The organism is Xanthomonas sp. NCPPB 3569 (genome assembly GCF_041475645.2).
GTDB classification, from domain to species: domain Bacteria; phylum Pseudomonadota; class Gammaproteobacteria; order Xanthomonadales; family Xanthomonadaceae; genus Xanthomonas; species Xanthomonas phaseoli.
In genome coordinates, this window is record NZ_CM192969.1 from 402120 (window position 1) to 631046 (window position 228927).

The following is a 228927-nucleotide window of genomic DNA, read 5'->3' on the forward strand; positions in this document are numbered from 1 at the left end:
TTCAGGGTGTGGCCAAGGCCTGACGCGGGCGCAGGCCACCACAACGCCTTCGCCACGCAGGTGCGTTTGGCGACGCGGTGCGGCACGACATGCGTGTACATCGCTCGCTCTGCGCCGCCCATCGGAAGTTGACGCTGTGACGTTGGCTGCCTCCGATGGCGGCAATGCAATGACTGGCGGTGCCGCGCACGGCACTGCCACCTTCTTCGATAAGGAACCGCGCGATGGATGCCACCGCACAGACCCTGCTTGCCCAAGGCGAGCCGGCGCAGGCGTTGCAGCAACTGATCCAGCAGGTGCGCCGGCAACCGGCCGACGCAGCGCAGCGCGTGTTCCTGTTTCAGTTGCTGGCCGTACTCGGCCAGTGGTCGCGCGCCGCAGATCAGCTGCGCGCCTGCGCTGAGCTGGATGCCGCCACGCAGCCCTTGGCGCAGACGTACCTTGCAGTGCTGCAGGGCGAACAGACGCGCGCTGAGGTGTTTGCCGGCGCGCGATTGCCGCATGTGATCGGTGAGCCGGCCGAATGGTTGGCGATGCATCTACACGCGCTGCAACTATCGGCGCAAGGGCATGGCGAACAGGCCGCGGCGTTGCGGGCGCAGGCGTTCGCGTTGGCACCGGCCAGTGCCGGCGTGCTCGATGGCGAACGCTTCCAGTGGCTCGCAGATGCAGACACCCGTTTCGGGCCCTGCATCGAACTCATGCTCGACAGCGGCTACGCCTGGGCACCGCTCAGCCACATCCAGCAGTTGCGCATGCAAGCGCCGCGGGATCTGCGCGACACCGTGTGGGCGCCGGTGAGCGTGCTATGGCGCAACGGTGGCCAGGCCTTCGGCTACCTGCCGGTGCGGTATCCCGGCAGCGAGCATCTGGATGCCGGCGAGCTGCAATTGGCGCGCCGCACCGAATGGACGCATGGCGCGCAGGGCGAGATCGGCCTGGGCCAGCGCATGTGGAGCACCGAGTTGCGCGAGATCGCGCTGCTCGATGTGCGCGATGTGCAATTCGACGCGGGCTGACACGCCATGGCCGAACTCACCACCACCGAACGCCTGCAGCCCTCGCTGCTGGACCGGCTCACCGATGTCGCGCCCAGCCAACGCGAAGAGAGCCGCGAGCAGCGCGTGATTTCGGCCACGCGCCTGCGCGAGTGCGTGATTCGCGATCTGTCGTGGTTGCTCAATGCCGTGAATCTGGAAACCAGCCGCCCGCTGGAAGCGCACCCGCAGGTACGCAGTTCGGTGCTGAATTACGGCATCCCGGATCTGGCCGGTGTTGCAGTGACCGGTATCGATGCGGCCGCGCTGCAACAACGCATTCGCGAGGCGATTCTGGCGTTCGAACCGCGCCTGATTCCCGAGACGCTGCGCGTCAGCGTGCATGCCGATGCTGCGCGCATGGACCGGCGCTCGCTGTTGTTCACCATCGAATCGGAGATGTGGGCGCAGCCGTTGCCGTTGAACCTGTACCTGAAGACCGCGCTGGACCTGGAAACCGGCCGGCTCGATATCGTCGAAGGGCACGGCTGACCTCATGGACCCGCGCCTGCTGCCGTACTACACCCGCGAGTTGCAGCACGTGCGCGACATGGGCGCGGAGTTTGCGCGCGAGTATCCCAAGATCGCCGGCCGGCTCGGCCTGGATGCATTCGAATGCGCCGACCCGTACGTCGAGCGGCTGCTGGAAGGCTTCGCATTCCTGGCTGCGCGCGTGCAACTCAAGCTGGACGCGCAGTACCCGGTGTTCACCCAGCACCTGCTGGAGATGGTCTACCCGCATTATCTGGCACCGCTGCCTTCGATGGCGGTGGTGCAGTTGCAGCCGGACCTGAAAGACAGCGGGCTGGCAGCAGGCGTGGCCGTGCCGCGACAAAGCGCGTTGCGCAGCCTGATCGGCGCCGGCGAACGTACCGCCTGCGACTTCCGCACCGCGCATGCGGTGACCTTGTGGCCATTGCAGCTGGCCGAGGCCAAGTATCTGGAATCGCCAGCCGCATTGGCCGCTGCCGGCATCGCCTTGCCGCCCGGGCGCGTGGTGCGTGCCGGCGTGCGTCTGCGCTTCGAGCTGGTGGGTGGTGCGCAGACGCACGCGCTGGCGCTGGATCGGCTGCCGCTGTTTCTGGCCGGCGCCGATGGCTTGCCCAAGCGGTTGTACGAACAGCTGCATGCCGATACCACTGCGGTGGTGGTGCGTGGCAGCGGTGCCGGCGGTGGCACGCTGGAGATGACGTTGAGCGCCGATGCCGTGCAGATGCGCGGCTTTGCCGACGACGATGCATTGATTCCCTACGACGGCCGCTCGTTCAGTGGTTACCGCTTGCTGCAGGAATATTTCGCCTGTCCGGAGCGCTTTCTGTTCGCAGAACTCACTGGACTGCGCGCGCCATTGCGGCGGTTGCAGGGCAGCAGCTTCGAGGTGGTGGTGTTGCTGCAACGCAGCCTGCCCAGCCTGGCTGCGGCAGTGGGCGCCGAGCATTTCAAATTGTTCTGCACGCCGGCGATCAACCTGTTCCCGCGGCGTGCCGATCGCATCCATCTGCAAGCCGGCCTGCACGAATACCACGTGCTGGCCGACCGTACCCGGCCGATGGATTTCGAGATCCATCACCTGGGCGAGGTGGAAGGCTTCGGCGATCGTCAGGAGCCGGAGCAACGCTTCACCCCGTTCTACGGGGGCGACGCTCGCACCTGGCATGCGCGGCATGGCGCGTTCTACAGCATGCGCCGCGAGCCGCGCATGCTGTCGGCACGGCAGCGCCGTGATGGCGCGCGGTCGAGCTATGTGGGCAGCGAAGTGTTCGTCAGCCTGGTCGATGCCGACGATCAGGCACGCAGCACGCGCCTGCGTCAGCTTGGGCTGCAACTGTGGTGCAGCAACCGCGATCTGCCGCTGCATATGCCGGTAGGCAAGGGCGCCACCGATTTCACCATGGACAATGGCGTGCCGGTACAGAGCGTGCGTTGCGTGGCCGGACCAACCAAGCCGCGCCCGGCACTGTCGGATGGGCAGACCGCGTGGCGCCTGCTCAGTCAATTGCAGCTCAATTATCTGTCGCTGTTCGAAGACGGCGCCGACGGCGCCGCTGCGCTACGCGAGATCCTCACCTTGTACTGCGACCCGTTCGATGCATCCGCGCAGCGGCAGATCGAAGGCGTCAAGCAGGTGAGCGGCACACCGATCGTGCGGCGCATCCCGGTGCCTGGCCCGATCACCTTCGGCCGCGGCCTGGAGATCACGCTCACCTGCGAGGATGCCGCCTTCGAAGGCACCGGCGCGTTCCTGCTGGCTTCGGTGCTGCGGCACTTCTTTGCGCGCTATGTCTCGGTGAATTCGTTTACCGAGACCGTGCTGCGTACCACCGAACGTAACGAGGTGGCCCGATGGCCAGCCCAGCCCGGCACGCGCCCGCGCCTGTGAGCGCCGCGGCTGCTGCGCTGGCGCAAGCGCTGCAGACCCGGCCACAGGATTTCACTCCGTTCGCGGCTCTGCGCGCGATCGAGCGCTGCCATCCGCTGCAGCCGCGCCTGGGCGAATCGGCGCGCGCCAGCGACGATGTGCTGCGGCTGCGGCATGCGCCGTCACTGGCTTTCGCGCCACGTGCGCTCGATCGCTACACACCGGCAACGCACGATCAGCCTGCCGCGCTGTACGGTCTATTTCTAGGCCTGTTTGGGCCGAATGCGCCATTGCCATTGCACCTGACCGAATACGCCATCGAACGGGCGCAGCAAACCAAGGACGGCGCCTTCGCCGCGTTTGCCGATGTGTTCCATCACCGCATGCTGAGCCTGTTCTACCGCGCTTGGGCGCAGGCACAGCCCAGCGTGCAGGCCGAGCGGCCGGCGAGCGACCAGTTCCGTGCCTGGCTGGATGCATTGGTTGGTATTGCCAGCCCGCATCTGCGCGACCGCGACGCCTTGCCGGACGACGCACGTCGTTACTACGCCGGCCGTCTTGGCACCGCCACGCGTACGCCGGAAGGCTTGCGTGCACTGCTGCAGCAGGTGTTCGAATGGCCGGTGCAGGTGCAGGAATTCATCGCCGAATGGATGCGCCTGCCGGCCGATGCGCACTTGCAACTTGGTCTGGGCCCGCGCAACGCGCAGCTGGGCGTGGACAGCGTGGTGGGCGCACACGTGCGAGGCGCCCAGCAACGGGTGCGCATCTGTCTGGGGCCGCTGCCCCGCCTGGTGTTTCAACGCTTCCTTCCGGGAGGCCAGGCGCTCAGGCAGCTCACCGCCGCAGTACGCAGCTATCTGGGCGACGAATTCGGCTGGGAACTGCAGCTGTTGCTCAAGGCCGACGAGGTTCCCACCCCGCAGCTGGCGCGCAATAGCCGGCTGGGCCTGGACACCTGGCTGGGCCGCCGCGCCTGGAGCATCGCCGACGCCGACGAGGTGCTGCTGCGCCCATCGGGCTGACGCGCACCGCTCTCCCTTTCGCTCACACGCAACGTACCGACTTCGAAGGACGCATCATGGCCGAGATCTCCCGCAGTGCCCTGTTCGGCAAGCTCAACCCGCTGGCCTATCGCGGTATCGAAAGCGCCACCGTCTTCTGCAAGCTGCGCGGTAACCCCTACGTGGAGCTGGTGCACTGGCTGCATCAGTTGCTGCAGCTGCAGGACTCGGACCTGCACCGCATCATCAAACACTTCCAGCTCAACCCCTCCACGCTGGCGCGCGATGTCACCGCCGCACTGGATGGTCTGCCGCGCGGCTCCACCGCCGTCACCGACCTGTCGGCCAATGTCGAAGAAGCGGTCGAGCGCGGCTGGGTGTATGCCTCGCTCAGCTTCGGGGAGGCGCAGGTGCGCACCGGCTACCTGGTGGTCGGCATGCTCAGCGAACGTGGCTTGCGTAATGCATTGCTGGCGATCTCCAAGGAGTTCGACAAGCTCAAGCCTGCAGTGTTGGACGAGCACTTCGCGCAGATCGTCGCCGGCTCGCCGGAAGGCGGCCTGCTGCCCAGCGATGGATTTTCGCTGGGTCAGTCCGCTGCACCGGGCGAGGCCAGCGGCGCCATCGCCCCGGCCGCGATGGGCAAGCAGGAAGCGCTGAAGAAATTCACCACCGACCTCACCGCACAAGCGCGCGAGGGCAAGCTCGATCCGATCATCGGCCGCGACGACGAGATTCGCCAGGTGGTCGGTATCCTGATGCGCCGCCGCCAGAACAACCCGATCCTGGTCGGCGAGGCCGGTGTCGGCAAGACCGCGGTGGTGGAAGGCTTCGCCCAGCGCATCGCCCGTGGCGATGTGCCGCCTGCATTGAAGGACGTGCAACTGCGCACGCTGGACGTGGGCCTGTTGCAGGCAGGCGCCAGCATGAAGGGCGAGTTCGAACAGCGCCTGCGCGCGGTGATCGACGAAGTGCAGGCCAGCCCCAAGCCCATCATCCTGTTCGTGGATGAAACCCACACCCTGGTCGGCGCCGGTGGCGCGGCCGGTACCGGCGATGCCGCCAACCTGCTCAAGCCGGCGCTGGCACGCGGCACGCTGCGCACCGTGGGCGCGACCACCTTTGCCGAGTACAAGAAGTACATCGAGAAAGATCCTGCACTGACCAGGCGCTTCCAGGCCGTGCAGGTGGACGAGCCGGACGAAGCCAAGGCGGTGCGCATGATGCGCGGCGTCGCCTCGACGATGGAACAACACCACCGCGTGCAGATCCTGGACGAAGCGCTGGAAGCGGCCGTCAAGCTCAGCCACCGCTATATCCCCGCGCGCCAGCTGCCGGACAAATCGGTGAGCCTGCTCGACACCGCCTGCGCGCGCGTCGCGGTCAGCTTGCACGCCACGCCGGCCGAGGTGGACGACAGCCGCCGCCGCATCGAAGCGCTGGACACCGAGCACGCCATCATCGAACGCGAGCGTGCGATTGGCATCGTGGTGGAGGAGCGTGCTGCTACCTGTGCCGGCCTGCTGGAAAGCGAGCACGGCCGCCTACGTGATCTGGAGCAACGCTGGGGTGCCGAAAAGGCGTTGGTCGACGAGCTGCTGTCGCTGCGCGCACGACTGCGCAGCAGCAATGCGCCGGTGGAAGGCACCGGTAGTGCGTTGGAAGCAGAGGCCGAGGCTGACACCGATGCCGATGCCGCTGTCGCACAGGCAGCGTCTGGCGACACTGCCGTACTCGAAGCGCCAATACGCGTGGATCGCGACACGCTGCTCGCACGCCTGCAGCTGGTGCAGGCCGAACTAGCCGCCTTGCAAGGCGAATCGCCCTTGATCCTGCCCACGGTCGACTACCAGGCGGTGGCCGCCGTGGTCGCCGACTGGACCGGCATCCCGGTCGGGCGCATGGCGCGCAACGAGATCGACACCGTCCTGCGCCTGCCCGAGCTACTGGCCAAGCGCGTGATCGGCCAGGACCACGCCATGGAGATGATCGCCAAGCGCATCCAGACCAGCCGCGCCGGCCTGGACAACCCGGACAAACCGATCGGCGTGTTCCTGCTCGCCGGCACCTCCGGCGTCGGCAAGACCGAAACCGCACTCGCACTGGCGGAAACCTTGTACGGCGGCGAACAGAACCTGATCACCATCAACATGAGCGAATACCAGGAGGCCCACACCGTCTCCTCGCTCAAGGGCGCACCCCCGGGCTATGTCGGCTACGGCGAAGGCGGCGTGCTCACTGAAGCGGTGCGACGCAAGCCCTATTCGGTGGTGCTGCTGGACGAAGTGGAAAAGGCCCACCCCGACGTCCACGAACTGTTCTTCCAGGTGTTCGACAAGGGCTGGATGGAAGACGGCGAAGGCCGCCGCATCGACTTCCGCAATACCTTGATCATCCTCACCAGCAACGCCGGCACCGACCTCATCGCCAGCCTGTGCAAGGACCCGGAATTGATGCCGGATCCGGAAGCCATGGCCAAGGCGATCCGCGAGCCATTGTTGAAGGTGTTTCCGCCGGCATTGCTTGGACGATTGGTGGCGATTCCGTATTACCCGCTCAGTAACGCCATGCTCGGGCAGATCGTGCGGCTGCAGTTGAACCGCATCAAGCAGCGGATCGAGGAGCGCTACAGGATTCCGTTCGAGTACGACGATTCAGTTGTTGAGCTGGTGGTGAGCCGGTGTACCGAAAGCGAATCAGGCGGGCGGATGATTGATGCGATTTTGACGAACTCTATGTTGCCGGAGATTAGTCGGAAATTTCTAACACGGGTGATATCTGGAAAGCCGGTCCAGCAAGTGAAAGCTACTACAAGTGGAAGAAATTTACTTTCAAGTGTGATTTGATTGTTGCAATGAATATTTTGTTGAATTTCTACTATAACGCGTGAGGGGTTGTGAAATGGTTATGGCTTATCGTGTTGAGAGAGCATTTTCATACAAAATAAGAGTTAACTCAAGTACTAATCGCATAGTTACATTTGGTGGCATGGGCGACAGGTTTGGCATAGATATAAGCTTTGGAAATCCTAATCATTCAGAATACTACACAGCTGAACACAAGGACGAGAAGGGGTTGCGTCTTGTTACATTTCAGATGAATGAAAAATTCTGGAGCGCTATAAAGTATCTAAAAAAAATTGGAAAAGAGCACGGCCACGCTGCTGGTAAGAGATGGCTGGAAGGGAAGAAAAGTTTAAGGAAGGTCTGAACAACGCGATCGGAGGATGTGGTAAGCCATATCGGTCGCGGTGACCGCGCTCAGATCCTCGGTTTTTCGCCGTTTTTGGCGCTTTTTCGGGGTATCGTCCCGATTACGGGCGCACCTACCCCGCGGCGGTAATGAACTCTTTGCGCTTCAGCCACAGATTCGACAGCGCAAACAGCATCAGCATCTGTGCGGTGTTCTTCGCCAAACCGCGATAGCGCACCTTGACGTAGCCAAACTGGCGCTTGATCACCCGAAACGGGTGTTCCACCTTTGCACGCAGGCTGGCTTTTGTGTGCTCCCAGCGCTTGGCCAACTTCAGTTCGCGCTTGTTCTTAATCTGCTTCAGCTTCGAGGGCTTCTCCGCGATCAGGTAGCGCAGTTTGCGCTTGCGCTTCATCTCCTCGCGTTTCTCAAGCCCGGTGTAGCCGCTGTCCGCGCACAGCGTGTCCTCCTTGCCGTGCAGCAGCTTGTGCGCTTGTGTGATATCGGCCACGTTGGCCGCCGTGCACTCCACGTGGTGCACCAGCCCGGAGTCATCGTCCACCCCGATGTGCGCCTTCATCCCGAAGTAGTACTGGTTGCCCTTCTTGGTTTGGTGCATCTCCGGATCGCGCTCGCCATCCTTGTTCTTGGTCGAGCTGGGCGCAGCGATGATCGTGGCGTCCACGATCGTCCCGCCGCGCAAGCTCTGCCCCTTGCGCGACAGGTGCGCGTTGACCCGATTGAACAGCTTGCGCGCCAAATCGTGCTGCTCCAACAGATGGCGGAAGTTGAGAATCGTCGTCTCGTCCGGCACCTCATCCAGCCCGCCGATCTTGGCGAAACGGCGCATCGACACCGTGTCGTACAGCGCTTCTTCCGCCGATGGATCGCTCAGTGCATACCACTGCTGCAAAAAGTGGATGCGCAGCATGGTCTCCAGCCGATACGGCTGTCGCCCCGGCTGCCCCGACTTCGGGTAGTGCGGCTCGATCAGCGCCAGCAGGTCCTTCCACGGCACGACCTGGTCCATCTCGGCCAAGAACACCTCACGCCGCGTCCGCTTGCGCTTGCCGTTGTACTCCGCGTCGCCGAAGGTCAGCTGCATCGAAATCGTCTACTCGGGTCGTTGATCGATTGTGGCAGATCACGATGGATTGTTCAGAGTTTCCCTAACGTGTCTGAGACGAATAATGCACGAAAGGCATCGTCGGTAGACAGTAGATCGATCAGGTTGCTTGCAACAGCAGGTTCAAGCTTCAGTATTGGCATCGCTGGAACTTCAGTGGGATGAAGTAACACATAGCGGCTCTAAGAGGGCTGGCTTGAGCGGTATCACGCATTGGCTCAAGTTAGGCAGCGGTGGGGCGTTATCCCTGGAGCAGAAATATCTGCACACGGTTACCTCAGATCGCTGGAGAAGATGATGCTGGTCAAGCGTTGCGCAATTGTCGTGCTGGAGCCGCGTGAGACCGTGTCTTACACATTGGACAGTCTTCTACGAGGCGGCAATGGGCTGGACCATTCGATGCAGTGGTTTGCGCTCGCGCCGCATCTCGATGCCCCGGTGGCCGTGTCAGAAACTCAGCGGGCGTTGCTGGGTGAGCTTAGTCCCTCGCACTGGAGGACTCGCTTGCCATACGACAGTGAAGCGCTTGACGGCTTGATCGCGCAGGGCCTGGTGCTGGAGGAGCAAACGCAAGGCAGTAGGTTCGCTCAAGCCGATTCGCGTCTGAGGGCCTCGCACTGGCATCCGCTTGCCGCGGTGCTGCACGCATTTACGCGATGGGATGGGGTAGATGCGGTCAAGAACACCCGGGATTCTGGCACCGATACAGCGGTTGCAATGCGGCGTGTCTTGGGGCCTGCGCCCCCGGAAGTGTTGCCGGCAAATGACCATCGAACACTCATCGGCCTGCCGCCGATGGTCGCAAACGATTTCGATGACCTGCTGGGACGGCGTGTCACTTGTCGTAATTTCGATCAGAGCAGGCCCGTTCCTCTACCGACGTTCGCCCACATGTTGCAGCGGGTGTTCGCTGCTCATGCCAAGGTAAAGGTGGGCGATGACCTGGTTTTTCTTAAAAAGAATGTGCCCTCCGGTGGTGGCTTGCATCCTATCGAGGCCTACATTTTGGTGAGGAACGTCCAAGATCTGGAATCTGGCGTCTACCACTATCGTGCAGATAGTCACGCCTTAGAGCGTATGTCAGGTCTTGAGTGCTCCGATGACTTCGTCATGCAGGCTGTAGGACAGCAACACTGGTTCGCAGACGCGCATGTGCTGGTTGCCTTGGTGCCGCGCTTTGATCGAACCTTCTGGAAATACAGACAGCATGCCAAAGGGTATCGCGTGGTTGCGTTGGAAGCCGGGCACTTGTCGCAGACGCTGTATCTGGCGGCAACCGACCTCGGTTTGGGGGCGTTTATCACCGGTGCGGTGAACGAAAAACATCTCGAGCGCGCGCTTGGGTTGGACCCGACTTCGGAAGGCGTTCTCGCCGTATGCGGCTTTGGCTGGCGCGCCACGACCATGGTGACGGCAGAGCTGGATCCTATGGGTGCGATTTGGTCCGCAGCGACTTGAGACGTATCGGACAATCGCGTGAGGCCAGTCTGCTCGCTTTCTCGCTATGTCCGAGCGTGTGCCGTTGACGTATTGGTAGCTGCCCTTGATACACCCGGTTTGCCCGCCGGTATCTGGCGCCGCTTGCTGACAATCCGAGCAGCGCTCCGGTTTTGCGTAGCACCTGCGAAGGCTGACGGCAGAGTGCCGTCGGCCTTCGTGTCCCGGCTAAAGCAAGTGCCGCGCAGGCTTACTTCCGAATCGCCTGCGTATGCGTCTTCAAGGCCTCGCTCAGGCCGTTGATCTTGTCCGCGCCTTCCGGGACGGTGATGCTGGAGCCTTCCAGATCCGCACCGATCGGTTGCACGCGGCCGCCCAGGCATTGGCTCAGGAAGCTTTCGGTCACTGCGTTGAAGGCCTTGCTGTTTTCCGGGCGGCGGAAGCCGTGGCCTTCGTCGGGGAACAGCACATAGGTGACCGGAATGTTCTTGGCCTTCATCGCGTTGACGATCTGGTCGCTTTCGGCCTGTTTGACGCGCGGGTCGTTGGCGCCCTGGCCGATCAACAGCGGCTTGCTGATCTTGTCGACATGGGTCAGCGGAGAACGGTCGGTCAGCCACTGCTTGCCGGCTTCGGTGGCGGGGTCGCCCATGCGCCGGGTCAGCTGCTTGTAGAAGCTGGCCCAGTACGGCGGCACGGTGCCGAGCAAGGTGTTGAGATTGGCCGGGCCCACGATATCCACGCCGCATTTGAAGGCGTCCGGGGTAAAGGTCATGCCGACCAGCGTGGCATAGCCGCCGTAGCTGCCGCCCATGATGGCGACATCCTCGGGTTTGGTGACCCCTTGCTTGACCGCCCATTGCACCGCATCGAGCAGGTCGTCGTGCATCTTGCCGGCCCACTCGCCATTGCCGGCATTGGTGAACGCCTTGCCGAAGCCGGTGGAGCCACGGAAGTTCACCGACAACACCGCATAGCCGCGGTTGGCCAGCCATTGCTCGTACGGTCCGTAGCCGTAGCTGTCGCGCGCCCACGGGCCGCCGTGCACGAACAGCACCAACGGCACCGGCTTGTCGGCCTTGCCGTCGTGGTTGGCATCGGCTTCGGCCGGCAGGGTGAGGTAGCTGATCAGCTTGAGGCCGTCGCGTGCGGTCAGCTCCTGTGGCCACATCGGCACCAGCGGCTTGCCCTCCAGTGCCGGCCGCGCGGAGAACAGCTTGGTCAGCTTGCCGCCATCGGCGCGATCGTAGCGGTAGTAGGTCAACGGGGTTTCCGCCGCGGAATAGCCCACGATCCAGATGCGATCATCGAGCGTGCGCGCGGCCACGCTGGCATCGCCGTCGCCCAGGGATTTGAGTTTCTGCAGATCCGCGGCAATGCCGTTGTCCAGCGGCTTCCATTCTTCGCGCAGGTAGTCGGTGGACACCGCCTGCACCGCCCCGGTCTTGGGGTCGTTCAAGGTGGCGCCGACGTCGGCGCGCGGGCTTTCGAACAGCAGCGTGCGTGTATTGCTGGCCGTGTCGATGGCATACAGCGCTGCGGTATCGCGGTTGCGCGAATCCTGCATGTACAGCGTCTTGCCATCCTCGGTCAGGCCTTCCGGCGCGGTGTTGCTGACATCCTCGAACGGAATGCGGTCCACGCTCTTCCAGCGGTTGCCATCGGGCACCAGCAACTCCCTGCCGGCATCGTCGGTGGCGCGCGTGGCGTAGCGCAGCTGGTAATCGCCATCGAGCAGGTACGCATCCAGGCTGTCGGTGTTCTTCTGTACCAGCGTGCGCTTGCCGGAGGCCAGGTCCACGCGATACAGGTCGTGCCACTTGGCGTCGCGGTCGTTCATGCCGACCATGATCGATTCGGGATGCTGCGCGCTGACCCGATACACCTCGGCATTGGTCTTCTTGAACGGGGTGAGATCCTTGCTGCTGCCATCGGCCAGATTGACCGAGAACAGGTGAAAATCTTCATCGCCGCCGTTGTCGCGCAGGTACAGCAAGGTATTGGGTTGATAGGTCCAGAAGTAATTACGAATGCCGCGTGCGGTGTCCTTGGTGATTGCGCGCGCCTGGTCGGGTGCGTCCACCGGCGCAACCCAGACATTGAGCACGCCCTCCAGCGGCGCCACCCAGCTGAGGTACTTGCCGTCCGGGCTGATGCTGACAGTGGCCCGCTCGGGATTGCCGAACAGCGCATCACGGGTGATCAGCGCAGGCGCCGCCACGGGCGCTGTGGCAGCCGGTGCAGGTGCTGCCGCTTTCTCGGCAGCGGGCGCAGGTTTGTCGCTGCACGCAGACAGCGCGAGCAGCATGCTGGAAACAAGAAGCAGGCGTTGCATGGGCACTCCGGTGGCAAGGCGGCCAAGCCGGCCGATGTGCCACGCTAGCGGCAGCGTGCGCGCAGGCGAACGTGCCGTTGGTCACCCTGCCATGCGCCGCTACGCAGACGCGGACACAAATTCCACCAGCGCCGCACCGTCGTCCACCAGATCGCCTTCGGCCACCAGATACGCCTGCACGGTGCCATCGCTGGGCGCGTGCAGGGTGTGCTCCATCTTCATCGCTTCCAGCACCACCAGCGCCTGCCCTCGGGTGACCGGCTGGCCCACTGCTGCGGGCAGGGACACGATGCGCCCGGGCATCGGTGCGGTGAGGCCGCCGGCGTCCTGGGTAGGCTGGTCGGCTTCTGCCAGTGCATCGTGGTGACGGAAGACGGCCCGCTGCGTGGCCCCGATCAGGGTCAGCGTGGCGCCGTCGCGCAGCACCTGTGCACGCCATTGCCGGCCGTCCATCTCCACCCGCAGGCCCGTCTCATGCCGCTGGTAGCGCAAGGCATGTGTCTCGTCTGCATTGCCGACCTGCCAGCCATCGGCATCCGGGCGCACCGCGAGTTGGCGGCGCTCGCCGTTCGCTTCCAGCACGATGCGCTGCGCCGCATGCGCACCGATGCGCCAACCATCGGTGTGCTGCCACGGCGAATGCGGATCGGCCGGATCAACGGCCACTGCCAGCACTGCGTCGGCCATCAACACCGCTGCCAGGCACCACCAGGCGGTGTCGGGGCTACGCGCCTCCGGAAACAGCACGGCGTGTTCGCGCTCGATCAACGCGGTATCCAGATTGGCCGACGCGAACGAATCGGTCGCGATCAGGCGCGACAGGAATGCACTGTTGGTGGTGACACCTACCGCGTGGAATTGCGCCAACGCCGCGCGCATGCGTGCCAATGCAGCCGGGCGGTCGGTATCCCAGACGATCAGCTTGGCGATCATCGGGTCGTAATAAGGGCTGATGGTGTCGCCTTGCTCCACGCCCGCATCGATGCGCACATGCGCGCTGGCAGCAGGCATCCGCAACTGACGCAGCGTGCCGGTGGATGGTAGAAAACCGCGCTCGGCATCTTCGGCGTACAGGCGTGCCTCCAGCGCATGCCCGTGAATGCGCAACTCATGCTGCCTGCGCGGCAAGCGCGCGCCAGCGGCGACCCGCAACTGCCATTCGACCAGGTCGGTGCCGGTGATCAACTCGGTCACCGGGTGCTCCACCTGCAGCCGGGTGTTCATTTCCATGAAATAGAAATCGCCGTCCGGGCCGGCGATGAATTCCACCGTGCCGGCACCGACATAGCCCACCGCCTGCGCCGCATCCACCGCTGCCTTGCCCATCGCTGCGCGCCTGGCTTCGCTCATGCCGGGCGCAGGCGCTTCTTCCAGCACCTTCTGGTGGCGGCGCTGCACCGAGCAGTCGCGTTCGAACAGGTACACCACCTCGCCATGCGTATCGCCGAACACCTGAATTTCGATATGCCGCGGCCGCTGGACATATTTTTCCACCAGCACGTGTGCATTGCCGAATGCCGACTGCGCTTCGCGCTGGCAACTGGCCAACGCGTCTTCGAAGGCCGCGCTGGCATCCACGCGGCGCATGCCCTTGCCGCCACCGCCCGCACTGGCCTTGATCAACACCGGGTAGCCGATGGCATCGGCCTGCGCACGCAGAAATGCCGGTGCTTGTTCGTCGCCGTGGTAACCCGGCGTCAGCGGCACGCCGGCCCGCTGCATCAGTGCCTTGGCCGCACTCTTGTCGCCCATCGCGCGAATCGCCGCTGCCGGCGGGCCGATGAAGACGATGCCAGCGTGCGCACAGGCCTCGGCAAATGCCGCGTTTTCAGACAGGAAGCCATATCCGGGATGGATCGCCTGCGCACCGGTGGCGCGTGCCGCTTGCAGGATCGCTTCGCCACGCAGATAGCTCTGCTGCGCGGGGGCGGCGCCGATATGCACCGCCTCGTCCGCCATGCGCACATGCCGTGCATTGCGGTCTGCGTCCGAGTACACCGCCACCGTTGCAATGCCCAGCGTGCGGCAGGTGGCGATGACCCGGCAGGCGATCTCGCCGCGATTGGCGATCAGGATCTTGTCGAAGGGCGCTTGCGTTGCTGCGGCGATAGGGTCGCGCTGGGTCATCGAATCAGTCTCTGCACGTCGCCGTAGCGGCGGGTCGTCTTACGAAGATAAACGGCTTGTCTGTTTGCATCTGGACATCGAGCGCGAGCAGGTTGCCTGTTACACGGCACGGTGTCGCTGCAAGCCAACTGCGCGAACCTCCACGATTGCCGGCCCGCATATCACAACCTCACGCCACAGCCTGCACACCGGCGGCGGGCGCCGCAGCACGCACAAGTGCGGCGGCGGTGCCCCAGTACTCACATGCGAAACACACCAAAGCGCGTGGGTTCGATCGGCGCGTTCAAGGCTGCCGACAATCCCAGGCCCAGCACGCGGCGCGTATCGGCCGGGTCGATGATGCCATCGTCCCAGAGCCGTGCACTGGCGTAATACGGATGTCCCTGCTGCTCGAACTGCGCGCGGATCGGCGTCTTGAATGCTTCCTCGTCTTCGCCCGACCACGCGCCACCCTTGGCTTCGATGCCATCGCGACGCACGGTGGCCAACACGCTGGCCGCCTGTTCGCCGCCCATCACGCCGATGCGGGCGTTCGGCCACATCCACAAGAAGTTCGGCGAATAGGCGCGCCCGCACATGCCGTAGTTGCCCGCACCGAACGAGCCGCCGATCACCACGGTGAACTTGGGCACCTTGGCGCAGGCCACCGCCATCACCAGCTTGGCGCCGTCCTTGGCGATGCCGCCATGCTCATACTTGCGTCCGACCATGAAGCCGGTGATGTTCTGCAGGAATACCAGCGGAATGCCGCGCTGCGTGCATAGCTCGATGAAGTGCGCGCCCTTGAGCGCGGACTCGGAAAACAGGATGCCGTTGTTGGCAATGATGCCGACCGGGTAGCCATGCAGATGCGCAAACCCCGTCACCAGCGTACTGCCATAGCGCGGCTTGAATTCGTCCAGGCGCGAATCGTCGACGATGCGCGCGATCACTTCGCGCACATCGAACGGCTTGCGCGTGTCGGCAGGAATCACGCCATACAGTTCGTCGGCGGCATAGCGTGGTGGCAACGGTGCCTGCAGCGCCAGCGCTGCGGCAGGTTTGCGCCAGTTGAGCTGGGCGATGATGGTGCGCACGCGCGCCAGCGCCTGCAGATCATTGTCGGCAAAGTGATCGGCCACGCCGGAAATGCGCGTATGCACATCGGCGCCGCCCAGGTCTTCAGCACTGACTACTTCGCCGGTGGCGGCCTTCACCAGCGGCGGGCCACCCAGGAAGATGGTGCCTTGCTCGCGCACGATCACCGTTTCGTCGCTCATTGCCGGCACATAGGCGCCGCCGGCGGTGCACGAGCCCATCACGCACGCAATCTGCGGGATGCCGTTGGCCGACAGGTTGGCCTGGTTGTAGAAGATGCGTCCGAAGTGGTCGCGGTCGGGAAACACTTCGTCCTGCAACGGCAGGAATGCACCGCCCGAATCGACCAGATAGATGCACGGCAGCCGGTTTTGCTGCGCGATCTCCTGCGCACGCAGATGCTTCTTCACCGTCATCGGGTAATAGGTGCCGCCCTTGACGGTGGCATCGTTGGCCACTATCACGCATTCCACGCCGGACACGCGGCCGATACCGGCCACCACGCCCGCGCACGGAACCTGGTCGTCGTACATGCCATGCGCGGCCAGGGGAGCGATTTCCAGCAACGGGCTGCCCGGATCCAGCAAGGCATCGATGCGCTCGCGCACCAGCAGCTTGCCGCGTGCGGTGTGTTTGGCGCGTGCGGTGTCGCTGCCGCCACGGGCGGTCTGGGCGAGGGTGCGGCGCAGGTCGTCGATCACCGCGCGCATCGCCGCAGCGTTGTGTTGAAAACTCTCGCCGCTGACCTGCAGCTGGCTATCGATCACGCTCATGGTGGCTCCGTCAGGCGGTGCGTTCGAACAACTCGCGGCCGATCAGCATGCGCCGGATTTCCGAGGTGCCCGCGCCAATCTCGTACAACTTGGCATCGCGCCACAGGCGTCCGGTGGGGTATTCGTTGATGTAGCCGTTGCCGCCCAGCACCTGGATGGCCTGACCTGTCAGCCAGGTTGCCTTCTCGGCGGCGTAAAGGATGGCGCCGGCTGCATCCTGGCGGGTGGTGCGCCCGGCATCGCAGGCGCGTGCCACCGCATAGACATACGCGCGGCAGGCATTGAGCCCCACGTACATATCGGCCAGCTTGGCCTGCATCAACTGGAAGGTGCCGATCGGCTCGCCGAACTGCTTGCGCTCGTGCACGTACGGCAACACCACGTCCATGGCTGCGGCCATCAGCCCCAGTGGCCCGCCGGCCAGCACCACGCGTTCGAAATCCAGCCCGGACATCAGTACACGCACGCCGCCGTTGAGCGTGCCGAGCACGTTTTCCGCCGGCACTTCGCAATCGGTGAATACCAGCTCGCAGGTGTTGGAGCCGCGCATGCCCAGCTTGTCCAGCTTCTGTGCGGTGGAAAAGCCCGGCATGCCCTTCTCGACGATGAAGGCGGTGATGCCGCGCGCGCCGGCGTCCGGGTCGGTCTTGGCGTACACCACCAGCACGTCGGCATCCGGGCCGTTGGTGATCCACATCTTGCTGCCGTTGAGCACAAAGCGGTCGCCGCGCGCATCGGCGCGCAGCTTCATCGACACCACGTCCGAACCGGAGCCGGCTTCGCTCATCGCCAGCGCGCCCACATGCTCGCCACTGCACAGCTTGGGCAGGTAGCGTTGCTTCTGCTCGTGGCTGGCGTTCTTGCGTAGCTGGTTCAGGCACAGATTGGAGTGTGCGCCATACGACAGCCCGATCGCGCCGCCAGCACGCGAAATCTCTTCCATCGCCACCACGTGCGCCAGATAGCCCATGCCGCTTCCACCGTACTCTTCTTCGACGGTCAGGCCGAGCAGGCCTTGTTCGCCGAGCAGGCGCCAGAGCTGGGCGGGGAACACGTTATCGTGGTCGGCTGCCGCGGCCAGCGGAGCGATATGGTGGCTGGCGAAGGCGGCCACGCTTTCGCGCAGCAGGTCGATCTCTTCGCCAAGCTCGAAGTTCAAGGACGGCACATGCATGCAACAACTCCACAGGGATCGGGATGTGCCGGGTGGGAGCGGGCGGGCCGCGCGGCGGATGCGGCCAGACTAGCGGTCCGCGACAAAAAAGTGAACTAAAATTCAACTATTGAACACAGAATCACACCATGGCTTACCGACGCTCCGCCCTGATGGAAGAACGCCTGGCCGGCAACCGCGAGCGCATCCTGCACGCGGCCCGCGTCTTGATCGCCGAAGGTGGCTACCGCAATGCACCGGTCACCGCGGTGGCAGCGGCCGCGGGCGTCTCGACCGGGCAGATTTACCGACATTTCCCATCGAAAGCCGAACTTTTCGTGGAAGTTCTAAACGAGGCGGTACAGCGCGAGATGGCCATCCTGCGTGCCATTGCGGCCACCCAGGCCAGCGCAGCCGAACGTCTGCGTAGTGCAATCGCTACCTTCGTGCGGCGGGCGCTGGCCGGCCCGGCGCTGGCATACGCCTTCATCGCCGAGCCGGTGGAAAGCGAGGTCGACGCCGAGCGCATCCGCGGCCGCCGCCAGTTCGGTGAGGTGTTTCGCCAGCTGCTTGCCGAAGGCGTGGCGGCCGGGGAGTTTCCGCAGCAGTCGCTGGACGCCGCAGCTGCCTGCATCGTCGGCGCGTTCACCGAGGCCCTGGTGGGGCCGATCGCCCCCAGCCGTGGCGATCCGCATCAGGGCGAGCAACTGGTCGAAGCGATCTGTGGCTTCTGTCTGCGTGCGGTAGGGGCAGCGCAAGCGGGCAGCTGACAGTGCACTGACCACGCACAGAGATGTGCCTCCCAGATGCAGCCAACTGTGCATATACTGTGCACCTACCCTGCCGGAGCCGTGCGATGGTCGCCGTTCTCAATCCCCTGGCCTTGACCGAACGCCTGCGCGTGCCGGACCGGACCATCCTGTCGCCGTCGGCCATGGCCGGCCTGCTGGATCTTTCGCAACAGGAACTGGCCGAGCTGGCCGGCGTGCATCGCAACAGCCTGCGCGTGCACCCGGAAAGCCCGCGCGTGCAGGACTTGCTGCGCAATTTGTCGCGGCTGCTGGTGGCGATGGCGCAGGTGCAACCGGACGAGCGCCAGGTGGTGTTCCACCTCAAGAACACGCCGATTCCGGCGTTCGAGTTCGCCACCTTGCTGGAAGTGGTCAAGCAGGGGCGCACCGACGATGCGCTGACCTATCTGCGCACGGTCGCCGCAGGGGCGGCCGGTTGAAGCTGAGCGCCCCGGCGCACTGCACGCTCTATCGCGCCTTTACCCCGCGCTGGGCCGCCGAACCGCTGAGCGGTGCCGGTGCGGCGCGCTCGGGTGGGCGTTTCAATCGCTTCGGCCAGCCGGCGCTCTATCTGTCGCTGCAACTGGAAACCGCCGCGGCCGAATATGCCCATGCCGCCCCGTTCCTGCCACCGTTGACGCTGGTCAGTTACGCCGCCGATCTTCCGGCATTGGCCGATCTGCGTTTGCTCGATGCCAGCTGGGATGCGGTGTGGGCCGACTGGGCCGACGACTGGCGCAAGGCGCTGGTCAACAAGATCGAACCGGTGAGCTGGGTGCTCGGCGACCTGCTGCGCGAAGCAGAGATTCCTGGCGTGATCTTCCCCAGCATGGCGCGGCCGGCAGGCGTCAACGTGGTGCTGTTTCTGGACATGCTGCAGCCCGAGCGCGTGCTGCAAGTGCTCGACGATGGCCGCCTGCCGCGCGATGGCCGCAGTTGGGGTGATCCGCCGACCGTTGAGCTCGGCGATCCGGTCGACCGGTGACGCGTGTTCCTTATGCTGGTCGTGGCCGCCGGGTCGGCATGCAAACGCACGCAGCAGACATCTGACAGCTGCGGCTCACCTTCAACCAATCAGCACCTGCACCACACCCGCCAGCACCGGTGCGGCCACTGCGGCCGGCACGATCGCGCCGCGCCGATACGGCAGCAGCCACAGCGACAACACCGCCGCACTGGCGGTCAACGTGCCCAGCCATAGCACTGCGCCGATGCCCCAACCCTGCGCATGCACCGCCAACGCGAAGGTGAGACACAGCAGCAACCACCCCACCACACGCAGTTGGCGCGACCGTGTGGTGCCCAGCAGGCGGCCGCGCAACTGCTGCTGATGCTTGTCCATCGCCAGGCACAGCGCAGCAAACCCGGAAAAATTCAACGCCAGCAACAGCAGCACGCTCATGCGCCTTCCTGGAGCGGCGCGGTCGGCGGTGCAGGCGTTGCGGCAACAGCGCGCGCGCGTCGTGCCGAAGCCGGCTGCGGCGCTTTCCAACGTTGCAAGCGAAAGCCGGCAATGCCCAGGCACAGGCCCAGGAACAGGCACACCAGATCCACACCGGCCAGTGCCCATTGCCCGGCCGGCAGCGTCACGCCCAGGTGCACATCGGTGGTGAGTGCGTTGAGCACCGGCACCAGCGCGAATAACGCCGCGCCCAGATACAACTGCCAGCTCCACATCGCACGCCGTGGCCACGCGAATGCCGCCAGCAATGCCGTGGCCCACGCAGCAAAAAACACATTGGCCTCCATCGCTGCGCGCGCATCCAGGTTCACCGGCAACACGCGGTTGGCCCAGAAGAAACTGGCGAAGGCGATCGGCAAACCGGCCACGGTGCCGATATTGAGTGCGTCCACCAGGCGCAGGCCGAAGCCGATGCGCCCGGCTTTCAAATGCTTGGGGCGTTCTTTCACCGCCCACATCACCACCCCGCTGGCCACCATCAGGCAGCCCAGCAGGCCGGAGCCGAAAAACAGCGCGCGCAGCCATGGCCCGGCGAAATGGGCCAGATGCAGACCCACCATCACCCCACGCGTCTGGCTGGCACCGCCCGGCGGCCCGCTGCGTTGCAGGCGCTCGCCACCCACTGCATCGAACAGGATGGAGGGCACGTCGGTGGACAGGTTGTCGGCAAATTGGCTCACCCCGACGGCAGCATGCGCATCGTTGGGCAGCGACACCGCAACGTTGCCCGCCTCGCCACCACGCCAGTCGCTGCGCGCACGTGCCACGAACTGCTCCAGCGGCAGCATGCGCGCCGGTATGCCCGCTGCCTTGCGCGTATCGGCCACACGATTGGCCGCCTCGTCGTAGAAGCGCATCTCATCGCCTGCATAGCGCGCCTTGATGCCCCACGGCAGGTACATGAACATCAAGGTCACGATGCCGGTATAGGTAATCATCGCGTGGTACGGCAACGCGGTCACCGCGCTGACGTTGTGGAAATCCAGCCACGACCGCAGCCCCTTGCCCGGGCGGAAGGTAAAGAAGTCCTTGAAGATTTTCTTGTGCGTGATCACCCCGCTGATGATCGCCACCAGCATGAACATCGCGCAGAACCCCACGATGTAGCGCGCCCACATCACCGGCACGTAGTGCAGGTCGAAATGCAGCCGATAGAAGAATTCGCCGCCCAGCGTGTCGCGTGCAGCGATGTCCTTGCCGGTGGCCGGGTCGATGATGGCGGTGCCGTACAGTTGCCGGCGCTCTGCCGGTTTGCCGTCGGCGGGTGCGGGATTCTGCCAGTACATGCTCACCACCGGAGTGCGCGGATCCGGCAAGGTGATGTTCCAGCTCACCGCATCGGCTGCGTGTGTTTGCAGATACTGCTCGGCGCTGCGCAGTGCGGTGGCGGTGCTCACGGTAGTGGTGGGCAGTTCCGGGCGCATCCAGCGGCTGATTTCGTCGCGGTAATAACTGGCCGTGCCACCCATGAAGATCAGCAGCAAGACCCAGCCGACCAGTAGCCCGGTCCAGGTGTGCAGCCACGCCATCGATTGGCGAAAACCCTGCTTCATGCCGCGCTCCGTTGCAGCCACGCGGCCAGCGCAAACAGCAGCGCCGCCGGCACCGCGATGCCGGCCCAGGCACGCCACACGCTGGCGGTGGCGAAGGCCCACAACGGCGCACACGCGCACACCACGATCCCGATCAGCATGCTGGTCAATACCGCTTCGCTGCGCGGCATCGGCAACACCAGCGCCAGCGACAGATTGGTGGCGCTGGCCAGCGCGTAGCCGCCGAAGATGGCTGCCAGCGTGCGCGCAAGCACGCCCAGCCAGGGGCGCTTGAACCAGCCAAGCGGCAGGGGCGATGCGCTGGACATCACGCCACCGCGCGCAATGGACGTGGAGCAAGCGCCACAGCGCAGCGCCACGTTGCCAGGCCGGGTGGGCCGGCAACCGCAAGTGGTTCCCGCCTATGCCGTAGGACGCGCAAGCCAGGCGTCGCCGCGGCGCAGCAGCGACGCCTGTTCCATGCGTGCACGGGAGCTATGCCGACCATGCTTACTCGGCCAGGAAAGTCAGCGTGCTGATGTGATGCACCATCGATACCTGCTTGCCGGCGATCTCGCGCTTCACCGGTTCCTTGTTGGTGGCCACCAGGATGTGGCGGCCCGCCCGCAGCGTGGGCAGCGTCACCTGGCCCTTGGCATCGGAGGTCAGCGTCTTCTGCCATTTCTGCGGGTCGATCACCGTCACGTCCACCTTGGGCAGTGGCTTATTGCGATACAGCACGGTCAGCGTATTGCTGTTGGCAGCGGTGGGGACCAGTTCGAAATCGAGCTTTGCAGCCGCTGTGGTACGGCCGGCGCGTGCGTAATAGCTCACCGTCTCGAAACCGCCGGCTTCGCCCTTCCATGGCTCGAACACGCTGTCGTCGCTCAACCACGCATCGCCGCTGCCGGCCAGCGGCGCGGTCAGGAACTCGGTCCCGCGCTGCAGTGGACCGGCCTTGCCGGCAGTGCCGAATACGCTTGGTTTGACGACGCGCTTGATCTCGTCTTCGCCATGGTCCAGCGCGTCCTGCGCCGGCTCGCCGAAGAAGATGCGCACCGGGCCGCTGCCGTCGCGCTCGATCCAGATTTCGTGGGCCTGGGCAGACAGGCTGATGCTGGCCAAGGCCAGGCAGGACAGCAGGAAGGATTTCATCGCGGCGACTCCTCAAGGACGAGACCGGCGAGGCGAGAACCGCGCCACCGTGGTTGTTGGGAATGATACGCAATTCCCACAACGCAGACCAATGCGCGGTATGCGGCGCTGCGGCAATTGACCCGCCGAGGCGAGCGTGCCCACGCACAGAAGCATCCACCCACCGGGCACGCAGCGCCCATCGCTGCGAAAACTGTCATGCAGGCTGGTCAGACTGGCGCAAAGTGTGCTCTATACTCCGGCGCTAGCAGAGGTCTTCGACCAACAGCCAGGGGTGAGCGCGTGCGGAATTACGACCTCGAGTTCCTGAAAAAATTCTCGATGGTGATCGGTTTACTCGTGGTGATCACCCTGGGCCTGATCGCCCTGGCAGCGTATTTGCAACGCGCTATCCCCGACGAAGTCTCGCCCACTGCCGCAAAACGCGTGCTGCAACGCATTGCGCCTGCCGGCGCGGTCTATGCCGGTGCCACTGGCGCGTCCGCGCAGGCCGCAGCCCAGGCCGCAGCGCTGGCCAAGGCCGCCTCGCAGTCCGCTTACGGCGGTACGACCGACGGCAAGACCATCTTCAACAACCTGTGCACCGCCTGCCACACCACCGGTGTCGGCAAGGCGCCCACGCTGGACCATTCGCATTGGGATGCACGCATCGCACAGGGCAAGGACACCTTGTACAAGCACGCGATCGAGGGCTACACCGGTCCGGATGGCGGCATCATGCCTCCCAAGGGCGGCAACCCGGCGCTGACCGAAGAGCAGGTACGCGCCACCGTCGACTGGATGCTGGGCAACCTCAAGTAGGGCTTGGCAAGTTGGCGGGGGAGGATGGGGCTGCGATTTCCCGCCTGGTACCGCGCATTGGCTGCGTGGCGTATCCGATCCAACGCGTCGCCTGCAGAGGTGACCTAGGCGCTGCAGCACCGCATCAGTGCACGCGTTAGCCGCATCGCGGTTGCGCAGCGCACGTGCCTGGCGGTCATTCCCCCTGGTTTGCTAGCCTGTTTCCGCGCTTTTTCGTTATCACGCGCCGCCTTCCGGGCGGCGTTTGCGTTTGATCCACTCATTGGAGTCGTTCGATGTCGCCTCGCCCGCTGGTTGTGCTCGGTTTGATTGGTCTGTTGGCCCCGTTGCTGTGCAGCGCTGCCGATGGTGCCGCGCAGCGGCTCTCGATTGCCGACGTGCAGGGCGAAGACAGCCGCAGCCCATACGACGGACGCGTGGTGGAGGTGGAAGGCATCGTCACCGCCGATACGCGCGTGGGGCTGGCCGGCCTGTTCGTGCAGCAGCCCGGGTTCGAACCGCGGCGCTCGCATGGCCTGTTCGTCACCGGGGCCGGCAATGCCGAGCTGGCAGTGGGCGACCGCGTGCGCATCGTCGGTACCGTGCGCGAGGTCTCGGCAGGTGGCGAGGCGAGCCTGACCAGCGTGGACGCCAGCAGCATCGAGCGGCTTGCCAGCGGCCAGCCGGTGCCGGTGCGCATGCTCAGCGGCCCACCGGCCAACTGGGAAGCGCTGGAAGGCGAACACGTGCGTATCGCCTCGCTCACGCTCAATGGCAGCGACCGCCTGGACACCTATGGCGAGCTGGTCGCCGCGTTCGGCGGACGTCTGTGGCAGCCGAGCGAGGTCGCGGCTGCCGGCACGCCGGCGTTCGCGCAGGTGCAGGCCGATAACGCACGCCGTCGCGTGTTGTTGGACGATGCGCGCAACGGCCGCAGCCCGAAGACGGTGTCGTATCTGCCGGCCGATCCGGTGTTGCGCAGCGGCAGCTTGCTCAAATCGGTCGATGGCATCGTCGATCAACGCTACGACGGCAACTACCGCATCCAGGTGCTGAGCCCGCTGACCTTGCCGGCGATGCCCACAGCCGTTGCACCGCAGGTGGGCGGCGATCTGCGTATTGCCTCGTTCAACCTCGAGAATTTCTTCAACGGCAATGGCCGTGGCGGTGGCTTCCCGACCAAGCGTGGCGCACGCACGCACGAACAGTTCCAGGCGCAGCTGGCCAAGCTGGTCGCCACCATCGTGCCCTTGGGCGCCGACGTGGCTGCGCTGATGGAAGTGGAAAACGACGGCAACGGCGCCGATGCGGCGGTATCGCAACTGGTGGCCGCGCTCAACGCCGCCGGCAAGGACAAGGATTGGCAGTTCGTCGATACCGGCAGCGGCCCGGGCGAGGATGCGATCCGGGTCGGCATCCTCTATCGCAGCTCGCAGGTCACCCCGGTCGGCAAGCCGGCCACGCTGACCGGCGGGCCGTTCGAGAACCACAGTCGCGTGCCGCTGGCACAGGCGTTCCGCAGTGTGCGCGGCGCCACCTTCGTGGTGGTCGCCAATCACTTCAAGTCCAAGGGCTGCGGCAACGCCAGCGGTGCCGACGCCGATCAGCAGGACGGCCAGGCCTGCTGGAATGCCACCCGTACCGAATCGGCCAAGCGGTTGCACCAGTGGCTGCAGACCGACCCCACTGGGGCGCAGACCAAGCTTGCCGTGCTGCTGGGCGACTTCAATGCCTATGCGATGGAAATGCCGATGCGCAGCCTGCGCGCCAGCGGCTGGCAGGACGCGTTTGCCGTGGCCGGCGTGAAGCAGCCCTACAGCTACGTGTACGACGGCCTGAGCGGGCGGCTGGACCATGCCTTGCTCAGCCCGGCGATGGCCAAGCAGCTGCGTGGCGCGGCCGAATGGCATATCAATGCCGATGTCATGGACGCGGCCGGCTACCCCAAGCGCAACCTGCCCGGGCCGTGGCGCAGCTCCGATCACGACCCGGTGTTGCTGGGTTTTTCGCTGTAGCGCTGCCAATCATGGCTGTGCAGGCTGCGTGCGTGCCTGGGCAAATCGGGGACGGGCGTGCTGCTGCAAACCGGGCGCTCATCGATGATTGCGTAGGCCGCCGTCAAGCCAGCGGACGCGGCGGACGAGGACGCGAAGGTGATCACGGCGGCAGCATGCTGCACGCCGACGCCGACGTGGTGCACGGCATGCATTGAGGTGTTCGAGCGCCAGCAGGGCGCGCATCGACCGGCGGATGCGTGTGCAACTTCACTTCCGCCTGGCGCCGCTCCAGCAATGGCGCCGTACGCCGAACGGCCGCTAGTTCGCGCACGCCCCATGTCGGCGACGCAGCCGCAGATTGAGCAGATGCGTGCTGGCCAGCAGCAGGCTGCCGGCGACCGTGACCGCTGTCTCCAGCGCATCGCCGACCAGACCGCTCGCTCCAATCACCAGCCCGGCTAGTCCGCACAGCGCCAGCACCCAGACCGGCGCCGGCAGCGCGTGCCGGCGATGCGTACTCCATAGCGCGTAGCCGCTCATCGGCACCGCCGCCGTGGCGAACACCACATGGACCCACTCGGCCCGGCTCCAGGCGCCCAGCAACGGCAGCGTGGCCGCCAGCAGCGGTAGGGCCAGGCAATGCAACAGGCACAACCCGGACAAGGCGATGGCCGAGCTGTCCAGCAGGGAGGCGGTGGCGCGCATTAGAAGCATCCAGTCGATTATTGTTATAGAGTAACACTTCTCTCCCGCCAGGCTCTCAGGATGTCTCTGTCCCCCAAGCGCGATGCGCGCCTTCCCGTCACCGTATTGTCCGGCTTCCTGGGTGCGGGCAAGACCACCTTGCTCAATCGCATCCTGCACAACCGCGACGGCTTGCGGGTGGCGGTGATCGTCAACGACATGAGCGAGGTCAACATCGACGCGCAGCTGGTTCGCGAGGGCGGCGCGGCGTTGCGGCGCACCGAAGAGACGCTGGTGGAATTCAGTAACGGCTGCATCTGCTGCACGCTGCGCGACGATTTGCTGCAGGAAGTGCGGCGGCTGGCCGAGCAGGGCCGCTACGACTATCTGCTGATTGAATCGACCGGTATTGCCGAGCCGATGCCGGTGGCAGCCACCTTCGCGGTGCGCGATGCCGATGGTTTCAGCCTGTCGGACATCGCCCGGCTCGACACCATGGTGACGGTGGTGGACGGCAGCCGTTTCCTGGAGGACTTCGGCTCGGCTGCCACATTGGCCGACCTGGGCCAGCAGGCCGGCCCGGACGACACGCGCGGGCTGGTGCAGTTGCTGGGCGAACAGGTGGAGTTCGCCGATGTGCTGGTGATCAGCAAGTGCGACCGCATCGACGCGCCGCAGCGGCAACGCCTTCGCGCCGTGCTGCGTGCGCTCAACCGCGACGCGGCAATCGTGGATGCCGCACACGGGGACGTGCCGCTGCAGCAGCTGCTGGACACCGGGCGTTTCGATTTCACCCGTGCGCAGCTGGCGCCGGGCTGGATGCAGGAGCTGCGCGGCCAGCACACGCCCGAGACCGAGGAATACGGCATCAGCAGCTTCGTGTACCGCGCACGCCGGCCATTCCATCCACAGCGCTTCGCGCGCATGGTGCACAGCGGCTTGCCGCAGGTGATCCGCAGCAAGGGCTTCTTCTGGCTGGCCAGTCGCATGGATTGGGTGGGCGAGTTGTCCAGCGTGGGCGGCGCCACCCAGACCAGCGCGGCCGGGTTCTGGTTCGCTGCGCGCCACCGTGTGGAGGCGCAGGCGGTCGGCCAGCCGCTGCAGACCAGCATTACGCCGCTGCCCTACACCGATATCGGCTGGCAGCGGCAACAGACGCAGTGCTGGACCGCGCCACTGCCGCAACCGCACGAGGTGGGCGATGCCAACGAATACGCCGCGATGCAGCGGCTGTGGCATCCGCTGTGGGGCGACCGCCGGCAGGAGCTGGCGGTGATCGGCGTGGACATGGATGCACCGCGTACACGCGCCGCGCTGGACGCGTGCCTGCTCAGCGACCAGGAACTACGGCAGGGGCCGGCGCAATGGCAACTGCTGGACGACCCGTTCCCGCACTGGGCGCGTTGACGCCAGCACTGCTGCTGCTTGCCAGGCGAGTTGCTGCCATCGGCAGCCTCATCGCGCTGGCGACATCCAAGTTTGAGGTCAACGGCGCGCCGTGTCGTGGCTGGCGCCGAGGCCTACGCGGGCACTAGCGCCCGCGCATGCTTGCGCGCAACGAGGAAGTGCTCAATAGAAATAGCCGTTTTCGAACTGCTCCTGTTGGGCATCACGTTCGCTCTGCTCCATTCGCGCACGCTCCTGCGCGGTCGTGGGAATGCTGTCCATCAAGCGTGGCGCACCCATCCGGTGCAACTGGTCGTCGGTGCGCTTGACGATCTCTTCCAGTGCCAGCACGTTGGTGTAGCCCTGCATCATGCGTTCCAGGCGTTCGATCTTGTCGGGCTCAGCACCGCTCTCCTTCAAGGATTCCAGGCGCCGCTGTGCGCGCGTGTAATACCTGGCCATCTTGGTCATGTCGATATTCTCGCGACGGACCGCAAGCAACGCACGGCGATTGGACTGCATCACATCCTGCTGGACCATGGCCAGCCGACTAGTGGTGGTTCTCGGTGCAGCGATCTTCTCCAATGGCGCCAGCGCCGCCAACATTCCATCGAGCTGCCGATCGCGCACGGCGTCGCGCTCGGCGATCAGGGCTGCACGCATCTCGAACACCGCTCGCTCTTCCGTGCCGGGGGCGCGGCGCTCTTTGTAGAGACGCTGCCTGATGCGGTGGCACTGCTCGTTCAGCGCGGCCAATTCCAGATTCATGTTGCGCACCGGGCGTGGCCGCCTGGACGGCGAGGGCCGCGCCGGTATCGCCGCGCTCGGGGATGCAGCCGGCGCCGGCCGCAGCGGAGGCGTTGGCTGCTGCGACTGCCGTAGCTGATCGCGCCGGGCTGCACTTGGAAGATGTTGTTGCCACGGTTGCCCGGGGCCGTCTTGAGGTCGCTGGGGGCGCTCTGCAGTGCGTGTTGTCGGCAGCGGCTGCTGTCTGAGCGTTGCGGTCTGCCTCGGTGCCCCACTGCGCGGCGCTGGCTTTGCGGTAGGCGCCTTCCATCGTGCCTCGACGCCCGCCTGCGGTCGCGTTGAGGGTGGGCTTATTTCGCGCCTGGCACCGTGATTTGCGGGTGCGGGTGCGGGTGCCGGTGCCGGTGCGATCTGCGTAGGCTGGCTCTGCGCCGTTTTTGTGGCTGGCGCTGTCATGCACATCAACGGCAGCTGTTTGCGTAGCGTTGCCAGCGACTTGCGTGCCGATGCCAGCATGCCTTGCCGCAATTTGGCCGCGCCCTGCGCGGTGCCGGCCTTGGGCGCGTAAGACAGTGGGTGCAACGACGGCGTGGCCGCAGCGGACGTTGTCGGATCGGTGGCTGCCGGATTGAGCGGCTCCGGGGCAACCGGATGAGTGCTGCGAAAGAACGAAGTCAGGCGCATCACAAACTCCCGCGGGAATGCACGCTCATGCTAGCGACCGCCAAGCGGCGCGGAAGGCCGATGGCGAACCGACGTCGCGCAGGCCGAAAGCCAGCGTCAACCCAGACCGATTCCCCAGGCGATCGCCGCGATGGCCGGTGCGGCCAGTGCCAGCCCCAACCAGCCGCGCGGGCCCAGGCGTTCGGCAAATCCTAATTTGCCCACCAATGCCCCCAACACGACCACACCCAGATTCATGCTGGCAAAGACGGTCGCCGGGCTGTGCGGCAGCAGCTGGTGCGCACGTACGTAACAGAGAATGTTGCCGAAATTGAGCGCACCCAACAGCACGCCGGCTAGCATGCTGCGCGTGCTCAGGCGTGCGCCACGTGTCCAACGCACGCTCTGCACGCCAAGCATCAGCAAGAAGGCCAGCGCAAAGCACAACGTCAACGAGGTCAGCGATGGTGTCCCGGCCTGCGCGATGTGCTTGAGCAGCAGGTCGATGAGCGCAAAGCCCATCCAGACGCCAATCAGCCAGGGCAGGCCGGTTGTGCTCGGCAGTGGATCGGTCGCGACGTGCTGGCGGGGGCGTCGCACGATGCACACGATGGCCACCATGCCTAGCGCAAGACCTGCCAGCTTCCAGCCATTGACCGGTTCGCCGAAAACGGTGAAGGCGGCGGCCAACGAGAGCACCAACGACAAGCGTTGCGCAACATCGGTGCGCACGATGCCGGCCACCGCGACCGACCGCGCCAGCACCAGGAAGATGGAGGGCAACGCCACGGCCAACAACAGCAATGCCAACCAGGGCGCGGTCGTGGAGCGCAGCGTGTCCAGCGCAGGATGCAGGACCAGCCAGGCCAGGAGTGCAGTAGTGGCGTAGTTCCAGGTAATGGCCTGAAACACGTCGATCCGGTGGCGTGGCGCAAGCTTCAACAGCACCGACACCAGGACACTGCAGACAACGGCAAACAGCAGAAAATGCATGGGCAACGCAACGAAGTGTGCAGGCAGGGCGATGAACGCGGCCGGCGGGGCGGCTATTATGCAGGCATGTCCAATCCTTCATTCCCCACCGAATCGGCTGCGTTGACCTTGGAGGGGCCGGTCGGCCCGCTGGATGTCGCGGTCGATCTGCCCGAGCCGGATGTTGCCGCACACGCGGTCACCGCCATCTTCTGCCATCCGCTCTCCACCGAGGGCGGCAGCATGCACAACAAGGTCGTCACCATGGCCGCGCGCGCGCTGCGCGAGCTGGGCATCACCGTGGTGCGCTTCAATTTCCGCAGCGTCGGCAATTCTGCCGGTGCGTTCGACCATGGCAATGGCGAGCAGGACGATCTGCGCGCGGTTGCCGACTGGGTGCGTGCGCAGCGGCCAGGCCATACGTTGTGGTTGGGCGGTTTCAGCTTCGGCGCATATGTTTCGCTGCGCGCCGCCGGCTCGCTCGAACCGCAGGTGCTGATCTCGATCGCGCCACCGGCCGGGCGCTGGGATTTCAGCGACATCCAGCCGCCGGCGCAATGGTTGGTGATCCAGGGCGATGCCGACGAAATCGTCGAGCCGCAAGCGGTCTACGACTGGCTGGACACGCTGGAACAGCAACCCGAGCTGGTTCGGATGCCCGATACCAGCCATTTCTTCCACCGCAAATTGATCGACCTGCGCGGTGCGATCCAGCATGGTGTCCGGCGCTGGTTGCCGGCCGCCGTCTGACCGCGGCACGGCCCACGCGTATCGCCAGGCGATGCGCTGTTGAGCGGTCCGGGCAACAGCCGGCGGCCCGCGGAGAATGCAATGAGTGAGATGACCCCGTCGCAGCGCTACGCCGCCGGCGTACAACGCGGCGATTGGCGCGCCGACCCTGCGCAGCAGGCGGCCCTGGCGGAGCTGGACCGCATCCACGAGGCGCTGGTGGACAGCGCGCAGGATGGTTGGCTGGACCGGCTGTCGGCATTCTGGAAGAAGCCCGAGCCGGTGCGCGGCTTGTACTTCTGGGGCGGTGTCGGACGCGGCAAGACCTTTCTGGTCGATCTGTTCTACGACGGCCTGCCGATCAAGCAGAAATACCGCACCCACTTCCACCGTTTCATGCGCGGCGTGCACGAGCAGTTGCGCGAACACGCCGGTCAAAGCGATCCGCTGGCACGCATCGCCCAGCAGTGGCGCGAGAACCTGCGCGTGCTGGTGCTGGACGAATTCTTCGTCACCGATATCGGCGATGCGATGCTGCTGGCACGCTTGCTAGAACGCCTGTTCGCCGAAGGCGTGACGCTGGTGACCACGTCCAACACCGCGCCGGAAAACCTCTATGCCAACGGCTTGCAGCGCGACAGTTTCATGCCGGCGATCGGGTTGTTGCAGAAGTTCTGCGTGGAGCTTTACGCCGAGGGCACCGAGGATTACCGCATGCGCGCGCTGACGCGCTCGCCGGTGTATCGCGCGCCATTGGATGCACAGGCCGACGACTGGCTTGCGCAGCGTTGGGCCGAGTTGAGCGGCAACGCCGAGGCGCGTGCCGGCAATATCGAAATCGAAGCGCGCAAGATTCCGGTGCGCGCACGCGGCAAGAGCATCGCCTGGTTCGATTTTGCTGCGCTGTGCGAAGGTCCGCGCGGACCTAGCGACTACATCGAGATTGCGCGCGAATTCACCACCGTCTTGCTGGGCGGCATTCCGCACTTCGACCGCATGAACGAAGACGCCGCGCGCCGCTTCGTCAACCTGATCGACGAGCTGTACGACCGCCATGTCAATCTGGTCTGCACTGCGCAGGACGCACCGCCGTCCTTGTACAGCGGCCAGCGCCTGGCCGGTGCGTTCGAGCGCACCGCTTCGCGCCTGATCGAAATGCAGAGCGCCGATTACCTGGCAACGGCGCATCGCGCGTGAGCGGATGATCGGTAGGCGAGGGCCTGCGCGATTGCCATTGCCGTGCATGTGCGGCAGTGGCACTGCACTGCCGGTGGAGTGATCGCTCAACATCGGCTGACGACGAGGGTCGGGGTTGTTGCTGGTGCGTCTTTCAATTCCTTCGTGGATCTAATGAGGCGCCGCGGGGGCTGCCGTGCGTATCCGGCCATCATGATGCGTGCAGCCAACATGTCACCGGCGGCTGGCCTCTTGCTTCCAGCGCTGACGCTGCAGCGCGACTGCGAAGGTCGCAGCTCCCAGTCAGCGTCCGAAGTTCTGCCGCGATGGCCGGTGGTCCCTCACGGAGCCAAGCCGCAGAGGGCATTCAGATAAATCGCTTGCAATTAGATCGTGCACTATGTAAATTGCAGCCATGGACACCACCGCCCGCACCGATGCGCTGCTGCAGCTCGACAACCAGCTGTGCTTTGCGTTGTATTCGGCCAACCTGGCGATGCACAAGCTCTACCGCGGCTTGCTGAAGGCGTTGGACCTGACCTATCCGCAGTACCTGGTCATGCTGGTGCTGTGGGAGACCGACGAACGCAGCGTGTCGGAGATCGGTGAGCGCCTGTACCTGGATTCGGCCACGCTGACGCCGCTGCTCAAGCGCCTGCAGGCGGCCGGGTTGGTGACCCGCACGCGGGCGGCCAGCGACGAGCGCCAAGTCATCATCGCGCTGACCGAGACCGGCCGCGCGTTGCGCAGCAAGGCCGGCGCGGTACCGGAACAGGTGTTTTGTGCATCGGCCTGTTCGTTGGACGAACTGCGTCAACTCAAGCAGGAACTGGAGAAGCTACGCTCCAGCCTTGGCGCCGGATGAGCTCCTGGCGCGTCCCTTTGCAACACGTCGTACACGATTCAATCGTCAACTATTGAACCCCTCATGCGCCCCTAGCGCTCACCCTGGAGAACCACCATGGCCTCACCCGAAAAAGTCCTCTACACCGCCCACGCCACTGCCACCGGCGGCCGCGAAGGCCGTGCCGTGTCCTCGGACAAGGCGCTGGACGCAAAGCTGTCCACCCCGCGCGAGCTCGGCGGCGCCGGCGGCGACGGCACCAACCCGGAGCAGCTGTTCGCGGCCGGTTACGCTGCCTGCTTCATCGGCGCAATGAAGGCCGTGGCCGCACAGGACAAGCTCAAGCTGCCGGGCGAAGTGAGCATCGACAGCAGCGTCGGCATCGGTCAGATCCCGGGCGGCTTCGGCATCGTCGTGGAACTGCGTATCGCCGTGCCGGGCATGGACAAGGCCGAACTGCAGACGCTGGTCGACAAGGCCCATCAGGTCTGCCCGTACTCCAATGCGACCCGCGGCAATATCGACGTCACCCTGACCCTGGCGTAATGCAGGTCAGGCCGTGATGCGCAGCGCGTGTCACGGTTTCCACAACGGCCCGGCGAATGCGTCGGGCCGTTGTGCGTTGTGGCTTGAGAAGATTGCTGGCTCGCGCGCGCGTCTCCAGGCAGGACGCGCCAGCGGGCACTTCGGCGTCGCCCGTGATGGCATGTGCCGCCCGCAGCGTACGCACCGTGTTGCATGGCGAGCGCAACGAGCAGACGCGCGCCAGGCAATACAGGCCGCTTAGCGCGTCGCCGTTGCCACCACGCTAGTGGAGGCCGGCGCATCCGGTGGCTGCGGATGCGCGTTGAGCTCCAGCATCTGCAGGCGCTCGCCATTGAAGCGGTACTCCAGCGCTTGCTGCACCGCGTAGAGCGCTTGCGCCTGCACACACAGGCTGCGGGCCTGGGCCTGGAGCGCGTCGCTGCGGCCCTGCATCTGCTGCTGCATCTGTGCATCCAATTGGTCGCCGCGGCGCTCCATCTGCGCAGTGCGTCCGGTCATCACCGTCCACATCACGCTGCGGGTGAGGCTGCCGGCCAGCGCTTCGGCGGCATGTTCGACCTTGGCTTCGAAGCGCTCGTCGAACAGCGCCTGCTCCCATCGCCCGCGTCCGAGGGTGCCCGCCACCTGTGCCCGTGCTGCCGTGCGCAATTGCTCGACCTTGCGTTGCTGGCGCGCGCTGCCGGACAGCACGTGCACCACGCCATCGAGCGCATCGAAGGTGATGTCGACCACCGACTGGGCGACCGCCGCCACCGCCGGCATCAACGCGCGTGTGCCTTGCTCCAGCTCGCGCAGGCGTTGCGCGTCGGCGGCGCTGACCGGCTGCGGCTGGCGATCCACGTTGAGCTCGCCACCGTGGAAAAAGATCTCGCGCGGCAGGCCCTGTTTGCGGCGCAGCCAGATGCCGCCGGTGTCTGCCAGCACATCGTAGGAGGTGCTGACATCGCATTGCTGCGAAGACAGCCGCGGGGCTGTGGCCTGGGCCTGCGCGGTGCAGGCCAGCAGCAGCCACAACGGTGCGAGAAACACGGTGCTGCGCATGGGAGTGGCCTTGGAATCGGGGTCTGCAGCATTGCGCGCGGTGCAGGTCGCCGCCATGGGAAGGAAGTCAGGGTGCCGTTGGTTCCCCCGACAGGCAGTGGCGGCGAAGCGTGAACCCGGTCGAGCATCGGCGCACTGACAGCATTCAAACGACTAGCTCACTTGATTCTCACGGCTGATGGTGTGAATTATGTTGCACAGCAGCATCGGAGCCACGCAATGCTCGACCCACGCATCGAAAAGGTAGACCTGGCGCTTACCGAGATCGCCCAGGACCCATCGGAAAAGGTGGCGCTGTGGCAATGGGCATGCCGCGAGATGCTGCACGAGACGCTGATCGGCATGCACCAGCTCTCCCACCTGGCCGGCATCGCCCGACAGGTGGCCAACGACTGGCGCGAGCCGGTGGATGTCATCGCACCTGCGAAGCCCTACCTGGCCGCCTCGGCGCTCGCCGACCGCCGTCTGCCACAGGTGCTCGACGGCTTGGGCAGCACACACGACGACAACGACCGCGCCACCCTGTGGCGGTTGCGTTATGCGAGCCTGATCGCCTCGACCCTGCAAGGCATGCAGGCGCTTGCCGAAAAGCACCGCATCGACCGCCAGGCGATGGTGATCGGACCGTTGAACTAGCGGCAATCGGTCCGCGCCCTCGGAATCCTGCGTGTCTTGCACTTAGCAGCCGACGTTTACGCGTCCGGCGGGACCGGCGCGCGCGATCGAACAGCATCACCGGATCATCTTCAACCCCAGGTTTCTACACGGATGGTGCATGACGGTCTGGTCTTGCGCGCAGGTCGCCGTGCGGCGCAGCCGCATTCCACCGTCTGCCAACAACGTCTCGCGCATGCGGGCCGCCGCCGGCCTATCAGGGCGATGACGGCGCAGCGACGAAAACGATCAGGCAGCTGTTCGTCTGAATCGAAGTGCGTTCATCTCGCTCCCACAACAGGCGGGCGCCAACCGCGCCGATACCAGAAAGTCTGCCTTGCATTGGTTCGGGCGCTGGTGACAAAACGCTTCAGCCTTGCGTGAGGAGTTGGCGCCCAACTCAGGGGCGGGCGACCCAATGCATCCAGGCGTGCTGCGTCTTTCAGGATTGCTGACGTCGTGCGCGGGGAGACCGGCTGTGCGTCATCCAGCCCATAGGCTTGCCGTGCAGCATCGGCGGCCAGAGCCTTACGCGTCCGCGGCGCGAGCTCCTGCAGCCGCTGACGCGTACGTTCGGCCAGATCGGGGCCGATGACCGAAATGGTGCCACAGCGATGGCGAGGTTCGGGCGGAGCGAGAATGCCACTCTCCACGCCGCGCAGGTGGGCATGGAACTCGGTCTGCGGATCCTCGATTTCGGCCTGCAATGCGTTGGTCCTGGCCAGCGCATCGATTGCCTGAGGCTTTTGGAAGCGTTCAATCACATCGGTGGATGTTCCGTATGTTCCGACCCAGCGCGAATCCCTGAGCAGAACCGCCGGACCATCTGACCACGAGTCGAGAACGACGGCGGATTCCGTTGCCTCGGCCGAGCCCGGGGGCTGGTACAGCGCGTACATATGGGCCCGCTTGTGATCACAGATGTTCATCATCTGCCCGCCAACCTCCATGCAGACCGCATGCCGGCGCGTGTTGATCGCCGCGTTTTGGTCACAATTGCCTGCGCCGACAGCCAGCGCGCAACCTGCCATCAAATTGATGTCGTGTTTACCGGGCCAGTAACACAGGAAACTGTAGGACAGGTAGCTATAGGTGGAGCTAAGCCCGTTGCTGATCCGAAAATCGCTCTCGGAATTACCTCGGCCATGATGCAAGGCCAGCCGCACCTCGTGCACCGTCTCCGTCGCATCGGCCAGGCGTTGACGGTCGCGAACGTCTTCGATGGGTCTGCCGCTGAGGCGCATGCCGAGTTGGTAGGCGGCTTGCTGAACTTCGTGCGGCTGCAGGGTCGGTTCCCGGGAGCGCCGCCGCCTTGCACGGGGAACGCCGAGTCTCGCCAAGCCCTGCAGGCTAGGCGGCACCGATGGATCGGGTAAAGGCGTGGGGGCGGTGATCTGTTCTGAGGCAGGGCTTTCGGGATGCTCCGGTGACGCTGCCACGCTCGACCCCGACATTGCCGGCTTTGAAATGCATAGTCCCATGTCGCTCTCCGATCATGAACCCCGCACCCAGTGTGGCAACGTGCGCGGCGAACGTTGCTGGTTCGCCGAAGTCGTGTGTGGGATCACGAATGAGTGGCGCCGGCGCCCCACGCATCGCATTGCCACTGGAATGGAGATCGCAAGAGCGAGCGGGTGGAAAGAGCGCGGTCAATCGCGTTAGGCGAGGGCGACCACGGCCTTGCCGAAGTTCTTGCCGCGCAATACGTCGATCAGGCCCTGCGGGGCGCTGTCCAGGCCGTGCAGCACGTGCTCGCGGTACTGGATCTTGTCTTCGCGCAGCCATTGGCCCATTTCACGCAGAAAGGCAGGCATCAGGCGGATGAAATCGTGCTGGATGAAGCCGCGCACCGTCAGGCGTTTGCGCAGCACCTGGCCCATGAAGTCGGGCAGGCGATCCGGGCCGGGGTGGGCTTGTCCGCGGCTGTTGTAGGTGGCGATCACGCCGCAGACCGGGATGCGTGCGAAGTCGTTGAGCTGCGGCAGCACCGCATCGAACACCTTGCCGCCAACGTTTTCGAAATAGATGTCGATGCCGTCCGGCGTCGCGGCGCGCAACTGCTGTGCAAAGTCGTCGGCGCGGTGGTCCAGCGCCACGTCCACCTGCAGCGTGTCACGCAGGTAGCGTACCTTCTCTTCGCCACCGGCAATGGCGACCACACGCAGGCCCTGCAGGCGTGCCAGCTGCGCCACCGTGGCGCCGACCGGGCCGCTGGCGGATGCGACCACCAGCGTTTCGCCCGGCTGCGGCTTGCCGATTTCATGCAGGCCCGCGTACGCGGTAAAGCCGGGCATGCCATACACGCCGAGCGCGGCGCTCAGTGGCAGGCTATCGTCCTTGGGCAGCTTGCGCAGGGGTGTGGTCGGGGTCAGCAGGGTATGCGTCTGCCAGCCACCGGACAGCACCAGCAGATCGCCAGGATGATAGTCGGCGTGATTGGACGCGATGACTTCGCCAACGGTGCCGCCTTCCATCACCGCATCGATGGCCACCGGCGCGGCGTAGGACGGGCCCTCGTCCATGCGGCCACGCATATACGGGTCCAGCGACAGGAAGCGATTGCGGACCAGAATCTGATCGTGGCCGGTCGGTGCGACGGCGACCTCTTCGATGCGGAAGTTGTCGGCGCTGGGTTCTCCGTGCGGGCGCGATGCCAGCACGATGCGGCGGTTGATGATGGAGGTCATGGGGAATGGCTCGCGAGCAGTCCGCGCGTGCGCGGTCGGGTGAGCGCAGCCGCCGGTGCGGCTGCGCGAGGGAATGCGGTCAGGGACGCAGCAGAGCGCATGCTCGGCAAACAACGCGACCTGCCCACCGATGCACTAACGGGATGCCGATGATTCCGGCGCGCTGGCGCTGTCCAGTTGCGCAATCTGATCGGCACTGAGCGCCACGCGTGCGGCTGCCAGCACATCGTGCAACTGGGTCACGCTGGTGGCGCTGACGATCGGCGCGGTCAGGCCGGGGCGTGCGATCAGCCAGGCCAGCGCAATCTGTGCGGGCGTGGCGTTGTGCGTCACGGCCAGATCGTCCAGCGCCTGCAGGATGCGCAGGCCACGCGGGTTGACGTACTGCTTGACCACCGATGCGCCGCGCGCGCTGCTCTTGCCGGCATCGTCAGCGCTGCGATATTTGCCGGTGAGAAAGCCGCTGGCCAGCGAGTAGTAGCTGATCACGCCTAGTTCGCGCTCGCGCACCAGCGGCTCCAGTTCGGCTTCGTAACCGGCGCGATCGTAGAGGTTGTACTCCGGCTGCAGGCTTTCATAGCGCGGCAGCTTGTACTGCTCGGAAATATCCAACGCATCGCGCAGGCGCGCAGCGCTGTAGTTGGACGCGCCGATCGCACGCACCTTGCCTTGTTCGATCAACCGGCCGAACGCGGCCAGCGTGGCTTCCAGCGGAATTGATTCGTCGTCTTCGTGCGCTTGGTACAAATCGATCACATCGGTCTGCAGACGCGTCAGCGAATCTTCCACTGCCGCTGCGATGTTGTCCGGCGACAGGCCGGGATGCTCGCTCCACTTGGCCACCTTAGTGGCGATCAGCACCTTGTCGCGCTTGCCGCTGCGCGCAAGCCAGCGCCCGATGATGGTTTCCGATTCGCCGCCGCGATTGCCGGGCACCCAACCGGAGTATGCATCGGCCGTATCGATGAGATTGAAGCCGGCATCCACGAATGCATCGAGCAAGGCGAACGATGTCGCCTCGTCGGCACTCCAGCCGAACACATTGCCGCCGAAGACGATCGGTTGAACCTGCAGGCCGGAGCGGCCCAGTGCGCGGGGTTGGGTCATCGTGGATGCTCCTGATTCGAACTGGCAACAGGATAGTCACGCATACCGATGTTGCGTGTGACATCTGCGTGGATTCAGCGTTCCGCCGATCGTCCTCAGCAGCTCACAGGATCTGAACATGTCGGCGACGGGAAGGCCGCATCAGGCCTTGCGCGAATGCACGGCGGGCACATGGCAGGTCCCGGAGCGCATGCTAGGCTCGCGCTACTTTTTCCCCGGATGAGGGTGCTGCGATGATCCGCAACAAGCTGGCCTGTGCATGTGTGATGGGAGTGGTGGTGGCGATGAGCGCGCCGCTGGCGATGGCAATAAAGCCCGCCGACAGCGCGACCTTGCCGGCGCCCGACGCCGCATTGCAGGCGGCCATCGATGGCAACTGGCGCGACCGCGTGTACGTGCAGCGCGATCAATATCGCCACCCCGGTCAGACGCTGGCGTTCTTCGGCATCAAGCCGACTCAGACCGTCATTGAAATTACGCCGGGCGGCGGCTGGTACTCGGAAATCCTGGCGCCGTACCTGCGTGAAAAGGGCAAGTACGTGGCCGCGGTGGTCGACCCGGCATCTGCACCGGAAGGCCGCAGCCGCGAGTACGCGCAGCGTGCGCGCGATGAGCTGGAGAAGAAGTTCCATGCCAAGCCTGAGGTGTATGGCAAGCCGTCGCTCGTGTCGTATGTGCCCAAGTCGCCGTCCTTCGGCGTGGACAACTCCGCCGACCTGGTGCTGACCTTCCGCAACGTGCACAACTGGCGCATGGCCGGCAATGCCGAGGCGATGTTCGCCGGCTTCTACAAGGTGCTCAAGCCCGGCGGTGTGCTCGGCGTGGTCGAACATCGCGCCAAGGCCGATGTGCCGGCCGACGACAAGAGCGGCTACGTCGGCCAGGCACAGGTGATTGCAATGGCCGAAGCCGCCGGTTTCACCCTGGTGGGCAAGAGCGAGGTCAACGCCAACCCGCGCGACACCAAGGATTACCCGGGCGGTGTGTGGACGCTGCCGCCCAGCAATAGTCATGACAAGGCCGACGATGCCAAGTACCAGGCCATCGGCGAGAGCGACCGCATGACCTTGAAGTTCGTCAAGCGCTGACCCCCGACCTGCATGCCGACGCGTTGCGCGTCGGCATGCAGATGTTGGACGTCATCGGGTCGGTGCAGCGCCTTGCGCAACAGGATTGGCAATGTTGGTGTTGTTGAACAAACCCTACGGTGTGCTCTCGCAATTCAGCGACCGCTCGCAACCGCCCAAGCGCACGCTGGCCGAATTCGGCTTGCCGCCCGATGTGTACGCCGCAGGCCGTCTGGACCATGACAGCGAAGGCCTGCTGTTGCTGACCGACGACGGTGCATTGGCGCATCGGCTGACCGACCCGCGCCACAAGCAGCCCAAGACGTACTGGGTACAGGTGGAAGGTACGCCACACGCCGAACAACTGCAGGCGTTGCGCGACGGGGTGGTGCTCAACGATGGCCTCACTCGGCCGGCACGGGTGCGCATGCTCGACCCGGCACCGCAGCTGTGGCCGCGCGAGCCTCCGGTGCGGGTGCGCAAGACCGTGCCCGATGCCTGGCTGGAGCTGCAGATCACCGAAGGCCGCAACCGTCAGGTACGGCGCATGACCGCAGCGGTGGGCCTGCCGACCTTGCGCCTGGTACGCGTGGCCATCGGCCACTGGCGGCTGGACGCGCTTGCACCTGGGCAGTGGCGCGCTGAAGAGACGGCCAGCGCGCGCCCGGGCCGTGGCCGGCGCTGAGGTGCTGCGTCTCTGGGGTGCGCGGCACGCGTGGCATGGCGCCACGGCGTGTAGCCGCCGACAAAACGAGCGCATCGCCGTCGGGCGCGCTGAGCGGAGCGTGTGACCGGGGAGATCGCTGTTCTTGTCTCCCGCTTCATCCAAGCCACGCATGGCCGACCGTTGTTCGTGGCGCTGATGGCTGCACCTTTACCTGATCTAGACGACACGGCGTGGCTCCATCGATCGCTGACATCGGCGCACTGTGCTGCGCGCCGCCATGCACGCCACCAACAAAAAACGCCACGGCACAAGGCCGTGGCGTTCGAGGTCAGCTTCGCGCGATGGCTTATTCGATGCCGTCGCTCGGGGTCACCGCACCGCGACGCTGATAGGCCGCGCGGCGTGCGTTGGCATTGCTGGCATGTTCGCGATCCAGGCGATGCACGTTGCCGCCCAGCACCTGCTGGTCCCGCTGGCGCTTGCGATACACCGCATAGCCGATCAGGCCCAGGCCTGCGACCGCGGCGGCAACCGTCACGGCCGGGTTGCGCTTGACCAGCTTGCTGGCGGCCTTGCCACCGGTGCGCACTGCGCCGAGTGCGGCGCCGGTCTTCAGCCATTCGCTTGCGCTTGGTCCGAAATGACGCAGACTGCTGCCAGCGTTGCGTGCCTGATCGCCCGCATTGGACGCGGCATGACGCAGCTGGTCGCCCGCAGTGCCAGCCAGTTCCAGGGCACGCTCCAGGGCGCGTTCGGTGATCACAGTCAGCTTGCTCATCGGAGGCGTTTCCTTTCTGAGTACGTGATCTGCAGTCTGTGCGCTGATGCGTATAGGCGGCGTTAGCGGGGCTGGGTGCCGTTTGGCTTACGGTTAGGTAGCGTGCCGCAGGAGATTCGAGCATCGGTTTCCTTCACCGCCGCCGCCGGTCCGTGCGTCTCAGGTGTCGCATGGTTTGGCTCGGTGGTTGCTGCAGCGGTCCACGCCGGAGTGGATTTGGAGCGCCTGTCTGTTTCACCGCCACTGCGGGTCGATGCGTTTCAGGTGCCACGTGGTTTTGCCCGGCGGGTTGCTGCAGTGGTCCGCGCCGCAGTGAATTCGAGCGCCTGTCTGTTTCGCCGCCGCTGCGGGTCCGTGCGCTTCAGGTGCCGCGTGGCTTTGCTCGGCGGGTTGCTGCAGTGGCTTGCGCCGCAGTAAATCGCGAACGCCTGTCTGTGTCACCGCCGCCGCGGGTCGGTGCATTTCAGGTGCCACGTGGTTTTGCTCTGTGGGTCGCTGCAGCCGTCCAAGGATCGTCCGGCCACGGATGCCTGGGATACCGCCCCTTCATCTCTTTTTTGACGTCCGGATACGTATTGGCCCAGAAACTCTTCAGGTCCTGGGTCACCTGCAACGGCCGCCCGCCCGGGGACAGCAGGTGCAAGGTCAACGGGATGCGGCCGTCGGCGATGCGTGGGGTTTCGGCCAGGCCGAACAGTTCCTGCAGCTTGACCGCCAGCACTGGCGGTAGCGGTTGGCCGGCGTGGTCGAGGGCGTAGCTGATCGGTCGCTCCATGCCCGAGGGCACGTTGATGCGGGTGGGCGCATGGCGGTCGATCGACTGGCGGCGCTCCCAGGGCAGCGCGCTCTTCAGTGCTTCACCCAGGCTGGCTTCATCCAGCGCGTCCAGACGGGTCTTGCCGGCGAAGGCCGGGCGTAGCCAGGTGTCCAGCGTTTCCAGCAGCGCCGCATCGGAGAGATCGGGCAGCGCCAGCTCCGGCATCCATGTCCGCAGCGACTGCACGCGGGCGCGCCACTGCTGCAGATTGTCGGTCCACGGCAGGGCGTCCAGGCCGAGTTGACGCACTGCGTCGGTGAGCGCGGCTGCCGCGTGTGCCGGGTCGACGCGGCCGGCCGGGCGGCTGTCGAGCACGATCCGGTCGAAGCTGGATTGGCGGCGGGCGACCAGGGCGCGCTTGTCCGCGTCCCACTGCACCACGTCCTGCTGCACGAAGCGCTCGGGCAGGCTGCGACGCAGGTAGGCTTCGTCCACCGGCGCGGCGCGCAGCAACAGCGCATCCTTGGCTTCGTAGCGCAGCTCACTGGCCACCAGCCACGGTTCGCCGCGCAGATCGCTGTGCTCGAACAGGCGCGCGCTGCGGCCGTTGGCGAGCAGGTAGCGCAGCGGGTCGGCGGGGTGGCGGGCGGCGATGCGATCGGGGAAGGCATGCGACAGCAGGTCGCCGAGTGCATGCGCCTCCACGCTGGAGGGCGGGGCGCTGTCGCAGCGCAGCCGACGTCGCCATTGTTTGGCGGCGCTGTCGATGGCCGCCAGGCCACCGCGATTGGCGTCGGCCGCGTTGCGGCCCTGACGAAACGCCGCCAACGCCCGCCAACGCGCGGCCAGCCCATCGCCGCCCTGGCGCAGCGGATCGCGGGCTTCCAGCAGCGCGGCCAGGTCGCAGGCCAGCGCCACACGCGAGGCATCGCCGGCCTGCGCCAGCATCGCCGCCAGGCGTGGATGCGTGCCCAGCGCGAGCATGCGCCTGCCGAGTGCGCTGACGCCGCCGCTTGCGGTGAGCGCGCCCAGCCGCTGCAGCAGCTCGTGCGCGGCCGCCAGCGCGCCACTGGGCGGCGCATCGACAAAGCGCAGCGCGCTGCTGCCCCAGGCGGCCAGTTCCAGTGCCAGGCCGGCCAGTTCCACCTGGGTGATTTCGGCGCGGCGCTGCGGTTCCAGCCGCTGCGACTGCGGCCACAGCCGGTAGGCCCAGCCGCTGGCCACGCGCCCGGCGCGCCCGGCGCGCTGGTCGGCCGAGGCCTGCGCAATGGTGGCCACGTCCAGCCGCGAAAAGCCGCTGTTGGGGTCGTAATGCGGCTCGCGCGCCAGCCCGCTGTCGATCACCACGCGCACGCCGGGCAAGGTGACCGAAGATTCGGCCACGTTGGTGGCCAGCACCACGCGGCGGCGGCCTTGCGGGTCGGGCTGCAGTACCTGGCTTTGCGCCTCCACCGACAGCTCGCCGTGCAGCGGCAGCACGTGCACCGCCGGATCCAGCGCATCTTGCAGGGCGCTATGCACGCGCGCAATCTCGCGCTGGCCGGGCAAGAACACCAGCACGTCGCCGGGATGCGTGGACAATGCGTGCTCCACCGCGCGCCGCGTCTGCGGCTCCAGCGCTTCGTCGCGGCGCGCCGGAAAGTGCGTAATCTCCACCGGGAAACTGCGCCCGGCACTGCTCAGCCGCGGCGCTTCCAGAAAGCTGGCCAGGCGTTCGCCATCCAGCGTGGCCGACATCGCCACGATGCGCAGGTCCTCGCGTACCTGGGCCTGTACATCCAGCGCCAGCGCCAGGCCCAGGTCGCCGGCCAGGTGCCGTTCGTGGAATTCGTCGAACAGCAGCGCGCCCACGCTTTCCAGCATCGGGTCGTCCTGGATCAGCCGGGTCAGGATGCCCTCGGTGACCACTTCGATCCGGGTACGCGCGGAGGTCTTGTTCTCGAAGCGGATGCGGTAGCCCACCGTCTCGCCGACCGGCTCGCCGAGCTGGCGGGCCATGAACAGCGCCGCGCTGCGGGCGGCCACGCGGCGCGGCTCCAGCATCACGATCTTGCGGCCGGCCAGCCATGGCGCGTGCAGCAGTGCCAACGGCACCTGGGTGGTCTTGCCGGCGCCGGGCGGCGCTTCCAGCACCAGCCGCGGATGTGCGGCGAGACTGTCGCCAATCTGCGGCAACAGCGGGGAGATCGGAAAAGCGGGGTCGGTCATGCGCGGGAAGGATACATTTCTGCTGCATAGAGTGCGACAGAGACCTGTGCGCCACTGCCGGCAGCCCGCTGCGTTCTGGCTCACCCTCATACAGCGCACGAAACGCTCCACGCTGCAGCGAAACATCGGGTGCGAGATACGTAATCGCAGCGCTAAATCGGAAATCCCCGTATCCACTTCGGTCAAGGTCTTTCCACAATCAGCAGGCCACTCCGCCAATCCAGAGACGCTATGAACGACTACGGTTCTTATCGCTACCTGCCTGCCGATGGTTGGTACGCTACCTATCCCCAAGCGACCGATACCGACCAAGTGCGCGTCTTCCAACGTGTGGCGCTATGGCGGGTTGCCCCGCACGGTACCATCGTGGGTCTGATCTCCTCGCCCGACGGCGACCAGGAGGACATCGAGTCGCAGCTTCTCAGTGCCCCGCGCGGACAAGGCGTCCACTACATCCACATGGATGATATGACCGAACAAGAACGCGAGCAGATCCGCAACAGACGTTTCAGCTGATCGCACCTGCTGCGTTTTGGGCGCCGTCACGCGTAATCTGACGCCTACGGTACGGATGGCGCACGGTCATTCGTACCGTGGTGGTGATTTAGGTCGTGCGTGCGGTTCTCAACAATGCTCTTGCGCCGGACAAAGGCCATCCGCTGGACAATCGCCAGCGGCCAAGCGCGTGCGCTGAAGATCATCCCGCTTCGCGCATCCGGGCGGTCAGGCCCTTGAGGAAGGCGCGCAGCAGCTGGTCGCCGCAGGGGCGGAAATTCTTGTGGCCGGGTTGGCGAAACAGTGCGGAAAGTTCCGGCTTGGACAGCGGGAAACCGGCGCTGGCGAAGATGGCGTGCATGTCGACGTCCTTCAGTTCGAAGGCCACGCGCAGCTTCTTCAACACCAGGTTGTTGCCGACGCGGGTTTCCAGCGGGCGTGGCGGCTGGCTCTCGTCGCGGCCGCGGAAGCGCAGCACCAGGCCATCCAGAAAACGCGCCAGCATCGCATCGGTGCAGGGCTCAAAGCCCGGCTCGTCTTCCTTCTTCAGCCAGGCCTGTACCTGCGGCTTGTCGAGCGCGAACTCGGGGTCGGCCAGGTGGGTGATGTCCACCACCTTGTCGTCGCTGAGGTCGAGCATATAGCGGATGCTGCGCAGTACATCGTTGTGGATCATGACCGTTCCGGTGCCCCGGCCTGTCGCCGGAAAGGGGCCATTCTACGGGGCTTGAGTGAAACCGGTCTGACACGGTGCGCAGCGGGTCACCCGCGCTGGCAGTGCGATGGAAGCGCAGACCATCGTGCAGAAGGGTCCAAACGGCCTGCATTGCGGCACGACGCAGCGCTCAGCTGCCGCGGTAGGTGGAGTACCCGTACGGGGAGAGCAACAGCGGCACATGGTAGTGGCCGTCGTCGGCGATGCCGAAGGCAATCGGGATGCGGTCCAGGAACGGCGGGTCGGCCAGCGCCATGCCGGTGGCCTGCCAGTAGCGTGCCAGGTCGAATTCCAGCCGGTAGCGGCCGGGCTGCAGCGCGAGCGCGGCCAGGTCCGGGCAGCGGCCGTCGAGATTGGTGACGCCCTCGAAGCGCAGCGTATCGCCAGCGAACAGCCGCAGCGGCACGCCGGCGGCGGGGCGGCCGCTGGCGGTGTCCAGCACGTGCGTGGACAGCGTGCTCATGCCACCGCCTGGGTGCGCTGCGGCCATTGGCCAATGAATTCGGGTTGGTCGTAGGCCAAGTACTGGTCGACGATGGCCTGGCGGTCGTCCAGGAACAACTGGTCGGCCACTGCGCGGGCCAGCCGCGGCAGTGCCACCTTCAGCCCGGACAGTGCCGCGGCCGACGGGCCGTGATTGATCAGCGCCGAATAGTTGAAGGCGAACAGCCCATGCAGCAGCGCGGCATCGTCGGGCGTGCGTGGCAGCAGTTCGAACCCGGGTCCCAGATAGGGATGTGCGTCCAGCACCGGATTGGCCTGGCCAGGCGGTGGCCGATAGCGGTCGCCCCAGCAGGCGATGCGCCCGGACAGCGCGGCCAGTTCCGGACGTAGCCGTGGATCGGTGACCAGGCCGGTGGCGATGGCAAGGAAATCGAAGCGGTTTTCGCGCTGCGGCGTGCGCACGACGATCTCGCCGTCGCGCTCGGCCACGTCCAGCCACGGCGCGCCAAGGTGCAGCGCGAAGCCGGCATGCGCACAGGCGCGCTGGAAGGTGTCGTTGGTGGGTGGTTGGTTGTGCGCGAAGAAGCTGGCCATCATCCGATACTTGTCTGCATCCGGCAGTGCCAGAAAATGCGGAATGATGCCGGCCTGTTCCATGTGCCGGAACGGATTGATGCGCGGCAACTCGCTGCGGCGCACGAACACCTCGGCACTGGCGACGCCTTGTTCGAGCGCAAAGCAGGCGTTGTCGAAGGCCGAGGCGCCGCCGCCCAGAATGCCCACACGCTTGCCGGCCAGTGCAGCGAAATCGATGTGGCCGGAGGTATGCGCGTAGCGATGCGCGGGCAGGGCGCGGCTGATCCACTCGGGCACCACCCACTGGCCGCCGCCCTGGATACCGGTGGCCAGGATCAGCTTGCGTGTGAGCAGAGGGGCGCCCATCGCCAGATGCAGGCGATGGATGCCCGGTGCGAGGTCCGGCTCTACGCGGACCAGGCGGGTGGCGTTGCGCACCGGCAAGCGCAGCGTTGTGCGATACCAGCGCAGATAATCCATCCAGCGCGCGCGCGGGATCTTGTCCAGCGCGTCCCATGCGGCGCTGCCGTATTGCGCTTCCCACCACGCGCGGAAGGTGAGCGATGGCACGCCCAGATCGATCGAGGTGATGTGCTTGGGCGTGCGCAAGGTCTGCATGCGTGCGTAGGTCACCCACGGGCCTTCCTGGCCGGCCGGGTTTTCGTCGATCACCAGCACGTTGTGCACACGCTCGCGTTGCAGCGCGAACGCCGCTCCCAGGCCGCTCTGCCCGGCGCCGACGATGATCACGTCATACACATGCCCGCCCGGATGCACACGCGGTTGCACCCAGGCATCGCCGCCGTGGGCCAGGCATTGCAGGTCGTGGGCGAGGGTACGTTCGAGGTGGGCCAGGCTCATGGCAGTGCCTCCAGGCGCAGGTGCACGATCTTGCCGATTTCGGCAATGGCGGTGGCGATCTCTGCGTTGCGCGATGCGTCCAGGCGCTGCTCCAGCGTGGCCAGGATGCCGGCCGTGTCGTGCAGCCGCACACAGATCACGAATGGAAATCCGAAACGGTGGCGATAGGCCTGATTGAGCGCGTGGAAGCGCTTGAACTGGTCTTCGTCGAGCCGGTCCAGCCCGGCCGAAGCCTGCTCTGCGGCCGATGCGGCAGTGAGCGTGCGGTCGAGCGTGGCCTTGCCGGCCAGCTCGGGGTGGGCGCGGATCAGTGCGACCTGATCTTGCGGCGATGCGTCGTAAACAACCTGCATCAGGCCGCGGTGCACATCGGCGAACGGCCGTCGCCGCAGCGCACGTTCGATCACCCACGGCGAGTGCTCGAACAGGTCGCGATAGCGCGTCATGAAGGCGGCATCGTCCAGCCCGGGGTCGTCGACCACGCTCATGCGTGCGTGCCTTGCAGCGAGACATGCGCGGCCACCACTTTCCAGCCGTCGGCAAAGCGCACCCAGCTCTGGCTCTGCCGCCCGCGTGCAGTACTGCCGTCTCGAATGAATTCGGCGTGGGTGGTGGCGAAATCGTGGCCGAAACCATGCACCTGCACATGCGTCAGCCGGCGCTGCGGCGAGCCACCGCGGCCGCTGCGAAATGCGCGGATCGCATCGATGCCGTACAACACTTCGCCCACGCCATAACGCACGGTGCTGGGCGCTGCATGGAACAGCGCATCCATCGCAGCGATGTCGTCGCCCATCAGCGCTGCTTCATAGGCATGGAAGGCGGCCGTCACTTGCGCGATCACCTCGGGCAGATCGGTGTCGGCGCTTGCGATGCTCATGCCGGATGCACCTGCAGCCAATGGCGCGCAATATCGATGCGGCGCGCAATCCAGGCATCGCCGCTGGCCAGCACATGATCGACAAAGCGCGCGAGCGCTGCCGCACGCGCCGGCTTGCCGACGATGCGCCCGTGCAGGCCGATCGAGAGCATGCGCCCGCCTTCGCTGCGCAACTGCTCGAAGCTGTCGCGCAGATAGCGGAAGAACGGCTCGCCATCGGCAAAACCGTTGTAGGCGACGAATTTCATGTCATTGGCATCCAGCGTGTACGGCACGATCAACTGCGCGCGGCCGTGGCGGCTGTCGTAGTACGGCACGTCGTCGGCGTAGCTGTCGGCGTCGTAGACAAAGCCGCCTTCTTCGGCGATCAGGCGGGCGGTGTTGGGGCTGGTGCGCCCCTGATACCAACCCAGCGGGCGGCTGCCGGTGACGCGGGTATGCACGGCGATGGCCTGCGCGATATGCGCGCGCTCGGTGGCCTCGTCCACGTGTTGATAATCGATCCAGCGCAGACCGTGGCTGGCGATTTCCCAGTCGGCTGCCTGCATCGCGGCCACCGCGTCCGGATTGGATGCCAATGCCTGCGCCACACCGAACACGGTCACCGGCACGTTGCGTGCGGTGAACAGCCGATGCAGCCGCCAGAAGCCGGCACGGCTGCCGTATTCGTACAGGCTTTCCATCGCCATGGCGCGGGCGCCGGGTTGCGCTTGCGCGCCGACCATGTCCGACAGAAACGCCTCAGAACCCGCATCGCCATTGAGCACGCAGTTCTCCGCGCCCTCTTCGTAGTTGATGACGAACTGCACGGCGATGCGCGCGCCGCCGGGCCAGTGCGCCGCAGGCGGGCTGGCCCCATAGCCGAGCAGGTCGCGCGCAGCGTTCATGCCTGCGCTTCCGCATGCCAGGCGGCCAGTGCCGCTTCCACCGCCAGGCCGTGCGTGCAGGCATAGCCTTCGGCGCGCAGTACCGCTTCCAGTGCGGCCAGGGTGATCAGCACCTTGTGCTTCATCGCGTTGTAACCCATCGCGCCGATGCGCCAGATCTTTCCCTGCAGCGGCCCGAACGCGGTGCCGATCTCGATCTCGAAATCCTCGCGCATGCGCCGGCGTACCGCCTCGCTGTCGATGCCGGGCGGTATCACCACGCCGGTGACATTGGTCATGCGATGCGCATCGTCGCCAAAGACCTCCAGCCCCAACGCGCGGATGCCGGCGCTGACCGCGCGCCCGGCCGCCGCATGGCGCGCGAAGCGCGCATCCAGGCCTTCCTGCAAGGCCACGCGTGCGCATTCGCGTGCGCCGTACAGCATGGTGGTGGCTTCGGTGTGGTGGTTGAGGCGCTTGTCCGACCAGTAATCCATGATCATCGCCAGGTCGAAATAATTCGAGCCGATGCGCGGGCCGCTGCCGTTGGCGATGTCGTCGCGCACGATGCCGCGTTCAACATGGCGACGCGCGAAGATGGCCGCGGCCGCGCGCTCGGACACGGTGATGGGTGCCGAGCCGGATGGCCCACCCAGGCATTTCTGCAAACCGCCGGTGACCACATCCACGTCCCAGCGATCGCTGGCGATGGGCATGCCGCCGATGGTGGCGGTGGCGTCCACATAACTCAGCGCGCCGGCTGCGCGGCACAGCGCACCGACGCCATCGAGCGGCTGCGCCATGGTGGTGGAGGTATCGCCGTGTACGGTGGCCACCAGCTTGGGTGCCACGCGCTCGATGGCCTCGGCAATCGCGCCCAGCGGCAGCACCTGGCCCCACGGCGCATCCACGCTGTGCACCTCGGCGCCGAGGCGGCCCAGGATTTCGGTGAGCAACAAGCCGAAGCGGCCGAAGTTGAGCACCAGCACGCGCTCGCCCGGGCTGACCAACGAGACCAGCGCCGCTTCGATACCGGCGCGCGCGGTGCCATCGACCAGGAACGTCCAGCGATTCTCGGTGCCGAACAACGGCCGATAGAGCGCCATCACCTCGTTCATGTAGGTGGTCATTTCCGGATCGAACTGCCCCAGCAGATCGGCCGCCATCGCACGCAGCACGCGCGGATGCGCATTGACCGGGCCCGGGCCCATCAACAGGCGCTGCGGAGGATCGAGTTCGCCGAAGGTGTGCAGCTGACGCAGATCAGGTGACAAGGGGATCTCCCAGGTGGTCGATAAAGTGGCGCATGACCGCCAAAGCGATCTCGGCATCGGCCGGATCGACATGTTCGTCCGGATGATGGCTGATCCCGCCGGCGCAGCGCACGAACAGCATCGCCGTGGGACACAGCGCTGCCATCACCATGGCATCGTGGCCCGCACCGGAGACCAGGTGGCGCGGTGCGATGCCTTGCGCGGCAACCGCGTGTTCCAGGCGCGTGATCAGTGCCGGGGCGCAGGGGCTGGCGGCCAGCGTCTGCAGTGGCTCGATGGCGATGGCGACGCCGCGGTGGATGGCGATCTGCGCCAGTGCCTGTTGGATCTGCTGCACGGCGGCGTCGCGGCTTGCATCGCTGCCCGCACGTACGTCCATCGAGCAGTCCACACGCCCCGGCACCACGTTGGCGGCGCCGGTCGCCACCTGCAGCTTGCCGACGGTGGCGACCAGGTCGCTGCTGCCAGCGCGGGCGATCCGTTCGATGGCCAGCAGCGCTTCGGCCGCGGCGCTCAAGGCGTCGCGGCGCAGCGCCATGCTGGTGGTGCCGGCATGTCCGGCGCGACCTTCGAAGCGCAGGGCGAAGCGTCGTTGCGCGGCGATGGCGCTGACGATGCCCAGCGGCACTCCTTCCGCTTCCAAGACCGGGCCTTGTTCGATATGCGTTTCCAGATACGCCAGCACGCTGCCCGGGGCGCGGGCGGCGTGGTGCACGTGGGCGATGTCCAGGTTCCACGCGGCCAGCGCGCTGGCCACCGTGATGCCGGCGGCATCGGTGACCGCCAGCGCGGTGGGGTCGAGGGTGCCGGCCACCGCGCGGCTGCAGAACATAGACGCGGGAAAGCGCGAGCCTTCTTCGTCGCCGAAGGCGATGACCTCGATGGCAAACGGCAGCCGGCGTCCCTGCGCATGCAGCGCGGCGACGCATTCGATGCCGAGCAGGATGCCGAGCGGGCCGTCGTAGCGCCCGGCATCGCGCACGCTGTCCAGGTGGCTGCCGATCAGCAGCGCCGGTGCGTCTGGCTGCGTGCCGGCGTATCGGCCCACCAATGTGCCCAGGGGATCGATGCGCACCTGCATGCCGGCCGCCTGCATCCAGGTGCCTACCTGTTCCACCGCGGCACGGTGGGCAGGACCAAGCCAGCCGCGGAATAGCCCGGTATCGCTGTCGCTGTAGGGCCCAACGCCCAGCGCGTCGCAGCGTGCCACCGCACGCGCACCGCCAGGAGCAGCGAGGTCGGGAGCGACTTGGCGGGACGGCAGGGCAGCGGGCATCGACGGACCAACGGGGGCTCGCGGAGGGCGCAAGTGCAGTCCGGGAGCAGGTGGGAGAGGTGGCGCCTCGACTATAGGGAGGCAGTCCTGTCGCCATCAAAGAGTTTTTTCGCGGGCTTGGGCTGCAAAAAATGCAACGCGGGCTTGGCCCGCTGGCATGGGGCTGCCGGCGCAGGCATGCCCCTGCGAGGACTGCATCCTGCGAACGCGTGCGCGTGCCAGCGGCCCGTAGGTCACGTCTTGCCCGCACCCGTCGTCAGCAACGCAGCGGACGCACCGCACCGCCGCGGGTGCCTGCATCACGCGCAGGCCATGCGAACACCCCGTGCGAAGGAAAACGTCGGGAAAAAGCGCGCACGTGGGCGGAGACGGCTGGTCGTAGAGTTCGGGAGGATCGCACTGCAACTGCATCTGCTGATCGACTGCATGGCGCTGCTGCGGTCAGGCGCGCGTTCGCGCGCGTGCGGCAGCCAACGGCATGACCGGGCTGCCTGGCGCCGCTCAACCGCCGTCCGCACATCCAAGGTCGTGCCGTAATGCAGCCACGCACTCGTCCACGAACGTGCGCACCTTCGACGAGCCGCGGCGGCCTTCGACATAGACCACGTGCACCGGTTCGGGCGCGATCTCGAAGGCATCCAGCACGCTGACCAGCGTTCCGTCCTGCAGGTGTTGGCGAACCTGGTAGGACGGCACTTGTGTGAGGCCCCACCCATCCACCGCGGCAACGATGGCGGCGTTGAATGCGCTGACGCTCAGGCGCGAGGCAACCTCCACCTCATGCGCACGTCCATCCAGACGGAACGCCCACCTGGGCGCGCGTTCTGCCGCAGCGGTGGAAATCGTTGCGTGCTGCGGCAGCATGTCCGGGTGCTGCGGTATGCCGTGTTCTGCAAGATAGCCGGGCGAGGCACACACCATGCGACGGACGCTGCCGACCGGGATGGCAGTCAGCGACGAATCGGGCAACGTGCCGATCCGGATCGCCACATCGATGCCTTCTTCCAGCAGCGGCACGACACGGTCCACCAGCAGGGCACGGGCGCGCATGGCCGGATAGCGGCCGAGGAAGTGCGCCACGACAGGTGTCACATGCAGAGCGCCGAACATCTGCGGCGCAGTCACGGTGAGCAAGCCGCTGGGAAGCGCATGCAGGCCGGCGGCGCGGCTTTCGACATCCTCCAGCTCGGCCAACAGGCGCCGGCAGTCGCTTGCATACTGCTGCCCTGCCGCGGTGAACCGCATGGTGCGTGTGCTGCGCACCACCAGCAGCACGCCCAGCCGGGATTCCAGCTGAGCGATGGTGCGCGTGACCGTGGCGGTGGAAATGCCCAGATGGCGCGCCACACCCGCAAAGCTGGTGTGCTCGGCCAGCGCGGCAAACAGCGTCATTTCCTGGATGCGGTCCACCTGCGCCTCGTCTTCGACAATCACCTTCGACCGGGCACGCAGCCTAGCAGCCCGATGTGATCAACCCCTGGATGCCATATGCGCCATGCAGCGCATGCGAACGCAACAGTGGTTGCGGCATTGCGCGCGATGCAATGCTCCATTGAACGCCAGGGTGGTTCTCGTGCCAGGCCGGCGCACCTAGCATGGCCGACATTGCACACGCGTTGCCGCACCCGCATCTGCGCCGCCCCATCCATCAACACCCGCCGGCAACATGCGCCGTCGGTGGACGCGCGTCGCTCCATCCTGCGCCTGTGCTGGGTTGGCACCGCACTGTTGCTGGGGGCCGGCAGATTGCGTGCAGCCGACAGGTGCGGCGCCCACACCCCATTACTGACGGAGGCAGCATGTCCCACGACGCCACCCAGCGCATCAGCTATCGCACCGAGCAGGTTGGCGATGTCGAGGTGTTCTATCGCGAAGCAGGGCGCAAGGACGCGCCGGTCCTGTTGCTGTTGCACGGGTTTCCCAGTGCCAGCCACATGTTCCGCGACCTGATGCCGTTGCTGGCAAGCCAATACCGTCTGATCGCCCCGGATCTCCCCGGCTTCGGCATGACCAAGGCACCGCCGCGTGGGCAGTTCGATTACACCTTCGATGCGCTCTACAAGGTGATCGAAGGCTTTACCGAAGCGTTGGGACTGACGCGTTACAGCCTGTACCTGTTCGACTACGGTGCACCGGTCGGCTTCCGCCTTGCGGCCGCGCATCCGGATCGGGTGAGCGCCATCGTCAGCCAGAACGGCAATGCCTACCTGGAGGGCTTCAGCGACCAATGGGACGCCTGGCAGGCCTACTGGCGGGAGCCGAGCGCCGCCAATCGCGAGGCCTGCCGCGCATCGTTGTCGGCGCAGACCATTCGTGAGTGGCAATACGGCACCGGTGTCGCGCCCGGCACACTGTCGCCGGACGGCTACACCCTGGATATCGCCTACATGGCGCGCCCGGGCGCCGAAGAGATCCAGCTCGACCTGATTCTGGATTACCGCAGCAATGTGGCGGCGTACCCCGCATTTCAAGCGTATTTTCGTGCCCATCAGCCGCCGTTGCTGGCCGTGTGGGGCAAGTACGATCCCGCCTTTATCCCGGCCGGCGCGCAGGCCTACCGCACGGATCTGCCAAGGGCCGAAGTGCATCTATTGGAGACAGGGCACTTCGCCTTGGAGACGCATGCGCTGGAGATTGCGCACTACATCGGTGATTTCTTGTCGCGGACCCTCGCGCCGTCGGCATGACGCGGGCCGTGGCCGATGCCGTCGTGGACGCTGCATCGCCATCGTGCGCCGAGGTCCGACGGCGGCGGCCTGACACAATGTCCGCTACCTGCTGCCGTCCTGGCGCGGCGTTGCACTGCCTTGAGCAAGTGTTTGGTCGCCCAGTGTGAGATGGCGGGCACTCACACTGGAGCAGACGGCAGCGGGCTCAGTCTGCCGACAGCGAGCCAAGGGTGAATCCGGAAACCGCATTGACCTTGCCGCGCCACAACACGCCACGGTTGCTGGGCAGCGGCTGGCCGCCCGGTGAGAAGCAACGCGCATCGATCAGGTGGATGAACTGCGGCGGCGTGCTGCTCTGCTGCGTGTCGTCTTCGGCATCGTAGATGCTGGCGTGGCTGGCAAACGCGCGACGGATATCCTCTTTTTCATCGGCATCGCCCGGATAGGCAGCAGAGAACTCCTGCGCGAACGCTTCGAAATAGCGCTTGCCGCTGACCAGCTGGCCGGAAATGACGATGCCTTCGACAAACAGGGTGACGCCGAACTGCACGTCCGAGGTGTTGGCAATGCCGACCAGCTTCTGCAGATACCAATCCACGCTCTGGCCATCGAACGCCAGCTTGACGTCTTCCAGCGACGGTTGATGTTGATCTTGGTCTGTCATGTTGCTCTCCTTGAGTGGATTGGACGACGCGTTAGCCGTAACGCAGATGTGGATGGCGCGCCCTTGGCGTGCTTAAGCATGGCACACGGATCGCCAAAGTTGCCGTGGTTGGGTTCGCTATCAAGGCTCCGGCACCGCGGTCCTGCGACACGTGGACGCTTTCATCCAGTGCGCGCGCCTGTCGCGCGTTGGGCGAGCGGCCGCAGCGGAACGACCACTGTGGTCACCACGCCGCCACTGCTCCATCCGAGCGCGGATCGCTGGCGCCACTCAGGACGCCATCTTGCTCGCGCACCAAGGCACCGGCATGTCCCATCACCGCACTGTACGCCGGCAGTAGTTCCACCGCATGCCCGGCATTGCGCAGGGCCTGCACCACGGCCGGGTCGAAGCGGTCTTCCAGCTTCAACGCCGTGCTGTCTTCGCCCCAGGTGCGGCCCAGCAGCCAGCGCGGTGCGCTGACCGCCTGCTGCAGCGGCATGCCGAAGCGGGCGTAGCGGGAGAACACGGCGGCCTGGGTTTGCGGTTGGCCTTCGCCGCCCATGGTGCCGTAGGCCATCACGCGGCCGTCGTCGAAGGTGGCCAGCGCCGGGTTGAGCGTGTGGAAGGGCTTGCGTCCCGGGGCAAGCGCATTCCAGCCATCGGGGGCGAGGCGGAAGCTGCAGCCGCGGTTCTGCCAGGTGATGCCGGTGCGCGGCAGCACCAGGCCGGAGCCGAATTCGAAATAGGTGGACTGGATGCAGCTGACCGCGCGGCCGTGCGCGTCGATGGCGCCGAACCAGACGGTGTCGCCTGCCTGCGAGGGCTGTGGCCACGGCAGTGCGGCGCGCATGTCGATGCGTGCGGCGAGCGCATTGAGCGCGGCGCTGTCGTCGAGCAGGGCTTGTGCGTCGAGCGTCATCCAGGCGGGGTCGCCGAGGTGTGCGTCGCGGATCAGGAAGGCCTGCTTGCTGGCTTCGATCAGCCCGTGCAGGTGTGCGTAGCTGTCTGCGTCTTCTGCCTCCAGGCGATCGAACAGTGCCAGGATCAACAGCGAGGCAAGCCCCTGCGTGGGCGGCGCGTGGTTGTAGAGGCGCGCGCCCTGGATGACAACCGATAACGGCACGCTGGCGTCGGCGCGATGGGTCGCCAGGTCGTGTGCGCCGAGCGGGCTGTCGAATGCCTGCAGGTCTGCGGCGATGTCGTGGGCAATCGCGCCGCGATAGAAACTCTCCAGACCTTCATCGGCGAGCCGCTGCAAGGTGCGCGCGAGCTGCGTCTGGCGCAGCAGTGCGCCTTCGCGCAGCGGCGCGCCGTGCGGCTCGAAGATCTCGGCATAGGCGCCGGGTTGTGGACGCAGTTCTGCGCGCTTGCTGGCAGCCACCTGCGCGCCGCCCAGCGTGACCGGTACGCCGGCACTGGCGTGATGGATCGCATCGCTCAACAGGCGTTGCAGCGACACGCTGCCGTTTGCCTGCTGCAGGGCCAGCGCCCAGCCGGAGACGGTACCGGCCACGGTATTGGCCGCGCCAGGCCCGCGCCACGGAATGTGGGCGTGGCCGCGATAGAAATCCAGTGTGGCCGCCTGCGCCGCGCGGCCGCAGGCATCGATGGCATGCACGCGGCCATCGGGTTCGTGGATGAGCCAGAAGCCATCGCCGCCGATGCCGGTCATGTGCGGGTAGACCACCGCCAGGCAGGCAGCGGTGGCGACGGCCGCTTCGATGGCATTGCCACCGTCGCGCAAGACATCGCGTCCGGCCTGTGCGGCAAGATGGTGCGGTGCGACCACCATGCCGCGGCGCGCGCGCAAGGTATGCAACATCAGCGTGGCTCCGGCGGTGGGCTGAAGGCGAGCAGGCCGTCGCGCTCGAGTTGCGCGGCCAGCGCAAACAGGCGGTCTTCACGGCCGGGCGCGGCGATCAGTTGCACGCCCAGTGGCAGGCGCCCGGGACGCGGCAACGGTGCGGCCAGCACCGGGCAGGCGGCCAAGCCGAGTGGCTGGGTGAAGATGCCCAGATTCGCGCGTGCAGAGACCGGCAAACCGTCGATCTGGATGGTGTCCTGGTCGATGCGTGGCGCCACGCAGGGCGTGGCCGGCGCCATGAGCACCTCCACCTGGTCCCACAGCGCGTGCATGGCATCGGCAAACCACTGCGCGAAGCGGTGCGCGTCGGCCACTGCGCTGGCGGGCAGCTGCAAGCCGGCAAGCAGGCGGTCGCGGGTGGCCGGGTCGAACTGCGCGCCGTGCGCGGTGAGTGCGCTGCGGTGACGATGCCCGCCTTCGGCGGCGGTCAGGACGAACGCAGCGGCGCGCGCGCGTTCGGCCTCGGGCAGGTCGATCGACGAAACGCTGTTGCAGGCGGTGAGCAGGGCCTGCAGCCCGGCCTCCAGATCCGGATCCAGATTGCGTTCAAACCAGCCGCCCAACCGCGCGACGCGCAGGTTGCCTGCATGGCACGCAGGCAGCGGCTGCCCGCGCAGTACGTCATAGACGCGGCGCAGGTCGGCCACCGAGGTGGCGAATGGGCCGACCACATCCAGCGCATCGACAAACGGGAACACCCCATCCACGGGGACGGCGCCGTGCGTGGGGCGCAGGCCGTAGATGCCGCACAACGCGGCCGGCACGCGGATGGAGCCGTTGGTGTCCGAGCCAAGCGCGAACGGCACCAGCCCGGCGGCCACCGCTGCCGCCGAGCCGCCCGATGAGCCGCCCGCCAGGTGCTGGAGATCGTGCGGATTGGCGGTGGTGCCGTAATGCGCGTTGACGGTGGCGAAGCCGTACGCGAATTCGTCCATGTTGGCGGTCCCCACCAACACTGCCCCGGCGTCGCCGAGCCGTCGCACCACCGCCGCATCGCGGCTGGCCGGCGGGCAGTGCGCGCGCACCGCGGCGCCGGCGGTGGTGACCTGCCCGGCGACATCGAACAGGTCCTTGACCACGAATGGCACGCCGGCCAACGCGCCCCCGTCGCCGCCCCCGGCAAGCGCTGCCTGCACGCGCGCCGCATCGGCCGCGGCACGCGCCGGCAGCAGGCGGGTGATGGCGCACAGGCGGTCGTTGGCCTGGTGGATGCGTGCCAGCGTCTGGGTGGCCAGTCGCGCGGCCAGCGCGGGCTGGCTGCGCGTGGTGCCGACGATGGAGGCGATCTGACCGCGTGGGCCGCCGCCATCATGTGCCGTTGCAGGCGGCGCATGGAAGCTGGCCAGCAACTGCGTGTGCCCGCGCAGCACTTCGGTATTGCGATCGACGCCGGCCTGCCACTGCGCTGGAAGTTGCATGGATCACCTGTTGGAAAGCGGGGATTAGGGATTGGAGAGGTGAGATTCGCTTGTTTGCTTGGCGTACGGGGTGTGCAACGTGCTTGCCGATGCGTTGGGAGCTGAAACGGAGCCGTCGGGTTTACGCGTCACCGTGAAAGCAGTCGCTGTTACCGCAAGGATTGCGGACGTGCAGCTTCGGACCTTCAATCTCATCATGCAGCAGCGGTATGACGCGTCCAGCTTTGCAAATGCGGGCCGGGGCGCTGGCGCAGTTGAGGCGAGGGTGCCACGGTGTTTCGAGATGTCTCAGGCTTTTGCTCCCATATTGCTCACCAGCGACTCAACCGATGCGGCACTGTCATCCACACACCGCACCTTCATCGGCCCTGCGGGCCCCTTCTCCCGATGGCAGCAGGGGGAGCGGTAATCCCACCGCCGGTGGCTGCGGCGCGGTGAGGCGGTCGACCAGCAACTGCTCGAATGCCGGCACGTCCACCGCATGCACCACCGTCTGCGCCTGCTCGCCCAGCCCGGGCTGATACCCCGGTGCCCACGACACGATGTCGCCGTACCCGGCATCGAAGGCGGTGTTGGTGTCGACGTACAGCGTTTCGGTGCGCGTGGCCAAGTCGGGGCGCAGCCACACGGCGGTGGCCAGTTCGTCCCACATCGGAAAGCCCGGCTCGCGGCGGCGCAGTGCGTGGCCAATCGTGGTGTCGGCCGCACTCATGCGCGCCAGCAAGTCGGCGCTGAGTTCGGTCGCGGTGGAGGGGTCGACCGGCACCATGGTGATCTGCCGCCACGGCGCACGCATGACGATGCTGGCCGCTTCCGGGTCCCAGCGGATATTGAATTCGCGTCGCGGCGAATTGACGAACTCGCGCGCGAATTGCTGCGCGCTCACGCTGTTGCGTTGCTGCCGTGGATTGAGGCTGCCGCCCATGTAGACCAGCTCGCGCGCCAACCTGGCAAAGGATGGGTCCAGCGATTGCGCCAGTGCCAGGTTGGTCAACGGGCCGGTGGCAATGATGCTCACCTCGCCCGGGTACCGACGCACCATGCGCAGCATGAACAACGCGGCCGGCTCGTCTGCGGGACGCACCACGCTGGGATTACCCAACGCCAGATCGGGCACCACATCGTGGGCGTGATAGCGCGGCGCGCTTTGCACGGTGTCGCCGTCCACCCAATGCTTGGTCCATGCGCCCTTCCAGACGAGTTTGCCGTACAGCGCTTCCCAGCGTTCGGTGGCCAGCTCGCTGTTGAGCAGCGGATGCACCGGGCCGGGGTGCACTGGAATCTGCGGATGGCCAGCCAGTTCCAGCAGGCGGCAGGTATGCGCCAGCACCTCATCGCGCCAGATATTGCCGCTGACGGCACTGATGCCCAGCACCTGCACCTCGGGCGATTGCAACAGCAGCAGCTGCGCGGGCGTGAAGCCGTCGATGTCGTCTTCGAGAATGACGCGGCGCTTGGATGAGGGGAGGTGCGGGTCGGTCATTGCGTTTTTGTCGTGGAAGGTTGAAGGCATTGCACCGGCGATGGAGAGCGGCATTTGTAGGAGCGTGCCTACGCGCGACGGGGCGTTACCGGTAAAGCCCGTTCGCGCTCGGGCGCGCTCCTACCTTGCATATGTCATGTCGTTGTCGGCGCTATGTGTGTCGCAGCAACAGCGTGCGCTCGTACTGGGCCAGGTCGGTCTCCAGCTGCCATTGCAGCCGAGCCTTCTGGCTGCCGTGGCGGAAGGCTCGACAGGCAGCATCATCTGTTTCGCGCTGCAACGCACTGGCGCAGGCCTGCGCACCTTTACCGTCGGCATCCCACAGGCTGGTGCCCGGCAGGAAGCTGTAGGTGAGGCCATTGCGGGCCAGTCGTTTGAGCGTGGGGTAGTCGATGCCTTGCTCCTGCATCGCGCGTTGGTACTCGTGGGTCATGTCCGCACGCGAGACGCCGGCATCGTCGGTGGACAACACCACCGGCACGCCGGCACCCAGATACAGCGCCAACGGATGCGCTGGGCCCTTGACGCCCAGGATCACATCGTTGCTGGTGAGGTTGATCTCCACCGCGATGTGCTCTTCCCGCATGCGTTGCAGCAGTGCTTGGGCATCGTCTTCGTACGGCAGGTCCACGCCGTGACCGATGCGGCGCGCCCCCGCATCCACCGCCTGCCGAATATGCGAGCGCAGCTGTGCCGGTGGCACCAGCCCCAGCGCCAGCTCGCCGGCATGCAGCGACAGCGGCACGCCGCGATAGCGCGTTGCAAAGAAGCGGAACATCGCCATGTGCCGCGCGTAATCGGCCAATGCCACGGGATTGTCTTCCGGCGCGACGATGTTCAGCGCCACCGCACGGCTGCCGCCGGCCGCGATCAGCGCATGCGCCAGCGCCATCTGCCCGAACACCATCGGCTGCGGCAGCACGCGCAACACGTAGGGAACATAGCGGTAGTCGACCGTGCAGCCGGGGCGCGCATCGGCCTGGTCGCAACGCAGGACACGCCGGACCTGCGCGTCGATGTCGGCAAGATCGCGTTGCGCGGCCTGCACCAGTGGCGCAAGGTCGGGCTGCAACGCACGCAGATTGGCTGCGTCGTCTTCGCCCTTCCACGGCAGCGATTGCATGCGCGTGGCAGCCTGGTCCAACTGCGGCGGGTTGGCGATGATCTCCACATACGGCACGCGGTCGCGTGCGGCCTGCTCCAGCACTGCGGCGACGGTGTCGGCGACACGGCTGCGCACCACCGCGTCGAACTTGCCGAAGGTGCTGAAGAACTGATCGTGGCCGCTGGGGTGCGTTGGGCCGGGCAGGAAGTTGCGCATCGACAGCGAATTCACCATCCGCCCGTACAGCGCGGCGTTGCGTGTCGCCAGGCCGCGCGCCGACTCCTGGCCGGCCCCGCACGGCGGCGCGCGCAGGCTCAGGTCGTCCAGTTGCACGCAGGCGCCATCGTCGCTGGCCCATTGCAGATAGTCTTCGGCATACACCGAACCGGACAGATGGTTATGCAGGTCGCCACCTTTCGGCATGGCCTGTAGCCAGGTGCGTAGCTGCGCCGGCTGCGCGGCCGCCTCGCGGAACAACTGCGCCACCTGCTGTTCGCGTTGTTGCGCAGGCGTAGGCGCTGGTGCAGGCCGTGCGTGCACGGCAGCGGGCAAGCACGCCCACACGCTCAGGATCAGACAGCGGCGAAGAAAGGGCATGCAGGAGACTCGTTTGGAGAGACGGTGGCGTACGACAGCCGGCGACCACATAGCTTGCCTGCCAGCGCGATCCGAGGCCACCACATACGCGCCGGTCAGCAAGCCTGGAACACTGGAGGCACGCATCATTCCAGCGCATAGCGCAGCACGAACAAGCCCGCGATCGCCCAGGTGGCCGGGTGCACGTCACGCCAGCGGCCGCTGCCGAGTCTGAGCGCGGCATAGGTGATGAAGCCGAACGCGAGCCCCGTCGCGATCGAGTAGGTCAGCGGCATGGCGAGCATGCAGATGGCGGCCGGCAACGCGTCGCCCACATCGTCCCACTGGATCTGCGTGCATTCGCGCAGCATCACCGAGGCCAGGTAGATCAGGGCCGGGGCGGTGGCGTAGGCCGGCACCATCGCGGCCAGCGGCGAGAACAGCAGGGCAAGCAGGAACAAGGCGGCAACCACCAGCGCGGTGAGGCCCGTGCGCCCGCCCACCTGCACGCCGGCGGCGCTTTCCACATAGGCGGTGGTGCTGGAAGTGCCGAGCAGCGAGCCGGCCAGGATGGCGGAACTGTCGGCAAGTAGCGCGCGGTCGAACTGACGGCGCTGGGCGGGCGTGTGCAGCAGGCCGGCGCGTTGCGCCACCCCCATCAGCGTGCCGGTGGCGTCGAACATTTCCACCAGCACGAACACCAGCACCACATGCAGCACCGCAGCGAGCGCACCACCGCCGCCATGGCCGTGCAGGGCGCCGACGATATCCAGCTGCAGCAAGGTGGGCGCCAGGCTGGGCGGCAGCGCCACGACGCCTTCGTAGCGCACCAGTCCCGACACCAGCGCCGCTGCGGTCACCGCCAGGATGCCGAGCAACATGGCGCCCCGCACGCGGCGCACTTCCAGCACGCCGATCAGCAGCAATCCGGCCAGTGCAAGCAGCGGCTCGGGCCGGTGCAGATCGCCCAAGGTCAGCAAGGTCTGCGGATGGGCCATCACCAATCCGGCCTTCTGTAGCCCGATCAGTGCCAGGAACAAGCCAATGCCCACCGCAATGGCGCTGCGCAAGGTGGACGGAATGCCGTCCACCAACCAGCGCCGCGCGCCAGTGACGGTGAGCAGCAGGAACACGCAGCCTGAGATAAACACCAGCCCCAAGGTCTGCTGCCAGCTGTAGCCCAAGGTACCCACCACGCTGAAGGCGAAGAACGCATTCAAGCCCATGCCTGGCGCCATGCCGATGGGGTAGTTGGCCAGCATGCCCATCAGCAGCGAACCCAGTGCTGCAGCCAGGCAGGTGGCCACGAACACCGCGCCGTGATCCATGCCGGTGGTGGCCAGGATGTCGGGGTTGACGAAGACGATGTAGGCCATCGTCAGGAAGGTGGTGGCACCGGCCAGCATTTCGGTGCGCACGGTGCTGCCGTTGGCGGCGAGCGCAAAACCGGGCCAGCGCATCAGCAGGCGCTCGGGGCGTGCAGCCGGTTGACGGCAGGACAAATGAACATCGGCAGACATCTCATCGATACGGGGCGAATGGCGTGGCAGGGCCCGCATGCGGGCGGCCCATCTTGCCCTGTCGCGTTGCGCTTGCCACGGACATCGGGCACGGATTGCGCCGCAGGAGCGCACGCACACCGTAGCGCGGCAGCGCCCATCGTTGCGGCGCATGTCGCGGCGCTGATGCACGCATGACGGCACACAAGCGGTGAGCGATGGCGCGCTCGGTTGCGCGTCATCGTGAAAGGCACGCGAGACATCAGGCTGCGCGAGGTGACTGAACGACTGCAGTGGCACCGCGAACACTGCGTTCAAAGATCCAGCACCAACCGCGGCGTGCGGCTGCGCGAGCAGCACACGGTGATCTGCCGATTGGTGGCGCGTTCGGCGTCGCCGAGCACGCTGTCGCGGTGATCTGGCGTGCCAGCCAGCACGCCGGTCAGGCAAGCACCACACATGCCTTGTTCGCACGACAGCGGCACCTCGATGCCGGCATCGAGCAGGGCGCTGGCGATGCTGCCATCGGCCGGTACCTGCACCACGCGGCCGCTGGCGGCCAGTTCCACCTCGAACGCACTGTCGGCATCGTGGGCGAGGCTGGGCGCGGGGGTGGCGAAGTGTTCGCGATGCAGTTGCGCCGCCGTCCAGCCATGCGCCTTCGCCAGCACGGTGAAGTGGTCCATGAACGCGGCCGGTCCGCACAGGTACAGCTGATCGCGCGCACGCGCCTGGCCCAGTTCCTCGGGCACATGCACGCGTGGGCTCTGCCCGCCATCGCTCAGATGCAGGTGCACCTGCCCATGCGTAAAGCCCTGTTGCAGCCGCTGCGAAAACGCCACATCCGCATGCCGGCGCGCGTAGTAATGCAGCACGAAGGGCTCGCCGCGCGCCTCCAGTGCTTCGGCCATCGACAATAGCGGGGTGATGCCGATGCCGGCGGCCAGCAGCACGTGGCGCTCGCCCGGGTGCAGCGGAAACAGGTTGCGCGGTGTGGAGATGCGCAGGCGGTCGCCAGGCGCGAGCTGTTCGCACAGATGCCGCGACCCGCCGCGCGAGGCGTCGGCCAGCTTGACGCACAGCAGATAGTGGTCGCGCACATGCGGCGCACTGGCGATCGAATATTGCCGAATCAGGCCATCCGGCAGATGCAGGTCGACGTGCGCGCCGGCCTCGAATGCCGGCAATTGCGCGCCCACCGGTTCCAGCCGAATGGCGCGCTGGCGGTGACCTTGGTCGACGACATCGGCAACGCGCACCTCATGCAGGCTCATGCGGGTGTCCTCGGCCGTCAGCGCAGGAAGAAGTCGCTATAGCCCTGGCTGCGCAGCCCGCGGCGATAGGCGATGGAACTGCGATCGGCGGGAATGTGCACTTCCAGCAGCGGGTCCAGCGGCAGATACTCCGGCCGTTGCGCTTCCACCATGGCGCGGTCTTCCTCGAACACGCGCAAGTTGAATGCATGCACGTCTTCCACCGGCAGATGGGTGTCGAAATTGCGCGCGATCGGCACCAGCAGCCGGGTCTTATGCTTGGACACCGGGCTGGCGGCATTCATGATCACCAGCCGCTTGCCCGGCACCGGGAAGTGGATGGTGAGCGTGGCGGTGAACGGCAGATGCACCTCGAAATGACGCAGCCACTGGAAGCTGGGGTCCACCTCCGGCAGCGGCATGTCCACCGAATAGTTGGCCACCGTGCTCAGGTAATCGGCATTGAAACCGGTCGGCGTCTCGGTGGTGGTGTAGGCCGGCACTTCGCGCTTGTCCGGCTGGGCGAAGGTGGCGGTGTGCACGAAGGCGAAATGCGCCACGTCGATGAAGCCCTCCAGCTGGCGCGCGGCGCTTCCGGCGATGTCGAAGGCCGGGCACACGATCTGCTGAAAGCCGTCCTCGTCCCAACCCGGCATCGGCGGAATCTGCACCTCGGCCTCGTTCACCCCGGCCGGCTTGGCCAGGCACACCCAGACCAGGCCGTAGCGCTCGGCCACCGCATAGGTGTGCAGCCGCATCTTGGCCGGGATGTTCTGGCTGGGGCTGGCGGGGATATGGTTGCAACGCCCGCCCGCGCCAAAGCGCAGCCCATGGTAGGCGCACACCACGCCGCCGCCATCGGCCTTGCCCATGCTGAGCGGCACGCCGCGGTGCGGGCAGACGTCGCGTGCGGCCACCAACTCGCTGCCCAGCCGGTACAACACCAGCGGCTCGTCCAGCAGGGTGGCCTTGAACGGCGCCTCGCTCACCTCGCTGCTCAGCGCCACCGCATGCCAGTGCTGGGCCAGGCGCTGCCAATCGGCGGCCTCGAAGGTGCAGTGCAGCGGCAGGGCGGGAACGGCGACATCCATGGGGCGGTCTCGGGCACGAGGCGGGAGCGGTGCCGGATTGACTCTAGGAAGCCAGGGGTGTGTGATCAAACATCGATTTTCAGCCTAGCCATTGCAAAAAATGCAACGCCAACCGAGCCCCGCCGCATGCTGACCTTTTCGCGCTTTACCCGGTATTTCATCGAAGTGGCCCGCTGCGGCAGCATCCGCAAGGCCTCCGAAGTGCTGCACGTGTCGGCGTCGGCGATCGACCGGCAGATCCTCAAGGCCGAGGAAGAACTGGGCGCGCAGCTGTTCGAACGCCTGCCCGGCCGGCTGCGGCTGACCGCTGCCGGCGAGCTGTTGCTGGTGGACGTGCGCGGCTGGGAGAAGGCCTACGCACGCACGCTGGAGCGCTTCGACGAGCTCAAGGGCCTGCGCCGCGGGCATGTGGAGATCGCCATGATCGACGCGCTCAGCGAAGGCGTGGTGCCGGCGGCGGTGGCGGCGCTGGTGCAGGAGTACCCGGGCATCACCTTCAACCTGTCCACCGCGCGCAACCAGCGGGTGATGGAAATGGTGACCTCGGCCGATGTGGATATCGGCTTGCTGTTGGACCCGGTCAGCAGCGTGGATCTGGAAGTGCGCGCGTTCGCGGATATTCCGCTAGGCATTGCGATGCCGGTGGGGCATCCGTTGAGCAGCCGCACCGAGCTGCAGCTGAGCGAGACGCTGGAGCATCGGCTGCTGCTGCCGGCCGCCCCGTTGATCGTCGGCGAGCACGCCAAGGTGCTGTACCAGCGCCAGCACATCGACGTGAAGCGGCTCACCCACTGCAACGACGTGCGCACGCTGCGCGGCCTGGTGCGTGCCGGCGCCGGCGTGGGACTGATGTCGTGGCTGGATGCCGCCCCGGACGTGGCCGACGGGCGGCTGGCCTTCGTGCCGTTTCGCCAGCACCTGACCAAGCCGATGACACTGGCGCTATGCGTGGCGCCGCAGCGGCAACTGTCGCGTTCGGCGCAACTGGCGATCCAGGCGCTGGCAGCGAAGATCGATGCGATGGCGGTGCCGGCGGTGGAGTAGCCCTCTCCGGCCCTCATCCGGCGCTGCGCGCCACCTTCTCCCGCCAGCGGGAGAAGGGAGATCGTCAATGCCGCCTTCCCCCGCCTGCGGGGGAAGGTGCCCGAAGGGCGGATGGGGGCGGTCGGTCTGCACAATCAACGAGCTGCCGACCTGGGCCTGGCCATGCTGCGCCCGGGCGTTCAAGCCCCACCGGCACGCTTCCCTGAGCGGGCGCTGCACGCCACCTCTCCCACCAAAGGGAGAAGCGAGGGGCAGCGGAGCTAACCTCTCGCTCGTTACACTTACGCGGCTCACCCCACACGACACCCGCAGCATGCAATTGATCGATATCGGCGCCAACCTCACCCACGACTCGTTCGATCGCGATCGCGATGCGGTGCTGCAACGCGCACGCGATGCCGGCGTGGCGCAGCTGGTGATTACCGGCGCCAGCCGCGAGCATTCGCCGCTGGCCCTGCAACTGGCGCAGCAACACCCCGGATTCCTCTACGCCACCGCCGGCGTCCATCCGCACCACGCAGTGGAATTCACCGCCGAATGCGAAGCGGAAATGCGCGCCCTGCAGGCGCATCCGCAGGTGGTCGCAGTGGGCGAGTGTGGGCTGGATTACTTTCGCGACTTTGCGCCGCGCCCTGCGCAGCACAAGGCCTTCGAACGCCAGTTGCAGCTGGCCGCCGACAACGGCAAACCGCTGTTTTTGCACCAGCGCGACGCGCATGAGGATTTCATCGCCATCATGCGCAGCTTCGAAGGCCGCCTGGGTGCGGCGGTGGTGCACTGCTTCACTGGCACGCGCGACGAGCTGTTTGCGTATCTGGACCGCGACTACTACATCGGCATCACCGGCTGGCTCTGCGATGAGCGTCGCGGTGCGCATCTGCGCGAGCTGGTGCGCACTATTCCGGCCAACCGGTTGATGATCGAAACCGATGCGCCGTACCTGCTGCCGCGCTCGCTCAAGCCGATGCCCAAGGATCGTCGCAACGAGCCGATGTTCCTGTCGCATATTGTCCAAGAGCTGGCGCGCGATCGTGGCGAGGATGTCGCGGTGACCGCCGCCAACAGCACGGCCGCGGCACGTGCGTTCTTCCGCTTGCCAGAGCCTGCCAGCACCACGAGCGGCTAACACCATGTCGCACTCGTGGCCGCAACGGCGCGCCGGTACCGCAGCGCGCGCGCCGCATGCCGTGCCGGGCCGGCCGTACCTATCGGCGGCGAGCGTAGTGCGGTTGCGCATGGATCTACCTGGATCGGGCCGCGCGGCAGTTACGCCGCCAGCAATTCCCACCCTTGCGCATCGCGCAGGCGCAGGCCGGGTTCTGGCGCGTCCACACTGATGCGCAGGCCGTCGGCCCAGGGCAGTTGCCGTTGTTGCGGAAACCATCGCCGGCGCTGGTCGACCACGATCAACAGGCCGTGGTCATCGCCCAAGGCTGCAAAGCCCTCCAGTGGCGGGGCGAAGGGTTGCAGGCCGAAGTGATGCGCCAGGCTGCGCGTCACCACCTCGACATTGTTGCTAGGCAAGCCGATTTCGCTCAGGCACAGCAGTTCTTCGCCGCCGAACTGGCCTTCACCGGCTGGTGCATCCTGCAAGGCATTGCGCGCGATCAACTCCAGCACTGCGCCATCGGGTCCGGCGAAGTACACCGAGTGCGACTGCCACGCGCCGTCCAGGGCGAAGTGCTTGCGGCCGTGTGGATCGCTCAGCAAGGTGGCGCGTGCGCCAATCCACTGCGCAGCGGCTTGGAAGCGCGACGGGGCCACATTGAAGGCCAGATGCACGCTGCCCACCGGGTGCTGCGCCTGCACGCACTCCAGTGTGCTCCAGCCGATGCGCACCGCATTGCCATGTACGGGCAACTGCAGCACATCGCGGTAGAAGCGCAGGGTCAGGTCGGGGTCCAGGCAGGGCAGTACCAGATGACGCAGATGCATGGCGGCAATGTCGTTGGGAAACCGGCATTGAACGACCTCAAGCGCAGTTGAGGTCAAGCGCTTCATTCTGCGCCTGGTAACCTGCGGTGAGTGAGTGCCAGCCTGCAGGCTGACCTTGCGGACTTTTGTCTGAATTGCTGGTATCTCCCAATTCCAAGATTCACAGCCATTCGCTGCCCGACAGGTCGCTTCATGGCAGGCCAGGCCTTCGCATCCGCAAGCGGGATTTCCGTCGGCGTGGATGCGGCATGCGCATCATTGCCTATGCTTTAAAAAAGCATGGGAGACGTAAAATGGGAAACTGTCTACGCATACCCTCTGCACACATGGCGCCAGAGGTGCGCGAGCATGACACCGCCGACGCGTCCACCAGCAACCCCATGTCGCATGCAGGAAGCCTGACTGCCGGGCCGCAGGAGCACGGCGCCGTCGAGAGTTGCGCCGGAAGCCGGATTGCCGATATGTGGCTGTCATCCCTGGAGCGACCGGCCCGCAGATCTTCCGGGAGTAGAAGCCAATCCACTGCCCAGTCGCGCCTCCAGTCGAAGGCGGAGGAGTTGGCCGGGAAACGCCGATCGATGCTGCAACGCGCGATCATGCTGGATGACCAGTGGCGGCGCCTTCAGGAACGCTGCGCGGGAAGCAGCGCCGGCAGCCGGCAAGCATCCAATCTAAATATTCTCAAGGGAATCATTTCCCGGGACAAACAGGCGTTGGAGAGTATCGGCGATGAAGGTGGCGATATCAGTGATCGTAGCCTTGACCGAATTGATCGCAACCTGCGGAAGTTTGAGAAAAAAATCAGCAATCAAAAAAAATTGGAATCACATCTTGCAAGAGCCAACGATTTCCTGGACCGGCTGAAACGCCTGAAAAACGAACTCTCAACTCGAGGCGATGACCAGGAACTTTTAAAAAAAATCGATTTGAACATACACGGTCTGGAAGCCATCTTGAATGAACTGACGGGTATCGATGCCAATGGTACCGGCATCGAATACAGCGGCTACCGCGGGAATACGATGGCGTACTTCGATAGTGTAACTGCAGCGCTCGAAACGATGCTTCGAAGTCAAGATCCCGGCTATCAGGACTACATGCGACCCGCGCTGGCGGCTGTCCTCAAGGATGGTTGCCCACCAAGCAGGCGGAGGGCAGTAAGCGCGTCTTGAGCACATGCTGGCGACAACGGTGGCATTTCTTGAAGAGCGAGCCTGCAGCGTTTCGATGGTCTGCATGGGACGGCGGTGGGTATTCCGAAGCGGAGCGAGGTACATGCCGGCTTGGTTTTACTACACGAACAACAACCCGAGACCGCCCCAGACTTCGAGGGTCTGGAAAATGACCGGCTTCTACTCAGACGATGTCTGCAGTGAGCGCCGGCCCTCCGCGGTCGGTGCATGCAGTCGGCAATGAGCTAGTGCTTAGGGGCAACATCATTCCAACGGCATCAGGTAAAAACGTCGCTGTAGCGTGAGTCGTGCTGCCAGCGCTAGAGCAACCTTGCCAGCGCCCACAAATGCCGCACCAACGGTGTGGTTTCCAATCCGCCCGGCGCGGCCGCCAGGGCCAGCCGCGCCAGCGGCATATGACCTTCGATATCCAGATAGCGCACGCCGGGCCGCTGCAGCTGCGCGGTGGAGGCAGGCACCACCGAGACGCCCAGCTCGGCGGCCACCAGATTGATGATGGACGACATCTGCGGCGCCTCCTGGGTGATGCGCAAGGTCACGCCGGAGTCGCGGCAGGCGGCGAGGATTTCGTCGTACAGGCTCGAGCCGAAACTGCGCGGAAACAGGATGAAGGGTTCGCCAGCCAGCGCCGCCAACGGCGCACTGTTGCGCGTGGCCAGGGGATGCGCGGCGGGCACGGCGATCTTCATTGGTTCATCGGCAAAGCGCAGCAACTGCAGATCCGCTGGCGTGCTCAGCCCATAGCGCACGAACGCCGCATCCAGGCGGCCATCGGCCAGCCCGACCAGCAGGCTGGCGGTATTGGTCTCTTCCAACAGCAACTCCACCTGCGGCCACTTGCGGCGGAAGTCGCGAATCAAGCGCGGCACCACCGGGCTGAAGGCGGCCGAAGCAGTAAAGCCCAGGCGCAGCCGTCCGGACTCGCCACGCGCCACCCGGCGGGCGGTTTCGGCGGCGCGTTCCACATCGGCAAGCACGCGGCGCACCTCGCCCACGAACGCCTCGCCGGCCGGTGTGAGCTCGGCGCCGCTGTGGGTGCGCCGAAACAAGGGCGTGCCCAGCTCGCGTTCCAGGGTCTGGATCTGCTGGCTGAGCGGCGGTTGCCCAATGCCCACGCGCGCGGCAGCGCGGGTGAAGTTGCCCTCTTCGGCAACGGCGAGGAAATAGCGCAGCTGGCGCAGCTCCATCCATCTGTTCCAGATATGGCAACTGCCACCATCATATATTGGACAGGGGGTGCGGACGGGCGAATACTCGCCTTCCCACGTTGCACGCGCATGACTGTGTCCTCCTCCGATCCTCGCTCGGGCTTGTTGCCTGATCCATCTACGCCCGGCAGTGGCGCCGACGCACCGGCAGCGGTGCGTATTCGCCTGGCGCTGTTTCTGGCCGGCTTTGCGACTTTTTCGCTGCTGTACAGCGTGCAGCCGCTGCTGCCGGAATTTGCGCATGCCTTCAAGGTGGACGCAGCGACCGCCTCGCTGCCGTTGTCGTTGGCGACCGGCGCGCTGGCGCTGGCGATCTTTTGTGCTGGCGCCGTGTCGGAGAACCTGGGCCGGCGCGGATTGATGTTCGTGTCGATCGCGTTGGCGGCAGTCCTCAATCTGATTGCGGCGTTCCTGCCGCACTGGGGCGCGCTGGTGGTGGTGCGTACCTTGTCCGGTATCGCGCTGGGCGGGGTGCCGGCGGTGGCGATGGTGTACCTGGGCGAGGAATTGCCGGCCAGCAAGATGGGGGCCGCCACCGGCCTGTACGTGGCCGGCAATGCCTTTGGCGGCATGAGCGGGCGCATCGTGATGAGCGTGCTGACCGACCACACCGATTGGCGCACCGCCTTGGCGGTGTTGAGCGTGTTCGATCTGCTGTGCGCGCTGGCGTTCTTCTGGTTGCTGCCACCGTCGCGCAACTTCGTGCGCCGGCACGGCATCAACCTGCGCTTCCATCTGCGCGCCTGGGCCGGGCATCTGCGCGATCGCAACCTGCCGTTTTTGTTCGCGCTGCCGTTCCTGTTGATGGGTGTGTTTGTGTGCCTGTACAACTACGCCGGCTTTCGCCTGGGCGGGCCGGAATTCGGCCTGAGCCAGAGCCAGATCGGCATGATCTTCAGCGCCTATGTGTTCGGCATCGTCAGTTCCTCGGTGGCCGGCGCGGCGTCGGACCGGTTCGGGCGCGGGCCCGTGGTCACCACCGGCATCGTGCTGTGCGTGCTCGGCATGGCGCTGACCCTGGCGCACGTGCTGGCGTTGGTGGTGGCCGGCATCGTGGTGGTGACGATCGGGTTTTTCATCGCGCATTCGGCCGCCAGCGCCTGGGTGAGCCGGCTCGGCGGGGCGCATCGCAGCCATGCGGCCTCGCTGTATCTGCTGGCGTATTACGCCGGCTCCAGCGTGATCGGCGCGCTGGGTGGCTGGTTCTGGCAACACGGCGGCTGGGCCGCGTTGGTCGGCCTGTGCCTGACGCTGTTGATGCTGGCCCTTGCGTCGGCGCATGTCCTGCGACAACGCGCAGACGACGCGCGACCCTATGGGCGCTTTGCACTCCATCCTGCGCGAGGTGAGTGATGCAGATCGAGCGACTCGATCATCTGGTGTTGACCGTGGCCGATGTGGACGTCACCTGCGCGTTCTATGCACGCGTGCTCGGCATGCAGGTGATCAGCTTCGGCGAGGGACGGCGTGCGCTGGGGTTCGGGCAACAGAAAATCAATCTGCATGCGGCCGGGCGCGAGTTCGAACCGAAGGCGCAACGACCGACACCCGGCTCTGCCGATCTGTGCCTGATCACCACGACCCCATTGGCGCAGGCAGAAGCAGAGTTGGTTGCCGCCGGCGTGAGCATCGAACAGGGCCCGATCCAGCGCACAGGCGCCACCGGGCCTTTGCTATCGGTGTATTTCCGCGACCCGGACGGCAATCTGATCGAGGTCAGCAATCTGCTGTAACGGCGGGCTGCTGCGTCATCTGCGCAGCGCGGTGGGGATGTGCCGCTCGTACCTGCGCCAGCGCCCGTCATCGCGACGGCGCACTGCGCTTGCCGTGCATGCGTTGCGGCGTGATCAGCGCTGACGGATCTTGCGCGAGGGTGGCCAGCAATCGCGCGCGGCGGCGTTCCAGGTCGGCCAGCTGGCGCTCGATCAACTGTAGCCGTTGGCGATACGCCGGCAGGGCTTCCGGGCACAACGGCGCGCCTTCCACCAGCCGCATGCAATCGGGAAACCGGCGGATGTCTTCCAGGCTGAAGCCGGTACCGATCAGGCGCTGAATCTGCCGTACCTGCGTCACGCAGCTGGCCGCAAACAGCCGATAGCCATTGGCGCTGCGCGAGGAGGTCAGCAAGCCCTGGGCATCGTAGTGGCGGAGCGAGCGCACGCTGACGCCAGTCAGCTGCGCCAGCGCGCCGATGCGCATGTCAGCGTTGGAAGAGGTGGCCATCTGCCAAGCATACGTGGCACGCAGCGCTTGACCCTCACATTGGTGTGAGGCCCGACGATGCCGTCTTCCCTGTCCTGCAAGGCATCTCCATGTCCGTTCGACCCGCTTCACTTGCCAGTGCCCGCTGGTGGCAGCGCGCGCTGGCGAGCCTGCTGCTGTGTGTCTGCGCCATCGCGTCAGCAAGCCCATCTACCACCGCCAACCCGCGCAGCTACCAGGTCGCTGCTCCAGATGGCGTGGCCCTGGCCGTGCAGGAGCACGGCGCCACCGACGGCCCGGCCATCGTCTTCGTGCACGGCCTGCTCGGTAGTCGCATCAATTGGGATGCACAGCTGGCCGACCCGCAGCTGCAGGGCTACCGGTTGATCACCTACGACCTGCGCGGCCACGGGCTGTCCGGCAAGCCGGCCGCCGCGTCGGCGTATCAAGAGGGTATGCGTTGGGCCGACGACCTGGCTGCCGTGTTGAAGGCGGCCGATGCGCGCGAGGCGGTCCTGGTGGGCTGGTCCCTGGGCGGCGCGGTGATCAGCAACTACCTGAGCCGATATGGCGATACCGGGCTTGCCGGCGTGGTGTACGTCGACGGTGTGATCGAACTGCGCGCCGAGCAGCTGGGCACGCATCCGGCGGTCTATCGCGACCTGGTTTCGCCCGACCTGCGCACGCACCTGCAGGCGGTGCAGGATTTCCTGCGGCTGTGCTTTGCCACCCAACCGCCGGTGCCGGTGTTCGAGACCTTGCTGGCCAATGCATCGCTGGCCTCGTGGGACATGCAGCGTGCCGTGCAGGGCATGTCGATCGATGTCGCCGGCCTGCAGCGCACGCACCTGCCGGTCCTGCTGATGTACGGCGTGCGCGATGCCCTGGTCGCCACCGAGCCGACCTTGGCGCGTGCGCGCCAGCTGCAGCCGCGCGCGCAGACCGTGCTGTATCCGGATGCCGGGCACGCGCCGTTCCTGGAGGACAGCGCGCGCTTCAATCAGGATCTGCTGCGCTTTGTCGAACACAGGCGCGCCGCGCCTTGAGCTCGGCTGCCACGGCGTGGCCGACCGCGCGGACGGATCGCACCAACTGCGCAGCCACAACGGGATGCCGTACCGTCTGCGTGCTGCATCCAGGGCGGCGCGTTGCGCGTATTCGGTCTGTCTCTTCACTCGTCGACGACGGTGTGATGTGCACAGCTATGTGCGACCAAGCGCGCCGGTCTGGCGGCCGACACGGCGCCGCAGCGGGCCTGGCACGTGGCGCTGGCGCAACGTGCTCCCATGGCTTTCCGGAACGACCACATGACCGCTGTCCCTGCCCACGACGACCACGCGCTACAGGACTTTATCGAGCGCCATCAGCGCCTGTTCGTGCTGACCGGTGCCGGCTGCAGCACCGATTCGGGCATTCCCGATTACCGGGATCTGCAAGGCGGCTGGAAGCGTCCACAGCCGGTGACATTCCAGGCGTTCATGGGCGAGCTGTCCACGCGGCAGCGCTATTGGGCGCGCAGCCTGGTCGGCTGGCCGCGCTTCGGTCTGGCGCAACCCAATGCCACCCATCACGCGCTGGCTGCGCTGGAAGCGCGCGGCCAGTTGGAAGTGCTGCTCACCCAGAACGTGGACCGCCTGCACCAGGCCGCCGGCAGCCAGGCGGTGATCGATCTGCACGGCCGGCTCGATGTGGTGCGCTGCATGGGCTGCGAGCGCCGCATGCCACGCACCGAATTTCAACTGTTGCTCGAGCAGGCCAATCCCGGCTGGGCAGCGCTTGAGGCCGCGCAAGCACCCGACGGCGATGCCGATCTGGACGATGTGGCCTTCGAGCATTTCGTGGTGCCGCCGTGCCCGGCGTGCGGTGGCGTGCTCAAGCCGGATGTGGTGTTCTTCGGCGAGAACGTGCCGCGCGAGCGGGTGGAGCGCGCCTTTGCGCATCTGCACGCTGCCGACGCCGTGCTGGTGGTGGGCTCGTCGTTGATGGTGTATTCGGGGTTTCGTTTCGTGCAGACCGCCGCGCGCAATGGCTTGCCGATCGCCGCGCTCAACTTCGGGCGCACGCGCGCCGACGCGCTGCTCACGCTGAAGGTGGAGCAGTCGTGCGCGCAGGCGCTGGCCTTCCTGCACGCGCCGCCGGACCTGCCGCGTGGGCGCAGCGTCAATGACGCCAGTGCGCGCTCTGCATGACGCAGTGATCCATCGCAGCGGTTGTGCCGGCGCGCGCGGCGCAGTGCAATAAGCACCCCATGTCAGCTGTGGATGCCGCCTTGAGCCAGTTGTTCTCTCCCATCTCCTTCGGTCCGCTCGCGCTCGCCAACCGCATTGTCATCGCGCCGATGTGCCAGTACTCGGCACAGGACGGCTGCGCCAGCGACTGGCACCGCATCCACCTGGGCACCTTGTCGCAATCCGGCGCTGGCTTGCTGATTCTCGAAGCGGCGGCGGTGGTGCCGGAGGGGCGCATCAGTTACGCCGATCTTGGGTTGTACGACGACGCGACCGAGCAGGCCCTGGCCGAGGTACTGCAATCGGTACGACGCTGGTCGCCGATGCCGATCGGCATCCAGCTGGCGCACGCCGGCCGCAAGGCGTCGACCGATCTGCCGTGGAAAGGCGGCGAGGCCATCGCACCCGATCACGCACATGGCTGGCAGACCGTGTCTGCATCGGCGCTGCCGTTCCGCGCGGGGCAGCCAGCGCCGCAGGCACTGGACGAGGCGGGGATCGATGCGGTGGTGGAGGCCTTTGTCGCATCGGCAAAACGTGCCGAACGGCTGGGCCTGGAGCTGATCGAATTGCACGCCGCACACGGTTATCTGATGCATCAATTCCTGTCGCCGTTGAGCAATCAGCGCAGCGATGCGTATGGCGGGTCGCTGGAAAACCGCATGCGGCTGACGCTGCGCATCTTCGATGCGGTGCGTGCGGCAGTGTCGGAAAAAATCGCCGTTGGCGTGCGTATCTCGGCCACCGATTGGGTCGAAGGCGGTTGGGATGTGCAGCAGAGCATCGCCTTGTCGCAGGCGCTGGATGCACGCGGCGCGCATTACATCCACGTCTCCAGCGGCGGGCTGGATCCACGCCAGCAGATTCCGCTACAGGCGGGCTATCAGATTCCGTTCGCGCAGGAGATTCGCGCGCAGGTGAACACGCCGGTGATTGGCGTAGGCTTGATCACCGAGCCGGCGCAGGCCGAGGCGATTTTGCAGGAAGGCCAGGCCGACGCGATCGCGCTGGCGCGTGGCATCCTGTACGACCCACGCTGGCCGTGGCATGCCGCCGCGGCACTGGGCGCCTCGGTCACGCCGGCACCGCAATACCTGCGTTGCGAACCGCGCGATGCGCGGGGCGTGTTCGCCACCTGATTTGCACCTGACGTCATACCGAACAAGGACACCGCATGCCGATAGGATTTCTGGGCTTGGGCACGATGGGCCTGCCGATGGCGCACAACCTGCTGCGTGGCGGGTTCGCGTTGAGCGTCTGGAACCGTTCGCCCGAACGCGCCCAGCCGCTGCGCGAGGCTGGCGCCACGGTGGTGGAGCAGCCGCGCGATGCCGCGCACGGCCCGCTGCTGTTTTCGATGCTGGCCGACGACAACGCAGTGCGCCAGACCTTGCTGGAGTGCGGCGTACTGGATGCTTTGCCGGCAGGCAGCGTGCACGTCAACATGGCCACCATCTCGGTGGCGCTGGCACATGAATTGACCGCGCTGCATGCCGAACGCGGTGTGGCCTACGTGGCCGCGCCGGTGCTCGGGCGTGTGGACGTGGCCGAAGCCGGCAAGCTCAATATCCTCGCCGCCGGCGATGAAGCGGCCGTGGCTCGCGTGCAGCCGATGTTCGACGCACTGGGGCAGAAGACCTGGTACATCGGTTGCGCACCGGAGCAAGCCAATGCAGTGAAGCTGGCGGCCAACTTCTGCCTGGCCAGCGCCATCGGCGCCATGGCCGAAGCCAGTGCGCTGGCACGCGGTCATGGCGTGGATGCCACGCAATTTCTGGGCATGCTCACCAGCACCTTGTTCGCCGCGCCCGCCTACCAGGGCTATGGCCGGCTGATCATGCAGCGCCAATACCTGCCGGCGGGTTTCACCGCCACGCTGGGGCGCAAGGATGTGGACCTGGCCATCCAGGCCGGCGCCGACAAGCAGGTGCCGATGCCGTTGGGCGAACTGCTGCGCGCAGGGCTGGACGAGGCCATTGCGCATGGCGACGGCAATGCAGACTGGGCGGTCCTGGCGGAAGTCTCGGCGCGGCGGGCAGGGCAGGTGGCCTGATCCGCGTTGCGCAACGCGGATTGAGCCCTGCGCAGGGCACTTCGCGTCGCGCCACGGCGGCCCACCGCTTGCTCACCTCAACATGCAGCAGACCTTCTAAAATGCCGGCTCGTTACAGCCGCCGCTCCAGGGAGGATGCGATGCGACACCTGCATATCACGCTCGGTTCGACCGAGCGCGCGCCGCGCGCATTGGCGTGCGCCGGTGGCACACGATGACCGACGCACCGGTCATCAACCAGGGCCCGGTGGGCCCTGACCATCCCGAGCACCCGGACCATTACCTGTTCGCACAGATCCGCGAAGCGGTCAGCGTGCTGGACGCCGAGTTGGGCAAGCCGGTGGACCAGGCGAGCGAGCGCATGGCCGCGCGCCTGCTGCCGCTGGCCAAGCAGCATGGCTTCGATCAGGTGGACTACGTGGTGCTCAGCCGCCATCTGGGCGAGGTCGGCGAGAACGTGTTCCTGGTACGTGGCGAGCTGTCCGATCCCGCGCATCTGCGTGCACATATCACCACGCAGGAAGCCATGGAAACATCGGTCGACGCATCGCTTGCGCAGCTGGACGAAATCAACCGGCGGCTGATGCTGCGTTTGCCGCCGCGCTGAGAGCCGTTACCAGACCTGCGTGGCGGTGCCGCGTCACCGGCCATCGGCGCGTGATGCGCTTTGCTGCCGCGCTGCACGTCGTTTTGGCCGCACGTCATCGTGCAGCACGAGCGCAACGCGACCACGGTCAGCGTTGAACATCGGCTGGACGGCACACCGTTTCTTGCACCTGTTCGCACTGCAAAAGTTACCGACGCAAGCACTGCGTCGGTGATGTCGTGCATTGGCTATCATGCGCCGATGCGCTCCGACTACATCCTCACCCTGTCCTGTCCCGACCGCACCGGTATCGTCTATCGCGTGACCGGGCTGCTGTTCGACCTGGCCTACAACATCCTCGACGCGCAGCAATTCGGCGACGACGAAAGCGGGCGATTCTTTCTGCGCGTGCATTTCCACAAACCGGCAAAGACCGACATTGCCGCGCTGGAGCAGCGCTTTGCCGTGCTGGCCGACGAATTCCAGATGACATGGCAACTGCACGACGCACGCCGCCGCGCGCGCCTGCTGGTGCTGGTGAGCAAGCAGGGCCATTGCCTCAACGACCTGCTGTTCCGCATGCACAGCCGGCAATTGCCGGTGGACATCGCTGCGGTGGTTTCCAACCACACCGACTTCGCGCCGTTGGCAGCCTCCTACGGCATCGCCTTCCACCATCTGCCGGTAAGCGCCGACACGCGCGCCGCGCAGGAAGCGCAGCTGCTCGCCCTGGTCGATGATCTGCAGATCGATCTGGTGGTGCTGGCGCGCTACATGCAGATCCTGTCGCCGCAGCTTTGCCGGGCACTGGCCGGGCGCGCAATCAATATCCATCACAGTTTCCTGCCCAGCTTCAAGGGCGCGCAGCCGTATCACCAGGCGCACGCACGCGGGGTCAAGATCATCGGCGCCACCGCGCACTACGTCACCGAAGATCTGGACGAAGGCCCGATCATCGAACAGGACGTCGCGCGCGTGGACCACGCCATGACCCCACGCGACCTGATTCGCCTGGGCAGCGACACCGAATCACTGGTGCTGGCGCGCGCAGTACGCCGCCACGTCGAACACCGCATCGTGCTCAATGGACATCGCACGGTGGTGTTTCGTTGATACCGGGAATGGGGAATGGGGAATGGGGAATGGGGAATGGGGAATGGGGAATGGGGAATGGGGAATGGGGAATGGGGAATGGGGAATCGGGAATCGGGAATCGCAAAATCAAAGGCTAGGGGCTTGCCCGGACGGTTCCGTTTCGCAAGCCGATGTGAACCAAAAGCTTCAAACGCGAAGTAGAAAAGACAAACAACGCCCCGCTCCTGCTCTCCCGATTCCCCATTCCCGATTCCCCATTCACGGCTCAAAGCGATACCCCGCCCCATAGACCGAGCGGACCCAGTCCTCGCCGCCGGCATCGGCGAGCTTGCGGCGTAGATTCTTGACGTGGCTGTCGACCGTGCGGTCGGTGACGATGCGGTGGTCGGCGTAGAGCCGGCCCATCAGTTGCTCGCGCGAGTACACCCGCCCGGGAGCGGCGGCGAGGGTGCGCAGCAGGCGGAATTCGACCTGGGTCAGGTCCAGGACGCGGCCATGCACGCTGGCGCGACAGGCGTCTTCGTCGATCTGCAGGCCCGGTGCCGGTGCGCCGTGCGGGTCGTGACGATGACGGCGCAACACGGCCTGGACGCGCGCCACCACTTCGCGCGGGCTGAAGGGCTTGCAGATGTAGTCGTCCGCGCCGATCTCCAGGCCCAGCAGGCGGTCGATTTCCTCCACGCGCGCAGTGACCATGATCACCGGCACCGCGCTTTCCTTGCGCAGGTCGCGGCAGATGTCCAGGCCGCCGCGGTTGGGCAGCATCAGGTCCAGCAACACCAGGTCCGGCTGCTGCGCGCGGAATGCGCCCAGCGCTTGCGCGCCATCGGCAATCCAGTCGTGCGAATAGCCGGCCGCATGCAGGTACTCGCCCAACACCGCGGCCAGGCGCGGTTCGTCCTCGACGATCAGCACATGCCCGAGCGGGGACGCGCTGCTCATGCGGCCAGCGCCGGCAAGCGCAGCACCATGCGCAGCCCGCCCAGTGCGGACGCCTCGGCGTGGATCGAGCCGCCGTGTGCTTCGGCAATGTTGCGGCAGATCGCCAGCCCCAGGCCGCTGCCGCCGTTGGCACGATTGCGCGAGGCCTCGGTGCGGTAGAAGCGTTCGAACAAACGCGCGCGCTTGTCCGCATCCACGCCCGGCGCGCTGTCTACGACCACCAGCTCCAGCACCGCGCCGCGGCGCACGCAGCGCACCTGCACCGTGCCGCCGGCGTCGGTGTAGCGCAGCGTGTTTTCCAGCAGGTTGCCCAGCAGTTGCTGCAGACGGCGCTCGTCGCCGTCCACCTGCAGCGGGCCGGCATCGATCTGCGCCTGCAGCTGCAGCTGCGCGGCGGCAAAGCGCGTGCGCAAGCCGTCCAGCACGGTTGCCAGGATGACCGCCAGATCGAGAGGAGCGCGCCGATACGCCAGCGCACCGACATCGGTCAGCGACACGTCGTACAGGTCTTCGATCAGCTTGCCCAGCTGGCCGACCTGCTGGTGCAGCGACCCCAGCGAGTTGGGTGTCATCGGCCGGATGCCGTCCTGCAGCGCTTCCAGTTCCGCGCGCAGGACCGCCAGCGGTGTGCGCAGCTCGTGGGAGATGTCGGCCATGAAGTCGCGCCGCGCGCGTTCGTTGTGCTCCAGCGCTTGCGCCAGCAGGTTGAAATCGCGCGCCAGCTGACCCAGTTCGTCGCGCGCGGCGGCGTCGATGCGGGTGGCGTAGTCGCCCGCAGCCAGCAGGTGGGTGGCTTGGGTCAGGCCACGCAGGCGCCGCAGCAAGGTGCGCGACAACAGCCAGCCGAGCAGTGCGGCGACCAGCAGGCAGGCGCCGCCGATCGCCCACCACGCGCGTTGCTGCGCGGCGTAGAAGCGCGCGTCCGCCGCCGCCAGCGCCTTCTGGAACGGCAGCATCGCCATCCAGCCGACAGTGCGGCCACCAACCACCACCGGGCGCAGGATGTCGTGGCGGCCGACCTCCGGATTGCCAATCACCGGCCTGTAGTCCTGGTCGAGCAGTGCGAAGCGAAACACCGCACCGGTCTGGTCGGAAATCGGCGGTGCCTCGCGCGGCGGGCCGGGGCCACGCTCCGGGCGCATCAGCACGAACCAGGCATCGGGGTTGTCGCGCACGAACTCCCAGTTGCCGTGCCGCGCGTATTCGGCCCTGACCCGCGGCAAGGTCTCCTGCATGCGCTCCACGCCCTGTTCGTTGAGGTAGTCCAGGAATTGACGTTTGACGAAGGCCTGCACCGCGATGCCGTTGATCAGCAGTACGGCCACGCACGCGGCGAGGATGGCGAGAAACAGCTTGGCGGTGATACCCAGTTTCATCGAAGAGGTGATGCGAAGCGCGGTAACCGCAGCTGCTGCGTATTAGCCGGGTCGGACCAGGGGAAATCAAGCGAATCGACGCCGCTGCCGGCAATCTCCAAATTTGCTGCACATTCGCGCCGTAGCGTGGCCACCTTCGGATAAACCGTGAGTTCGCCGCATGCTGCCCGTCGCCGCCCATCGTTTTCGCACTGCGTCCCTGCGCTGGCTGCTGCTCGCGGCCGTGGCCACGCTCATGGCCGCGTGTTCCTCCAGGCAGCCGCCGCAGATGCCGCAGACGCAGGTCGGCGTGCAGACGCTGAAGGTGCAGCGGCTGGCCGTGGACCAGACCTTGTCCGGCCGCACCGTGGCCTACGTCACCGCGGACGTGCGCCCGCAGGTCGGCGGCATTCTGCGCAAGCGGCTGTTCACCGAAGGCCAGGACGTCCAGGCCGGGCAGGTGCTGTACGAGATCGATCCGGCCAGCTACCAGGCCGCATACGACACCGCCAAGGGCGATCTGGCGCAGGCCGAGGCGGCGGTGTTGTCGGCCAGGCCCAAGGCGCAGCGCTACCAGACCCTGGTCGGGCTGGATGCGGTCAGCAAGCAGGATGGCGACGATGCGTTGGCCACGCTGCGCTCGAACGAGGCGGCGGTGGTCGCGGCCGAGGCGTCGCTGCAGACCGCGCGCATCAATCTCGACTACACCCGCATCACCGCGCCTGTGTCCGGCCGCATCGGCACATCCAGCTACACGCCGGGTGCGCTGGTCAGCGCCGGCCAGAGCGAGGTGCTGGCCACCATCAACCAGCTCGACCCGATCTATGTGGACCTCACCCAGTCCAGCGCCCAGCTGCTGCAGTTGCGCCGCCAGCTCGATGCCGGCCAGCTCAAGGCGGTGGATGGCAAGGCCGAGGTGACGCTGCAACTGGAGGACGGCAGCACCTATGCGCACACCGGCACGTTGGAGGTGGTGGATGCCGCGGTGGATACCGCCACCGGCACGGTGAAGCTGCGCGCGGTGGTGCCCAATCCCGAGCGCGTGCTGCTGCCGGGCATGTATGTCACCGCGAAGCTGTCGATGGCCGTGGACGAACAGGCCATCCTGGTGCCGCAGCAGGCGATCAGCCGCAACAGCAAGGGCGAGGCGGTGGCCATGGTGGTCGGCAGCGACCACAAGGTCGCGCAGCGGGTGCTGACCACCGGCGATGCGATCGGCGACAAGTGGGTGGTGCGCCACGGATTGAAGGCTGGCGACAAGGTCATCGTGCAGGGCCTGCAGAAGGTGTCAGTCGGCGCCGAGGTCAAGGCCGTGGAAGCGAGCCAGGCCGCTGCGGCCGGCACGACCGCCAACGCCTCGCCATCCCCGCAGGACACCGCTGCGGCGGCGCCCAAGGCCGACTGAGGAACCGCCATGGCCCGTTTCTTCATCGACCGTCCCATCTTCGCCTGGGTCATCGCCATCGTGATCACCCTGGCCGGCGCGCTTTCGATCCTGTCGTTGCCGCTGGAGCAATATCCCAACATCGCCCCGCCGACGATCAACGTCAGCGCCACCTACACCGGCGCCTCGGCGCAGACCGTGCAGAACTCGGTCACGCAGATCCTCGAGCAGCAGATGACCGGGTTGGACCATCTGCTGTACATGTCCTCCAGCAGCAGTTCCGCCGGCACCGCCTCCATCACCCTGACCTTCGACTCCGGCACCGACCCGGACACCGCCCAGGTGCAGGTGCAGAACAAGGTGTCGCAGGGCGAGGCGATGCTGCCGGAGGCGGTGCAGAGCAATGGCGTGACCGTCACCAAGTCCATGGGCAGCAGCATGTTCATGGTGCTGGCCTTCACCTCCGAAGACGGCAGCATGGACAGCACCGACATCGGCGACTACATGGTGTCCACGCTGCAGGATCCGATCAGCCGCATCAACGGTGTCGGCGGAGTCAACGTGTTCGGCTCCGAGTATTCGATGCGGGTGTGGCTGGATCCGGAGAAGTTGCGCACCTACGCGCTGATGCCCGCGGACGTGAGCACCGCGATTTCGGCGCAGAACGCCGACGTCTCCTCCGGCGCGCTGGGCGCGTTGCCGGCGGTGCAGGGCCAGCAGCTCAACGCCACGGTCACCTCGCGCAGCAAGCTCAAGACCCCGGCGCAATTCGAGGCGATCGTGCTGAAGTCGCAGCCCGGCGGCGCCACCGTGTATCTGCGCGACGTGGCGCGGGTGGAGCTGGGGTCCAAGTCGTATGCCTCCAGTTCCAAGTACAACGGCAAGTCGGCCTCGGGCATGGGCCTTGAACTGGCGACCGGCGCCAACGCACTGGATGCGGCCAAGGCGGTGGAAGCCAAGCTGGAACAACTCAAGCCCTACTTCCCCACCGGGCTCAAATACGAGATCGCCTACGACACCACGCCGTTCGTGCGCATTTCCATCGAGGAAGTGGTCAAGACCCTGCTCGAGGCAATCGTGCTGGTGGTGTTGGTGATGTACCTGTTCCTGCAGAACTGGCGCGCCACGCTGGTCCCGGTGATCGCGGTGCCGGTGGTGCTGCTGGGCACCTTCGGCGTGCTGGCGTTGCTCGGCTATTCCATCAACACGCTGACCATGTTCGCGATGGTGTTGGCGATCGGTTTGCTGGTCGATGACGCCATCGTGGTGGTGGAGAACGTCGAGCGCCTGATGAGCGAGGACGGCATGTCGCCGCGGCAGGCCACCCACACCTCGATGGGGCAGATCTCCGGCGCACTGGTCGGCATCGCCCTGGCGCTGACCGCGGTGTTCCTGCCGATGGCGTTCTTCGGCGGCGCCACTGGCGAAATCTACCGTCAGTTCTCGGTGACCATCGCCGCAGCGATGCTGTTGTCGCTGCTGGTGGCGTTGACCCTGAGCCCGGCGTTGTGCGCCAGCCTGCTCACGCCGGTCGCGCACGGTGGACAGGTGTCGCGCAAGGGCGTGCTCGGGCGCTTCTTCGCTTGGTTCAATGCCCGCTTCGACCGCAGCGCCGATGGTTATGGCCGCGGCGTGGGCAAGTTGATCGGCCATCGCAAACTCGGCGGGCTGGTCTATCTGGTGCTGCTGGTGGTGATGGCGCTGTTGTTCTGGCGCCTGCCCAGCTCGTTCCTGCCCGACGAAGACCAGGGCATGCTGATGGTGATGTTCACCACGCCGGCCGGCGCCACCCAGCAGCGCACGCAGCAGTCGATCGATCAGGCCACCAGCTTCATCCTCAAGCAGCCGGAAGTGGCGGGGATGATGACCATCTCCGGCTTCAGCTTCGCCGGCAGCAGCCAGAACTCGGGCATGGGTTTCATCAAGCTCAAGGATTGGGCGCAGCGCGACGTGCCTGCGCAGGAGATCGCCAACCGCATTACCGGCGCGATGATGGGCACGCTGCCGGATGCGCAGGTATTCGCGCTATCGCCGCCGGCGATCAACGGCCTGGGGACCAGTTCCGGTTTCACCTTGCAGTTGCAGGACGTGGCCGGCAAGGGCCACGACGCGCTGGTCACCGCGCGCCAGCACCTGCTGCAGCTGGCCAACGCCGACAAGGACCTTACCGCCGTGCGCTTCAACGGGCTGGAAGATGCGCCCACTTACCGCGTGCAGATCGACGACGCCAAGGCCGGCGCGCTGGGTCTGACTGCTTCGGACATCAACGCTACGCTGGCCACGGTGATGGGCGGCAGCTACGTCAACGATTTCCTCAACAACAACCGGGTCAAGCGCGTCTACGTGCAGGGCGAGGCGAGCGCGCGCATGCTGCCTGCCGACATCGGCCGCTGGTACGTGCGCAACAGCAGTTCGGAGATGGTGCCGTTTTCGGCGTTCTCCAGCAGCGCGTGGGCGTATGCGCCGCAGGTGCTGAGCCGCTTCAATGGCGTGGAGTCGATGGAGATCACCGGCAGCGCCGCCAGTGGCATCAGTTCCGGCGAAGCGATGAACGGCATCGCCGCGCTGGTGGGCAAGATCGGCAAGGACGTGGGTTACGCCTGGTCGGGCATGTCCTACCAGGAGCAGGCCGCCGGCGCGCAGACCTGGATGCTGTACGCAGTGTCGCTGGTGTTCGTGTTCCTGTGCCTGGCCGCTCTCTACGAAAGCTGGTCGATCCCGATCTCGGTGATGCTGGCGGTGCCGGTGGGCATCGTCGGCGCACTGCTGGCAACGTGGCTGCGCGGGCTCTCCAACGACATCTATTTCCAGGTCGGCCTGCTGGCGACGATGGGCCTGGCGGCCAAGAACGGCATCCTGATCGTGGAGTTCGCCAAGGAACTGGAAGAGAAGGGCCAGCCGCTGATCGAAGCGACTCTGCATGCCGCGCGCATGCGCTTGCGCCCGATCGTGATGACCTCGCTGGCGTTTCTGCTCGGCGTGCTGCCCATGGTGGTCAGCAGCGGCGCCGGTTCCGGCGGACGCCATTCGCTGGGCACCGGCGTGTTCGGCGGCACGCTGGTCTCGACGCTGCTGGGCATCTTCTTCGTGCCGTTGTTCTACGTGGTGGTGCGCAGCGTGTTTCCTGGTAGGGCGTCTGATCGCGCGACAGCCGCCGAGACGTTAGAGGTGGCCCCGTGATGCGTTACCGCGTTGCAAGTGTGGCAGTGGCCTGCGCCATCGCCTTGAGTGGTTGCGTCAGCATGGCGCCGCAGTACGCGCGCCCGGATGCGGCGGTGCCCAGCGTGATCGGCGACACCGGCAGCACCGGCAACGCAGGCACCGGCATGCCGAATGTGGCCGCCCTGGATTGGCGACAGGTGGTGACCGATGCGCGTCTGCAGCAGGTGGTCGCGCTGGCGTTGGACAACAACCGCGACCTGCGCGTGGCGGTGCTCAATATCGAGCAGGCACGCGCGCAGTACCGCATCCAACGTGCAGACCTGTTTCCTTCCGTCGATGCCACCGTCTCGCACACCGCGCAGCGCGCCGCGGCAGCGACCAGTTTCACCGGCGCGCCGCAGATCATCCGCAGCGCCAGTGGCCAGGTCGGCATCAGCAGCTGGGAGCTGGATCTGTTCGGCCGCATCCGCAGCCTCAAGAACCAGGCCCTGGAAAACTATCTTGCCAGTGAGCAAACCCAGCGCAGCACGCGTCTGAGTCTGGTCGCTGAAGTGGCCAACGACTGGTTGACCGTCGCCGCCGACCAACAGCGTCTGGCGCTCGCGCAACAGACCCTGGACAGCCAGCGCCAGACGCTGCGTCTGACCGAGCTGCAGCACGACAATGGCATCGTTTCCGGCCTGGATCTGGCGCAGATCCAGACCAGCGTGGAAAGCGCGCGCGCTGATGTGGCCAACTACACCACCCAGCTGGCGCAGTCGCGCAATGCCTTGAATCTGGTGGTGGGCACCTCGGTGCCGGCTGCATTGCTACCTGCCAGCGATGCGATCGAGACGGGCGTGGCACTGGCGCCGCTGCCGGTCCAGCTGGAATCGCGGGTGTTGTTGCAGCGCCCGGACGTGCTGTCGGCCGAGCACACGCTCAAGGCCGCCAATGCAGATATCGGCGCGGCACGTGCGGCCTTCTTCCCCACCATTTCGTTGACCGCCAATGCCGGGCGCGGTAGCGATGCGTTGTCCAGCCTGTTCGATGGCGACCATACCTGGTCGTTCTCGCCCAGCGTGAGCTTGCCGATCTTCCGCGCCGGTGCGTTGAAGGCCGAACTGGATGTGACCACCTTGCAAAAGGACATCACCATTGCGCAGTACGAATTGGCGATCCAGACCGCCTTCAGTGAAGTGGCCGATGCGCTCGCCGAACGCACCCAGCTCGAAGAACGCAGGCATGCGCAACAGGCGATGGTGGCCGCCGCACAACGCAGCTTCCACCTGTCGGATGCGCGCTATCGCAGTGGCGTGGACAGTTACCTGGTGGCGCTGGATGCGCAGCGCACGCTCTACAGCGCACAACAGACACTGATCAGCCTGCGGCTGACCGAGGCGAGCAATCGGGTGACCGTGTACAAGGTGCTCGGCGGTGGCGCCGATGCGCAATCGGTCGTGGTATCAACCCAAGCCCCGGCCCCGCAACGCTAGCGCCGGATGCAGCGCGATGGCCGGCGCACGCACCGGCCATCGCACCGCAGATCAACCGGTCTTACCGGGCCGCATTCGCATTCATCACTGCATTGCGGTTGGCATCCAGATACTGCGCCGGGTCGCGCATGCCGGTGGTGTGGCATTGGCCGGTGGTGTGGCCGCGATTCACACCGCCCGGCAGCTGCGCATTGACCTGCTCCACCGTGCCGTCTTCCGGATCGTTCAAGACCAGATCCGAGGCGGCGTTGCAGTAGTCGTTGGTGTACCAGTTAGTCTTGGCGAACGAGGTGGTGTAGTAGTTGACCTTGGCGCGCGCGTCGGCGGGAATGCCGGCCAGCCACGCCTTGGCGCCGTCGTAGGTCATGTCGCTATTGGTGCCGCAGCCCACGCCGAACCACGAACCCACCGCGGCCAGCACGCCGGACAGATTGGTGCCTTGATACGGCGTGCCCACCGATTGCATCACTCGCCCACCGCTGGCGTTATCCAGCCCGCTCCAGTAGTAGGTATACAGGTGCAACGCGGCCATGCCGCCCTGGCTGTGCGCGACCGTGGAGAACGACGACCATTGGCTGGCGAACTGCGCGATGCGCTGCGCGAACTGGTCGTTGCTGCGGTTCTGCTTGGCATCCAGGAAGGTCGATGCATTGGTGAATTGCGCCTGCGGCCACACACCGTTGGAGCAATAGCCGTGCACCAGCACCAGTTGCGACGTGGCGGCCTGGGGCTGTGCCGTCGCCATCGCGGAAGCAAGTGCAGTGGGGCGCGGGCCCATGCGCATGCTCTCGTCGATCGCCGTGCTGGCGCGGGCGATACTGGCGCGGCGCAACGCCGGCACGTGTAGCGGCAGCGTGCCGGCCTGCACCAGCGGAATGTAATGGTCCGGGTCTTCGATGCGCAGGCTGCGCAGCGTAAACGGTGCCCGCGCACCGGCACGCGCAATCCAGCGTTCGTCCAGACTCAGTGGCAACTGGCCCTGCTGCGGCGTCAGCATGCCGCCGATCCATGCCACTGGCACATCCTTGCCCTTGGCATCGGTGCCCCATACCTGGCCGAACACGCGGTAATGCGACGGCGCGTTGCCACGCGCCGCGACCGGTAGCGCAATCGTCAGTCGCGTGCCCTCTGCAGCGCGCGCCCAGTGCATTGCCGAGCAGACGCAACGACGTATCCACCACCGGCACCACATGCTCGCTGGTCCGCACGAACGGCTGGCCAGCTTGGTCATGCCCATGCACGACGACCTGCGCAATCCAGGTGCCCTCGCTGGTCGGTTGGAACGTGCCGCCGTACACGCCATCGCCAGCGGCGCCATCGTCGTGCTTGCCGTCGTCGGCCATCGGCATGCTGCGCACACCGCCTTGCGGATCGATCACACGCAGGCTTGCCTGGTCGATCGTTCCGGCTTGTGCCGTCAGCAGCGTGGCGCCGCGTACATCGTTGCCGCTCAGCAGCGCGTTGAGCGTCAGCGACTGGCCAACCTGCTGCTGACGCGTGCGCAGGTACGAAGCAAGCTGCGTGCGCGCATCGCCTTCCATCAGCACGTAGCCCCGCTGCGCCACCGGCGAGGACGACTGCAGCGTCAATGACCATGCGCCGTTGCGCGCGGAATCCACGGCGTAGCGCATACCGCTGGTGCCATGCTCGGCGGTGCCCAGCAGCGTGCGCTGCGCTTGCAGCGGCGTCGCCACCGCGGCGGTGCGCGCGCCGGCAAGCTCAGGTGCAGCCACCGCCACATTCCAGGCCTGATCGCCTGACAGCACCATGAAGCGCAGGCGTCCGTTTTCCACCGGCAAGTTGCCTTGCCAGCGTGCGGATCGACCGGCCGGTGCCAGTTCCACCGGCAGCAATGCACTCTTGGACAAGATCGCCGACTCGGCCGGATCTGGCGCACGCATCTGCGCGAACTCTTCCGGTGGGCCAGCCAGTTGTTTGGGCTGCAACTCGGCCGCCGCAAGCGGCGCACAGAGCAGTGAGAGGGAGCACAACAGCGACAATAGCGACGGCTTCGGCATGGCAAGATCTCTCCGTGAGCATTGCAGAAGCGATGCCATCGCGCATGGCAACGACATCGGATGCAGCGCCCCCTCGCCGCGATTCGTCGATGGTTATACCGCGCTCTTGTGACAGGTCTGCTGTGCGCTGCAACACTCGCGGCGCTGCGCGCAGGTGGCCGAAATCAACGAGCAAGCAGGGCGATCGGAATGGCGGGCGCGGCCTTGGTGCAGGCAGAAGCACGCAGCGCATGCAGACACAATTCTGCTTCAATCTCGCGCACTGCCGCCGTAGAGGCCAGATTGCATTGGCCAAAAGGAATGCAGCGCATTCGGTTACTCTCATCCTGGCCAATCTCGCCGCGGACTCATGGCCCGACCAGCAACGGTGTGACCGCCTCGAGTCCGCGTACACGAACATACAGACAGATCTGGTTTACGCCTGATCCGCAGGCCCGGAGCTAACCCGATGCTGCGGCGCATTGCGAGAGCGATACTGCGCAACCCATTCCACCGACTGGGCGATGCCGCCGAACGGAAACAGGTGCAGGCGGACATCTCCATGCGCTTGCGTCAGGCGGCTGACGAGGCGACCGACAAAGCGATCCGGCCCCGCGTTGCCGAACAATTTGCCAATGGAGATGCCATGGTTCGAGAGCACCGACGCGCAGGCGCCGACGCCGCAGCGTGCCGCATAGCGTGCGAGGACGGCGACGCTGGCCGGACCAGGCACGCCCACCCGCACCGGATGGCTCATGCCACGCGCGCGCAGCGCCTCCAGCCATGTCACCACGAGGTCGGCATCGAACCCGAACTGCGTCACGATCAGGGGCGCCATGCCGCGCTCCTGGATGCTGCGGCACTTGCGTTCCAGTACGTCCCATTGTTCTGTCGTGCGCATGATCGAATGTCCCTCCGGATGACCCGCTACGCCGACGCTGCGGATGCCTGCGCGTTCAAACACACCGGTCTCGATCAGCGACACGCTGTCGGGAAACGGGCCCTTCGCAGTAGCGGGATCGCCCGCGATCACCAGGCAGCGGGTGACGCCGGCCTCATCGACCAGGCGCGCGACGGATGCCTGCAGTTCCTCGAGCGCGCCGATGCGACGCGCGGATAGATGCGGTACCGGTTCAAAACCCAGGCCGCGCACCGTCCGTGCTGCGGCCAGCCGCGCAGCCTCGTTCTGGCCTGGCAAGTAGGGAATGAACATGGCGCAGCCAGGCAGGATACGCGGCGCCGCGTCGGTCAGTGCGCCGATGTCCTTGATGCTGACCTCCAGCGAATAGGCGTCGGTAACGATGCTCGCCAGGTGTGGCGTGTCGGTAGAAATCACGGGTCTTGCGGTCTTGTCATGATGATTGGGTGGCATCGCCGCGACGCGCTGATCGGGCCGGACGCAGCGCGGAATCCACGTGTGGTTTCCGCGGCACTGGCGAAAGGCTCAGTCTTCCGGCGTGTCATCGCCGTAGAACTTCACGCCGAGTTGAATACGCTTGCGACCACTGTCCACACGATGCCGATTGGTGTCGCGCAGGGAATAGACGCAACCGCAGTATTCCTGTTGATAGAAGTGTTCGCGCTTGCTGATCTGAATCATGCGCGAGGCGCCACCGCCCTTGCGCCAGTTGTACTCCCAATACATCAGGCCGGGATACCTGGCCGCAGCGCGAATGCCGCAGTCGTTGATCTGCTGCATGTTTTTCCAGCGCGAGATGCCCAGCGAACTGGTGATCACCGGAAAGCCGTGCTCGTGGGCATACAGCGCCGTGCGTTCAAAGCGCATGTCGAAGCACATGGTGCAACGCACGCCGCGCTCAGGCGCGTTTTCCATCCCGCGTGCCCGCTCGAACCAGTTGTCCCGATCGTAGTCGGCATCGATGAAGGGCACGCCGAACTGCTCGGCAAAGCGCACGTTCTCGTCCTTGCGCAACTCGTATTCCTTGCGCGGATGAATGTTGGGGTTGTAGAAAAAGATGGTGTAGTCGATGCCGGAGGCCAGCATCGCCTCCATGACCTCGCCAGAGCACGGCGCGCAGCACGAATGCAGCAAGACCTTGGCGTGGCCATCAGGCAGTGGCAGTGGCATGCGTTGGGCAGTGGAATCCATCAGTGGGGTCCTTGCGTGGAGGCAGTGGCATTGGCCGGCGCACGCGCCAGTTCGATAAACGCGCGCAGGTAATCGATGCCGATGTCCGCCTCGCGTGCGCCCAGGTAGATCTGCTTGGGGATGCCGCGCGCACCCAGCCGCACCGGCACCACGTCCATCCTGGCCGCATATTCCTCCACCAGCCAGCGCGGCATGGCGGCCACGCCGCGGCCGCTGGCCACCATCTGCATCATGATGTCGGTGGTTTCGATGGCCTTGTGGCGCCGCGGGGTAACGCCGGCCGGCAACAGGAACTGGCTGTAGATATCCAGGCGCTCAAGATCCACCGGGTAGCTGATCAGCACTTCGCGCGTGAGCTGCTGTGGCTTGACGTAGGCCGCCGATGCCAGCGCATGGCGCTTGGCCACGACCAGCACCTGCTCATAGTCGAACACCGGCTCGAACCTGAGCCCTGGCTTGAACAACGGGTCGGGTGTGACCAGCAGGTCGATCTCGTAGCCGAACAAGGCACCGATGCCGCCGAACTGGAACTTCTGCTTCACATCCACATCCACATCCGGCCACGTGGCCAGATACGGCGCCACCAACTTGAGCAGCCACTGGTAGCAAGGATGGCATTCCATGCCGATGCGCAGCGCACCGCGCTCGCCCTGCGCAAACTGCCCCAGCCGCTCTTCGGCCAGATCCAGCTGCGGTAGCACCCGGTTGGCCACCGCCAGCAGGTACTGGCCGGCCTGGGTCAGGCGCAGGCTGCGGCCCTCGCGCAACCAGATGTCGGTGCCCAACTGCTGTTCCAGCTTCTTCATGCTGTGGCTCAGCGCCGACTGGGTCAGATTCAGCACGCCGGCAGCGGCTGTCAGCGAGCCTTGCTGCTCGACCTGCTGGACGATGGTGAGATGGATGCGCTCAAGCATTCAATGATCCGAATTCATGGATTGTTGAAATAACACCATTTTACTTCATCGAATGCGAGCCCTAGCATCGGGTTCGTTGTTCAGTCGCTGCCGCTCGACGGTTCGGACCAGGGCCCGGCCCATGGGCCGGACCGCCATCTTCCGGCGCGCTGCACGACATCCCACCGTCAAGGTTTCCCAGCATGACTGTCAAACACCCACTCCGCGTCGTTGCGGTCTCCGGCGGGATGCAACGCCCCTCCAAGGCTGTCGCCCTGGCAGAACACCTGCTGGAGTTGATCGCCGATCAGGTGCCGTGCGAGCGCCATCTGGTCGAAATTGGAGCGTTGGCACCGCATTTTGCTGGCGCGCTCTGGCGGACCCAGGTGCCTGGCGCGGTGGAGCAGGCGCTGCGCCTGGTGGAGCAGGCCGACATCCTGGTGGTGGCAACCCCGGTCTACCGCGGCTCCTTCACCGGGCTGTTCAAGCATTTCTTCGATTTCATCGATCAAGACGCGTTGATCGACACCCCCGTGCTGCTCGCCGCAACCGGGGGCAGCGACCGCCATGCGTTGGTGATCGATCATCAGCTCCGCCCGCTCTTCAGCTTCTTCCAGGCACGCACCCTGCCGCTGGGCGTCTACGCCACCGACCGCGACTTTCTCGACTACCGCGTGCACAACGAGGCGCTGGCTGAGCGGGCCAGGCTGGCGGTACAGCGGGCATTGCCGTTGATCGAGCTGACCCGGCATGCGCGGTCCATCGCCGCGCAGGGCGTGGCTGCAGCCTGAGGGCCCAGCTCGCGATCGCCAGGAAACCGGAGCAGCAGGCAAGCGCGCACTGCTCCAATTCCCGGCCTGCATGCCGCCGGCATTCGCCGTTACGCAGCGCATGCGCGTTCCCATCTCAGAAACAAGGCAGCAGTTCGCAATGACTCACGCATTGAATTTCGCCATCAAGAGCCTGCGCTTCGATGAGGACTACCGTCCCTCGGCCACGACGCGCAATACCACCAATTTCGCCAACCTGGCCAGGGGTCAGCGACGTCAGGAAAACTTGCGTAACACGCTGGCGATGATCAACAACCGCTGCAACGACCTGGCGCACTGGGATAACCCCGGCCGTGACCGCTATGCGCTGGAACTGGACATCATTTCGGTCGAAATGCAGATCGGCGAACGCGCGCTGGACGATGCGTTCCCGTTGATCGAGATATTGAAGCCCACCATCGTCGATCGGCACACCGGTGCGCGCATCGACGGCATTGTAGGCAATAATTTCTCTTCCTACGTGCGCGACTACGATTTCAGCGTGCTGCTGCCCGCGCACAACCAAGACGCGTCCGGCTTCAACATTCCGGACGATTTTGGCGACCTGCACGGCAAGCTGTTCAAGCACTTCGTCCACTCGCCCGCGTACTGCGCGCATTTCCGGAAGTCGCCGGTCATCTGCATCAGCGTCTCCACCAGCAGAACCTATCACCGCACCGGCAACCAGCATCCCATCCTGGGGATCGAATACCGGCAGGACGCGTTTTCGTTGACCGATCAGTATTTCGAAAAGATGGGCCTTAAGGTGCGCTATTTCATGCCGCCCAACAGCGTTGCGCCCTTGGCGTTCTACTTCTTCGGCGACCTGCTCGGCGACTACACCAACCTGGAGCTGATTGGCACCATCGCCACGATGGAAACGTTCCAGAAGATCTACCGGCCAGAAATCTACAACGCCAACGCTGCAGCGGGGCCGACCTATCGGCCGAGCCTGAAGCATCAGGATTATTCGTCCACCCAGATCGTCTACGACCGCCAAGAGCGCAGCCAGCTCGCCGTGACGCAGGGCAGATTCACCGAAGAGCATTTCATCCGGCCCTACGGCAGCCTTCTTGCGCAGTGGGCGTCCAGCCACGCTTCCTAATCAACCAGAACCCACGATATCCCACATCATGACCAAGCTGCTCCCCACCTCAACCGCCGGTAGCCTGCCCAAGCCGTCCTGGCTTGCCCAGCCCGAGACCCTGTGGTCGCCCTGGAAATTGCAGGACGCCGAACTGATCGAAGGCAAGCAGGATGCATTGCGGTTGGCGCTGCAGGAACAGCAGCACGCCGGCATCGATATCGTCAGCGACGGCGAACAGACCCGTCAGCATTTCGTCACCACCTTTATCGAACATCTCAGCGGTGTCGATTTTGAAAAGCGCGAGACGGTGAGGATTCGCGACCGCTACGACGCCAGCGTGCCGACCGTGGTCGGCGCGGTCAGCCGCCCAACGTCGGTGTTCGTGGACGATGCCAAATTCCTGCGTCAGCAGACCCGCCAGCCGATCAAGTGGGCGCTGCCGGGCCCGATGACGATGATCGACACCCTCTTCGATGCGCACTACAAAAGCCGCGAAAAACTGGCATGGGAGTTTGCCAAGATCCTCAATCAGGAGGCCAGGGAACTGGAAGCCGCCGGCGTGGACATCATCCAGTTCGACGAGCCGGCCTTCAATGTCTTCTTCGACGAGGTCAACGACTGGGGTGTTGCCACCCTGGAACGCGCGGTGGAAGGGCTGAAGTGCGAGACCGCCGTCCACATCTGCTATGGCTACGGCATCAAGGCCAATACCGACTGGAAGCAGACGCTGGGCTCGGAGTGGCGCCAGTACGAAGAGTCGTTTCCCAAGCTGCAGACATCCTCGCTGGACATCATTTCGCTGGAATGCCACAACTCGCACGTGCCGATCGATCTGATCGAACTGGTCCGCGGCAAGAAGGTGATGGTCGGTGCCATCGACGTGGCAAGCAGCACGATCGAGACACCGCAGGAAGTGGCCGAGACGCTGCGCAAGGCGCTGCGCTTCGTCGATGCCGACAAGCTCTATCCCTCCACCAACTGCGGCATGGCACCGCTCGCCCGGCACGTGGCGCGCGGCAAACTCAGTGCACTCAGTGCAGGCGCGCAGATCGTGCGTGGAGAGCTGTCGGCTTAGTCCCGCTGCCACGGCAGTGCGCCACGTGCCGTCGGGCGGGCCTGGCATGCGCGCGAACGCAGCAGATGGCGGTCGTGTATGGCGTCCACTTCATCGCCAGCGGTTGCGCACGGGCGTCGCCGGAGCCTGATCGCTCCGGCGCCATGCAGGGCGCAACGCTCATGGCCCACGCATCTCATCGCAGGCTGCAGGATGCCCTTCCGGCCTTCAGCCGCTGCGTGCAACGCGACGGCGTGCATGCCAGGCCGTCAGTAGCGGCACCAGCAACGAGGTGACGATGACCGCGCTGGCCACCAGCGCTGTCGCAGCCGGCGCCGCGGGTGCGAACTGCGGCGCCATGCCGGCGATCAGCGCCGGAGTGGCCACGGCGGCACCCGCCGTGCTGGAGGCGGCCACCCCGGCCGTGCCGTTGCCGCCGCCGATCCAGCGGTCGGCCAGCAGCAAGGGCAGCCCGGTGATCGCGATGACTGCCACGCCCAGCAGCACCCCGCTTGCGCCGGTACGCGCGATTGTCGACAGATCCAGCGTGTTGCCGAGCGCGAAGCCGAAGAAGGGCACCAGCGTCTTGGTCGCCTGCGCGAAGAACTGCCGCAATTCCGCATCGAGGTTGCCCAGCGCAAAGCCCAGCAACAGCGGCAGCACCGCACCGACGAACAGCCGTGGGTCGAAGCTGGCCAGGCCGCTGGCACCCAGGATCAGCATGGAGATCAGCGGGCCCGATTCCAGCGACATCAGCACCACCGCACCTGCGTCTTCGCTGCTGCCGTATTGCTGCATCAATGCGGCGTACAGCCCGCCGTTGGTCATGTCCATCGCAGCCACCAGCGCCAGGACCGACAGCCCGGCCAGCGGCCCGCTCGGCACACCGCCGATGGGAAGCAATGGGGCGCACAGCATTGCGACGAGCCAGGCCACCGCGATCTTGGTCAGCACCAGGCTGCCCGAACGGCGCAGCACCCGTCCGGAGGCGCGCAGCTGGATGCTCGCTCCCATGCAGAAGAACCACACCGCCAGGATCGGAACGGTGCCGCTGATCAGGCCGTTGCTGAAAGACCCCAAGGTACTGCCGGCCTGCGGCCAGAGCGTGTGGCAAAGCGCCCCGAGCAACAAGGGGGCCAGCATCATCCCGCCAGGAAGCCGCTCCACTGTGGCCTTGATGCGCATCTGCGTTCCAGTGAGCGCGTCACCACGCGCGAGGCTGGCAGCATCGCGCAGGCGCGTGCGTACATGCAGATCCCGGCGCGAACGCACGCAGCCGCACACGAATACGCCGGTCATGACCGCCGCAGCAGCCATGACCGGCGCTGCCCACCTTGCTCAGTAATTGACCTGCAACTGCAGACGCAGCAAGTCGCCTTCCACTACCGGATACGGCGCGGTGCTGACGTCGGTGCGCTTCATCTTCGAATAGGCGAACACCAGTTCCAGCGCATCCATCGGCTGCCATTCGACACCGGCTTCCACTTCGTCCAGGCGCATGCGCGGGGCATTGGTGTCGAACTTGGAGCCGCCGCGGTAGGTCTGCCATTTCAGGTAGGGCAGCAGCGTGCCGTAGTTGAAGTCGTGCTTGAACATGGCCTGCACATAGCCACCGCTCAACGAGCGGGTGCGGATGCGGCGCTGGGCCACATCCAGTTCCGGGCCACGGCCCACCGTCCACTCCGCCTGCAGGCCGAACGGCTGCGGGTAGTAGATGATGTGCGCAGCCACGCGCTGGTCGGTATAGCCACTGGGCTCGGTAATCGCCGGGGTAAAGCTGCGGCCACCGATGTTCACTGCCGCCGCAGTCGGTACGAAGCGCCCGCTGTACGCATCGGCGCCCACTTCCAGGTACTGGCCGTTGGCGAACTTGAACGGGTAGGTGGCGTGCACCACCGCGTGCATGCTGTCGTTACGCTCGGCACGGTTGGCGCCCTGGCCGTTGTACACACCGGCACCGATCACGCCGTAATCGCCCGAGCCCTTCAATCCCGACTTGACCAGGTCCTGGAAGCGGCCCTTGGCCACGGTAGGGCTGTAATAGAACACCGCACCGATATCGCGTTCGTCGCGCAGGCCCGAGTTGAGTGCATCGGCACGGTCCAGCGTGAGGCGGTTCTGGCTGGACTGCAGGTTTTCCCAGCCGTACGGCATTTTCGACTGGCCCACGCGCACGCGGTACTCGCGCTTCTTGTCGAAGAAGATATCGGCGTAGGCATCGCGCAGCTGGGCGAAGTTGGAGGTGGTCGAGCCGGTGGGCGTGCTGGCAAAGTCGGGCTGGAAATACAGCGACACATGCTCGTTGAGATCGCCGCTCAGTACCAGGCGCGCACGCCGGATGCCCAGGCTCTGGTCGTTGCCGATGAAGCGATCGCCCGGCGCGCGCAGGTCTTGCGCATCGCCACCGATGCCCTGGTTGTAGCGGATCTGGGTGTAGCCGCGCAGGCTGAGTTTGTCGTACCACTTCTTGCCGGCGTCGCCGGACTTGGCCGGCGCTGGCGTTGCAACCGGCGCAGGCGCAGGTGCGGCCTGGGCAACGGCTGTGTCGGCGGGCGTGGTGGCGCCCGGCGCGGGCGGGAGCGGTTGCGCAGGCGTTGCCGGCATCGCCGACGCCGGCAGCTTGCCGTTTTCGTCCACCTGCACGAAGGTGCCCAGCTTGTCGCGACCTGGCGCCGGCTCGGCGAAGATCTGCTTGGTCTTGCGGTCGACGTACAGCTCCAGCTCGGCGGCCAGCGTGCTGCCGCTGGCGGTCGCGCTGAGGGCGCACAGAACAGTGGCGAGATTGCGTCTTTTCATTGGTCCGGCTCGTGCAAGGGAAACGGGTCGGCGGCTGCGTCGATCCGGTGCTGCCAAGAGGGCGGCTGCACGGCGTGGAAGCGCCTGCCAGGCGCCGGTCGTCCTGACGTAGCGGCAATGGCAGCAGTTATATTTAGATTTGATGTCAGTTTGGTGACGCTGCCTGGCTTCGCTGCCGCGGGCCTTGTGTCACGGTCGTGTCGCGGCGATGGCAGTTATGCGACCAATGTGAGGCGCCCAGCTGCGCGCAATGTGGTGAAGGCGCTCGTACAGAACTGCCTGCGGGAACGGGCGGCCGCAGCACGACGAGATTGCGCGCGCGCCATCCATGTTCCGACGTTGTGCATCGCCGATGGCTGCGCGGCAGTACCTGCTGGATTCGCCGGCGTGGGGCGCGGCTGCGCCACCCTTGCGTCTGGGCGAGCACCTGAGCGGCACAAGCAGGTGAGCGGCAGCGGCTCGGTCACCTTGCCGAGTCTTGCGGTGGCGGTGCATCGCGCCGTGTCCAGGCTGTGCAGGTCTTCAGCGTGAGCAGCTACGCGGGGTCACGTCGGCTCGATCACTGCACCACGCATCGACCAACGGCGATGCGCGCGGTTGCTGAGCGGCTGTTGGCAGCGCCACTGCCGATCGCCTCAACCGATGCCGCTGGACCAACGCACTGGCGAACTTCCCGACACACCCGGCCACGCCGATCAGCCGGCCATCGCCGACGGTCGCATGGGGTGAAGCCGCACGGAGGTCGCCGTGATCCCAGGCGGTCACGGCGCACCTGCGCAACGCTGCGCCAGCGATCGCGTGCCGAACGCCCCGCCAGCGCCGTGGTCCCAGCGGTGGCTCAGCGCACTGCGAGTGCCGACGCCACCGCGTCGCGCAACGGCGTGGTGGGGCGGCCGATCAACCGACTCAACGTATGGCTATCGTCGAACAGGTCACCGCCGCGCGAGGCCGCCGAGCACTGCGCCAGCACCTGCGCAAAGCCGGCCGGCAGGCCGATCTGCACCAGCGCTGCCGCGTAATCGGCTTCCGGCAGGTCGTGATAGGCCACCGGCTTGCCCGACTGCTGCGCCACCTCGGCGGCGTAATCGGCCATCGTGAAAGCGGTATCGCCTGCCAACTCGTATACCTGCCCGGCCTGTGGGGCATCCGAAGCCAGCACTGCTGCAGCGGCCGCAGCATAGTCGGCGCGCGTGGCGGCGCTGATCCTGCCTTCGCCCGCGCTGCCGATCACTGCGCCATGGGCGACTTCCGCGGCGATCGAGCCAGTGTAGTTTTCGGTGTACCAGCCATTGCGCAGCAATGCGTACGGCACGCCGCTCTCGCGCAGCAGCGCCTCGGTGGCCACATGCTCGGCGGCCAGCGACAGCGTGCTGGTATCGGCATGCAGGATGCTCGTATACGCCAGCAATTCCACCCCGGCGCGCTTGGCCGCCTCGATCACGTTGCGGTGTTGCGGCACGCGCTGGCCCACTGCATTGGACGAGACCAGCAACACGCGGCCTACGCCGGCGAAGGCCGCGTCCAGGCTGTGCGGGTTCGCATAGTCGGCCTGACGTACCGCGATGTCGCGTTTTGCGAACTCGGCAAGTGACGCGGTATCCCGGGCCGTTGCTACGATGCGGTTGGCAGGCAGATGGCCAAGCAGCGCTTCGACAACCAGCGCACCCAACTGCCCGCTGGCGCCGGTGACAAGAATCAGGGGGGATGCAGATGTCATGACGGGCTCCGGTAGGTTTGCATAAGAGATTTGGTCTACTATCTAGACCTAACTGGTCGCCCGCATAGTGTCAGCCCCGCGCGGGCTCCCGCAAGTAGGCAGTTTTGCTCCCCCTGGTTACCGTGAGATACCCCACGTGAATGCGATTGCCCTGTTCCCGCTGCCGCCTTCCCTGGAAGGACCCTTCGACGCTACCAAGTGCCCGGTACGCGATGTGCTCGACCAGATCGGCGACAAGTGGACCCTGCTGATCCTGCTGACGCTGATCCCCGGCCCATCCCGCTTCAGTGCCATCCAACGCGCCGTGCCGGACATTTCCAAGCGCATGTTGACCCAGACCCTGCGCAATCTCGAGCGCAACGGCATGATCACCCGCAAGGTCTACGCCACCAAGCCGCCGAGCGTGGAATACGCGCTCTCCAAGCTGGGCATCGCGCTACTCGGCCCAGTCTCGCAACTGCTCACTTGGGCGGGCGAGAACCACGGCAGCATCCGAGCAGCCCGCGAGCGATTCGATCGCGCGCAGCAGGCAGCAGTGGCGTTGGATCCCGACGAAGCGATGGCATAGGCGCACGCTGCGTCAGCGCGTTCAAGCGAATGCGCTGACGTGGTGCAGCGGCGCTCCAGTCGTGCGCTTCGGCTGGCCCTGACTGCAAAATGCGCTCGCAAACGTCCGTGCTTGCACCTCTCTCATGTGCGTTTGACGCTTGAGTCAAGCCGCGTTGTGAAGTGGCTTCAGCGCGAATGGTTATGCCGCATCGCCGAATTCGCGAAGATGCGGCACATACGCTGAGAGGACAGACACACAGAGGCACTCGGAGACGATGAGCCACTCCTGCATCGCGCCTAACGATGCGGTGACGTGCAGGAAGTGACCTGCAGTGCGATCCCGCCAGCCGCCGGAAACGACTTTGTAGAGGACGTGGCCTGTAGTGAGTGGGCTTTCCCAATACTCAAGCATGTCCCCCTCGTCCATCACCTGGAACGCCCGAACGAAAGGAAAGTGGAGCTCAAGGTAGCGATCGACCCCTTCCGGCGCCGCCACAACAATGCGCAGGCCAGAGCGAGTGCTGGTGATCTCGATGACGTCTGAGCCCTCATGCCACTGGATCTCGGAGCCGAAAGGTTCTAGAGATGTCTGCATGCGGCCCAATGCCTCAATGACTTGCTAGCCGGCAACACTAGGGAAACTCTGAACAATCCATCGTGATCTGCCACAATCGATCAACGACCCGAGTAGACGATTTCGATGCAGCTGACCTTCGGCGACGCGGAGTACAACGGCAAGCGCAAGCGGACGCGGCGTGAGGTGTTCTTGGCCGAGATGGACCAGGTCGTGCCGTGGAAGGACCTGCTGGCGCTGATCGAGCCGCACTACCCGAAGTCGGGGCAGCCGGGGCGACAGCCGTATCGGCTGGAGACCATGCTGCGCATCCACTTTTTGCAGCAGTGGTATGCACTGAGCGATCCATCGGCGGAAGAAGCGCTGTACGACACGGTGTCGATGCGCCGTTTCGCCAAGATCGGCGGGCTGGATGAGGTGCCGGACGAGACGACGATTCTCAACTTCCGCCATCTGTTGGAGCAGCACGATTTGGCGCGCAAGCTGTTCAATCGGGTCAACGCGCACCTGTCGCGCAAGGGGCAGAGCTTGCGCGGCGGGACGATCGTGGACGCCACGATCATCGCTGCGCCCAGCTCGACCAAGAACAAGGATGGCGAGCGCGATCCGGAGATGCACCAAACCAAGAAGGGCAACCAGTACTACTTCGGGATGAAGGCGCACATCGGGGTGGACGATGACTCCGGGCTGGTGCACCACGTGGAGTGCACGGCGGCCAACGTGGCCGATATCACACAAGCGCACAAGCTGCTGCACGGCAAGGAGGACACGCTGTGCGCGGACAGCGGCTACACCGGGCTTGAGAAACGCGAGGAGATGAAGCGCAAGCGCAAACTGCGCTACCTGATCGCGGAGAAGCCCTCGAAGCTGAAGCAGATTAAGAACAAGCGCGAACTGAAGTTGGCCAAGCGCTGGGAGCACACAAAAGCCAGCCTGCGTGCAAAGGTGGAACACCCGTTTCGGGTGATCAAGCGCCAGTTTGGCTACGTCAAGGTGCGCTATCGCGGTTTGGCGAAGAACACCGCACAGATGCTGATGCTGTTTGCGCTGTCGAATCTGTGGCTGAAGCGCAAAGAGTTCATTACCGCCGCGGGGTAGGTGCGCCCGTAATCGGGACGATACCCCGAAAAAGCGCCAAAAACGGCGAAAAACCGAGGATCTGAGCGCGGTCACCGCGACCGATATGGCTTACCACATCCTCCGATCGCGTTGTTCAGACCTTCCCTAGCTGCAAGCAGCACGAGTTGCCAGATGAGCAGCAGCACAGTGGGATAGAAGGTCAGTGCGAACCCCAGCGCCCTGGCGCCAGCACCGCCACTGTAGGTTGCGAAGAAGATCAGCCTCCCAAGCAAGAAGGCACAAGCGCATGCTGGAACTGCGGCTTGGATAGCGGGGCGCGTGCTCAGCAGGGCGGCGACGTAGACCGGGAGCGCAAACGCTAGCTGCTCCGTCGTGTTTTGAAGTAAGGATTGCAATGTCCTGGCACGAGCAGTGCCATCACTCAGCGCGCTCCCGTCGATGTCTGCGGGCGTAACGAAGCGGTGCTTGGCCATGCGCGCGATGGCGAGGAACATTGCCGCAGCGGGCAACAATAAGCCGGTGCCTGCGCGCTCTGGTGCGTCCCAGCTCAAGAACGCCCGTGATGCCAGAAACACAACGAGTAGAGAAGCAAGAAGTCCCGATGCCATGCCGATGACCACTCCTCGTTGCTTTCTGTCTAGATGCACCATGGCTCTCTCTGCCGGCGAACGTTCGAGGTCACCTTGGCGCAGGCTTCAGGCATTGATGCGCCTCAGACGGTAGGTCATTTCTTCTGCGATTTCCGGGTCACTGCATTTCGCAAACTCTTCAATGACCGCAATCGACTGGGGTGTATCAATATCAGCGAGCGCATGGCTAAACCATTTCGCGATGACGCCTGGCTCGGAACACGTGTACTGAAACATCTGAAACCCATTGGCAAGTACCTGTCGAATGTACGTAACGCTGGATGGGCTACGAAGTAGCTGGATCTCTCGCGTGACCTCTTGATGGAGTTCATGCCCAGACAGCACGAGCAGGCGATTGAACAGGTCAACCTTCTGCTCCAGATCCGGAATGCTTTGAGCGAGAGAAAAGAGATCGTAGGTGGCTTGCCAATCGTTGTTGGCGATGGCTGTGGCCATCTCGCGCAGGACCCTTTCTTTGATCGCGGCCGACGGTTGGCTCATGTCGGATTACCTGCGCCTAAGGTAAGCGGGCTGCGCGACCTGGATCTTGACCGAGCGGGCAGCTTACCCCAAGCAGGCTTGCATGCGCGCATAGCTAGGATCTACGAGGCTGCACCGATGGAGCCAGTCTCCTTGTAGCAGCCCAAGAGCGTGTGCTCGAACTGAACAATGGACACGGTCTTGTAATCAATCGTCTGGATGCGTGAGGCGGCCAGCGTTATCAGTGATGGCTCTGCATCGACAAGCCGCTGTTTGACTCCGAGGCTGAGCGGAAGTAGAGGGAAGACCCGCTGCGCGTCTCCGATCGCGATGAAGTCGTGAAGAGGTGCACCGCTAGTGCATTCGTACACGCTGAACCAGCGAGGACGAAAGTCGCCAACCTCTCTGAGCTCCGAGCCACACTCGCTGCAGAATTTTGGCATGAGACTAACCCTGAGTTGAGCCAGATTGCGTAGCCACGTTGGCTTGTATGAATTGCTAGGCACTTCCGCCGTGCCGCTCGGACCACCCCTTCCAGTAGTTGGAGCTTGCCTGAGCGAGCGATGCAGCGGGTAGTGTCTGGCCGGTATCGAGCGCGAGCTCCAGCGACCGATAGGCAAGCGTGAGTGTACCTAGGGTGGTGTAGATGGCCAGCGGTGCCTCACTGACAATCGAGAGCAGCTCGGGTGAGCGCTCGGCGATTTGGTGTGGGTCTTCCAGCACGGCGCCATCATGATCTTCGAGCTTGAAAAGGCTGCAGCCCCTTAGCATGAGCACGAACCCATCGCCCTCCGGCTGGAAATACCTGCGCAGGTAAGGGAGTGAGACGGAGAGAACCAGATCACCGGGCACGGTTCCCTCGGCCCGATCCAGGGAGCCGTCGTGGAGATAACCCCAAGCCGCCGTATTACGCATGAGCCACTTGATACCTGAGTTAAAGCCGACCCGCCAGGCAGGTCGGGCTTGGTGAATGCTAGGCGCCGCCGAACGAGTGGAAGCCCTCTCTGACTCTGCCCCGACTATCTCCGCCAGCCAGATGGTGTGCCCACCCGAGCCGGCACACTCGACGGCGAAAGCAGCCTCACGGACTGGCTGAACCGCGCCCACCAGGATGACTCTTCCAAGGTCCGCCGGTCTGGGGAAGGCCGCTGGCTGGGTAATCCCCCCACAGGTTAGCTGACGCCAGAAGTGGAATTTTCTCGTACCCTTTTCCGAGGAGGTTCCATGAAGACATCCCGCTTCACCGACAGCCAGATCATTGCCGTCCTCAAGCAGGCCGAGGCCGGCACGCCCGTGCCGGAGTTGTGCCGGGAACACGGCATCAGCTCGGCGACGTTCTACAAGTGGCGCAGCAAGTTCGGCGGCATGGACGCATCGCTGATGTCCCAGCTCAGGGAGCTGCAGGACGAGAACCGGCGCCTGAAGAAGATGTACGCCGATGCCCAGCTCAGCGCCGACCTGCTGAAGGAGGCGATGGCAAAAAAATGGTGAGGCCATCTCAACGCCGGGAGATGGCCCGATGGGCCGTAGATGGTGGCCACACGAACATCCGGCATGCCTGCCGGACCTTTGCGGTGAGCGAGACCTGCTTTCGCTATCAAGCCAAGGCCAGCGAGGAGAACGCCCGGATTGCCGATTGGCTGGTGCGGTTGACCACAACCTATCGTGATTGGGGGTTCGGCCTGTGCTTTCTGCACCTGCGCAACGTGAAGGGCTTTGGCTGGAATCACAAGCGGGTGTACCGCATCTATCGGGAGCTGGAGTTGAACCTGCGGATCAAGCCGAAGAAGCGGCTGGTGCGCGAGCGGCCAGAGCCGTTGGCGGTGCCGGAGACGATCAACCAGGTCTGGTCGATGGATTTCATGCACGACCAGCTGGCCGACGGCCGCAGCTTCCGGTTGTTCAATGTGCTCGATGACTTCAACCGTGAGGGTCTGGGCATCGAGGTCGACTTATCGCTGCCATCGGCCCGGGTGATCCGCTCGTTGGAACAGATCATTGACTGGCGCGGCAAGCCAAACGCCATTCGCTGCGACAACGGCCCGGAGTACATCAGCGGCGCGCTGCTAGCTTGGGCACAGCAGCGCGGGATTCGGATCGAGCACATCCAGCCAGGCAAGCCGCAGCAGAATGCCTATGTCGAACGTTACAACCGCACCGTCCGCTACGCCTGGCTGGCCACAACGTTGTTCGACACCATCGAGCAGGTTCAGGACAAGGCCACGCGCTGGCTATGGACGTACAACCATGAGCGCCCCAACATGGCGCTCGGCGGTATCACGCCAGCAATGAAATTGGCGATGGCCGCCTAGCTCCACTTTTGGCGAACGCTCAAAGCGGGGGGATTACCCCCGGAGCCGACCGCATGCAGGCAAGAAAAATCACCGAAGCGGTAACCACCAACACATTTGCTCCACTACTGCCTAACACCGGAATTAAGCCGACCCGCGAAGCGGGTTTGGCTTGAATGAATTATTAGGCAGCAGTCTAGTCCTCATGACTATAGAAGGTATAGCCAGATGGCTTGCGGCCTAATATGCCGGCCAGAAAACAGACTGGGAAAGACTCCTCAACTGTCAGAGTCGGGGCGGAACCACAGTTGGTAGCTGCATAGGTGCCGCCAGACTGCCACTCCAACAGAACAAGGCCCTTAGCCTGCTGCTCTGCAGCTGACAGGTCTGCGGCGCGAACAAGTCTGGTAGTGAAGAACCCAACAACCGGCGTGCCGTCGAATGGTAAGTCGATTCCCCGGCCGGAAAGCATGACTTTGAAATGCTGCATTGCTTGGTCTGCTGCCTAACGGTTGAATTAAGCCGACTGGCGAAGCCAGTTCGGCTTGAATGAATTGTTAGGCTTGTCGTTTGCGCGCGGCCTTCAATCTTGCAGCGCAACCATTCAGCTTTTGGTGCGAGTAAGCGCAAGAAAGGCCAACGAAGCCACGCCCGCTATCACCAGAGACAACGGTACCCACAAGAGCATTCCCAGTCCCATGAGCCACCAAATAGCTTCGCCTGCACTTTGAGAACCAATCCCCATCGTACCTGCAGGCGCCTCGCCGCGCATGACTAGACGTGAGGCTTCCCAGTAGTGCCAGGGAAGGTAAGCCAGCGCAGCAAATAGGATGGTTGCGAAAAGCCCTCTAAGAAATCTTTCCATTTTCAGCTCGCCAACTCTTCGATTGGGCCTAACACCTGAGTTAAGCCGCGCCGCGAAGCAGTGTCGGCGTGTACGAATTGTTAGGCCACATTAGCCCGCACAGTACTGCTCTGAACTAGGAAGCTCGCCGGCTAGCCAGCACTTGCGAATCTTGTAACTTGCTCGGTTGAAAGCGCGGAGATCTTCATCGCCGGCCATAGGCCGCACTAGCTCAGTATTCCCAGTTTGCTTGTCTATTCGGGAGACACCCGTAACGTATCCCAGCTGCTCAAGACGCTTAGTGCCTATCCGCCGGTACTCCGTGCAGATGAACTCATAGTCGCACAGCTCTTCGGTCTCAGACTGCTTCCGGATGCCGATGTAATGCCGGTCGAGATAGTCCGCTGCCTGCATGGATGTACCCGAATGTGGCCTAACATCTGAGTTAAGCCGCACCGTGAAGCGGCATCGGCTTGGACGAATTTTTAGCCGCCTACTCCTGAGCGGCGAGCCCGATAGGTCTTAGGGTAGCGCGCCTTGAAGTTTGGCAATGCCGTGTAATCAATCAGACCAATTGCTTTCTCCCTCACCGTGGGTGATTGCGTTGAAAGGTGACGGGCAAAAGCCTGGTCGCCCCAATGCTCGAGCAGCGCGCTCACAGAGCAGGCATGCGCCTCTGCGCCCGCGCCAATGATACTGGATCGCTGCAAGTAGCCAAGGAAACGCGTCAGACCCTTCTCTGAACCAAACGCTGCGGATAGGCCTTGACGATAGTTGTAGTGATCGAACGCAGCAGCCTGAGGGCACAAGTCGGAGCACGCTTCCGCGTCACCTCCCGCGATCTGCAGCGCCCACTTTGAGCAGGTGCTTTGCGGCTCTGCGGCTGATGCTGCACCGGCGAGTAGAACAAGAACTACGAGTACAAAGTTGCTCTTCATGACGGCTAACACTTGAAGTAAGCCGTGCCGCGAAGCGGCATCGGCTTGAATGAATTGTTAGGGCGATGGTACGACAAGTTCCACCTCGGCGCCGATTGATTGCAGCGCATGTCGTATCGGTTGGACGAGAGCTGGGTTCTGAAGCGGTAAGTCTGTCTCTGCACCAGCAAGCACAGCTTTGACAAGTCGCTTTGCTTGCACGTGACCTAGAGAAGACGACCGACGAAGCATTGCAACCAGAATGTTGCGGGTGTGCGCGAGATCATCCGTCCAAGCTTGCGACCGGTCCCATGCTGTCACTCGCAGGATTGTCGTATTCATGGTCAGCGGCCTAACGCCTGAGTTAAGCCGCGCCGCGAAGCGGCGTCGGCTTGAATGAATGGTTAGGCCGATGTCGTAGGTGGCCGGAGTAGCGATTGAATGTACAGCGAACTAGAACCATCCCAGCCGCAGATGACGCATTGCCCCAAGATGAACTCATGTGAGCACTTGGGAGTGCCATAAAGAACATGGGCGCACTCTGGGCAAAGTGATGACATGCTCGAAGCAGTGGCGACATATCGAATCTGGCATTCATCGCATTCCTTCGAATCTCTGTCCATTGTTGCCTAACGCCTGAATTAAGCCGACCGCGAAGCGGGTTCGGCTTGAATGAATTGTTAGGCCTCAGCAGGAGATGCCCAGCTGCTGCCTGCCAGCAAATGCTGTGGAATTGTAGCGATGACCGCATCTGGACCCTCTACATCCCAGGAGATGACACAGCAACCGCAGCCATCTGGCTCTGGCACAAAGGCGAGTGATGGAGTACGCGCAGCAAGCCACGCCTCGGCGGCCTCTAGGTAACCCTCACGGTCAAGCAGAGCGCAAATTGTCGCCCGGATTGTTTTCATAAGGCCTAACACCTGAATTAAGCCGACCCGCGAAGCGGGTTCGGCTTGTATGAATTGTTAGGCCCGCTGGATCTCACCGCCAGAAACAGAGGTAATGAATCTGCCGTCTGCCGACAAAGTGATTGATCCGAAGAGCGGACCACGAGAACCAAAGGGTCACTGGAAAGTGGATCAATGTCTACCCTTTGCTCCGGACTGCTGCGCAAGCACAAGGTTAGCTCCGTCCAATGACGATCCTCTGGGGTAGCGCTGTCACCGTCTGAGTCGATATCGCAACCTACGCCCCACAGGTGCTCCGCAACTTGAAAGTAAGGTGGCCGAGGGCCCGGTGCGATGATTTGCAGTGAGTAGTCCATTGCTGTTTGGCAGATCTCTGGGGAGTTTTTTGCGGGCCTAACACCTGAGTTGAGCCGCGACGCGAAGCGGCGTCGGCTTGAATGAACTGTTAGGCCTACGGCCCGTGAGAAACAAACTGCAAAGGCTCTCTCTGCAAAGACCATTCTGGCATATAGACGCGGCCGAACGGCTCGGCCAGCAGCATGACACCAGACTCCTCAACGCCGATTGACTGCATCTCCGACTGCGTAACAACGATCAGCTCGATGGTACCGGGTGTCTGGCCGCTCTCCAACAACACGGAGTCTCCGATCTTCATGGCTGTTCCGTCTGAGTAGGTAAACACCTGCCTTCCCTCCGCGGCCTAAGACCTGAGTTAAGCCGCGCTGCGTAGTGGAGGCAAAAGACTGGCAGGCTTTCTCTGCCAGACTTTTGCCTCCACTACGCAGCGTCGGCTTGGACGAATTGTTAGGCGCCAACTAGTAGAACGCCCCGGCGAGCCAGAGCTAGCACCACGGTGATTACCGCTGCCAAAGAGGGTAACCCGACTGCAAACAAGAACCCCAGCGGATCTACTCGGCGGTGTGGGCCAGGCAACGCGGTTCTGGAGATCGGGTAGCCAGTGCCTAGTTGCACTGCGACTACCACCACGCAGAGAGCCACAAACAACAAATCTCCGAAGTCCTGGGCCAGGCCAAGGGCGGCTAGGCCAACCACAGCCAAGATACTTGCGGCGGCCACACCAATAAACAGCTTTGTTGGGGGAGCCGGCTGACTATCCATTGGTGCCTAACAACTATCGGACCACCGAAATGCGGTGTTGCGGGGAGTATCTTCGATTGCTGGCGCTTTGTGAACGGGGAAATCCTAGCCGGGGTTACGGGATTGCACGATGGCAAACGGCCGCGACCATACGGATACTTTCAGTGTTATCCAGCAAGGACGCAGGCGTATGAGATACACCCCCAAAAACTAACGGCGTAACAGCACCTCCACCACTTCGGCTACTCGATCAGGTGCGAGACCGCCTGCGGATTCGGCACTACAGCCTACGCACCGAGCAGGCGTATGTCAGTTGGATACGGCGCTTCATCCTGGCCGGCGGCAAGCGCCATCCGGCGCAGATGGGGCAGGCGGAAGTCGAGGTGTTCCTGACGCGGCTGGCCACTGATGGCCGGGTGTCTGCGGGCACCCAGAACTAGGCGTTGGCTGCGCTGTTGTTTCTTTACCGCGAAGTGCTGCGCATCGAGTTGCCGTGGATGGAAAACCTGGTGCGCGCCAAGCTGCCCAGGCGGATTCCGGTAGTGCTTTCGCGCGAGGAGGTTGCACGTTTACTGGCGGTGCTGGAAGGGCCGTGCTGGCTGATGGCCAGCCTGCTGTTGATGGAATGCCTGCGCCTGCGCATCAAGGACGTGGATGCCGCGCGTGGCGAGATCGTGGTGCGCGATGTCAAGGGCGGCAAAGACCGCCGGGTGCCGTTGCCGCACAGCCTGCGAGAGGCGCTACAGCGGCAACGCGAACGCGCACTGTTGGTGCATGCGGCGGATCTGGCGGCCGGTGCCGGTCGGGTCTTCTTGCCGCACGCGTTGGCGCGCAAGTATCCCAATGCCGACATTGAGCCGGGGTGGCAATATCTGTTCCCGTCTGTGCGCCGGTCGCAGGATCCGCGCAGCGGCCGGCCTGGCCGGCACCATGTCTCTGAAGAAATTCTGCAGCGTGCGGTGCAGTCGGCACGGCAGCAGGCTGGCATCGTCAAGCCGGCGACCTGCCACACCTTGCGGCATTCGTTCGCCACCCATCTGCTGGAGGCCGGCCACGATATCCGCACCGTACAGGAACTGCTGGGGCACAAGGACGTGAGCACCACGCAGATCTACACGCATGTGCTGGGACGCGGTGCGTCGGCGGTTTGCAGCCCCTTGGATGGGTTCGGCCTCATGGGCAGCGATGGGTGAGGCGGCTTTGCCGGCGGTGGTGCGTCCGCTCTTGGGTCGCAGGTGCTGCTCCGCTGCCGATGTGCTGCATGCAGACGGAACTATCAGCCGACGCTAGTGCAGTCGGCCGAATGTCTCAACCATCCAGCAACGCCTTATCCCGTACCGCACCCTTATCCGCACTGGTGGCCAGCAACGCATACGCCTTCAGTGCAGTAGTGACCTTGCGTGGGCGCACTTCCACCGGCTTCCAGCCTTTGGCATCTTGCGCTGCGCGCCGCAGCGCAAGTTCCTCGTCGGAGATCATGAGGTTGATTGAACGCTGGGGAATGTCGATCAGGATCCTGTCGCCGTCGCGCACCAAGCCAATCGCGCCGCCTGCGGCAGCTTCCGGTGAGGCGTGGCCGATCGACAGGCCCGAGGTGCCGCCGGAGAAGCGGCCGTCGGTGAGCAGGGCGCATTGCTTGCCCAGGCCCTTGGATTTGAGATAGCTGGTGGGGTAGAGCATTTCCTGCATGCCGGGGCCGCCTTTAGGGCCCTCGTAGCGGATCACCACCACATCCCCGGCAACCACCTCGTCGGCAAGAATGCCCTTGACTGCTGCGTCCTGGCTCTCGTACACGCGGGCATTGCCTTCGAAGACGTGGATGGATTCGTCCACGCCGGCAGTTTTCACCACGCAGCCGTCGCGCGCGATATTGCCGTACAGCACGGCCAGGCCGCCTTCCTGCGAGAACGCGTGCGCGACATCGCGGATGCAGCCGTCGCTACGGTCGGTATCCAGGCTGTCCCAGCGCGTGGCCTGGCTGAAGGCGATCTGGGTGGGAATGCCGGCCGGGCCAGCCTTGTAGAACGTGTGTACTACTTCATCGTCGGTCTGGGTGATATCCCATTGCGCGATGGCTTCGGCCAGCGTGCGTGCGTGCACGGTGGCCGCATGTGTATGCAGCAGGCCGCCGCGCGCGAGCTCACCGAGAATGGCCATGATGCCGCCGGCACGATGCACGTCTTCGATGTGGTACTTGGGCGTGTTCGGCGCGACCTTGCACAGCTGCGGCACGCGTTTGGACAGGCGGTCGATATCCTGCATGCCGAAGGCAACCTCGGCTTCCTGCGCGGCAGCGAGCAGGTGCAGGATGGTATTGGTCGAGCCACCCATGGCGATGTCCAGCGTCATCGCATTTTCGAAGGCTTCAAAGGTGGCGATGCCGCGTGGCAGGGCGGTGGGGTCTTCGCCGCCATACCAACGGTGGCACAGTTCCACCGCCACGCGTCCGGCACGCAGGAACAGCTGCTCGCGGTCGGCGTGCGTGGCGACAACCGTGCCGTTGCCGGGCAGCGACAGGCCCAGCGCTTCGGTCAGGCAGTTCATCGAGTTGGCGGTGAACATGCCCGAGCACGAGCCGCAGGTGGGGCAGGCGCTGCGCTCGAATTCGGCCACCTTTTCGTCGGAGGCGCTGTCGTCGGCGGCGATCACCATCGCATCGATCAAGTCGAGCTTGTGCTCGGCCAGCTTGGTCTTGCCGGCTTCCATCGGGCCGCCGGAGACGAACACGGTGGGGATATTGAGCCGCAGCGCGGCCATCAACATGCCGGGGGTAATCTTGTCGCAATTGGAAATGCACACCAGCGCGTCGGCGCAATGCGCATTGACCATGTATTCGACCGAGTCGGCAATGATCTCGCGGCTGGGCAACGAATACAGCATGCCGTCATGGCCCATCGCGATGCCATCGTCCACGGCGATGGTGTCGAACTCCTTGGCCACGCCGCCGACGCGTTCGATCTCGCGCGCGACCAGCTGCCCGAGATCCTTCAGGTGCACATGCCCGGGCACGAACTGCGTGAACGAGTTGGCGATAGCGATGATGGGCTTGTGGAAGTCGCCATCCTTCATGCCGGTGGCACGCCACAGGGCGCGGGCGCCGGCCATGTTACGGCCGTGGGTAGAGGTTTTGGAACGGTACTCGGGCATGGCGAATTCGACGGCTGATTGGCGAGCGGTGGCTGGCAATTAGAGCGCGTCGTGACTGTTGCTGCTGCAACCGTCACCGCACGCGCAGGTCCGCACGGTAGCACGCACGCCGGTGTGCACTCGAAGTGCAGCGGCGGGCGCTGCCGGCATGCCGTGCAGTTGCCGCTCATCGGTCATCGCCTTGCAGCCCGCACATGCGCGGCGCCGTTGGCCTGTCATGTAATGCGATGTAAACGTATGCGTCCGGGCATGCAGTGGCGGGAGTGCGAACCGGCGCGCAGATCCGGGCGCCGGGGCGCAGCCACCATCGACAGGGACCGCTGCGGCCGAGGGGAGCTGTGCCGGCGAGGATCTTTTCAACGGCACCGCAGGAGGCGCCCCGATGTCCGACCATCCATCTCCACGCCGCGCACTCACGGCATCATCCCATTCCACTGCGCCACCGGTCGCTGGCGGCATCAGCCGCCGGCGTGTGCTGCAAGGCGCGGCCGGCGCCGCCGTCGTGGCCGCCACCGGCTGGGCAGGCCGTGCAGCCGCGCAAAGCGCCAGCCTGCCGTTCGCTGGCCTCAACCTGTCCGGCCTGGCCTCCAATAGCTATGTGGAGAACGCCGAGATCGGCACGCATTACCGCGCCATCACTGCCCAGCATGTGGCTGCGGCAGGGCGCTGCCCGCTCTTCCGCCTGCCGACCACCGCCGCGCGCTTCACGCGTGGGCAGGGCGCGCCGTTGAACGAGAGCTACTGCACGCAGGTGCAGGACGCGCTGGACAACATCGCTGCGCGCGGCAAGCGCGCCATCGTGGAGTTGCACGATTACATGCGGCTGCCGCAGCGGGTGGCGGCCAAGAGCGGGTATCGACGCGATGCCAGCGGTGCAGTGGTCGACGCGCGCGGCAACCGCGTCGGCGATCTGGCGGCGGCCGGGCTGTGGGCCGACACCTACCCGCTGCGCAACTTCAATTACGTGGGCTATCTGGACAGTCGCGATCAGCTGCTCAAGCTCTACGAATACCGGGTGATCGGCACGCCGGGGTGCACGCTCTACAACGACGCCGGCTTGCCGGATCTGTGGGCGCGCATCGTCAACCGGTTCAAGCAGCACCCGGCGGTGTTCGGCTGGGGCGTCATGAACGAGCCGTACCAGGGCGCCGAGCGCAATGCCGATGGCAGCGTGCTGTCGATGGCCGCACATTGGCAGAAGACCGCCACCGCCTGCTCCAAGGCCATCATCGACCGCGATCGAAACCATTTCGTGTTCGTGTGCGGCAACGGCTATGCCAGCGCCCGGCGCTGGCAGGACGATTCGATGGACCTGTTCGACATCCCGGACCCGTACGATCGCATCGTGTACGAGGCGCACAACTATCTCGACAGCAACGGCAGCGGGGGCGGCAACTGGATCGGGTCCGGTGGACGCAACGAGGTGATCCAGCCGGACACCGGCATCGACATGGTCAACCCTTTTATCGAAGCGCTGCAGCAGGCAGGCAAGCGCGGTTACCTGGGCGAGCACGGCTATCCGGCCGGCAACCGCAGCGCGGAGGTCGCCACCACGCGCATGCTGGCGCATCTGCAGGCCTTCAACATTCCCAGCACGCAATGGTGCTTCGGCCCCGGGTGGCCGGATGACGACGTGCTGGGCATGAGCCGCGACGTGGGTGCGGACATCCAGGCCAAGTCCAACCTGGCTGCCGTGCAGGCGTTCTTCGACGTGCGCCTGTCCAGCTACATTCCGCCCCGCTAGCGGGTATCGCCGCCGCTGCCGGGAGGTGGCGGCGGTTTACACTGCGGCATGCACATGGACATTCCCTGCCGCGCCGGCTGCGCGGCCTGCTGTATCGCCCCCTCCATCAGTTCGGCCATTCCCGGCATGCCGCATGGCAAGCCGGCGGGGGTGCCGTGCGTGCAACTGGACGGGCAGGGGCGCTGCCGCCTGTTCGGCCTGCCGACGCGGCCAGCGGTCTGCACCAGCCTGCGTCCGTCCCAGGACATGTGCGGTGCATCGCGCGCCCAGGCGCTGGCCATGCTGACGGCACTGGAGCACGCCACGCAGCCGTAGCCGCGCACACGCCCGGTACCGTCACGCACGCGCCAGACGCACTGCCTGTGCTGCGGCTCAGCCGGCGGGTGAGGCGCCCAGGTATTGATCCTTGAGCCGCACGTAATGCTGCGCGGAGTAATGCAGGCTTTCGATTTCCTTGTCGCTGAGCGTGCGCGCCAGGCGTGCAGGATTGCCCAGCCACAGCTCGGCCTCGCCAACCACCTTGCCCGGGCCCACCACCGCACCGGCCCCGACAAAGCCATAACGTTTGACCGTTGCACCATCGAGCACGCAGGCGCCCATGCCGATCAGGCACAGGTCCTCGATGGTGCAGGCGTGCAGGATGGTGCCGTGACCGACGGTGACGTCCTCGCCGATCACGGTGGGGTAGCCGGCCTTGTTGAACGGGCTGTGGTGACTGACGTGGATGATGGTGCCGTCCTGCACGTTGGTGCGCGCGCCGATCTGCACATGATTGACGTCGCCGCGAATCACGGTGCCCGGCCAGACCGAGACGTCATCGCCCAGGCTCACCTTGCCGATGATGGTGCAGGCAGGATCGACGTAAACGCGGGCACCCAGCTGCGGGGTGTGGTCCAGGAAGGAACGAATCGGGGTCACGGCATCTCCGTCAAGTCAGCGTGCCGCCCACTGCGGACACGCCGCGGATGATACCTGCGCTGCGGTTGCTGCTGCGGCAGCGCGCCGCGCTGCAGTAACCAACGCACGAATGCACTGCGTGCAAGGTCGTTGGCAGACGTGGCCGGGTCGGTCGATGTGCAATGGGTCGTGTCGCGTCGCCAGAGATTCCAACGCCGCGAACGGCAAGCCACGCGATGCATGCGAAGACATCGCAGCGCGGGCCAGGCGCATCTACGCATTTCCGATACGCGCACAGCGCTGCGGTCATCGGCCTTGAACCGGCTGTGCAATCGGCTAGCGTGCGCAGGCGGTCGCAACACATCGCGCATCGGTGATTGCATGCATCGTGGCGCCGCCGCGCCGCCGCGCCGCCGGTCTCGCACACTGCGTCGTTCAACGGCGCCTGCAGCGCCTTCGAACCAACCCTCTCTCATCACAGGACATGCCAATGCCTCAGCACACTGCATCGTTCGGGCATTTCGCGCTGGAGCGCATGACGCCGTTTCAGTGGAGGGCCGTCGCGGTATGCGTGTTGCTGACGATGCTCGACGGCTTCGACGTGATGGCGATGGCGTTCACCGCACCGCATGTGTCGGCGGACTGGCAGCTGTCGGGCAAGCAGCTGGGCATGCTGTTCAGCGCGGGCCTGATCGGCATGGCGCTTGGCGCGCTTGGGTTGGCGCCGCTGGCCGACCGCATCGGCCGTCGCGCGCTGACGCTGGCGTGTCTGGCCATCCTGACCGTCGGCATGGGCTTGTCCGCGCTGGCCAGCACTGCATGGCAGCTCGGAGCGCTGCGGCTTCTGACCGGTCTGGGCATCGGCGGCATGTTGGCCTGCGTTGCGGTCACGGCAGGGGAGTTTTCCAGCCCCCGTTGGCGCAACACCGCCATCGTGCTGCAGGTGACCGGCTACCCGGTCGGTGCCACGCTGGGGGGCACGATTGCCGAACTGTTGATGCAGCAGTGGTCGTGGCCGGCGGTGTTCGTGCTCGGGGCGGTGGCATCGTTGCTGTGCGTGCCGTTGGTGCTTGCATTCCTGCCCGAGTCGCTGGAGTTCCTGATCATGCGCCGGCCACCCGATGCCGTCGCGCGCTTCAACGCCGTGCTGGCGCGGATGGGAATGCCGCCGCACGACGCATTGCCGCCGCTACCGCCGCAGTCAGCCACGCAGGTACAAGGTTATCGGGCCCTGTTTGATGCTGCCATGCGGCGGCACACGCTGCTGATCGCGCTTGGTTTTTTCTCGCTGATGTTCGCGTTTTACTTCGTGATCAGCTGGACGCCGAAACTGCTGGTGACCGCTGGCGCGTCGGCCACGCAGGGCGTCACGGGCGGGGTGCTGTTGAATCTTGGTGGCATCGGCGGCGGCTTGCTGTTCAGTGGCTTGGCATCGTGCGTGCGGCTGTCGCGCCTGACCATCGGGTCCCTGTTGCTGATGGGCCTGGCGATGCTGGCCTCCGGCCTGTGCAGTACGCAGTTGAGCTGGGCGCTCGCCTTCGCCCTGCTTACCGGGGCCGCGATGTTCGCGGCGGTGGGCGGCATGTACGCCATCGTGCCGATCGTCTTCGACGCTGCGGTGCGCTCGACTGCGCTGGGCTGGGCGATCGGGGTGGGGCGCTTCGGGGCGATCCTGTCGCCGTTCTGTGCCGGGGTACTGTTGGACGCCGGATGGTCGCCGGCCATGTTGTATCTGGCCTGTAGCCTGCCGTTGCTGTTCGCCGTCGTCGCCGTGCTGGCGATGCGGCTGCCGAACCGCTGAGCGACCCAGGAACAGCCGTGTCCGGCATCACATCCTGACCCTGCGTAGACCCGGCCGCGGGCCAAAGAAATCGTGCCAGGTGCCGATAACACCGCAGACCGCCAAGTCGTGGCGGGCTTCCCTGGACATTGTGCAAACCAGCGCCGGCATGCTCAGAACCATCGACTCAGATCAACTCCGCCCCGGCATGTACGTGTGCAAGCTGCTGGGCGCGTGGGTGCACCATCCGTTCTGGAAGACATCGTTTCTGGTCGATTCCGATGATGTGGAGAAGATCCACGACAGCCGCATCGAGCAGCTGGTGATCGACACCGAGCGCGGGCTGGATGTGGAGGTGCCCACGAGCTCCGGTGCGTCCGCCGCACCGGCCGTGCCGCCGAGCCCGGCGCCTGCCCCGGCACCTGCGGCGCCCGAACCGCCGGAGCCTGCCGCCGCGCCGCGTGGCGTGCGCACCAACAGCGTGACCGCACAGGTCGGCATCGAAGCGGAGGTGGTACGCGCACGCCGCATCTTCGAAGACGGCCGCGACATGGTCGAGGCGATGTTCCGCGATGTGCGGCTGGGGCGCACCGTCGACACGGAAGCGGCCATGCCGCTGGTGGAAGCCATCAACGACTCGGTGCTGCGGCATCCGCAAGCCCTGATCAGCGTGGCGCGGCTCAAGACCGCCGACGACTACACCTATCTGCATTCGATGGCCGTGGCGGGGCTGATGAGCGGTTTGGCGCGCCAGCTCGGCCTGCCCGAATCGCAGGTGGTGGAAGCGGCGATGGGCGGCCTGCTGCACGACATGGGCAAGGCGGTGACACCGTTGGAAATTCTCAACAAGCCTGGCCGGCTCACCAACGAAGAGATGGAGATCATGCGCCAGCATCCGCTGGACGGCCATCGGCTGCTGGTGGCCGGCGGCGTGCAGAACGCGGTGGTGCTGGAAATCGCGCTGCATCACCACGAAAAGATGGATGGCAGCGGCTACCCGAATCAATTGGTGGGCGAGAAGATTTCGTTGATGTCGCGGATGGGGGCGGTCTGCGATGTCTATGACGCCATCAGCTCGGACCGCCCCTACAAACGCGGTTGGGATCCGGCCGAATCGCTCAAGCAAATGGCTTCCTGGAAGGGCCATTTCGACCCGGTGGTGTTCCAGGCCTTCGTGCGCCGGCTGGGCATTTATCCGGTCGGCTCGCTGGTGCGGCTGGAGTCGCAAAAACTTGCGGTGGTGATCGAACAGACGCCCGATGCGCTGCTCAAGCCCAAGGTGCGCGTGTTCTATTCGGCCAAGCTGCGCAGCCACGTGTTGGTGCAGGACATCGACCTGTCGCGTCCGGACTGCCATGACCGCATCGCGCAGATGGAAAGTCCTGCCGACTGGGGCTTCCGCGATCTGGAAAAGCTCTGGCTGCCCTGAGCGGGCTGCACAGGCATTGAGCCGGTAGCCGTCGCGATCATGCGCACGGTGCATTGTGCGTGCCGATCACCGTGACACCCCCCTGGACAGAAGCGTCACGCGTCCATGCGATGCGCTTGCGTCCTGGCTGTGCCCGTGAGCGCCAGGCCCGCGAGCGATGTCGCTAGCGAGCGCGACCATGCTGCGCTGCAGCTTGGCAATGTAGTTATGATCAATAACTATTCCGGAACGCAATCACTTGCCGACCGGAACCATGTCTCAGCCTTGCCCGGATCACCGCCGCCCCCCCATCCGCCGCAGCGCTGGCCCGCCGTTGCACGCTGCGTGCGTGGCAGGGTGGCGTGGCTGACACGCCGGCGGCGCGTGCACCGGCAGCGCGTCCGACCACATCGGCAGGCCCGGTGGCGTCTACAATGCCGTGCACGCCGTCGATCGGCGTTGCGGATGCGGCGCATTGCGCGTACCGGTCCGCCCGCTGCCTCAGTCGCGAGAACCGCCATGCCCGTCACCGCCCTTGCTGCGCCCTTGCCCGATGCCGTCACCACGGTGGATCAGGCGCGGCTGCTGCGGTTGCTGGGGTATCGCATCACCCGCACCGAGTTGATGGTGCGGCGGATGTTTCAGGAGTGCGTGGCCGCGTTCGATCTCAAGCCGGTCGACTTCTCGCTGCTGATGCTGGTGGATGGCAACCCGGGCATCAACCAGCGCCAGATCGGCGATGTGCTGCACGTGTCGCCGCCGAATCTGGCGATCGTGGTGGCCAGGCTGGTCAAGCGTCGCCTGCTGCGGCAGGTGCGTGGGCGGCAGGACCGGCGCATGCAGCACCTTTCGCTGACCGCGGCCGGTGCCGCGCTGCTGACCGCCGCCGAGGCCGAAGTGCTGCGCATGGAACAGCAACTGAGCGCCGTGCTCGGTTCCAGCGAAGCACCGTTGTTGCGCGCCCTGGACCGTCTGGATCGTCTGGACACGCCGTACCCGCCTCCGTCGGCGGCCTGTCGCCCGGCAGCGATTCTCAACGAACGTTTCCACTGCGCGTGCTGTGCGTCGCGCGGCGCGCGCGCTTGCCTGACGTTGGTGATGTGGCACGCACCGCGGTTCCTTTCCAATGCGGGAGATCTCTGCAGTGATTGAATCATCGGTGACGCTTGGTGTGGGTGTGGCGGCAGGTTGGCGGCTGCGCGCGTTGCTCGGCCTGGCGGCAGGCCTGGCGACGGGCGCGGCGCCTGCGCAAAGTGCGCCACAGAGCGCGGCGCTGACCAATGGCATCAATACCGGGGGCACCAGTTTCCTGGATGGCTTCACCAGCACCACGCCAGGCCTGGCGGTCGTCACCTACCTGCGGCACAACGCACTGGATGCCATCAAGGACGCCCGTGGCAACGATATCCCGGTGTTCGACAACCCGCGGATCGATTCCACCGTGCTGCTGACCCAGTTCGCTTACGTCACGCCGTATCGATTATTCGGCGGGTCGCTGGGCATCACTGCGCTGGTGCCGCTGGTCAATCTAGATGCGTCTTTCGGCCGCAACAGCATTGCCACGCTGCGCGACAATGGAGCCGGCGTGGGGGATGTGACGTTCGGGCCGTACCTGCAAATGCCACCGGTGATACGCAACGGGCGAGCGGTGTTCTCGCAGCGGTTCGAATTCGACGCCGTGGCACCGATCGGCAAGTACGACGGCCATCGCGATCTCAACCAGAGCTCCGGTTACTGGTCGCTTATTCCAAGCTACGCATTCACGGTGCTTCCCACGCCCCGTTGGGAAGTCAGTGCACGCATCAACTACATCTACAACTTTCGCAGCGAGCGCCGTCCGAACTTGCCGCCAGGCTTCGACTTCCGCAATGGTCAGGCAGGCGACGCGGGATGGATCAATTTCGCCACGTCCTGGGAAGTGGCACCGAAGCTGCGGCTGGGCATCAATGCGTACTACCTGACCCAGTTCCGCGACAACCGCACAACGACCAGCGTGTGCCGGATAGCCGTCAACGCGCGTTCTATGCAGGGCCGGGTGGCGTGTGGGCTTTTGATGCAAAAAACATCGTGTTCGCCAACGTCTATCTACCGGTGGAAGTCAGGAATGCCGCGTCCGGCAACAACGTCAATTTCGAGTATGTCCATGTGTTCTAGCGCCGGCACGGCTGGCTCCTTCGGAGGATGGCAATGAATTTGCAGAACAAGACGATCGTGGTGACCGGCGTGGCGTCGGGCATTGGCGCGGAGGTTGCACGGCTGGCGCGGTTTCACGGCGCCAAGGTGATCGGCGTCGATCGCATGCCCGTGCAGATGACACTGCACGGCTTTCATCAGGCCGATCTCGGCGACCCGGTATCCATCGATGCCTTGGTGAAGGCCTTGCCGGATCACATCGATGCCCTGGCAAACATTGCCGGCGTGCCGGGAACCGCGCCGCTGGATGTGGTGGCGCGGGTGAACTATCTGGGCTTGCGCCACCTGACCCAGGGGCTGCTGCCACGCATCGTTTCTGGCGGTTCCATCATCAATGTCGCCTCGATCCTGGGCGCCGAATGGCCGCAGCGTCTGGAGCTGCACAAGCAGCTGGCGGCAACTGACAGCTTCGACAGCGGCAGCGCGTGGCTGGCGGCGCATCCGGTAGCGCACGACACCTGCTACCAATACTTCAAGGAGGCGTTGATCGTGTGGACTTTGCTGCAATCGCGGCCCTGGTTCGCCGACCACGGCGTGCGCGTGAACAACGTGTCTCCAGGTCCGGTGTTTACCCCGATCCTGGGCGATTTTGCCGCCATGCTCGGCGAGGAACGGGTCAAGGCAGACGCCAAGCGCATGACCCGCCCGGCGTATGCCGATGAAGTGGCCGAGGGCATCGTGTTTCTCGCATCCGACGCTGCCCGCTGGATCAACGGCATCACCCTGCCGATCGATGGCGGGCTGGCTTCCACCACGCTGTAATCCCTACACGCTTTAGCAGGAGGCTAGACCATGAATGCTCTTTCCAGCGCAACCGCCGCTGCGACCGACACGCCCGCGTGGCATGGCTGCATCTTCAATGGCGACTGGGTGCCCGGTCGCGGTGGCAGCTTGCCCATCCACGAGCCGGCAACCGGCGCCTTGCTGCATGAAGTCGGCAAGGCCGACCTGGCCGATGTCGCCGCTGCCATCGCACAGGCCAAGCAAGCGCAGCGTGCCTGGGCCGCAACACCGCCGCGCGAACGCGCGGCCGTGTTTCATCGTGCTGCGCAGGCAATGCAGGCACGCAGCGCCGAAGCCACCTTGCTGATTGCGCGCGAAACCGGCGGCATCCTGCCCAAGGCCCAACGCGAGGTGGACGAATCGGTGGTGTTCTACCAGCAGGCCGCTGCCATGCCGCTACAGGCCAGCGGCCAGATGTTGCCGACGGCATCCGGCCAACTCAGCCTTGCACGCCGCCTGCCGTTGGGCGTGATCGGGGTGATTTCGCCGTTCAATTTCCCGTTGATTCTGTCGCTGCGCTCGGTGGCGCCGGCGCTGGCGATGGGCAATGCGGTGATTCTCAAACCCGACCCGCGCACGCCCTACACCGGCGGTGTGATCATCGCGCAGGTGCTCGAAGACGCCGGCCTGCCGAAGGGCTTGCTGCACGTGTTGCATGGCGATGCGCCGATTGGCCAGGCGCTGGTGGAATCGCCGGATGTTCCCATGATTGCGTTCACCGGTTCCACGGCCGCCGGCCGCCGCATCGGCGAAATTGCCGGACGCCACCTGAAGAAAGTCTCGCTGGAACTGGGGGGCAACAACGCAGTGATCGTGCTCGACGACGCGGATCTGGACAAGGCTGCCTCGGCGGTCGCATTCGGTGCGTATATGCACCAGGGCCAGATCTGCATGGCGACCGGGCGTGTGCTGGTGCACCGCAGTGTGGCGCAGGCACTGACCCAACGGTTGGCCGACAAAGCGCGCCATTTGCCGGTGGGCGACCCGGTCAGCGGCACCGTGGCGTTGGGCCCGATCATCGACCAACGCCAGCTGCAGCGCGTCGTCGACATCGTCGGCGATAGCGTGGCAGCCGGCGCGGTCGTGGAAGCGGGCGCCACCCACGAAGGCCTGTTCTACGCGCCCACGGTGTTGTCCAACGTGCGCCCGGGCATGCGCGCGTTCGACGAAGAAGTGTTCGGGCCAGTGATCAACATCACCGTGTTCGACATCGACGACGAAGCGGCCGAGCTGGCCAACCAGGGCGAGTACGGGCTTGCGGCAGGCATCTTGTCGGCATCGGTCGCGCGCGCGCTGGCCCTGGGTGAGAAGTTGCACACCGGCCTGCTGCATATCAACGACCAGACGGTGGCTGACGAGGTCGTCAATCCATTCGGCGGCACCGGTGCATCAGGCAACGGCACCAGTGTGGGCGGCCCGGCCGATTGGGAGCAATACACGCACTGGCAGTGGCTGACCATCAAGAGCGACGTGCCGCAGTATCCGTTCTGATCGCAATGGCTTGGTGATGGAGTGGCTGGTTCTGCCTCTCCATCGCTGCAGGACGACGGTCTGTGCTGAACCTATTCGCCTTGGTCACTTGTGTAGGCCTGGCATGGCTTTTCTCAGACGCAGCCGGAAGCTTGGTGAGTCGAGCGTGCGGTGCCTCACCGCTCGCGGAGCACGCCGTGCATCCATCCATTGAGCCTCGATGGCGGCATCCATGCCGCCAACGGTCCCGCCATCGGCAAGGCCACCGCACCAGGACGTTTGTCGGCAGTTTGATGCGGGATGCTCCTGATACGCAGGCGCCGCTGCACTGCGAGCGGGCGTCGCCTGTCGATTGCACTGACAGACCGGACCACTCGACTGGTCCGTAGCCGCTCACCGTCGCAGAACCATTGCTGGCATGGACGCCGCCACGGCGCTTGCATGGACGTACTTGCAGCGTGTCCTGCGACGATTGGCAGGCAAGGGCCTGCAGCAAGTCTGCAAATGCTTCTCTCTACAACGCGCACAGCGATTGAGTGACGTCGTTCGGTTGGTCGCTTCTGCTAACCGGCGCGAAAGCGCGTCGGCGAGCAACCGGCGTGCCGTGCGAAGTAGCGGCTGAAATAGGCAGCGTCGAAAAATCCAAGGCTGGCGGCAATCTGTTGCACGCTCAGGCTGGTGTAACGCAAGCTGCGGCGTGCTTCCAGCATGATCCTGCGCTGGAGCAACTGCAGTGCAGAGGCGCCAGCCAGGCGCTGGCACAGCGCGTTGAGGTGACCGGGCGTCAACCCAAGTTGATCGGCATATCGCGAAATCGGCCAGTGGGCGCGGTAGTGCTGGTCGATCAAGCCTTGATAGGCGCGCAGATGGCGCAGCGCCGGGTCGGCCTGCGGGCTGATTGCTGCGGCATGCCGGGCGCGTTCCAGTGCCGTACGCGCCATCCAGATGACCAGCTGCGCCGCGGCGGCCTGCGCTGCGATGTCATAGCCGATCGAACGGCGTGCGTGGTCCTGCGCAATGCTGCCAAACAATACATCCAGCCATTGGCGTGCAGGCTGCGCGTGCACAACGGCTGGCGCGGCCATGACCTGTTGCAGGAATGGCGCAGCGTTCAGCGCAGCCCTGACCAGCGGCATGCACATAGTGATGACGTGCCCACGCACTGCCGAGTCGAAGCCAAAACCATGCACGCAAAGCGGCGGAAGCCACACCACGCTGGCACCGCGCAGGCGTTGGGTGCGCCCGTCCAGCTGCAGCGTGGCCGGCCCGCGTTGCACATAGACCAGTTGCGCCAAATCCTCGTGTCGGTGCGGCACGATCTGCCAGTCGTGCAGCCGGCTGCGTGCGGCAATCGATTCCCAATGCAGCAATTCCGCGGCATCGGCGTGTTGCTCGCCGTACAAGCCGAAAGCGGGGACGGCGGCGGGGTCGGGCACGGATGTGGCCATCGTCGAAAAGTCCAAGCACTGCACGCAATCATCCCTTCAATGCAGCGCTTTGGCTACCGACACTGCACGCATCGTCATCCAGGCCAGGAGCAATGCATGCGAACGCAGGTTGCGATCATCGGCGCCGGCCCATCCGGCCTGTTGCTGGGCGAACTGTTGCGGCTGGCTGGCATCGACTGCGTCATCATCGAGCGGCAAACGCCCCAGCATGTGCTGGCGCGCATCCGCGCCGGGGTATTGGAGCAAGGCAGTGTGGAACTGCTGCAGCGCGCCGGCGTCGGCGAGCGCTTGCAGCGCGAGGGCCTGCTGCATCACGGCTTCGAATTGTCCCTGGACGGTCAGCGCGAGCGCATCGATCTGCTGCGCGGCTGCGGACGTGGCGTGACGGTCTACGGGCAGACCGAGGTCACCGCCGATCTGATGCATGCGCGCCAGCGCAGCGGGGCACCGACGTACTACAACGCGCAGGACGTGACCCTGTGCGGTGTGGAAGGCACCACGCCTGCCGTGGAGTTCAAGCAGGACGGCCAGCGCAAGCATCTCGCCTGCGACTACATCGTCGGCTGCGATGGTTATCACGGCGTCAGCCGAGCCAGCATCCCCACCGAGCGGCTGCGTCTGTTCGAGCGCGTGTACCCGTTCGGCTGGCTTGGGGTGCTGGCCGATACCCCACCCGTGCACGACGAACTGATCTACGCACGCCATCGGCGTGGGTTTGCACTATGTTCGATGCGCTCGCCCACCCGTACGCGCTATTACATCCAGGTACCGGCCAGCGCGCAGGTGGAGGCCTGGAGCGATCAGGCGTTCTGGGACGAATTGCGTGCACGGCTGCCGTCCGCGTTGGCGGCGCAATTGGTCACCGGCGCATCGATCGAGAAGAGCATCGCACCGCTGCGCAGCTTCGTTGCCGAACCCATGCAGTACGGTCGCCTGTTCCTGGCCGGCGATGCTGCGCATATCGTGCCGCCTACCGGCGCCAAGGGGCTGAACCTGGCGCTTGGCGATGTGGGCGTGTTGGCGCAGCTGTTCGAGCGGTGGAAGACAAGCGGCGATGCCAGTGTGCTGGAACAGTATTCGACATTGGCCTTGCAGCGGGTGTGGAAGGCCGAACGTTTCTCGTGGTGGATGACCACGCTGCTGCATCGCTTCGATGACGAAGACCCATTCACGGCGCGGCTGCACGCAGCGGAGCTGGACTATCTGCTCGGTAGCGAGGCGGGACGCGCAACGCTGGCGGAAAATTATGCAGGTCTCCCGTTGACCGCGCTGGCCGATTGATCGGGCGTCGGTGATTGCTTAACGCCAGATACCGCCTGACGAATCTCCATCATCGCGCACGGTGGCAGTACGGATTCAACGCCGCCTTGGCTCCAGAAATGCGATGCGTGCGCACAACAGGCTTCCACAAACCGGCTTGCATGACACCCGTCAGCGCACATGCTCCGTGTCAGCCGACGCCCGCTCAATCGCAACATCCGGTCCATCCAGCACGCGGGGGCACAGCACGCGGGTGGCCACCATGCCGGTGATGTTTTTCTCACCAACTGCTGCGCAAGTGCCCAGGTGCATTTCCAGGCGTCTAGCGGGCCAATCAACGGCACCGGTAGGGTGGCGATGACGCGTTCATGCAGCTGTGCACACGCACGCGTCTTCCCCCCGCTCAACGGACACGTTGCTGGCATCTCCGATGAGCGCAATGCCACTCTCCACCCAGGAGTACTCCATGAAGAAGTTGCTCTCCCGTACCTTGTTGCTGGTCATGTTGGTCGCGCCAATGGCCGCGTTCGCGCAGACTGCGGTGACGGCCAATCCGAATCATCAGAAGATGCTGCTCGGCAGCACCTGGTATGAAACTGCCAACAAGCGGCTAGTCTACGATTTCTGGCGCACCGTGTTCGAAGCTGGCCAGGTGTAGTACGCGCCGATGTACATGGACAAGAACTACATCCAGCACAATCCGAACGTGGCCAATGGACGCGATGCGTTTATCGCCTTCCTGACCGCGTTCGTGAAGCCGACGCCGGTGCAGCCGCGGGTGCAATTGCCCTTGGTCGCCATCACCGCCGATGGCGATCTGGTCACCCTGGTGTCGGTGCGCACCTTGCCCAACCCCAACAAGCCCGGCACCACGTACACCACCACGTGGTTCGACATGTTCCGGATCGAGAACGGTCTGATCAAGGAACATTGGGACTCGGATACCATCGCTGGCCGTGCCAGCACCGGCGGCCAGCAACCACTGCTGCACACCAGGCTGCGTTGCCTAGCCCTGCGTGTGTCCTCGACGTAGAGGATTCGCTCGTCACAGCGCCCACCTCATGGTGGGCGCTGTCGTGTTGGCGACACCCGTGTCAGCTGATGCGGAACCCCATCGTCGCTTCCACTGCCTGCTGCCAGCCGGCGTACAAGGCCTCGCGCTTGTCGTCGGCCATGGCCGATTCGAAGCGGCGATCCACCGCCCATTGCTTGGCGATTTCCTCGCGGCTGCCCCAGAACCCGGTTGCAAGACCTGCCAGATAGGCCGCACCGAGCGCCGTGGTTTCCGCGACTTCCGGGCGGAGTACAGGCACATTGAGGATGTCGCTCTGGAACTGCGCCATGAAGTCGTTGGCGATGGCGCCGCCATCGGCACGCAGTTCTTTCAGTTCGATGCCGGAATCGCTCTGCATCGCGGTGAGCACGTCGCGGGTCTGGTAGGCCATCGATTCGACGGCTGCGCGCACGAAGTGTTCCTTGGTGGTGCCACGCGTCAGCCCGAACACCGCGCCGCGGATGTCGCTGCGCCAGTACGGCGCGCCCAGGCCGACGAAGGCCGGCACGATGTACACGCCGTCGTTGTCGCCGGCACGCTCGGCGTAGGCTTGCGAATCGCTGGCCTTGCCCAGCATGCGCAGGCCATCGCGCAGCCACTGCACCACCGAGCCGGCGACGAAGATGGCCCCTTCCAAGGCGTATTCGACCTTGCCGTCGATGCCCCAGGCAATCGTGGTCAACAAACCGGCCTTGGAAGCCACCGCCTTGTCGCCGGTGTTCATCAGCATGAAACAGCCGGTGCCGTAGGTGTTTTTCGCCATGCCAGGTTCGAAACAGGCCTGGCCGAACAACGCGGCCTGCTGGTCCCCGGCAATGCCGGCGATGGGCACCTGCTCGCCATAGAAATACTGGGTCTGGGTCATGCCATAGACCTCGCTGGAGGAGCGTACTTCCGGCAGCATCTGCGCCGGCACGTCCAGCATGGCCAGCAGTTCGGCATCCCATTCCAGGGTGTGGATGTTGAACATCATGGTGCGCGAAGCATTGGTGTAGTCGGTGACGTGCACCTTGCCGCCGGTGAGATTCCAGATCAGCCAGCTGTCGATGGTGCCGAATGCCAGCTCGCCGTTTTGCGCGCGTTCGCGCGCGCCTTCGACGTGGTCGAGGATCCACTTGACCTTGGTCCCGGAAAAATACGCGTCGATCAGCAAACCGGTCTTGTCGCGCACCATCTGCTCATGCCCGGCTTCCTTGAGCTGGGCGCAGATGTCCTTGGTCTGTCGCGACTGCCACACGATGGCGTTGTAGATCGGCTGGCCGGTGGCCTTGTCCCACACCACCGCGGTCTCGCGCTGGTTGGTGATGCCGATCCCGGCGATCGCGCGCGCATCGATCTGCGCGTTGTTGAGCAGCTCGGTGATGGTGGTATAGACGCTGGTCATGATCTCGCGCGGGTTGTGTTCCACCCAACCCGGCTGCGGAAAGATCTGGCCGAATTCGCGCTGCGCCACGCCGGCCACCTTGCCCTGGCGGTCGAACAACATCGCGCGTGAGCTGGTGGTGCCTTGATCGATCGCAAGGACGTACTGCTTTTCCATCGAAGATTCCTCGAACAATGCCGGCATTGGCGCACGGCGAGAAAGGTCGGTGCAGGCGATGACGACGCGTGGCCGTCAGGGTTTGGCCACAGATAACGTCACGCGTGGCCAGGGTGATCGTTGACTTCGCTCAGCACCATCACAGCGGATCGTGTGGTTTGCCGCCACCCTGCAGATGGCGCACCCGCGCCGGCAGGAATGGCAGGATCAACCACTGATAGGCCAGCGCGCCGATCGGCCCACCGATCAACGGGCCAACGATCGGGATCCACCAATAGTTGTCCTTGGCCGGCAACGCGGCCTCGCCCCAGCCGGCGAAATACGCAAACAGGCGCGGGCCGAAGTCGCGCGCCGGATTCATCGCCCAGGCTTCCAGATAGCCCATCGACGCGCCTAGCGTGGCGACCAGCAAGCCGATCATCAATGCGCCGGAGTTGGCAGTCGGTGCGGCCTCGTTGAACTGCTCGGTGATGGCGAAGATGCCGAAGATCAGGAACGCGGTGATGATGATCTGGTCGACCAACGCGTGCATCGGCGTGACCGCCAAACCCGGTGCGGTGAAGAACACCCCGGCCGCGCCGCCGGCTTCGCGGGTGAGCTGCTGCACTTGGTTGAAGTGATCGATCACCGGCCCGTACAACTGATAGACGATGGCCGCGCCCAGGAATGCGCCGACGACCTGAGCGACCCAGTAGGGCACCACCTTCTTCCAGGAAAAGCCGCGGAACAGCGCCAGTGCCAGCGTGACCGCCGGATTGGCGTGCGTGCCGGACACCGAGCCGGTCACGTAGATCGCCAGCGTCACCGCCAGGCCCCAGGCGATACACACGCCCCAATAGGCGTTTTGATAGGGGCTGGGGTCGTACAGGATGTACATCGCCGCCACCGAATCGCCGAGCGCGATGATGATGAACATGGCGACCGCTTCGGAGATCAACTCACCCACGAGTTGCCGGCTCATGCGCGCATGCCCGCAAGGTCGATGATGCAGATAACAGCGTGCAGCACGCTTGCTTGCGCGCAGCGGTGGTCGGTGATGCTCATCTGGGGTGCCCTCCACGTGACTTGGGTGATGCTGGCTGAAGCGCCGTAATACGTTGCCGGACGACCCGTCCTCGCCGACAACGCGGTGTGTTCAAGCAGAAGCGACGTCGCGTTGCCGGATCGGTTGCGTCTGCAGATAGTCTTCCAGGCGCTGCCGCGCGGCCGCATCGATCCGCAGGCCGAGCTTGCTGCGCCGCCACAGAATATCGTCGGCAGCCACCGCCCATTCGTGTTCACGCAGGTAATCCACCTCGGCCTGATACAGGTCCGCGCCGAAGTGCGTGCCCAGATCGGCCAGGCTTTGCGCATCGCCGAGCAGTTGTTCGGCGCAGGTGCCGTAGTTGCGCACCAGCCGCTGCGCGGTCGCTGCCGGTAGCCACGGGCGCGCGCGGCCGACGCGTTCCAGCAAGCTGGCGATATCGCGCTGCTCGCCGCCCGGTAATGCTTCGCCACGCGCGGTCCACGCCGGCTTGCGTGCGCCCAGCGCGTGGGTCAGCCGGTCCACCGCCTCTTCGGCCAGCTTGCGATAAGTGGTGAGCTTGCCGCCGAACACGTTGAGCAACGGCGCACCCTCGGTGACCACTTCCAGCTGGTAATCGCGGGTCACTTCGGCTGCGTTGTCTTCGGCGTCGTCCAGCAACGGGCGCACGCCGCTGTAGTTCCACACCACATCGGCGGGGGAGATCTGCTGCTGGAAATACAGGTTCACCGCATCGCACAGATACTGCACTTCGGCCGCATCGATCTTCGGCGCGGCGGGGTCGGCCTCGTAGTCCACGTCGGTGGTGCCGATCAAGGTGAAGTCGTGCTCGTAGGGGATGGCGAACACGATGCGCCGGTCCGGTTGCTGGAAGATGTATGCATGGTCGTGATCGAACAGCTTGGGCACCACGATATGGCTACCCTTGACCAGCCGCAGTGCGTGTTCGTGCGGCACCGCGGCCACGGTGTCCAGGAACGACACTGCCCAGGGGCCGGCCGCATTGGCGAGCGCGCGCGCCTGCACCGTGCGGCGGCGGCCCTGGCGGTCTTCGAGCTCGGCATACCAGAAGCCCGCATCGCGCCAGGCACCGACGCAACGCGTGCGGGTGTGGATCTTGGCACCGCGCCTGGCGGCGTCCATCGCGTTGAGCACCACCAGCCGCGCGTCCTGTACCCAGGCGTCCGAATACACGAAGCCGGTGCGCAGCGACTCCTGCAGCGGCGCACCGACCGGGTGCGTCCGCAGCGATAGCCGGCGCGAGCGCGGCAGGCTGCGCTTGCTGCCGCCCAGATGGTCGTACAGGAACAGTCCGGCGCGAATCATCCAGGCCGGACGCAGGTGCGGTTGATGGGGCAGCAGGAAGCGCAACGGCCAGATGATGTGCGGGGCCAGCCGCAGCAACACTTCGCGCTCGGCCAGTGCCTTGCCGACCAGCGCGAATTCGTACTGCTCAAGATAGCGCAGGCCGCCGTGAATGAGCTTGGTACTGGCGCTGCTGGTGTGCGCGGCCAGGTCGTCCTGCTCGCACAGGCACACCGACAAACCGCGCCCGGCCGCGTCACGGGCAATGCCGACCCCGTTGATGCCGCCGCCGATTACCAGAAGATCGTACATCTCGCCCATCGGTGCCTCCGTCCGGGTGCGCTGACGAGCGAACCCAAGTTGTCATGTTCGAACATATTCGAACATCGAACCTTGCGGCGGCGTGAAGACGGTTGGCGCCAACGCGACCAGGGACAGGCACGCAAATCGGCTGTGGAAACGGAGATTAAATGCGGCTTATTGACGAACTCGGTGGTTCTTGGCGGCCATCGCATAAAAACGATCAAAAACGAACATCCGCCTCAGTCGGTTGCGTTCGCGTCCGCCAGGTGCACCCGGGTGCCGGCCTCGGCCAGCACACTCGCCAGCTCCTGCGGCGGCGGCCGGTCGGTGAACCAGTCGTGCACCTGTGCAAGTGCGCCCAGCCGCACCATGGCGTTGCGGCCGAATTTGCTGTGGTCGGCGGCCAGCAGCACATGCCGCGAGTGCTCGATGATGGCCTGCGCCACCCGCACTTCCTGGTAATCGAAATCCAGCAGGGTGCCGTCCAGATCGATGCCGGAAATGCCGATCACCCCGAAATCCACTTTGAACTGGCGGATCAGCTCCACCGTCGCCTCGCCGGTCACGCCTTGGTCGCGCCCGCGCACCACACCGCCGGCCACGATCACCTCGAAGCTGGGGTTGGCGCTGAGCATCACCGCTACGTTGAGATTGTTGGTGATCACCCGGAGTCCGCGGTGCTGCAGCAACGCGCGTGCGACTTCTTCGTTGGTGGTCCCCAGGTTGATGAACAGCGAGGCATCGTCGGGAATGAAGCGCGCAACACGTGCGGCGATGTGCTGTTTTTCGCGGGCCTGCAGCGCCTTGCGTGCGGTGTAGGCCAGATTCTCCACGCTGGAGGGCATGCTGACGCCGCCGTGATAGCGGCGCAGCACGCCGGCATCGCAGAGCAGGGTCAGATCGCGCCGGATGGTCTGCGGCGTCACCTCGAAGCGCGTGGCCAAACCTTCGACCTCGGCAAAGCCCTGCTGCCGCACCAGCGCCACCAATTGCTCCTGGCGCGGGTTCAATGCCGGCGCCGGGACAGTCCTGTAGTGAGTCGACTCCATGCGCAGATGATCGCGCATACGCGTGAGGATGCAAACACGGCCGCGTGCACGCAGCGCGCGATATGGGCTTGCGGGCGAACATCGGCCTGAAGCGGTGCACGCTTGACGATTGCCGGATGCGCTGCGCCCAGGCTTCGCGTTCCTGGACGCATCCGATTGCCCAGCAGGCTCGGCCAGGGCTCGGTAAGAATCATCGCCCTCGATGTGTGCTGCTGAAGCGCCAACGAGAAGTTGCCAGCATGCGTGGACACGGCAGTGGGTTGGCCGATGCAACGCGGGCGCCGCAAACGCGTTCCTTGCTGAAGCCCAGTATCAACCGCAGCCGCCAGACGATACGCGCAGCGATGTGCGCCTGCCGCTGCACCCCGGCGAGATGTGAACACGCAGGAGTGGCTGGCCGCCAAACGGCTGGACGGCCGGATTCAGCCCAGCGCGCTGCGATAGCCGGTGTCGATGCTGATGCTGCCGCCTACCGCACGCGACACGCAGGCACACAGCTTGCGATTCTCCCGGCGCTGCTCGTCGCTGAAGAACACGTCGCGGTGATCGATATCGGCGGAACTGTCCAGCACGTCCACTGCACACAAACCGCATTCGCCACGGCGGCACTCGGCGATCAGCTCCACCCCGGCATCGGCCAATGCGTCCAGCATCGATTCGTTTTCAGCCACCGGCACTTCCAGGCCCAGCTCCGGCAACTTCACCACGAACGCCTGCGCCGGCACCCGCCCGCTATTGCCGAAGGTTTCGAAGTGCAGGCGCGCACGTGGCCGTCCGGCGGCGTGCCAGTGCTGGCGCACCGCTTCGAGCATGCCCAGCGGGCCGCACACATACACCTCGGCATTGGGCGACAGGCGCGCCAGTTCGGCAGCCAGATCCGGCGGGCCGGCGCTGTCGTCGCATTGCAACTGCAAACGTTCGCCCAGCAGTGCTTCCAGCGTGCCGACATACGCCATTGCGCTGCGCGAGCGGCCGGCGTACAGCAGACGAAACGCGCGATGCCGGCGCGCCAGCCGCTGCGCCATGCCGATGATCGGGGTGATGCCGATACCGCCGGCGATCAGCAGGATTTCCTCGCCGCTTTCGTCCAGCGCGAAATTGTTGCTGGGCGGGGACATCTCCACCACGTCGCCCGGCGCAAGCGTCCACATCTGCAGCGAGCCGCCGCGGCTGTCGGGCATTTGTCGTACTGCAATCTGGTAGTACCCATCGGCACGCGGTTCGCCCACCAACGAATACGAGCGCACATCGTCGCGGCCATGCAACTGCAAACGGAAATCCACGTGGCTGCCCACCTCGAAGCTGCGCGCGGCGGTACCGGGATCGAGCACGATTTCGCGCACGCCCGGGCAGGCGTCGGCAATACTGACCACGCGGGCGCGATGCCACTGGGTGTCTTTACGCATGAAGGGCTCCAGGCAATGAGGTCTGTGGGCCGGCGCCGGCTGCGACGGGGCTGCAATGCGTCGCTGTGATCGATGACAGGGCGGTCCGCATGCGACGTGCTCAGCCCACCATGCGCAACGACAGATCCTGCGCGCGTTGTTCCTGCGCGATCAGGCGGTCGATCACGCGTCGCGCCCACATGCCGCCGGCATCGACGTTGAGGTTGTAGAAGGTGTGATCCGGGTGCGCATCGATGGCGCGTTGCTGCGCTTCCAGCACTGCTTCGTCTTCGCCGAAGACGCCTGTCACGCCCTCGCGGGTGAGCGTGGTCAGCGACTGGTCGTGCAGCGCGTAGTTGCGCATGAACGCCCAGAAGTAATGGCAGGTGGTGTCGGTTTCGGGAGTGATGGTGTTGAGCACGTAGCCGTTGACGCCCTGGCTGCGATCGCCCTCGGGCGCACCGGTGCCGGCGATGGCCACCCCCACATCGATGGCGATGGTGGAGGGCGCCTCGAAACGGATGATCTGCCTGCGATCGACCTTGCCGCGGTAGTCCAGTTGGCGGGCGATCTGGCTGGCCCAGAACGGCGGCGGGTCGATATTGCGCATCCAGCGCGACACGATGACGCTGCGATCGCCATGCACCACATCGAATGGCGCTTCGGCCACTTCGTCCTGGCCGATGCTGGAGCCGTGCACGAAGGTCTCGTGGGTCAGGTCCATCAGGTTGTCCAGCACTAGCCGATAGTCGCATTTGGCGTGGATGGTACGGCCATCGCCGGCCCACGCCGGATCGTGCGACCAGTGCAGGTCGGGGATCAGGCGCGTATCGGCCTTGGCCGGGTCGCCCGGCCAGATCCAGACGTAGCGGTGTTTTTCGGCCACCGGGAAGCTGCGCACGCAGGCCGAGGGATTGATGGTGTCCTGCGAGGGCATGTGCACGCAGCGCCCCTGCGTGTTGTAGACCAGCCCGTGATAGCCGCACACCACATCGTCGCCGCGCAGCTTGCCCATCGACAACGGCACCAGCCGATGCCAGCACGCGTCTTCGAGCGCAACGACTGTGCCGGCGGTGGTGCGGTAGACCACCACGTCCAGGTTGCAGAGCTTGCGCGGGCTGAGCACGTGCTTGATCTCATGGTCCCAGGCAACGGCATACCACGCGTTGAGGGGAAACAGCGGCTTGGACTGCGACATGACCGTGACTCCTGGGTATGTAGGCAACCTGGATGCGACGCGGCTTGCGCCGGCCTGCAGCTAGTTAGCGCGCATCGCAACGCTGGCGTCCGCTTGCGAGCGAAGTTATGTATACACCGGAGACAATGTGGGCGCGCCACTGGTCTGGCGAAATTGTGCGAATATCGATTCGAGTCACCGATTATCGGATTGACCGTCCCGTCGGCTGCGCCTACCGTGACCCCACGCTCGCTGTGCTGAAGGGAACGCAATGGCCGAAATCGTCGCTCTCGCCGACGCGGTGTCGCAGCTGATCGCCGATGGCGACTGCGTGGCGATGGAAGGCTTCACCCATCTGATTCCGCAAGCGGCCGGGCACGAAGTCATTCGCCAGCGCAAGCGCGCGCTGCGTCTGGTGCGCATGACGCCGGACCTGATCTACGACCAGTTGATCGGCGCCGGCTGCGCGACAGCGCTGCGGTTTTCCTGGGGCGGCAATCCCGGCGTCGGCTCGTTGCACCGGTTGCGCGATGCAGTGGAACACGCCTGGCCGCAGCCGCTGCAGATTCGCGAACACAGTCACGCCGATATGGCCAATGCCTATGTGGCCGGTGCGTCGGGGCTGCCGTTTGCAGTGTTGCGCGGGTATGTCGGTTCGGATCTGCCGCGCGTCAACGACAGCATCAGGTTCCTGCAGTGCCCGTATACCGGCCAGACACTGGCCACCTCGCCGGCCGTCAATCCCGATGTCACGGTGATCCACGCCCAGCAGGCCGATCGCCGCGGCAACGTGCTGCTGTGGGGCATTCTGGGTGTGCAGAAAGAGGCCGCGCTGGCAGCGCGCAAGGTGATCGTGACGGTGGAAGAGATCGTCGACAGCCTCGATGCGCCACCCAATGCCTGCATCCTGCCGCGTTGGGTGGTCGATGCGGTCTGCGTGGTGCCCGGTGGCGCCGCGCCCTCGTATGCGCATGGCTATTACGCGCGCGACAACCGGTTCTATCTGGCCTGGGATGCGATCGCGCGCGACCGTGCGACGTTCCAGGCCTGGATCCAGGCGCATATTCTCGACACCGACGACTTCGCCGGTTTTCAGCGCGTGTATGCACGGTCGCAGCAGCAGGTGGCCGCATGAGCGCCTACAGCACCAACGAAATGATGACGGTGGCCGCTGCGCGTCGCCTGCCCGATGGCGCGGTGTGTTTTGTCGGCATCGGCTTGCCGTCCACTGCCGCCAATCTGGCGCGGCTTACGCATGCGCCCGACGTCACCTTGATCTACGAATCCGGCCCGATCGGTGCGCGCCCGCAGGTTTTGCCGCTCTCGATCGGCGATGGCGAGCTGGCCGAAACCGCCGACACCGTGGTCTCCACGCCAGAGATCTTCCGCTACTGGTTGCAGGGCGGGCGCGTGGACGTGGGCTTTCTGGGCGCGGCGCAGATCGATCGCTACGCCAACCTCAACACCACCGTGATTGGCTCCTATGACGCACCGAAGACGCGGCTTCCCGGCGCCGGTGGCGCGCCGGAAATCGCGGCCAGCGCCAAGCAGGTGTTCATCATTATGCGCCAATCCACACGCAGCTTCGTTTCACGCTTGGACTTCATCACCACGGTCGGGCATCTGGACGGGGGCGATGCGCGCGCGCGTGCTGGCCTGCCCGGCGCCGGCCCGACCGTGGTCGTCACCGACCTGTGCGTGATGGAGCCCGACCCTGTGACCCGCGAACTCACCGTGACCTCGTTGCATCCCGGCACCACGCGCCAGCAGGTCAGCGCGGCGACCGGGTGGCCGATCCGGTTCGCCGCCGACCTTGCACACACCACGCCGCCCAGCGGTGCCGAGCTGGACGCCCTGCGCGCGCTGCAGGCACGCACCGATGCGGCACATGGCGCGCAGGCAGCGGGAGCCCAGGCATGAGCGAGGTGTATCTGATCGATGGCATCCGCACGCCGATCGGCCGTTACGGTGGCGCCTTGTCCAGCGTGCGTGCCGACGACCTGGGCGCAGTGCCGATCGCCGCATTGCTGGCGCGGCAGCCGCAGCTGGAGCCGGCCGCAATCGACGATGTGTACCTGGGCTGCGCCAACCAGGCCGGCGAAGACAATCGCAATGTCGCGCGGATGAGTCTGTTGCTGGCCGGCGTGCCGTCTTCGGTGCCGGGCAGCACGCTCAATCGCCTGTGCGGCTCGGGCTTGGACGCGATCGGCACGGTGGCGCGCGGCATGCGTGCCGGCGAACTGGATCTTGCCATTGCCGGCGGTGTCGAATCGATGTCGCGCGCGCCCTGGGTGATGGGCAAGGCCGACAGCGCCTTCGCCCGCACCCAGCAGCTGGAAGACACCACCATGGGCTGGCGCTTCATCAATCCGCGCCTGCAAGCCGTCTATGGCATCGAATTGATGGGTGAAACGGCAGAGAACGTGGCACAGCGGTATGCCATCGCGCGCCAAGACCAGGATGCGTTTGCCCTGCGCAGCCAGCAGCGCGCAGCGGCGGCGCAGGCGGCCGGTTTTTTCGATGGCGAAATCACCCCGGTGGCCGTGGCCGCGCGCAAGGGCGGCGATGCCTCCACCGTCGAACACGATGAAGCGCCGCGTCCCAACACCACCGCCGAGATGTTGGCCAAGCTCAAACCGGTGTTCCGCCAGCCCGGTACCGTGACGGCCGGCAATGCCTCCGGTCTCAACGATGGCGCCGCTGCCTTGCTGCTGGCCTCGGCGCAGGCCGTGCAGACGCATCGGCTGACGCCGCGTGCGCGTGTGCTGGGGTTCGCCTCGGCGGGCGTGGAGCCGGCGTACATGGGCATCGGCCCGGTGCCGGCCACCGAGCGTCTGCTGGCGCGCTTGAACCTGCGCATCGCGCAGTTCGATGCGATCGAACTCAATGAAGCCTTCGCCGCGCAGGCGCTGGCCTGCACGCGTGCATTGGGCCTGGCCGACGATGCCGCACACGTCAATGCCAACGGTGGCGCCATTGCGCTTGGGCATCCGCTCGGCATGAGCGGCGCGCGGCTGGCGCTGACCTTGCTGCGGCAGCTGGAGGCGGGCAACGGGCGGTTCGGGCTGGCCAGCATGTGCATCGGCGTGGGGCAGGGCGTGGCGTTGGCGATCGAGCGCCTGTGAACCGGCCGTTGCAACCTCCCTCGTCCTTCCCTCGCACCCATGTCGTTCGAGTCGTCTTGCTGCCGACGGAGATTCAAGATGCGCGATCCCACCGCTGAGCAACCTGCCATCGCCGCCGAACCGCTGCTCGGTTATCGCCGCAGCCGGCCCGGTACGCAGCCGGCCTACCTGCATCCGGCATACGCTTCCACCACCCTGCGCGGGCCCACGCGTGCGCCGATCGACCTGCCGGTCACGCTGTCGGAAGTCACTGGCCCGCGCCTGGACCGGCTTACGCTGGGCGCGCACGCGGCCGATCTCACTGCCGGTTTCAGTGGCGCGCCGCTGGGCGAGCGCATCATCGTCTCCGGCCGCGTGCTCGACGAAAACGGCAGGCCGGTCCGCAACAGCATCGTTGAAGTGTGGCAATGCAATGCGGCAGGCCGCTACCAGCACGCTGGCGACCAGCACGACGCACCGCTGGACCCCAACTTCCGCGGCACCGGCCAGGTGCTGACCGATGCGCACGGCCGCTACAGTTTCAAGACCATCAAGCCGGGCGCGTATCCGTGGCGCAATCACTACAACGCCTGGCGGCCGGCGCACATCCATTTTTCGTTGCACGGCGATGGCATCGGGCAGCGGCTGGTCACTCAGATGTATTTCCCCGGCGACCCGCTACTGGCGCACGACCCCATCTACAACTGCGTCGACGATGCGTTGGCGCGTGAACGCATGGTGTCCAGTTTCGACTGGGAAAATGCGGTCAGCGAATACGCATTGGCCTACCGCTTCGACATCGTCTTGCGCGGTCGCAAGCAAACGGTCTGGGAGTGACACGATGAGCCTGCATGCAACGCCGTCGCAGACCGTCGGCCCATATTACCGGCTTGGCTTGGAGCCGCTGTATCGCCAACAGATCGCACCTGCGCAGGCAGCGGGCGCGCATGTGCAGATCAGCGGTTGCATCTTCGATGGTGCCGGCGCGCCCGTGGCCGATGCGGTGCTGGAAGTGTGGCAAGCCGATGCTGCCGGCATCTATGCGCATGCGGCCGACCCTCGCTGCCAGGCGCACGACCCCAGCTTCGACGGCTGGGGCCGCGTGCCGACCGACGCGCACGGGCGTTTTTCCTTCAGCACCATCAAGCCGGGCAGGGTGGCGGGCCCGGACGGCAAGCAGCAGGCAGCGCATCTGACGGTGCTGGTGTTCATGCGCGGCCTGCTGCGCGCGGCGTCGACGCGGCTGTATTTCGCCGACGACCCGCAGCTGGGCAGCGACCCGATCCTGGCGCTGGTGCCGGCTGAGCGGCGCGCCACCTTGCTGGCCCAGCCGCTTCCAGGTGGTGCCTACACCTGGGACATCCACATGCAGGGTGAAGCGGAAACGGTGTTCTTCCGCTATTGATCCGCATGCCGATCTTGAAACGCCGTCTGTGTGCGGGGACCGCGCTGCATCCTGCCGGCACGCTGCCGCGCCAACAGCGCCAACAGCGCCAACAGCGCCAACAGCGCCAACAGCGCTACGCGCGCGAGTGCACAAGCGCCCGCCGCCACAAAACCGCCCAGGTCTCTCCGGCGGCACGCAATGCGCCATGACGGCGCACGCACACGCCTCAGGGGCGGCGGTCCGCGTGGCAAACGCGCGTGCACGCACCGCAAGTACGCATGGCCTCATCCACATCACCCCGGCAGTGGCAGGCGCGCCGCATGCATTGCCCTTTGGTCTAGTTGGCACCCTGGGACATCGGTGCGATGCTGCCGGCACGCCTAGAGATGCAATGCATGAGCGCGACATCTTCGTTGTTGGGATCCTTGTTCGGCGCGCCTGCGTGCGAGGCCTTGTTCGACGATGCCGCGCGCGTGCAGGCGATGCTGCAGTTCGAGTCCGCACTGGCGTGCGCCCAGGCGCAGTGCGGGGTGATTCCCGCCGAGGCCGCGCAGGCCATTGCCGCTGCCTGCGATGTGCAGCACTACGACCTGGCCGCGTTGGCGCAGGCCACGGCGCTGGCCGGCAACCCCGCCATTCCGCTGGTCAAGGCGCTGACCGCGCAGGTGGCCGCGCACGACAACTCCGCTGCGCGCTGGGTGCACTGGGGCGCGACCAGCCAGGACGTCATCGATACCGGCACGGTGCTGCAGCTGCGCGCTGCGCTCGATCTGTTGCTGCCGCGTCTGCACGCCCTGTGCGCCGATCTGGCGGTGCTGGCCGAAAGCGAGCGCAACACCGGCCTGCCCGGACGCACCCTGCTGCAGCAGGCCGTGCCGGTCACCTTCGGGCTCAAGGTCGCCGGTTGGCTGGACGCCCTGCAGCGTGCGCAGCAGCGCCTGCACGGCTTGCGGCGCGATGCCCTGGTGCTGCAGTTCGGCGGCGCGGCCGGCACCCTGGCCTCGTTGCAGGGCCGTGGCCTGGAAGTGGCGCAGGCCTTGGCGAGCACGCTGGCGTTGCCGCTGCCTGCGCTGCCCTGGCATACCGCGCGCGACCGCATCGTCGAGGTCGGCTGCGCCTTCGGCCTGCTGGCTGGCACGTTGGGCAAGATCGGCGGCGACGTGGTGTTGCTGATGCAATCGGAGGTGGGCGAAGCGTTCGAGCCGGCCGCCACCGGCAAGGGCGGCTCGTCGGCGATGCCGCACAAGCGCAATCCGGTCTCCAGCGTGGCAGCGGTGGCTGCGGCCACCCGCGTACCGGGCCTGGTCGCCACCTTGTTCAGCGCCATGGCACAGCCGCACGAGCGCGCGGCCGGCCAATGGCATGCCGAATGGGACACCTTGCCGCAGATCGTCTGCCTCACCGCCGGCAGCCTGGCGCAGATGCAGCTGTGCCTGTCCGGCCTGGAACTGGATCGCACGCGCATGCAGGCGCATTTGGACAGCCACGGCGGGCTGCTCTACGCCGAGGCGGCGGTGTTCGCGCTCGCGCCACACCTAGGCAAGCCGCAGGCGCACGCCCTGGTGGAACAGGCAGCGCTGCGCGCGCAGGCACAGCAACGGCATCTGCGCGAGGTGCTTGGCGAGCACGCGCAGGTGAGCGCGGTGCTCACGCACGCGCAACTGCAGGCAGTGTTCGATAGCGCAAGTTGGCGCGGCATGTCCTCGGTGTGGATCGACCGCGTGCTGGCTGGATCTTCTTCCTGTTGACGGTGCCTCGATGGCTTATCTCCAGTTGCCCACGCATCGCCTGCATTACCGCCTGGACGGCACCGAAGGACGCCCCTGGCTGACCTTCTGCAATTCGCTGGGCACCGATCTGCACATGTGGGACGTGCAGATCGAAGCCTTCGCCCCGCACTACCGCATCCTGCGCTACGACCGCCGTGGCCACGGGTATTCGGAGACGCCGCCCGGCCCGTATGGCGTGGCCGACCTGGGTCGGGACGTGCTGGCACTGTGGGACGCGCTGGAGATCGCACAAAGCGATTTCTGCGGCCTGTCGATCGGCGGGCTCACCGGCCAGTGGCTGGGCCTGCATGCACCGCAGCGCTTGCGCCGGCTGGTGGTATGCGCCACCGCCCAGAAGATCGGCAATGCCGCCACCTGGGAAACCCGCATCGAACAGGTGCGCAGCGAGGGCCTTCCGACGCTGATCGATGCCACGCTGCAACGCTGGTTTACCCCGGAATTTGCCGTCAGCCACGCGCAGCGCCTGGACATGATCGCCGCTGCCTTCGTCTCCACTTCGCCGGCCGGGTACATCGCCTGCTGCCAGGCGGTGGCCGATGCCGATTTCCGTGGCGCGCTGGATGGGTTGAACCTGCCGCTGCTGGCGCTGGCCGGCGACGACGACCCGGTGTGCCCACCGCCTGACCTGCGCGAGATCGCCTATGCCGCGCCGGACGGTCATTACGCCCAGGTGCCCGGCCGCCACATCTGCAACCTGGAATCGCCGGCCGCGTTCAATCAGGCGGTGCTCGGCTTTCTTCAGGGCCAGTGAGCTTTCCCACCTTGCAAGGACCTTCCATGCACGAAGACGAACGTTATCAAGCCGGCATGCGCCAGCGCCGGCGCGTCCTTGGCGATGCACATGTCGACCGCGCGCTGGCCGCGCGTAGCGACTTCACCGAAGAGTTTCAGGACCTGATCACCCGCTACGCCTGGGGCAGCATCTGGACCCGCGACGGCCTGCCGGCCCACACCCGTTCGCTGATCACCCTGTCGATGATGATCGCGCTAGGCCACGATGAAGAATTCAAGCTGCACGTGCGTGCGGCGCGCAACAACGGCGTGACGCCTGCGCAGATCAAGGAAGTGCTGCTGCAGGCGGCGATCTACTGCGGCGTGCCGGCCGCCAACCACGCGTTCGCGCTGGCCAGGCCGATCCTGGAAGAGCAAGCCGCCGAGACCGGCGTAGCATCGACGGCGCAACCTCGGTAAGGTCGTTTCAGTGCGGTGGACAAAACGATGGCGCTCAGCGTCCGGCGCGCGTGCTCGGTACTCGGTGCGGCGTGGACCACCCGTCCACCGTGGTGCCTGGCGCGCCATCCACAGTCGCTTGCCGACTGCGCGCACGCATGTGTTGGCCACGCTCAATCCACTGTAACCGGAGACATCGCATGCTGCGTCGCCTGGTCTGCCTGCTGTTGTCGTCCTTGGTCACGGTGGCGCTGCACGCACAACCGCAACCCGGGCCCGGCACCGTGGTGTCGCAGGTGCGGACCGACGATGGCCAGACGCTGGCCGTGTGGTCGCGCGTGCCCGCGCAGCCGCGTGGTGCGATCGTGCTGGTGCACGGCCGCACCTGGAGTGCATTGCCCAACTTCGATTTGCAGGTGCCTGGCGAACCGCGTGACGCGCGCTCTGTCCTTGCGGCGCTCGCGCAAGCCGGGTTTGCTGCGTACGCGGTGGATCTGCGCGGCTACGGCGGCAGCCCACGCGACCGCACGGGCTGGAATACGCCCGCCCGTGCAGTGGCCGATGTCCGCAGCGTGCTGGCCTGGGTCGCGCAGACCCATCCCGATGTGCCGCCGCCCGCACTGCTGGGCTATTCCAACGGCGCGCGAGTGGCGTTGCTGCTTGCCCAGCAACAACCGCAGGCGATGTCTGCACTGGTGTTGTTCGGCTTCCCGGACGATGTGGATGCACCGCCCGCGCCGGAAGTTCCGGCAGCTCGGCCCGTGCGCGCACCCACCACGGCCGCTGCGGCCGGTGAGGACTTCATCACCGCCCATGCGGCACCACCGGCCGTGCGTGCGGCTTACGTCGCCCAGGCGTTGGCAGCGGACCCGGTGCGCACCGACTGGCGCGCGATGGAGCAGTTCGCCTTCCATCCCGAGCAGGTCGCAACGCTCCCGGTCTTGCTGTTGCGCGGCGTCGACGACCCGATCGCCACCCAGGCAGACAATGCTCATCTCTACGCACGTCTGCGCAGCGAAGATCGCAGCTGGGTGACCTTGCCGCACGCCGACCACGTGGCCCAGGTCGAAGACAGCCACGCAGCCTGGGTGGACGCGGTGGTGCGCTTTTTGCGCCGGCCGCGCTAAGCGCAGCGGACGGATGACTGCGCAGCCGCGAGGCGGGCGCGGCGCATGTTCGACCTGGCGCCTGCCAGTCGCAACTCCGGCGCCTGCACACATCCCGCGCCAGTGACGGATTGCGACGCTTCATCGCCGCTCCGAGCCGGTAGGCCCGCAGCACCGGGTGGCAGTCAATTCGCACCTGGCGTGCACGCGCGTTGCAACCCGTCGCCTGCCTAAGCGTCGTCCCACGCCAGATGCGCGCTTGCAAGTGCTTGACCTGTGCGATCGATCGCTGCACCGCCAGCGCAACGCAACGCAAGCGCCAGGTTGCATGCTGCGCCGGCACCGCCTTGTCAGGCTCTAGCTCAACAAGGTTCCCAGCCGTTGCGCTGCCCGCTTCAGCGGTTCCAGCAACTGCGTTTGCATCGTCTGCAGGCTCACCCGCCCGGCCTGGGCGCCGATGTTGAGCGCGGCGATCACTTCGCCGCGCAGGTTGCGCACCGGCACGGCGATCGAGCGCAGGCCGATTTCCAGTTCCTGATCGGTCAGGCACATGCCTTCGCGGCGCGTGCGCGCCAGCACCTCCAGCAGCGCCGAGGCCTGGGTCACCGTGCGGTCGGTCCGCGGACGCAAGGTGGTACGTTCCAGATACGCCTGCAAGGTGTCGCCGGGCAGCGCGGCCAGCAATACCCGCCCCATCGAGGTGCAATAAGCCGGCAGGCGGGTGCCCGGCCGGAGCCCGATCGACATGATGCGCACCGTTTCCGACCGCGCCACGTACAGCAGGTCGTCGCCATCCAGCACGCCCAGCGAACACGATTCGTGCAACTGGTCGCGCAGCCCGTCCAGGACCGGCTGCGCGGCCGCGGTCATCGATGACGCCGCCGCGTACGCGCCGCCGATCCCCAGCACGCGCGGCAGCAACACGTAGCCACGCCCTTGCTCGCCCACATAGCCCAGCTTGGCCAGCGTATGCAGCACGCGCCGGACCGCCGCGCGCGAGATGCCGGTTTCCAGGCTGATCTGCGACATCGTCACTTCGCGCGCGTGCTGCGCGAACACGCTCAGCACCACCAGCCCGCGGCCTAGCGAGGTCATGAAGTCCGGATCGCCCTGGGCGGCGGCGATCTGCTGCATCAATTCATGCGGCAGGCCACGCTCGCTGCCGGCCGCAACCACGGCGGCGGGACGTTTGCGGCGGCTGGAGGCGGGCTCGGGCATTAGGAGTGCGGTAGCGGACAGGTCCGTGCATGGTAAGCGCTCGCGCCATGGCATGCCCCGGCTCACACTCTGCGCGTGGGCATGTAAGCGCTTCACCCTGCTTGCCGCATAATCGTCGCTGGTTTGTGACGGATCGGTGCGCTTAGTCCATGAAAACCCCCAACGGCCTGCAGCCGCTGATCGACGACGGCGTCATCGACGAAGTGTTGCGACCACTCAAGAGCGGCAAGGAAGCCTCTGTCTACGTGGTGAGCGCAGGCGCCGAGATCCTGTGCGCCAAGGTCTACAAGGACATGGCGCAACGCAGTTTCCAGGCGCGCGTGCAGTACCAGGAAGGCCGTAAAGTGCGTGGCAGCCGGCAGGCGCGTGCGATGGGCAAGGCCACCAAGTTCGGCCGCAAGGAAGCTGAAACCGCCTGGAAGAACACCGAAGCCGACGCGCTCTACCAATTGGTGGATGCCGGCGTGCATGTGCCCAAACCGCGCGGCTATTTCCACGGGGTATTGCTGATGGACCTGGTCACCGATGACGCCGGTCACAGCGCACCGCGGCTGGGCGAGGTGGACCTGGAACCCGAGCAGGCGCGCGCCTTCCACACCAGCCTGATCGGCGATGTGGTCAAGATGCTGTCGCTGGGACTGGTGCACGGCGATCTGTCCGAATACAACGTGCTGGTTTCGCCCGATGGCCCGGTGGTGATCGACTTTCCGCAGGTGGTCAGCGCCGCCGGCAACAATGCCGCGCGCGACATGCTGCTGCGCGACGTGCACAACCTGCGCGACTGCCTGGGCCGTTTCGCGCCCGAGCTGCTGGACACCCATTACGGCGAAGAGATGTGGGCGCTGTTCGAAAAGGGCGAACTGCGTCCGGACAGCGTGCTTACCGGGCGCTTCAAGTTCGATACCCGTCGCGCCGATGTACGCGCCGTCCGTGCCTCGATCGAAGATGCGCGCCAGGAAAACCTCATTCGCCAGCAAGGCCGCGAAGCGGCTGCCGAAGACAACGACTAGGCAGCGCCACTGGCCGCTGCGCCGGCCGCCAGGTCCGCAACAGCAGCGCATCGGTCGCGATGCAATGCAGCAAATTCAACGCGCGCGCTGCGGTACCGGCACTGTCGTCGAGCGGCCGATCTACGCGTGGGTGGTCACTTTTCCCAGCAATTCCGGACTTTTTGCACTTGTGCCCGGCCCACCGGCCTTTCCGTCAGCACTAGTTAACGATTCGAATAGTGATGGTTCATAACAATCTGGCAAGCTCGACCATCGCCTATCGGAGAGTTCGTCATGTCGTTTGATCCTGATGTCGTGCGCCTGTTCGCCCAGCTTCAAGAGGCGGCGCAGCCGCCCATGGAAACCCTGCCGATCGAAGGCGCGCGCGCGATGATGCGCGCGGTGGGCGCGCAGTTCGGCTTCCCCCGCATCGAAATGGCCGAGGTACGCGATCTGCAGGCCGATGCCGCTACCGGTGCGGTGCCGTTGCGCTTGTATCGCCCCACCGGGCTCGCGGCCGGCCCGGCCCCGACCTGCCTGTTCGTGCACGGCGGCGGCGGTCTGGTCGGCGATCTCGAGTCGCATGACGATGTGTGCCGGCACCTGGCGGCGCGTGCCGGCTGTCAGGTGCTGGCGATCCATTACCGCCTCGCCCCCGAGCACCCGGCGCCGGCCGGCGTGGAAGATGTCATCGCCACATTGCATTGGCTGGTTGCGCACCCGGACACGGTCGGCGCCGATGTGCAGCGCCTTGCGATCTGCGGCGACAGCATCGGCGGCGCCATGGCCGCGGTTGCCGCACTGGCCGCGCGCGATGCCGGCATCGCCTTGCGTTGCCAACTGCTGGTCTATCCGCTGACCGACGCGCGCCAGGACAGCGGCTTGTATCCATCGCGCTCGCTCAACGCCGGCTTGCCACCGTTGACTGCGGCAGCGGTGGAATTCTTCAACCGCCATCTGCTGCCCGATATGGCGGTGGCCAACGACTGGCGTGTCTCGCCGATGCTGGCGCCGGATGTCGCAGGCGTCGCGCCTGCGCTGGTCGTGGTCTGCGACCGCGACATGCTTTACGACGAAGGCCGCGCCTATGCCGAGCGCCTGCGTGCGGCGCGAGTGGAAGTCACCCTGCACAGTTTCCCGGGCATGATCCACGGCTTCATCAACATGGGCAGCGTCTTGCGTGCTGCCGGTGAAACGCTGGACCTGGCGGCGTTGACGCTGCGCCAGCGCCTGCTGCCCGCGATCGAACGCAGGGCAGCCTGACAACCTGTGGCAGCCGTGCCGTGCCGTGCCGAGGCGCACGCGCTGCCGCAACTCCGGCGGTGTCACTGCAGCGGCGGTGCGGGTGTCACGGCGTGCTCGCCCGCCTCGCAAAAAGAACACCTGGATGCAGGCATGCGCCGGCCTGCATGCCGGCGCCGATGGGCGCTGCGCACCACGCGGAGTGTCGCAGTCGGCATCGGTTGCTCGTCGGCAGTTCGCAGTTAACATCGAATCGGCTAGCGCATCGCAGCCCGGTGTCGATTGAACGCACCGCTTTCAACCTCGCCCTGCAACCGGCCCGCGCACGCGGCGCTCAGAAATTGAAGCGGAACGTGGTCATCAAGACGTGGTTTTCCCGATCCACCGCACGCGTGTTGACGAACTGATGCAGGTAACCGACGTCGGCGTTGGCAATGGCATTGAATTTCCAGTTGATGCCGACAAACACCCGATTCTGATCGAGTCCGCGCTGCGCGCCCCATCGCGTCTGATCCAGATTGACGAACACTTCGTCGAACGCCACCCACGACAATTGCGGACTGAAGCCGCTGGGGCGCACCGCGCGGATCATTTGCCGCACGCGATACCCTTCATCGCTGAAGCCTTCGCGGTGACGCTGTTCCAGGCGCGTGCGGCTGGTAATGGTGATCTCGGCAATCGGATCGAATTGATATTGAAATTGCCCCCACCAGCGATTTTCGCGGTTGGATGGCTGCCCGGCCGGATGGCTGATGATGGTGTCGTACCCCATCCAGACGCTGGCCTTGGGGTTGAGCCGGTAGAACACCGCCGGGCGCAGGATCAATTGATCGAACTGCTCGCCTTCTTCGCGCCAGCGCGGATGCACATCCATGCTCCAGTACAGGTTTTCGACCGGCAGCTTGCCTTGCGCATAGACGCTCAGCCAGTAACGCCCGTCTTCTTCGGTCTTGGCATGCGCCGGCCAACTGCATGCCGCTGTCAACAGCAGCAGGGCGCAGACGCTGCGGAAGAGTGCCGGCAACAACGTGCGAGATGCGTTCATGTGTCGAAATGTGTAGTCGTTGGCAAATCATAGCAATAACGCTTGAGCCCGCTTCAACCGTTCGGTCGGCTCAGGGCGCCTTTGCTCGTCCGCATGTTCGCGCATCGGGACACGCCATCGCTTCGCGATGACTGGCGCGGTCACCGCTGCCTTTACGGAATGGATGCCCCGACGATCGCTGACGACGGGCAGCGATCGTCGCGTCGATCACGCCACCTGGCTGCGGCGCGCGCGCTCCAGATGCACCAGCAGCAGCGAGATCGCCGCCGGCGTCATGCCAGGAATACGCTGGGCCTGGCCGATGTGTTGCGGGCGCACGCGTTCGAGCTTTTGCTGCACTTCGATCGACAGCCCGCGGACGCTGGCGTAATCGAAACCGTCCGGGATCGGCGTGGTTTCGTGACGTTGCTGACGCGCGATATCGTCGCGCTGGCGATCCAGGTAGCCGGCGTACTTGACGCTGATTTCCACCTGCTCGGCCACCTGCGTATCGGCCACGCCGGGCCCCAGGGTCGGCACCCGCATCAAGGTGGCGTAGGTGAGTTCCGGGCGCTTGATCAGATCCAGCACGTTGGTTTCGCGGCTGACCGTCACGCCCAGGGCGTCGGCCACCTCGCGGCCCAGCGCATTGCCCGGTGTGGCCCACAGTGCAGACAACCGCGTCGTTTCGCGTTGCACCGCCTCCTGCTTGGCCGCAAAGCGCGCCCAACGCGCGTCGTCCACCAGGCCCATCGCACGCCCGACGCCGGTCAGGCGCGCATCGGCATTGTCCTCGCGCAGCTGCAACCGGTATTCGGCGCGACTGGTGAACATGCGGTACGGCTCGGTGGTGCCGTGGGTAATGAGATCGTCGACCAGCACGCCCAGGTAGGCCTCGTCGCGGCGCGGCGACCACGCCGGCAGCCCCTGCACCTGGCGCGCTGCGTTGAGCCCGGCCAGCAGACCCTGGGCGGCGGCCTCTTCGTAACCGGTGGTGCCGTTGATCTGCCCGGCGAAGAACAGCCCGCCCACTGCCTTGGTTTCCAGCGAGGCCTTGAGCCCGCGCGGGTCGAAGAAGTCGTACTCGATGGCGTAGCCGGGGCGGGTGATGTGCGCGTTCGCAAAGCCGTGGATCGAGCGCACCAGCGCCAGCTGCACATCGAACGGCAGCGAGGTGGAAATGCCGTTGGGATAGATCTCGGCCACCTCCAGGCCTTCGGGTTCGACGAAGATCTGGTGGCTGGTCTTCTCGGCAAAACGCACCACCTTGTCTTCGATCGACGGGCAGTAGCGCGGGCCGATGCCTTCGATCTGCCCCGAATACAGCGGCGAGCGATGCAGCGCGTTGCGAATGATCTCGTGGGTTTGCTCGGTGGTCTGGGTGATCCAGCAGCTGACCTGGCGCGGATGGTCGCTGACCTGGCCCATGAACGACATCACCGGCAATGGGTCGTCGCCGGGCTGCTCGGCCATCACGCCGTAATCGAGCGTGCGCCCGTCGATCCGCGGCGGGGTGCCGGTCTTGAGCCGGTCGATCGCGAACGGGCGCTCGCGCAGGCGCGCGGCCAGCGTGGTGGCCGGCGGATCGCCCATGCGCCCGGCCGCGTACTGGGTTTCGCCCACATGGATCTTGCCGGCCAGGAAGGTGCCGGCGGTCAGCACCACCGACGGCGCTTGGAAACGCAGCCCGGTCTGGGTGATGACCCCACGCACGCTGTCGGCTTCGCTGGCGCCGTGATGAATGATCAGATCGTCCACGGCCGCCTGGAAGACGGTCAGGTTGGGCTGGGCCTCGACGATGCAGCGGATCGCAGTGCGATACAGGTTGCGGTCGGCCTGGCAGCGCGTGGCACGCACTGCCGGCCCCTTGGAGGCGTTGAGCGTGCGCCACTGGATGCCGGCCAGATCCGCTGCGCGTGCCATCGCCCCGCCGAGTGCGTCGATCTCCTTGACCAGGTGGCCCTTGCCGATCCCGCCGATGGCCGGGTTACAGCTCATCGCCCCCACCGTCTCGATGTTGTGGGTGAGCAGCAAGGTGCGCGCCCCTGCGCGTGCAGACGCCAGGGCGGCCTCGGTGCCGGCATGACCGCCTCCGATCACGATGACGTCGTAGCGATAGAAGGAGTCGGACATGGGCGTGGACCAGGAGCGGAAAAGGAAAAACGGCTGCGGAAGTATCGGCTGAAGGGCGGGTCAGGTCACTTGTCCGCTAAAAATGTGACGTAAATCACATTATGCGCAAGTGACCCTCAAGTTGGCATGTTTCGTGCGGATATCCCTACTGCACCCGTCGCGGCATTGCGACATGGGCGCAAAGGCTGGAATTGGAACAGGGGCCAGCCGCGCGTGCGATGGGGTAGCGTAAGGGTCGGTAGTCGGGGGACTGCCGACCCTTATTTTTTCCGATTCCTGCCAGTCGGCGAGCCCTCCGCTGCAGCGCCCGCCAGGCAACATCGAAACAAAAAACAGAAAGCCCCGGCATGCCGGGGCTTTCTGCTTTTGTAGGCGCCGATATCCGACAGGGCCGGAACAGGGGGGATCCAGATTTCCCTGTCGGACATCGACATAAGTCGTTCAGTGGGGCTGGCGCGGTCAAAAAATGACGTGGCGGGTCACACAGAGCACCTAGCTTGCGGCCAATCGTCAGCTGAACGCAAGCCCCCAATATCGCCAAATGTGGGCCAGGTCGCAGTCAGCGTCTTACGGAATCTGTTCGCGTGTGTTTCGCGGAGCGGTTTGCCGTTGGATCTCGCGAATGACACGCGGCGGAGCGCCGATCCGCGGTGGCGGCCGCGACGGCGGAGCGCCGGTCGCCGGCGGGCGATTGGGTTGCTGCGGCCGCGAGCCGCCGGGGCGCTGCCCGTTGTTGAACGAGCCGTTCGGGCGCGGCGGACGGTACTGCGGACGGCGATCGTACTGCCGGTAGTAGTAGCCGCCACCACCACGATAGACCGGGTACACCGGGTAGTCGTACAGGCCGATCGACCCGGCGCCATAGCCATATGGCAAACCATACGGGTTGCCGTAGAAGTACGGGGAGTAGCCGGGCGGATAGCGATACTGCACGGCAGGCGCACCACGGTAATAGCCGCCCGACCCACCGCCGGTGTAGTCGTAGGTTGCGCAGCCGCTCAGGGCCAACAGCCCGGCGGCGAAGATCAGACGGAATTTCATGAATGGTGCCCTCCTGCAACCATGGTGCCACTGTCGAACCGATGCATTGAATCGGTCCTTAATTGTGTGGCATTGCGATGCTTCGTCATCGATCCAGCATGCGCGGCGGCACTGCGTGCGACCCGTGAAGAGGAGGCGATACGTTAATCTTGCGGGCATGATCGAGACGGTCCCCCTTGCCCATTCCGACGTCCTGCAGGCTGCCGCGCGGATTGCGCCGCACTGCGCGCCGACACCGTTGCTGACATCGCACGGCCTGGATGCGCTCAGCGGTGCGCAGTTGTTCTTCAAGGCCGAGCATTTGCAGCGCAGTGGCGCATTCAAATTCCGCGGTGCCTGCAATGCCGTGTGGTCGCTGCCGGATGAGCTGGCTTCGCATGGCGTGGTCACGCATTCATCCGGTAACCACGGCGCGGCGCTGGCGCTTGCCGCACGTACGCGCGGCATCGGCTGCCATGTGGTGGTGCCCGAGGGCGCGGTAGCGGCCAAGCTGGCCAATATCTCCCGGAACGGCGCCACGTTGTGGCGTTGCGCGCCGACCATCGCGGCGCGGGAACAGATGTGCGCCGAGGTGCAGGCCGGCAGCGGCGCCACGCTGGTGCACCCATATACAGATCGCGCAGTGATCGCCGGGCAGGGCACCGCCACGCTGGAACTGCTGCATCAAAGCGGCGGGTTGGACGTGCTGGTGGCGCCGGTCGGCGGTGGCGGGCTGGCGGCCGGGGCCGCGCTGGCGCTGCGCTGCACGCCGGGCTGCGCGCTGGTGCTGGCCGAGCCGGCCGGTGCGGCCGATACCGCGCGCTCCCTGGCGGCCGGTCAGCGGCTGGTCGATTTCGTGCCGGACACTGTGTGCGACGGTCTGCGCGGTAGCTTGGGCGCGCCCAATTTCACGCTGCTGCAGCACGCCGGTGCACAGGTGATCACGGTCGACGATGCCGCGGTGGTGCAGGCGATGCGGCTGGTCTGGCAGGTGCTCAAGCAGGTGATTGAACCATCGTCGGCGATCACCCTGGCGGCGGTGCTGGCCGAGCCGGCGCGGTTCGCCGGGCGGCGGGTGGGGCTGATCCTGTCCGGCGGCAATGTCGATCTGGACGCCTTGCCTTGGGCCGCGGCGTGAGCAGGCGCTCGCGCGGGCTCGGCCTGTGGGGCTGGGGCTGGCGGTTGTGCATGCTGGCGCTGATCTGGCTGGTGGCGGTGGCCGGCTGGATCGTATGGGTCGGCGACCGCGATCAGGCCGCGCCGGCCGATGTCATCATCGTGCTGGGCGCGGCGGCCTACGATGCGCGCCCTTCGCCCGTGTTCGAAGAACGCATCCGGCATGCGCTGGATCTGTACGGGCAGGGTTACGCGCCGCGGCTGCTGTTCACCGGCGGTTTCGGCAACGGTGCGCGCTTTGCCGAATCGCAGGTGGCCCGGCGCTATGCGCTGCGCCACGGCATTCCGCCGGAAGCGATCGTGATCGAAACCGCATCGCGCACGACCCGGCAGAACCTGGAACAGGCGCGCACGTTGATGGAGCGGCACGGCATGCATCGGGCGATCATCGTCAGCGACCCGCTGCACATGGCGCGCGCACTGCGATTGAGCCAGGAGCTGGGCGTGGACGCGCTGGCCTCGTCCACGCCGAGCACGCGCTTTCGCAGCTTCCACACCAGCTGGCGCTTCCTGTTGCAGGAGGTGTATTACTTCCACCGCGATCTGGTGGTGCAAGGGCCGTGACCGCAGGCCTATGATGCGGCTTTCCCAGCGGGCAGGTTCGAGCATGAGCGAGACCCATCGGCAACACGCCATTGGCCTGGTCCAGGCCTACTACGCGGCATTCAACCGTGGCGACTGGGACGGCATGTTGGCGTTTCTGGCCGAGGACGTCGCCCACGACCTCAATCAAGGTCCGCGCGAAATCGGCCGCAACGAATTTGCCGCGTTCCTGCAGCGCATGAGCGACAGTTACCGCGAGCAATTGCGCGACGTGGTCGTCATCGCCAGCGACGACGGCACCCGGGTCGGTGCCGAGTACGTGGTGCATGGCGTGTATCACACCACCGACGAAGGCCTGCCGGAGGCCACCGGGCAGCCCTATGTGCTGGTGGGCGGTGCGTTCTTCGAGGTGCGCGGCGACAAGATCACCCGCGTGACCAACTACTACAACCTGCAGGAATGGATTGCGCAGGTATCGCGCTGAGCGTATCGACCAGCGCTGCGTAGAAGCGCACCTGGGCGCAATGAGGCGTTACCGGCAATGCCTGGTCGCGCCCGGGTGCGCTCCTGCGTGATTAGTGCGGTATCGCGGCCGGAGCTACGCCGATGTAGGAGCGCGCTTGCGCCCAATGAGGCGTTACCGGCGATGCCGGTCGCGCCCAGGTGCACTCCCACGTGGTGGGCGGGGATTACAGCAACACGATCCCGATCACCACCAGGATGAAGATGCCCCACTTGAGTACCTGGTACAGCGGGTTGTTGCGTTCCTTCAGCGCCTTGGCCTTGAGGCGTGCGGCGTAGAAATAGCGGAACACGCGGTTGATGCCGCCGGTCTTGTCGCCTTCCTGGTTGGGCGAGGCGCCGGCCGAGAGCAGGCTGCGGCCGACGAAGCGGTTCACCGCCGCTGCCCAGCGCCAGCGCATCGGGCGTTCGATATCGCAGAACAGGATGATGCGGTCCTGGTCGGTGTCGTTGCGCGCGTAGTGGATATAGGTCTCGTCGAACATGGTCCACTCGCCATCGCGCCAGCTGTGGCGCTGGCCGTCGACGTCGATGAAGCAACGGTCGTCGTTCGGTGTGGCCAGGCCCAGGTGCAGGCGCATGGAGCCGGCGAACGGGTCGCGGTGCGGGCGCAGTTCGCTGCCGGGCGGCAGCTCGGCGAACATCGCGGCCTTCACGGTGGGAATGGACTTCAGCAAGGCGGTGGTCTGCGGGCACAACTCGGATGCCGACGGGTGCGCGGTGCCGTACCACTTCAGATAGAAGCGCTTCCAGCCACGCCGGAAGAACGAATTGAAGCCGATGTCGGTATAGCCTTCGGCAGCGCGGATCTTCTGCATCTGCTGCAACGCCACCGCTTCGTCGCGGATCAGTGGCCAGCTCGCGCGCAGCGGCGCCAGCTCGGGAAATTCCTTGCCCGGATCGATGAACGGCGTGGTCGGCACGCGCGAACACAGGTACATCAATGTGTTGATCGGGGCCATGAAGGTGGAATGGTCCAGCAACTGCCGGCTGAGCCGGTGCCGCACGCGACCGCGGTAATGGATGTAGAGCGCCGATGCGATGAACAGCGCGATGAGGAGCCACTTCAACATGGGGGAGGCCGATTGGGGGCGGGGAGCCGCAAACGTAAGAGCGGCTTCCAACACGTGCACGCGCATTGCTGCGCGGTGTCGGTAGCCACCATCGAACAGATGAGCCGCAACCAAGGAAGTGCGGCCGGTCACTTCAGAATTCTAGCAAGTGTCACCGCCGAGCCTGACGGCCGAGCATTGGCATGGGCGCAAGACTCTGTGTCTCACTGGCAGTGGATGCGCGATGGCCGGCGTTCTGTACCGCCGCTCAGTCGATGCGGCGGCGGATCGGGATGGCGCTGACCGGGACGCTGGCGACGTCATGCCCATGTTCGCGGATGGGCGCGCCCGGTGCCGGCGCCCAGGCATGGGCGTAGATCACTTCCCAGGAGCTGGGCAGGGTGCCGTCCGGCCGCCGCAGCGGTTCGTAGGCAGCGCTGGCGGCCGCGAAGCGACCGCGTCCGGTCAAGGTGGCGCGGCGGTTGCTGAGTGCATTGGTTGCCCCCATCGCACGCAGTTCGCGCATCAGCGCGGGCAGGTCGTTGTAGGTCAGGGTGAACAAGTCGCGGTCCAGCACCGGGTCGCGGAATCCGGACATCAGCAAGGCGTCGCCGAATTGGGCGATCGGCGGAAAACGGCTGACGTGCGGGGCCGGGTCGGTCTGCGCAAAGGCCTCGCGCAATTCGATCAACGTTTCCGGGCCGAAGGTGGAGCACAGCAGCAGCCCACCCGGGCGCAGCGCGCGGCGGAAACCGGCGAACACGGCCGGCAGGTCTTCCACCCACTGCAGGCACAGATTGCTGAAGATCACATCCACGCTGCCGTCGGCGACCGGCAGCGCGCGCGCATCGGCGCACACCTGCGTGAACGGCTTCCACCAGCCCGCGCCCTTGCGCGCCTGGCGCAGCATCGGCATGGCCTGATCCAGCGCGATCACCTGTGCCTTTGGCCAGCGCTTCTTGATTGCAGCGCTGGCATGGCCGGGGCCGGCGCCGACATCCAGCACCACCTTGGGCACCTGCTCGCCCAGGTAGTCGAGCGATTCGAACAGGCGGGTTTCCGCTTCGCGTTGAAGTGCGGCGGCGGCGGTATAAGTGCTGGCGGCACGCGCAAACGCGCGCCGGACGTGGCGGGGGTCGAAAGTACTGGTCATGGCAAGGCTATTGTCGCCCCTGGCAGGGGCGGAGGGAATCGATCGGGCCTGCAAGGCGCCGCGCTAGAACGTGCCGGGATAACTGCCGCCATCGATCAACAGATTCTGTCCGGTGATGTAGCCGGCCTGCGCACTGCACAGAAAGGCGCAGGCCGCGCCGAACTCGTCCGGCTCGCCAAAACGCGCCGCCGGAATGCCCGCACGCTTGCGTTCGGCGACCTCGTCGACGGTGCTGCCCTGTTGCTGCGCGAGGGCGGCGAAGTTGCCGCGCAGGCGGTCGGTGGCGAACTGCCCGGGCAACAGGTTGTTGATGGTGACGTTGTCGGCCACGGTACTGCGCGCGAGCCCGGCGACGAAGCCGGTCAGGCCGGCGCGCGCGCCATTGGACAGGCCTAGGATGTCGATCGGCGCCTTCACCGCGCTGGAGGTGATGTTGACGATGCGGCCGAAGCGGCGTGCGCGCATGCCATCGACGGTGGCGCGGATCAGTTCGATCGGGGCGAGCATGTTGGCGTCCAGCGCGCGTAGCCAATCTTCGCGTTCCCACTGGCGGAAATCGCCAGGCGGCGGGCCGCCGGCGTTGTTGATCAGGATGTCGACCTGCGGACAGGCCGCAAGTGCCGCGCTGCGTCCTTCCGGCGTGGCGATGTCGGCCACCACGCTGCGCACCTGGCCGGCGCCGGGCAGTGCGCGCAAGGCATCGGCGGCGTGCTCCAGTGCCTCACGGCCGCGCGCGGCGATCACCACATTGACGCTTTCGCCGGCCAATGCACGTGCGCAGCCCAAACCCAGCCCCTTGCTTGCGGCGCAGACCAGCGCCCAGCGGCCAGCGATTCCCAGATCCATGCGAGATGTCCTCGATCAGCGATGTCGCATGATCGACGATCGGCTCATGGCACGGACGCAACGAAGCGTTGCAGCGCCTCGCTGACCTGATCTGCATGACCCAGAAACGGCGCGTGACCACCGCCGGCAATGGTGAGCGCCTGCGCGTGCGGGCTGAGCGCGGCGGCGGCATGCATGCCGGCGGCAGGCACCAGGCGATCGCGTTGCCCGGCGATCCACAGGCTGGGGCGTGCGAGTTGCGGCAGGGCGCGGCGCAGATCGGTGCGTTCGAGCAGGGTGAGGCCTTGCTGCAACGCCTCCGGTGCCGGTTCACCGCGCGCGGTGAGCGTCTCGCGCAGGCTGCGCAGTTCGCTACGTGCGTGCGCCGAGCCGAGCGTGTCCAGCGCCAGGAAACGCTCCAGCGTGCCGCGATAGTCGCGCGACAATTCGACACCGAATTGCACGAACACCTCGCGCTGGACGGCACTTGGCCAATCGTTGCTACGCACGAAACGCGGGGTGGCGGCAATCATCGCCAGCCCGCGCACCTGCGGCAGGGTGGCGGCCGCATGCAACGCAAACAGCCCGCCCAGCGACCAGCCGAGCCAGACCGCCGGCGGCGTGGCGGCCGCAATTTCTGCAACCACATAAGGCAATGCCAACGGCGTGCTGTCGTCGCGACTGAAGCCGTGCCCGGGCAGGTCGACCAGATGCAGTTGATACTGCGGTGACAGGCGCTCTACCAGCGGTGCGAACACGCCGCCGTGCAGTGCCCAACCGTGCAGGAGAACCAGCGCAGGCCCGTGGCCGATGACATCGATATGCATGCGCGCATTGTCGCCGATTGTGGCGTGCCGGCATGCATCGTGGAACTGCGCGCTGGTGATGGGGGGCATGCAGATCCGATGTTGGGTGCAGCGCCCAGACGTCAATGCGTGGCGGCTGCACGCAGTGCGGCGATCTTTGGAGCCAGCAACGCCCATTGCGCACGCGCATGACCGCAGCGGTGCCAGCGCGCCGGCCAATGCCAGCGCCGTGCGCGCCGCGCCTGGATCGCCGCAGCCAGCCAATCGGGATCGAAACCATCCCAGACGCCAGCCATGCTGCGCAGATTGCCGATCAGTACCGGATGCACCTCATGCAACAACATCGTGCGCAACTGTTCCAGGGTGAAGGGCGAGGCAGCCAGGACGCGCGCAACGCCGTCTTGGTCGCAACTGTCGTTGTCCAGATACAGCCGCGACAAGGCTTCCCACACGCGCCGTTGCGCCACCGTGTCTGGGCCAGTCATCGCGAGTGACATGTCAGTACCCGGTTGCGACTGGATGCCGGCGCGCACCGGTTGCGCGGCTGGCCCACTGCAGGAAATCCATCCCGCAATGCACGCTCAGCGCGCCGTTGTCGCCTGCCATGCAGCTGTCTCGTGCAATCGCTGCAGTGGTTGAGTGGCCCACGCGTGTCTGCGTACAGGCCAGCCACGCACTGCCACGTGCCTCAGGCAGAGGCACGCAGCGGCTGCCGACTGACCACATCGCGCGCCTGCACGATGGCCTCGATCAATGTCTGCACCTGCTGTGGCGTATGCAACGCAGACAAGGTGATGCGCAAGCGCGCCTTGCCTTCGGGCACGGTGGGCGGACGAATGGCGCCCACCATGAAACCTGCCTGTTCCAGTGCAGCCGACATCGCCATCACGGTTGCTTCCTCGCCGCATAGCAGCGGCTGGATCGGCGTGTCGGAGGCCATCAGTTCGAAGCCGTGCTTGCGCGCGCCATCGCGGAACGCACCGATCAATTCGACCAGGCGCGTACGCCGCCAATCGTCGCGACGCGCCAGGCGCACCGCCGCCAGGGTGGCCGCGACCTGCGCCGGCGGCAACGCAGTGGTGTAGATGTAGGGACGCGCGGTTTCGGCCAGATGGCGCACCAGCGCTTCTTCGCCCACCACCACCGCGCCGTAGCCACCGAGCGCCTTGCCCAGCGTGACCAACTGCAACGGCACTTCGGCCACGCCCAAGCCGGCATCGGCCACGCAACCACGCCCTTGCGGGCCGAGCACGCCCACACCGTGCGCGTCGTCCACATAGAACAGCGCTTGCTGCATGCGTGCCACCAGGCTCAAGGCGCGCAGCGGCGCGACATCGCCATCCATGCTGAAAACGCCGTCGGTGGCCAGCATCGCTGCGCCCTCGGGCGCGCCCTTGAGCTGGCGCATCGCGCCTTCCACGTCCAGGTGCGGATAGCGCCGCAGCCGGCAGCCGGCCAGCCGCGTGGCATCGAGCAGGCTGGCGTGATTGAGCCGGTCCTGCACGCAGACGTCGTCTTCTTCGCTGAGCAATGCCTGTTGCACGGCCAGATTGGCGATGAAGCCGCTGCCGAACAGCAACGCCGACGGATAGCCCAGCCAGTCGGCGATTTCGCGTTCGAGCGTTTCGTGCGCGGTGTGGTGGCCGCAGATCAGATGCGAGGCGGTGGCGCCGGCACCATCGCGGGCAGCGGCATCCTGCAGCGCGGCGACCACTTCGAACTGTTGCGACAGGCCCAGGTAGTCGTTGGAACAGAAACCGGTCAGCCAACGGCCATCGATCTCCAGCCGCACGCCATCGCGCCTGCCCACCTGTCGCCGCACCCGCACCCGTTCCTGGGCCACACGCAATTTACGCAGCGACGAAATCCGTTCGTGCAGATCGGGGCGAGCCATGGGGGCGTTCAACGGCAGGGAAGGCCGGCTAGCGTAGCGTGCCGGGCTCGGGGCGCCCAGCCGCCACCGACGACCGGTGCCCGGCACCGGGTCAGGCGGCGTGCTCGCAGGCCGCGCTGCGGGTGATCTCCGCATGGACGGTGCCGGGGTGATCGTGCTCGGCCGCATCGACGGTGATCTGCATCGGACGCAGGCCCAGGCGCTGGAACAGGGCCTGGTCGCGCTCGGTGTCCGGGTTGCCGGTGGTGAGCAGTTTTTCGCCGTAGAAAATCGAATTGGCACCGGCCAGGAAGCACAGCGCCTGCAGTTCGTCGCTCATCGCCTCGCGGCCGGCAGACAGGCGCACCATCGATTTCGGCATGGCGATACGGGCCACGGCGATCATGCGCACGAACTCGAACGGATCCAGTTGCTGGGTGCCATGCAGTGGCGTACCGGGGACCTGCACCAGCTGGTTGATCGGCACCGAATCCGGATGCGCCGGCAGCGTGGCCAGCGCCAGCAGCAGGCCGATGCGGTGTTCGCGGGTTTCGCCCATGCCGACGATGCCGCCGCAGCAGGTCTTCAGGCCGACATCGCGCACATGCTCCAGCGTGTTCAGACGGTCCTGGTACTGGCGGGTATGGATGATCGAGTCGTAGTAATCCGGCGCGGTGTCCAGATTGTGGTTGTAGTAGTCAAGTCCGGCATCCTTGAGCGCACGCGCCTGGCCGGCGTCGAGCATGCCGAGCGTGGCGCAGGTTTCCAGGCCCATGGCCTTCACCTCGCGGATCATGGCGGCCACCTTGGGGATGTCGCGCTCCTTGGGCGAGCGCCAGGCGGCGCCCATGCAGAAGCGCGAGGCGCCGGCGGCCTTGGCCTGGCGCGCCTTGGCGACGACCTCTTCGGTCTCCATGAGCTTCTGCGCGCTCACGCCGGTGTCGTAGCGCTGCGCCTGCGGGCAATACGCGCAGTCTTCCGGGCAACCGCCGGTCTTGACCGAGAGCAAGGTGGACACCTGCACTTGCGCCGGGTCGAAGTGCGCGCGATGCAAGCTGGCCGCGCGATGCAGCAGCTCCGGAAACGGCAGATCGAACAACGCCTGCAGCTCTTTGCGATCCCAGTCATGGCGGAGGACAACAGACATCGGAGTTTCCTGACAGTCAGCGGCTTGGAAGCCAGGCAGTCTGGTGAGCATGGAAGAGGCTGTCAACTTCAATCAGGTCCGATCGGTTTACAGATGGCCGCAGCGGGTGCTGCGGCTGTTGCTGCCGAGCCTGTGTCTGGTCTGCGCCGAGGCCGGCACGCCCGACGGCGATCTCTGCCCCGCATGCCGCGCCGCCTTGCCCGACCACGGCCACGCCTGCCTGTGCTGCGCCACCCAACTGTTCGCTTCCGACGCGGTGGCGCTGTGCGGGCAGTGCCTGCAGCACCCACCACCGCTGCAGCGGGTGCATGCCTGTTTTACCTATCGCTGGCCGGTGGATGGGCTGCTGCGGCGGTTCAAGTTCCATCAGGACCTGGCGGCAGGCCGCCTGCTCAGCGAACTGATGGCTCGGCGCTGCGTGGGGCTGCCGCGCCCGCAGGCGTTGGTGCCGGTAAGCCTGCACCGGCAGCGCCTGCGCCAGCGCGGTTACGACCAGGCGCTGGAGCTGGCCCGACCGCTGGGCCGCGCGCTGCAGCTGCCGTGCCTGCCATTGCTGCGACGCGTTCGCGCGACCGCACCGCAATCCGAACTGGATGCGGTCGAGCGGCAGCGCAATCTGCGCGATGCGTTCGAGGCCCGCGGCGCCTTGCCGGCGCATGTGGCCTTGGTGGACGACGTGATGACGACCGGCGCGACACTCCACGCCGCGGCGAAGGCCTTGCGCAAGGCGGGTGTTCAACGGGTGGATGCCTGGGTCTGCGCGCGGGTGCCTTGACCTGGCCTGCCGGCACCGGGTGCGCGCGGCTTCGCCCGTACCCTCACCCCAACCCCTCTCCCGCAGGAGAGGGGCTCGCTGGCTGACAGGACAGCGCGGTGGAAGGCGATGCGGCTTCGGTGGGTGGACGGCGCAGGGCTAGACGAGGAGTCGAGCGGTCAAAGATGCCCGCACGCTTCGAACCCTCACCCGTAATCCCAACATCTGGTCTGTAATCGACGGATCCCCGATCCCCGATCCCCGATCCCCGATCCCCGATCCCCGATCCCCGATCCGCGATCCCCAATCCCCAATCCCCAATCCCCAATCCCCAATCCCCAATCCCCAATCCCCAATCCCCAATCCCCAATCCCCAATCCCCAATCCCCAATCCCCAATCCCCAAGCTACCGCCCCGCCACCGCCACTGCGATGCCGACGAAGATCGCCAGGCCAACCCAGTTGTTGTGCAGGAAGGCGTGGAAGCAGGGGCCGCGCTCGCGGTGGCGGGCGATACGGAATTCGTAGGCGACCAGCAGCGCCGCAACGGCCAGACCGGCCCAGTACGCCACACCGAGATCGGCGCGCAGGCCGACCAATCCCAGCGTCGCGGCCATCAGCGCATACAAGATGCCTTGCGCGATCAGATCGAATCTACCGAACAGGATGGCGGTGGATTTGCTGCCCATGCGGATGTCGTCGTCGCGGTCGACCATGGCGTACCAGGTGTCGTAGGCGGTGGCCCACAGGATGTTGGCGGCATATAGCAGCCAGCCCAGCAACGGCACGCTGCCTTGCACGGCGGCGAAGGCCATCGGGATGCCCCAGCCGAACGCCATGCCCAGATAGACCTGCGGCAGGTGGGTATGGCGCTTGAGATAGGGGTAGCTGGCGGCCAGGAAGACGCCGGGCACGCTCAGCGCCACGGTGAGCCAGTTGAGCGTGAGCACCAGTGCGAAGGCCACCAGCATCAGCACCACGAACACCCAGAGCGCCTCGCGCCCGGAGACCGCGCCGGTGGCCAGCGGGCGCGATTTGGTGCGCTCCACGTGCGGATCCAGCCAGCGGTCGGCGTAATCGTTGATCACGCAGCCGGCCGAACGGGTCAGCCACACCCCGGCGGTGAACACGAACAGCGTCCACAACGGCGGCAGGCCATCGGCCGCCAGCCACAACGCCCACCAGGTGGGCCAGAGCAACAACAGGCTCCCGATCGGACGGTCGCCACGGACCAGCTTCCAGTACTGGCCCAATCGCTGCGGCCACGTCAGCGCGCGCGCTGTGGGCAATTGTTCGACACCATGCTTGCTCATGCGGCAAAGGGTAGCAGCGCGGCTCGGCCGTGGTCATGTGGACGCGGGGTGGGCGCTGTGCGGGCGGCAATCCTGGCAATGCCCTGCCTGCGCGATGGCCGGCTGTTCATGGGGTGCGGCTGGCCGCAGCAAGCAATGCTGCGAGCGGCCGGGGGCCGGGCGTTGATGCGGGCGGGCTGCGGCAGGCGGTGTGGTTGCCACGCAAGCTTGGCAGTGAGCGCGCTCAGGCGCGTGCTCAAGCTGACTGTCAGGTGGGGACGCTGAGCAGGCTTGCGTCTGGCAACGGCCGCTTGAGATGGCCACACGGCTGTACGCGTGGCCCTGCGCGCTTGAACCTGGGCACCCGGTGTCGCACAGCGACCGCCCGGGCCGAGACGCCGGCGTCATCACGTCTGGAGCGACGCCGCGGCTCGCCAAGACCCGCGGCGCCCGGCCCCATCACGCGCACGCCGGCTGTTCTGGCATAATGCGCGGCCAGGCGCTCGTAGCTCAGCCGGATAGAGTAGTGGCTTCCGAAGCCATTGGTCGGGGGTTCGAATCCCTCCGGGCGCACCAGTTCAGTTCCAGAGCTTGTGCTGGGATTTAAAAAAAACCCTCGAGAGATCGGGGGTTTTTTGTTGCCTGTACAGCGAACGGTCCACTCGGATCCATTGGCATCCAGGCTGATCGGGCATAGATGGGCGCATCCGCCCTCAACGCAGCCACGCAGAAGAGGGATGTCCCATGCAGTCAAGCGGCTTCATGGAACGCTTCAACGACAGCGACCAACGCGGCGTCCTAGAGATGCACGGGTTCCGCAGTTTGAGCGAAGCGAACAAACAGACCGCCGCCGTGTGGCTGGTTGCCGGCAGCCAATAACCACTGCATGGACGCGGCGGGCAAACACCCGCCGCGTTCTGCGATCAACATCATCAGCATGCCTATCCATTCTCAACTGCGGGAGTGGCCTCGCCGGACGCCAGGGCCTAACGGATGCCCCATTCCCCGAGCAGTACACGCGCCCGCCGCTCGATGAAGCGGTTCGCGTTGGCCTGCGCCTGCTCGGACTCCTGCTTGGCCTCCGCTTCCCCGATGACACCCTCATGCGCTTCGTCAAGCTGAGCCATCGCCCACGTGATCGCCGCATCCTGCGCCGCTTTTCCCTCCACATCGTGCATGGAGATGTAGGCCTTCAGTGGCGGCCACATTTCCACACGCCCGTTGAGTTCATTCCTGCTGCGCAGCAGCCTCTCCCTGGACAGCCCCAGGTCGGGATTTTGCAGCGCTTCCTGCAGCAGGCCCAGCGCCGTCTCGGGGTCCTGCATGTGCATGAGCTTATGCTTGAGCATCTCCGCAAACGCGGTCTTGACGTCTCCTCGCACGGCCGGCCCGGAACCACCCACCTGCGTCATGCCGTCCAGGTTCAGTCTCTTGGGGGTGTGGTCGCTCAAGAATTGGCCGAAGCTGCTGCGGAATTCGGGTGATCGAATGGCCTCGGCCACCACCTGGTCCAGCAGGGGCATGTCGGCCGATGTAATGGCTGCGCCGAAGATCCTGGCATTTTGCGCCAGGCCCTGCGCCCACTTGTCAAAACGCTCGCCCAGGTCGGCATCGACACTGCGCAACACGCGCGTGAACTCGGGGACGCGGTTCCATGACGACCCGGCCTGCTGCGCCGCCGGCACGGGCGCGCGTTGTCTCCGCTCGGCCAGCCGCTGTGCCGCGCGCTGTGCCTGGCGCTGCGCGCGCTCCGGGTCGCGGATCTGCAGCAATTGGTCTGCCAGATGATCCGGCACCTTGATATCGCATTGAGCGGGCAGTCGGGCCAGCGACTGTGGAAGGGTCTGCAGGCCCGTGTCGCGCAGGTCCAGCAGTTGCAATTGGGCCAGATCCGCCACGCTGTCGGGCAGCTGCCGGAGCGCGGCGCAACCTTTCAGCGACAGTTCCGTCAAGCCGCGCAGTTGACCGATGTCCTCAGGCAAGTGCGCCAGGCGGCGGTTGGACGACAGATTGAGTTTTTCCAGCCTATGCAGCTGGGTGAGGCTGCCAGGAAGCCGCTCAAGCTTGGAATTCGATGCCACCTCCAGTGACCTGAGGCCCCGCATGAGGCCGATGTTCTCAGGCAACTCGTGAAAATGCGAAGAGTGCGGCATACGCAACTCGGTCAAGTGGCTCAGTTCAACGATGCTGGCTGGCAGGCGCGCATAGTGCCCGCCTGCCAGCGTGAGGCTGCGCAGACCTTGCATGCGCCCCAGGTCTGCGGGCAACTCGTCCAACGGAGCCAACGCCAATTGAAGGGTTTCTAGATTGGACAGGCGCGTCAACGAGGGTGGCAACTTTTTCAGACCGTGCGCGCCAACGACCTGCAGATGGCGGAGCTGGCGCAGCTGTCCCAGGTTGTCTGGCAGCGACTGAAGCCCGGTATGCACCAGCGTCAATTTCTGTAGGGCGTCGAGCCGGCCGATCGCATCGGGGAGCGTCGTGGCAGGGAGGCCGTAGTCGAGAACAAGTTCGGTGCTGCGGCGGGTCGCTGCACGGCGGATTTTGTCTGCCACGCTTTGCAGCACCTCCCGCGACGTATCCCTCTGCCCGTCGTGCAGGTTGTAGCCCGTCCGGACCCGCTCTGCCATCGGTAGGCTTTGCGCCAGCCATTCGTCGATGTCGCGCTCGATACTGCCCGGTGGTGCAGAAGAGGCGCCCGCGAGTGCCGCCGGCTGACTCGACGGATGCAACGGCGATCGGAAAAGGCGCCCTTGCGCGGCATTTCTTGGCGTCGACGTGTCTGCCGCTGACGTGCTTTCGCGCCGTCGCGGCCGCGCGAGCAGAGGGCTTAGCAAGCCCTCCGGTTGCGAAGATTGCCGTGAAGGCCTGTCTTCAGCAGGCGCTTGATCGGCGGTATCCGTTCGCGGGCGAGAGCGTAGTAGGCGATTGACATTGAACATGGAGGTATCTCCTGCGTAGTCGGCTGAGTGCAGCGTTCCCGAAGCCAGGCTACGGCGATGCAATTGCAATCGCTGCACCAAAGCGAAGCGATTGCATCGCCTGACGAATCGGGCGCTTTCTTGCAAGCGCGTCCCTGTGCTGCATACCTGCTCACCGACAGCGGGGCATGGTCCGGCGTTCGATCGCATCGGTCTTCGACGTGATACACGCGGTGGCGACAGGCGATCGAGGAGGTGGTGCGGCGCATCTCTTGCGATGCAGTATTCACGCGCGTCGATCGTCTTCCTTGCAAGGACGTAGATGATCCGGGGAGAGCGCCCGGCATCCCCTCGCCTGTTCGCCGGAAGGCACGTCACCGCCACAGCGGCGGCTTAACGTGCATGCAGGCGCTTAGAGGCACGCGCTGCGAAGCCGCTAGGCGATAGGCAAACGCATCATCGCAGCGCGCCCTGCAGCACGTCGTGGCGGATCGATCGGCCTTGCCTCAAGACCTGCCCTCTCGAGCGCCAACGCCGGCTGCAAGACGTTGAATGGATTATCGCCCTGTACAGGTTATCGACGACGTATTCTGATGTTCCTCAGATTCTGGCGCATGTCTCCCTCGAAGTTGTTGGCAATGTTCGTGGGAATAATTTGCTTGCCCACCGGAACGCCGCCCGACTTCTCCAGATTTTGGTGGATTTGTCCGTTTTGCTGCTGGTCCAACTTGTATTCTTCGTAATGCAGGCCCGCCAATACGGGCGTCTTGAGAATTTCCACCCATTTACTGATGCTGGTGCCGGCGGCATAGCCTTTTAAGAACTCCCCGGCAGTCGGACGCTGTGTCGCCGTTTTACCGGTGCCCTTGGCGACGCCGCTGGCCGTTCCCTTTGCAGTTGCCTTGGCCGCGCTCTTGCCTGCTTCCTTGGTCGCGGCCTCGGCGACCCCCTTGGCCCCGATTCTGGCCGTGGGTCCGCCGACTGCTCCGACGACTGCCCCGGCCATATTGATGCCGGCCAGCTTCAACGCCAGCGACATGTCGCCACCTTGAATCGCGGTGTCGACCACCTGCGCCGCCTGCGCCTCGCTCTCCAATGCAATCGACGCCGCATCGGCAATTTCGCCGATGATGGGGATCCCGTTCAATGCGCTGAGCCCCACGGACATCCAGTCCAGGATCTTGCTGTCCCACTTGAGGAACTCATGCAGGCCGTGTTGGAACGTGCCAACGTCCTTTTTGGGCTTCTTGATCGCCGGCGGATCGTCCTTGCCCACCAGCATGTCTGCGACGGCCTTTTGCTGATCGGGCGAGCTGGCCTCGTGCGTGGCCGGCGTATCCACGGTCTTGTTGGCTGCACTCATGTGGTCATAGAACTGCCGGAAATCGTTCTGGCTGATCTTGCCCGAATCGACGACATGGCCGCCGCCGAAGAAGTGATGGGGCTTCTTGTAGCCGGTGATCGAGTTGTTCAACAAGCCGAACAGCAACGGATCGTTCAACAACTGCGTGGCGGCCTGCTTCACTGCGGGGTCGGCTTTGTCGTCCTTGGAGATCGCGTCGAGCTTGTCGCGCGTGACCTCCTTACCGTCGCCGTAGAACGCGTCTTGATGACTGTTGATGGTATCCAGCGTCTTCTGCTCGTCCGCCGTCAGGTGAATCTCGGAGCTGGATTTCTGCAGGAAGTCCGGCGTACTCATCGAGCCGGAATCTCCTGCAAACTCCTTCCACTCGTCGGGGTGATCGCGAAAATATTGGGCAGCCGCGATCACCTGGGGCGGGCACTTGCCGGTCTTGCTGTCGCCATCGACGATCTTGGCGAATTCGTCCTCGCTCAGGTTGTCGGGCAGATAGTCGGAATAGCGATACAGCTCGCGCAAGGCATCGCTTTTGGTCATGACCGACGCCTTGGTTTTGTCGGGGCTATCGGATGCGATGTAGTTCTGCGTGTAATCCTTGGCCTTCTTGTCGTTGTATTCGGCAATTTGCGGGTGATGGGAGGAAAAGTCCGTCAGGTCCTTCGCCTTGATCTTGCCGCCGCACTTGCCGTCCTTCTGCGAGCCGATGGCAAAGAACAGCCGCGGATCCTTCTGCAATCCTTTAAGCGCTTCCTTCAAGTCAGATTGCGTCGACGGGTCGTTGATCTTTGCGTCCAGCTGATCGAAGGACAACGAGTCGACCTGGTCCTTGTGCCGATCCAGGACCGAAACAATTTCCAATTCGGATTGATTGAGCTGGCCGTCGTTCCAGGTGACCGTCGAGCCCTCCGCAGCTGGTGGCGGGTTGGAACCCTTGATGTTCTTGGGGTTGAACTCATCGTTCTTGCCGCCGAGCTCCTTGACCTGCGGATGCGAATCGGAGAAATCCCAAAGATCCTGCGCCTTGATCTTGCCGCCGCACTTGCCGTCTCCCTGCGAACCGATCGCAAAGAACAGGCGCGGGTCCTGCTTCAGTCCCTGCAATGCGGCCTTCAGGTCGGCGGGCGTGGAAGGGTCGTTGATCTTGTCGTCGAGATTCTTGTACTCGAGCGGCATCTGATCCTTGTGGGCATTCAAGGTCGAAACGATCTGTAGCTCCGATGGAGTGAGCGTGCCACCGTTCCAGGTGACCGTCGAGCCTTCCAGCGCCGGCGGCGCATCCTTGCCCTTGATGTCCTTGGGATCGAAGTCGTAGCCCAACGATGGCCACGAGGTGCGTTTCTCGATCGGCTGGTTGGCTTGATCGTCCGATGCCGAGGAGGAGGTGCTGGTAGCGTCGCTTGGCGTATTTGCCGGCGTATCGCCCGGCGCAGTCGTGGAGGCACTCGTTGGCGTGTTGGCCTGGAGGGCTGCCAGCAGCTGGTAGACCATCAGGAAGATGTCATCCATCGTCGATGGCAGATCGGAGTCGTCCGTGGACGCATCCGACCCGAATAGCTCCGACGGATCCGACTCGTTGAGAGGAGTGCCCAGCAGTTGGCTGGGGTTACTCCCGGTAGAAAACGTATTGAGCGACATATAGGCAGCCTCGCAATAGCGGAATTGGCAGAGTACCTGCGTATAAGCATTGTCTTATACGGCCGCACGGGCGCGCCCATGCGGTGTAGTCGTATGGTGCCAATGTGCACACTGTGCATCTTGATCGACGAACTATTTTGGCGAAAAAAGCGCAAAGACCGATGTGTCGATGTCCTATTCAGGAACTGCTCGGTCGCGCGCAGCGGACCGGTAGACGCGTGCCCCCGTTGTGGCCTGCGAAAAACATGACGATCGAGTTAATACGGCGTTGCGTGTGCGATGCCGATAGCGTCGCGTGCTTCGATCGACACCCGCGCGCGTGTGCGCCCGCACGTCCCGCCGGTGGCGATCTGCTCAAATCATCCGCGTTCGGCGTCACGTTGCCGATGCCGTACACCGCATGCTCGGACCGTGAGCGCCGTGGCTATTGGCTGTGTGCGGGACAAGCTTTGGCGCCGAGACCTGGATCCAGCGGCAAACACCAGGCGCTGCCAGACACTGCTCACACAGCGTGTCGTGACGTCGCACACCAATGCGTGGCAAGAATTGGTGTCATACGCCTTGTTCGGAATATCCGGCTGCTCCGGGTGGAAATACACGCATGATCGTAATGGAGATCGCTGGAATCGAATTCGATGATGTGCGCAGCGAATTAATACCGATGTCATGCGCCGTGCGCATATAAGTCGCCAGGTTGCGAGGCCTTTCTGCATCGCCTGTAGGTAAAGCTGGCGCGCCGGATGACTCGCCGGATCGAAGTCGCCTCCGCTTCGCTTGTGTCCGCTCCGAAAGTGTGGCGCAGGTTTTGGTTAGCCGATTAGCCGTGCCCCAGCTTCGTGTGCAGCGCAGGTGGTTCGCCGTGCTTCGCTCGGGTGCGAAGCACGGCGCAAGACAATCTTGCCGCACACAATTGGTGCATTGGCACGACATGTTGGTGCATGAGTCCTACATCGAATATGTCCTCACGGAGTACCTCTGATGACGTTGGAATCGCACAATCGAAAATCAGCGAATACCGCTTTCTTTATCGGCCTGAGCGCATGTCTCGGCTTGCCGGGAGAGCTTGCGCAGCGGCTCGGCGAAGGCGAAACCATTCTGGGGCCAGCCGGCATGCTGTGCCGTGTGCATACGCAGGGAGAGCAAGACGAATTGATGGCCTTTCCGTAAGTGATCTTGCCCCTGGCGGCACGTGAATTCGGTGGCGACGAGGTGGTGACCCTGCTCTCGCTGCAGGAGCAGCTGCTGACCGAGTACGGATGGCGGCTCACGCTCTCGGACCTCGGCCTGCTATGCGTGTGCCCGCTGTTGCGCGTGCGCAGCCCTGAAGAGGTGGCCGCTGCACTGGAACTTGGGCAGGTGGTCGCACGTGTCGTGCTCGACGCGCTGGCGATCCAGGTCGATACGAAGGCCGAGGTGGCATCATGAGGCTCCCCAGCCATATCGGGACCGCCTCCAGTAGCCGTGCAACGTCGGGTCTTGTTCCGGCACCACCAACGCAGGCCGAAGAGCGCGCTGCCGGTCCAGAAGAGCGCGCACTCTCTGGGCCGCTTGCCGGCTTGTCCTCTTCCGGCGCGGCGTTGCGCGGTCGCCGCGCGTCCTCACGTCAGACGACCACCCATGCAGACGAAGAGGCGGACGCACTCGGTCGGTCGCATCGGTCCGAGTCGTCGCAGTCGTCGCAGTCGTCGCAGTCTTCGGATACAACGTTCTACAGCGCGCAGACCGCAGCCCCGCACGCGGAGTTGGAACCACAGCATGGGGCGGTCGCTGCGGCCACCTATGAGGCGCGCAGTGCTGCAGCCGTCGCCGAGGCGAAAGCGCAGCTACGCGCCGCGCTGGAAGATCTGCCATTTGCTGCGCCCTCACAGGAGCAACGTGCATTGCAGGCAAGTTACCTGGAATGGGCGGACGCACGCGTGCAGGAACGCGTTACGGCCTTCGGGCCGGATGCCGGGTACCAGATCATTGGCGATATGAAGTCGGCAGGCGCAACGGCAACGCTGCCGATCGCCTACGAATGTCTCAGGGCCTTCATCACTGGCGCGATGCGCAACCCGGTCGGTCTGGCCACGGGCGCGGCCTACGCCGGCGCACGCCCGCCTGACGCCGAGCAACTGAGTACGGCGGTTCTTGCTGGTGCGGCGGCGGGAATGGCGTCCTATACCAGCGATACGCTGCTGCTTCCCGCAATGGACCGGCGCGCGCGCGCCGGCAACTTGCCGCGCTTCAAGGCCATCGACCCGAAGGTCCTGGTGCCCGATCCGCCGCCGGTCGTTCTGGAAGTGACCGCGGAAGGCAAGCGATTCGCGCGTCCGGGCGAGAACACGGCGCACACGGTGGCCGAGCTCAAGGCCCAGGCCCACGACCGCCGCCAGGCGATCGCCAATCGCCAATCGACCCTGGATGACAAGTCGGTTGATACCTTGTTGCTCAAGCCAGTAATCAATGCAGGGTTCAATGCCGCGCGTCGGACCGGCAGTGACCCGGGCTTGCTGACGCCGGTCGGCCAGTTGGGCTTGAGCGCGCTCGCCATCGGCGGAGCTGGCATCGTGCAAAAAGCAATGCTGGAGACGAGCAAGGCCTTGGCGCACACCGGCCAGATGAACGTGCCGGATCTGCTTGGCGGAAAGCAACGCTTGAACCTGTTTTCGCTGGCTCTGCCCGACAAAACACGTCGGCCCGCACAATGGTCCGACGCTGTCCATTTCCCGCTGCGTTATCTGCTGGAAAGCGGAATGGAAGCCTTTGCGTTGGCAAAGCAAGGTTTCAACAGCGCCAATGCGGTCGTCGATACGGTACGTGACGTCTTTGCCCGCCACATGCTCAGCAATATCATGGCCAGCTTCGGCTCGCTTGGGGCCTCGCGCATGATCGTCGCACCGTTGCGTGGAGGGAGCCATATCCGTGTTGCTGGCGAACCAGTCAATTCCGTGCCTGTTGTCTTGCAGCAGACCGTCCAAACCCTATTCAACGATACGTTCTGGAATGCGCTCAAGGCCAGGAACGGTACCAACAGCTCCCCGGCAGCGCGACTGGATAACGCGCGTGCCACCCGGGCAGCCGAGCGTGAACGCACCATCGCACAGACGCTTGAGGCCCTGGCAGAGCCCATCGACCAGACGATCGCCGCGCTTTCCGGGCCCACATCTGCCCAAACGCGTGCCATGGAGGAGGGGGTGGGCGCTGCACCTGGGCCTGGGACGCTTGGCCAGGCATTGCGGACGGCCCTGGAGACATTGCGCACGGAGATCGGCGCGCAGTCTCCCTCGATTGCGACCATCGATGCCGTACGCACCGCGCTGCGTGATGTTTGGAGGGACACGTTTAGCGCAACGCCACGCTACAACGTGACGCAGGCGCTGGATGATCAACTGAAAACGCTCAAGCGTGCGTTGCATGAACGCGAGCAACCGCGTCGGTGGGACACCGGGCGAGCATGAGCGCTCAGCCATCGCGTTGATCCTGGTGCGTCTTGCACACCGCCGCCACAGACGTAGTTGCCGTCGCGTCTGTGGCGTGGTGGTGGCGGCCGGAAGATGAGCACCCACCAGCAGAGATAGAGCGATGCCACTGCGCAACCTGGTCGTAGTGGCAGTGCCTGCCGCCGTGCAATGATCTTGCTGTGACGCTGGTTGGCGGACTGGGCAACGCGGCCCGCATCGATGCCATTGCGCAACTCGCACTGGAAGGGAACTCGTCAGAAAGTCGTCGTGTGTCTCTGCAGCGTCAAACGCATGGGGGTACCCGCCGCCGTAGCAGAAGTGCGCGGCAGGGCATATCGATCACGCAGCTGCGATCTTGCGGGGCAGGTGTGCGACGGTTGCCTGCAGGGTATCTGCAGGGAAAGATCCAGGCGCGTCACACCCGACATGCTCAATCGAGCTGCATTCAGTGCGAGCCATTGGTGACATCGTCCAGACAACACGCAAGGCTGGTGGAATTGGCTGGAAAGCCTGGTCGTGGTGCCATGGCTGACCAGCGTCGCTGTTGCCATGATTGGCCCAGGCGGCAAGATGCTTGCCAGCCTTGGTCAGGCGCGTAACCACAGATAGTTCCCCGTCGCGATTCCTTCGAACATTTCGTCGTGCGCAACGAAGATATTATTGTTCCAGTAACGACCATGCTCGGCGTAGTGGGCAAGCAGGTCGCATATCCATGATCCATCCACATCATCGTCCAGCGGCACGCGCACGATCAGGACGATGACGCCGGCATCATTCAGTCCAAGCTGTGCCTGGTCTTGCGCGTACACGGACAGATTGGCTTCCAATAACAGCCGGTAAACCGTCAATGTCCGTCCGGCAGGGGGCAGCCCGTAGGAGATGCGCAGATACAGCGCCTGCTCTTGCACTTCATCGTCGGGCTGTGGCGTCGGCTCGTGGAGGTAGACTTCAAACCCTTCTACCCAGAGCACACGCCTGCTGAGCACAGACTGCACATCCGGTAGGTCCAGTGCCTCGCACATCTGTCGAACGATGGTTTCGAATCGTGCGCTGCTCATCGGCGGTGGTACATGCGCAGGACCCCCTACAAGTCCTGCGCATGCCAATGTCGATTACTGGCCAACGAGCTGCTTGGCGTTGTCGCCGGCCTTGCCGATGAACTTATTCAACGCCACGTTGAAGTCCAGATCGTTCTTGAGCATGGTGATCTTGTTGTTCAGCGATTTCTGTGCCTCGTCAGAAGCGGTCAGGTCGCTGATCAACGAACTCATCTGACCGTTCGCGCCAGACAGTGCACTAGCACCAGAGATTCCACCGGACACACCCCCGGTGTAGCCATCCATGCCCTGGCCAAAACGCGATCTGATTGAACTTATTTGCGGAAATAGTTCCATACCAAGCCTCCTTCATATTGCATGTAGTGATGCGCCTGCTGGCGCGTTGTGCTTGGTCGAAGTGACCAAGAAATCGATTTACTTACGACAGGCCGGCGATGTGCGCGACGATGTTCCGCGCCGCGGTCATACCGTCATGCAAGACATTGAAGTCGTTGCGTGAGGTCTGGTCGCTCGCCGCGGACCAGTGCATGCGAATCTGTTGCGCGGTGGCATCGAGCGCTGCCTCGAGGTTGCGCAGCCGCTCGCCAGACGGATCCGCCGCCTTGGTCTGCAAAATCTTGCTCATATCCTGGGTGACCGTCTCGGTCATGGCATCGAACATAGTGGCCTCTCATTGCGCCGCCTGCTGCGGCAGGGATGTCATGTGCTTGGTACCGTCCGGCGTTTCGACATAATGCAGGCCGTCGGCGAGCAATGCCGCGTCGTAATTGTCCGGCGGTTTGATGGACGGGTCTTGCTGGCTGATCTCCACGTGCAGCGCACGGACCTCAGGGCCCAGGTCGCTGCGGACATCGGCAATGCGGCGGCTTGCGCGTTCTGCGTAGTCGCTGCTGCCGGACACCGAGAAAACGCCATTGCCCTGGTAACGTACGCTGAGAGCGGGGTCAGCCAGGGTATCGCGCAGCGTCGCCACGACCTCGTCCACCACGGCCACGTTGACGGCAACGCCTGGATGATAGCGATGCACCTGCGCACGCAAGCGCGCAGCATCGGCGCTGCTGGGGACAAGGCCTTCGATCAGCACGCGCGTGCCGACGCGTTGGGCGTGCGCCTCGCGAAAACCGAGTTGTTTCAACAAGGCGTTGGCCTGGTTGACGGCATTTTCTGGGCGCTGCGGGGTGGCGGCATCGGAAAGAAATGCCGATTGCAACGAGGGGATCAACGCTGCGGCAGAAAGCGCTAGCATGGCACCCACCGCTGCGCGCAGGACTTTGCGCCTGGACGCGGGCGGCGCTGGCGTGGGGGCTGGGGAAAGCAGCCGCTCCAGCAGCGCCACATCGTCGGGCCAATCGGCAGCAGCCTCGCCAACACACAGCACCAGGGGGCCGAAGCGAACCGGCTGAAACGCAACAAAAGACGTTTCTGGCAGCGTGTCGCTGCTGTAACGGATTTGACCGTCATGGTCTACCTCGAGCATGAGTGAGCAACCAGGCCAATCGTCTATTCGGATATCGGTTTGGGGATCGCTCCCCAGGCTGTAACGACCTTGTGCCAAATCTAATCGTGCGCCTGCGTGGGTTCCTGTCAGTACGCGAAGCTGCATGGTCATGGGCGAACCTCCTGAGCCACCTGGTGTGGTTGCTCAATCAGCAGTGTGTTCAGACGTGTGATGGCATGTGTACGATCGGCCTGCCTGCGCGGCTTTTCCGCATTCAGCAGTATCAACGGGAGCAAAAGGTGAAAATTGCGGAGTGCTGGCACCGGTTCCAGCTCCGACGGCATCAGCTCCATCAAGCGCTTCCGCAACGCCTGTAGATTTTCGGCCGTGGTGGCCCTGCCGGTCGAGCGAAAATGCTCCCGCATCAACCTCCAGACCGTCGTGGTCAACGAGGCGAGGGCAGGGTATGAAACGCCGATGGCGCGTAACTCGACAAGCGCAGCGGCAAGCGCGTGTCGCCTGACCATCGGATCGGCGTCGCGCGTCATCACATAGCGATCGAGAATTCCGTCGATGCGTGCACGCACGCCGTCGCTCAGATCTGCCGGTGCGGCAGCCTGCCACGGTCCTGTCTGCGGATCGTCGGCATGCGCGTTGCGGCCACCGCCATGCTGATCGCCCTGGCCCTGCTCACGCCCCTGGGCCGCAACGACGGCCACGCTCACCCGTCCGCGCAGTACGCACTCGCGTTTGGCTTCGATCTCTTCCTGCTCGGTGGCTTCGAATTCATCCTCCTGGCCGTCCAGCGACCGGATCCCGCGTCGTCGCCTGCGCGGTGGAGCTGGGCGCAGGCGCGGTGCTCGTGCCGCAATGTCGGTAGGCGACCCCGCGCTGGTGCCTGCCGCATCGGCATGATGATCGCCATGGTGATGCGAGCCGCCATGCTCGATGGAAACCGAGGGCCCCAAGGTGCCGGGCGAAATGCGACGGATCATGGGAATGCCGCCTGCATCAAGGCCTGGCCGAACTGCATGATGGCCGAGGCACCCCACGGTGCTGTGACGGCAATGGCAGCCACCACCACCACCAGCTTGAGCGCGAACGAGATCGATGCGTCCTGCAGCGACATCACCGCCTGGACGAAGGCGATCAGCAGCCCGGCCAGCGCAGCGACACCGACCACCGGCAAGGACACCTTGAGGCAGAGCAGCAAGGCTTCGGAGGTAAATCGCACTAGATCGTCGTGGTCCATGGCGTCACCGATAGCTCAGAACCAGGCCATGAATCAGCATCGACCAGCCGTCCATGGCGACGAACAGCAGCAGCTTGAACGGGATCGCCACGTTGGTCGGGGTGACCTGCGAAAGGCCCATCGCCATCAGCGCGTTGGCCACCACCAGGTCGATGACGATGAACACCAGATACAACAGAAACCCGATGCGGAAGGCTTCGGTCAATTCGCTGAGCGTGAAAGCCGGTGCCAGGACGAGCAGGTCGTCCGACTTGAGCGTGGCAGCCTTGTCCTTGGGCCAGATCTGCTGTGCGGAACGCATGAAAAAGGCCTTTTCGCGCTCGCGTGTGTGCTTGAGCAGGAATTGCCGGAACGGCTCCCGGCAGGCGTCGAGCAGCACCACCACGCGGCTGTTGTCCGATCCGGCGCCGTAGTTCTGTGCGGCCTTGAACGCTTCCATGCCCACCGGCGCCATCACAAAGCACGACACCAGCAATGCAACGCCATTGAGGACCATGTTCGGCGGCACCTGCTGTACACCGATCGCATTGCGCAGCAGGCCGAGCACGACCACGATCTTGGTGTAGGAGGTGACCACCATCGCTGCGAAAGGCAGTAAGCCCAGCATGATGACCACCAGCAGCAGCGAGCCAACGTCAGGCATCTGCATGCGTGCTCTCCGACATGCTGAGGATCTGCACACCCAGATGTTCGCCCACTGCCAGTAGCCTGCCGGTGCCGATGGTCTGGCCGTAAACCACCAGGCGGATGTCGGCTTGATCGACGGGCACCGACAACTCCAGGATCTGCCCTGGCTGCAAACCCGACAAGGTCGATAGAGACAGCGCAAGTTGATCCACTTCCAGTTGCACCGGCAGTTCCAGTTCCGCCACATTGCTGGTGGACGGTGCGACGTCGGGCTCAAACGTATCGTGCTGCATGGTGGGGGTGGCCTCCAGAATCATCTGTTGCAGTTTCAAGCGCACCGGAGCGCGCAATACCGCGCCTCCGGCGATACCCCAGAGCAGCTCGCCGCTGGTGACCGCCGCCGAGGCGGTGCAATGCAGCAAGACATCGCCAGGCCGCAGCGACTGCAGCAATGCCGCCGATGCGGTGCGCCCGCCGATGCGCAGGCGCGTGTTGACGCGCAGTGCAGCCAGCCAGGCTGGCAGCTGCGTAGGCCCGGCAAGTCCGTCGACTGCAGCCTGCAGCGTGGCCAGCAGCGACGCGCTTGCCGTCAGCGCAATCGCGTCCAGATCGCCCAGTGTGATGCCGATGCCGTGGCAGTGGTCCGGCGCTGCATCGCGCTCGAAGCCGATCACCTCGGCAGCGCCCAGGCCGAGCGGCGCAAGCGCGCCCAGGCGATCGGCCAGCAACATTCCTGCGAGCGAAACGCGGAGAGCGTCGTCGTCCTCGTTCAATAGCGGCGCCAGGCCGTCGCGCGCGGCAATCCGCATATCCATCTGGCCGGTGTCCAACTGCAGTCGCAGGCGGGCCGCATCATTGGGTGAGATGCGACGGCAATGCGTGACGAAGCCGCAGTGGCGTGCCGCGCGTGGGTCGCCGAACACCCTGCCCAGCTGTGTGCGCTCGGCCGCAACGCGCGTCAACGCCTGGGAGAGTGCACGTGCCGGTGGAGCCTGGCTCTGCTCGGTTAGCAAGATGGAGTTCCTCCAAATGGCTTTCTGTCGCCAGTGCCGCGTTAGACAACCTCGATGCTGATCTGGAGCGTGCTGCTCAGCGTGGACGTCAGCGCAGCCTCCAGACGCTGCCTTCCGCACCAAAGTACCTCGCGCGCGTCAGGCGAACGGGTATTGAAGCGAAGCGATAGCTGGTCCGGCGAAAGCCGCAAAAACAACGTGGTCTGTGCGACGACCTCTTGATCGATATCCAGCCAGGCTTCCCAGCTGCCTGCGCTGCGCACTGGCGTGGCGTTGCAGAACTCGGCCACGCGCAGCGCGATGTGGTCGATTGCCATCTGGGCGCGTTGGGTGCGTATCCACTCGGTCGCGATCTGTCGCCCTACCGTGCCATCGTCGTTGCCTTGGGACGGCGCCAGGTGTTTCGGCCCTTCGATACTTGATGGCGTGTCCGTTTGTATGGGCGCGCCGTCATGCGCCTCGGTGAAGCTCTCCTCGGCGTCAGGTTCCGGTCGATCTTCGTCGCACTGCGGTGGCAACACCATGCAGGGAAGCGCGAGCTGGGCGCTGCGCAGGCGCTGACGCAGTTGCAGGAAGCTGGAGCGCTGCGCCGACCGAGCCGGCGTGGCTGCAGCCGCCGGCCGCTGCAGTGCGCCGCTGACCGGCAGGATGCGCACAGGGCGGAGCGGCGGCTTGCGCATCACACCACCACTCTGCCGATCGGTTGCAGTTGCACCTCCGAGCCCAACTCCTGGAACGAGTAGACCTGCAGCCACGTCAACCGTGCTTCGATCATGCGGCGCACATAGCGGCGTACGTCCATCGACGCTACCACCGCCAGCGGATGCTGCGCCTGATCGCCGACGATGCGTTCGACCTGTTCGACAAGCTGGTTCGCCTGCTCGGGCGGAAGTGCCAGGAAATTTCCGGCCGCGGTCGCGCGAATCGATTGCCTGATCAGTTGTTCCACCGCATGGTCGAGCATCACTGCAGGTAGCTGCCCAGTGCCTGCGGTTGCGGTGTGCGCAAGATAACGGCCCAGATCGCAGCGCACATACTCGGTCAACATCAGAAGATCCTTTTCCTTCGGACCCCATACCACCAGACTTTCCAGGATGCTCTTGATATTGCGCACCGGAATCCGTTCTTCCAGTAGGCGTCGCAACACATCGGCTATGCGCTGGGCGGGCACTGCTTTGTTCACCTCCGCAACCAGCCCGGGGTAGTCCACGGCCACCTGTTCCAGCATCCACTGGGTTTCCTGGATACCGACGAACAAGTGCGCGCGTGCATGCAGGGGTGCGATGGCCTGCCGCGCCAATGCTGCCTGCATGTCATCGGTGTTCTCCAATTCGGCGCGTGTCTCGGGGACATCGTGAATCAACACCTCGTATTGCATGTCGTGCAGGGACTCGCTCTGCCAGATCGCGATCCCGGGAAACGGCAAACCCAGCAACTCGACCAATTGGCGGCGCTCGCTTTCGATCGCCTGGTCCAGCCGCGCAGGGTCGAGCTGAGCGGCCAGCTGCGGCGACAGCCGCATCGACAAAGGCGAGGCGAAATCGGGGGCGTTCTTGCGAATATGCGGCGCCTCGCCTTTGGCACCTTTCCGGCTCGTCGACGGCAACTTGCGCTGATCGGTACCGCTGATGTCGCGTTGCTTGCGCCAGATCGTATAACCGCCGGCGCCGACGGCCGCTGCCAGCAACAGGAACAGCGCGGCCGGAAAGCCAGGGACGAACGCGAAGCAGGCCAGCAGCACGCTCGCTGCCATCAGGGCACGCGCGTTGCTGGTGAGCTGGCGGCCGATATCGAGCCCGAGCGAGCTGAGCCTGGTCTCGTTCTCGTTGGCCACGCGGGTGATCATGACGCCGGCAGCCACCGATATCAGCAGTGAGGCGATCTGCGACACCATGGCATCGCCCACCGACAGAATCGCAAAGCGGTTAGCGGCGTCGCCGGCCGTCATGCCGTGGTACGTCACGCCGACCACGATGCCGGCCAGGATGTTGACCATGGTAATGACCAGGCCGGCGATCGCATCACCCTTGACGAATTTCATGGCGCCGTCCATGCCGCCGTGCAGTTGGCTTTCCATGGCCAGCCGCGCGCGTTTGCGGCGTGCCTCATCTGCGGTCAAGTTGCCGCCACGCAGGTCGGCATCGATACTCATCTGCTTGCCGGGCATTGCGTCCAAGGTGAAGCGCGCACCGACTTCGGCAACGCGTTCGGAGCCCTTTGCGATCACGATGAACTGCACCGTGGTGATGATCAAGAAAACCACCAGGCCCACCACCAGATTGCCGCCGACCACCAACTCGCCGAAGCTCTCGATGATATGGCCCGCCTCGGCATGCAGCAGGATCGACTTCGTCGAGGCGATATTCAGCGACAACCGCAGGAGCGTGGTGAACAGCAGCAGGGAAGGAAACGACGAGAGCGAGATCGAGTCGGGCACATACATCGTGACCATCAGCAGCACCACGCTCAGGGTGATGTTGATGCCCAGCAGCGTATCGATCATGGGCGTTGGCAGCGGCAGGATCATCAGCCCGATGACCGCCACCACCAGGGCGGCGATGGCCACTTCGCCGCTATAAGCGAAATATCTCGTCGCGCGAACGCGGTCTCCTAGCATGGCAGGGCTCCATCGCCGTCGTCGTGGTCGCGACCGAGCTCATCGACCCAGCGCAACACCACCGCAACCGTTTCGAACAAGGGCTCGGGGATTGCATCGCCCAATTCGACCTGGTACAGCGCACGGGCAAGTGGCGGATTGGCGACGATCGGGATGCCCTGGTTATGCGCAAGGGCACGCAGTTCCAGCGCACCATCGTCCACGCCCTTGGCAACGACCTGCGGTAGGCCGAAGTCATCGGGCTCGTAGGCCAATGCCACTGCGTAATGGGTCGGGTTGACCACCATCACCTTGGCCTTGGCCACGCGTTCGCGTGGGTCGCCGAAGACCAGTTCCTTGGCAAATTCCTTACGCTTGCCCTTGATTTCGGGGTCGCCTTCGCTTTCCTTGAATTCGCGCTTCTGCTCGTCCTTGCTCATTCGCTTGTCGCGGATGAACAGCCAGTGCTGCACGCTCCAGTCTGCTGCGCCCACCAGTACGAACAGCAGCACGCCCAGTGCGAAGAGCATGCCCAGGGTGTGCCAGGCAATCTGGGCAATGTCGAGCGGTGTTTCGTAGGCAAGCCCGATGATCATCGGCATGAGGGCGCGGATACCGACCCACAGCACCACGCCAATCAAGATGGCCTTGATAATCAACTTCAGTAAGTTGATGAGACTTCGCAACGAAAAGAGTTTCTTGACCCCGGCAGCGGGATTGAGGGAATCGAACTTGGGCGCCACCGGCTTGAGCGAGGCATTCAGGCCGGTCTGGAACGCACCGCCTGCCACGCCAGCTATCAGGCATGCAGCCAAGAATGGCAGCATCAACAGCAATCCCTGGATGCCGAGATGGCCGAGTGCGCGGTTTATTGCGGCTGCATCGCGTGTATTCTCCGGGAAATCGAAGCCGATCGTCATCAATGCGCGCACGTGATCAGCGAAGTAATCGCCGGCCGATTTCATCACCAATAACGCGCCGAAGAGCACTGCGGCTGCAGTGACGTCCGGGCTGACCGGCACTTCCCCGTCCTTGCGCGCATCCCGCAGTTTCTTCTCGGTCGGCTTCTCGGTTTTTTCTTCCGACATTGCCCGCTCCTTCCGCGATCGCTGCGCCCCCGATTGTGGGCAGCTGTGGTCGAGCGATCCGCGTGCCAGGCGAATGTGTGGATAGCCTGGCGAAGCCGGAATGATTTGTTCGCCAGCGAATTCCGATATTCGCTTCCGAAAGCATCTGGCCGCCGTGGCGCGCGTAGCTTTCCCCACGTGTACGGTCCGCATTCCATTAAAACGAGGTGCAGTGTGGAGAAGATTCAATGTCCCGGGTCGGTCGTGAGTGGGCTCATCGAACTGATCACGGTCGGACTCACCAATGACAAGATTCAGGACGCTGCCGCGGTCCTGTCCGCAGTCCGGGTACTGCGGCCAGACCTGAAAGCGCTCGACACCTTCGATGCATGGATTTCGATCAAGCGCGGCAATTACGTGGAAGGCGCGCGCCTGCTGCGCGAGCTGGAGGGCGACGCCGGCTCCAAGCCGCTGTGCAAGGCTTTGTACGCCTGCTGCCTGTTCGCGATGGGCGACCAGTCGTGGCATGGCATTGCAGACGGGCTGATCGAAGAAGACGCCGATGCCGACGCCGTGGCCCTGGTCAAGGCGCTGTCCGGACGAAAAACCCCAACGGCCGCGCCGGCGGAAGCGCCGGCTGAATCTTCAGCACCGATGGAAGTTCCAAATTCGCAATACCTGCGTGCCTGAGTGACGCCAGTCCCGACCCCATAGGAGTATGCGATGACGCTCATTCCTCCTGTCCAAGCGATTGCCGGCGCCAGTGCTGCCGCCACCCAGGCGCTGTCGCCGGTGGCAGCCCCAAACCAGGCGCTGGTGAATCGCTTTCAAGCGCTGATGCAGTCCTCCAGCCCGTTGCCGCCCGCCATGCAGCGGGTGGGCAACCCGAGCATGATGAGCCGGGTGGTCGATGTGCAGAACGATGGCGTGCGCACCATCGCCGAGCATATCGATGCCTTCAGCATGCAGGCACCGACCATGGGGCTGCAGGAAATGGCAGCGCAGCAGATCAAGTTGATGCACGAGCTGACCATGGTCGGCTTCAACCTCAATGTCAGCGTCGGCGTGGCGCAGTCGGGAAAGAACGCCGTGCAGACACTGGTCAAGAACCAATAGCATGCGCGCGCTGAGATGCCTGTTGGTGCTGCTGGTGGCGCTGCTGCTGTCTGCGTGCAGTCAGCAGCTGTATTCCGGGCTCACCGAAAATGATGCGAACGACATGCTGGAGGTGCTGCTGCATGCCGGCGTAGACGCGTCCAAGGTCACTCCGGACGATGGCAAGACCTGGGCGGTGAACGCACCGCACGATCAGGTGTCCTATTCGCTGGAGGTGCTGCGCGCGCACGGCTTGCCGCATGAGCGGCATGCCAATCTCGGGGAGATGTTCAAGAAGGACGGGCTGATCTCCACACCCACCGAAGAACGCGTGCGTTTCATCTACGGCGTGTCGCAGCAGCTATCGCAGACCTTGTCGAATATCGATGGGGTGATCTCGGCCGATGTGGAAATCGTGCTGCCCAACAACGACCCGCTTTCGACCTCGGTCAAACCGTCCAGCGCTGCGGTGTTCATCAAGTTCCGTGTCGGTAGCGACTTGACCAGCCTGGTGCCCAACATCAAGACAATGGTCATGCACAGCGTGGAAGGACTCACCTACGAAAACGTCAGTGTGACGCTGGTGCCGGGTGGAGCGGAGAGCGATGCGCAGTTCACCGTATCGGCACCGCCGAAATCTTCACCGTGGCCGTGGTTGGCCGGATGTGCGTTGGCGTTGGGTCTGGCGGTTGCGGCGGCGCTGTATCGGTGGCCAAACCCGCAGGCGGGCCGTTGGGGCGGCTGGCAACGCCTGCGCGAGTTGACGAAAGGCAAAGCCGGGTAAGCACGGGATGGACAACACGCGGATCGACACTGCAGCACGATGTGTTCAGCGTTGGACGGACGCGTTGGCGCATCTGGCCGAATCGCTGGACCCCGCACGGGTGGCGCATTGGCTTGGCCCGGTGGCAGCGTCGGGCTGGGCAGTGGCGCCCGTGTACTGCCGTAAGCGGGTAATCCAGGCGTGGTCGGGGTGGTCGGGAGTATCGCTGTCTGCACTCGGCCTGCAGGCGAACCAACTCGCCCTACTGACGCCCGCGCAGTTGGCCCAGGTCCTGATCGCGCGGGCACTGTTTTCGCGCGGATTGGCCGTGCGTCGTTGTATCGAGCGCGAACGTCTGGACTGGCTCGAACAGTGTGTGGGGCCGGCCGTGCTTGAGCATGTGCGCCAGAACGCGTCCGCCGGCCTACCCGTGCCCTTGTTGCCACGCGATGCCGATCAGGCAGCGTGGGTCGGCGACGGGTGGCGTCGGATGCAGGCCGATGGCGTCTGGTCCAATCCGGTTGTTGCCAAGCTGCTGGCGCTGTCCTTGCCGTTGGACGCCGCGCAGGTGGCCACCGTCGCAGCAGACGGGGCGAGCGATGCCTTCCTGAGTGCGCTTCCCACCCTGATGCCGGAGGCGTCATGCGTCTGTGGTTGAGGTCAACGCCCGATGCGATCGGCCTGGAGTGCGATGTCATTCCGCGCGAGGCGCTGGCCTCGGTGTTGACGCTGGATGCTGCCACTGCCGAGGTGCACGCACGCTGCGAGCAGGCCCTGAGCCAGGCGCAGACACGGGCACAGACGCTGATCGACGAGGCCAAGCAGCAGGCCGAAGCGATCCTTGAGGATGCGCGCCAAAAGGCCGAGCGCAGCGCACGCCTGGGATATGCAGCCGGTCTGCGACGCCAGCTTGATGAGTGGAACGAATCCGGCCTGCGCCATGCCTTTGCCGCCGAAACGGCCGCGCAGCGGGCACGTGAGCGCCTGGCCGAGATTGTGGCGCGCACCTGCGAACACATCATCCTCGGACACGACCCTGCGGCGCTGTATGCGCGTGCGGCGCAGGCGCTGGAAGGTGCCCTGGACGAGGCCAAGGCCCTGCGCGTCAGCGTGCACCCCGACGCAGTGGACGCTGCGCGGCGCGCCTTCGACGCGGCCGCCACCGAGGCGGGCTGGACCCTGCAAATAGAGCTGTGCGGCGATGCCGACCTGGCCGTAGGCGCCTGCGTGTGCGAATGGGACACGGGCGTGTTCGAGACCGATCTGCGCGATCAGCTGCGCAGTCTGCGGCGCGTCATTCGTCGTGTATTGGCTGCACCGGAGGAGCTCGCGGATGCTGGCTGAGACGCCCCTGCTGGAGACAACGCTCGAGCGCGAGCTGGCCACGCTCGCGTTCGGTCGTCGCTACGGCAAGGTGGTCGAAGTCGTCGGCACCATGCTCAAGGTGGCCGGCGTGCAGGTCAGCCTGGGCGAGGTGTGCGAGTTGCGCCAGCGCGATGGCAGCGTGTTGCAGCGGGCCGAGGTGGTGGGCTTCAGTCGCGATCTGGCGTTGCTGGCGCCGTTCGGCGAGCTGATCGGGCTATCGCGCGAGACGCGCGTGATCGGATTGGGCCGCCCGTTGGCGGTGCCGGTCGGACCGGCCTTGCTGGGGCGCGTCCTCGATGGCCTGGGCGAGCCGTCGGACGGGCAGGGAGCCATCGCCTGCGACACCTGGGTACCGATCCAGGCGCAGGCACCGGACCCGATGCGTCGGCGGCTGATTGAACACCCCATGCCGACCGGCGTGCGGATCGTGGATGGCCTGATGACGCTGGGCGAGGGCCAGCGCATGGGCATCTTCGCCGCAGCCGGCGTCGGCAAGAGCACCTTGATGGCAATGTTCGCGCGCGGCACGCAGTGCGATGTCAACGTGATCGTGCTGATCGGCGAGCGTGGGCGCGAGGTGCGCGAGTTCATCGAGCTGATTCTTGGCGAAGATGGACTGGCGCGCAGCGTGGTGGTCTGTGCAACCTCGGATCGTTCGTCGATCGAGCGCGCCAAGGCCGCCTATGTCGGCACCGCCATCGCCGAGTATTTCCGGGATCGTGGCCTGCGCGTCCTGCTGATGATGGACTCGCTGACGCGCTTTGCCCGTGCGCAACGCGAGATCGGTCTGGCCGCCGGCGAGCCGCCCACACGCCGGGGCTTTCCGCCATCGGTGTTCGCCGAGTTGCCGCGCCTGCTCGAACGCGCGGGCATGGGCGAGAGCGGCTCGATCACCGCGTTCTACACCGTGCTGGCCGAGGACGAGACCGGCAGCGATCCGATCGCCGAAGAAGTGCGCGGCATCCTCGATGGGCACTTGATTCTCTCTCGCGAGATCGCGGCCAAGAACCAGTATCCGGCGATCGACGTGTTGGCCAGCCTGAGCCGGGTGATGAGCCAGATCGTCCCATCAGACCACTCCCAGGCCGCCGGCCGGTTGCGGCGCCTGCTCGCCAAGTACAACGAAGTGGAAACGCTGGTGCAGGTGGGCGAATACCGCGAGGGGAGCGACGCCGTTGCCGACGAGGCGATCGATAGGATCGATGCGATCCGCGACTTTCTCAGCCAACCGACCGACCAGCTCAGTGCGTACGAAAGTACGCTGGAACAGCTGGCCAGCGTGACCGACGATGCGTGAGCCTGCCCACACCTGGTCGGTGCTGCATCAGCTCAAGGTGCGCCGCAGCGAGCGCATGCAGGAACGCCTGAGCGAGTGCAGGCGTGCGTTGGAACACTGCGACCGCGAACTTGCCAGGTGCAGACAGGAAGCAGAGGCTTGCACCACACGCTTGGCCGATTGCGATGCCGCACTGATGGACAAGGCAGGTGTGGGGGCGTCGATCGACGTTGATACGATCCTCCAGCATGAACGCTTTCGCACCGTGCTGGTCGAGGCCTGTCGCGCTGCGGAGCAGGCGCAGGCAGCGGCGGATCAGTCGTTGCAGAGCGCCCGCGACGAACTGGCGTCCGTGCAGCAGGCACTGAGCAAGCTGCAGGCACAGGCGCAGGTATACGCAGACAAAGCCGCCAGTGCGCGCCGCGCCCGACAGGCGCAACGCGACGCAGCAGAAGAGGAAGACGCAGTCGAGGCACTGGTCGCGCTGCGTTCGCACCGCGCCACGCAGAGGGGCGCGCGATGAACGACGCCACCGATGCCTTGCTGGCCATTTCCTCGCAGGGCGTGTCGCTATTGGCCCTGCTGGCACTGTGCGGGGTGCGTGTGTTCGTGATGTTCATCGTGCTACCGGCAACGGCGCAGGACAGTCTTCCCGGGATTGCACGCAACGGCGTGATCTACGTCCTGAGCTCGTTCATCGCCTATGGGCAACCGGCCGATGCGCTGGCGAAGATCCAGACGGTCGGCCTGGTCGGGGTGGTGTTCAAGGAGGCCTTCATCGGTCTGCTGATCGGGTTCGCAGCATCGACGGTGTTCTGGATCGCCGAGAGCGTTGGCCTGCTGATCGACGACCTTGCCGGCTACAACAATGTGCAGATGACCAATCCGCTCAGCGGCCAGCAAAGCACGCCGGTGTCTACGGTGCTGCTGCAACTGGCCATCGTGTCGTTCTACGCATTGGGCGGCATGTTGCTATTGCTGGGAGCGTTATTCGAATCGTTTCGCTGGTGGCCGCTGACCCAGCTTGGGCCGAACATGGGGTCGGTTGCCGAATCGTTCGTGATCCAGCAATCGGACAGCATGATGACCGCCGTCGTCAAGCTGTCCGCACCGGTGATGCTGGTGCTTGTGCTGGTGGATCTTGCGATCGGCCTGGTGGCGCGAGCGGCCGACAAACTCGAACCGTCGAACCTGAGTCAGCCAATCCGCGGGGTGCTAGCGTTATTGCTGCTCGCCTTGCTGACCAGCGTCTTCGTCGCGCAATTTGGCGAAGCACTTGGGTTCCTGCATTTCCAGCAGCAATTGCACGATGCCGCCAACGTCGGTGGTAAGGGAGGCGCGAGGCACTGATCTTTATTGAGACATTCCCGGCTTTGCACTTCCTACACTGGTCGTTACCGACTTTTTCACTTGCCTAGCAGAGGGAACGCCATGGCTCCTGCCTGTACCACCGCCCACCGCCGACGTGCTCCAATGGCCGCCGTCCTGATGCTCAGCCTGCTGCCGCTGCTGTCGCCACATGCCGACGCCGCCCAGGTCCCGTGGCATTCGCGCACGTTCAAATACGTCGCCGACAACAAGGATCTCAAGGAGGTGCTGCGCGATTTATCCGCCAGCCAGTCCATCGCCACCTGGATCTCGCCGGAGGTGACCGGCACGCTGAGCGGGAAATTTGAAACATCTCCACAGAAATTCCTCGACGACCTGGCGGCCACCTACGGCTTTGTCTGGTACTACGACGGCGCCGTGCTCAGGATCTGGGGTGCGAACGAATCCAAGAGCGCGACCTTGAGCCTGGGGACTGCATCGACGAAGTCGCTGCGCGACGCACTTGCGCGCATGCGCCTGGACGATCCGCGCTTTCCGGTGCGTTACGACGAGGCCGCGCATGTGGCGGTGGTCTCCGGACCGCCAGGGTATGTGGATACCGTTTCGGCCATTGCCAAGCAGGTCGAGCAGGGCGCGCGTCAGCGCGATGCCACCGAAGTGCAGGTGTTTCAGCTGCATTACGCGCAAGCGGCCGACCACACGACGCGCATCGGCGGTCAGGATGTGCAGATTCCAGGCATGGCCAGCCTGTTGCGCAGCATGTACGGCGCACGCGGCGCGCCGGTCGCGGCGATAGCGGGGCCTAGCGCCAACTTTGGCCGGGTACAGCCGATCGGCGGTGGGTCCTCCAACACATTCGGCAATGCGGCACAGGGTCAAGGCGGCGGAGCCAGCGGCATCCTCGGGCTGCCTTCGTCCTGGTTCGGCGGCGCCTCGTCGTCCGATCGCGTGCCGGTCAGCCCGCCGCTACCCGGTAGCGGAGCTGCTGCGGCTGCGGGGTCGCCCGCCAGCGTCTGGCCGGAACTCAGTAAGGGACGGCGCGATGAATCCACTCCCATCGGCGTCGGTGGTGGAGCAGAGCTGGCCTCCGATGCGCCGGTGATCGAAGCCGACCCGCGTACCAATGCCATCCTGATCCGCGATCGGCCCGAGCGGATGCAGAGCTATGGCACCCTGATCCAACAGTTGGACAATCGGCCCAAGTTGCTGCAGATCGATGCCACCATCATCGAGATCCGCGATGGCGCCATGCAGGATCTCGGTGTCGACTGGCGCTTCCACAGCCAGCACACGGACATACAGACCGGCAACGGCAGTGGCAGCCAGTTGGGCTTCAACGGCGCATTGAGCGGCGCTGCCACCGATGGCGCGACCACCCCGGCTGGGGGCACTTTGACGGCCGTGCTGGGAGACGCCGGACGCTACCTGATGACGCGCGTGTCGGCGTTGGAGACGACCAACAAGGCCAAGATCGTGTCTTCGCCCCAGGTGGCGACGCTGGACAACGTCGAGGCGGTCATGGACCACAAGCAACAGGCATTCGTCCGGGTCAGCGGATACGCATCGGCAGATCTCTACAACCTCTCCGCCGGGGTGTCGTTGCGGGTATTGCCCAGCGTGGTGCCAGGCTCGCCGAACGGTCAGATGCGTCTGGATGTGCGTATCGAGGATGGCCAGCTTGGATCCAACACCGTGGACGGCATTCCGGTCATTACCTCCAGCGAGATCACGACCCAGGCTTTCGTCAATGAAGGCCAAAGCCTGCTGATTGCAGGCTACGCCTACGATGCCGACGAGACCGATCTGAATGCGGTGCCGGGTCTGTCGAAGATTCCGTTGCTCGGTAACCTGTTCAAACACCGGCAAAAAAGCGGGTCCCGCATGCAACGGCTGTTTCTGCTGACCCCGCACGTGGTGTCGCCCTGATGGTTCGCGAACAACCATCGGTGGGCGATCAGAGGTTCGCTGTGATGGCCTGACATTGGGCGCATGCCATCGGCCGAATCCTGCAGGAATTGTTTGAGGGATCATCAGGCGGGCCAAGTGATTGGTGCGGATGGGTATCGACCCAGGGCGCCTGAGACCGCCACCTGGATGGGCATCGGTGTTGCCTGGAATCAGCATGTGTCACTCGCACATGTTGGTTCTGATGCGATGCCCAAGCCTGCCTGGGCGATCACCTGGCAGGCTTCTCGCCTGCGCAAGACAAGATCCTGCCAGTCAGCTCGGCATCTGCGCTAGACGGCACGAGGGCAGAGCGGCGTCTACGCTCTTGACTGGCAGCGATTGCGCCCGATTGCAGCGACATGCCTGGGCCGGCAGCAGTGTGCATGGCCGGTGCGAAGGTATGGAGGCTCTAGTCGAGCGACGATGGCGTGCGATTGAACGTTCAACCAACGTCACGCCAGCAGCGAAAGCCCACTGGAGAAGGCGTGTCTGGAACAAGAATCTGGTGATCGCGTGCCGCGTTGAAGCCGGAACGGCCCTGCTCGCATGCCGATGGCCGTATGTCAGGCACTTGCGGCGCAAAAGAGACAAGCGCGTGCCGATGTGGGTGGCGAAGGCTCGCGGTTACAGCAAGAGTGGTGCCTGCAGGCTGACGCATGAGGCGGCAGCCTGCAGGTCGTGGCCGGTAGGGGCGACCAACAGTTCGTTACTGCATCGATCCGGTGTCGCTCGCAAGGCTGACGCCGAGGCCGCCACCAAAGTCACCGCCGGCCCCGCCGCCGAAGCCACCACCATTCTGTGCCTGCAGAATGTCTCCGACGATATTCATCAGCATCTGCGTGTACTGCGACGGGGAGCCATTGGACTGCCCAGCTTGCTGGGCATTATTGCTCTGCTGCAGCAGGGCAATAATGAGCTGTGTCAGCAACTGGTCGAGCTGCTTTTCCGAGATGCCCTGGTTGCACTGATTGGTTTGGTTGCCCCGGCTCCAATAAGATTGCGGGCCCTGGTTCGAGCCAACCTGGAAGAAGGACGAGTTGAAGCCGGTCTGCGCCGCTGTGTTCAAAGAATTAACCATGACGATTCCTCTCTGATTAACTGGGGTTTGGTTTCGCTCAACGGCCATGCTTGCGCAACGGCCGTTGCCGGGCGTGTTTTACGCCCCGACGGAACAGTAGAAGCGGCAATCGATCGTCGCCAGAGAGTTTGCGAAATTGCGCTTGTGCGTGCGAAGGAAATAAACGACAAAATGATTTCGCAGCGAGCGCAAATCCAGAAGTCGTCGTCAGTTGGCGTTTTTTCGCTTGCATGTTAAGTGTTTCGTCGGTTTCGAGTAAATCATGTACAGGTGGCGTTATGTTGCCGCCGTCGAGCGCCGTGGGTCGTTGTATGCCGGCGCTCTACTCACCTGGAGACCTGTATTCAACCGAAATCGAGGTAACGACAAATGATCGGTTCAACGATCGTCTACCGGCATGTCGATAAAGTATCCAATTTCCAGTTTGAGTCCGCGCCCGGGCCTTTACCAAAGCGACACATGCGCGCGAGAAGGTCCGGATGTGGTCGTCGAGCAGGCGCCGGGTCACAGCGCGTTCTATTTGCAGCGGTATTGGCGTGCGCATCGCCGTTCGCACGCGCGGATTGCTTTGAAGAGGCTGCCGGATATCAGCACGTGAACCCTTGGGTGCTGCGTGCCATTGCCTGGCAGGAATCGCGCGGTCGTGCCGACGCGATCCATCGCAACAACAACGGCACGGTGGATTATGGAAAGATGCAGATCAACTCCATCCACCTGCGGCGATTATCCAGCTATGGAATCTCCAGGGATGCGTTGATGCATCCGTGCATCAGTGTGTATGTCGCGGCATGGCGCTTGCGCGAAATGACCAACAAGTACGGAAACACCTGGGCCGCGGTAGGGGCCTACCATTCCGAAACCCCAGGTGAGCGCGATAAGTATGCGCATGCCATCCATTCGATTCTGCTAAGTCGCGGCGTGATTGATTAATAGCGCGTGCGCCACTGCAGGAGGGCGTAGGTGTAGCCGGATTTGCGCAGGAATTCCCTGGTGGGATGGCGTAGGACTGTACAAAGCGGCGGAGCGCCGCGACGGAATTATCTGCGGACAATAGCGCGTATGTTTTAGTTACTGCGCATACGGTGACTGAAATGATCATCGCCATAGCAGCATCCGTCATCATGTGTCGACAATGTGCGTAGCGCGGCTGGATACCCGCTGTGCAAAGACCAGCTAGCCGAGACCTGAGCTGAGAATTGGCATGCGCAGCCTAGCTCTCGATCGATTCCCGCTGTACGCCGCTGCCGGTCGGTTTTTAGCACTTGCTGGAGGCTGCGCATGGAGCCGCCAACAGCTGTCGCACACGCACTGCGGGTAAGCCGTCAGTGCGTGTGCGACCACCATGTGCTTGCACTCGCCGATGGCTGCGCGATAGCCGGCGCGACGCACGGTCGCGCTCACTCAGTTCGCATGCGAGCGGCCTCGGCTTCGCGAACTGCCGCTGCAGCCTGCCAGGTGCCGGCAATGACCTTGTACTGCATGCCGGCGGCCATGCCCGCCAACGTATTGGAGAGCAATGCGCTGCGTGCCGGCGACAAACCGAGCCAGTGGCCAATCATGTTGACTGCTGTACCAAATGCGATGTTGGAATTGATGGCGGCCGTGCGCGCCACAGAATGATCCATGACCCGCTCATAGTCTTCGCGCTTGGCCTTCCAGCTTGGTTCCCAGATCTGCTGCGTCCCGGCTTCGTCTGCTTCGTGTTGGGTGACATTGAGCCAGTCGGCTGTCTCCAGACCGACATTCAAGGCCGCGTTCACCGCCGCTTGCTGAAAGACGACCCTGGTCGCCTCTCCCATGTTGAAGGGCGACATCAGTCCTGCCCAGCGCTGCCTGGCCGATGCAAAGTCTGGTGCCTCCAGCTCATTGGATGCCAGGTTGGTCAGGACGTTGGCCATGCCGTAAAACCTGCCTGCACTGGTGACGTGGGGATCGCTGACGCCACCGTTGGTTGGTGCCCGCATTCCCACCATGCGGAATGTCGCCTGGATGGCGTCACGGGCCGCCGCATAAGGGGCGACCTTGAGCTCACTGGCCAGCAGTCTGGCCGCCATCTCAGGTCGGCCAGAAGCCTTGCCCGCAGCGCCGATGGCGATATTGCTCAAGATGCCGGCCAGCGCGAGCCGGGTCACCAGATCCGAATAGTGCTGCTGTTCTACTCTCTTGTGATGGCGCTCGTCCTCGGACAGCGCTTCCCATTGTTCAAGATTCAGGTTGTGGAAGCCTCGGGCAGCGGCGTCGGGATTGCGGTTCTCGCGGTTGCGCCGCAGCGTATGCAGCGCCAGATGCAGCGTGCCCGACACTGCCTGCATGGCGACGACCGCTTCGGGTGGGAGCTGGCGAAACGCGGCAAACAGCGCTTCGCCGATCAACTAGCGCACGAACGTGGTCGGGCCCACGGAGGTGGTCTGGTGCACGAGATGTCCCAGCGCAGCGCCCAAGTATTGTTTGTCGAAGCTGATCGGCAGGACACCGCGCGCCGCAGCGGCGACCTCTGTCGCGGTGGGTCCAAGGAGGGTCGTGACTCCATGTGTTGCACCTGCCCCGACTGACGCAGCCAGCGTGCCCAAGCGCGCAGCGGCCGTCGCCGAGGTGGATGCCTGCGCTTGGGAACCGTGTTGTGCAGCGTATTCGGTGCCAAGCGACGGCGGGGCTGATGGTTCGAAAGAGTCTTCAGCGTCATAGAATCGCTCGCTACCGCTCTGTTCCCTACGCAGCGAAGCATGCAGCTGCGGACTGCCTTGGGACGGTAGGTCTGCGTCGCTGGCGGTTTCATACTCGCTGTCGCTTCCCGTGCTATTGCGTCGTGCCGAAGGTCTGGACGGCAGGCCGGAGAGAGGAGACCCGATCTCGTGCGTCGATGTATCGCTGCCTCGTTGTGCCGGCATCTCGATCACGACGTCGCCACTTGTCGCTTGCGATTGCTGGGAGGTACTGGCTGAAGGGATCTTCATCACGGCATGTCCTCGCATTGATGGGGTATCGGCACGCTTCGTCCAGGCGTGCAGGGTGATTGATCGATGGCGCCGGACGATGGGTCCCGCAGCAAGACGGGCGTGGTGGCGAGCGTCGTGATTGCAGCGTCGGGATCGCCCTTGGCAGTCGGACGCGTCGACCGGAGAATCAAGCGTGATGTGTGGCACGCCGACCCGGCATGGTGCATATGCTGCGCTCAGCTGCCCGTGCAACTGGAGCGTGACTTCTTCGCTCGCACTCGCAGCGCCAAGGCGTTCCTGCTATCCACGGCAACCCTGCGCGGTATGTGTCATCAGTTTCCGGCGAACTTAAAATTCGCATAAATCCACGGAATCTCGACGCGTGCTTGGCGAAGCGATCATTCCAGATCCGAACAATCAATTCGTACGTGCGGGTCAATTATGTTTTCTGCTGCGGCGGTCTTTGCGCGGGCAAAGACGGGTGCGCGCGTACCGGCAGCGCTGCGACATGGGTTGTAGTAGACATTGGTGCACGTACGGAGCGATGCCGCAACGGTGGGGGTAGATTGCGTGAGCGATCGCCCAGGGCGCGTGGTGTGGCCGTAGAGCAGGCGACAGCATCTCCGAGCACCAAGTCCGCGAAGCCAACAAGGTGCAACCGCACCAAGGTGCCAGGCAGCTGCCTTGGCCGCGTTTTCCTACCACCGCTGCGATCTATCTGCTTGCTGCCCATATCCTTACTCGCAAGCAAGGTACCTCCTGCCTAATCCTGCGGACCGGGTCGAGCCTGATTGAGTGCGGTGAATCGAGTGAATGCGTCGGTCCGTGGCTAGGCTGCTGTCGAGCGATGCCTTGCTGAGATCACGGAATAAAGGGGCAGCAGTTGGCTATTTTTGGAAGGTTGCAAATGCAGTTGACGCACCTTGAGTTGACCGGCATCCGAAGGTCTGACGTTTCGCAAGCATCAGTAGATTCAAAGCAGTCGGCCCGCCGCAGGGTGAGTGCGACGGGCCGAATGGCGTTCAAGGGTTACAGCGTTTTGAGGAGCGCTTCGCGCATCGCTAGGTGGCGTGCCGCGATGCCAATGCTGCAACGGTTGGCAGCAGCTCAGGTAATAAGCCAACCTCCAGATCAGAGCATGTCCGGCGGCGCGGCGGTGGCCTTGGAGTGCTGCTTGCCGCGTGCATGTTCGATGGCAGTGCGCAGCTTGCGCGCAGCTCCGGTCACGGCAGAGGCCGTCGTTTCGGCGCTGTTGGTGGCCGCGATCGGCGGCAGGCCGGCGACGTGCGCCTCGATGCTGCAGGTTCGATCCGCCGCGCCGCCGCGCTGGCCGTTCTCATCACGCAAATGCACTTCCACACGGGTGATGTCGTTGGCGAAATGCGCCAGCTGGGCGGTGCAGGTCTTTTCGACATGCGCCACAACGGACGGATCGTGCGGCACGTGCTTGTCGGTCTGGATCTGAATCTGCATAGAGGATCTCCTTCGCGGTCATCCGCTGCGTCTGCCGCAGCTGTGACTCGATTCTGCGTCAGCGGCGTGTTGTCGCAAAGTGACAGTGCGGGATGCCCATTCATGCCCTAGCAGGGTCCCTCTCCGTCATCGCAGCGGTGCAGCGAGATCGTCCAGTCGGGCGGCAGACGCAGACCTGCCGCGGCTGAATCAATGGCGCCGGCGATCGGCTCGATCAAGGGCGGTGCCTTAAGATGCCGGCACCCGCGGGTGCCCGCGCCTGTTCGATGCCTGCCTGTGTCCGAATTCCGATTTACCTATGGTGCCCGCCAGGGCCTATTGCGGCGTCTGTTGTTGCTTGCCGCGCTGTGGATGGTCTGTAGTGGCACGGCTGTGGCCCAGGACGAGGACACGGTGCTGGAGACCGCGCAGACCCAACTGGACAGCATGCAAAAGGTGCTGACCCAGGCCGAAGCGGGGATGGAAAAATCCGACACCGACCAGTTGCGCAAGCTGGCCGACGATGTCACCGGCGCGCAGCGCCAGGCCCAGGACCTGGCGCGCGCGCTGGAGCCTCCGTTGAAGGAGCTGTCTGTCCGGCTGGCCGGGCTTGGCGAAGAGCAGAAGACCGACCCACCAGATCTACGCGACCAACGCCGCGCGCTCACGCGCGAGCGCAACGGCCTGGATGCCGAGCTCAAGCGGGCGAACTTGCTGGCACTGGATGCCAAGGATCTCGCCGACCGGCTCGAAGGCGAGCGCGCCCAGCGCTTCAGCGAGAAGCTCTCCGCGCGCGCTGCCTCGCCCCTGTCGCCTGCGCTGTGGAATGAGATCGCGCAGGAATGGCCCGACGATCGCACGCGCCTGCAAGCGCTGTCCGACAAGGCCGTACAGGCGGTGCGCACCGGCATGGCGACCAACGGTATTGCCGGTCTGGTGATCGGGACGCTGGCGGCATTGATGCTGGCATTTCCGTTGCGCATCTTCCTGCGTCATCTGGGGCGGCGGTATGCAGCCTCGCGTGCGCCCGGTGGCCGCTTGCGGCGCTCCGGCCTTGCACTGTGGTTTTTGTTGGTGGGCACCCTGACGCTGGGCATGGCGGCATGGGCGCTGGCCGAGAGCATCCGCGCACTGAGTGAGCTGCCGACCGATCTGGAGCAACTGCTGAGTGCATTTGTGGTGATCAGTTGCGTGGCGGCCTTCGTCGGTTCGCTCAGCGCCAGCCTGTTGATGAAGCACCAGCCCACCTGGCGTCTGTTCCCGTTGGACGATGCCACTGTCGATCGTTTGCGCGTGCATTGTCTTGCCACGGCCGCGGTGAGCTGGTTCAGCGGTATGGCGATCAGAATCAACGACGTGGCGCGCAGCAGCGGCGCATTGACCATCGCTACCGATGCGGTTGCGGCGCTGTTGTATGCGGGGTTGATCCTATCGGCACTGGCTGGCCTGACCCTTTCGTTGCGCGCGCATGCCGCAAACGTGGGTGTGGCCGATGCGGACAGCAGCGCACCGCCACCGGTGGTGTCGCGTGGCGGCGGTTACATCGTGCTGATCCGTCTGCTGGGCCATCTGGCGGTGATCTTCGCGTTGGTGGCTGCCTTGTTCGGCTACATCAATCTGGCACTGTTCGTCGAGCAGCAGATCATCTGGATCACCCTGGTATGCAGCGTGCTCGCGCTACTGGTGATGTTTGCCGACGACCTGACGACCTGGGTGTTCAAGCCGGAGAGCCGTTTCAGCCGTGCGCTGTCGCATGCACTGAATGCTGGCAACGGGCGGTTGGTGCAGGTGGGCTTACTGATCTCTGCGGCAGTACGCGTGCTGCTGGTGTTGCTGGGCATTGCCGCATTGGTGACGCCCTACGGCGCCAACCTCGCCGCAGTGACCGGCTGGTTGGAAAACGTTTCGCACGGCATTGCAATTGGTAAGGAACTTGTCATCACGCCCGGCGACGTGGCCAGGGCGCTGTGCGTGTTCCTGCTGGGCATGGGCTTGGTCCATGTCGTGCAGAAGTGGCTGCTCAACACCTATCTGCCCAAGACCGAACTGGATGCGGGAGCGCGAAATTCGATCAGCACGGTGGCGCGTTATCTGGGCTGGTTGATCGTGGTGGTGTGGGGGCTCACGGCGCTGGGTCTGGATTTGAAGCGATTGGCGCTGGTGTTGAGCGCACTGTCGGTGGGTATCGGTTTTGGTCTGCAGGCGATTACGCAGAACTTCGTGTCGGGGCTGATCTTGCTGGCCGAGCGGCCGGTGAAGATCGGCGACTGGGTGCGTATCGGCGATCAGGAAGGCGACGTGCGAAAGATCAGCGTGCGAGCCACCGAAATCCAGGTGGGCGACCGCTCCACGTTGATCGTGCCCAACTCGGAGCTGATCACCAAGAGCGTGCGCAACATGACGCTGTCCAATCCGATGGGCCGAGTGCAGTTGCAGTTCTCGGTGCCGCTGGAAACCGACGTGGCCAAGGTGCGCGACATGTTGCTGGCCTTGTTCGCCGAACACGAGAAGGTGTTGGCCGAACCGGCGCCGTCGGTGTTCATCGATTCGCTGGCCGGCGGTCACGTCAACTTCAATTCGTTCGCCTACGTGAGCAGCCCGCGCGATTCGTATGGCGTGCGCAGCCAGTTGTTCTTCGCGCTGCTGCAGCGCATGGCGACGGTGGGCATTGCGTTGCAGTCGCCACAGGAGATCCGCTTCAGTCGTGCGGGTGCCGCCGTGGCGCGCGATGCGGGAGACGGCGCGCCTGCATCGGATGACTGAGCCGGCGAGGTCGGCGAGGGCCGCGCAGCGGCGAGGCGATCGGTGTGCCCATTGCGCAACCAGGCCCGACTCTCGATGGACGTAGGCGGGCACATAAGGAGCGGTCTGCCACCGGGATGTCCTTGACCAGGGCCAGGTCGTCCACGCTGACGTCTTCGGTGTAATCCAGCCAGGCACGGATCTCCAGGTCGTCCACCGCATGTTCCAGGCCCACCGGCATGCGGATGCGCCCGGCGGCGTCGGGCACGACCCATTGCTGGGCCAGCACGACCTTGCGTTCGGAGGACACCGCTTCCACCCAGAACGCGCGCGTGGGCCGGCGCTTGGCGTAGAGCTCGAGCATGTAGCGGCCGGCAGCGGTCTTGCGCGCTGCCTGGGTGAGCATGATGGGCTGACGTACGCGCGGACGCGGGCCCTGCTGGGTGGCTTCCAGCGGCGCGTCGACGGCGATGCCGCGGGTGAGATCCGGGTCGCGATACAGCTTCATGCTCTGGTGGCGGTCCACCACCAGTGCGCACCAGTCGCCATCGGCCGAGCCGTCCTCGAACGCAGTGCAGCGGTCCACATAGGCCAGCGTGCCCTTGGAATGCGTGCGGTCGAACTGACGCGAGGTGTTTTCCAGGTACACGGTTTTCAGGTTGGTGTCCTTGTCGTATTCCAGCAGCACCGGTGGGCGTACCTGTTGCACGCCAGCCACCACATCGCCATTGCCATTGATGCGCAGCATGCGCGTACTGCGTCCGGTCCACAGCGTGCGCGCGTAGGCCAGATAGCGTGGATAGTCCTTGCCGCTGTCGCGGCTGGCGGCCACGCTGGCACTGGGCGGAGCATCGCTGGCCAGCAACGAGCGGCCGAAGCCCAGCGTGCGCATGCCCGGTTCCAGCAACTGCAGCAGCGTTGCGCCCGAATCGAGCGTGCTGCCGGCGCGCGTGACGATCTGTTGCGGCGCGATACCGCCGCCCAGGAACAGCAGCAGGTTCTCGCGCTTCTGCTTGGCCAGCACCTCGCTCAGGTCGTTGGGCATGGCCAGATGATCGGAGGCGATGACGATGAGGGTGTTGTTGCCATACCGGCTGTTGCGGATGCGCGCGACCAGTTCGCCGATCAAGCGGTCGCTGCATTTGATCGCATGCAGCAAGCCGATATCGCCCAGTGCGCTGTCGTATTGCTGGCCCTTGCACGCCAGTGGCAGGTGGCCGGCCGGATGGTGGGTGTCCATGGTCAGCGTGGTCAGCATGAAGGGTTGGCCGGCACGCGACAGCGTCTGGAAAGTTTCCCAGGCATCGTCCAGCAGGACATCGTCATGTACGCCCCATGCGGAAAAATGCTTGGGCGCGACCCCCCGGTCGTGGAAATAGTGCACGTCATGCAACACGTCGAAGCCATGGCTGGACAGGAAACGGCCCTTGCCGGCGAAGCTGGCATCGGCGCCGCCCACGTAATGATTACGGTAGCCCTGATCCTTGAGGTAATCGCCCAGGCAGCGCGCTTCGGGCAGGAACATACCCATGCGGTCCATGCTGTTTTCATCGCCCGGCGCGGTGGTGAGCGGCACGCCGCACATCGAGGCGACCATGCCGGCGATGGTCCAACCGCTGCCTTCGGTGGAGGCGAGATTGCGCACGTCCACCGCTTCGGTCGCAAGCGCACGCAGATTGGGCATCAGGCCCGGAAACACCTGTTCGTCGAAGTAGGTGCGCTCCAGGCTTTCGCCATAGATCCAGACGATGTTCTTGCGCTTGTGTAGCGGTTGCTGCGGCACCTGGTATTCCGGCACCACGGTGGCGTAATCGACCGGGCGCAGCTGGTAATACAGGCGCTTGCCATCGCGATACAGCGGGCTTGCGGCGATGCCGACCAACAACATGCCCACGAAGCCCGCGAACACGGCGCCGCCACCACGCGGACGCTGGAAGCGTCGTACCCGCACCAACAACAGCGGGCTCAGCGAGAGCAACAGCATGCCAACGAACACCGCGATATAGCCGGAAAAGTCGCTGACGCCAGCGCCGTCCATGTCGGCGCGCAGGTGATACAGCGTGGCTGCATTGATACCGTCGCCACTGAGCCGGTCGACCAATCCCCAGGCGCTGAGCAGCAGCAGAAAGAGCGACAGCAGGCCAGCCTTGAGCCACGCCAGACGCGGCGAGGCGACCAACAGCCACAACAAGAGCAACAACGAAACCAACAACATCCAATGCATGCGCAGCGTCCGTGGGGGAATGACGCGAGCGCGTACCTCACGCTTTGCTCGCCATGTCCTGTGCGCCACCTGCAATGTGACACCCGGATGACCGACTATGCCGCGCGCAAGCTGACTGAAATGTTTGTTGAAGCCGAGATGGGCCAGCCGCTTCCTTGGCTGATGCGCTCACGTAGGACGTGCATTCGCTGTGTGCATCGCATTATTGCTGGGCATTCCGAACGCACGCACGCTGCGTGAAAGGGCGATGGTGCAGGCGCTGGCGTGGTCTGCATCACCGTAAGAGCCCGCCTGCACCTGGCTGCTGGTCGTATGGCCGGCGATGGTGCGAGGACGCTTGGTGCTTCGGCGCAACGTGAGTGCATGGCACTGCCCTGGACCCTCACCCCAACCCGTCTCCCGCGGGAGAGGGCTTGTTGCAGGTGGCTGCCGAGACGTGTGGTTCACCCGGGTATCACCCGTTTCAGGCAGGTCAGGCCGGCAATGCGCTCCATCCTTGCAGGTTATGCAGCACGAGTAACGGCAGCCGTGCAGCACGACTCAGGACTGGCATGCAGCAGGATGCTTGCGAGATGATCGAGCGCAGCGCTAGCGGTGCCCGCGCTCTTCGCGCGCACGTACGCGGCGGTCGAACAGCAGCGCACTGACCACGATGCCCAGCCCCAGCACGACCCCGAGCAGGAACAGCACCATGGCAATGGCCGGGTAGCCCCACAGCTTCAAACCGGTTTCGATGCGCATCATCTGCGCCGACGCCATGATCAGCGCGGCGGTGACGATGCCCGCCGCCACGCGGTTGGCGATCTTCTGCAGGCTTTCCATCAGATGCGATTCTTCCAGCCCGGTGACGCGCATCTGCAGGCGGTTTTCCGCAGCCAGCGACAGGATCTCGGACATGCGGCGCGGTCCTTCGCGCACCAGATGCTGCAGTTCCATCGCCTCGCTGGCGAGGTTGGCGGCGGACAGGGACTTCTTCAGACGCGCGCGCATCACGTGCTGCAGATGGCGCTCGACGATGCGGCGCGTGTCCAGCGTGGGCGACAACGCGCGGCACACGCCTTCCAGATTCAGCAAGGTCTTGCCGAGCAGGCTCAACTCCGGCGGCGTCCGCAGGCCGGTCGAGGTGGCGATGCGCACCAGATCCAGCACCACCCGGCCTTCGGAGGTGGCATCGTGCGCTGCATAGCGCGCGATCATCTGCCCGGTTTCGCGCTGGTAGCGCTCTTCGTCGTAATCCTCCAGCCGCGTGCTCAGCGCAATAGTCTCTTCGGCCACTTCCTCGCCGCGCCCATCGACCGCGGCAAACAGCAGCTTGAGCAGGCGCTCGCGCAGCCGCGGCGGCACATGCGCCACCATGCCCAGGTCGAAGATGGCCAGGCGCCCGTCTTGCAGCACGCGCAGATTGCCCGGATGCGGGTCGGCATGGATTTCGCCATGCACGAACATCTGGTCCAGATACCCTTTGACCAGTTCCGCGGCCAGCTCGTCCATCGGCTGTTCGGTGCGACGCAGGCCGGAGATCTTGTCCACGCGCACGCCTTCGGCCAGCTGCATGGTCAACACCTTGCGGCTGCTCAGGTCCCACACCGGTTGCGGCACCCACAGCAAGGGGAACGGCTTGAGGTGCTTGCCGAAGCGCGCCAAGGTTTCGGCTTCGTCCTCGTAGTTGAGCTCGGCGCGCAGGGTCTTGCCGAATTCGCCCAGCCAGTCGGCAAAGCGCACCCGCCGCCCGATACCAGTGAGGCGGTCGGCGGCGGTGGCGAAGCTCTTGAGCACGTCCAGGTCCGAACGGACCTGCGCGGCCACTTCGGGCTTCTGCACCTTGATCGCTACCGGCGTGCCGTCGCGCAGCGCAGCGCGGTGGACCTGCGCCAGCGAGGCGCAGCCCAACGGGACCGGGTCGAAGTGCGAGAAGGCCTTGTTGACCGACACGCCGAGTTCTTCCTCGATGATCTGGCGGATGCGCTCCACCGGCACCGAGCTGGTGTTCTCCTGCATGCGCTCCAGCGCGGTGGCGAACTCCGGCGGCACGATGTCCGGGCGCGTGGACAGCATCTGGCCCAGCTTGACGAAGGTGGGGCCTAGCGATTCCAAGTCGGAGACGAACTGGTCCGGGGTGCCTTCTGCGGGCACTTCGTATTCGTTGATGGCCGCCGGATCCAGGTTCATGCCAGCGAACACGCCCGAGCCGCGATAGCGCAACAGCAAGCGCAGGATCTGCGTGCGCCGGCTCATGCCGCCAATCACGGCATGATCGGCCGGGCTTGCAGCCGGGGCGCGGTGCGGGTCGTTGTGACTCAAGGCCATCTCCGGGGCGTCATGCAGGCGGCGAGTGTGGCCAGCGACGGGTCGTCGCGTGGTGAATCCGCGCCCGCCCGCACACCGCAGGCAAGCCTGCCCGGGGCAGGCACGAACGGCCGCAAGCGCAGGCATAGCGGTGCTTGCATCGCCCCGCCAACAGCATGCAACGACCGCGCAATGGCGGCTCATCACCCCACGCGGGTGCGGGATCGGCGAGAATTCGCGACCACCCTAGAAGGACCTTGCGCATGGCCGGTGCCAGCCTGTTCACCCTGCTCGACGACATCGCCACGCTGCTGGACGACGTTTCCATCCTGACCAAGGTTGCGGCCAAGAAGACCGCAGGCGTGCTGGGCGACGATCTGGCGCTCAACGCGCAGCAGGTCACCGGCGTCACTGCCGACCGCGAACTGCCGGTGGTGTGGGCGGTGGCCAAGGGCTCGCTGGTCAACAAGATGATCCTGGTGCCGGCGGCCTTGGCGATCAGCGCGCTGGAAGCCTGGCTGCGCGGACGCGGCTACAACGTCCCGTTGGTGATGCCGCTGATGATGATCGGTGGCGCCTACCTGTGCTTTGAGGGCGTGGAAAAGCTGGCGCACAAGTTCCTGCACAACGACGAAGAAGAAGCGCAGCGGCATGCCGAACGCACCCGCGCGCTGGCCGACCAGAACGTGGACGTGGTGGCGTTGGAAAAGGACAAGGTGAAGGGCGCGATCCGCACCGATTTCATCCTCTCGGCCGAGATCATCGTGCTCTCGCTGGGCGTGGTCTCGGAGGTGTCCTTCGGGCAGCAGGTGGCGGTGCTGGTGGCCATTGCGCTGGCGATGACCATCGGCGTCTACGGCGTGGTCGCCGCGATCGTGAAGCTGGACGACCTGGGCCTGTACCTGACCAAGAAGGGCGCCGCGCTGGCGGCCCTGGGTCGCGGCATCCTGGTGGCGGCACCGTGGTTGATGAAGTTCCTGTCGGTGGCCGGCACGCTGGCGATGTTCCTGGTCGGCGGCGGCATCCTGGTGCACAACGTCCCGGCGCTGCATCATCTGGTAGTGGATCTGGCCAAGTCGGCCGGCGGCATGGGCTGGCTGGTCGAAGCGCTGGGCAACATGCTGGTTGGCGTGGTCGCCGGTGCCGTCGTGCTGGGCGCGGTGATGCTGTTTCAGAAGCTGCGCGGGACCAAGCCCGCGCATTGATGCATGCGCGCCGCCAGACAAGCCTGCACGGGAATCACTGCGCGGCGACCGCTCGGGCACGCCGGGCGTTCGCGGCCGGTCGCCGCTAATCCGCGTTGATCACCCGGTTCTTGCCGGCCGCCTTGGCGTCGTACATGGCGCGGTCGGCGCGGCGGATGACCTCGTCCTGGGTCTCGTCGGTTCCGCGTAGCGCCACGCCGGCGCTGAAGCTGATAAACACGCGCACGTCGTCATGCAGCAGCGAGCGCTGCGACAGGGCGCGTTGCAGGCGGATCACTGCCGCGCTGGCTTCGAAAATGGTCGAGTCCGGCAGCAGCAGGACGAATTCCTCGCCGCCGAAGCGGGCGATGGCGTCGGTGGTGCGCAACACCGCCTTGGCCACCTCCACGGTGTGGCGCAGCGCCGCGTCGCCGCCGGCATGGCCGTGGGTCTCGTTGAGGCGGCGGAAGTCGTCCAGGTCCAGCATCGCCACGCACAAGGGCTGGCCACTGCGCTGGGTGCGCACGGCCTCGCGCTGGAACAGTTCTTCGAAGCCGCGCCGGTTGAGCGCGCCGGTCAGCTGGTCTTCGCGCACCAGGCCGGCGACGTCCTTGAGCTCCTGTTCGAGGGATGCGATGCGCTGTTCGGAATCTTCCACCTGCCGGCGCGCCGCGAGCAGTTCGTCGCGCGCCGCCAGGGCCTGCGCCTGCACGCCGGCGGTGTCCTGCAGCAGATCCTGCAGCAGCCGGTTGAGGTCGGGAATGCCGCGCGCCTCGCCGATCGCCTGCGAATACCCGGCCACGCGGTCGTGGTATTCGCCCGTGCTGGTGGCCATGCCGTCCAGCCGGTCGACGAAGGACACCATCATTTCGCGCATGGCGGTCTTGGATTCGGCGATGCCCTGCTTGAGCAGGCCCTGCTTGTAGGTCACCTCGCGCAGGGTGCCACGTGCCTGTTCGATGGAACCGACGTCCAGCGGGCCGGAAATCAGTTGCCGCACCACCGAGATCTGGCCCTGCAACCAGCTGCGATCGTCGAGGAGTTCGCCGACGTTCTCCAGCAATAGGTCGAACAAGCCCAACAAGAGGTTCTGTTGTTCGCTGGCATCTTCGGCGCGCAGGCCGATCTGGTGGCTGAGTTCGCGCAGGCGTTGTTCCAGCGTGATCAGCTCGTGTCCGGGGCGCCAGTGGCGCAGCGCCGAGGCCAGCGTTTGCGCCTCTTCGGCCAGCTCCGGGCTGCGTTGCAACAGCGTGGCCAGCGCATTGCCCAGCGCGTGGCGCAGCAGGTCGCGCAGCTGCTCGGCCTCCGTGCGGCCTTCGGCCAGCGAATCGCCGATGTCGATGGTGCGGATGTATTTGTCGATGAGCTGGCGCAAGGCACGGCCATAGCCGGGCCAGTCGCCGGCCGCATAGGCCGCGCTCAGGCGCACGCCCATGTCGCCGAGCTCGCCATGCAGGCTGGCGATGCCTTCGGCGAACGCGAGCAGCAGCGCCTCCGGATGCGCGGCATGCGAAAACAGCCGTATCAGCAATGCAGTGGCAGCGGCCGGATCGTGTGCGCCGGACTTGGCCTTGGCGGGCACCAGCTGGTGCGCGGCCATGCCAGGACCGCTGCGCTCTCCCTTGATCACCGTCGGCAGGGCAGCGGCAGGGCGTGCGGTGTCCGTGCCGCCCCAGGGCAACAGGCGGCGCAGCCCGCCACGGGGGCGGCTTGGGTGTTCGGGCTGGTCTGCCATGCGCCAGGGTCTCGGAATGTCTTGTGCTAACGCTCGATATCGGCGCGCAGCGGGGGCGCTTGAGCAAGCCGGGCCGTAGCGCGCACCGACGGCCTGCAGGCCAAACGCGAAGCGCGGTCGCGATCAACGAAGTGAGGCGTCGATGAACCAGTTACCCAGATGAGGGCGAGCGCGGCCGAACGTTCCCGTATTCGGTGCATGTCACGGCACACGCACCGATACGGGGATGTCATTGCACTGCAATGTGGCGCTTATGCCTTGCGGCATGCGCAACTGTGCGTAAAGGAATGTGGGCTGTCGCAGAAAAGTCAGCACGTGTTCACGCATATTTTATTTGGTCGGGGTGTAGATTCCTCTGCAAGGGCGACGTGGAGTCCGCGCGTTGCCCACGCTCCTCACTCGTAGCAAGTCGTCTGGCTGAATCGGCAGACGGCGGTTTTCGCTTCGCCGTTTTTCCGTCTCCACCCACATTACGACGGACGTTTAGATGGTTGCCATGATGCCGCTTCACGCCACTACCGCACGCGTAGAGCGCAGTACGCTGCTCCCGACTCTGAAGAAGAGTGGGCGCCCGCGCGATGCGCGTGGCCGCTTCATTCGTCACCACGAGCGCTTGCCGGTTTCGTTGGCAGATACGCGCGGCGCCTTGTTCGTGGTGTCGGAAATGGCCGACTTCATCAAGGCCGGCGGGTTGGGCGACGTGGCGGCCGCGCTGCCGCGCGCGCTGCGCCATCGCTACGACGTCCGCGTGCTGATCCCCGGCTACCGTGCCGTGCTCGAGCGCGCAGGCAAGGTGGAGATCGTGGGCCGCGTGTTGGCGCATGCCGCGCTGCCGGCCTGCGACATCGGCCGCATCGTGCAATCGGACGGGCTGCCGATCTACATCCTGCTGTCCAAGGAACTGTTCGAACGCGACGGCTCGCCCTATGTGAGCACCAGCGGTTCGGAGTTCGAAGACAACGCGATCCGCTTTGCCACCTTGTCGCATGCCGCCGCGCAGATCGCCGCCGGCCACGCCGGCTTGGGTTGGAAGCCGCGCCTGCTGCATCTGAACGACTGGCCATGCGCGCTGGCGGCCGGCTATGTGCGTTGGTCCGGCGGCACTACCCCGTGTTTGCTGACCATCCATAACCTGGCCTACCAGGGTCTGGTGCCTTATTCGATGGCCGCCGCGCTGGGCATCCCCGCCGAGCGGGTGGCCGAGCTGGAGTTCTACGGGCAGATGTCGTTCCTGCGCGGCGGCATCGTCAATGCCGACCACGTCAACACGGTCAGCGTCAGCTACGCCAAGCAGATCACCGGCCCGGCCCAGGGCTGCGGCCTGGACCGGCTATTGGCCGGTCGCGCCGCCAAGGGCGCGCTCACCGGCATCGTCAACGGCATCGACGCCAGCTGGGACCCGCGCACCGACGAATACCTGGATTCGCACTTCAGCGTGAACCAATGGCAGGGCCGGCAGGACAACGCGGCGCAGGTGCGCAAGGCGTTCGGGCTGCGCGAAAGTACCGGCCCGCTGTTTGCGGTGGTGTCGCGGTTGGTGCACCAGAAAGGCCTTGATCTGATTTGCGAGGTGGCCCCGCAGATCGTGGCCGCTGGCGGCCAGATCGCGGTGATCGGCGGCGGCGAGCCGGAGATCGAACGCCAGGTGGCCGAGCTGACCCGGAGCTACCCCGGCCAGGTAGGCGCCTTCATCGGCTTCGAGGAAGGCCTGGCCCGGCGCATGTTCGCCGGTGCCGACTTCCTGCTGATGCCCTCGCGCTTCGAGCCCTGCGGCCTGAGCCAGATGTATGCGCAGCGTTTCGGCTGCCTGCCGATCGCGCACGCGACTGGCGGGCTGATCGACACCGTGGACGATGGCGTGACCGGTTTCCTGTTCCAGCATGCCAGCGTCGAAGCCCTGCGCCGCTGCCTGGAGCGCGCCTTCCGCACCTTCCGCCTGCCCAGCCTGCTGTCTGCGATGCGGCGCGCAGCCATGCTGCGTCCCAGTGGTTGGGACGTGGCAGGCAAGAAATACCTGTCGCTCTACGAACACACCGCGGCAAACGCGCCCGCGCTCGCGACGGTGTCATGAGCGAACGGCAGGGCGGGCAGGAGCAGCGCACGGAAGCAGACGGCGTGACCACGGAAGGGATCTCGGAAATGTCGCAGACCCTGCAAGCCCTGGCCGACGGCCTGCCGGCCGATGCCTTTGCAGTGCTTGGACCGAAGCCGCTCGCCGATGGACGCCGTCAGGTGCGCGTGCTGGCCCCGGGCGCCGAGGCGATGGGCTTGATCGACCCGCGTGGCAAGCTGCTTGCGCGCATGCAGGCCAGCGCCATCGATGGCGTCTTCGAAGGCATCCTGGCGGTCGATGGGCCCTACCGGCTGCGCATCGTGTGGCCAGACAGGGTGCAGGAAGTCGAAGACCCGTACGCGTTTGCGGCCACGCTGGATGAATCGCTGTTGCTGCAGATCGCTGCCGGCGATGGCCAGGCCTTGCGCCGTGCGCTGGGCGCGCAGCATGTTCACTGTGGCGAGGTGCCGGGCGTGCGCTTTGCGGTGTGGGCACCGCATGCCCAACGCGTGGCGGTGGTCGGCGACTTCAACGGCTGGGACACGCGACGGCATCCGATGCGGCATCGCATCGGTGGCTTTTGGGAACTCTTCCTGCCGCGCGTGGACGCCGGCGCCCGCTACAAATATGCCGTCACCGCAGCCGATGGGCGGGTGCTGCTCAAGGCCGACCCGGTGGCGCGGCAGACCGAATTGCCACCGGCAACCGCCTCGGTGGTGCCCAGCGCCACCACATTCGCCTGGACCGATGCGGCCTGGATGGCCAGCCGAGACCCCGGCGCGGTGCCCGCGCCGCTGTCGATCTACGAGGTGCATGCCGCCTCCTGGCGCCGCGACGGGCACAACCAGCCGCTGGACTGGCCGACCCTGGCCGAGCAGCTGATTCCTTACGTGCAGCAGCTCGGCTTCACCCATATCGAATTGCTGCCGATCACCGAACACCCGTTCGGCGGGTCCTGGGGCTATCAGCCGCTGGGCCTGTATGCGCCCACCGCGCGCCATGGCAGCCCGGACGGCTTTGCGCAGTTCGTCGATGCCTGCCACCGCGCCGGGATCGGCGTGATCCTGGATTGGGTCAGCGCGCACTTCCCCGATGACGCACACGGGCTGGCGCAGTTTGACGGCGCCGCACTGTACGAGCATGCCGACCCGCGCGAAGGCATGCATCGCGACTGGAATACGCTGATCTACAACTACGGCCGGCCGGAAGTGACCGCTTACCTGCTCGGCAGCGCGCTGGAGTGGATCGACCACTACCACCTCGACGGCCTGCGCGTGGATGCGGTGGCCTCGATGCTGTATCGCGACTACGGCCGTGCCGAAGGCGAGTGGGTGCCCAACGCGCAGGGCGGCCGCGAGAACCTGGAGGCGGTGGCGTTCCTGCGCCAGCTCAACCGCGAAATCGCCAAGCAGTTCCCCGGCGTGCTCACCATTGCCGAAGAATCCACCGCCTGGCCGGGCGTGACTGCTGCGATCAGCGATGGCGGCCTGGGCTTCACGCACAAATGGAACATGGGCTGGATGCACGACACGCTGGGCTACATGCAGCGCGATCCGGCCGAACGTGCGCAGCACCATAGCCAGCTCACCTTCGGGCTGGTGTACGCCTTCGACGAACGCTTCGTGTTGCCGCTCTCGCACGATGAAGTGGTGCACGGCACCGGTGGCCTGCTCGGGCAGATGCCGGGCGATGACTGGCGCCGCTTCGCCAACCTGCGCGCCTACCTGGCGCTGATGTGGGCGCACCCGGGCGACAAGCTGCTGTTCATGGGCGCCGAGTTCGGCCAGTGGGCCGACTGGAATCACGACCAGTCCCTGGATTGGCACCTGCTGGACGGCGCGCGCCATCGTGGCATGCAGCACCTGGTAGGCGATCTCAACGCCGCGTTGCGCCGCACGCCGGCGCTGTATCGCAGCAGCCATCGCGCCGACGGCTTCGACTGGAGCGTGGCCGACGATGCGCGCAACAGCGTGCTGGCGTTCGTCCGCCACGATCCTGCCGGCGGCGCACCGTTGCTGGCAGTGAGCAACCTCACCCCGCAACCGCATCACGACTATCACGTGGGGGTGCCGCGTGCCGGCCTCTGGCGCGAAATCCTCAACACCGACAGTGCCCATTACGGTGGCAGCAACCTCGGCAACAGCGGTCGCCTGGCGACCGAGCCGGTGGGCATGCATGGGCATGCGCAACGTCTGCGCCTGACCCTACCGCCGCTGGCCACGATCTATCTGCAAGCGGAGAAATAACGATGAACCAGCGCAATGCAATCACACCGGCCTGGGGCGCCTGGCCGGCGGGTGAGGGACAGGTGCGCTTTGCGCTCTGGGCTCCGACAGCCAAGAACGTGGACGTGGTCTTCGACAACGGCGTGCGCAGCGCGCTGCAGGCCGGACAGGACGGCTTTTCCAGCGCCCTCATCGGCTGCGCTGCCGATGCGCGTTACCGCTACAGCGTCGATGGCGGCGAGCCGGTCCCGGACCCGGCCTCGCGCTGGCAGCCCGAAGGCGTGCACGGCCCCAGCGCGGTACAGCCAACCGACGGCTATACCTGGCAACACACCCAGTGGCAGGGGCGGCCGTGGGACGAGGCAGTGATCTACGAATTGCATGTCGGCACCTGCGGCGGCTATGCCGGTGTGCAGGCGCAACTGCCGCAGCTTGCGGCAATGGGCATCACCGCCATCGAACTGATGCCGTTGAGCGCGTTTCCCGGCGCGCACAACTGGGGCTACGACGGCGTGTTGCCGTATGCACCGGTGGAAGCCTATGGCACCCCCGACGAACTGAAGGCGCTGATCGATGCCGCGCACGGGCATGGCCTGATGGTGTTGCTGGATGTGGTCTACAACCACTTCGGCCCGGACGGCAATTACCTGCACAGCTATGCCGCGCCGTTCTTCAACGAGGACAAGCCCACCCCGTGGGGCGCGGCGATCGATTTCCGCAAGCCACCGGTGCAGCGCTATTTCCTCGATAACGCGCTGATGTGGCTGCACGAATACGGGTTCGACGGCCTGCGCCTGGATGCGGTGCATGCGATATCGCCCAATGCGTTCCTGGATACCTTGCGCGAGACAATCGAGGCCAGCCTGCCGGCCGGGCGGCATGTGCACCTGGTGCTGGAAAACGAGGCCAACCAGGCCTCGCAACTGCAGCGCGGCTATACCGCGCAGTGGGACGACGACTTCCATAACGCACTGCATGTGCTGCTCACCGGCGAAGAGGAAGGCTATTACGCGGCGTTCGCCGACAAGCCGACCGAGCACCTGGCGCGCGTGCTGGGCGAAGGGTTCGCCTACCAGGGCGAGCCGGATCCGCGCGGACATGTGCGCGGCGAGCCCAGCGGTGCGCTGCCGCCGCATAAATTTGTGGTGTTTGCGCAGAATCACGACCAGATCGGCAACCGCGCGCGTGGCGAGCGGCTGAGCGTGCTGGTGTCGCCGCAGCGCCTGCGCGCGGCGTTGGCGCTGACCGCATTGACGCCGATGATTCCGCTGTTTTTCATGGGCGAACCGTGGGGCGCCAGGCAACCGTTCCTATTCTTCACCGACTTCGGCCCGCCGTTGGACGAGGCGGTGCGCGAAGGCCGCCGCAAGGAGTTCGCCCACTTCGCCGCGTTTGCCGATGAAGCCCAGCGCGCCACCATTCCCGATCCGAACAGCCATGCCACGTTCGCGGCATCGCGTGCGCCGATCGCCGATGCCGCGCATGGCGAAGGCGCGCAGTGGGCAAGCTGGTTTACAGCGCTGCTGGACGTGCGGCGTCAGTGGCTGGTGCCGGGCCTGGCGCAGGCGCACGCCGTGCGTGCCAGCGTGCTTGCCGATGGCGCGGTGACCGCCACCTGGGAGCTGCCGGGCGGGCTGTGGCATATCGCCTTCAATGTCGGCACCCAGCCGGTGCCGTTGCCGCCGCTGCGCGGACGCGTGGCGCATGTCGAAAACGTCGCTGCCGATGCGCAGCAATTACCGGTCGACGGCTTCATCGCCTGGCACGAGGCGCAGGCATGAGTGCGCGCGATGCGGGCGGGGACGACCTGGGCACCCTGGCCGCCGCGGCTGGGGTGATGGTGGATTGGGTGGATGCCAGCGACCAGCCGCGGCAGGTCTCCGAGCAATCGGTGCATGCGGTGCTCACCGCATTGGAATTGCCGGCCGCCACCGCGGCGCAACGCGCCGACAGCCTGCGCCGCTGCCAGGCGCAGGCCAGTGAACCGGCGCCGCTGTTGACGGTGCAGGTGGGCCAGCCGCTGCCGTTGCGCGTGGCGGCACACGCCAGTGGCCGCTGGAGCGACGACAGCGGCGCCAGCGAAGACGCACGCGCCGATGCGCAAGGGCGCCTGTGCGCACCGCAGCAGTTCGGTTACTGGACGCTGCAGATCGGCGCGATCACCCAGCAGGTGGCCGTGGCGCCGCCACGTTGCTTCAGCGTGGCCGATGCCTGCGGCCAACCATCGCCGCGTGCGTGGGGCATGGCACTGCAGGTGTATTCGGCACGCAGCCTGGATGACGGCGGTATCGGCGATGCCGCCGGCACGGTGGAATGGTTGCGGCACGCGGCCCTGGCCGGCGCCGACGCCCTGGCATTGAGTCCGGTGCACGCCGCGCGCCCGGTGAGCGGCGGTTACAGCCCGTATTCGCCCAGCGACCGGCGCTTTCTCGATCCCTTGCACGCCGCGCCGGTGCGCATCCTGGGCGAACTGGCGCTGGATGCAATCAGCGCGGTGCCCGGCCTGCGCGAATGTTTCGATGGCTTGCACAACGCTGCACTGATCGATTGGCAGGCCTCGGCGCACGCCAAGTGGGAATTGCTGCGCCAGTTGTATACGCGCGTATCCCCCGATCATGCCGATCTGGTCGCCTTCCGCAACGCCGGCGGCGCAGCGCTGGAGGGCTTTGCACGCTTTGCCGCGCAGGATTTCGGCGACAACGATCCGCAGCTGCATGTGTTCACGCAATGGCTGGCAGCGCGCAGCTGGTCCGATGCGCAACGCGAGGCGCACGAGCGCGGGATGAAGATCGGCTTGATTGCCGACCTGGCGGTGGGCTTCGACCCCAACGGCGCCGAAGCCGCCGCCGCCGCCGACACCGTATTGCGCGGCCTGGTACTGGGCGCGCCGCCGGATGCCTTCAATGCCGATGGTCAGCATTGGGGCATCGGTGCGTATTCGCCCACCGCGCTGCGGCGCAGCGGCTACGCGCCGTACATCGCGCTGCTGCGCGCAGTGCTGCGCGACCGCGGCGGCATCCGCATCGATCACATCCTGGGCCTGATGCGGCTATGGGTGGTCCCCGATGGCGCCAGCTCCAATGAAGGTGCGTATCTGACCTACCCGTTGCACGATCTGCTCAACCTGCTGGCGCTGGAATCGTGGCGGCACCGGGCGATCGTCATCGGCGAGGATCTGGGCGTGGTTCCGCCAGGTATCCGCGAAGAACTTTCGCGGCGTGGAGTGATGGGCATCGATGTGTTGATGTTCACCCGCAACGACGATGGCGCATTCGTTTCGCCGGCGCTGTGGCGGCCGGACGCGATCGCCACCACCACCACGCACGACCTGCCCACGCTCACCGGCTGGCGCGCCGGCCGCGATATCGAATGGCGGCGCAAACTGGAATTGATCCAGCCCGCGCAGGCCAGCGATGATGCCGCCGCGCGCAACAAGGATGTGGCACGGCTGGATGCCGCTGTCGAACTTGCCGGCCTGAGCAGTGCGCGCGACCCGCTACTGGGCGCATTGCGCTTCACCGCCACCAGTGTCTCGCCGCTGGCCTTGTTGCCGGTGGAAGACGCGCTGGCCCTGGACGAACAACCCAACCTGCCGGGCACCGTCGAAGTGCATCCCAACTGGCGTCGACGCCTGCCCGATCCCTTGCCGCATGCGCGCCTGAATTCGGCGCTGCACGGCTTTGCCGAGGCGCGCCGCGTCGCGGCCGTTTCGGAACCGCATCCATGATCGATCTTCGCGCCACCGCCCGCCTGCAGCTGCATGCCGGCTTCACCCTGCACGATGCGATCGCGCAGGTGCCGTACTACGCAGGCCTGGGCATCAGTCACCTGTACCTGTCGCCGATCGGCACGGCCGTGCCGGGCTCCACGCACGGCTACGACAATATCGACCCGACCGTGGTCAATCCCGAACTCGGCGGCGAAGAGGCCTTGGTGGCGCTCTCGCAGGCCGCGCGCGAACACGGCATGGGTCTGATCGCCGACATCGTGCCCAACCACATGGCCACGCATGCGCAGAACGCGTGGTGGTGGGATGTGCTGCGCAACGGCCGCAGCGCCAAGCACGCCGACTGGTTCGACATCGATTGGCGCGCGCCCGGGCGCGACGGCAAGCTGTGGCTGGCGGTGCTGGATCGCCCGTATGCGACAGCGCTGGCCGAAGGCCTGATCACGCTGGTGATCGAAGACGACGGCAGCGCCGCCTTGGCGCATTACGACCAGCGTTATCCGATTCGTCCGCAGACGCTGGACATCCCCGAAAAGGGCGCACGTGCGCAGTGGCTGCGCGACTACAACGACGGCGCCAAGCGTGGCGATGGCCGCCTGCACAAGTTGATCGAACGCCAACCGTATCGCCTGAACTGGTGGCGCGTGGGCAACGACATGCTCAACTACCGCCGCTTCTTCGATATCACCTCGCTGGTGGCCTTGCGGGTGGAATTGCCGGCGGTGTTCGACGCGGTGCACGCGTTGCCGCTGCGGCTGGTGGCCGAAGGCCATCTGGACGGCTTGCGCATCGACCACGTGGACGGGCTGACCGACCCCACCGGCTATGTGCGCAAGCTGCGCAGCCGGCTGGATGCGGCCGGCCGCACGCGTGGGCTCAAGCCCGGCACGCTGGGCCTGTACCTGGAAAAGATCCTCGCACCGGGCGAGTACCTGCCCGCCGATTGGCCGTGCGATGGCACCACCGGTTACGACTTCATGGACCAGGTGGGCGGGCTGCTGCACGACGCGGCCGGCTTCAAGCCATTGGCGCGTGCCTGGCAGAAGCTGAGCGGACGCAGTGGCGATTTTGCGCAGGAAGAACGCACCGCCCGCGACGAGATCCTGCGTGGCCCGCTGCAGAGCGAATTCAATCGCGCCGTGGGTGCCTTGTCGGCGTTGGCGCGGCTGGATCCGCCCACGCGCGAGTTCAGCCCGCAGATGCTGGCGCGCGGCTTGTGCGTGCTGCTGCGCTGGTTCCCGGTGTATCGCACCTATGCCGGCGCCAAGGGCATCACCGGCAGCGAAGCGGAGCGTTTGCGCGCCACCGCGGCAAAGGCGCGCGAGGGGATGCCGGAATCGATCGTGGCGGCCGTGGATGCGATCGAGCGGTGGTTGCTCGACGATGCCGGCGCAGACCGGGCGCAGATCGCCTTGCGGCGCATCCTGCGCCGTCGCGTGGAGCAGCTGTCCGCACCGCTCAATGCCAAGTCGGTGGAAGACACCGCGTTCTACCGGCATGGCGTGCTGCTGTCGCGCAACGAGGTCGGCAGCCATCCCACCCATTTCGCCAACGACGCGGCCGAGTTCCACGCGCAGAATCTCGAGCGTGCCAAGCACTACCCACGCGCGTTGCTGGCCACCGCCACCCACGACCACAAGCGTGGCGAAGACCTGCGCATGCGGTTGGCGGTGTTGTCCGAGCAACCGCGCTGGTGGATCGAGCAGAGCGCCCAGTTCGATGCGCTGGCCGACGCGCTCCAATCGCCGGCCCTGGCTGGCGGCGACCAGCAGATGCTATGGCAGACCCTGGTGGCGGCGTGGCCGATCGGCCTGGGCGCCGACCAGACCGAGCCACTTGCCGGCTACGCCGAGCGCATCGCGCAGTGGCTGCTCAAGGCGGTGCGCGAAGCCAAGCTGCACACCAGCTGGACCGACGGCTCGCCGGCCTATGAGCAAGCCGTGCAGGCCACCGTGGAGCAGGTGCTGTGCAGCCGCGCCGGGCTGCCGTTGCGGCGCGCGCTGCTGCGCGCCAGCAACCACATCGCTGCCGCGGGCGCGCGCAACAGCCTGGTGCAAACCACCTTGCGCCTGACCGTGCCCGGCGTGCCCGACCTGTACCAGGGTACCGAAGGCTGGGATCTGTCGCTGGTGGATCCGGACAACCGCCGTCCGGTGGATTACGCCCAGCGCCAGCAGTGGCTGCAGCAGGCGCGCGACTTCACCGGGTTGCTGCGCAGCTGGCGCGATGGCGCGGTCAAGGCACGCCTGACGGCGCTGTTGCTGCAGTTGCGCGGCGAATTTCCAGCGCTGTTTGCGAAGGGCGACTATCAGCCGCTGAATGTGGCGGTCAGCGGCGATGCGCAGGTGCTGGCATTCCGTCGCCAATACCGCGGTCAGTCGCTGGTGGTGGCCGTTACGCGGCTGGGCGCCGGGGTTGAGGGCGAGGGCGATCTGCCGTTGCTGGTGGCGCCTGCCGCCTGGGGTCAGGCGTCGTTGGCATTGGGCGAGGGCACATACCGTAATGTGCTCGACGGCAGCACGCTGCAGCCGCAGCGCGGCCGTGTGGCGCTATCCACGCTGTTTGCACGTGCGCCGGTGGCAGTGTTGCTGTCCCAAGACAATTGACCCCCGAGAGAAACGTACGCAATGAATGACATGGAACGGCAGGCGCGGCTTGCCCAGTTGGCACGGGAAATTTGGGAGGCGGAGGGCCGCCCGGACGGGCACGCGGACCGCCATTGGGCCATGGCCGAGCGGCTGGTGGAGGCCGAAGAGCGCGCCGCCGAACAGGCCGCCGAATACGCGGCCACACCGATCGCTGCACGCCAGTAACGGCGTGTCTGGCAGCGTGCATGGGTCGGCCTGCTGCGGGCCGGCCCATGTGCGACGGATCGCTCCGCCAGTGCAAAATCGCGCACCGTTTGCGTTCACCGTTCTAAGGAGTCACCGATGGCCACTCGCAAGTTCACCCAGCGCTCGCGCATTCGCGAAGGCCGTCCCAACCCGCTCGGCGCCACCTGGGATGGGTTGGGCGTCAACTTCGCGCTGTATTCGCGCAACGCCACCCGGGTGGAGCTGTGCCTGTTCGACGATCGTGGCCGCGAACAGGAGCGCATTGCGCTCCCGGAATACACCGACGAGGTCTGGCACGGTTATCTGCCCGACGCACGGCCCGGCCAGTTGTACGGCTACCGCGTGCATGGGCCATATGCGCCCGATGCCGGGCACCGCTTCAACCACAACAAGTTGCTGCTGGACCCGTATGCCAAGCAGATCGTTGGCGAACTCAAATGGGCGCCGCACCTGTTCGGCTACACCATCGGTCATCGCGACAAGGACCTGAGCTTCGACCGCCGCGACAGCGCCGCGTTCATGCCCAAGTCCGCCGTGATCGACCCGGCCTTCACCTGGGGCCAGGACCGCCCGCCGCAGACGCCGTGGAACCGTACGGTGATCTATGAAGCGCACGTGCGCGGGCTGAGCATGCTGCACCCGGCGGTGCCGCCGGAAGAGCGCGGCACCTTTTCGGCGCTGAAGACCGACGAATTGATCGACCACATCAGCTCGCTCGGCGTCACCGCCGTGGAATTGCTCCCCGTGCATGCGTTCGTCGACGATCAATACCTGCTGGAAAAAGGCCTGCGCAATTACTGGGGTTACAACACGCTGGGCTTTTTTGCGCCGCAGGCGCGCTACATGTCCACGCGCACCGTGGCCGAGTTCAAGCAGATGGTGGCGCGCCTGCATCACGCCGGCCTGGAAGTGCTGCTGGACGTGGTCTACAACCACACCGCCGAAGGCAACGAGCTCGGGCCCACGCTCTCGTTCAAGGGCATCGACAACGCCAGTTATTATCGCCTGGCCGACGATCGTCGCTTCTACATCAACGACACCGGCACCGGTAACACCTTCGACCTCACCAACGTCGGCGCGCTGCGCATGGTGATGGATTCGCTGCGTTACTGGGTGCAGGAAATGCACGTGGACGGCTTCCGTTTCGATCTGGCCAGCATCCTGGGCCGCGAACGCTATGGCTTCGATCCATCCGGCAGTTTCCTGGATGCGGTGCGCCAGGACCCGGTGCTCAGCCAGACCAAGCTGATCGCCGAGCCGTGGGATATCGGACCCGGTGGCTATCAGGTGGGTAACTTCCCGCCCGGTTGGGTGGAATGGAACGACAAGTTCCGCGACAACGTGCGCGCGTTCTGGCGCGGCGACGGCGGCCAGCTGGCCGAGTTGGCCACGCGCCTCACCGGCTCTGCGGACCTGTTCAATCACAGCGGCCGCCGCCCCACCGCTTCGGTCAATTTCGTCACGGCGCACGACGGCTTTACCCTGCGCGATCTGGTCAGCTACGAAGGCAAGCACAACCTCGCCAACGGCGAAGACGGCCGGGACGGCAGCGACCACAACATCTCCTCCAACTATGGCGTGGAAGGCGAGACCAACGATCCGGCCATCAAGCAGCTGCGTCGCCAGCAGATGCGCAACCTGCTCGCCACCTTGCTGTTGTCGCAGGGCACGCCGATGTTGCTGGCCGGAGATGAGTTCGGCCATAGCCAGAACGGCAACAACAATGCGTATTGCCAGGACAACGAGTTGACCTGGATCGACTGGACTGCCGCCACCAAGGCCGCAGCCGCCGACCAGGCCGCATTCGTGCGCCGATTGATCCGCATCCGGCAGCGCTACCCGTTGCTGCATCGCGCGCGTTTCTTCGACGGCAAGTTCGACGAAGCGCTGGGCCTGAAGGATCTGACCTGGCTGGCGCCCAATGGCACCGAGATGGATGAAGCCGGCTGGCACGACCCGGAAGCGCGCGCGCTGATGCTGCGCCTGGATGGCCGCTCGCCGACCACAGGCCTGCGCGAGATTGCCGCCAACGTGACCTTGCTGATGCTGATCAATGCCGCCTCCACCGCTGTGTCGTTCACGCTGCCGGCCATGCACGACGAACATTGGCGCGTGCTGGTGGACACCGCACGCCACGGTGGGCGCGTGGTGGCCGGTGGCAGCGAATGGAAGGCCCCGGCGCATTCGCTGACGCTGCTGGCGGTGGAGCGCGATCGCATCGTCAGCAGTGCGCGGATCGTCTCCGAAGGCGCGCGCTGATGGCGAGGGTGGCCTGATGGATGTCTTGTTGGCAGGGGCGACCGGCCTGGTCGGCAAGCACGTGCTGCAGCAATTGCTGGGCGATACGCGTTGCACCGGCGTGGTCGCGATCACGCGGCGGCCGCTGGCGCAGATCCATCCCAAGCTGCGCAACCAGGTGATCGACTTCGAACGGCTCGAGCACTGGACGGCACCGCGCATGGAAGCGGCCATCTGTGCGTTGGGAAGCACGATGAAACAGGCCGGCTCGCGCGAGGCGTTCTATCGTATCGACCACGATTACCCGCTCGCCATCGCGCGCGCCGCCTGCGCGCAGGGCACCTCGGTCTTCGTGCTGAACTCGGCGGCCGGCGCCAATACGCAGTCGCGCATCTTCTACAGTCGCGTCAAGGGCGAGCTGGAGCGCGACCTGCGCGAGATCGGCTTCCCTTCGCTCACCTTCGTGCGCCCCGGCCTGATCGGCGGCGAACGCGAAGAGCGCCGCACTGGCGAACACATCGGCAGCGTCGTCCTCGGCGCACTCGGCCCACTCCTGCCGCGCCGGTTCCGCATCAATCCGGCCGAACGGATTGCCGCGGCGATGGTGTCTGCCGCGCTGGCACCGGCGCGGGGTGAGCACAGCGTCGAGGCAGCGGAGTTGGCTGGCTAACGCTTTCGCGTCGCTTCGGCGTGGGGAGGTTGGCTACAGGCGGAAGGCCACCGTGTCGTCGAGTGTGCCCGTGCGCCACGACGTGTTATCCGTTATCGATGAAGCTTGGTCGCGCGCGGGCACGCTTCTACGGATCGGCCTGCAGCTGAGCGGCATCCTCGCGCCCGCACAATGCCGTGCTCTTACTCCCAATGACTGGCCGCCATCCCTCAGCACCTGCCTTTGCCAGCGACGGGTGTGACCGATGAAGCTTCGTCGCGCGCAGGCACGCGCCTACGGATCCGCGAACAGCCGATCGGTATCTCCGCCAGCATGGATCGTGCTTAAACCCCCAGCGACTGCCCGCCATCCACGGCCAACACTTGCCCAGTGATCCAACTGGCCTGCGGCGATGCCAGAAACAACGCGGCATCGGCAACATGCTGCACCTGCCCGAAGCCACCGAACGGGATGCTGTCGCGGATGCGTGCGTAGAGCTCCGGCTCCTCGCGGCTGCGCGTGTCCCACAAGCCATCGGGGAACTCGATCGATCCAGGCGAGATTGCATTGACGCGAATGCGCTCGCGCGCCAGCTCTGCAGCCAGTGTGGTGATGTAGTAGTCGAGAGCGGCCTTGGCGGTGGAATAGGCGATCGCGCGCGGGGTAGGGCGTTGCGCATTGATCGAGCTGATGTTGAGGATCACTGCTGCATCGCTGAGGCGCAAATACGGCAGCGCGGCGCGGTTGCAGCGCACCGCGGCCATCAGGTCGACATCCAGGCCGGCCTGCCAGCTTGCATCGTCGTTGCCATGTCCGAAGCCGGAGGCGTTGTTGATCACCACGTCCAGGCCACCCAATGCCTGCGCGGCGGCCTGTACATAGGCATCGATCTGGGCGGCGTCTGCCAGGTCGCAGGCCAGCGTGTGCACCGGGGTGCCATGCGCTGCCAGTGCGTCTGCAGCCTGAGCAAGACCGGCGGCGTTGCGCGCGCAAATCGAAACATGTGCGCCACCACGCACGAAGCCTTCTGCGATCGCCAGGCCAATGCCACGGCTGCCGCCGGCGATCAGGACACGTTGCGGGCGTATTGCGGGGGTCGGCATGGCGGGCGCTCCATTGGAAACCAGCATTATCAGACAGCCAGGTAATGCACCGCCGCTGCGTATATCGCTGACGTCGGCACCTTCCATAAAATAGTTGTGTACGCCCCGCACCTGTAGGTCTGGCTCGACCAGAGCAACGTCACCGGGCTGGCGTTCCAGAACAGCTGTCCGTCGGCATCCAGCCGCAATGCGACCGGTGCAGACGGCTCGAGTGGTACGCGCGGTTGGTTGGTGGCTTGCGGCAGATCCACCTCGATTGGTCACGCACCGCATTGCGCAGCGCTGCAGAAAACAGGCATGCGCAAACGCGCGCATCATCACCGCGAACGGTGGCGACCGCTGTCATGTCGCTGCCATGTGCGATCGGCGTTGCATGCCCCGCGTGCCTCATCACTGCCGGCGATCAGCTCATGCGTTTTTGCTTGCTCGGCGCTAACCAAACGTTTACACATCGGCGGCGCGCTGCGGGCAAAACGTGCGAGTCATTCAGCGGGATTTGCACATGGAAACCCATATCACCGTGATCGGCGCCGGCTTCTGCGGCACCGCGCTGGTCCGTGCGCTGGCGCAGACGGCCGATGCGCAGGTGCGTATCACCCTGGTCGGCGTGGCCGACACCTTCGGCAGCGGGATCGCCTACGGCGCAGCGCGGCCAGAGCATCTGCTCAACGTGCGTGCCAAGGACCTGGGTATCGACGCACAGGCGCCCGGCGCTTTTGCCGATACCTTGCACCTGGGCGAGAGCGGCCGGCTGGAATTCCTGCCGCGGCTGGCGTACGGCGACTATCTGCGCAGCGAACTGGATGCAGCAGTGAGCAGTGCGCAGGCGTCGGTCATGCGGTTATCGCAGGAAGCGGTGGCGGTGGAGCGCGTGCGCAAGGGGTTTCGTGTGTTTCTGGCCAATGGCGATGCCTTCCAGAGCGATCGCGTGGTGCTGGCGGTGGGCGCACTGCAACCGCAGGCGCTGGCGGGTATCGGCCCGCGCTTGAGCGTGCATCCACGTTACATCGGGTGGCCGTGGCAGGGCGATGCGTTGGCGCGGTTGTCGCCAGACGACGATGTGTTGATCGTCGGTACCGGGTTGACCATGGTGGACGTGGCGCTGACCTTGCACACGCGCGGTCATCGCGGCCGCCTGCTGGCGATTTCGCGGCGCGGGCTGGCACCGCAGGCGCATCTGCGCCAGCCCGGCGCTGCATTGGAATTGCCGCCGCATCTGCAGCGTGCGCTCAAGGACGCCGACCTGCGCGGCCTGCTGCGCGGGGTGCGTCAGCTCAGTGCGGTGGTCGACGATTGGCGTCGCGTGGTGGATGCGCTGCGCCCGCATTTGCAGCCGCTGTGGCAGCGCCTGGAACTTCCCCAGCGTGCACGCTTTTTGCGCCATCTGCGCCCGTACTGGGAAGTGGCGCGCCATCGCGTGGCGCCCGGTGCGGCCGAACAGCTGGCGCAACTGCAGGCATCGGGCCAGTTGCAGATCGTCTCTGCGCGCTTGCTGCGGGCGCGCTGGGTGCCAGATGGCGTGGAGGCGGTGATCCGCCCGCGTGGTGCTGCCGACGCGCAGACCGGTCATTACGATGCAGTGATTCGCGCCACCGGACTGGATACCGACATCGATCGCACCAGCGATCCCTTGATCGCCGGCATGCGCGAAGCCGGTCTGTTGCGTGCCGATCCCTTGGGCCTGGGCGTGGACACCGATGCGCAACTGCGTGTGCGCGATAGCGCCGGTCAGATCGTGCCGGGACTGTATTGCGTCGGGCCACTTTTGCGGGGGCGTTACTGGGAAATCACCGCCGTGCCCGAGCTGCGCGTGGCCACGCGCGCATTGGCCGACCGCTTGTTGCTGGGCGCAACGCCAGCATTACAGCCCACGCCCGAGCACGTGCCGCGCGAGGTCAATGCGCGTTTGTAGGTGTGGCAATTGACGAGATCCTTGACGATCTCGACCGCGTATCGCGCCGCCTGCGCGTGCGCCGTGATGGCCGACATCTGGATCTGTGCGCGGCGTCCGCCGGCAAGCGCACTCATGCCGCGCGATGCGTAGTGTCGCGCGCGCACGCAGGCCGAACTGGGGCATGTTGGCGTTCCTGGGCGCATGCACGCCCGAGCCATCGCATCCCTCTCTGCCTGGAGTCCACCATGCCACGTCTTGTTCCTGCCGCGCTGTTCGCCACGCTGTGCGCGTGTGCATTGCCTGCGCTGGCCACCGAATCGCTGAATAACCGTGCCGAAGTTGTCGCTGCCCTGGACGCCGGCTACGACGTCAGTGTGAGCACCGACCTTGCACGGTGCACGCCCGAAGAAGGCACGCCGGCCACCCAGACCCGCGGCGGCCGCCACATCGATGCCTATCGCATCACCGCAGACGGCACCCTGGCCTTTTCCGATGCGCATTTCACCGTGGCCAACGACGGCAAGCCGATCCAGCAATTCATGCGCTACCAATTGCGCCCGGATGACACGCTGCGCTTCACCACCTACATGTACGACTTGCCGGGCCTGCAGCAACGCGGGCCGGTGTTGGCATATCAGTGCAAGATCAATGCAGGTGTGCGCTTCCATGCCGATTGAGCATGGCTGGCAGGACATCCGCTGAGGCGGTTGGCCAGCGCTTGCGGTTGCGTGCACCCGGCAACATCGGCAGCAGTGGGTGCGACCTGCGCAGATGCCATCAACGTCGGCGTGGCGCGTCATTCACTCGGGTGCTGTCGTGGCGTCGTGGCGCCGGTTGCTGTCCACGGCGACAGCAATCGGAGCTGCACCCGCACCACCCGCCTGCCAACCGCCGCCCAGCGCCTTGAAGGTCGCAACCGCACTGCGCGCAGCCTCGGTGCGCGCCTGCACCTGCGCGTCGGAGGCGCGTAGCAGGCTGTCATCGGCATTGAGCACTTCGATCAGGCTGACGGTCCCTTTTTCGTAGGCCAGCGCAGAGGCGCTGCGCGCCTTGCCGAGTGCATCCACGCCCTGCGTCAGCACCGCTGCTTGCTGCTCGCGTTTGATCAGTGCGATGAACGCATTTTCGACGTCTTCGGTGGCGCGCAGTACCGCCAGGCGGTAGGCCGCCAGTTGTTCGGCTTGCTGGCCCTTGGCCTGCGCGATCTGCGCATTGATGCGGCCGAAGTCGAACAGCCGCCAGCGCAGGCCTAGCACGCCGGACGATTGCGCGGCGTCGCTGGTAAACAGGTTCGCACCGGAGATGGCCGTGGCGCTGCCAAGCAGGCCGCTGAGCGAAAATTTGGGGTAGTACTCGGCCATCGCCACGCCGATGCGCGCGTTGGAGGCGGCCAGCCGGCGCTCGGCCACGATCAGGTCGGGCCGGCGCCGTAGCAGGTCGCCGGGGGTACCGCTGTCGGCGATCTGCGGGGCCGGCGGAATGGGTCTGGTCGCCGACAGCTCGGTGCGGTGCGTGCCGGGCGGCACGCCAAGCATCACGTCCAGCGCGTTCATTGCCGCAGCCAGGCCTGCTTCCAGAGGCGGCACGCCGGCTTGCGCCTGCGCGAGCGCGCCCTGGGCCTGCTGCAGTTGCAGCTCGGCGGCCAGGCCCTTGCCGTGCAGCAGCGTCACCATCGAGAGCAGGCCCTGCTGGGTGGTCACCTGGCGCCGGGCCACGTCCAGTCGCGCCTGCAAGCCGCGGACGCTGATGTAGATATCGGCGGTCTGCGCGGCAACTGCCAGACGGGTGGCGGCAGCACCTGCTTCGGTGGCCTGGTAGTCGGCCATGGCCGCCTGGCGGCCGCGGCGCAGGCCCCCGAACAGGTCCAGCTCCCAGCTGGCACCCAGGTTGGCTTCGTAGATGCTGGCGTAGCGATCGAAGTTGGGGGTGCTGTCGAGCACCTGGCCCAGCGGTGTTTCCAGCGACTGGTAGGCGCGCGTGCCGCTGCCGCTGATGTTGCCGGCCGGCAGCAGCGCGGCGGTGGCGGCACTCAGCCCGGCGCGCGCCTGGGCCACGCGCGCCCCGGCTTGGGCCAGGTCCAGGTTTTGTGCCAGCGCCGCGTTGACGTAGCGGCTCAGGTCCGGATCGTTGAAGCCGTCCCACCAGGTCGGCAGGTTGGCGGGCACTGCGGCCTGACGCTGTGCGATGTCTGCCTGACCGATGTAGCGGTCCGGCAGTGGCGCTTCCGGCCGGGCGTAGTCGGGACCAACCGCGCAGCCTGTGACGAGGCTGGCGGCAACGAGCGCTGCGAGGGTGCGGAGTGACGACATGGCGGGGCCGAGTGACGGATGGTGAGTGACTATAGTACGAAATAGTCACTTTTGTAAGTCGCACACGACGGCGCTAAGCTGTCGCGATGAGCAAAGCATCCAACTATCCCGTGTCGGGCCGCGGCCCGGCCGACCATGATGTCCGCGACCAGATCGTCGTGGCCGCCACCGAGCATTTCAGCCGCTATGGCTACGAAAAGACGGCCGTGTCCGACCTGGCAAGGGAGATCGGTTTTTCCAAGGCCTACATCTACAAGTTCTTCGAGTCCAAGCAGGCCATCGGCGAGATGATCTGCTCGCACTGCCTGGGGGAGATCGAGGCCGAAGTACTGGCCGCGGTGTCTGCTGCGGCGTCGCCGCCAGAGAAATTGCGTAGCCTTTTCAAGACCATTATCGAGGCGAGCCTGCGGCTGTACTCGCGCGAGCGCAAGTTGTACGAGATCGCCACCTCGGCCGCGACCGAGCGCTGGCCGCCAGTCATCGCGTACGAGGGCCACATCCAGGCACTGCTGCAGGAGATCCTGGTGCAAGGGCGCCAGAACGGTGATTTCGAGCGCAAGACGCCGCTGGACGAACTGACCCAGGCCACCTATCTGGTGATGCGTCCTTACATCAACCCGGTGCTGCTGCAGCACAGCCTGGATCATGCCGGCGACGTGCCGCTGCTGTTGTCCAGCCTGGTATTGCGGAGCCTGTCGCCATAAAAACCGTTTGTGACTATTGACTGATTTAGTCACAAGTCTCAGGATGCGAGCCTTCATCCGATCGCTCCGGGATTGCCATGCGTCGCCGCCGCCTTGTCGCCTCTACCCTCCTTTGTGTCCTGCCGCTGGCGCTGAGCGCCTGCGGTGGCAAGGCGCAGACCGATCCACGCACCGCCGCACCGCTGGTACGGGCGGCCACGGTGGGCGACGCCAGCAGTGCGGCGCGCAGCTTCTCCGGCACGGTCGCGGCGCGGGTCCAGAGCGATCTGGGCTTCCGTGTGGCCGGCAAGGTGTCCGAGCGGCTGGTCGATGCCGGGCAGCGCGTCAAGCGCGGGCAAGCGCTGATGCGCATCGACCCGGTGGATCTGCAGCTGGCTGCCCGTGCGCAGCAGGACGCGGTGGCCGCCGCGCGCGCCCGCGCGCAGCAGACCGCCGAAGATGAGGCCCGCTACCGCGACCTGCGCGGCACCGGCGCCATCTCGGCCTCGGCCTACGACCAGATCAAGGCCGCCGCCGATGCGGCCAAGGCGCAGCTGAGCGCCGCCCAGGCTCAGGCCGACGTGGCGCGCAACGCCACCGCTACACCGACCTGCTGGCCGATGCCGATGGCGTGGTGATGGAAACGCTGGTCGAGCCGGGCCAGGTGGTCGCGGCCGGGCAGACGGTGGTGCGGCTGGCGCACGCCGGCCCGCGCGAGGCGGTGATCCAGCTGCCGGAAACCCTGCGCCCGCAGGTCGGCTCGGTGGCCCAGGCCACGCTGTTCGGCAACGCCGCCGTCAGCGTGCCGGCCACCTTGCGCCAGCTGTCCGAGAGTGCCGACCGGCTCACGCGCACCTTCGAGGCACGCTACGTGCTGGACAGCGCGCTGGCGCAGGCGCCGCTCGGCACCACGGTCAGCGTGCGCGTACCCGGCGGCACCGCCTCGGCGAACCAGGCCGGCCTGCAGGTACCGCTGGCCGCGCTGTTCGACGCCGGCAAGGGGCCGGGCGTGTGGGTGATTGCCGGCAACCCGACCAAGGTGAGCTGGCGGCCGGTCACGGTGCTGGGCCTGGACGATGACCACGCCAACGTTACCGGCAAGCTGGCACGCGGCGAGCGCATCGTGGCGTTGGGGGCGCATCTGTTGCGCGAAGGCGAGCAGGTCCGCATTGCCGGCGAAAGCGCGGCCGGTCGCAGCACGGCCAGTGCTGGCAGCACCGTCAAGGCGACAGGAGCGCAACCGTGAGCGAGGGCCGATTCAATCTGTCGGCGCTTGCCGTGCGCGAGCGCTCCATCACGCTGTTTCTGATCTTCCTGATTTCGCTGGCCGGCCTGGTCGCGTTTCTCAAGCTCGGTCGCGCCGAAGATCCGGTATTCACCATCAAGGTGATGACGATCGTGACCGCCTGGCCGGGCGCCACGCCGCAGGAAATTCAGGACCAGGTGGCCGAGAAACTCGAAAAGCGCATGCAGGAGCTGCGCTGGTACGACCGTACCGAAACCTACACGCGCCCGGGTCTTGCGTTCACGACGCTGACCTTGATGGACAGCACCCCGCCTGGTGAGGTGCAGGAGCAGTTCTACCAAGCGCGCAAGAAGGCTGGCGATGAAGTGGCCAACCTGCCGGCAGGCGTGATCGGGCCGCTGATCAACGACGAATATGCCGACGTCACCTTCGCGCTGTTCGCGCTCAAGGCCAAGGGCGAGCCGCAGCGCTTGCTGGCACGCGATGCCGAGACCCTGCGCCAGCGCATCCTGCACGTGCCAGGCGTCAAGAAGGTCAACATCATCGGCGAGCAGCCCGAGCGCATCTTTGTCGAGTTCTCGCACGAGCGTCTGGCCACGCTGGGCGTCAGCCCGCAGGACGTGTTTGCCGCCCTCAACGCGCAAAACGCGTTGAATGCGGCCGGCTCGGTGGAAACGCGCGGGCCACAGGTGTTCATTCGCCTGGATGGCGCGCTCGACAGCCTGCAGAAGATCCGCGACACCCCGTTGGTGGTGCAGGGCCGCACGCTGAAATTGTCCGATATCGCCACCGTCGAACGCGGCTACGAAGATCCGTCCACCTTCATGATCCGCAGCGGCGGCGAACCGGCGTTGTTGCTGGGCATCATCATGCGCGATGGCTGGAACGGCCTGGATCTGGGCAAATCGCTCGACGCCGAAGTCGGCGCAATCAATGCCGAACTGCCGCTGGGCATGCGCCTGAGCAAGGTCACCGACCAGGCGGTCAACATCGACGCGTCGGTCGGCGAGTTCATGACCAAGTTCTTCGTCGCGCTGTTGGTGGTGATGCTGGTGTGCTTCGTCAGCATGGGCTGGCGGGTGGGCATCGTGGTGGTGGCAGCCGTGCCGCTGACGCTGGCGGCGGTGTTCGTGGTGATGCTGGCCACCGGCAAGAATTTCGACCGCATCACGCTGGGCTCGCTGATCCTGGCGCTGGGCTTGCTGGTGGACGACGCCATCATCGCCATCGAGATGATGGTGGTGAAAATGGAAGAAGGCTATAGCCGCGTTGCCGCCTCGGCGTACGCGTGGAGCCACACCGCTGCGCCGATGTTGTCCGGCACCCTGGTCACCGCGGTGGGCTTCATGCCCAACGGATTTGCCGCCTCCACGGCCGGCGAATACACCAGCAACATGTTCTGGATCGTGGGTATCGCGTTGATCGTGTCGTGGGTGGTGGCGGTGGTGTTCACGCCCTATCTGGGTGTCAAGATGCTGCCTGACTTGAAAAAGGTCGAAGGCGGCCACGCGGCGATGTACGACACGCCGCGCTACAACCGCTTCCGCGATGCGCTGGGTCGCGTGATTGCCCGCAAGTGGCTGGTGGCCGGTTCGGTGGTGGGACTATTCGTGCTGGCTGTCGTGGGCATGGGCATCGTCAAGAAGCAGTTCTTCCCGATCTCCGACCGCCCCGAAGTGCTGGTCGAAGTGCAGCTGCCGTACGGCACCTCGATCAACCAGACCAGCGCGGCGGCCGCCAAGGTGGAAGCCTGGCTGTCCAAGCAGAAGGAAGCGAAGATCGTGACCGCCTACATCGGTCAGGGTGCGCCGCGCTTCTTCCTGGCGATGGGCCCGGAACTGCCGGACCCCTCGTTCGCCAAGATCGTGGTGCGTACCGACGACCAGCACGAGCGCGATGCACTGAAGCTGCGCTTGCGTGAAGCGATCGCGCAAGGCCTGGCATCTGAAGCGCGCGTGCGCGTGACGCAATTGACCTTCGGCCCGTATTCGAAGTTTCCGGTGGCCTACCGGGTGAGCGGTCCCGACCCGACGGTGCTGCGCGGCATCGCTGCGCAGGTCATGCAGGTGATGCAGGACAGCCCGATGCTGCGCACCGTCAATACCGACTGGGGCGTGCGAACACCGACCCTGCATTTCAGCCTGGACCAGGACCGCTTGCAGGCAGTGGGGCTGACCTCGACCGCGGTTGCCCAGCAGTTGCAGTTCCTGCTGACCGGCGTGCCGATCACGCTGGTGCGCGAGGATATCCGCAGCGTGCAGGTGGTGGCGCGTTCGGCCGGCGATACCCGCCTGGATCCGGCCCGCATCGCCGACTTCACGCTGGCCGGCGGCAACGGCCAACGCGTCCCGCTGTCGCAGGTGGGCAAGGTGGATGTGCGCATGGAAGAACCGGTCATGCGGCGCCGCGATCGGGTGCCGACGATCACCGTGGGCGGCGATGTCGACGACCAGCTGCAGCCGCCGGATGTCTCGGCGGCGATCACCCGGCAACTGCAGCCGATCATCGACAAACTGCCCGGTGGATATCAGATCAGGGAGGCGGGCTCCATCGAGGAATCCGGCAAGGCGACCACCGCGATGCTGCCGTTGTTCCCGATCATGCTGGCGGCCACGTTGCTCATCATCATCCTGCAGGTGCGTTCGATCTCGGCGATGGTGATGGTGTTTCTCACCAGCCCGCTCGGCCTGATCGGCGTGGTGCCGACCTTGATCCTGTTCCAGCAGCCGTTCGGCATCAATGCGCTGGTGGGGTTGATCGCGCTGTCGGGCATCCTGATGCGCAACACGCTGATCCTGATCGGTCAGATCCATCACAACGAAGCCGAAGGATTGGATCCGTTCCATGCATTGGTGGAAGCCACCGTGCAGCGTACGCGTCCGGTGATTTTGACGGCACTGGCAGCGATCCTGGCGTTCATCCCGCTTACCCATTCGGTGTTCTGGGGCACCCTGGCCTACACCCTGATCGGCGGCACGTTGGCCGGCACCGTGTTGACCCTGGTGTTCCTGCCGGCGATGTATTCGATCTGGTTCAAGATCCGGCCCGATCCCGGTAGCGGGAATAACGCACCGGAAATTGCCCGGCGTGCATGACGCCCCTCTGCGACGGTGGCCACGCTGCCGTCGCAGCGCGATGTCGCCCTCCATCGCCACCGCCTTCCAGGCGCACGCGCTGCAGGCAGCACGCGTATCGCCGATGTCTTTCTCTTGATCGAAGGAACCGCAATGCAACAGCAGACCGTTGTGCTGATCACTGGCGTGTCGTCCGGCATTGGCCGTGCCGCCGCAGAACACTTCGCCCGAACCGGCTGCATCGTTTACGGCAGTGTGCGTCACCTGGCCGGTGCCACGCCGTTGACGGCCGTGGAGCTGGTGGAAATGGATATCCGCGATGCCGCGTCGGTGCAGCGTGCGGTCGATGGCATCATCGCCCGCGCGGGCCGCATCGATGTGCTGGTCAACAACGCAGGCACCAATCTTGTCGGTGCCATTGAAGAAACCAGCGTCGATGAAGCGGCCGCATTGTTCGACATCAACGTACTCGGCATCCTGCGCACCGTGCAGGCCGTGCTGCCGCACATGCGCGCACGCGGCCAGGGCCGCATCGTCAATGTCAGCTCGGTGCTGGGGTTCCTGCCGGCGCCGTACATGGGTGTGTATGCCGCTTCCAAGCATGCGGTGGAAGGGCTGTCGGAAACGCTGGATCACGAGCTGCGCCAATTCGGCATTCGCGTGACGCTGGTGGAGCCTGCGTATACGAAAACCAGCCTGGGCAGCAATTCGCCGGTGGTGCAGGCCACCATCGCCGACTACGACCGCGAGCGCGGCGTGGTGGCGTGGACAGTCACGCACAGCATCGACACCGCGCCGGGACCGCATGGCGTGGCCGCCACGGTGGTGGAGGCGGCGCTGGGCAGGTGGCGCATGCGCCGCACACCCGCCGGGCAGGCATCGCTGCTGAGCAAGCTGCGCCGGTTCCTGCCCGCCAGCGCGGTGGACCGCAGCCTGCGCAAGCAGCTCGGGCTGCGATGAGATGCGTCAGGGCGTCGGTGCGGCCGAAAACGCGAGGATTGGGCCGTACCGCGTGATTGCATCGTCCAGGCGCGCATGTCGCCATATGGCGATTCTGCGGCGCCAGGTGATGCTGGATTCACCGAGGATGCCGGCTTGGCCTCACAATAGGCGGCCAGTTCCCCACCACCGATGTCGCCATGCGCAAGACCTACCAGCTCAACCTCGAAGGCAAGAACCGCGATCGTCTGCTGGAATCCAGCAAGCACGATATCCGCAAGTACATCCGCCGCGAGCGCCGCAAGGAGCTGCCGGCCGGCGCGGACTACTGGGACTTCGACATGCGCTTCGGTGTGGATGAAGCCAGTGCCGTGGCGCTGCCGCCGGCCGAGCTGATCCGCTCGATCAACGCACTCGTTGCCGACGGTGGCGAGCAGTTCTTCGTCGAAATCCTGCGCAAGCCGGGCAAGCGCACGCCACGCGCGCAGAGCGATCATGCGCTCGGCGATGGCGAGCTGGATTTCGAGCAGGATTGAGGTTTCGCCCTCGTCCCGTCGGCGGTGCACCGCTGCGGGACGAAGGTTCCTGGCGCAATTTCTGACCGCATCGCATTGGACGGGTGAGGCGCCGGGCATCGCCGATGGCAACTGGCGGGCTACAGGAGGCCTGCGGTGCCCTGCGGTTGGCGAGCGTTCCTGAGCGGTGCGCCGATGACGCGACCCCCGGCCAAACCTGCTGGTGCGCGATAGCGGGCACTTACCGCTCGGACGCAGCGGTTCGCGCGGGCCGTGGCTAACTGACTGCCGTTGCGCCTGCGCGTTGCGTTTCGTTGGGCGGTTGCGCCTCACGCATGTTGTGCGCATTCGGCTGCCAGGCCCGGCGGTTGCTGGTCAGTCCGCGCCGCAGTGCGACGGTGTGGGCACCGTCATCACGCGCCGGTGCCACGACTGCCCGCGACGGTGCGTCCGCTACTTCAGCCCGGCTTGTCAGCCTGCGCCTGCGCCGCGGCGCGTAATTTGTCCTTCTTGCTCGGCCGCTTGCCCTTGATGCCGCCGTTGTCATCCGCTGCACGCACCGCTGCGCCGAGCGCATGGTCGGAG

General features: G+C 65.4%; 192 protein-coding genes, 1 tRNA gene and 10 pseudogenes (2 of these 203 running past the window's edge). 102 read left to right on the top strand and 101 right to left on the bottom strand.

Annotated elements, in window-relative coordinates; genetic code table 11:
* The 7 genes from ACCQ03_RS01570 to ACCQ03_RS01600 all read left to right on the top strand — a co-directional run.
* A protein-coding gene (locus tag ACCQ03_RS01570) for an Hcp family type VI secretion system effector (protein WP_005993934.1) crosses the window boundary here: on the top strand, positions 1-23 show its 3' portion. It extends 481 nt beyond the left edge of the window; only the last 23 of its 504 coding nucleotides appear in the window; its start codon lies beyond the left edge, outside the window; the stop codon is at positions 21-23.
* 201 nt (positions 24-224) lie between these two features.
* On the top strand, positions 225-1019 hold the full coding sequence (locus ACCQ03_RS01575; RefSeq protein WP_057677687.1) for a type VI secretion system accessory protein TagJ: 795 nt from the start codon (positions 225-227) through the stop codon (positions 1017-1019).
* Positions 1020-1025: 6 nt separating this feature from the next.
* Positions 1026-1529, top strand: coding sequence for a type VI secretion system baseplate subunit TssE (gene tssE / locus ACCQ03_RS01580; RefSeq protein ID WP_017157737.1), 504 nt, complete (start codon positions 1026-1028; stop codon positions 1527-1529).
* A gap of 4 nt (positions 1530-1533) precedes the next feature.
* The gene (gene tssF / locus ACCQ03_RS01585) at positions 1534-3417 is read left to right on the top strand and encodes a type VI secretion system baseplate subunit TssF (protein WP_150147387.1); all 1884 of its coding nucleotides are present in this window, start codon (positions 1534-1536) and stop codon (positions 3415-3417) included.
* Positions 3381-4421: a type VI secretion system baseplate subunit TssG gene (tssG, locus tag ACCQ03_RS01590; protein WP_057677688.1), complete on the top strand. Its 1041-nt coding sequence runs from the start codon at positions 3381-3383 to the stop codon at positions 4419-4421. The genes tssF and tssG overlap by 37 nt, the downstream gene beginning before the upstream one ends.
* Positions 4422-4477: 56 nt before the next feature.
* Positions 4478-7246 (top strand): type VI secretion system ATPase TssH, encoded by a 2769-nt coding sequence (tssH, locus tag ACCQ03_RS01595; RefSeq protein ID WP_372359840.1) that lies wholly within the window; start codon positions 4478-4480, stop codon positions 7244-7246.
* Between the two features lie 55 nt (positions 7247-7301).
* Positions 7302-7610, top strand: a complete 309-nt coding sequence (locus tag ACCQ03_RS01600) for a hypothetical protein (RefSeq protein ID WP_209227973.1) — start codon at positions 7302-7304, stop codon at positions 7608-7610.
* A gap of 115 nt (positions 7611-7725) precedes the next feature.
* Here the strand turns inward: ACCQ03_RS01600 and ACCQ03_RS01605 are convergent, their stop codons facing one another.
* Both ACCQ03_RS01605 and ACCQ03_RS01610 read right to left on the bottom strand, forming a co-directional pair.
* Complete coding sequence (locus tag ACCQ03_RS01605; protein ID WP_150147813.1) at positions 7726-8697, bottom strand: IS5 family transposase; 972 nt, start codon at positions 8695-8697, stop codon at positions 7726-7728.
* A gap of 56 nt (positions 8698-8753) precedes the next feature.
* Positions 8754-8855 (bottom strand): annotated as a pseudogene (locus ACCQ03_RS01610) (NHLP-related RiPP peptide); the annotation flags it as partial.
* 160 nt (positions 8856-9015) lie between these two features.
* Here ACCQ03_RS01610 and ACCQ03_RS01615 point away from each other — a divergent pair.
* Positions 9016-10176 (top strand): putative peptide maturation dehydrogenase, encoded by a 1161-nt coding sequence (locus tag ACCQ03_RS01615; RefSeq protein WP_209227523.1) that lies wholly within the window; start codon positions 9016-9018, stop codon positions 10174-10176.
* Positions 10177-10405: 229 nt separating this feature from the next.
* Here the strand turns inward: ACCQ03_RS01615 and ACCQ03_RS01620 are convergent, their stop codons facing one another.
* From ACCQ03_RS01620 to ACCQ03_RS01635, 4 genes are all read right to left on the bottom strand, one after another.
* Positions 10406-12490 carry a S9 family peptidase gene (locus tag ACCQ03_RS01620; protein WP_209227524.1) on the bottom strand — a complete coding sequence of 695 codons (2085 nt, stop codon included), beginning with the start codon at positions 12488-12490 and terminating at the stop codon, positions 10406-10408.
* 99 nt (positions 12491-12589) lie between these two features.
* Positions 12590-14617, bottom strand: coding sequence for an acetyl/propionyl/methylcrotonyl-CoA carboxylase subunit alpha (locus ACCQ03_RS01625; RefSeq protein WP_209227526.1), 2028 nt, complete (start codon positions 14615-14617; stop codon positions 12590-12592).
* A 239-nt stretch (positions 14618-14856) separates the two neighbouring features.
* Positions 14857-16467: a carboxyl transferase domain-containing protein gene (locus tag ACCQ03_RS01630; protein ID WP_209227528.1), complete on the bottom strand. Its 1611-nt coding sequence runs from the start codon at positions 16465-16467 to the stop codon at positions 14857-14859.
* A gap of 10 nt (positions 16468-16477) precedes the next feature.
* Positions 16478-17641, bottom strand: a complete 1164-nt coding sequence (locus ACCQ03_RS01635) for an isovaleryl-CoA dehydrogenase (RefSeq protein WP_057679100.1) — start codon at positions 17639-17641, stop codon at positions 16478-16480.
* Positions 17642-17769: 128 nt separating this feature from the next.
* Between ACCQ03_RS01635 and ACCQ03_RS01640 the strand changes: the two genes are divergently transcribed.
* The 3 genes from ACCQ03_RS01640 to ACCQ03_RS01650 all read left to right on the top strand — a co-directional run bounded on the left by ACCQ03_RS01640 (position 17770) and on the right by ACCQ03_RS01650 (position 19396).
* Positions 17770-18390 carry a TetR/AcrR family transcriptional regulator gene (locus tag ACCQ03_RS01640; RefSeq protein ID WP_041019217.1) on the top strand — a complete coding sequence of 207 codons (621 nt, stop codon included), beginning with the start codon at positions 17770-17772 and terminating at the stop codon, positions 18388-18390.
* 86 nt (positions 18391-18476) lie between these two features.
* A complete protein-coding gene (locus tag ACCQ03_RS01645; protein WP_017156918.1) occupies positions 18477-18851 on the top strand; it encodes a hypothetical protein in 375 nt (124 codons plus the stop codon).
* Positions 18848-19396 carry an RES family NAD+ phosphorylase gene (locus tag ACCQ03_RS01650; protein ID WP_057679102.1) on the top strand — a complete coding sequence of 183 codons (549 nt, stop codon included), beginning with the start codon at positions 18848-18850 and terminating at the stop codon, positions 19394-19396. The genes ACCQ03_RS01645 and ACCQ03_RS01650 overlap by 4 nt, the downstream gene beginning before the upstream one ends.
* A gap of 81 nt (positions 19397-19477) precedes the next feature.
* On the opposite strand, the gene ACCQ03_RS01655 is transcribed toward ACCQ03_RS01650, so the two are convergent.
* From ACCQ03_RS01655 to ACCQ03_RS01670, 4 genes are all read right to left on the bottom strand, one after another.
* Positions 19478-19813 carry a DUF3325 domain-containing protein gene (locus tag ACCQ03_RS01655; RefSeq protein ID WP_057679103.1) on the bottom strand — a complete coding sequence of 112 codons (336 nt, stop codon included), beginning with the start codon at positions 19811-19813 and terminating at the stop codon, positions 19478-19480.
* On the bottom strand, positions 19810-21426 hold the full coding sequence (locus ACCQ03_RS01660) for a PepSY-associated TM helix domain-containing protein (protein WP_150145352.1): 1617 nt from the start codon (positions 21424-21426) through the stop codon (positions 19810-19812). The genes ACCQ03_RS01655 and ACCQ03_RS01660 overlap by 4 nt, the downstream gene beginning before the upstream one ends.
* Entirely contained in the window at positions 21423-21734 is a 312-nt protein-coding gene (locus tag ACCQ03_RS01665; RefSeq protein ID WP_057679105.1) for a DUF3649 domain-containing protein, read from the bottom strand. Before ACCQ03_RS01665 ends, ACCQ03_RS01660 begins: the two co-directional genes overlap by 4 nt.
* A gap of 181 nt (positions 21735-21915) precedes the next feature.
* On the bottom strand, positions 21916-22560 hold the full coding sequence (locus tag ACCQ03_RS01670; protein WP_209227530.1) for a DUF4198 domain-containing protein: 645 nt from the start codon (positions 22558-22560) through the stop codon (positions 21916-21918).
* A gap of 282 nt (positions 22561-22842) precedes the next feature.
* Between ACCQ03_RS01670 and ACCQ03_RS01675 the strand changes: the two genes are divergently transcribed.
* Together ACCQ03_RS01675 and ACCQ03_RS01680 are read left to right on the top strand one after the other, a co-directional pair.
* On the top strand, positions 22843-23361 hold the full coding sequence (locus ACCQ03_RS01675) for a c-type cytochrome (protein WP_005912306.1): 519 nt from the start codon (positions 22843-22845) through the stop codon (positions 23359-23361).
* Positions 23362-23636: 275 nt separating this feature from the next.
* Positions 23637-25355 carry an ExeM/NucH family extracellular endonuclease gene (locus ACCQ03_RS01680; RefSeq protein ID WP_209227532.1) on the top strand — a complete coding sequence of 573 codons (1719 nt, stop codon included), beginning with the start codon at positions 23637-23639 and terminating at the stop codon, positions 25353-25355.
* Positions 25356-25655: 300 nt separating this feature from the next.
* Here ACCQ03_RS01680 and ACCQ03_RS01685 read toward each other — a convergent pair whose 3' ends face one another.
* Complete coding sequence (locus ACCQ03_RS01685) at positions 25656-26051, bottom strand: MerC family mercury resistance protein (RefSeq protein WP_139790984.1); 396 nt, start codon at positions 26049-26051, stop codon at positions 25656-25658.
* A 51-nt stretch (positions 26052-26102) separates the two neighbouring features.
* On the opposite strand from ACCQ03_RS01685, the gene ACCQ03_RS01690 reads away from it, so the two are divergent.
* On the top strand, positions 26103-27428 hold the full coding sequence (locus ACCQ03_RS01690; protein WP_057679109.1) for a GTP-binding protein: 1326 nt from the start codon (positions 26103-26105) through the stop codon (positions 27426-27428).
* A 162-nt stretch (positions 27429-27590) separates the two neighbouring features.
* On the opposite strand, the gene xopR is transcribed toward ACCQ03_RS01690, so the two are convergent.
* Both xopR and ACCQ03_RS01700 read right to left on the bottom strand, forming a co-directional pair.
* Positions 27591-28838 (bottom strand): type III secretion system effector protein XopR, encoded by a 1248-nt coding sequence (xopR, locus tag ACCQ03_RS01695; protein WP_280514372.1) that lies wholly within the window; start codon positions 28836-28838, stop codon positions 27591-27593.
* 96 nt (positions 28839-28934) lie between these two features.
* Positions 28935-29810 (bottom strand): EamA family transporter, encoded by an 876-nt coding sequence (locus ACCQ03_RS01700; protein ID WP_209227536.1) that lies wholly within the window; start codon positions 29808-29810, stop codon positions 28935-28937.
* A gap of 66 nt (positions 29811-29876) precedes the next feature.
* Here ACCQ03_RS01700 and ACCQ03_RS01705 point away from each other — a divergent pair, with 66 nt between their 5' ends.
* From ACCQ03_RS01705 to ACCQ03_RS01720, 4 genes are all read left to right on the top strand, one after another.
* Complete coding sequence (locus tag ACCQ03_RS01705) at positions 29877-30539, top strand: alpha/beta hydrolase (RefSeq protein ID WP_209227538.1); 663 nt, start codon at positions 29877-29879, stop codon at positions 30537-30539.
* A gap of 81 nt (positions 30540-30620) precedes the next feature.
* Positions 30621-31715 carry a cell division protein ZapE gene (gene zapE / locus ACCQ03_RS01710; protein ID WP_039574062.1) on the top strand — a complete coding sequence of 365 codons (1095 nt, stop codon included), beginning with the start codon at positions 30621-30623 and terminating at the stop codon, positions 31713-31715.
* Between the two features lie 394 nt (positions 31716-32109).
* Positions 32110-32559 carry a MarR family winged helix-turn-helix transcriptional regulator gene (locus ACCQ03_RS01715; protein WP_209227540.1) on the top strand — a complete coding sequence of 150 codons (450 nt, stop codon included), beginning with the start codon at positions 32110-32112 and terminating at the stop codon, positions 32557-32559.
* A 96-nt stretch (positions 32560-32655) separates the two neighbouring features.
* Positions 32656-33084 (top strand): organic hydroperoxide resistance protein, encoded by a 429-nt coding sequence (locus tag ACCQ03_RS01720; RefSeq protein ID WP_003488682.1) that lies wholly within the window; start codon positions 32656-32658, stop codon positions 33082-33084.
* Positions 33085-33321: 237 nt separating this feature from the next.
* On the opposite strand, the gene ACCQ03_RS01725 is transcribed toward ACCQ03_RS01720, so the two are convergent.
* A complete protein-coding gene (locus tag ACCQ03_RS01725) occupies positions 33322-34182 on the bottom strand; it encodes a DUF2884 family protein (RefSeq protein WP_057687042.1) in 861 nt (286 codons plus the stop codon).
* Positions 34183-34344: 162 nt separating this feature from the next.
* Here ACCQ03_RS01725 and ACCQ03_RS01730 point away from each other — a divergent pair, with 162 nt between their 5' ends.
* Positions 34345-34761 (top strand): hypothetical protein, encoded by a 417-nt coding sequence (locus ACCQ03_RS01730; RefSeq protein WP_057679469.1) that lies wholly within the window; start codon positions 34345-34347, stop codon positions 34759-34761.
* A gap of 299 nt (positions 34762-35060) precedes the next feature.
* Here the strand turns inward: ACCQ03_RS01730 and xopE are convergent, their stop codons facing one another.
* The 3 genes from xopE to ACCQ03_RS01745 all read right to left on the bottom strand — a co-directional run bounded on the left by xopE (position 35061) and on the right by ACCQ03_RS01745 (position 38573).
* Entirely contained in the window at positions 35061-36260 is a 1200-nt protein-coding gene (gene xopE / locus ACCQ03_RS01735; protein ID WP_209227542.1) for a XopE/AvrPphe family type III secretion system effector, read from the bottom strand.
* Between the two features lie 177 nt (positions 36261-36437).
* On the bottom strand, positions 36438-37466 hold the full coding sequence (gene curA, locus ACCQ03_RS01740; RefSeq protein ID WP_209227545.1) for an NADPH-dependent curcumin/dihydrocurcumin reductase: 1029 nt from the start codon (positions 37464-37466) through the stop codon (positions 36438-36440).
* 135 nt (positions 37467-37601) lie between these two features.
* A complete protein-coding gene (locus ACCQ03_RS01745; RefSeq protein ID WP_039574082.1) occupies positions 37602-38573 on the bottom strand; it encodes an aldo/keto reductase in 972 nt (323 codons plus the stop codon).
* Positions 38574-38806: 233 nt separating this feature from the next.
* Here ACCQ03_RS01745 and ACCQ03_RS01750 point away from each other — a divergent pair, with 233 nt between their 5' ends.
* Entirely contained in the window at positions 38807-39661 is an 855-nt protein-coding gene (locus tag ACCQ03_RS01750; RefSeq protein ID WP_039574085.1) for a class I SAM-dependent methyltransferase, read from the top strand.
* 91 nt (positions 39662-39752) lie between these two features.
* Complete coding sequence (locus tag ACCQ03_RS01755; RefSeq protein WP_057679472.1) at positions 39753-40325, top strand: pseudouridine synthase; 573 nt, start codon at positions 39753-39755, stop codon at positions 40323-40325.
* 328 nt (positions 40326-40653) lie between these two features.
* Here the strand turns inward: ACCQ03_RS01755 and ACCQ03_RS01760 are convergent, their stop codons facing one another.
* Entirely contained in the window at positions 40654-41085 is a 432-nt protein-coding gene (locus ACCQ03_RS01760; RefSeq protein WP_003489387.1) for a hypothetical protein, read from the bottom strand.
* Between the two features lie 463 nt (positions 41086-41548).
* A complete protein-coding gene (gene hrpB, locus ACCQ03_RS01765) occupies positions 41549-44050 on the bottom strand; it encodes an ATP-dependent helicase HrpB (protein ID WP_209227547.1) in 2502 nt (833 codons plus the stop codon).
* Between the two features lie 231 nt (positions 44051-44281).
* Between hrpB and ACCQ03_RS01770 the strand changes: the two genes are divergently transcribed.
* Positions 44282-44566, top strand: coding sequence for a hypothetical protein (locus ACCQ03_RS01770; RefSeq protein ID WP_057658525.1), 285 nt, complete (start codon positions 44282-44284; stop codon positions 44564-44566).
* Positions 44567-44747: 181 nt separating this feature from the next.
* Here the strand turns inward: ACCQ03_RS01770 and ACCQ03_RS01775 are convergent, their stop codons facing one another.
* The 9 genes from ACCQ03_RS01775 to ACCQ03_RS01815 all read right to left on the bottom strand — a co-directional run bounded on the left by ACCQ03_RS01775 (position 44748) and on the right by ACCQ03_RS01815 (position 52871).
* A complete protein-coding gene (locus ACCQ03_RS01775; RefSeq protein ID WP_003489391.1) occupies positions 44748-45221 on the bottom strand; it encodes a YehS family protein in 474 nt (157 codons plus the stop codon).
* A 169-nt stretch (positions 45222-45390) separates the two neighbouring features.
* Positions 45391-45750 carry a hydroxyisourate hydrolase gene (uraH, locus tag ACCQ03_RS01780; RefSeq protein ID WP_081022932.1) on the bottom strand — a complete coding sequence of 120 codons (360 nt, stop codon included), beginning with the start codon at positions 45748-45750 and terminating at the stop codon, positions 45391-45393.
* Positions 45720-47141: an FAD-dependent oxidoreductase gene (hpyO, locus tag ACCQ03_RS01785; RefSeq protein WP_209227549.1), complete on the bottom strand. Its 1422-nt coding sequence runs from the start codon at positions 47139-47141 to the stop codon at positions 45720-45722. The genes uraH and hpyO overlap by 31 nt, the downstream gene beginning before the upstream one ends.
* On the bottom strand, positions 47138-47629 hold the full coding sequence (gene uraD / locus ACCQ03_RS01790; RefSeq protein WP_057677631.1) for a 2-oxo-4-hydroxy-4-carboxy-5-ureidoimidazoline decarboxylase: 492 nt from the start codon (positions 47627-47629) through the stop codon (positions 47138-47140). Before uraD ends, hpyO begins: the two co-directional genes overlap by 4 nt.
* The gene (hpxZ, locus tag ACCQ03_RS01795; RefSeq protein ID WP_209227551.1) at positions 47626-48021 is read right to left on the bottom strand and encodes an oxalurate catabolism protein HpxZ; all 396 of its coding nucleotides are present in this window, start codon (positions 48019-48021) and stop codon (positions 47626-47628) included. The genes uraD and hpxZ overlap by 4 nt, the downstream gene beginning before the upstream one ends.
* Positions 48018-48908, bottom strand: a complete 891-nt coding sequence (puuE, locus tag ACCQ03_RS01800) for an allantoinase PuuE (RefSeq protein ID WP_209227553.1) — start codon at positions 48906-48908, stop codon at positions 48018-48020. Before puuE ends, hpxZ begins: the two co-directional genes overlap by 4 nt.
* Positions 48905-50161 carry a pyridoxal-phosphate-dependent aminotransferase family protein gene (locus ACCQ03_RS01805; RefSeq protein WP_209227555.1) on the bottom strand — a complete coding sequence of 419 codons (1257 nt, stop codon included), beginning with the start codon at positions 50159-50161 and terminating at the stop codon, positions 48905-48907. The genes puuE and ACCQ03_RS01805 overlap by 4 nt, the downstream gene beginning before the upstream one ends.
* Positions 50151-51437, bottom strand: a complete 1287-nt coding sequence (locus tag ACCQ03_RS01810; protein WP_244664152.1) for an allantoate amidohydrolase — start codon at positions 51435-51437, stop codon at positions 50151-50153. Before ACCQ03_RS01810 ends, ACCQ03_RS01805 begins: the two co-directional genes overlap by 11 nt.
* A gap of 501 nt (positions 51438-51938) precedes the next feature.
* Complete coding sequence (locus ACCQ03_RS01815; RefSeq protein ID WP_057677628.1) at positions 51939-52871, bottom strand: LysR family transcriptional regulator; 933 nt, start codon at positions 52869-52871, stop codon at positions 51939-51941.
* A gap of 365 nt (positions 52872-53236) precedes the next feature.
* Here ACCQ03_RS01815 and ACCQ03_RS01820 point away from each other — a divergent pair, with 365 nt between their 5' ends.
* A complete protein-coding gene (locus ACCQ03_RS01820) occupies positions 53237-54124 on the top strand; it encodes an alpha/beta fold hydrolase (protein WP_057658543.1) in 888 nt (295 codons plus the stop codon).
* 187 nt (positions 54125-54311) lie between these two features.
* Here the strand turns inward: ACCQ03_RS01820 and gvpU are convergent, their stop codons facing one another.
* The 8 genes from gvpU to ACCQ03_RS01860 all read right to left on the bottom strand — a co-directional run bounded on the left by gvpU (position 54312) and on the right by ACCQ03_RS01860 (position 65041).
* Positions 54312-54770 carry a gas vesicle accessory protein GvpU gene (gvpU, locus tag ACCQ03_RS01825; RefSeq protein ID WP_039574116.1) on the bottom strand — a complete coding sequence of 153 codons (459 nt, stop codon included), beginning with the start codon at positions 54768-54770 and terminating at the stop codon, positions 54312-54314.
* Between the two features lie 223 nt (positions 54771-54993).
* Positions 54994-56574, bottom strand: a complete 1581-nt coding sequence (locus ACCQ03_RS01830) for a gamma-glutamyltransferase family protein (RefSeq protein ID WP_209227557.1) — start codon at positions 56572-56574, stop codon at positions 54994-54996.
* Positions 56574-58034, bottom strand: a complete 1461-nt coding sequence (locus tag ACCQ03_RS01835) for an AtzE family amidohydrolase (protein ID WP_150145369.1) — start codon at positions 58032-58034, stop codon at positions 56574-56576. The genes ACCQ03_RS01830 and ACCQ03_RS01835 overlap by 1 nt, the downstream gene beginning before the upstream one ends.
* Positions 58035-58374: 340 nt before the next feature.
* Positions 58375-59517: a nucleoside hydrolase gene (locus tag ACCQ03_RS01840; protein ID WP_057677625.1), complete on the bottom strand. Its 1143-nt coding sequence runs from the start codon at positions 59515-59517 to the stop codon at positions 58375-58377.
* Between the two features lie 151 nt (positions 59518-59668).
* The gene (locus ACCQ03_RS01845) at positions 59669-61219 is read right to left on the bottom strand and encodes an adenosine deaminase family protein (protein ID WP_209227559.1); all 1551 of its coding nucleotides are present in this window, start codon (positions 61217-61219) and stop codon (positions 59669-59671) included.
* 125 nt (positions 61220-61344) lie between these two features.
* Positions 61345-62658 carry an NCS2 family permease gene (locus ACCQ03_RS01850; RefSeq protein WP_057677633.1) on the bottom strand — a complete coding sequence of 438 codons (1314 nt, stop codon included), beginning with the start codon at positions 62656-62658 and terminating at the stop codon, positions 61345-61347.
* 353 nt (positions 62659-63011) lie between these two features.
* A complete protein-coding gene (locus ACCQ03_RS01855; protein WP_017157638.1) occupies positions 63012-63971 on the bottom strand; it encodes a PDR/VanB family oxidoreductase in 960 nt (319 codons plus the stop codon).
* 17 nt (positions 63972-63988) lie between these two features.
* Positions 63989-65041 (bottom strand): aromatic ring-hydroxylating dioxygenase subunit alpha, encoded by a 1053-nt coding sequence (locus tag ACCQ03_RS01860; RefSeq protein ID WP_057677623.1) that lies wholly within the window; start codon positions 65039-65041, stop codon positions 63989-63991.
* 126 nt (positions 65042-65167) lie between these two features.
* On the opposite strand from ACCQ03_RS01860, the gene ACCQ03_RS01865 reads away from it, so the two are divergent.
* Together ACCQ03_RS01865 and ACCQ03_RS01870 are read left to right on the top strand one after the other, a co-directional pair.
* On the top strand, positions 65168-66085 hold the full coding sequence (locus ACCQ03_RS01865; RefSeq protein ID WP_039574137.1) for a LysR family transcriptional regulator: 918 nt from the start codon (positions 65168-65170) through the stop codon (positions 66083-66085).
* A 313-nt stretch (positions 66086-66398) separates the two neighbouring features.
* On the top strand, positions 66399-67211 hold the full coding sequence (locus ACCQ03_RS01870) for a TatD family hydrolase (RefSeq protein ID WP_057679511.1): 813 nt from the start codon (positions 66399-66401) through the stop codon (positions 67209-67211).
* A 140-nt stretch (positions 67212-67351) separates the two neighbouring features.
* Here ACCQ03_RS01870 and ACCQ03_RS01875 read toward each other — a convergent pair whose 3' ends face one another.
* On the bottom strand, positions 67352-68020 hold the full coding sequence (locus ACCQ03_RS01875; protein WP_057679510.1) for a VOC family protein: 669 nt from the start codon (positions 68018-68020) through the stop codon (positions 67352-67354).
* 326 nt (positions 68021-68346) lie between these two features.
* Between ACCQ03_RS01875 and ACCQ03_RS01880 the strand changes: the two genes are divergently transcribed.
* Positions 68347-69192 carry a hypothetical protein gene (locus ACCQ03_RS01880; protein ID WP_209227576.1) on the top strand — a complete coding sequence of 282 codons (846 nt, stop codon included), beginning with the start codon at positions 68347-68349 and terminating at the stop codon, positions 69190-69192.
* Positions 69193-69512: 320 nt separating this feature from the next.
* On the opposite strand, the gene ACCQ03_RS01885 is transcribed toward ACCQ03_RS01880, so the two are convergent.
* Complete coding sequence (locus tag ACCQ03_RS01885; protein ID WP_057679508.1) at positions 69513-70400, bottom strand: LysR family transcriptional regulator; 888 nt, start codon at positions 70398-70400, stop codon at positions 69513-69515.
* Positions 70401-70496: 96 nt separating this feature from the next.
* Here ACCQ03_RS01885 and ACCQ03_RS01890 point away from each other — a divergent pair, with 96 nt between their 5' ends.
* Entirely contained in the window at positions 70497-71774 is a 1278-nt protein-coding gene (locus ACCQ03_RS01890) for an MFS transporter (protein WP_209227578.1), read from the top strand.
* The gene (locus ACCQ03_RS01895; protein WP_057679507.1) at positions 71774-72154 is read left to right on the top strand and encodes a VOC family protein; all 381 of its coding nucleotides are present in this window, start codon (positions 71774-71776) and stop codon (positions 72152-72154) included. The genes ACCQ03_RS01890 and ACCQ03_RS01895 overlap by 1 nt, the downstream gene beginning before the upstream one ends.
* 67 nt (positions 72155-72221) lie before the next feature.
* On the opposite strand, the gene ACCQ03_RS01900 is transcribed toward ACCQ03_RS01895, so the two are convergent.
* Entirely contained in the window at positions 72222-72644 is a 423-nt protein-coding gene (locus ACCQ03_RS01900) for a MerR family transcriptional regulator (RefSeq protein WP_057679506.1), read from the bottom strand.
* Between the two features lie 89 nt (positions 72645-72733).
* On the opposite strand from ACCQ03_RS01900, the gene ACCQ03_RS01905 reads away from it, so the two are divergent.
* The 6 genes from ACCQ03_RS01905 to purU all read left to right on the top strand — a co-directional run bounded on the left by ACCQ03_RS01905 (position 72734) and on the right by purU (position 78603).
* A complete protein-coding gene (locus ACCQ03_RS01905; RefSeq protein WP_150145373.1) occupies positions 72734-73669 on the top strand; it encodes an alpha/beta fold hydrolase in 936 nt (311 codons plus the stop codon).
* A gap of 261 nt (positions 73670-73930) precedes the next feature.
* Positions 73931-74812 (top strand): NAD-dependent protein deacetylase, encoded by an 882-nt coding sequence (locus tag ACCQ03_RS01910; protein ID WP_017157628.1) that lies wholly within the window; start codon positions 73931-73933, stop codon positions 74810-74812.
* An 80-nt stretch (positions 74813-74892) separates the two neighbouring features.
* The gene (locus ACCQ03_RS01915; protein WP_150147529.1) at positions 74893-75990 is read left to right on the top strand and encodes an NADH:flavin oxidoreductase/NADH oxidase; all 1098 of its coding nucleotides are present in this window, start codon (positions 74893-74895) and stop codon (positions 75988-75990) included.
* A gap of 35 nt (positions 75991-76025) precedes the next feature.
* Positions 76026-76904 (top strand): NAD(P)-dependent oxidoreductase, encoded by an 879-nt coding sequence (locus ACCQ03_RS01920; RefSeq protein WP_057679504.1) that lies wholly within the window; start codon positions 76026-76028, stop codon positions 76902-76904.
* 214 nt (positions 76905-77118) lie between these two features.
* Positions 77119-77511, top strand: a complete 393-nt coding sequence (locus ACCQ03_RS01925) for an XVIPCD domain-containing protein (protein ID WP_017157625.1) — start codon at positions 77119-77121, stop codon at positions 77509-77511.
* Positions 77512-77724: 213 nt separating this feature from the next.
* Positions 77725-78603, top strand: coding sequence for a formyltetrahydrofolate deformylase (gene purU / locus ACCQ03_RS01930; RefSeq protein WP_170922291.1), 879 nt, complete (start codon positions 77725-77727; stop codon positions 78601-78603).
* Positions 78604-78843: 240 nt separating this feature from the next.
* On the opposite strand, the gene ACCQ03_RS01935 is transcribed toward purU, so the two are convergent.
* Positions 78844-79527: a response regulator gene (locus tag ACCQ03_RS01935; RefSeq protein ID WP_017157623.1), complete on the bottom strand. Its 684-nt coding sequence runs from the start codon at positions 79525-79527 to the stop codon at positions 78844-78846.
* The gene (gene baeS / locus ACCQ03_RS01940; RefSeq protein ID WP_209227563.1) at positions 79524-80903 is read right to left on the bottom strand and encodes a sensor histidine kinase efflux regulator BaeS; all 1380 of its coding nucleotides are present in this window, start codon (positions 80901-80903) and stop codon (positions 79524-79526) included. The genes ACCQ03_RS01935 and baeS overlap by 4 nt, the downstream gene beginning before the upstream one ends.
* Before the next feature lie 160 nt (positions 80904-81063).
* Between baeS and ACCQ03_RS01945 the strand changes: the two genes are divergently transcribed.
* From ACCQ03_RS01945 to ACCQ03_RS01955, 3 genes are read left to right on the top strand one after another with little or no spacing between them, the layout of a single operon-like run.
* On the top strand, positions 81064-82287 hold the full coding sequence (locus ACCQ03_RS01945; RefSeq protein ID WP_209227564.1) for an efflux RND transporter periplasmic adaptor subunit: 1224 nt from the start codon (positions 81064-81066) through the stop codon (positions 82285-82287).
* Positions 82288-82296: 9 nt separating this feature from the next.
* Positions 82297-85446 (top strand): efflux RND transporter permease subunit, encoded by a 3150-nt coding sequence (locus ACCQ03_RS01950; RefSeq protein WP_209227566.1) that lies wholly within the window; start codon positions 82297-82299, stop codon positions 85444-85446.
* On the top strand, positions 85446-86903 hold the full coding sequence (locus tag ACCQ03_RS01955; RefSeq protein ID WP_209227568.1) for an efflux transporter outer membrane subunit: 1458 nt from the start codon (positions 85446-85448) through the stop codon (positions 86901-86903). Before ACCQ03_RS01950 ends, ACCQ03_RS01955 begins: the two co-directional genes overlap by 1 nt.
* Positions 86904-86964: 61 nt before the next feature.
* Here the strand turns inward: ACCQ03_RS01955 and ACCQ03_RS01960 are convergent.
* The 4 genes and pseudogenes from ACCQ03_RS01960 to ACCQ03_RS01975 all read right to left on the bottom strand — a co-directional run bounded on the left by ACCQ03_RS01960 (position 86965) and on the right by ACCQ03_RS01975 (position 91924).
* A pseudogene (locus tag ACCQ03_RS01960) lies at positions 86965-88921 on the bottom strand (choice-of-anchor X domain-containing protein).
* Between the two features lie 415 nt (positions 88922-89336).
* Entirely contained in the window at positions 89337-90236 is a 900-nt protein-coding gene (locus ACCQ03_RS01965; RefSeq protein ID WP_057679498.1) for a methylenetetrahydrofolate reductase, read from the bottom strand.
* 108 nt (positions 90237-90344) lie between these two features.
* The gene (locus ACCQ03_RS01970; protein ID WP_057679497.1) at positions 90345-91010 is read right to left on the bottom strand and encodes an epoxyqueuosine reductase QueH; all 666 of its coding nucleotides are present in this window, start codon (positions 91008-91010) and stop codon (positions 90345-90347) included.
* A complete protein-coding gene (locus ACCQ03_RS01975) occupies positions 91010-91924 on the bottom strand; it encodes a LysR family transcriptional regulator (protein WP_017157615.1) in 915 nt (304 codons plus the stop codon). The genes ACCQ03_RS01970 and ACCQ03_RS01975 overlap by 1 nt, the downstream gene beginning before the upstream one ends.
* A 182-nt stretch (positions 91925-92106) precedes the next feature.
* On the opposite strand from ACCQ03_RS01975, the gene msuE reads away from it, so the two are divergent.
* The 3 genes from msuE to ACCQ03_RS01990 all read left to right on the top strand — a co-directional run bounded on the left by msuE (position 92107) and on the right by ACCQ03_RS01990 (position 94874).
* Positions 92107-92694 (top strand): FMN reductase, encoded by a 588-nt coding sequence (gene msuE / locus ACCQ03_RS01980; protein WP_209227570.1) that lies wholly within the window; start codon positions 92107-92109, stop codon positions 92692-92694.
* Positions 92695-92833: 139 nt separating this feature from the next.
* Positions 92834-93817, top strand: coding sequence for a DUF1852 domain-containing protein (locus tag ACCQ03_RS01985; protein ID WP_209227572.1), 984 nt, complete (start codon positions 92834-92836; stop codon positions 93815-93817).
* A 28-nt stretch (positions 93818-93845) separates the two neighbouring features.
* Positions 93846-94874: a methionine synthase gene (locus ACCQ03_RS01990; protein ID WP_017157612.1), complete on the top strand. Its 1029-nt coding sequence runs from the start codon at positions 93846-93848 to the stop codon at positions 94872-94874.
* Between the two features lie 207 nt (positions 94875-95081).
* Here the strand turns inward: ACCQ03_RS01990 and kdgT are convergent, their stop codons facing one another.
* Both kdgT and ACCQ03_RS02000 read right to left on the bottom strand, forming a co-directional pair.
* Positions 95082-96038 (bottom strand): 2-keto-3-deoxygluconate transporter, encoded by a 957-nt coding sequence (kdgT, locus tag ACCQ03_RS01995; protein WP_057679515.1) that lies wholly within the window; start codon positions 96036-96038, stop codon positions 95082-95084.
* Positions 96039-96191: 153 nt separating this feature from the next.
* Entirely contained in the window at positions 96192-97649 is a 1458-nt protein-coding gene (locus tag ACCQ03_RS02000; protein WP_057679494.1) for an OprO/OprP family phosphate-selective porin, read from the bottom strand.
* Between the two features lie 259 nt (positions 97650-97908).
* Here ACCQ03_RS02000 and ACCQ03_RS02005 point away from each other — a divergent pair.
* Positions 97909-98097, top strand: a pseudogene (locus ACCQ03_RS02005) (hypothetical protein); the annotation flags it as partial.
* Positions 98098-98487: 390 nt separating this feature from the next.
* Here the strand turns inward: ACCQ03_RS02005 and ACCQ03_RS02010 are convergent.
* Positions 98488-99366, bottom strand: a complete 879-nt coding sequence (locus ACCQ03_RS02010) for an SDR family oxidoreductase (protein ID WP_057679493.1) — start codon at positions 99364-99366, stop codon at positions 98488-98490.
* A 136-nt stretch (positions 99367-99502) separates the two neighbouring features.
* Here ACCQ03_RS02010 and ACCQ03_RS02015 point away from each other — a divergent pair, with 136 nt between their 5' ends.
* Positions 99503-99934 carry a winged helix-turn-helix transcriptional regulator gene (locus ACCQ03_RS02015; RefSeq protein ID WP_005920016.1) on the top strand — a complete coding sequence of 144 codons (432 nt, stop codon included), beginning with the start codon at positions 99503-99505 and terminating at the stop codon, positions 99932-99934.
* A gap of 180 nt (positions 99935-100114) precedes the next feature.
* On the opposite strand, the gene ACCQ03_RS02020 is transcribed toward ACCQ03_RS02015, so the two are convergent.
* A complete protein-coding gene (locus ACCQ03_RS02020; RefSeq protein ID WP_150145386.1) occupies positions 100115-100510 on the bottom strand; it encodes a hypothetical protein in 396 nt (131 codons plus the stop codon).
* Between the two features lie 105 nt (positions 100511-100615).
* Here ACCQ03_RS02020 and ACCQ03_RS02025 point away from each other — a divergent pair, with 105 nt between their 5' ends.
* Entirely contained in the window at positions 100616-101587 is a 972-nt protein-coding gene (locus ACCQ03_RS02025; RefSeq protein ID WP_150147813.1) for an IS5 family transposase, read from the top strand.
* A gap of 71 nt (positions 101588-101658) precedes the next feature.
* On the opposite strand, the gene ACCQ03_RS02030 is transcribed toward ACCQ03_RS02025, so the two are convergent.
* The 4 genes from ACCQ03_RS02030 to ACCQ03_RS02045 all read right to left on the bottom strand — a co-directional run bounded on the left by ACCQ03_RS02030 (position 101659) and on the right by ACCQ03_RS02045 (position 103593).
* Positions 101659-102063 (bottom strand): MAPEG family protein, encoded by a 405-nt coding sequence (locus ACCQ03_RS02030; protein WP_209265872.1) that lies wholly within the window; start codon positions 102061-102063, stop codon positions 101659-101661.
* Between the two features lie 201 nt (positions 102064-102264).
* Entirely contained in the window at positions 102265-102699 is a 435-nt protein-coding gene (locus tag ACCQ03_RS02035; RefSeq protein WP_057679490.1) for a hypothetical protein, read from the bottom strand.
* A 101-nt stretch (positions 102700-102800) separates the two neighbouring features.
* On the bottom strand, positions 102801-103145 hold the full coding sequence (locus ACCQ03_RS02040; RefSeq protein ID WP_057679514.1) for a hypothetical protein: 345 nt from the start codon (positions 103143-103145) through the stop codon (positions 102801-102803).
* Positions 103146-103176: 31 nt separating this feature from the next.
* A complete protein-coding gene (locus tag ACCQ03_RS02045) occupies positions 103177-103593 on the bottom strand; it encodes a hypothetical protein (RefSeq protein WP_139790889.1) in 417 nt (138 codons plus the stop codon).
* Between the two features lie 309 nt (positions 103594-103902).
* Here ACCQ03_RS02045 and ACCQ03_RS02050 point away from each other — a divergent pair.
* Positions 103903-104990 (top strand): IS3-like element ISXcd1 family transposase gene (locus ACCQ03_RS02050; protein ID WP_223842567.1). Its coding sequence is split into 2 segments (ribosomal slippage): positions 103903-104155 and positions 104155-104990, totalling 1089 coding nucleotides; the frame shifts between segments, so codons are not numbered across the junction.
* 175 nt (positions 104991-105165) lie between these two features.
* On the opposite strand, the gene ACCQ03_RS02055 is transcribed toward ACCQ03_RS02050, so the two are convergent.
* The 3 genes from ACCQ03_RS02055 to ACCQ03_RS02065 all read right to left on the bottom strand — a co-directional run bounded on the left by ACCQ03_RS02055 (position 105166) and on the right by ACCQ03_RS02065 (position 108296).
* The gene (locus tag ACCQ03_RS02055; protein WP_150145390.1) at positions 105166-105459 is read right to left on the bottom strand and encodes a hypothetical protein; all 294 of its coding nucleotides are present in this window, start codon (positions 105457-105459) and stop codon (positions 105166-105168) included.
* Positions 105460-106298: 839 nt separating this feature from the next.
* Positions 106299-106751, bottom strand: coding sequence for a hypothetical protein (locus tag ACCQ03_RS02060; RefSeq protein WP_139790945.1), 453 nt, complete (start codon positions 106749-106751; stop codon positions 106299-106301).
* A 1341-nt stretch (positions 106752-108092) separates the two neighbouring features.
* The gene (locus ACCQ03_RS02065; RefSeq protein ID WP_057678538.1) at positions 108093-108296 is read right to left on the bottom strand and encodes a hypothetical protein; all 204 of its coding nucleotides are present in this window, start codon (positions 108294-108296) and stop codon (positions 108093-108095) included.
* 697 nt (positions 108297-108993) lie between these two features.
* Between ACCQ03_RS02065 and ACCQ03_RS02070 the strand changes: the two are divergent.
* Positions 108994-109932 (top strand): annotated as a pseudogene (locus tag ACCQ03_RS02070) (integron integrase).
* A 115-nt stretch (positions 109933-110047) separates the two neighbouring features.
* Here the strand turns inward: ACCQ03_RS02070 and ilvD are convergent.
* Positions 110048-111886 (bottom strand): dihydroxy-acid dehydratase, encoded by a 1839-nt coding sequence (ilvD, locus tag ACCQ03_RS02075; RefSeq protein ID WP_057678537.1) that lies wholly within the window; start codon positions 111884-111886, stop codon positions 110048-110050.
* Positions 111887-112268: 382 nt separating this feature from the next.
* On the opposite strand from ilvD, the gene ACCQ03_RS02080 reads away from it, so the two are divergent.
* Positions 112269-113630, top strand: a complete 1362-nt coding sequence (locus tag ACCQ03_RS02080) for a glycoside hydrolase family 5 protein (protein ID WP_150145393.1) — start codon at positions 112269-112271, stop codon at positions 113628-113630.
* Between the two features lie 126 nt (positions 113631-113756).
* On the top strand, positions 113757-113945 hold the full coding sequence (locus ACCQ03_RS02085) for a hypothetical protein (protein ID WP_031420773.1): 189 nt from the start codon (positions 113757-113759) through the stop codon (positions 113943-113945).
* 57 nt (positions 113946-114002) lie between these two features.
* Here the strand turns inward: ACCQ03_RS02085 and ACCQ03_RS02090 are convergent, their stop codons facing one another.
* Entirely contained in the window at positions 114003-114548 is a 546-nt protein-coding gene (locus tag ACCQ03_RS02090; protein ID WP_017156452.1) for a gamma carbonic anhydrase family protein, read from the bottom strand.
* A complete protein-coding gene (locus ACCQ03_RS02095) occupies positions 114545-114769 on the bottom strand; it encodes a hypothetical protein (protein WP_057678535.1) in 225 nt (74 codons plus the stop codon). Before ACCQ03_RS02095 ends, ACCQ03_RS02090 begins: the two co-directional genes overlap by 4 nt.
* A gap of 248 nt (positions 114770-115017) precedes the next feature.
* On the opposite strand from ACCQ03_RS02095, the gene ACCQ03_RS02100 reads away from it, so the two are divergent.
* From ACCQ03_RS02100 to ACCQ03_RS02125, 6 genes and pseudogenes are all read left to right on the top strand, one after another.
* Positions 115018-116328 (top strand): MFS transporter, encoded by a 1311-nt coding sequence (locus tag ACCQ03_RS02100; RefSeq protein ID WP_209225174.1) that lies wholly within the window; start codon positions 115018-115020, stop codon positions 116326-116328.
* Between the two features lie 148 nt (positions 116329-116476).
* The gene (locus ACCQ03_RS02105; protein ID WP_209225176.1) at positions 116477-117736 is read left to right on the top strand and encodes an HD-GYP domain-containing protein; all 1260 of its coding nucleotides are present in this window, start codon (positions 116477-116479) and stop codon (positions 117734-117736) included.
* A 444-nt stretch (positions 117737-118180) separates the two neighbouring features.
* Positions 118181-118708, top strand: a pseudogene (locus ACCQ03_RS02110) (MarR family winged helix-turn-helix transcriptional regulator); the annotation flags it as partial.
* A gap of 133 nt (positions 118709-118841) precedes the next feature.
* Positions 118842-119869 (top strand): annotated as a pseudogene (locus ACCQ03_RS02115) (SphA family protein).
* Positions 119870-119902: 33 nt separating this feature from the next.
* Positions 119903-120670: a coniferyl-alcohol dehydrogenase gene (locus ACCQ03_RS02120; RefSeq protein ID WP_057678533.1), complete on the top strand. Its 768-nt coding sequence runs from the start codon at positions 119903-119905 to the stop codon at positions 120668-120670.
* 30 nt (positions 120671-120700) lie between these two features.
* On the top strand, positions 120701-122182 hold the full coding sequence (locus ACCQ03_RS02125; RefSeq protein WP_057678532.1) for a benzaldehyde dehydrogenase: 1482 nt from the start codon (positions 120701-120703) through the stop codon (positions 122180-122182).
* A 542-nt stretch (positions 122183-122724) separates the two neighbouring features.
* On the opposite strand, the gene ACCQ03_RS02130 is transcribed toward ACCQ03_RS02125, so the two are convergent.
* A complete protein-coding gene (locus tag ACCQ03_RS02130) occupies positions 122725-123609 on the bottom strand; it encodes a helix-turn-helix domain-containing protein (RefSeq protein WP_057663612.1) in 885 nt (294 codons plus the stop codon).
* 96 nt (positions 123610-123705) lie between these two features.
* Between ACCQ03_RS02130 and pobA the strand changes: the two genes are divergently transcribed.
* Both pobA and ACCQ03_RS02140 read left to right on the top strand, forming a co-directional pair.
* Positions 123706-124890 (top strand): 4-hydroxybenzoate 3-monooxygenase, encoded by a 1185-nt coding sequence (gene pobA, locus ACCQ03_RS02135; protein ID WP_209225178.1) that lies wholly within the window; start codon positions 123706-123708, stop codon positions 124888-124890.
* 445 nt (positions 124891-125335) lie between these two features.
* Positions 125336-125902 (top strand): annotated as a pseudogene (locus tag ACCQ03_RS02140) (nuclear transport factor 2 family protein).
* Between the two features lie 61 nt (positions 125903-125963).
* Here ACCQ03_RS02140 and glpK read toward each other — a convergent pair.
* The 6 genes from glpK to ACCQ03_RS02170 all read right to left on the bottom strand — a co-directional run bounded on the left by glpK (position 125964) and on the right by ACCQ03_RS02170 (position 133727).
* Positions 125964-127463 carry a glycerol kinase GlpK gene (gene glpK / locus ACCQ03_RS02145; protein ID WP_057663634.1) on the bottom strand — a complete coding sequence of 500 codons (1500 nt, stop codon included), beginning with the start codon at positions 127461-127463 and terminating at the stop codon, positions 125964-125966.
* A 139-nt stretch (positions 127464-127602) separates the two neighbouring features.
* Complete coding sequence (locus tag ACCQ03_RS02150; RefSeq protein WP_057663618.1) at positions 127603-128424, bottom strand: MIP/aquaporin family protein; 822 nt, start codon at positions 128422-128424, stop codon at positions 127603-127605.
* A gap of 174 nt (positions 128425-128598) precedes the next feature.
* Positions 128599-130113 carry a glycerol-3-phosphate dehydrogenase gene (glpD, locus tag ACCQ03_RS02155; RefSeq protein WP_057678530.1) on the bottom strand — a complete coding sequence of 505 codons (1515 nt, stop codon included), beginning with the start codon at positions 130111-130113 and terminating at the stop codon, positions 128599-128601.
* A gap of 221 nt (positions 130114-130334) precedes the next feature.
* Positions 130335-131162 (bottom strand): DeoR/GlpR family DNA-binding transcription regulator, encoded by an 828-nt coding sequence (locus tag ACCQ03_RS02160; RefSeq protein WP_057678529.1) that lies wholly within the window; start codon positions 131160-131162, stop codon positions 130335-130337.
* 404 nt (positions 131163-131566) lie between these two features.
* On the bottom strand, positions 131567-132550 hold the full coding sequence (locus tag ACCQ03_RS02165; protein ID WP_057663627.1) for a PDR/VanB family oxidoreductase: 984 nt from the start codon (positions 132548-132550) through the stop codon (positions 131567-131569).
* Between the two features lie 100 nt (positions 132551-132650).
* Complete coding sequence (locus ACCQ03_RS02170) at positions 132651-133727, bottom strand: aromatic ring-hydroxylating dioxygenase subunit alpha (RefSeq protein WP_209225180.1); 1077 nt, start codon at positions 133725-133727, stop codon at positions 132651-132653.
* Between the two features lie 250 nt (positions 133728-133977).
* Between ACCQ03_RS02170 and ACCQ03_RS02175 the strand changes: the two genes are divergently transcribed.
* The 9 genes from ACCQ03_RS02175 (at position 133978) to ACCQ03_RS02215 (ending at position 142284) form a co-directional block, all read left to right on the top strand.
* Entirely contained in the window at positions 133978-134841 is an 864-nt protein-coding gene (locus tag ACCQ03_RS02175) for a CoA transferase subunit A (protein ID WP_057658895.1), read from the top strand.
* On the top strand, positions 134838-135626 hold the full coding sequence (locus ACCQ03_RS02180) for a CoA-transferase subunit beta (protein ID WP_057678528.1): 789 nt from the start codon (positions 134838-134840) through the stop codon (positions 135624-135626). Before ACCQ03_RS02175 ends, ACCQ03_RS02180 begins: the two co-directional genes overlap by 4 nt.
* Positions 135623-136831 carry a 3-oxoadipyl-CoA thiolase gene (pcaF, locus tag ACCQ03_RS02185; protein WP_057678527.1) on the top strand — a complete coding sequence of 403 codons (1209 nt, stop codon included), beginning with the start codon at positions 135623-135625 and terminating at the stop codon, positions 136829-136831. Before ACCQ03_RS02180 ends, pcaF begins: the two co-directional genes overlap by 4 nt.
* Positions 136832-136909: 78 nt before the next feature.
* A complete protein-coding gene (gene pcaH, locus ACCQ03_RS02190) occupies positions 136910-137647 on the top strand; it encodes a protocatechuate 3,4-dioxygenase subunit beta (RefSeq protein ID WP_022558020.1) in 738 nt (245 codons plus the stop codon).
* A gap of 4 nt (positions 137648-137651) precedes the next feature.
* On the top strand, positions 137652-138215 hold the full coding sequence (gene pcaG, locus ACCQ03_RS02195) for a protocatechuate 3,4-dioxygenase subunit alpha (protein ID WP_057658890.1): 564 nt from the start codon (positions 137652-137654) through the stop codon (positions 138213-138215).
* 377 nt (positions 138216-138592) lie between these two features.
* Positions 138593-139945, top strand: a complete 1353-nt coding sequence (locus tag ACCQ03_RS02200; RefSeq protein ID WP_150145404.1) for a 3-carboxy-cis,cis-muconate cycloisomerase — start codon at positions 138593-138595, stop codon at positions 139943-139945.
* Positions 139946-139955: 10 nt separating this feature from the next.
* Positions 139956-140738, top strand: a complete 783-nt coding sequence (gene pcaD, locus ACCQ03_RS02205) for a 3-oxoadipate enol-lactonase (protein WP_057678860.1) — start codon at positions 139956-139958, stop codon at positions 140736-140738.
* A gap of 26 nt (positions 140739-140764) precedes the next feature.
* Positions 140765-141178 (top strand): 4-carboxymuconolactone decarboxylase, encoded by a 414-nt coding sequence (gene pcaC / locus ACCQ03_RS02210; protein WP_057678861.1) that lies wholly within the window; start codon positions 140765-140767, stop codon positions 141176-141178.
* Between the two features lie 179 nt (positions 141179-141357).
* Positions 141358-142284 carry an alpha/beta hydrolase gene (locus ACCQ03_RS02215; RefSeq protein ID WP_057678862.1) on the top strand — a complete coding sequence of 309 codons (927 nt, stop codon included), beginning with the start codon at positions 141358-141360 and terminating at the stop codon, positions 142282-142284.
* Positions 142285-142620: 336 nt separating this feature from the next.
* Here ACCQ03_RS02215 and ACCQ03_RS02220 read toward each other — a convergent pair whose 3' ends face one another.
* Complete coding sequence (locus ACCQ03_RS02220) at positions 142621-143481, bottom strand: IclR family transcriptional regulator domain-containing protein (RefSeq protein ID WP_057678863.1); 861 nt, start codon at positions 143479-143481, stop codon at positions 142621-142623.
* A gap of 149 nt (positions 143482-143630) precedes the next feature.
* Here ACCQ03_RS02220 and ACCQ03_RS02225 point away from each other — a divergent pair, with 149 nt between their 5' ends.
* Entirely contained in the window at positions 143631-144491 is an 861-nt protein-coding gene (locus ACCQ03_RS02225; RefSeq protein ID WP_008578107.1) for a PA4780 family RIO1-like protein kinase, read from the top strand.
* 273 nt (positions 144492-144764) lie between these two features.
* Positions 144765-145733, top strand: a complete 969-nt coding sequence (locus tag ACCQ03_RS02230; RefSeq protein WP_057678864.1) for an alpha/beta hydrolase — start codon at positions 144765-144767, stop codon at positions 145731-145733.
* A 313-nt stretch (positions 145734-146046) separates the two neighbouring features.
* On the opposite strand, the gene ACCQ03_RS02235 is transcribed toward ACCQ03_RS02230, so the two are convergent.
* From ACCQ03_RS02235 to ACCQ03_RS02245, 3 genes are all read right to left on the bottom strand, one after another.
* On the bottom strand, positions 146047-146757 hold the full coding sequence (locus ACCQ03_RS02235; protein WP_057678865.1) for a DUF2490 domain-containing protein: 711 nt from the start codon (positions 146755-146757) through the stop codon (positions 146047-146049).
* Between the two features lie 207 nt (positions 146758-146964).
* Positions 146965-148869: a tRNA uridine-5-carboxymethylaminomethyl(34) synthesis enzyme MnmG gene (gene mnmG, locus ACCQ03_RS02240; protein WP_017156481.1), complete on the bottom strand. Its 1905-nt coding sequence runs from the start codon at positions 148867-148869 to the stop codon at positions 146965-146967.
* 567 nt (positions 148870-149436) lie between these two features.
* A complete protein-coding gene (locus ACCQ03_RS02245; RefSeq protein WP_057678867.1) occupies positions 149437-149910 on the bottom strand; it encodes a hypothetical protein in 474 nt (157 codons plus the stop codon).
* Between the two features lie 157 nt (positions 149911-150067).
* Here ACCQ03_RS02245 and ACCQ03_RS02250 point away from each other — a divergent pair, with 157 nt between their 5' ends.
* The 3 genes from ACCQ03_RS02250 to ACCQ03_RS02260 are packed head-to-tail and all read left to right on the top strand — an operon-like array spanning position 150068 to position 152092.
* Positions 150068-151027, top strand: coding sequence for a pyridoxal-phosphate dependent enzyme (locus ACCQ03_RS02250; protein WP_150147532.1), 960 nt, complete (start codon positions 150068-150070; stop codon positions 151025-151027).
* Positions 151012-151629, top strand: a complete 618-nt coding sequence (locus tag ACCQ03_RS02255) for a YdcF family protein (protein WP_057678868.1) — start codon at positions 151012-151014, stop codon at positions 151627-151629. The genes ACCQ03_RS02250 and ACCQ03_RS02255 overlap by 16 nt, the downstream gene beginning before the upstream one ends.
* A gap of 43 nt (positions 151630-151672) precedes the next feature.
* On the top strand, positions 151673-152092 hold the full coding sequence (locus ACCQ03_RS02260; protein WP_209225182.1) for a ketosteroid isomerase-related protein: 420 nt from the start codon (positions 151673-151675) through the stop codon (positions 152090-152092).
* A 205-nt stretch (positions 152093-152297) separates the two neighbouring features.
* Here the strand turns inward: ACCQ03_RS02260 and lpxO are convergent, their stop codons facing one another.
* From lpxO to bioB, 7 genes are all read right to left on the bottom strand, one after another.
* A complete protein-coding gene (lpxO, locus tag ACCQ03_RS02265; protein WP_057678869.1) occupies positions 152298-153203 on the bottom strand; it encodes a lipid A hydroxylase LpxO in 906 nt (301 codons plus the stop codon).
* Positions 153204-153450: 247 nt separating this feature from the next.
* Complete coding sequence (gene bioC / locus ACCQ03_RS02270) at positions 153451-154335, bottom strand: malonyl-ACP O-methyltransferase BioC (RefSeq protein WP_057678870.1); 885 nt, start codon at positions 154333-154335, stop codon at positions 153451-153453.
* A 63-nt stretch (positions 154336-154398) separates the two neighbouring features.
* Positions 154399-155181, bottom strand: a complete 783-nt coding sequence (locus ACCQ03_RS02275) for an SDR family oxidoreductase (protein ID WP_057678871.1) — start codon at positions 155179-155181, stop codon at positions 154399-154401.
* A gap of 44 nt (positions 155182-155225) precedes the next feature.
* Positions 155226-155987 carry a pimeloyl-ACP methyl ester esterase BioH gene (gene bioH, locus ACCQ03_RS02280; RefSeq protein WP_057678876.1) on the bottom strand — a complete coding sequence of 254 codons (762 nt, stop codon included), beginning with the start codon at positions 155985-155987 and terminating at the stop codon, positions 155226-155228.
* 101 nt (positions 155988-156088) lie between these two features.
* Positions 156089-156463 carry a DUF7079 family protein gene (locus tag ACCQ03_RS02285; protein WP_057678872.1) on the bottom strand — a complete coding sequence of 125 codons (375 nt, stop codon included), beginning with the start codon at positions 156461-156463 and terminating at the stop codon, positions 156089-156091.
* Between the two features lie 191 nt (positions 156464-156654).
* A complete protein-coding gene (gene bioF, locus ACCQ03_RS02290; protein ID WP_170922335.1) occupies positions 156655-158028 on the bottom strand; it encodes an 8-amino-7-oxononanoate synthase in 1374 nt (457 codons plus the stop codon).
* Positions 157952-158986, bottom strand: coding sequence for a biotin synthase BioB (gene bioB, locus ACCQ03_RS02295; RefSeq protein WP_057678874.1), 1035 nt, complete (start codon positions 158984-158986; stop codon positions 157952-157954). Before bioB ends, bioF begins: the two co-directional genes overlap by 77 nt.
* A 49-nt stretch (positions 158987-159035) precedes the next feature.
* Between bioB and ACCQ03_RS02300 the strand changes: the two genes are divergently transcribed.
* The gene (locus tag ACCQ03_RS02300) at positions 159036-159761 is read left to right on the top strand and encodes a ComF family protein (RefSeq protein ID WP_170922336.1); all 726 of its coding nucleotides are present in this window, start codon (positions 159036-159038) and stop codon (positions 159759-159761) included.
* Positions 159762-160146: 385 nt separating this feature from the next.
* Here ACCQ03_RS02300 and ubiA read toward each other — a convergent pair whose 3' ends face one another.
* Positions 160147-161052 carry a 4-hydroxybenzoate octaprenyltransferase gene (gene ubiA, locus ACCQ03_RS02305; protein WP_057687060.1) on the bottom strand — a complete coding sequence of 302 codons (906 nt, stop codon included), beginning with the start codon at positions 161050-161052 and terminating at the stop codon, positions 160147-160149.
* A 478-nt stretch (positions 161053-161530) separates the two neighbouring features.
* On the opposite strand from ubiA, the gene ACCQ03_RS02310 reads away from it, so the two are divergent.
* Together ACCQ03_RS02310 and ACCQ03_RS02315 are read left to right on the top strand one after the other, a co-directional pair.
* Positions 161531-161607: transfer RNA gene (locus ACCQ03_RS02310), tRNA-Arg, on the top strand.
* A 168-nt stretch (positions 161608-161775) separates the two neighbouring features.
* The gene (locus ACCQ03_RS02315) at positions 161776-161910 is read left to right on the top strand and encodes an integrase core domain-containing protein (RefSeq protein WP_139791011.1); all 135 of its coding nucleotides are present in this window, start codon (positions 161776-161778) and stop codon (positions 161908-161910) included.
* A gap of 107 nt (positions 161911-162017) precedes the next feature.
* Here the strand turns inward: ACCQ03_RS02315 and xopAE are convergent, their stop codons facing one another.
* Both xopAE and ACCQ03_RS02325 read right to left on the bottom strand, forming a co-directional pair.
* Positions 162018-163469 carry a type III secretion system effector XopAE gene (xopAE, locus tag ACCQ03_RS02320; protein WP_057687070.1) on the bottom strand — a complete coding sequence of 484 codons (1452 nt, stop codon included), beginning with the start codon at positions 163467-163469 and terminating at the stop codon, positions 162018-162020.
* Between the two features lie 1057 nt (positions 163470-164526).
* Positions 164527-166947: an HrpF/NolX family T3SS translocon protein gene (locus tag ACCQ03_RS02325; RefSeq protein ID WP_209225185.1), complete on the bottom strand. Its 2421-nt coding sequence runs from the start codon at positions 166945-166947 to the stop codon at positions 164527-164529.
* Positions 166948-167925: 978 nt separating this feature from the next.
* Between ACCQ03_RS02325 and ACCQ03_RS02330 the strand changes: the two genes are divergently transcribed.
* The 3 genes from ACCQ03_RS02330 to xopF1 are packed head-to-tail and all read left to right on the top strand — an operon-like array spanning position 167926 to position 170387.
* The gene (locus ACCQ03_RS02330) at positions 167926-168114 is read left to right on the top strand and encodes an HpaI protein (RefSeq protein ID WP_081022986.1); all 189 of its coding nucleotides are present in this window, start codon (positions 167926-167928) and stop codon (positions 168112-168114) included.
* Positions 168115-168372: a hypothetical protein gene (locus ACCQ03_RS02335; RefSeq protein ID WP_081022987.1), complete on the top strand. Its 258-nt coding sequence runs from the start codon at positions 168115-168117 to the stop codon at positions 168370-168372. It abuts the gene before it with no gap.
* Positions 168369-170387 carry a type III secretion system effector XopF1 gene (gene xopF1 / locus ACCQ03_RS02340; protein WP_209225187.1) on the top strand — a complete coding sequence of 673 codons (2019 nt, stop codon included), beginning with the start codon at positions 168369-168371 and terminating at the stop codon, positions 170385-170387. The genes ACCQ03_RS02335 and xopF1 overlap by 4 nt, the downstream gene beginning before the upstream one ends.
* A 590-nt stretch (positions 170388-170977) precedes the next feature.
* Here xopF1 and ACCQ03_RS02345 read toward each other — a convergent pair.
* The 11 genes from ACCQ03_RS02345 to sctU all read right to left on the bottom strand — a co-directional run bounded on the left by ACCQ03_RS02345 (position 170978) and on the right by sctU (position 179462).
* Positions 170978-171448, bottom strand: a complete 471-nt coding sequence (locus tag ACCQ03_RS02345; RefSeq protein ID WP_017156500.1) for a CesT family type III secretion system chaperone — start codon at positions 171446-171448, stop codon at positions 170978-170980.
* 54 nt (positions 171449-171502) lie between these two features.
* Entirely contained in the window at positions 171503-171784 is a 282-nt protein-coding gene (hrpE, locus tag ACCQ03_RS02350) for an HrpE family protein (RefSeq protein WP_280514356.1), read from the bottom strand.
* A gap of 82 nt (positions 171785-171866) precedes the next feature.
* The gene (gene hrpD6, locus ACCQ03_RS02355) at positions 171867-172109 is read right to left on the bottom strand and encodes an Hrp regulator HrpD6 (RefSeq protein WP_057678474.1); all 243 of its coding nucleotides are present in this window, start codon (positions 172107-172109) and stop codon (positions 171867-171869) included.
* 9 nt (positions 172110-172118) lie between these two features.
* On the bottom strand, positions 172119-173057 hold the full coding sequence (hrpD5, locus tag ACCQ03_RS02360; RefSeq protein WP_209225190.1) for an HrpD5 family protein: 939 nt from the start codon (positions 173055-173057) through the stop codon (positions 172119-172121).
* The gene (locus ACCQ03_RS02365; protein ID WP_057658849.1) at positions 173054-173881 is read right to left on the bottom strand and encodes a hypothetical protein; all 828 of its coding nucleotides are present in this window, start codon (positions 173879-173881) and stop codon (positions 173054-173056) included. The genes hrpD5 and ACCQ03_RS02365 overlap by 4 nt, the downstream gene beginning before the upstream one ends.
* Entirely contained in the window at positions 173878-174138 is a 261-nt protein-coding gene (gene sctS / locus ACCQ03_RS02370; protein ID WP_008575435.1) for a type III secretion system export apparatus subunit SctS, read from the bottom strand. Before sctS ends, ACCQ03_RS02365 begins: the two co-directional genes overlap by 4 nt.
* Positions 174139-174142: 4 nt before the next feature.
* On the bottom strand, positions 174143-174787 hold the full coding sequence (gene sctR / locus ACCQ03_RS02375) for a type III secretion system export apparatus subunit SctR (protein ID WP_003485742.1): 645 nt from the start codon (positions 174785-174787) through the stop codon (positions 174143-174145).
* The gene (gene sctQ / locus ACCQ03_RS02380; protein WP_209225308.1) at positions 174774-175727 is read right to left on the bottom strand and encodes a type III secretion system cytoplasmic ring protein SctQ; all 954 of its coding nucleotides are present in this window, start codon (positions 175725-175727) and stop codon (positions 174774-174776) included. The genes sctR and sctQ overlap by 14 nt, the downstream gene beginning before the upstream one ends.
* 92 nt (positions 175728-175819) lie before the next feature.
* A complete protein-coding gene (sctP, locus tag ACCQ03_RS02385) occupies positions 175820-176458 on the bottom strand; it encodes a type III secretion system protein SctP (protein ID WP_057678477.1) in 639 nt (212 codons plus the stop codon).
* A complete protein-coding gene (locus tag ACCQ03_RS02390; RefSeq protein ID WP_209225192.1) occupies positions 176458-178395 on the bottom strand; it encodes an FHIPEP family type III secretion protein in 1938 nt (645 codons plus the stop codon). Before ACCQ03_RS02390 ends, sctP begins: the two co-directional genes overlap by 1 nt.
* Positions 178389-179462 carry a type III secretion system export apparatus subunit SctU gene (gene sctU, locus ACCQ03_RS02395; protein WP_057658839.1) on the bottom strand — a complete coding sequence of 358 codons (1074 nt, stop codon included), beginning with the start codon at positions 179460-179462 and terminating at the stop codon, positions 178389-178391. Before sctU ends, ACCQ03_RS02390 begins: the two co-directional genes overlap by 7 nt.
* A gap of 213 nt (positions 179463-179675) precedes the next feature.
* Here sctU and ACCQ03_RS02400 point away from each other — a divergent pair, with 213 nt between their 5' ends.
* From ACCQ03_RS02400 to sctC, 9 genes are all read left to right on the top strand, one after another.
* Positions 179676-180131: an HrpB1 family type III secretion system apparatus protein gene (locus ACCQ03_RS02400; protein WP_057678479.1), complete on the top strand. Its 456-nt coding sequence runs from the start codon at positions 179676-179678 to the stop codon at positions 180129-180131.
* 33 nt (positions 180132-180164) lie between these two features.
* Positions 180165-180557, top strand: coding sequence for a type III secretion protein HrpB2 (locus ACCQ03_RS02405; RefSeq protein ID WP_057678480.1), 393 nt, complete (start codon positions 180165-180167; stop codon positions 180555-180557).
* Between the two features lies 1 nt (position 180558).
* On the top strand, positions 180559-181320 hold the full coding sequence (gene sctJ, locus ACCQ03_RS02410; protein WP_209225195.1) for a type III secretion system inner membrane ring lipoprotein SctJ: 762 nt from the start codon (positions 180559-180561) through the stop codon (positions 181318-181320).
* A gap of 7 nt (positions 181321-181327) precedes the next feature.
* Entirely contained in the window at positions 181328-181957 is a 630-nt protein-coding gene (locus tag ACCQ03_RS02415; RefSeq protein ID WP_150145426.1) for a type III secretion protein HrpB4, read from the top strand.
* Positions 181942-182643 carry a type III secretion system stator protein SctL gene (sctL, locus tag ACCQ03_RS02420; protein ID WP_039567151.1) on the top strand — a complete coding sequence of 234 codons (702 nt, stop codon included), beginning with the start codon at positions 181942-181944 and terminating at the stop codon, positions 182641-182643. Before ACCQ03_RS02415 ends, sctL begins: the two co-directional genes overlap by 16 nt.
* Entirely contained in the window at positions 182633-183961 is a 1329-nt protein-coding gene (sctN, locus tag ACCQ03_RS02425; RefSeq protein WP_209225197.1) for a type III secretion system ATPase SctN, read from the top strand. The genes sctL and sctN overlap by 11 nt, the downstream gene beginning before the upstream one ends.
* Entirely contained in the window at positions 183954-184463 is a 510-nt protein-coding gene (locus ACCQ03_RS02430) for a type III secretion protein HrpB7 (protein WP_057658825.1), read from the top strand. The genes sctN and ACCQ03_RS02430 overlap by 8 nt, the downstream gene beginning before the upstream one ends.
* The gene (sctT, locus tag ACCQ03_RS02435) at positions 184460-185290 is read left to right on the top strand and encodes a type III secretion system export apparatus subunit SctT (RefSeq protein ID WP_057658823.1); all 831 of its coding nucleotides are present in this window, start codon (positions 184460-184462) and stop codon (positions 185288-185290) included. The genes ACCQ03_RS02430 and sctT overlap by 4 nt, the downstream gene beginning before the upstream one ends.
* A gap of 81 nt (positions 185291-185371) precedes the next feature.
* Positions 185372-187195, top strand: a complete 1824-nt coding sequence (gene sctC / locus ACCQ03_RS02440) for a type III secretion system outer membrane ring subunit SctC (RefSeq protein ID WP_209225200.1) — start codon at positions 185372-185374, stop codon at positions 187193-187195.
* A gap of 727 nt (positions 187196-187922) precedes the next feature.
* On the opposite strand, the gene xopA is transcribed toward sctC, so the two are convergent.
* Positions 187923-188282, bottom strand: coding sequence for a XopA/Hpa1 family type III secretion system protein (gene xopA, locus ACCQ03_RS02445; protein ID WP_057678485.1), 360 nt, complete (start codon positions 188280-188282; stop codon positions 187923-187925).
* Between the two features lie 381 nt (positions 188283-188663).
* Between xopA and ACCQ03_RS02450 the strand changes: the two genes are divergently transcribed.
* Positions 188664-189224, top strand: a complete 561-nt coding sequence (locus ACCQ03_RS02450; protein WP_209225202.1) for a lytic transglycosylase domain-containing protein — start codon at positions 188664-188666, stop codon at positions 189222-189224.
* Between the two features lie 467 nt (positions 189225-189691).
* Here ACCQ03_RS02450 and ACCQ03_RS02455 read toward each other — a convergent pair whose 3' ends face one another.
* A complete protein-coding gene (locus tag ACCQ03_RS02455; protein ID WP_209225205.1) occupies positions 189692-190666 on the bottom strand; it encodes a hypothetical protein in 975 nt (324 codons plus the stop codon).
* 1695 nt (positions 190667-192361) lie between these two features.
* Positions 192362-192703, bottom strand: a complete 342-nt coding sequence (locus ACCQ03_RS02460; protein ID WP_057687061.1) for an HPF/RaiA family ribosome-associated protein — start codon at positions 192701-192703, stop codon at positions 192362-192364.
* Positions 192704-192895: 192 nt separating this feature from the next.
* Between ACCQ03_RS02460 and ACCQ03_RS02465 the strand changes: the two genes are divergently transcribed.
* Positions 192896-195445, top strand: a complete 2550-nt coding sequence (locus ACCQ03_RS02465; protein WP_209225208.1) for a DUF3772 domain-containing protein — start codon at positions 192896-192898, stop codon at positions 195443-195445.
* 97 nt (positions 195446-195542) lie between these two features.
* Here ACCQ03_RS02465 and ACCQ03_RS02470 read toward each other — a convergent pair.
* Positions 195543-197648: pseudogene (locus ACCQ03_RS02470) on the bottom strand (phosphoglycerol transferase I); the annotation flags it as partial.
* 588 nt (positions 197649-198236) lie between these two features.
* Positions 198237-200138, bottom strand: a complete 1902-nt coding sequence (locus tag ACCQ03_RS02475; RefSeq protein WP_170922383.1) for an ABC1 kinase family protein — start codon at positions 200136-200138, stop codon at positions 198237-198239.
* 59 nt (positions 200139-200197) lie between these two features.
* On the opposite strand from ACCQ03_RS02475, the gene ACCQ03_RS02480 reads away from it, so the two are divergent.
* The gene (locus ACCQ03_RS02480) at positions 200198-201139 is read left to right on the top strand and encodes a DUF808 domain-containing protein (protein WP_209225210.1); all 942 of its coding nucleotides are present in this window, start codon (positions 200198-200200) and stop codon (positions 201137-201139) included.
* Between the two features lie 85 nt (positions 201140-201224).
* Here the strand turns inward: ACCQ03_RS02480 and ACCQ03_RS02485 are convergent, their stop codons facing one another.
* Positions 201225-202853 (bottom strand): GGDEF domain-containing protein, encoded by a 1629-nt coding sequence (locus tag ACCQ03_RS02485; RefSeq protein ID WP_057677638.1) that lies wholly within the window; start codon positions 202851-202853, stop codon positions 201225-201227.
* A 487-nt stretch (positions 202854-203340) separates the two neighbouring features.
* On the opposite strand from ACCQ03_RS02485, the gene glgA reads away from it, so the two are divergent.
* The 8 genes from glgA (at position 203341) to ACCQ03_RS02525 (ending at position 216600) form a co-directional block, all read left to right on the top strand.
* Positions 203341-204924, top strand: a complete 1584-nt coding sequence (glgA, locus tag ACCQ03_RS02490; protein ID WP_209225213.1) for a glycogen synthase GlgA — start codon at positions 203341-203343, stop codon at positions 204922-204924.
* A complete protein-coding gene (locus ACCQ03_RS02495; protein ID WP_209225215.1) occupies positions 204921-207152 on the top strand; it encodes a 1,4-alpha-glucan branching enzyme in 2232 nt (743 codons plus the stop codon). Before glgA ends, ACCQ03_RS02495 begins: the two co-directional genes overlap by 4 nt.
* 2 nt (positions 207153-207154) lie before the next feature.
* Positions 207155-208912, top strand: a complete 1758-nt coding sequence (gene treZ / locus ACCQ03_RS02500; protein ID WP_209225218.1) for a malto-oligosyltrehalose trehalohydrolase — start codon at positions 207155-207157, stop codon at positions 208910-208912.
* The gene (locus ACCQ03_RS02505; RefSeq protein ID WP_209225220.1) at positions 208909-210858 is read left to right on the top strand and encodes a 4-alpha-glucanotransferase; all 1950 of its coding nucleotides are present in this window, start codon (positions 208909-208911) and stop codon (positions 210856-210858) included. The genes treZ and ACCQ03_RS02505 overlap by 4 nt, the downstream gene beginning before the upstream one ends.
* Positions 210855-213464, top strand: a complete 2610-nt coding sequence (gene treY / locus ACCQ03_RS02510; protein WP_209225222.1) for a malto-oligosyltrehalose synthase — start codon at positions 210855-210857, stop codon at positions 213462-213464. The genes ACCQ03_RS02505 and treY overlap by 4 nt, the downstream gene beginning before the upstream one ends.
* 21 nt (positions 213465-213485) lie before the next feature.
* A complete protein-coding gene (locus tag ACCQ03_RS02515) occupies positions 213486-213671 on the top strand; it encodes a DUF2934 domain-containing protein (protein ID WP_008575499.1) in 186 nt (61 codons plus the stop codon).
* A gap of 117 nt (positions 213672-213788) precedes the next feature.
* The gene (glgX, locus tag ACCQ03_RS02520) at positions 213789-215951 is read left to right on the top strand and encodes a glycogen debranching protein GlgX (protein ID WP_017158899.1); all 2163 of its coding nucleotides are present in this window, start codon (positions 213789-213791) and stop codon (positions 215949-215951) included.
* A 16-nt stretch (positions 215952-215967) separates the two neighbouring features.
* Complete coding sequence (locus ACCQ03_RS02525) at positions 215968-216600, top strand: NAD(P)H-binding protein (protein ID WP_057680092.1); 633 nt, start codon at positions 215968-215970, stop codon at positions 216598-216600.
* A 323-nt stretch (positions 216601-216923) separates the two neighbouring features.
* On the opposite strand, the gene ACCQ03_RS02530 is transcribed toward ACCQ03_RS02525, so the two are convergent.
* Both ACCQ03_RS02530 and ACCQ03_RS02535 read right to left on the bottom strand, forming a co-directional pair.
* The gene (locus tag ACCQ03_RS02530; protein WP_209225224.1) at positions 216924-217682 is read right to left on the bottom strand and encodes an SDR family NAD(P)-dependent oxidoreductase; all 759 of its coding nucleotides are present in this window, start codon (positions 217680-217682) and stop codon (positions 216924-216926) included.
* A 134-nt stretch (positions 217683-217816) separates the two neighbouring features.
* A pseudogene (locus tag ACCQ03_RS02535) lies at positions 217817-217939 on the bottom strand (ExbD/TolR family protein); the annotation flags it as partial.
* A 245-nt stretch (positions 217940-218184) separates the two neighbouring features.
* Between ACCQ03_RS02535 and ACCQ03_RS02540 the strand changes: the two are divergent.
* Positions 218185-219594: an FAD/NAD(P)-binding protein gene (locus tag ACCQ03_RS02540; RefSeq protein WP_039567344.1), complete on the top strand. Its 1410-nt coding sequence runs from the start codon at positions 218185-218187 to the stop codon at positions 219592-219594.
* 227 nt (positions 219595-219821) lie between these two features.
* Positions 219822-220253 carry a VirK family protein gene (locus ACCQ03_RS02545; RefSeq protein WP_017156537.1) on the top strand — a complete coding sequence of 144 codons (432 nt, stop codon included), beginning with the start codon at positions 219822-219824 and terminating at the stop codon, positions 220251-220253.
* Between the two features lie 123 nt (positions 220254-220376).
* Here ACCQ03_RS02545 and ACCQ03_RS02550 read toward each other — a convergent pair whose 3' ends face one another.
* The gene (locus tag ACCQ03_RS02550; RefSeq protein ID WP_209225227.1) at positions 220377-221885 is read right to left on the bottom strand and encodes an efflux transporter outer membrane subunit; all 1509 of its coding nucleotides are present in this window, start codon (positions 221883-221885) and stop codon (positions 220377-220379) included.
* Positions 221886-221971: 86 nt separating this feature from the next.
* Here ACCQ03_RS02550 and ACCQ03_RS02555 point away from each other — a divergent pair, with 86 nt between their 5' ends.
* From ACCQ03_RS02555 to ACCQ03_RS02575, 5 genes and pseudogenes are all read left to right on the top strand, one after another.
* Positions 221972-222589: a TetR/AcrR family transcriptional regulator gene (locus ACCQ03_RS02555; RefSeq protein ID WP_057658784.1), complete on the top strand. Its 618-nt coding sequence runs from the start codon at positions 221972-221974 to the stop codon at positions 222587-222589.
* 77 nt (positions 222590-222666) lie between these two features.
* Positions 222667-223814 (top strand): annotated as a pseudogene (locus ACCQ03_RS02560) (efflux RND transporter periplasmic adaptor subunit).
* Positions 223811-226909, top strand: a complete 3099-nt coding sequence (locus ACCQ03_RS02565; protein WP_209225229.1) for an efflux RND transporter permease subunit — start codon at positions 223811-223813, stop codon at positions 226907-226909. Before ACCQ03_RS02560 ends, ACCQ03_RS02565 begins: the two are co-directional and overlap by 4 nt.
* A gap of 15 nt (positions 226910-226924) precedes the next feature.
* Entirely contained in the window at positions 226925-227848 is a 924-nt protein-coding gene (locus ACCQ03_RS02570) for an oxidoreductase (protein WP_209225232.1), read from the top strand.
* Positions 227849-228027: 179 nt separating this feature from the next.
* Positions 228028-228363 (top strand): DUF6172 family protein, encoded by a 336-nt coding sequence (locus ACCQ03_RS02575; RefSeq protein ID WP_017156542.1) that lies wholly within the window; start codon positions 228028-228030, stop codon positions 228361-228363.
* 437 nt (positions 228364-228800) lie between these two features.
* On the opposite strand, the gene ACCQ03_RS02580 is transcribed toward ACCQ03_RS02575, so the two are convergent.
* Positions 228801-228927, bottom strand: partial view of a DEAD/DEAH box helicase gene (locus ACCQ03_RS02580; RefSeq protein ID WP_057680104.1) — the final stretch only. The gene runs 1166 nt beyond the window's last position; 127 of the gene's 1293 nt are visible here — the last part of the coding sequence; its start codon lies off the right edge, out of view; it ends in the stop codon at positions 228801-228803.

What these genes read in the sequence shown, in the direction of transcription:
- hrpB (WP_209227547.1), bottom strand. Translation starts at nt 44,050, where the DNA reads ATGACCGACCCCGCTTTTCCGATCTCCCCGCTGTTGCCGCAGATTGGC.
- pcaC (WP_057678861.1), top strand. Translation starts at nt 140,765, where the DNA reads ATGCACGAAGACGAACGTTATCAAGCCGGCATGCGCCAGCGCCGGCGC.
- ACCQ03_RS01690 (WP_057679109.1), top strand. Translation starts at nt 26,103, where the DNA reads ATGTCTCTGTCCCCCAAGCGCGATGCGCGCCTTCCCGTCACCGTATTG.
- ACCQ03_RS01870 (WP_057679511.1), top strand. Translation starts at nt 66,399, where the DNA reads ATGCAATTGATCGATATCGGCGCCAACCTCACCCACGACTCGTTCGAT.
- sctU (WP_057658839.1), bottom strand. Translation starts at nt 179,462, where the DNA reads ATGTCGGAAGAAAAAACCGAGAAGCCGACCGAGAAGAAACTGCGGGAT.
- xopR (WP_280514372.1), bottom strand. Translation starts at nt 28,838, where the DNA reads ATGCGCCTGACTTCGTTCTTTCGCAGCACTCATCCGGTTGCCCCGGAG.
- ACCQ03_RS02250 (WP_150147532.1), top strand. Translation starts at nt 150,068, where the DNA reads ATGATCGAGACGGTCCCCCTTGCCCATTCCGACGTCCTGCAGGCTGCC.
- ACCQ03_RS02105 (WP_209225176.1), top strand. Translation starts at nt 116,477, where the DNA reads ATGCTCAGAACCATCGACTCAGATCAACTCCGCCCCGGCATGTACGTG.
- bioB (WP_057678874.1), bottom strand. Translation starts at nt 158,986, where the DNA reads ATGTCTGTTGTCCTCCGCCATGACTGGGATCGCAAAGAGCTGCAGGCG.
- ACCQ03_RS02175 (WP_057658895.1), top strand. Translation starts at nt 133,978, where the DNA reads ATGGCCGAAATCGTCGCTCTCGCCGACGCGGTGTCGCAGCTGATCGCC.
- treZ (WP_209225218.1), top strand. Translation starts at nt 207,155, where the DNA reads ATGAACCAGCGCAATGCAATCACACCGGCCTGGGGCGCCTGGCCGGCG.
- ACCQ03_RS02550 (WP_209225227.1), bottom strand. Translation starts at nt 221,885, where the DNA reads ATGTCGTCACTCCGCACCCTCGCAGCGCTCGTTGCCGCCAGCCTCGTC.
- ACCQ03_RS02495 (WP_209225215.1), top strand. Translation starts at nt 204,921, where the DNA reads ATGAGCGAACGGCAGGGCGGGCAGGAGCAGCGCACGGAAGCAGACGGC.
- ACCQ03_RS02555 (WP_057658784.1), top strand. Translation starts at nt 221,972, where the DNA reads ATGAGCAAAGCATCCAACTATCCCGTGTCGGGCCGCGGCCCGGCCGAC.
- ACCQ03_RS02160 (WP_057678529.1), bottom strand. Translation starts at nt 131,162, where the DNA reads ATGCGCGATCATCTGCGCATGGAGTCGACTCACTACAGGACTGTCCCG.
- hpxZ (WP_209227551.1), bottom strand. Translation starts at nt 48,021, where the DNA reads ATGAGCATCGCAAGCGCCGACACCGATCTGCCCGAGGTGATCGCGCAA.
- pcaF (WP_057678527.1), top strand. Translation starts at nt 135,623, where the DNA reads ATGAGCGAGGTGTATCTGATCGATGGCATCCGCACGCCGATCGGCCGT.
- hrpE (WP_280514356.1), bottom strand. Translation starts at nt 171,784, where the DNA reads ATGGAACTATTTCCGCAAATAAGTTCAATCAGATCGCGTTTTGGCCAG.
- purU (WP_170922291.1), top strand. Translation starts at nt 77,725, where the DNA reads ATGTCGTGCATTGGCTATCATGCGCCGATGCGCTCCGACTACATCCTC.
- ACCQ03_RS02100 (WP_209225174.1), top strand. Translation starts at nt 115,018, where the DNA reads ATGCCTCAGCACACTGCATCGTTCGGGCATTTCGCGCTGGAGCGCATG.
- ACCQ03_RS02055 (WP_150145390.1), bottom strand. Translation starts at nt 105,459, where the DNA reads ATGCAGCATTTCAAAGTCATGCTTTCCGGCCGGGGAATCGACTTACCA.
- ACCQ03_RS02475 (WP_170922383.1), bottom strand. Translation starts at nt 200,138, where the DNA reads ATGAGCCGCCATTGCGCGGTCGTTGCATGCTGTTGGCGGGGCGATGCA.
- xopE (WP_209227542.1), bottom strand. Translation starts at nt 36,260, where the DNA reads ATGGGACTATGCATTTCAAAGCCGGCAATGTCGGGGTCGAGCGTGGCA.
- ACCQ03_RS02060 (WP_139790945.1), bottom strand. Translation starts at nt 106,751, where the DNA reads ATGAAGAGCAACTTTGTACTCGTAGTTCTTGTTCTACTCGCCGGTGCA.
- ACCQ03_RS02010 (WP_057679493.1), bottom strand. Translation starts at nt 99,366, where the DNA reads ATGACATCTGCATCCCCCCTGATTCTTGTCACCGGCGCCAGCGGGCAG.
- xopF1 (WP_209225187.1), top strand. Translation starts at nt 168,369, where the DNA reads ATGAGGCTCCCCAGCCATATCGGGACCGCCTCCAGTAGCCGTGCAACG.
- ACCQ03_RS01715 (WP_209227540.1), top strand. Translation starts at nt 32,110, where the DNA reads ATGGACACCACCGCCCGCACCGATGCGCTGCTGCAGCTCGACAACCAG.
- ACCQ03_RS02345 (WP_017156500.1), bottom strand. Translation starts at nt 171,448, where the DNA reads ATGAGCAGCGCACGATTCGAAACCATCGTTCGACAGATGTGCGAGGCA.
- ACCQ03_RS01840 (WP_057677625.1), bottom strand. Translation starts at nt 59,517, where the DNA reads ATGACCGACCCGCACCTCCCCTCATCCAAGCGCCGCGTCATTCTCGAA.
- pcaD (WP_057678860.1), top strand. Translation starts at nt 139,956, where the DNA reads ATGGCTTATCTCCAGTTGCCCACGCATCGCCTGCATTACCGCCTGGAC.
- ACCQ03_RS01895 (WP_057679507.1), top strand. Translation starts at nt 71,774, where the DNA reads ATGCAGATCGAGCGACTCGATCATCTGGTGTTGACCGTGGCCGATGTG.
- ACCQ03_RS01645 (WP_017156918.1), top strand. Translation starts at nt 18,477, where the DNA reads ATGGTCGCCGTTCTCAATCCCCTGGCCTTGACCGAACGCCTGCGCGTG.
- mnmG (WP_017156481.1), bottom strand. Translation starts at nt 148,869, where the DNA reads ATGTCCGACTCCTTCTATCGCTACGACGTCATCGTGATCGGAGGCGGT.
- ACCQ03_RS01600 (WP_209227973.1), top strand. Translation starts at nt 7,302, where the DNA reads ATGGTTATGGCTTATCGTGTTGAGAGAGCATTTTCATACAAAATAAGA.
- ACCQ03_RS02225 (WP_008578107.1), top strand. Translation starts at nt 143,631, where the DNA reads ATGAAAACCCCCAACGGCCTGCAGCCGCTGATCGACGACGGCGTCATC.
- ACCQ03_RS02430 (WP_057658825.1), top strand. Translation starts at nt 183,954, where the DNA reads ATGCGTGAGCCTGCCCACACCTGGTCGGTGCTGCATCAGCTCAAGGTG.
- ACCQ03_RS02515 (WP_008575499.1), top strand. Translation starts at nt 213,486, where the DNA reads ATGAATGACATGGAACGGCAGGCGCGGCTTGCCCAGTTGGCACGGGAA.
- ACCQ03_RS02035 (WP_057679490.1), bottom strand. Translation starts at nt 102,699, where the DNA reads ATGAGCCAACCGTCGGCCGCGATCAAAGAAAGGGTCCTGCGCGAGATG.
- ACCQ03_RS02045 (WP_139790889.1), bottom strand. Translation starts at nt 103,593, where the DNA reads ATGCGTAATACGGCGGCTTGGGGTTATCTCCACGACGGCTCCCTGGAT.
- ACCQ03_RS02275 (WP_057678871.1), bottom strand. Translation starts at nt 155,181, where the DNA reads ATGGATCTGGGAATCGCTGGCCGCTGGGCGCTGGTCTGCGCCGCAAGC.
- ACCQ03_RS02545 (WP_017156537.1), top strand. Translation starts at nt 219,822, where the DNA reads ATGCCACGTCTTGTTCCTGCCGCGCTGTTCGCCACGCTGTGCGCGTGT.
- sctT (WP_057658823.1), top strand. Translation starts at nt 184,460, where the DNA reads ATGAACGACGCCACCGATGCCTTGCTGGCCATTTCCTCGCAGGGCGTG.
- ACCQ03_RS02540 (WP_039567344.1), top strand. Translation starts at nt 218,185, where the DNA reads ATGGAAACCCATATCACCGTGATCGGCGCCGGCTTCTGCGGCACCGCG.
- bioC (WP_057678870.1), bottom strand. Translation starts at nt 154,335, where the DNA reads ATGACCAGTACTTTCGACCCCCGCCACGTCCGGCGCGCGTTTGCGCGT.
- ilvD (WP_057678537.1), bottom strand. Translation starts at nt 111,886, where the DNA reads ATGCCCGAGTACCGTTCCAAAACCTCTACCCACGGCCGTAACATGGCC.
- ACCQ03_RS02165 (WP_057663627.1), bottom strand. Translation starts at nt 132,550, where the DNA reads ATGCGTAAAGACACCCAGTGGCATCGCGCCCGCGTGGTCAGTATTGCC.
- ACCQ03_RS02245 (WP_057678867.1), bottom strand. Translation starts at nt 149,910, where the DNA reads ATGAAATTCCGTCTGATCTTCGCCGCCGGGCTGTTGGCCCTGAGCGGC.
- ACCQ03_RS01835 (WP_150145369.1), bottom strand. Translation starts at nt 58,034, where the DNA reads ATGCAACTTCCAGCGCAGTGGCAGGCCGGCGTCGATCGCAATACCGAA.
- ACCQ03_RS01665 (WP_057679105.1), bottom strand. Translation starts at nt 21,734, where the DNA reads ATGTCCAGCGCATCGCCCCTGCCGCTTGGCTGGTTCAAGCGCCCCTGG.
- ACCQ03_RS01680 (WP_209227532.1), top strand. Translation starts at nt 23,637, where the DNA reads ATGTCGCCTCGCCCGCTGGTTGTGCTCGGTTTGATTGGTCTGTTGGCC.
- ubiA (WP_057687060.1), bottom strand. Translation starts at nt 161,052, where the DNA reads ATGAGCAAGCATGGTGTCGAACAATTGCCCACAGCGCGCGCGCTGACG.
- ACCQ03_RS02525 (WP_057680092.1), top strand. Translation starts at nt 215,968, where the DNA reads ATGGATGTCTTGTTGGCAGGGGCGACCGGCCTGGTCGGCAAGCACGTG.
- ACCQ03_RS01955 (WP_209227568.1), top strand. Translation starts at nt 85,446, where the DNA reads ATGCGTTACCGCGTTGCAAGTGTGGCAGTGGCCTGCGCCATCGCCTTG.
- ACCQ03_RS01625 (WP_209227526.1), bottom strand. Translation starts at nt 14,617, where the DNA reads ATGACCCAGCGCGACCCTATCGCCGCAGCAACGCAAGCGCCCTTCGAC.
- ACCQ03_RS01755 (WP_057679472.1), top strand. Translation starts at nt 39,753, where the DNA reads ATGTTGGTGTTGTTGAACAAACCCTACGGTGTGCTCTCGCAATTCAGC.
- gvpU (WP_039574116.1), bottom strand. Translation starts at nt 54,770, where the DNA reads ATGACAGACCAAGATCAACATCAACCGTCGCTGGAAGACGTCAAGCTG.
- ACCQ03_RS02000 (WP_057679494.1), bottom strand. Translation starts at nt 97,649, where the DNA reads ATGAAAAGACGCAATCTCGCCACTGTTCTGTGCGCCCTCAGCGCGACC.
- ACCQ03_RS02220 (WP_057678863.1), bottom strand. Translation starts at nt 143,481, where the DNA reads ATGCCCGAGCCCGCCTCCAGCCGCCGCAAACGTCCCGCCGCCGTGGTT.
- sctJ (WP_209225195.1), top strand. Translation starts at nt 180,559, where the DNA reads ATGCGCGCGCTGAGATGCCTGTTGGTGCTGCTGGTGGCGCTGCTGCTG.
- ACCQ03_RS01770 (WP_057658525.1), top strand. Translation starts at nt 44,282, where the DNA reads ATGAACGACTACGGTTCTTATCGCTACCTGCCTGCCGATGGTTGGTAC.
- ACCQ03_RS01985 (WP_209227572.1), top strand. Translation starts at nt 92,834, where the DNA reads ATGACTCACGCATTGAATTTCGCCATCAAGAGCCTGCGCTTCGATGAG.
- msuE (WP_209227570.1), top strand. Translation starts at nt 92,107, where the DNA reads ATGACTGTCAAACACCCACTCCGCGTCGTTGCGGTCTCCGGCGGGATG.
- ACCQ03_RS02230 (WP_057678864.1), top strand. Translation starts at nt 144,765, where the DNA reads ATGTCGTTTGATCCTGATGTCGTGCGCCTGTTCGCCCAGCTTCAAGAG.
- ACCQ03_RS02365 (WP_057658849.1), bottom strand. Translation starts at nt 173,881, where the DNA reads ATGATCCGTCGCATTTCGCCCGGCACCTTGGGGCCCTCGGTTTCCATC.
- ACCQ03_RS01640 (WP_041019217.1), top strand. Translation starts at nt 17,770, where the DNA reads ATGGCTTACCGACGCTCCGCCCTGATGGAAGAACGCCTGGCCGGCAAC.
- sctL (WP_039567151.1), top strand. Translation starts at nt 181,942, where the DNA reads ATGCGTCTGTGGTTGAGGTCAACGCCCGATGCGATCGGCCTGGAGTGC.
- sctP (WP_057678477.1), bottom strand. Translation starts at nt 176,458, where the DNA reads ATGCGCAAGCCGCCGCTCCGCCCTGTGCGCATCCTGCCGGTCAGCGGC.
- glpK (WP_057663634.1), bottom strand. Translation starts at nt 127,463, where the DNA reads ATGGAAAAGCAGTACGTCCTTGCGATCGATCAAGGCACCACCAGCTCA.
- ACCQ03_RS02390 (WP_209225192.1), bottom strand. Translation starts at nt 178,395, where the DNA reads ATGCTAGGAGACCGCGTTCGCGCGACGAGATATTTCGCTTATAGCGGC.
- ACCQ03_RS01935 (WP_017157623.1), bottom strand. Translation starts at nt 79,527, where the DNA reads ATGAGCAGCGCGTCCCCGCTCGGGCATGTGCTGATCGTCGAGGACGAA.
- ACCQ03_RS01865 (WP_039574137.1), top strand. Translation starts at nt 65,168, where the DNA reads ATGCTGACCTTTTCGCGCTTTACCCGGTATTTCATCGAAGTGGCCCGC.
- ACCQ03_RS01720 (WP_003488682.1), top strand. Translation starts at nt 32,656, where the DNA reads ATGGCCTCACCCGAAAAAGTCCTCTACACCGCCCACGCCACTGCCACC.
- ACCQ03_RS02260 (WP_209225182.1), top strand. Translation starts at nt 151,673, where the DNA reads ATGAGCGAGACCCATCGGCAACACGCCATTGGCCTGGTCCAGGCCTAC.
- ACCQ03_RS01920 (WP_057679504.1), top strand. Translation starts at nt 76,026, where the DNA reads ATGCCGATAGGATTTCTGGGCTTGGGCACGATGGGCCTGCCGATGGCG.
- ACCQ03_RS01905 (WP_150145373.1), top strand. Translation starts at nt 72,734, where the DNA reads ATGTCCGTTCGACCCGCTTCACTTGCCAGTGCCCGCTGGTGGCAGCGC.
- ACCQ03_RS02460 (WP_057687061.1), bottom strand. Translation starts at nt 192,703, where the DNA reads ATGCAGATTCAGATCCAGACCGACAAGCACGTGCCGCACGATCCGTCC.
- ACCQ03_RS01630 (WP_209227528.1), bottom strand. Translation starts at nt 16,467, where the DNA reads ATGAGCGTGATCGATAGCCAGCTGCAGGTCAGCGGCGAGAGTTTTCAA.
- curA (WP_209227545.1), bottom strand. Translation starts at nt 37,466, where the DNA reads ATGACCTCCATCATCAACCGCCGCATCGTGCTGGCATCGCGCCCGCAC.
- ACCQ03_RS01670 (WP_209227530.1), bottom strand. Translation starts at nt 22,560, where the DNA reads ATGAAATCCTTCCTGCTGTCCTGCCTGGCCTTGGCCAGCATCAGCCTG.
- ACCQ03_RS02285 (WP_057678872.1), bottom strand. Translation starts at nt 156,463, where the DNA reads ATGTCACTCGCGATGACTGGCCCAGACACGGTGGCGCAACGGCGCGTG.
- ACCQ03_RS02465 (WP_209225208.1), top strand. Translation starts at nt 192,896, where the DNA reads ATGGCGCCGGCGATCGGCTCGATCAAGGGCGGTGCCTTAAGATGCCGG.
- bioF (WP_170922335.1), bottom strand. Translation starts at nt 158,028, where the DNA reads ATGCGGCCGAGCACGATCACCCCGGCACCGTCCATGCGGAGATCACCC.
- lpxO (WP_057678869.1), bottom strand. Translation starts at nt 153,203, where the DNA reads ATGTTGAAGTGGCTCCTCATCGCGCTGTTCATCGCATCGGCGCTCTAC.
- ACCQ03_RS01705 (WP_209227538.1), top strand. Translation starts at nt 29,877, where the DNA reads ATGTCCAATCCTTCATTCCCCACCGAATCGGCTGCGTTGACCTTGGAG.
- uraH (WP_081022932.1), bottom strand. Translation starts at nt 45,750, where the DNA reads ATGGCCGCAGCGCACCCAGGCGGTGGCATGAGCACGCTGTCCACGCAC.
- hrpD6 (WP_057678474.1), bottom strand. Translation starts at nt 172,109, where the DNA reads ATGTTCGATGCCATGACCGAGACGGTCACCCAGGATATGAGCAAGATT.
- ACCQ03_RS02505 (WP_209225220.1), top strand. Translation starts at nt 208,909, where the DNA reads ATGAGTGCGCGCGATGCGGGCGGGGACGACCTGGGCACCCTGGCCGCC.
- glpD (WP_057678530.1), bottom strand. Translation starts at nt 130,113, where the DNA reads ATGGGCGAGATGTACGATCTTCTGGTAATCGGCGGCGGCATCAACGGG.
- baeS (WP_209227563.1), bottom strand. Translation starts at nt 80,903, where the DNA reads ATGAAACTGGGTATCACCGCCAAGCTGTTTCTCGCCATCCTCGCCGCG.
- pcaH (WP_022558020.1), top strand. Translation starts at nt 136,910, where the DNA reads ATGCGCGATCCCACCGCTGAGCAACCTGCCATCGCCGCCGAACCGCTG.
- glgX (WP_017158899.1), top strand. Translation starts at nt 213,789, where the DNA reads ATGGCCACTCGCAAGTTCACCCAGCGCTCGCGCATTCGCGAAGGCCGT.
- ACCQ03_RS01880 (WP_209227576.1), top strand. Translation starts at nt 68,347, where the DNA reads ATGGCGCCAGAGGTGCGCGAGCATGACACCGCCGACGCGTCCACCAGC.
- ACCQ03_RS01945 (WP_209227564.1), top strand. Translation starts at nt 81,064, where the DNA reads ATGCTGCCCGTCGCCGCCCATCGTTTTCGCACTGCGTCCCTGCGCTGG.
- ACCQ03_RS02315 (WP_139791011.1), top strand. Translation starts at nt 161,776, where the DNA reads ATGCAGTCAAGCGGCTTCATGGAACGCTTCAACGACAGCGACCAACGC.
- glgA (WP_209225213.1), top strand. Translation starts at nt 203,341, where the DNA reads ATGGTTGCCATGATGCCGCTTCACGCCACTACCGCACGCGTAGAGCGC.
- ACCQ03_RS01875 (WP_057679510.1), bottom strand. Translation starts at nt 68,020, where the DNA reads ATGCATCTGCGTCATCTGGTACTGCCCTGCCTGGACCCCGACCTGACC.
- sctC (WP_209225200.1), top strand. Translation starts at nt 185,372, where the DNA reads ATGGCTCCTGCCTGTACCACCGCCCACCGCCGACGTGCTCCAATGGCC.
- ACCQ03_RS02085 (WP_031420773.1), top strand. Translation starts at nt 113,757, where the DNA reads ATGCCGCATGGCAAGCCGGCGGGGGTGCCGTGCGTGCAACTGGACGGG.
- ACCQ03_RS01820 (WP_057658543.1), top strand. Translation starts at nt 53,237, where the DNA reads ATGTCCCACGACGCCACCCAGCGCATCAGCTATCGCACCGAGCAGGTT.
- ACCQ03_RS01970 (WP_057679497.1), bottom strand. Translation starts at nt 91,010, where the DNA reads ATGGATTCCACTGCCCAACGCATGCCACTGCCACTGCCTGATGGCCAC.
- bioH (WP_057678876.1), bottom strand. Translation starts at nt 155,987, where the DNA reads ATGCATATCGATGTCATCGGCCACGGGCCTGCGCTGGTTCTCCTGCAC.
- ACCQ03_RS01830 (WP_209227557.1), bottom strand. Translation starts at nt 56,574, where the DNA reads ATGTTGCATACCTTGCGCGCGCGCCGCGGCATGGTGGTCGCACCGCAC.
- ACCQ03_RS01775 (WP_003489391.1), bottom strand. Translation starts at nt 45,221, where the DNA reads ATGATCCACAACGATGTACTGCGCAGCATCCGCTATATGCTCGACCTC.
- ACCQ03_RS01685 (WP_139790984.1), bottom strand. Translation starts at nt 26,051, where the DNA reads ATGCTTCTAATGCGCGCCACCGCCTCCCTGCTGGACAGCTCGGCCATC.
- puuE (WP_209227553.1), bottom strand. Translation starts at nt 48,908, where the DNA reads ATGAACGCTGCGCGCGACCTGCTCGGCTATGGGGCCAGCCCGCCTGCG.
- ACCQ03_RS02575 (WP_017156542.1), top strand. Translation starts at nt 228,028, where the DNA reads ATGCGCAAGACCTACCAGCTCAACCTCGAAGGCAAGAACCGCGATCGT.
- ACCQ03_RS02030 (WP_209265872.1), bottom strand. Translation starts at nt 102,063, where the DNA reads ATGTTCCTCGCCATCGCGCGCATGGCCAAGCACCGCTTCGTTACGCCC.
- ACCQ03_RS02200 (WP_150145404.1), top strand. Translation starts at nt 138,593, where the DNA reads ATGAGCGCGACATCTTCGTTGTTGGGATCCTTGTTCGGCGCGCCTGCG.
- ACCQ03_RS01925 (WP_017157625.1), top strand. Translation starts at nt 77,119, where the DNA reads ATGACCGACGCACCGGTCATCAACCAGGGCCCGGTGGGCCCTGACCAT.
- ACCQ03_RS02415 (WP_150145426.1), top strand. Translation starts at nt 181,328, where the DNA reads ATGGACAACACGCGGATCGACACTGCAGCACGATGTGTTCAGCGTTGG.
- ACCQ03_RS01745 (WP_039574082.1), bottom strand. Translation starts at nt 38,573, where the DNA reads ATGACCCAACCCCGCGCACTGGGCCGCTCCGGCCTGCAGGTTCAACCG.
- sctN (WP_209225197.1), top strand. Translation starts at nt 182,633, where the DNA reads ATGCTGGCTGAGACGCCCCTGCTGGAGACAACGCTCGAGCGCGAGCTG.
- ACCQ03_RS02150 (WP_057663618.1), bottom strand. Translation starts at nt 128,424, where the DNA reads ATGAGCCGGCAACTCGTGGGTGAGTTGATCTCCGAAGCGGTCGCCATG.
- tssF (WP_150147387.1), top strand. Translation starts at nt 1,534, where the DNA reads ATGGACCCGCGCCTGCTGCCGTACTACACCCGCGAGTTGCAGCACGTG.
- ACCQ03_RS02080 (WP_150145393.1), top strand. Translation starts at nt 112,269, where the DNA reads ATGTCCGACCATCCATCTCCACGCCGCGCACTCACGGCATCATCCCAT.
- ACCQ03_RS02450 (WP_209225202.1), top strand. Translation starts at nt 188,664, where the DNA reads ATGATCGGTTCAACGATCGTCTACCGGCATGTCGATAAAGTATCCAAT.
- ACCQ03_RS02025 (WP_150147813.1), top strand. Translation starts at nt 100,616, where the DNA reads ATGCAGCTGACCTTCGGCGACGCGGAGTACAACGGCAAGCGCAAGCGG.
- ACCQ03_RS01575 (WP_057677687.1), top strand. Translation starts at nt 225, where the DNA reads ATGGATGCCACCGCACAGACCCTGCTTGCCCAAGGCGAGCCGGCGCAG.
- ACCQ03_RS02020 (WP_150145386.1), bottom strand. Translation starts at nt 100,510, where the DNA reads ATGCAGACATCTCTAGAACCTTTCGGCTCCGAGATCCAGTGGCATGAG.
- ACCQ03_RS01855 (WP_017157638.1), bottom strand. Translation starts at nt 63,971, where the DNA reads ATGAGCCTGCATGAGGTGCGCGTTGCCGATGTCGTCGACCAAGGTCAC.
- sctR (WP_003485742.1), bottom strand. Translation starts at nt 174,787, where the DNA reads ATGCAGATGCCTGACGTTGGCTCGCTGCTGCTGGTGGTCATCATGCTG.
- ACCQ03_RS01975 (WP_017157615.1), bottom strand. Translation starts at nt 91,924, where the DNA reads ATGCTTGAGCGCATCCATCTCACCATCGTCCAGCAGGTCGAGCAGCAA.
- ACCQ03_RS01900 (WP_057679506.1), bottom strand. Translation starts at nt 72,644, where the DNA reads ATGGCCACCTCTTCCAACGCTGACATGCGCATCGGCGCGCTGGCGCAG.
- ACCQ03_RS02065 (WP_057678538.1), bottom strand. Translation starts at nt 108,296, where the DNA reads ATGAAGATCGGAGACTCCGTGTTGTTGGAGAGCGGCCAGACACCCGGT.
- ACCQ03_RS01850 (WP_057677633.1), bottom strand. Translation starts at nt 62,658, where the DNA reads ATGCGCTGGCCCGGTTTTGCGCTCGCCGCCAACGGCAGCACCGTGCGC.
- ACCQ03_RS02485 (WP_057677638.1), bottom strand. Translation starts at nt 202,853, where the DNA reads ATGGCAGACCAGCCCGAACACCCAAGCCGCCCCCGTGGCGGGCTGCGC.
- ACCQ03_RS01655 (WP_057679103.1), bottom strand. Translation starts at nt 19,813, where the DNA reads ATGAGCGTGCTGCTGTTGCTGGCGTTGAATTTTTCCGGGTTTGCTGCG.
- pcaG (WP_057658890.1), top strand. Translation starts at nt 137,652, where the DNA reads ATGAGCCTGCATGCAACGCCGTCGCAGACCGTCGGCCCATATTACCGG.
- ACCQ03_RS01615 (WP_209227523.1), top strand. Translation starts at nt 9,016, where the DNA reads ATGCTGGTCAAGCGTTGCGCAATTGTCGTGCTGGAGCCGCGTGAGACC.
- ACCQ03_RS02180 (WP_057678528.1), top strand. Translation starts at nt 134,838, where the DNA reads ATGAGCGCCTACAGCACCAACGAAATGATGACGGTGGCCGCTGCGCGT.
- ACCQ03_RS02480 (WP_209225210.1), top strand. Translation starts at nt 200,198, where the DNA reads ATGGCCGGTGCCAGCCTGTTCACCCTGCTCGACGACATCGCCACGCTG.
- tssG (WP_057677688.1), top strand. Translation starts at nt 3,381, where the DNA reads ATGGCCAGCCCAGCCCGGCACGCGCCCGCGCCTGTGAGCGCCGCGGCT.
- ACCQ03_RS02530 (WP_209225224.1), bottom strand. Translation starts at nt 217,682, where the DNA reads ATGCCGACCCCCGCAATACGCCCGCAACGTGTCCTGATCGCCGGCGGC.
- ACCQ03_RS02170 (WP_209225180.1), bottom strand. Translation starts at nt 133,727, where the DNA reads ATGTCGCAGTCCAAGCCGCTGTTTCCCCTCAACGCGTGGTATGCCGTT.
- ACCQ03_RS02120 (WP_057678533.1), top strand. Translation starts at nt 119,903, where the DNA reads ATGAATTTGCAGAACAAGACGATCGTGGTGACCGGCGTGGCGTCGGGC.
- kdgT (WP_057679515.1), bottom strand. Translation starts at nt 96,038, where the DNA reads ATGCGCATCAAGGCCACAGTGGAGCGGCTTCCTGGCGGGATGATGCTG.
- hrpD5 (WP_209225190.1), bottom strand. Translation starts at nt 173,057, where the DNA reads ATGACCATGCAGCTTCGCGTACTGACAGGAACCCACGCAGGCGCACGA.
- ACCQ03_RS01725 (WP_057687042.1), bottom strand. Translation starts at nt 34,182, where the DNA reads ATGGCGGCGACCTGCACCGCGCGCAATGCTGCAGACCCCGATTCCAAG.
- ACCQ03_RS01910 (WP_017157628.1), top strand. Translation starts at nt 73,931, where the DNA reads ATGACCGCTGTCCCTGCCCACGACGACCACGCGCTACAGGACTTTATC.
- ACCQ03_RS01860 (WP_057677623.1), bottom strand. Translation starts at nt 65,041, where the DNA reads ATGGATGTCGCCGTTCCCGCCCTGCCGCTGCACTGCACCTTCGAGGCC.
- ACCQ03_RS01950 (WP_209227566.1), top strand. Translation starts at nt 82,297, where the DNA reads ATGGCCCGTTTCTTCATCGACCGTCCCATCTTCGCCTGGGTCATCGCC.
- sctS (WP_008575435.1), bottom strand. Translation starts at nt 174,138, where the DNA reads ATGGACCACGACGATCTAGTGCGATTTACCTCCGAAGCCTTGCTGCTC.
- ACCQ03_RS02130 (WP_057663612.1), bottom strand. Translation starts at nt 123,609, where the DNA reads ATGGCCACATCCGTGCCCGACCCCGCCGCCGTCCCCGCTTTCGGCTTG.
- ACCQ03_RS02325 (WP_209225185.1), bottom strand. Translation starts at nt 166,947, where the DNA reads ATGTCGCTCAATACGTTTTCTACCGGGAGTAACCCCAGCCAACTGCTG.
- ACCQ03_RS01845 (WP_209227559.1), bottom strand. Translation starts at nt 61,219, where the DNA reads ATGCCCTTTCTTCGCCGCTGTCTGATCCTGAGCGTGTGGGCGTGCTTG.
- ACCQ03_RS01635 (WP_057679100.1), bottom strand. Translation starts at nt 17,641, where the DNA reads ATGCATGTGCCGTCCTTGAACTTCGAGCTTGGCGAAGAGATCGACCTG.
- ACCQ03_RS02125 (WP_057678532.1), top strand. Translation starts at nt 120,701, where the DNA reads ATGAATGCTCTTTCCAGCGCAACCGCCGCTGCGACCGACACGCCCGCG.
- ACCQ03_RS01760 (WP_003489387.1), bottom strand. Translation starts at nt 41,085, where the DNA reads ATGAGCAAGCTGACTGTGATCACCGAACGCGCCCTGGAGCGTGCCCTG.
- ACCQ03_RS02235 (WP_057678865.1), bottom strand. Translation starts at nt 146,757, where the DNA reads ATGAACGCATCTCGCACGTTGTTGCCGGCACTCTTCCGCAGCGTCTGC.
- ACCQ03_RS01990 (WP_017157612.1), top strand. Translation starts at nt 93,846, where the DNA reads ATGACCAAGCTGCTCCCCACCTCAACCGCCGGTAGCCTGCCCAAGCCG.
- ACCQ03_RS01810 (WP_244664152.1), bottom strand. Translation starts at nt 51,437, where the DNA reads ATGCCCGCTGCCCTGCCGTCCCGCCAAGTCGCTCCCGACCTCGCTGCT.
- ACCQ03_RS01730 (WP_057679469.1), top strand. Translation starts at nt 34,345, where the DNA reads ATGCTCGACCCACGCATCGAAAAGGTAGACCTGGCGCTTACCGAGATC.
- uraD (WP_057677631.1), bottom strand. Translation starts at nt 47,629, where the DNA reads ATGAGCGTGGTCGACGACCCCGGGCTGGACGATGCCGCCTTCATGACG.
- ACCQ03_RS01750 (WP_039574085.1), top strand. Translation starts at nt 38,807, where the DNA reads ATGATCCGCAACAAGCTGGCCTGTGCATGTGTGATGGGAGTGGTGGTG.
- ACCQ03_RS01885 (WP_057679508.1), bottom strand. Translation starts at nt 70,400, where the DNA reads ATGGAGCTGCGCCAGCTGCGCTATTTCCTCGCCGTTGCCGAAGAGGGC.
- ACCQ03_RS02095 (WP_057678535.1), bottom strand. Translation starts at nt 114,769, where the DNA reads ATGCATCGCGTGGCTTGCCGTTCGCGGCGTTGGAATCTCTGGCGACGC.
- ACCQ03_RS02330 (WP_081022986.1), top strand. Translation starts at nt 167,926, where the DNA reads ATGACGTTGGAATCGCACAATCGAAAATCAGCGAATACCGCTTTCTTT.
- pobA (WP_209225178.1), top strand. Translation starts at nt 123,706, where the DNA reads ATGCGAACGCAGGTTGCGATCATCGGCGCCGGCCCATCCGGCCTGTTG.
- zapE (WP_039574062.1), top strand. Translation starts at nt 30,621, where the DNA reads ATGAGTGAGATGACCCCGTCGCAGCGCTACGCCGCCGGCGTACAACGC.
- ACCQ03_RS01660 (WP_150145352.1), bottom strand. Translation starts at nt 21,426, where the DNA reads ATGAAGCAGGGTTTTCGCCAATCGATGGCGTGGCTGCACACCTGGACC.
- ACCQ03_RS01605 (WP_150147813.1), bottom strand. Translation starts at nt 8,697, where the DNA reads ATGCAGCTGACCTTCGGCGACGCGGAGTACAACGGCAAGCGCAAGCGG.
- ACCQ03_RS02300 (WP_170922336.1), top strand. Translation starts at nt 159,036, where the DNA reads ATGGAAGAGGCTGTCAACTTCAATCAGGTCCGATCGGTTTACAGATGG.
- hpyO (WP_209227549.1), bottom strand. Translation starts at nt 47,141, where the DNA reads ATGAGCCTGGCCCACCTCGAACGTACCCTCGCCCACGACCTGCAATGC.
- ACCQ03_RS01620 (WP_209227524.1), bottom strand. Translation starts at nt 12,490, where the DNA reads ATGCAACGCCTGCTTCTTGTTTCCAGCATGCTGCTCGCGCTGTCTGCG.
- tssH (WP_372359840.1), top strand. Translation starts at nt 4,478, where the DNA reads ATGGCCGAGATCTCCCGCAGTGCCCTGTTCGGCAAGCTCAACCCGCTG.
- tssE (WP_017157737.1), top strand. Translation starts at nt 1,026, where the DNA reads ATGGCCGAACTCACCACCACCGAACGCCTGCAGCCCTCGCTGCTGGAC.
- ACCQ03_RS01700 (WP_209227536.1), bottom strand. Translation starts at nt 29,810, where the DNA reads ATGCATTTTCTGCTGTTTGCCGTTGTCTGCAGTGTCCTGGTGTCGGTG.
- ACCQ03_RS02215 (WP_057678862.1), top strand. Translation starts at nt 141,358, where the DNA reads ATGCTGCGTCGCCTGGTCTGCCTGCTGTTGTCGTCCTTGGTCACGGTG.
- treY (WP_209225222.1), top strand. Translation starts at nt 210,855, where the DNA reads ATGATCGATCTTCGCGCCACCGCCCGCCTGCAGCTGCATGCCGGCTTC.
- ACCQ03_RS02405 (WP_057678480.1), top strand. Translation starts at nt 180,165, where the DNA reads ATGACGCTCATTCCTCCTGTCCAAGCGATTGCCGGCGCCAGTGCTGCC.